Here is a 230,686-nt window from a genome sequence, read left to right as displayed (position 1 = left end):
TATAAACGCGTCTTAATTAAACTAAGTGGCGGCGCACTTGCTGATCAATCTGGAAATAGCTTTAACTCCAAACGATTAGAACATATCGCAAATGAAATAATATCCATTATTGACCTAGATATCGAAGTATCCATTGTCATCGGCGGCGGTAACATTTTCAGAGGTCATCTAGCTGAAGAATGGGGAATTGATCGTGTAGAAGCTGATAATATCGGTACGCTAGGTACGATTATTAACAGCTTAATGCTTCGCGGCGTTTTAACAAGTAAAACAGATAGAGAAGTACGCGTTATGACTTCCATCCCTTTTAATGCAGTAGCTGAACCATATATTCGCCTACGTGCAGTACATCATTTAGATAACGGTTATGTTGTCATATTCGGTGGTGGTAACGGGCAACCATTCGTTACAACAGATTACCCAAGTGTACAAAGAGCCATTGAAATGAATAGCGACGCCATTTTAGTCGCAAAACAAGGAGTAGACGGTGTCTTTACAAGTGATCCGAAACATAACAAATCAGCGAAAATGTACAGTAAACTGAACTATAACGATATTGTTAGGCAAAACATACAAGTAATGGATCAAGCAGCTTTATTGCTTGCTCGAGATTATAATTTACCGGCACACGTCTTTAACTTTGATGAGCCTGGCGTTATGAAAAGAATTTGTTTAGGTGAACATGTTGGGACGTTGATTAATGATGATGTTTCGATGCTTGTGCATGAAAAATAGTATTTTTCATCGGAAGTTCTGTCCACCCCTACTAATTATTAGCATTATCCAATCGGGCGTTTACGAGCAGTCGATCTCCCACTTAACTTCTTTGCTTTAGCCGAATTTTGAAGTGGGAATCTTACTGCTCGTTAATGCACGATCAATAGTCCCCTACTTTGTATAACAAGGGGACTTAAGTTTTTATCGTAAACTTATCTGGGTCATTAATAACGTTAGAATTCCTTTACGAAAGCTCTTCTGAATCCCATACTTCAATAAATTCAAAACCTTTTAAATCACTTTTTTCAATTAAAACCTTCAATTCATCCGAAATAAAAACAGCCGTAGGATGAATTTTTCCATTTATGTAAACCTTAAATATCATTTCATTTTGAACTATATTAAAATCAAATGCGAACTTTTCACAACCTACTATAAGGCCTGTAATCAGTTTTTTAAAGATTGCTTTATCTCCATCAATTGCATCTAGTACATTCAACACATGGACCAAGTAATATACCTCACTAGTTGAATTGCGTAAAAGTGGTAAGAATTCAACATTATCGCCTATTAAAGGTTCAAGCACTCTCTTGGCTTTTTCACTAATCATTGGTGCACCAGTTCCTCCCCCAAATTTAGGGAAATCACTATAATTATCTCCTTCAATACACTATATATATATATTGCCCCATGAATTTGCTAAATGAGTTATTGAGTTTATTTTTCCATCAATATATTTTTTATGATCTCCCTCAAAATTTAACAACTGGAAAGATTCGAAGTTATCTAACACACTCTTTAATACCCATATTTTCATGCTTATTCCCCTTAACTATTCTTTTATCTTCTAAAGTAAACTAGAATGTTACGTAACAAAAAATCGTTTACTACTATTTACTTTGTGATTCTAAAATATATCTTGAATATGAATTACCATCCCTTTCTATACTTATTCATAATAAAAAGCTTATACAAGTGCATAAGCTTTTTATTTTTTACTCTCTTAAATATGGATTCCCATTAATAATCTAATTAAATTAGATTTCTTTACGCACCCTCTTCTGAATCCCACACTTCAGTAAATTGAAAACCTTTTAATTCACTCTCTAAAATTACATTTTTGAATTGATCTGATACTAAAAGATAGTTAGGATGTACCTTTCCATTTATATTCAATTTAAAAATCGGTTCGTCCTGGACAACATAAGGAATAAATACAAATTTTTTACATCCTATTATTAAACCTGAACTTAACTTATCAAAGATGTTTTATTAGTATCAAGTGCTTCCAACACCCTTAAAACATGCATAGCATAGTATTGTTTATTTGTTTGTTTATGAATTAATGGTAAAAATTCAACATTATCTCCTACTATAGATTCTAAAACATTCTTGGCTTTTTCACTAATTATTTGTACACCAGACTTCCCCCAAAAAATAGGGGAATCGCTTGACTTTCCTTCATCTGTTACCTCAATAAACTTAGGCGTCCATGAATCTGACAAACTCACCATAGAATTAAAACTAGTTTTAAAATATTTTTTATCCTCTTCATAGTTTAATAATTGAAAGGCTTCATAATTATCAGTCGAGCTTTTTAATTGCCAAACCTTCATATATATTCTCCTTTATTATTACCATTTATTTATATAGTTATTTCTTAGGTTCATTTAATCGTAAATTACCTTCTAATAAATCTCTTCTTATTCCATGTAACACTGTTTGGGTTCACATTCCTTATTTAATTCTTGTAAAAAATAAAAAACAAACTAACCTTTAAAATGTTAGTTCGTTTTTAATAAATCATTAAATTAATATCAGGTAATCAAAAATGAATTTCAAATTATATTTAACATTAATTATTTTTATCCATTGGTATTGTATTTAGTGCTAAACCAACAGACCCTAATTTTTCAATTATTTTTTTTACTTTACCATATGGAGCTCCTTTTACTAATGTAAAAGGAAGGTTTTTCGATCCTTTTAATAGTTCCCCTGTTGAAATATCAAGTGCTAGTACACTTTTTATCTTTACTAAATCTTTTAATCCTCCATTAGGAATTTCTATTAACACTATATTACACGTATCAGGGATTTCTTCTTTTATTTTCTGTATTTTTTGATTCAAACACCCCGTATTTATCCACTCAATAAAATCTAATGTAACTACAGTGGCATGATTTGGATTCATATCACCAGAATCAACAGCCCTTACTTCTCGTACATCTGCACCTTGCGACATTAAAAATACATTGCCACTACCATCATCACCAATAGCAACATAACCATTTGCATATTCTGTTACTTCCCAAGTCACATTTCGTTCTATAATATCATCAGTACCATAAATTATTAATCCTCCACCTATAGAAAAACCATTTGTATATTTCAATAAATCTTTATGTACATTTGGTAATTCAACTTTCATTACATCTTCTATTTCTTGAATTTCAATGTCATTTGCTGGCTTATTTTTTATTAAACCAGAAACATTAGGTGAATTTATCACTTTTTTACCCCCCCCCAAACTATCAAAATATTTACAAGTATCTACCAATACTTTTCTTGCAGTTTTCTGATCAACTCCTGCCTCAATCATTTCTCTATAGCTTACATTAAATTCATAATTTATTTCAGTATCATATCCTTCAAGCCTTCTTCGCTTTCTTTGCATAGCGGAAATTTTCGCATGAGGTAAACCAGAACTTGATGGTAAAAGTATTGTTTGTGCTTTCTTTTCGGTATAATCAAACCCACCCTTAATAGCCCATTCATTTTGTATAGGATGATGTGATTGTATTCGATTATCAGCAGCTATATTTTTATGTCCTGGAGCACAATCACCACTTACTTTGCAACCTCAAAATATATATTTAATATTGATTAGTATGCCTTTTTATACATAACCATAAGAAAAAGCTTATGCAAATACATAAGCTTCTTCTATTTTATTTATTACTCTCTTAGGTATTAATTAACATCATTAATCTGATGTGATTTTATTAAATTTCTTTACGAAAGCTCTTCTGAATCCCACATTTCAATAAATTCAAAACCTTTTAAATCACTTTGTTCAATAAGAACCTTCAATTCATCTGAAATAAAAACAGCCGTGGGATGAATTTTCCCATTTATATAAACCTTAAAAATCATCTCACTTTGAACAGTATTACTATCAAATGCGAATTTTTCGCATCCTATTATTAAACCTGTAATCAGTTTTTTAAAAATTGCTTTATCACTATCAATTGCATCTAGTACATTCAACACATGGACCAAGTAATATACCTCACTAGTTGAATCGCGTAAAAGTGGTAAGAATTCAACATTATCGCCTATTGAAGGTTCTAATAATGCTTTTGCTTTTTCACTAACCATTAGGGCACCAATTTCTCCCCAGAAGTGTGGAAAATCACTGGCCTTTCCTCCTTCTAAACATTCAATAGGTAACTTTCTCCATGAATCTATTAGTTTTATTGTAGAGTTAAACTTCCCTTCAAAAAACTTTTTATCTTCTTTATACTTTAATAATTGAAAAGACTCATAGTTATCAGAAGAACTTCTTAATTCCCATATCTTCATAGTTTTTCTCCTTTAATATTAGAAATATGCGTGTAAATCATTTTGGATTATTTAATTTTAAACTACCTTCTAATAGACGTATTCTAATATCATGTAACGCTGCGGCAACATCTTCCTGAGTACCACCATATTCTTTGATTTCCTTTAATATCTTGGTTACTTCTTTCATATATTCGGTACTATGATTTCCTACGTGTAACACTTCCGTAGTCACATAGTCATTTACTTTATAAGGTAAAAACACACCATTAGCAGCTGAATTATGATGTATCCCAAACTCTTCAAGTAATTCCTGTGCTTCAATTGCCCTTTTGTCATTCCAAGCAGTAATATGATGTGCTGCATTTGGATATGGTGGTGGCTCAATACCTGCAGCTTTAAGTTCTTCACGCAGTACCTTAGATGCGGTATAAGAATCAGGATATTCGTTTTTTATTTCAACTTTATCCAGAACCTTATCTGCATAATCTTGTATTACTTCTTGTACATCTTTAACTTTACTTCTTCCACCAGTTTTTGAAAACATAAATGTTTCACGAGCTTTGCGTAAAACTTCAAATATTTTTATTTGATTGCTTCCAAATCCACTTGCACCTGCAAATGCCAACCGATCCGTCAGTGGCAATTTATTTGCGAAAGAAGACATTCCTGTAGAGAATTTTGCACCTTTTGCTAATGTAGTGACTTTACTTATCCCCTTATCACCAATAAGTCCAAGTCCAATTTGTGTAAAAGCATAACTTCCCCACTTAGCACGACTTTCAGCGTCTCCATTTATTACATCATTAATAAATGAATCTGACAATGTGTTCCACATAGCAGGTAAGGTTTCATTTAAATGAGTAACAGCGTATCCCATGTTCTCCCACGTTTCCCATTTACCAAGTGCCACAACACCATCTATTGTATCTTCAACAGCTTGACCTGTACCTTCTAAAATACCATCTATAATTTTTTCAGATATAGATTTTTCGGGAGGTTTCTTGCACACCGCTCCCTCTTCCATTGATCCTTTCTTTAAAAGATTATCAACTTGACGTTTTCTTTCATCAGCAATTTCTTGAATCGAAGCGGTCCAATCCATATTTAATCCTTGTGTACTAAACGTACCACTTACAGGACTAAATCCTTTCCCGCCTTGGACTTCAGCAAGGCCGGCAGTAATGCTAGCCACTAGTTGAAGGGCTTTGTTGTAGTTATTACTGGACGTATAGTTAAATTCATATAGATGCTCTAATTTTTCTTGCAGTTTTTTTCTCATCTCCACTAAAACAATAACCATGGCATCTATTCCAGGCAATACTGTAGCAATACTAATTGCTTCTATACTTGAGACCATTCGATTAATTTCTTGAATTTGCTCTCTTGTTTCTTGTTCGATGACATCTGTGGAAGCAACTTGTGATTGAAAATCACTTGGAAACGCATCATTTTGACGAATTAATTCTTCACATAAATAAATGATACCTTGTGCTAAAGGACGAAAAGTTTGGACAAAAAATATTTTTGCACTACTATATGTTTTTCCTTGCAAAACCGTATCAGTTGCAAAGGTATCAATTGATTGGATTGCTTGCTCCATAGCTTGGATAGTAGCGACACATACAGCATTCATGCTTTGGGTCTGATTTTGTACTTCCCCTACATACATATTTAAACTCATGCTTTATCCTCCCTTTTTAATCGCTGTTGCCGATAGGTAAGGTCGGTTTCTAAATCAATAAGATTGCGTCTTTCTTTAAGTAATGTTTCTTTTTGATTTTCCAATTCAAATGTTAATTTCCGCTCAATATGCTGCGACTCTTGAAGCTTATTCATAAAAAAATTAGAAACTTCTTTATCACCATGCCATGTTTCTAAAACTCTATTAAATAAACGATTATTTCGACTTCTCAATTCATGAAAGTCCATTTCTGTTTGTCTCTGGATTTGAATCGCAGCTTGATTTCGACCTTGTTTCTCGAATACTATCCGTAATTCTTGATTTAATTGGTCTACTTGCTTTTCAATGTCTTGACTCATCTTATTCTTCCTACCCTTCTCCCTTTACCGTAGGTTGTCACATTAGCGAAATGTATTTTGTAGTTCATTATCCATTCTTTCAAAATCCTTAGCTGCTAAATGAATATTATCAATTGCTTGTTGAAAGGCCCCACAAAATTGTCTAGTCAAATCTAGCATTTGTTGATTCGCTTCTTGCGCCTGGGCATTTACAGATAGTGTAGTACGGCTCGCCTTTGTTATAGAACGATTTGTCGCACTTTGAATTGTATCCGATGGATTTTTCATTTGCGTAGCAATTTGTGTAGCCGTTTGAAAATTACTTTGAAAGTTCCCCATCATTTAAACCCCTTCTAGTTTCAAAATTATTAATAAAATTATATCACGTTAATCATTTTGATTTATCGAAAATTTCAGTTATGAAACTACAGTTTTTTAAGCATTCAACTAGAACTCACTTAGAACCCTTAATCAAAATAGAGACATTAGCTTAACTTTATTTTAACTACATATTGAATTTTTTACCGAAGCGCAAATGAAGACAGAGGGGCACCCGCCAGACCAGACTATTTTTTAACTACCAATAATAAATTATAAAATAAGAAAGAACCTTCTGTTTTGATATGATCCCCTTATAGTAGACAGGAAAAAGAAAGCACATTACCCTGTTTACTATGGAGGGGATTTTTTATGGGGAAAATTAGAGTCACTTACGATGTAGAATTTAAGAAACAAGCTATAGATTTATACTTAAAAGACGGCATGAGTTATAAAAACATTGCGAAAGAATTAGGTATTCATCACTCGGTTGTAAGTCGTTGGGTGAAACACTTTGAAGCTGAAGGAATCAAAGGACTAGAAGAAAAACGCGGTAAAGCGAAAGGACCAGGTTTAGGTAGACCAAGGGTTAGACCCGAAGATCCAGAAGCTAAGATCAGACGATTAGAAGCGGAAAATGAAATGTTAAAAAAGCTCTTAGGGATGTAAAAGGAGGAATGAAAGTCGTATCCAAAACGAAAAAATTCGAAGTCATCCATGAAATGACAAAAACAGGTTATACAGTGACCATTCTATGCGATATTGCTGGTGTAACCAGAAGTGGGTACTACAAATGGATAAAACGGCATACGACGCCTTCAAAAAAACAATCAGAGGATATCGAAATTAAGAAAAAGATATTGGCGTGTCATAAAAAATTAAGAGGAATTTATGGATATAGAAGAATACAAGTGTGGCTGAAAGCCACATATAACCTTTATTTGAATCATAAGCGCATCCAAAGATTGATGCGTGAACTAGGTATCAAAGCCGTAATTAGGAAAAAACGACCTTATTACGGAAAAAAAGAAGCTTATGTGATTTCAGAGAACCATCTAAATAGGGAGTTTCAAGCTTCAAAACCGAATGAGAAATGGGTAACCGATATTACCTATTTGATTTTCAATGGACAGCGCTTGTACTTATCCGCTATTAAGGATTTATACAATAATGAAATTGTTGCCTATGAAACCAGTCGTAGAAACGACTTGAAACTTGTGTTAGATACACTGAAAAAGGCAAAGAAAAAACGAAATGTGAAGGGAATCCTCTTACATAGTGATCAAGGGTCCCAGTATACATCTCGTCAATATAATCAATTACTTAAAAAATATCAGATGAAGGCAAGTATGTCTCGAAGAGGCAACTGTTGGGATAATGCTTGTATGGAAAACTTCTTCAGTCACTTTAAGGCAGAGTGTTTTCATTTACACTCCTTCCATAAAGCGAATGAGGTCAAACTTGCCGTGCGTAAATATATGCACTTTTATAATCATCAAAGATTTCAAAAGAAATTAAATAACCTGAGTCCATATAAATATAGAACTCAGGTTGCTTAGTTGCGCTTTTTAAATACTTTCTACTTGACAGGGGTCACTGCATTTTTGAAGGTTCTTTCTTACTTCTCAACTTTTTGAATAAACAATACAGCTTTCTATTTACTATATTCTACATTTCCAGTATTCCAGTTAAATCATCACAAATAAAAATCAACCAATCCCGCCACTTTCTCCTTACAACGCTCCCAAAAAGATAACTTCTCAAAAAACTCTTTCGTCATTTCTTTCGAGTCATGAAAATCTTGTGTTAACGCCTCATTCACTTCTGATACGATAGATCCACCATGAATATATAAATTTATCTCATCATTTATATAAAAGCTACGTGCAGTAATGTTTGTAGTACCGATAACAGTTAATTCATTATCAATTAGCATTAACTTTCCGTGAAACATCCCTTTTTTATAACCATATACAGTAATCCCATTACTAACAGCTTGACGTATGTATGGATATGCCGCCTCTTTAATAAGAGGAATGTCTGGTTTATATGACCAAAGGATTTTCACTGTAACACCACGTTTTTGCGCCGCGATTAAAGCGTTCATTAATTCTTTATTTTTCGCTATAAAATAAGGTGTTGTAATGACAATCGAATGCTTCGCTTGTTTTATTAACTCTACATATTTTTCAGCAACATGATGCCCATTGTAACTGGCCATAGTATGTAATGTATTCCCTTTACTAGCCTTATTCGTACTCCTCTTTATATCTTCTTTCGTGTCTCGTTTCCAATCTAAAGCGAACTGTTCTTCTAAATCTTTTGCTCCTTCTCCCCTTATCCGCACATGATAGTCACGCCAATATCCAAATCGCTTATCTTTTCCTAAATATTCATCTCCCATATTAAACCCACCCGTATAACCAATTTCCCCATCAATCGTCGTAATACGGCGATGATTCCGATGATGAAGAGAATAAAATCCGAATGGTAATTCAGGTTTTCTACTATATGTAAAATGTACACCACTTTCCCGCAATTCATTTTTCATCTTTCTTTCAAAAGATAAATCATTAATTAAATCCACCGATAAGTATACGTTTACTCCTTCTTTCGCTTTTTCTTTTAATAAGTTTAAAAATGTATGACTACTTTTGTCATCTGAGAGAATATAAAAGTAAGTATAAATAGATTGTTTTGCTTCCTTTACGTCCGTAAACAACTGTTTATAAAACGACTTCCCTTCTACATATAATTGAAAGTCACTATAATGAGGAGCATACTCTATCGGCATATTTTTCCCGGCTTCCATTTTCCGTCCGAGCGTAACGTCAATATGCATCCAAATTAAAATAACAACGAAAATAGCAATAATAATAGAAGTGACTCGCAATATTTTTTTAATCATTTTGATTTCCTTCCACTCATATTACTTACTATTTCGTAGTGTTTCATTAAAGTATGTTTTCATACAAAATGTATTTCTTACTTTTTGTCGGATGTTAAAAAATTAAAGGAGAGCAGACTATGAAAAGAGCAAAAACTCCTATTATTTTTATCCCAGGTCTTTTCGGTTCAATGAGTAATATTATTATTCCTGGTACCGGTAATTGGAACTTTGGGCTTTCTTCGTTTATTTATGAACCATTCATTATGATGTTAGAAAGTATGGGGTACAAACGAAATAAAGATTTGTTCATCTGTTTTTATGACTGGCGGCAGCGCATTGTTTTTTCTACACAAAAATATTTATTACAAACGATTGCCTATGCTAAAAAAATTACAGGCTGCGATAAACTAAATCTAATTTGTCATAGTATGGGCGGACTTCTTGGACGTTCTTACGTTCAAAGTGACGAATATAAAAATGATGTGAATCAGCTTATAATACTCTGTACACCCAACGCTGGATCTCCAGCAAATTATAGTTATTGGACTGGAGGTAGTCTTCCTGTCCAGGCCTCTCCTAAAATAAATATCGTTCATTTTTATATAGAACAATACATTCACTACGTAAGCACCTTACACAAAATGAATAAAGTTGAAGCAATACACCGTTACTTTCCAGGATTACAAGATGTTATTCCTTGTAAAGATTACGGAAATTATTTATTTATAAGATCCGGCTCTTCTATTACATTTCTTCCTTATAACAAGATGAAAACGAAAAATCCTTTCCTCGATACATTAAATAAAAATAGATTTATTATCGAGAAAAGAAATATTGAAACTACACTCATTGCAGGAGATGGAGTAGAAACGATTCAATATTTACAAGTCGTCCCTTCATATTCAAAACTGGAATGGACAGACGAAAAAGTCGTCGGTGATATACTTACAAAACATGGTGATGGTAACGCTGTTTTACATAGCGTTTTTCTTCTAGAGGGAAATAAATATGTTGTGCATGCTTCACATAACGAAGTGCTCTACAAAAGCATTCCTATATTACAAAAGATACTTTAAATTACGAATACAAAAAAGGTGTGGCATTGCGCCACACCTTTTCATTAAATGAAGTTCCTCGCATCATTATTTCTTCCAAACTTATAAATAGCAATTAAGAAGAATGCTATCGCAAAGGCGAATAAGATTAAAATATTTAAATACAAATCTGAAAACGGAATTCCTTGCTGTAATTTCGTAATCGTGTCCATTAGCCAGCGTTGCGGTAAAAAATTAGCTATTTTTTGTACCGTTTTCGGCATGATATCATATGGGAAATAGCATCCCGCTAATAAACATGTCGGTACAATGACGACATTTTGCATCGCATTTGAAGCAGTTGAATTTTTCGCAAAAGACACAATTACTAAAGACAAACCAATTGCGATTAAAGCAAATATCATGAGTACACCAATCATCACTGTGAAAGGCATATTTATATTTGTATGAAAAACATACTTCATAAATAATACGGCAATTACAATTTGCACTGTTAGTATAATCATATTCACCGCGACATTAGATAATATAAATTTCTTTCCATCTATCGGTGTCGATAATAATCTAAAATACGTTCTGTTCTCTTTTTCTTTTAAAATAATTCCAGATAAATTCCCTGCCGAAAATAGCATAAACATGATAAGATAACCAATCGTTTGATTTGTCATATCCTTATTTTTCGAAGTATCTTCAAGTGTCTCTGCTTTTACTTTAAATGAACCTTTTTGATAACCAGCGTACATACTATCAAACGTACTTTGATCCGCCCCTGCCACTTTACTAATCGCAGTGATATTATCAACATAGTTATATAAATATGATTTTATAAATACTGTTACTTGATCACCTTTAATCGATGAAACTTCAATATGACTCGGTTTCCCTGCTCGAACACTTTCGGAAAAACCAGACTGTAATGTAACAACACCATCAAGTTTTTTTGAAGTGAGTTTATCTTCCACTTCAGATTCCTTAATTTTACTAATATTTACATGATTGAGTCCTTCTAAAAATTTCACTGTATCATTTGCGATAGGCTGATTTTCTTTATTTATAACCCCAATATTTAACGTTCCTTGCCCTACATTTCCATATATTGAAAAAGAAATAAGCGTTCCTATTATCGGCAAACTTACAATAAGCAATAATCCTTTTTTATTTTTTAAAAGCGTAGCTAATGTTTTTCGTATGAGCCATAAAATATCTTTCATATTACAGCCCCTCCCGTCTACGTAATGCGATAATCGCAATTAATAAAAATATTGCTGAAATTCCAAGATTTAAAGAAATAACCGGTAGTGCTGCTCCTATGTCATTTGCATAAATAATTTTCATAATGGCTGTGTTGGCCCACGTCAATGGCGATAAATTCGTAACGACATTTTCTTCCACTACGAAATAAGCACCACCAAAAATAGAAGCTAATTGCACAACAACCATAATAATTGCTCTAGATGCCTCACCTGTTTTTGTAATAAATCCGATTCCTAAACCGAAGCTAATTGCTAGAAAGACTTCTGTTAGTAAAATAATAAATATGATTCCAAGATGGTCACCCCAATTCGCTTGAAAAACAAATTTACTAAATATAACGACGAGTAATAGACAAAGTGCATTTGCTACAAGACTACCAAGCACTTTCCCAATGAAAATTTCAGCCTTACTTATAGGTGCTGCAATTAAACGATCTCCTGTTTTACGTACTCGTTCTCCTCGAATTAAAAAACTCGCACCCATTGCAGCATACAATGCAATCATTGTCGTCATTACAACCGCGTAGTAATCCATAGAACCTGGTTTTTTAGCAGCTTGTAAAGATGTTTCTTTAATATAATCATTATGATTTCCATTTGAAATAACTGTGCTAACCTTACTTGGATCTACTTTTGCAACTTCTGCCGCTACATTGTACTTATCAACAAATGTCGTAAGCATTCCTTCAACAATACTTCCTTCAATACTACTTCTGTCGCTTCCATAAAATTTCGCACCATCTTTATTTAACTCTACATAAGCAGCATATTTATTTTGTTTCACTTCTTCTTTCCCATCTATACCTTCGGAAGCTTTTTTAAAATGGATACCCGATTTATCGACTTCTTTTGTAAATGCTTCAAATGATTGAGAAAACGTGCTTCCCGCTTCATCTTTATAAAGTACTTGTATATCTTTAATCGAATGACTATCGCTATTAAATGCGTTACTTAACGCTGTTCCTAATACAAGCATAAGCACAATCGGAAATGCTAACATAAAAACTAAAGTTCTTACGTCTCTGAAATCTCTTTTAATGTGCATAACTGCAATATTGAAGATGTTCAATCGATGAACCTCCCTTTTCCTATTCTTACAATCACTTTATTTATCTCGTAAGTTTCTTCCGGTCAATGTAAGGAATACTGTTTCTAAATTCGGAGCCTGCTCTTCTAATGAACGAATTTCAATATCATGATTAATAAAGTGTTGAATAATTTTATTTAAATTATTTAATCCTGCATCAGAATTTACTTTGATTACGTTCTCTTCAATTTGAACAGCTTTCACACCGTTTATCTCTTTTAATTTTTCAACGTCTAGATTTTCTACTGACTTCACTTCAATCCAAATGTCTTTCGTATCGGTAATAATCGCTTTTAACTGTTCTTTCGTTCCTTCTGCAATCACTTTACCGTGATCAACAATTGCAATTTTCGTACAAATTTCTTCTACCTCTTCCATGTAGTGACTCGTATAAATAATTGTACTTCCCATTTCATTTAGTTTTCGGACAGACTGAAGAATATAATTTCTTGACTGCGGATCGATTCCAACTGTCGGTTCATCCATAATAATTAACTTCGGTCTATGAGCGATTGCACAAGCGATATTCAGCCTTCTTTTCATCCCGCCAGAAAAGTTTTTCGGGTAACTTTTATGTTTATCACTAAGCCCCACAAATTGAAGTGCTTCCTCTACTCTCGCTTTTAGTTCAGCACCTCTCAATCCGTACAATCCGGCAAAGAATTTCACATTTTCATAGGCAGTTAGCTCTTCATAAATCGCAATATCTTGCGGAACAATACCGATGTTCATTTTCGCAAATCGATTATGTTTCTTTATATTTTTTCCTAGTATGCTAATTTCACCTTCATTACTTCTTAACAAGCCAGCAATCATATTAATTGTTGTACTCTTACCAGCACCATTCGACCCTAAAAATCCAAATATTTCTCCTTCTTTAATAGATAAAGACATATTATCTACCGCGATGAAATCACCAAATTTTTTCGTTAAATTTTTAATTTCCAATGTGTTCATCATTTCACCCCTATTTCGGTTTCTCTGCTTTTATTATAAACAAAAAGAATGAACCTGCTCAGTGCAGAAGTTCATTCTTTTCACATGAGATTATTCACTTTTTTCATATGAGATGATTCATCCTCGCCCCATTCCCTTATATCGGCAACAACATTGTTACTGAAAAACCACTTGTCCCATCTACAATAATTTTACCGTTTACAGACGCAGTTCGCTCCTCCATCCCCATAATACCAAGGCCTTTTTTAACAAGAGCTGCCCCCTTACCGTTATCCTTCACTTGTACTTTAACCACCTTGTTAAGTACATGAATATCTATTGAGATGACTGTCGCTTCAGCATATTTCATCGTATTTGTTAACGCCTCCGTAACATTTTCACCGATAATCTTCCACTGAATTGGAGAAATCATATCTAAGTTTCCTTTATATACGAAAGGAATGTTTACATCATGCTTACCGGCAAATTCCTCTATGAACAATTTCATACGATGAATGCCAATTTGCTCTGTTGGTGGCTTCATATTTTTTAATGTAATCCGAATGCTTTCAATCCCATCTTTCGAAATATGAATTGCATTTTGTAATAACTCAGCAGATTTCACTTTATCTATTTCCATTAATCTCTTTGCTGCTTCCATTTGAATAAGTGCACCCGTCATCGAGTGACCAATTTTATCATGAATTTCTTGAGATAATCGATTTCTCTCCTCTAACTTAAATGTGTATTCTGATTGCCTTATGTAATCTTTATTTTCATTTAAACTTTTCGTAAGTCTTTGTATGTCTTTTCTCATTTTATCATTTTGCATTTCGAGTTTTAATAATCGCGCTATATAGCGGTGAGCTATCGTTAAGGAAAAAAAACAAAATACACTAATAAGTCCATACGTCATTTGAATACCTTCACCTATAAAAATAATAGGAAGGACCATAATAAAAAAGATTAACCATTTCTTTTCTATATAATAATTTGCAATTTCATATAAGTTCAAAGGTAAAAACAAAATAAAAAACGGATGAACCCTCCACGTAAATAACATAACTACGCCAACTGATACGCAGATTAAAATCTTATTGTACGTATCTTTTTTCAATATAGAAATCATCACATTTATAGAAAGATATATAAGCAAAGTAAGTATAATCCATGGTAAGTTCGTAACATTTAAATGAATGTAGCTGAACACTATATATAAAAAGACAATTAATTTACTTACAGTTAACCAAAATTCCATATCATTAATCTACTTTCCCTGTTAAGTAATAAATTGCAATTTGCGTGCGATGTTCCAGTCCAGTTTTTCCTAAAACTGATGTAATATAATTTGCAATTGTTCCTTCTGATATGAAAAGTTGCTTCGAAATTTCTTTATTAGAAAATCCTTTTGCGATTAATGCGATAATACTAAGCTCCCTTTCTGTGAAAAGGCTCTTATCTATTTTAGATTCTGCTTCTTTATTTTCAAGTAAATTACTTTTAATTTTATCAAGTACAACATCTTGCATAACAGTTTGGCCATTATATACTCCTTTTATTGCATCACGAATACGCTCCGGATCATTATTTTTTAATAAATAGCCTTTCGCCCCATTTTTTACTGCATCCAAAATATATTCATCATCATCAAAAGTCGTTAAAATAAGCGGTTTCGTTTTCGTCTCTTCACAAATTAACTTCGTCGCCTCTACCCCGTTCATATTCGGCATACGAACATCTAAAAGGGCAATATCAACTTCATGCTTTTTACAATACGCTACAGCTTCTTTTCCATCATTTACAGTATCTAATACTTCGAACTCTTCGTATGTATTTAAAATAATTTTCATGCCTTCTCTAATAAAAGAATTATCATCTGCTATTAATATTTTAATTTTCATGCTTGTTAGTATGGACATCCCCCTACTAACATTCACATCCTTTCTTCACGTAGCATTTCCTACTTGCTCATTATATACTTCTCCCTACCATTTTTTCACACCTTTTTCATATAGCACCTTCTCTAAAAATATATTATTCTTTTTTTATAACATGTGTAGGGTGACTTATTGTTTTTTACGTCTATATAATAGAATGCGTCAAAAGGAGGGAGAGCACAATTGAAGAAAAACAATTAATCGAAAAAGCACAACAAGGAAGCGAGCATGCCTTTCGTATCCTTGTGCAAACATATCGTCATTATATTTTCCAAGTTATCTTTTCTATTTTAAGACATGAAGAAGATGCTAAAGATGTTACACAAGAAGTATTCGTAAAAATTCACACCTCTCTCCCAAATTATCAATTTCGCGGATTAAAAACGTGGATGGCACGTATTGCCACCAATCACGCTATTGATTATAAGAGAAAGAAAGCTAGAGAAAACGAAGAACTCTCCTTATGTAAAGAAACAGAGGAAAATATAAAATCCTCTCATAACATTGAAGCTTTACTATTGACGAAAGAGCAAAAATTACTCATTGCTCAAAAACTAAGAGAACTTCCCGACAATTACCGTGACGTCGTTCTCGCGCATTACTTAGAGGAAAAAAGTTATCAAGAAATTGCTTTCCAGGAAAACATCGAAGTGAAAACGGTCGAAATGAAACTGTACCGGGCAAGAAAATGGATTAAAAAACATTGGAAGGAGGAAGAGTTTCTATGATGCATTATTCAAAAGATGATTGGCGCAATTATACATTAGACTTTTTAGAAAGCAATGAACGTGAATCTATGGAAGAACACCTTTATGAATGTGATCATTGTTTAGCACTTTATATGGAAAGTATTGATGAACAACACGAAAACCTTCCAATGATAAATGATGATTCATTTACGAACGAAGTTATGACGCAAATTAATTTTGAAACGTTACAGCCTAATGAAAATATAAAAACAAACTCACTAAAGCGCACAATTATTCACTACATAATTGCGACTGCAGCTACAATTATTTTTATGGTAAGTGGTTTATTCCAGTATATTTTCACAGCGACATCAAATTTCGAGAAATCTTCAAAACATAACGAGTCTTCTATCTCACAACAAATTGTAAACAAATCGGTAGACACATCAAAAAAGGACGGAGGTTCAAAGCATGAATAAAAATCCCTTTTTAGCACTTGTATTAGGGCTAATTCCCGGGCTTGGACATTTATATTTAAAGAAATTTGGGCGGTTTATTTTATATAGCGGAGGGGCTTTATTTCTATTTATCTTTGCAGCATTTTGTACAATAGCGTTAGGATCGCGTGATATTGCTTTTCTTTCTCTATTTTTACTAGTCGTGTTATGGGCGATCAATTTATTAGATTTAGTTATCACTATTATTAACCAATCGAAAAAACATGCTGCCGGAGAATTTACAGAGTCCTCTAAAGAGAGCGAACGATTTTATATCATTCTCCTATCAATCATCCCTGGACTTGGTCATTTCCAATTAGGGCTTATGCAACGAGGTCTTACATTTTTAGTCGCTTGCGCAGGCTTAGGCAGCATGATTATATTTGTGACATTATTAACATCTCAAGGAAGTTTCCTTATCTTCCTTATTACCTTACCTGTTTTATGGATTTATAATTTCTTCGATGTTGTTCAGCAACTACAGAAAAAAGAACGTGGCGAGCAATTAGTTGATCGTACTATTTTTGAAGACTTTGAAGAGCACCGAGAACAAGGAAAGAAAAGTAAAACATTTGCTTCTATTTTAGCGATGTTTCCTGGAGCAGGACATATGTATTTAGGCTTACAACGCCGCGGTCTTCAGCTTATGGCAGCCTTTTTACTATCCATTTATTTACTTGATTTATTAAGACTCTCTGCGTTTTTATTTTTAGTACCAATCATTTGGTTTTATAGCTTTTTTGACACATTACAGCAAACAGCGAAATACGGAAAAGAACGCGTACATGACGAACCTATCATCGACTATTTTATCAATCATCAAAGATGGATCGGTATCGGTTTAATTACACTCGGTGGTTATTATTTATTAAATCAAACAGTCCTTCCTATTTTGAATGATTATTTTGTAACTATATTTAATATTCATCTTAGCGAACTATATTATCGCTATTTCCAAACATCTATCGTTGCTCTCCTTTTAATTGGTGGCGGCTTTAAATTGTTACTTGGAAATAAAGAAAACAAAGGTGGTACAAACGAATGAGAACATGGCGCGTTGGAACATTCTCGATGGGAATTTCAATTATTTTATTAGGTTGCTTTTTACTATTTTCAGTCGTAAAAGGAGTTCAAGCATTAGATACATTAACAGCCTGGTGGCCTGTTTTACTTATCATACTTGGCGCTGAAATTTTACTATACCTTTTATTTTCTAAGAAGGAACAATCATTTATTAAATATGATATTTTTAGCATTTTCTTTATCGGCGTTTTAGGAAGCGTCGGAATTGCTTTTTACTGTTTATTATCAACTGGATTACTAGAAGAAGTTCGTCACTCTATTAACACAACGAGACAAACGAGTAATATTCCAGACGGACAATTTGATATACCTGAATCTATCAAAAAAATCGTAGTAGATGCAGGTCATCAACCTCTAACGATAGAGGGAAATAATACAAATCAAATTCATCTTTTGGGAACTTATGAAATGACGACGAAAGCAAATGAAAAACTCAATTTAAAACGAGATGATTTCCTTTCAGTTCAAACGGCTGGAGAAACGATGTATATCACTTTAAAATCATTACCTGTTCAGCATACGTTATTTAATTCAGCACCACAGGTGAAACAAACGCTTGTTCTTCCGCAAAATAAAAATGTGGAAATCCGTGCTTCAAATAACGAACTATCTCTTTATCCAGGTCAATTACAAAATAATTGGCTTGTACAGGAAAGCTCAAGAGTGTCTATCCATCTTGCAAAAGAGAGTGATGTATCTTTAACAGCAGTAACGAATCAAAAAGAAACACATGGAAGTACACCTTGGGAACAAGTAGAAGATTTAACGAAAAAAGAAAATAATTCTTCAGAAGAACATCCAAAATTAAACAGCCAAGAACATTGGTATAAAAATTCAATTAAAACTGGAAATGGCACGTACAAGTTAAATATTGAGAAAGCTTATAATTTAAATATGAGCGTTATTGAAAAATAAGAAAAACCTTCCGCAATTGCGGAAGGTTTTTCTCATATAATCGCTTTTATTCCTTCTAAAACTAATCCAATCATAAAACCACAAACAGCCCCGTTCACACGAATCCACTGTAAATCTTTACCGACATTGTTTTCAATCATTTCGATTAATGTTTTATCATCTAACTTATCAAGGTTTTCTTGCACAAGCTTTCCAATTTTTGAATGGTTTTTTTCAACAATAGTAACAACTTGTTTTTGTAACCAATCTTCTATTTTTTGAACAGTCAGTTCGTCTTCTTTTATTTTATTCATTTGTGTTTGTAAGAATGGAACAACATATTTATCGGCAAATTCTTCATTCTTCACAAAGGTAACTGCCCTACTCTGTACTTGCTCTAGCATCTCTTTTATTTTGTCAGTAGCATCCCAATTTGCAATCCATTTTTCTTTCCAATTCTCTAATTCCTGTAATAAAGATTCATTTTCCTTTACATTTATAATTTCTTGACGAATCTTCGCTAATATAAGTTGTCTTGTGCTATTATCAGCATCTTGCAAACTGTTAATATTGCTAATGATAAACTTCTGCAAAATGCCGCCAATTTTATCTTCATCTACAATATTCATAAATGATTTCAAAGTAAACTGCAGGAATCCATCTACTTTTATGTTTTCCATCGCCTTCATACCTAAGCTTCCTAGCTGATAACGTGCTTCATCTTGAGCTGTCCAATCTTTCACCTTTACTAATATGTAATCAAGTGTTTTTTCATCATATTCTTGCACCACTAATTGATCAACAAGCACTTGTAATATGTTGCTTGTGTTAATTGTATGCAAATACGTTTTTAATTCTTTTTCAATAATAACAGCTAATTTTTCTGTGTCTATTTGAAGAATCGCTTTCTCAGCAATTGTTACAATTCCTTTTTTCACAGCGTCTGATTGTAACTCTTTCTCAGCAATTTCCAGTACCATTTGTGCTAGCTGCATTTCTTTTACTTTACTTGTAATACTTTCTTTCGTCAGCCATTCATTTTCTAACGTAGAAACGAGCCCCTTTGTTACCCTCTTCCGATTTTTAGGTAATAAAGCTGTATGCGGAATTGGGATCCCCAACGGATGACGGAATAAAGCTGTAACCGCAAACCAATCCGCAAGTCCACCAACTAACCCAGCTTCAAATCCCCCTTGAATAATCTCCCCAGCTACCGTTCCTTGAAAAGGGATAGAAGCCGCAAAACCTACGCCCATAACCCCAAGCGAAATACCCGCTATATATTTAGTCTGCAATGACATCGTATACACATCCTCTTATTATGTAAAATAACGCTTTTTTATTATATTTAATCGATATGAATAATCCTTTATAACTATACTATAAAGAACTAATGTGAAAATAACAAAGATTTTTATGTACATGAAAAAATGAGGCTTTAAATCGCCTCATTCTTCCTTACTCTGCTTTCGTTAATTCCGAACCTTTTTTATAATAACCACTCATCACATCTTCTGGAACCATACTCCCACCAGTTCCCCACACAATATGAGTACCTTTCTTCACCTTCTCTGTTAACTGTTGTTTTTGTAAATACTCATTTTCAGCTTTACATACATTCAACGGTCCTATCATACCCGCTAACGCCGAAGGCTCTAAATAAATATTTTCATTATCAGCCAGTTCTTTTAATAATCTATACAACTCTTCATCACTTACTGTGTAATTTCCACTCAAAAATGGTTCCATCGTTTTACCGACAAATCCAGACGGTCTTCCTACTGCAAGCCCATCCGCATCTGTTACATTATCAATACCGATATCTTGAACGGCAATTTTATCGTGAAGCCCTGTCATTAAACCGAGTAACATACACGGGGAATGTGTCGGTTCAGCAAAGAAACAATGCACATTGTCTTTGTACAATAACTTTAAGCCGAATGCTACTCCGCCAGGCCCACCACCTACCCCACACGGAAGATAAACGAATAAAGGGTGTTCTTCATCTACTACAATCTCTAACCCTTCTAATTGTTTTTGTAAACGAGACGCTGCTACTGCATATCCTAAAAATAAATCATGTGAATTTTCATCATCTACAAAATAACAGCTAGGATCAGCTTCTGCTTGCAGTCTTCCTTCCTCTACTGCTTTACTATAATCAGCTTCATATTCAATAACATTTACATTTTTACTTCTTAATAAATCTTTTTTCCATTCTTTGGCGTCTGCTGACATATGAACCGTCACATTGAAACCTAATTTCGCACTCATAATACCGATGCTAAGCCCTAAATTTCCAGTAGAACCTACTGCAATTGAATACTTCGCAAAAAAACCTCTAAATCTATCACTATCTAAAATTGAATAATCATCTTCCTCTGTTAACATTCCATGCTGAAGTGCCAATTGCTCAGCATGTTTCAACACTTCATAAATGCCGCCCCTAGCTTTAATTGATCCTGATATCGGAAGTTGACTATCACACTTTAATAATAATTCTCCTAGTATGGATTGCCCGTATTTCTTCTCTAAAGACTGCTTCATAGCAGGTATTTTCACTAAAGGTGATTCTATAATACCGCTCGTCTCTTTCGTCTCAGGAAAAACTTTTGCAATATATGATGCAAAGCGCTTTAACCTCTCTTCCGCATCTTTTACATTTTCTTCATTTAGTGGTGAACCCTTTATCGCTGTTTCATAATTTTCTATATTCGGGTTTATCCAAAATATTTCTTCTGTTGCAATAAGCTTGTTAACTAATGGGTACTCTGCTTTTAATTCCCCTATTTCCTTCATTCTGTTTCCTCCTCATATCCTTGTAGCTCGTCATACAATAAATTATAATTAATTTTAATATAGTTTAACATAAAATACAGTTTTAGTTAATTTTAATTTAATTTATTTAAATTAAATTAAATAATCATTAAGGAGAATCTTCTATGGAAAATATAGATATTGGCAAAAAAATTGAAAAGCAAAGAAAAGCAAAAGGTTTAACTAGTAAAGAACTAGCAAATATGGCCGAAATCACGCCATCTATGTTAAGTCAAATTGAACGTGGTTCTGCTAACCCTTCTATTCAAACATTAAAAGTACTCGCAAAAGCACTTGATGTTCCAACGTTTAGCTTTTTACTAGAAGAAACAAATACAGATGATTTAATCGTACGCTCTCATAAACGTAAGAAAATGATTATCGATAATTTATCATATGAAATGCTATCACCCGATTTCACAGGAAATTTAGCAACAGCAATTATGACTGTTCCTCCAAATACTGCTTCATCAGAAAATGTTCTAGAACATAAAGGAGAAGAACTAGCATTTGTATTAGACGGGAAAATCACATTGCACTTAAATGAAGAAGAGTACACATTAGAAACTGGTGATAGCGTAAAAATACCAGCTTATTTAAAACATAAATGGGTAAATCAATTCGAGAAAAATGCGATTGTTTTATTTTCTGTTACTCCGCCGATTTTTTAATTCATGTGATGATACAAAAATAGCCATGCATGGAGGATGCTCTCCGTACATGGCTATTTTTATTTTTTTGGTACTAACAAAATCCCTAAACTAATAACAAAAAAACTGAGTATTTGCTGTATTGAAAGACCAAATAGAACTGAATTTTGTTCATTAATAAGTGAAATAATGATATGAACAATTCCCTCGAAAATTAAAAAGAAGCTTATATTCTTTCCACTTCCTAATCTTTCACTTTTAATCCATAACGAACCAATTATACCCAGTGCGAGTATAATCTCATACATGAAAATAGGATGATACAAAAATTTTGATTCATATATTTTCATCCCCCATGGGAGTGTCGTTTGTATACCTACTTCTTGATGGAATAGAAAATAAAAGATAATACCCACACACAATCCAAAAGGTAATGTATCAAGTAAAATCCGAAGAGAAAATTGCTCCTTTTTACTTTTCAAAACAATGTATATACTAGCAATTACGCAACCTACTATAATATGCTGAATACTTCCTACAGCTAATAATGCTTGCAATGGCGATCCAAAAGCCCATACTGGATTTAAAATTGCCGGTGCAAATTTCCATACAAATACAACGATAAGAAAACCATTCGTTACTGCATCCATCATTTTTTCATATGGTACATTTTGATACTTCATTTTGAGTTTCATCAAAATAAACCCAAATAGACTTCCTATTATAAGCGATACTGGTTGTAACCTCACCATCCACTCCATCACTATGAAATCCCCTTTTAATTCTCAATTATTTTCTTAAACTTCTCTTCTAATTGATCTGGAGGTAATACCCCTCGTGCTTGATCTACTATAATACCATCTTTATTAACAAAAAATGTCGTTGGTAAAGAGAATACTTTATAATCTATTCCAGCTACTCCATCCATATCTAATAGAACAGGAAATTTAAATCCGTGACGATCTGCAAATGCGCTTGCTTCTTGTACTGGATCCCCAATTGTTGCATTTACCGCAAAGATTTCAACATCCTTTTTATATGTATCATACAAACGAACTAAATCAGGAGCCTCCATTTCACATGGGCCACACCATGATGCCCAAAAATTAATAATATATGGTTTTCCCTTTGCATCATTTAACGAATACAGCTTCCCATCTAATCCTTTTAATGTTATGTTTGGTGCTTTAAATCCCACTTGTGGTAATACTTCTTTCTCTTGTAACTCCGCTTGTTTCGCTTTTCTTTCTTTTTCTTCTTTCTTTGTATTATAAAAATTAACCCCTGCCCAAATTAATGCCCCGGCCAGTATAATAGCAATTAGTTTCTTCACTTTTCTTCCTCCTCATTTCTAAAATCCTGTAAATCCACCAAATATACGAATAAAGAATGCTGTAATTTTCGTCATTTGATTTGTATATAATAAAACCCCTGTTAGTATCATCATTCCACCGCCAATTTTCATCATGACGTTGGCATATGTAACAATCCATTTTACCTTTCCGATAAAAAATGCCATCACGAAAAACGGAACTGCAAATCCAAGAGTGTACGCTGTAATATACAGAAGCGCACTTTCAGGATTGGTCGCACCGAGCATGAGTACAGCTGAAAATATCGGTCCAACACATGGTGTCCATCCCGCTGCATATGTCATGCCGACCAAAACTGAGCGAATATATCCTGTCGATTTACTTCTATATTGTACTTTTTTCTCTGCCATAAGCCACTTAGGCTGAATCAATCCAGTCATAAATAGCCCCATCAAAATAATAAATATCCCACCAATCTGCTGAATCAACCTTTGATTAGATGAAAAAGTGATCCCAATCCAGCTTACTGATAAACCTAACGCATAAAAAATAACCGAGAAACCGATCATAAAAAATACTGTATGTATAATCGCTGACTTTTGCATAATCCCACGATTTTCTTTTAAATCTTGAATAGAAACACCTGTAATATATGATAAATAAGATGGATATAGCGGTAAAGAACATGGAGATATAAATGAAAGTACCCCCGCCCCTACTACTAGCCAAATTGTTAAATCCGCCGCATTCATTTTATTCCTCCCAAACACACTACAAAACGTAGTGTTAATTATTAAAAAAAAGAGGCTATATGCACTCTCCAACAATAAGTACAATCGACATACAAAATAACCCTAACGTTACATATACTGAATTCGTATGTAATGGTATATTCAGCTTAATAGCTTTCTCATTCAACACTTGCTCAATCCATAAATTAATTGCAGTTTTCGCAAACGAAGCTGTAATACATTGATTTTCCATCGTCTTTATTTTAATTAATTTTAATAATGCACTACCTAGCTCAAATGAAGATTTCATTTTTTGCATCGCATATTTATCTGCTGCTAACTCTTGATACGTATGATATCGTTGTAGCAACCCTTTTAATATCGGAATATACATCATTCCCTCTGCTAACAACGTAAAACAAAATAATTTTAGCGGATCCAGATTGTTTTGATGATATTCTTCATGGAATACAATCGCATCAATTTCTTCTTCTGAAAACGTCTGAAGTATTCCTTCTGACATAACAACTTTCGGACGAAATAATCCAATTGTAAATGCTGTAACTTCCATAGTCGGCAGTATATATATTTGTTTTCCTTTTCTAATGAAAGGGAAAATTACTTTTTGCAATTTTTTACTATAGAAAAATTGCCGCCAAAGTCTTTTGCACACTATCAATACAGTAAGTAATAATAATCCAGCTATTATAATACGAATCAGCGATAGTTCTTTCATATGTTTTTCTAATTCAAACAAGCAAAGTTTTGAAAGAAAGAACGCCTTATTTTGAAAAAGAAATGGATATGAAACATAATACACTAACATGCTGAAAAAGAGAGTACTTACAATTACTGCTAACAATACGATTTTACGCATTTGCCATTTCATTTTATCGATCCTCTTTTTTTAATTGACTCAATTTGTCTTCTAATTTTTTTATTAAAGTCGGATCAGCCTGCTCTAACTCATCTAGCATATGATTTACAACTAAATCTCCAAACTCCCCCATTAATTCCTGTGTCATTTTCTTCGTTTGATTGGATAAGAATTCTTCTTTTGTTTGTACAGCACGATATATGCCACTTCTTTTCACAGTCTGTTTTTCTAAGTGTAATTTCTCTACTAACCTGTTCATAACTGTCATAACAGTATTAAAATTCACAGGCGATTCTTCACTTAATTTCTGCTGCACTTCTTTAATCGCAATACCCTCAGTAGACCAAACAATCTCCATAATTTTCGCTTCAAGCGGTCCAAAGAAGTGATTTAACCCTTGCTCATTTAACTTATAGTTTTGAGTAAACATAGTACAGCTCCTTCCACACTACAGATTGTAGTATAAATTAAATGAAAGGTCAAACTCGAATAATATAAACTAATATCCACTAATTATAAATCTGTACTCCGTTCCATTCATTGTAAACCTAACTTCTCTCCAAATGTAGCAAAGAGATAATACTCTAATATTTGCACACTAAACTTCTCATTACGCCCGAGTGCAAATAATTCCCGATCTTTAGCTACGATAGTATCTAATGGAATCACCACATTATCCACTATTTTTGTAATTTCAATTATATTACTTTCTACGTTTACTTCTGTTTTAAATTCAATATTTTCTAATACTATATGTGAACGTCTTCCTGATGCAAAAAAAGTAAAGTTAGGATTTTTAAAAATTCCAATTTCACTCTCTAACGGATATAAATATTTATAAATTATCTCTCTGTGCCCCTCTTTTATTATTTTTTCATCTTTTTCATCATCTAAATATTCTTTTACCTTCGCTGCGAACTCAAATCGAAAATCCACTCTTTCACGCTCCCACTTTTCATTCTACGCTAATAAATATATTAATATAATTTTACCATATTATAAAATAACTTCCTATAAAAAGTAAAAACCACTTTTGTAAAACCTCTGGTATTTCCCGCACTTTTTAAATATAAACACTCTTTCAATATTAATTAGTACGCCGTTATATTCATTTAAACATATTGTTTCCATACTTTAAAACAATATTATCCAGTATTATATATCAATACAGTGAAACTTTAATCAGTGGGGGTTTTGTTCATCCCCCACTGATTATTAGCCTTCACCAATCGGGCGTTTACGGGAAGCCCGACCCCCACCTAACTGCTTTGCTCCAGCCGAATTTTGAGGTGGGAATCTTACTGCCCGCAAATAGCGGGATAAACTGCTTCTAATTCCTTTCTATCCACAGCTATCGACTCCTTATGCTATTCCAATATATTGTTCACTTTATTTCCCCTTATTCATTAAATCACAGAAGGAATGTAACTCCCCACTATCGAATTTTTACATAACAAATATTATTAGGTGGTGCTTTACTATGAAATTAGCTGTCATTGGTGGCGGTGATTTACAAGATCCAAATCACTTGCATATTAATGAACGACTTATAGAATTAACGAATAAACAATACCCAAAAGTATTATTCATTCCTACAGCTAGTCGTGATGATGAAGGGTATATAAAGTTATTTTTAGCAACATTTGAAAAGCAATTACATTGTGAGGTTCAAATTTTACGCATTTCAACTGAAACACCTACTAAATATGAAATAGATGAGATGATTCATTCTGCCGATTTAATTTACCTTGGCGGTGGAAATTACGTTCATATGCTTGAACAATGGAAAGAACATAAACTAGATGAAAAGTTACTATTTGCTTTAAAACGTGGAACACTTATTGCAGGATATAGTGCCGGTGCTATGTGCTGGTTCACATCTAGCATTCGTTCAGATTATGAAGGTTCCGGTTATATAGAAAGTAGTGGCTGGGGTATTGTTAACAAAAGATTTTGCCCCCATTACAATCAATTAAATAGAATGAATGCCTTCCATACGTTTTTACAAACTCACCAAGGTAATATAGAAGGCATTGCATTAGAAGATAATTGCGCTTTATATATTACAGAAGGTTCATTTGAAATTATCGGTGAGCCAGATACAGCTTGGGAGTTTTATATGAATAATGGAAAACTCATTAGACAACATTTTGACATAACTTTAAAAAGTTATTTATAAGCATTCATTAACGAAAAATGTCCCTAAGTATAATGACTTAGGGACATTTTCATCTTTTAACTCACTAATCGTGTAATTCGTTTCTTCTGCCATGAAAGCTTATAATACGCATACTGTAATATTAAGCTGACGATGAATGCAGCTGGATATCCAATCCATATCCCTTCTATTCCAAGGCTCGTATGGTAAGAAAGATAATACGCCACAGGTACTTCAACAAGCCAAATTGATACAACACTGATTACAGTTGGCCATAGTACTGTACCACTTGCTCGCATTGTCGCACTAATAATTTGCGCATGACCGAAAATTAAGTAGCTCCATAATGTAATCATGATTAGACTATGAGCAATGTCAATTGTATTTTGACTTGTTAAAAATAGTGCTAAAATATCTCTTGAGAACAAGTAAATAAGAGATATTAATACACCACCAATAATATAATTCATGATGATTCCGGCCTTAACAACTTTCTGTAATCGATCAAATTGGTTCGCACCAATTGATTGCGCCGCAAAAATTGATACGGTAATGCCGAGACTAACTGCCGGCATTTGTACATAACTTGCAACTTGGTTCACAACACCATACGCCGCTGTTGCATCTGATCCATAGCGATTCACAAATGCAATTACTGCAATTTCTGATAATGAAACTAATATCATATTAATACTCGCTGGAATACCAAGTCGTAACAATAACTTTAATAACTCCCAGTCCATACGAAGATATTTTCTTACTGTCCCGTCTAATTGTAGTGGATGATTTTTCTTCTTTAAATACACTAGCATGACAATAAACGTAATAACTGTGGATATAACAGAAGCATACGCTGCTCCATAAACATCTAATTTCGGAGCTCCTAACCAGCCAAAAATAAGAATTGGTAATAAGATCATATTTAGCGCTGTACTTACGATTAAAAAGTAAAATGGCGTTTTAGAATCTCCTGTACCTCTCATAAATGTTGTGTATGCAAAATATAAAAATAATACTGGCATAGATATAAATAAAATTCTTGCGTAATGCACACTTATTCCAATAATATTTTCTGGCGTTCCCATAAGGCGCATAATATCCATCGCAAAAATACTACCTATTATCGCCAACACGACTCCGATAATAAAAGTAAACGTAAGCGTCGTACCAACGATAGCTTTTAAACGCTCTTCATTCTTAGCACCAAATGCCTGACCAATTAAAATTGAACTACCAGAACCAATTCCAATTACAAATGAAACGAGCAGGAAAAATAACGGGAAGAATGCCGATATAGCTGCTAGATCATTTACGCCAAGCCATCTTCCTACTACTACCATTCCAAATAACTGTCCAACTGACTGTAATACATTACTTAAAAGTAACGGCACTAAAAACATGGACATCGATTTCCATATCGGCTTATGTTCCGTTTCTGACTGCTGTGACTCTACACCTTCTTTATTGTTATCTGTAGGTGGTTTCAAATTTCATTTCTCCTTTTATTAATTTCTGCACGGTTATATCCGTGCGCTCCGTACTGTTCCAACTTTTCCAATTCTACTTTCGATATTGAAATGCCCAGTCCCTTTCTTTTTGAGACCTCTGATGCTTCAAGTTCATCATACATTTTTTTGTATTTATAATGCGCTACATATTTCAATCCATATCTCTTTGTATAGTTGTTTTTATTCTGTGCTTCTATTCATTTTCTTTGCTTCACACTTATAACTTCACCCAATATTGGCTTCCATCAGCTGTTCTATCTAAAAAACCATACTCGATTAAATATCTTCTTAAAGTTACAAAATCCGGATATACATTTTCTAAAACTGTATTTACTTCTTTTTCCGTATACTTTTCATTGCTATCAAATTTCTTCACTAAATGACGCAATATAATTAATTTACGCTTTTGCTTTTTCGGAAATTTAGAAAGCGGTCCATCCAAACCTTCTGTAAAATGCGCTGTTAAAACTTCAGCATTTTCTTCCTCTGTAATATTGTATCGATCATCCACCATCGTAGCTGTTCTATGAATCGGTACAAATTTAGTTTGAACTTTTGATTTTTCCTCTGACAATTCCATTAACGCTAAAAATACTTTCGCTTGCTTCATTTTCTCTCGTAATGTAAATCGATGATTGCGAATCGTCGACGTGCTCCCGCCATCCATTTCTTTTACAATCTCTTTATCGTTAAGTCCCATATGGAAAAACTGAACCATTTTCTTTTGCAAATCAGTTAAACCTGTAAACTTCTTATCAAGATTTAATAAATAATCAAACATAGACGTATGCTCATTTTGAATATGCAACTGTACAAACTTCTCTGCTTCATACAAAACTTGATTTTCTTGATAAATAACCCCTTTAATAAACGTTTCTCCACAAGCTAAACAAATATACTCCTCTGCTGTCTCGTCAAATACATACCCTTTCTTTAATTCCTCTACCGACGCATCCCAAAACTTCTCTGAAATATCACTCATACTAAACACTCCTTTAAAAGGTTTACTTAAAAAACAAACAAATTACAATAACGTTTATTATCACTACATCATCTTAACATATAAAAAGTAAACATTTCAACGTTTCGTTTGCCTATTTTATAAACTTTAATTAAAACATCTATTAACAAATCCTAAAAAGGACTTAAAACAACGAAAAGCGAATGTGTTTATATAAATTAATTACTATAGGATGTGAAATAGAGCATGATTATTCTTCAAGACCCTTGGTTTACGGTTCACATCATACACTTGGTCTTTCTCCTACTATATTGAAAGAAATAAAATACGCTATTCAATATTTAAGTGATAACAACCTCGTTCAACATAGAACCGGCATTCACTCATTCCAAAACTTCAGCATTCAATTTTAACTACAAAAAAGGTGTCTCCACATATAGAAACACCTTTTTACCTTTTATATATTTTATAAACAACTTCCACTAAAACTTTACTCACTTGTACAAGTACATGTTTTCGCTTTCCATCCTCAACGAATCTATTTGAGCAGCCACTCATAATCATCATACAACTAATTATGACTAGCACTACACTTCTATTCTTGTTAGTCACTTTATGCCACTCCACTACTAAAAACTTCATTTAAATTTATCCTATCAAAAAATTTTACACGAATAATAAACCGAAAGAATATGCAATTCTGCATATTACCACGTTTTATTGCGATGTTATGATTTAATTTAGTTAATGAACACGTATAACGAGGTGACTAACTTGAAGTTTAAAGCGAAAAAAAATCCATTTCATGTCATTTTCATTACATTATTTATAATTATTTTTTTCATTTCGCTATTCTTCCAAAATGAAAATTCTATTTTTTTCACTCTTATGATGCTGTTAAATATCGTGAATCTTTCTTCATTCTATTTCTCTCACTACAACATAACGGAATCTTCTCTCATAATAAAAAACGGTTTCATACTACGTACTGAAATTCCATTTGAAGATATTCGTCACATTAAATACTCTGGCAAAACACTCCGTTCAGAAAAATGGACTAGGCAGCAATTAGAAATTGATTATAATTTATTTGACTCAGTGACAACTTTCGTACCACAAGAAGAAGAAAAATTCATTTTACTCTTAAAAGAGAACTGCCCACATATGAAAGTAATGAATACGTCTGCTAACAAATAATATCTTTTGAAGCTTGCAATAGTACAAGTGGAGGAAGCATAAAAATGAATATACAAAAAAAGCCAAGATTCTATACTAAGAACCTTGGTTTCTTCTATTACTCTTTCGGAGCAATCATTTTTTTCGGGTCTACAATTTCATCAAATTGCTCTTCTGTTAGTAATCCTGATTGCAGTGCTGCTTCTTTTAAAGTTAATCCATCCTTATGAGCATGCTTCGCAATTTCCGCGGCATTTTCATACCCGATATGTGGGTTTAGCGCTGTTACAAGCATTAATGAACGATTTACATTTTCATTAATTACTTCTTCATCTGCTTCAATACCGACTGCACATTTATCATTAAATGAAACAGTTGCATCAGCTAATAAGTGAGCAGATTGCAGGAAGTTGTAAGCAATAACTGGTTTGAATACGTTTAGCTCAAAATTACCTTGGCTCGCAGCAAATCCGATTGTTGTGTCATTCCCCATAACTTGTGCTACAACCATTGTTAATGCTTCACTTTGCGTTGGATTCACTTTACCTGGCATAATAGAGCTTCCTGGTTCATTTGCAGGAATAATAATTTCCCCAAGACCACTACGCGGACCACTTGCAAGCCAGCGCACATCGTTAGCAATCTTCATTAAATCCGCAGCTAATGCTTTTAATGCTCCGTGTGCAAATACAACTTCATCATGACTCGTTAACGCATGGAATTTATTTGGTGCAGAAACAAATTGTTTACCTGTAAACAGACTAATTTCTTCTGCTACCATCTCACCAAATTTAGGGTGTGCATTAATTCCAGTTCCAACTGCAGTACCACCAATTGCTAATTCTTTCATATATGTATTGCTATCTGCAATCATACGCTCTGTTTTTTCAAGCATACGGTGCCATCCGCTAATTTCTTGTCCTAACGTTAAAGGTGTTGCATCTTGTAAATGTGTACGACCGATTTTAATAATATGTTCAAATGCAGTTACTTTTTCTGCTAATGTTTCTTTTAATTTCGTAATAGCTGGCAATACATGATTTTCTACCGCAATTACACACGCTACATGAAGTGCTGTTGGGAATGTATCATTTGAACTTTGAGACATGTTCACGTCATCATTCGGATGAATATGTACGTCAGATCCCTTTTCTTTCAAAATTTGATTACCGCGGTTTGCAATTACTTCATTTACATTCATATTCGATTGTGTACCACTACCTGTTTGCCATACGACAAGTGGAAAATGTTCATTCCATTTTTCAGCGATAACTTCATCAGCAGCTTCCACAATCGCTTGTGCTTTTTCTTCTGATAACTTCCCTAATTTTTGATTGCTAATCGCTGCACTCTTCTTTAAAATCGCAAATGCTTTTACAATTTCAAGCGGCATATGCTCTGTTCCAATCGGGAAATTTTCCTTACTACGCTGTGTTTGTGCTGCCCATAATTTATCAGCTGGAACTTTCATTTCTCCTAATGTATCTCTTTCAATTCTGTACTCCATTTTTTCATCCCCTTGAAAATAAAATACCTACATTTCTCATTTTAACAGACTTTCATTCAAATGATAAGAATTCTCACTTGTATGTATAAAAAAATACCTTCCGCTATCGCAGAAGGTATTTTTTATGATGCTTGCTTTCCTTTTTCAGCGTCATCTACATACCAAATGAACTTGCCCGTATATCCGTAAATAACTGCTAAAATGAGTGATACGAAGCTTAACCACATAAACGGAACGTATGATAACGTTGCCACACCTAAAATACCAGCCATAAAAATACCATTATCAGACCACGGAACCATACCAGAAGTTAACGTTCCACCTACTTCTGAGTTACGTGCTAATACGCGGCGGTCTATTTTTAATTTATCATAGCTATCTTCCATAATTTTTGGTGTTAAAATAAGTGATACGTACATCGCACAACCAAATATATTTGCTAAAAACGCAACAATTAATGTAGACAATGTTACATTACCTGCAGAATTTAATTTCTTCTCAAATTTTGATACGATTACTTTAAGAACACCTAACTTTTCAAGTAGTCCACCAAAACCTAAGCCGAAAATAATAACGGCTACTGAACCGAGCATACCGTTAATTCCACCACGGTTTAATAACTTATCGACAAACTCAACACCAGATTGAATTGAGAATCCGTTATATGCTGTTCCAATCGCCTCTCCAAAGTTCATTCCTTGGAAAAGAGTTGCCCAAATTGCACCAATTAAAGCTCCCATAGCAATTGTTGGCATAGACGGTTTCTTCATCGCCAATAGCACAATAACAATGACCGCTGGAACAAGCATCCATATTTTAATATCAAAGTGCTTTAATAAAGATTCTTTTAAAAACTCTACTCTATTCAAGTCTACATTGTCCCCGCCGTACATCCATCCAGCAACAGTAAACATAATGCTGGTAATAATATAAGCAGGAACGTCTAATACGAGCATAGCCCGAACGTGAGCAATAACATCTACTTTCGCCATAGAGGCTGCAAGAACTGTGCTATCAGAAAGTGGTGATAACTTGTCCCCGAAATAAGCTCCTGAAAGGACTGCACCAGCAACAAGCGGAAGTGGTAATCCTAGCCCTTCACCAATCGCCATCATAGCAATACCAGCTGTTCCAACTGTTCCCCATGATGTTCCTGTCGCGATAGAAGTTATTGAACAAATAATTAAAGTTGCCAATAAAAATATGCTAGGGTGAATGAATTCTAATCCATAATAAATTAATGTAGGTACAACCCCACCAGCAATCCATGTTCCAATTAAAGCCCCAACTGCAACTAAAATAAGAATTGCTTCTAATCCATTAGAAATCCCTTTCGTAATTGCATCTTGCAATTCTTGATAACGAAATCCTAACCTTAATCCAAGCGCAATAACTAAAAACCATGAAATAAAAAGCGCTAATTGAATTGGGAGATCAAAAATCGTTTGGAAGGAAAAGACGACAGCAAGAAATAGCATTAAAAGAACGATAATTTCTGGCATCGATGGTAATCTTACACTTTTCATTTTTTTCTCTCCTTACAAGTCGATAACATGATGTGTGTCGTCTTACATGTATGTAGTATACAATGAGCGAAGACAAAACAAAATTTTCATATTATTTCGATTTATTTTTCCAGTATAATATATGCACAACCCTTTCTATTGTAAAAGTAGATGCTACTTTTCGCAATGGAAAATATAAAAAATATCGTATTTTTATTTATAATAAAATAATCCTAACCTTTTTAATGTTTCCTAAAACTCTCTTTCTAAAAAAAGAAGAGCATACATCATTTCATCGATGCATGCCCCTCTTTTATTTATACATATTTTGTATCTCTTCTTTATTTTTAAGTATTTCCGAAAATTTATCGCTACAACCTTTCGGAAATAAAACTCCGAGTCCATATGAATGCCCAAACTGAAAATGAGGGTGTTTCACCTTGACCTCATCCCAAAACTTATACACACCGAAATCACCGTTTTTAACTTCGATATCATGAAATAATACAATACCGTTTTTCGCAACTTTAGGTAACCATGTTTTATAATCATGAGAAACAGCTTCATACGTATGATAGCCATCAATATGCAAAAGATTTATCGTTTCATCTTGAAACTGATCCAGAGCCTCATCAAAAGTAGACCGAATTAGATTTCCTATATTAGGGTAACTAATATTCACAACTTTTTCTACTATATGAAAAATCCCTTCTCCATATGGACCTGTATGCTCATCTCCAGCCCAAGTATCTACAGCAAAACACTTAGTTGACAACCCTCCGTCTTTTACCCCCTGACAAAAACTAAAAAAGGAAGCACCTAAATGTGTGCCTAGCTCAACTAAAGTTCCTGGTTTTTCAAATCGTACTAAATCATATGCGAAATCCAAATGCCCACTCCAAGCAGATTGCGACCGAATAATATGGCTAAAATTATCAAATTCAAACGATGGTTTATGAGTAACCCAGTTCATCTCATATCTCCTTATACACATATTTTTAACAAACCAAATTACTCTTATTTTTATTTTTTTGGCGTCGCGATTATGATTATATTTCATAAAAATATGCAGAATTTATTCTTTTGAAATTCAATTAAAGATCAATTTTCTCTCCTTCACTATATTTATATTTAACTGGATGATTGTCCAAATGATTCCTACTACAACACAAATTTATTTAGTTATGAAAAAACTGGGATAAACGATATGGAGATCGAATAACTGAGCTCGTATTTATTGGCATTAACAGAAAAAGAAATGAAACAAGATTGGAATATCTTTGTTGATCCTATTCCAGCTTTTACTCATACTTCATAACAAAGTGAAAAAAGGCTTCCGTAGAATGAAGCCTTTTTTCATTTTGTAGTACTCTTATTTAACAGATTTGCTTCAATAAGAAACATAATTGTACCCAAAACAACTAATATAGCATATACGATACCAACTACATCACCTATTTTTTCTAAGCCAAACGGTAATATTATAGTAACAACTCCGGCTATATAGGAAAATACTCCTGAAAGCTTCGCTAATTTATTTTTATCTCCAACAAACGTTTCTTCTTGATATCCTGCCAACAAAAACAATCTCTTTTTCACATGCATTTGATACCCTAAAAAAATGATTTCTATGAAAGAATAATAAAGCTGGTTACACAAAAGTGTAACCAGCTCCTTCTTTAATAATCTATATGCTATGCCTGAATATTTACGTAATCTTCAATATCTTCGTACTCTTTTTCCAATTCCTCTAAAGACAGCTCGTATAATTGTCGGTCGCGAATCTTAAACACCCCTGCTCCAATTAACTCATCAATTAAATGCCTCTTACGATTTTCAACAGCAAAACGGAGTTGACTACTCATCTTTTAAAAAACTCCTTTCTACGATCATTGAAAATGATAATCTTTATCAATTACCACTTTTGATTATAAAAGATGATTCTTAATAAGTAAAGTAATCTTATGAAATATTTACCTTACAAAGTATTTGTGGCCACATTATATATATGTATGCCATGCGAAAAATGTTATGACACTTTTTCTAATCCTTTTTCTTTCATACTTTGCAAGTTGTCTCATTATGATTAAATTCACCTTCAATTTCTACTTGAATGGTGACATGTTCTACATGGAACTCCCTTTTTAATAAATCTGTTGCCTCTGTTAATACACTTTGTGTTTCATTTCCTTTAATAATAAGGTGACAAGTTAATACTTGAAAATCCGAGGTGACAGACCATATATGCAAATCATGAACTTCTTTTACAATCACAATCGTTAACAATGTATTTTTCACTTCATCAATATCGATGTGCTGCGGTGCACCTTCCATTAATATATGGACTGTATCACGCGTTACACGCCACCCACTAATAATGACTAAAATAGACACAAGAATACTAGCAATCGCATCTGCAGCAGTCCATCCGAAAAATTTAATAAGTAACGCAGCAATAATCGCTCCAACCGACCCTAATAGATCGCCTAGTACGTGTAAGAAAGCACTTCTTAAATTCAAATTACCTTTCACATCTCCGCCTCTCATTAATATCCAGGCTGATAAAATATTAATAAGCAGACCAAGTACAGCAATAATGAGCATTCCATTACTAGCAATCTCAACTGGTTCTTTAAAACGACGAATTGCTTCAATAAAAATGTATATTGAAATGACAATAAGAACAACACCGTTACATAATGCCGCTAACATTTCGACTCGCTTATACCCGTATGTTTTTGCAGCCGTCGCTGTTTTTTCTCCAAGCTTGAACGCAAGTAAACTTAAAGCTAAGGATACTGCGTCACTTAACATATGCCCCGCGTCAGATAATAGTGCTAAGCTATTTGTTACAAATCCCCCAATAACTTCAGCAATCATAAAGCTTGTCGTTAATACGAAGGCAATTAGTAACGCCTTTTTATTTTTTGAATGACCGTGATCATGTGAATGTCCCATACAAATGCCCCTTTAAGTGCAATATCTGTATGTTAGTATGAAACAAACTCCCGACCTTTATCCCGCTTCCTCTGTATACAAACTTCGCTACTTTTCAAACAAGTCCTTTTTCTCAACTAAAAACAAGACTACTTCTTTTTTATTTTCATATTGTTTACTAATGTAAGAATTTTTAAGGAGGTTATAAAATTGAAACGACTATTTCTCTGTATGGAGCGTGAACTTGTTGTAGTAAAAAAACAAGACGGTCACTATGAAACAGCATATCACTTACAAAATATGCAACCTACCTGTATCGCAGTTGATCCCTTCCAAAAGAATCGTGTATATTGCGGTACATTTGGACGAGGTTTATGGCTAAGTGACGATGGCGGAGATTCGTGGAAACCAATTGGGGATTCATATCATTACTTTGATTTCCCTAAAGAAGATGGGATTTTACACTCTTCGATCACTTCCATTACGATAGGTCCTAATGAACAAGTTAACGGATATGGCGTCGTTTATGTAGGAACAGAACCTAGTGCTTTATTCCGTTCAGAAAATGGTGGTGAAACGTGGACTGAACTTAAAAATATGAAATCATTATTATCTTCTTATACGTGGGCTTTCCCGCCTAGACCTTTTACCCATCACGTACGCTGGATTACAGTTGATCCAAACAACCCAAATACAATCCATGTTTCAATTGAAGCTGGTGCTGTTATTCAAAGTAATGATAGAGGGCATACATGGATTGATAAAAAGTTCGGTGCTCCTATCGATGCGCATCAATTACTCATGCACCCTGAAGCCCCAAATCGCCTTTATGCATCATGTGGTGACGGATTTATGGGCGGGCCTGATCGCGCATACCTTGAAAGCTATAACAGTGGAAACAGCTGGATTTCATGCAGTGAAGGACTTGAACATCATTATTTATACAGCATGGCTATCGATCCGGCTGATTGCGATACAATTCTCGTTTCTGCTGCGCCAAGTGCCGATCTCGCTCATCACCGCATTCCTTATGAATCTTATATATATCGAAAAACGAAAGATACTCCTTTCGAGCAAGTACAGCAAGGACTACCATCTGCAATCGGTACAGTCATTTCGATGTTTGCTACAAATCAAGCAGAACCACATACGTTTTACACTTTAAATAACAATGGCGTATTTCAATCCAATGATAGCGGTGAAACGTGGGAACAACTAAACATTCCATGGAAAGATGAGTATAAAACGCAGCATCCGCATGCATTGCTCGTTACTAGTTCTTAACAAAAAGAGACTGCCTTCTTTTAAGGCAGTCTCTCTATTTATTTCTTTAAATCAATGACAATATCATCTAACACTATATCTTTACTCTTCGCTTCTTTTTTCGGCACTTCTATTTTCTTCTCTTTCCCATTCACATACTCCACTCCACCATGATTTTCAGGTGTATGAACTTGCAAGTGCACGTGAGGTGTAACGATAAGCTTTGTGGCATTTTCGTTTAACTTTTGGAATGTAGCACTCCATCGAATATTGTAAAGATCTTTGCCACTTCCCCCATTTCCTTCACCCGAATAATCATGCCCTAAATCATCCTTAACCACCAATTCAACATCTACACTATCCCATTCTTTCCTCGCACCCTTAGAAACTTCTTGATTGTAATAAAGAATAAATGAAACCGGCGACATTGCGACCTTTTCCATATTTACTTTTATACCTTCTTTTTCCGAACTCCCACCAATTGTTCTTTCTTTACTATCCACTGATTTTACAGTTAACGCAAAATTCCAATTTCCTTGTATTGATTTTTTCTTATCTGGCATTTCTATTCTCTCTATATTCCATCTAAAGTTTACTTTGTCCTTTTTATTACTATCATGATGCGTCGTTGTTACCATACCTACATACTTTTTTTCAGTAACTTTAGTCATTTTTCCACTTCCTGAACTACCATGAGCGTCCATTATATCCAATCCGCCTAATATGATAGGATCATTCCCTAAATCTTGTTCACTTTCTAGTGAATACGTTATAGATACTGTTCTGCCATCAGAAATTACATCATTAATTGTAACCTTAACCCCATTACTTTCTCTCGTCATATTCAGCTCAGTCGAAAACTCTTTATAATTTTCATATAATCCTGTTCTACCGTTATCTAAAAAGCGGAATATGTCACCTACAATTGGCAACCCTCCAGCATATGTAGGAAATCCGATACCGAGTGTTGCAACTGATAATCCTACTAAAATGGATGCAGCAGCGACACCTTTTTTCCAAGTTTTCATCTTTTTCTTCGTACGTATAGATCGTTTTAAATTACGTTTCACTTTTTCTTTTTCAATTTCAGAAGTCTCAAGTTCCTCAAGTTCTTTTTCATCTATATCAATATCATTTAATAGTTCATAAATGTCTTTCATATTACACTACCTCCAAAACTAATATTCGTAGCATCTTGTTGTAGTTTCTTCTTCCCCCGATACACACGATTATCTATCGCTGCTCGAGTTAACCCTAATTTGTCCCCGATTTCCTCTGTCTTCATACCGAGGAGATATTTCATAACGAACACCTTTTGATCTAACGGTTCTAATTGATTAATGAGATTCAATAATTCTTCTCTATCTTCCATAACGATTAGTTCATCTTCTACCGATTTTTCCGTACTTATATGAAACTCATCTGAAATGATTTCTACTTTTCTAGTCGCTTTCCGGTAATAATCAATTGCCTTAAACTTTGCAATCGCCGCAATCCATTTTTTAAAATCACTCGGCTCTCCATGAAATTTATTTGCGTTATTCCAAACAGATAGGAAAATATCATTTATACATTCCTCTATCATTCCATCATTTTGAATTGGCAGCAGTACTTTATGCGTGATTCCTTTTATTAATGGTACATATGTATCAACAACAAATTCTAGCGCATCTTCTTTTTGCCGCTGTAATCTTTTTATATAATTTTTCTCATTTGATTTCATGTAGCGATTCCCCTTATTTTTTTGTAAAAGCTTTTACACCCTATATAACGTCCAGAAAAAATTTTTCTCTCATCTTTTTATTATTTTTTGTATACAATGGAATACTTTCCCTTATCCATTGTCTCATATAACTGTGCATTCAAAGAAAAATTTCTCAAGTCTACAATTTAATTCATGTAGTACACTATTTATGTAGTCTTTCTTTAACTTAGTGTACATTTTATTTTATTAATCTACTTTTAATTATTTTAAATTAGGAGATGAGATGTGTATGTGTGGAATTACAGGCTGGGTAGATTGGAAAAAGGATCTTTCCAATGAACATGTTATTTTAGAAAAGATGGCGAATAGTATTCAGCATCGCGGTCCGGATACTGAAGGATTTTGGTTTTCACCTCACGCGGCCTTTGCACACCGGCGTTTAATTGTTATTGACCCAGAAGGCGGGACGCAGCCAAAAACATTCCGTGCCGGTGATTATACGTATGCTCTTACTTATAATGGAGAAATTTATAATTTTCGTGAGCTGAGAGAGCAACTTCAAAAATGTGGGCATGCATTTGAAACACACTCAGACACAGAAGTGCTACTACATGCTTATTTAGAATGGAAAGAAGACTGCGTACAACATTTAAACGGAATTTTCGCTTTCGCCTTATGGGATGATCAGAAGCAACAATTATTTTTAGCACGCGATCATTTAGGTGTAAAACCACTTTTTTATACAGAAAGAAATGACAGTATTATTTTCGGATCTGAAATAAAAGCGTTATTAGCTCATCCATCTGTTCCTGCTGAAATTGATGCGGATGGAATAAATGAAATATTTGGATTAGGCTTATTTCGAACTCCAGGATGTGGCGTCTTTAAACATATTCAAGAAGTTCGTGCTGGACATTCTATAACATTCACACGTGATAAAAAAGTAGTTCAAAAGTATTGGAATTTAGAAAGTAAGATTCATACAGATTCTACAGAAGATACATCATCACATATTTTATCTATTTTACAAGATACAGTAAAAAGACAATTAATTGCCGATGTTCCTCTCGTCTGTATGTTATCAGGAGGATTAGATTCTAGCGGTATTACTGCACTAGCGGGGAAAGAATTTGCTGCTGAAAATAAAACACTTCATACGTATTCCGTTGATTTTGTAAATAGCGCCAAAGATTTCGAACTGACATTTGCTCGAACTGGTCTAGATGCTCCTTGGGTAAAACGTGTTTCTGAGCATGTAGGGACATCGCATCATGACATTGTTGTTAATGCAGAAGAATTAGCAAATCACTTATTCGTTCCCCTTCACGCGAAAGATTTACCCAGTGCTGGCGAAATGGAAACTTCACTTTATTTACTATTTTGCGAAATGAAAAAAGATGCAACCGTAGCTTTATCTGGAGAATCTGCTGATGAAGTATTCGGGGGATATCCTTGGTTTCATCAAGAAGAACTATTATATGTAGATAAGTTTCCGTGGTTAACAAACTGGAAAAATACATCTTCTCTATTATTAAATGACGTAACAAATCAATGTAATCCTGAGCATTATATTAATAAACGATTCCATGAGGCTGCTCTTGAAGTACCTACTCTTGAAGGTGAAAGTAAAAAATCCGCGAAACAACGGCAAATGTTTTATTTATTTTTAACACGATTCCTTCCGTTCTTACTCGACCGTAAAGACCGTATGAGTATGGCTGTAGGATTTGAAGTTCGTGTACCGTTTTGCGATTATAGACTAGTTGAATATTTATGGAACGTACCTTTTAACATCAAAAGTATTGATAATATTGAAAAAGGTATTTTGCGTAGAGCACTGAAACCTGCTTTACCTGATGATGTGCGAAATAGAAGAAAAAGCGCTTACCCTACTTCACAAGATCCACACTATTTACAAACAATCCGCAATTTAACGCTTGATATGTGCAGCAATAAAAACAATCCTGTTTTCTCACTTATTAACTATTCCACATTACTTTCTATTGCTGATCAAAGTAATAAAGAGATTAACAATTTTGAAGCAAGAAGTGCAATGGAGTACATGCTCCAAGTAAATGAATGGTTGAAAACGTACCACATTCATATTGCTTAACAAAAAGGAGTTCAAGGACAAAACCCTTGAACTCCTCTTCATGTATTAATTGGCACATTGTCTATTTTCAGTATCGATGGACCATCCAATAATAGTGGCACAATCTCTACCTTTCCACTGAAGTACATTTGTTAATACAGGCTCAATCTGTAAAGAAGTTCCGTCGTGTAATATTTCTACTAAAGATTGATCATCATCAAACTTTCGTTTATCACATTCTAAAATACCATCTGTTGCCATTACAATGTGATTCTGACCTTTTTCTAATCCCCTTATCCCTGATGTAAAGCAAGGTGTATTCGCTGCAAAAACATTTTTTCTTCCTATATATTCATAGTTCTTACGCTTATTTAGCCTACCTTTTCCATTTTTCGTTTTCTCTGAATGGAATAAATACGCGAAGCAATCACCAACTGATAGCCAATATAAGAACTCGCCTTTTCTTAAACAAATTAAACATGCAAGTTCCTCATCATCTTGGTCACATTTCTTGATAAATAGCTCATCTGTAAATAACGCTAATAAATACATATGTGTATGATGAAAAGCTAGATGGATTGGATATGAAAATAGCTCTTTTAGTTTTTCTTCTCTTTCTGAAATAGCTTCTATTATATAATGTATATTTTTCGTTTTATGATGTGTATCAAAAATCATAACAAATTCAAATTCTAATTTCGGATCCCACCAAGCTAGCACTGCATCTCCTCTTTCATATGCATCACTCTCTTGATTCCCTCCATATACGCCGACTGAAAGAGGACCACATTTTTCAACATGTATTTGATCTACATACATCTTTTCATGACTAATCCATTTAAATGTATTCACAGCTATCATCCTCTCTCTTGCTAAATGTATACCTTTACACATAGATTACCTTATATTTCAATAAAAATAAACTTTTTCAACATTTATTATGAAAATAACAGGATTTTAATTCTTACAAGACGAATATATCTTATAATACGATATAAAAATTAGGGGGAATTATAATATGAAAGACATTAATCCACATTGGGAGACAATATACTACCACTTACGCTATGAATATGAAGACAATCTTTCTCATCAAGCAATTCGTATTTTACAAATCACTTCTCGGGAGAAAGATATAACAATTGGAAAAATTGCTTCTGAACTTGGTTTATCTAATAACACAGCGTCCGAACATGTAAAACGTCTTATTCAAAAAGGATTTATCATGAAAGAAAGAAATAAACAAGATGAAAGAGTTGTGAACCTTACATTAACGGCAGAAGGAATTGAAGCATTAGAAAAGCATACTTTGCTAGATAAAGAAAAAATACAAATATTAGAATCACAGTTATCAAAAGAAGAGCAACAATTAATAGCAAAAGCCTTTTCGTTATTAGCTAAGGAGGCAAAATATGCATTTCCTCGTTAAGGTCATCGTTTCTGCACTTATTATCGGCGTTATTACTGAAGTCGCTAAACATTATAGTACGATAGGCGGCTTTATTGCTGCCCTTCCTCTTGTGAGTTTACTTAGTTTATTTTGGATTTCTTTCGAAGGTGGGAGTAAACAGGAGTTAAGTCAATTCGCTATGGGCGTATTATATGGATTTCCTGCATCAGCATTACTATTATTTATTGTTTATATCGGTTTAAAGAACTCCTTTTCACTTAATACGTCTGTACTCTTTGGCATTTGTGCCTGGTGTATCGTCTTTACTTGCCAAAAATTATTTCAAGCTTAGGGGGAATTACTATTAATAGATCAGTAGAGATATTTGGACAAAATGTAGAAGTATATATGAGAGGTAATAGTAAACAAACTATAGTCATTCAAACAGGAATGGGATGCTCATTTTATGATTGGCTTCCTATTATAGAAAAGCTTTCACAAAACTTTACAGTCATTTCATATCATCGCCCAGGTTACGGAGAAAGTGAGCTAGGAACTAATCTACGTACAACAATACAAGCTGCAAAGGAACTACATATGCTGCTACATGAACTAGATATTTACGAACCAATCATTTTAATCGGTCATTCCTATGGAGGTTTATGCGCACAACATTTTGCGATATTACATGAGGATCAAATTAAAGCACTTATTTTAGTTGATTCTACTTCCATGAACTTACACCGATTAGATGAACTTCATTTACCAGTTTCTGATCAAACTGATTCTGATGATATTTGGCTACACAAATATCATACTTACTCCAACATGGATGCAGATGCACTTTATACTGAACTAAAACCTATGCTCATCAATACAACAAAACAGCATATCAAATTTTCTATATCTCCTTTATTATATAATGCAATGGCTTCTGAACTATCGGAGTGGAAAAATTGTGCTCGCTCAATAAAAAAACAACACAAAACATTAGAAATACCATTAATCGTTATCGGTAGAGATTCTCAATATTCTATTGCTCAATTGATTGAGGGCGGTATGCCAAAAGAAGAAGCTACACAACTTGAAGATATGTGGCAAGAACTTATTCGTGAACAATTAAATCTCTCAATAAACAGCCAATACATTTTGGCTGAACATGCTAGTCATGGAATAGAAAATGATCGCCCAGATACTATCATTGAAGCCATTCACTCATTGTAAATAAAAAAAGGAAGCAACTAAAGCTGCTTCCTTACTTATCTATTCATAGTCTTCTTCGTCATCATCAACTTCTTCATAATACGAACTCCCATTGCTTACATATATAGGACCATTCGCAACATCAATACGTAGTACCCATGCCCATGGCACGGCTAAACGTTTATGTATTGCTCTCCAAAAATTCATTGATTTTCTTTCGTACTCCTGGAACTCCTGAAGTAACTCTTTATAGGAGGAACCGTCTAACTGAATATTTGCTTCTAATAAACGAGAATGGGCATAGTACTGTAACTCTAGTTCAGCAGCAATCTCCATTTCTTCTTCCGTTGCCATACCTATAATTGCTCCATCTGCTGGTGCGATTTCATATACGTTGTGAACTTCAATAAGCCCTTCTTTCTCTTTCTCAAACATGTAAACAGCCTCCTTTAACCAATATTTTTTATGTTACAAAGTCATACTTCTACAATACCTTCTCTCTTTCCTCTTTTTTTGATAAACTTTTACAAAATGTTTATCTGATGACCGGTTTTTTCTATTCTTTCAGCAGAAATGAAATCATTATTATCAAAAATCAATTTATACACATCGGGCATATGAAGTGTTTTCCAAAACTGAAAATCATATTTCGAATCAAAATAATTCATTAGTAATACCATAATATTCCCATGAGTGCCTATTACAATATTCTTCCCTTTATATTTTCCCAATATATTTTGCATACATAATACAGCACGCCTTTGTGCTACATCATTTGATTCCCCGCCTTCGTATGCAAAAATCCAGTCTTCCCACACCTTCTGAATAGCATCATTAAAATCCTGTACTGGTTCTTTACTTAATAACCTTTCCCGTAAATCTTCTTCCAATTGTATTGATAGTTTATTTGCATTCGCAATTCCTTCAACGGTCTGCATCGCTCTTTCGTATGGACTAGAAATAACAACATCAATCTTCTCATCTTTTAACAAGCTTGTTATGTTTTGTGCATCTAACCAACCCTTCTCAGATAAGGGACGTTCCCTTTCTTCCTTTGTATATGTAGAGTGAGCGTGGCGAACGAAATATATTGTAGTCATTTATTCAACTTCCTTTCTTAGTTTCAATCAATATTCAACGGAGTAAATAGGAAATCCTATATCATTAAAAGAAAAGGACGCTTTCTAATAAGCGCCCTTTGTTTACATAATAAAATTATTTCATTATAACTTTCTTCTAGATTCTTCATCTGTTATAACCTCTCGAATGAAGTAATCTATATTATTTCTAAGCTTTTGGTATGTAATTTGATTATCTATATCATCAAACATTATTACAGCCTCAACCTTGTTCCCCTTTTTATCCGTAGTATACAAACTTTTTGTCAATACGAATGCAGTAGAACCACCTTTTTGACCAGCATATTCAAACTTACTATTTTCAACTGTTCCTTTAAAAACATTCTCAATTTCATCTTGCATTATTTTCGGAAAATAATTTATACTATTTATCTTTTCCATTATACTCATATAATCTTTAGCATTTGCACTCACTAATCGATCTGACCAAATACGTTGAAATTCCATATCTACTTTTAATGGAATTTCACGCTTTTTCCATTCTTTTTCATCTTTCATCCATTCATGACTTCTAATAAGTAATGAGCATGTTTCATTATTTTTATGTTCTTTTATGTAATTTAAAACATACTTTGGATCTTCTTTTGACAAATAATATTTCATAATTACAAAGAAAGCTACAATGCCTACTATAATAACTCCCACAATAATCCCTATAATCTTTAATATATTCACAATATGCCTCCCTCTAATAAAGTGAAACTATAATCAGTGGGGGTTTTGTTCATCCCCCACTGATTATTAGCCTTCACCAATCGGGCGTTTACGGGCAGTTGATCTCCCACCTAACTTCTTTGCCCCAACCGAATTTTGAGGTGGGAGTTTTACTGCCCGTTAATGCGGGATAAATTCCCTTCTATATAATCATTATACCGAGCTCGATTACAAAATTATACAAAACAGAATAACTCTCCCTTATACTTGAAAGAGTTATTCTATATCGTATAGGAAAATTCGTGATTTGCTCATCATTTACATAACAAAAAAACATGCTTTCACTATGAGAGCATGTTTTGTGATTTTTTTCACATTGTTTAGTTAAAAAATAAACCTTTTACTTACCATGATGTAACATTAAATCACTAAGTTCTTCTTCGATGTGATTTAATTTCGCAACGCCTTCTTTCCATTTATGAATATAACGTGAAACCCCGACGATAAATAAAACAATAATTGTAGAAAGAATAATACCATATACGATTGTTACAGTACTCATAGTTACACTTCCTTGTAATTAGTTATATTTTTATTATAAACCTTTTTTTTATAAAATGCTTTGATTTCAATTTTTTGTAACAAAATTAATTTTTCTAACATTTTCTTTTGCAGTATCATGAACTGTCTCTGAACTATCAACAAGTAACACCTTCGCCCCTAACTCTGCAAACACATGAGCAATTCCAGCTCCGTTCCCCCTCGCAGCTCCTGTAATAAAAGCGACCTTACCATCTAATCTTCCCATTTCATAACCCCCTTATGATAAATTGAAAGCCTTTACACTTTTATCATACCGAATATTTCCTTTTATTCTTTAAACATCTCTATTTGTTAAAAAACGTTCAAGAAAAGGAAAAATTTTCACAAATTATACAAAACTTCACCATATGTACTATTGCCATATGAGTTATATTATTTAATAGAATAAAGGGGATGATATACTATGACGACTTGGTTTATTGTACTGTTAGTTGTATTTGGGGCATTTAAAATTATCGTTTCTAGCCTTCCTAACTCTGTTATTGAATCCATTATTAGCAGGTACGAAACACATCCACAACTTGAAGAAGAGAATGTGACTGTTACAATCAATGGAAATAATTTAGAAGGCCAAAAGAAATCTCAAATTATTCATGATTTTAATGAAGGTTTATTTTTAGATCGCTATTATGCACCGCCATATAATGAGGGAACTCCTTTAATTATCAATGCAAAGCGTGGCAAAAAGGATTTTACATTTTATATTTATAATCATGAAGAGCATGTTGATGTTGTAAAACAACATAAAAAGAAAGTAGTTGCTTATAGTTTACGCTCTAAAAACCTACAAAATAGTGATATGTTCGTGTCAGCTGATTTAGCTTAATGCTCATATATTAGAAAAAGGAATCCATGGCATATGGATTCCTTCTTTCTTATTTACTGAAAAATCAGCTCTGTCTTCAAACTATCTTTCGGTAACAGCCATCCTTTTTTCTCTATACTCGCCATTAATAATTCTCTTTGTTTTGTTGCAATACTTTCCTCATTTGTTTTAAACGACACTTCTATTACGAAATCATCTTCTATTTTCCCGGTATTACTTAATGGCCAAATTTCAATATTCGTTTTTATATTTTCAAATTCACCTGCATACCGTTTCATTAATACAGGACCGTAAATGTGAGAATCCTTGAGCATCTCTTCTCCCCAATTCGTATACAACCATTTGTTCATTTTCCCTGGTAATTTCTCTATTAACATGTTTTGAGCATCCCGTTCATTTGGTAAATCAAGTACCCCATATCCTTTAGCACTGTAACTTTTCTTATTTGAAATACTTAACGTTTTCTTCCCAAATCCCCAATCTATTTCCGCCTCATAACTATCAGTTTTACTATCAAATCCATCTTTTTTAGCTACTTCTAGTGCATCTTGAATTACACCATTTTGAATCGGATATCTTTTTTTATATGTTAGCTCAAAATCTTTACTAAATTCTTTCTTTCGAATTCTCGCAAACCAACCTTCGTTACTTAAACTTTTATTCGCCGTATCTAAAAATTGCACTTGTATTCTTTCATAATTTGTACCAGCCTGGAAATGTTCTAGTACCTCTTGCTTTATCTCTTTGTTATAACCTAATACTTGTTCTGGCTTTAATAATAACTTCACTTCAAAACTAGGTTTCATCGGACTAGCAGCAAACCCTTCCTTAACGTTATAAAGGAAACAACAAAAGAAAATGCTTACGAATACAAATACTTTTTTCATATACCTATCCCCTTTACATTTTAAATTACTTCTATACGTTCCATTGCAAGTGAATATATATTTTCATATCCTGCTGTACTTAGCTTTTGTTGTAATCGATCCGTATCCTCTTTAAGAGAGTGCACTAACACCGTATGTTCTGGTAATAATGTATTTAACATTTCCTTAACATCACTTAGACTTTGGTGAACTTTATACGGAACTCGATTCACCCTACATGTATTCCTTACATGCTCTTTCATAACTTTTTCTGCAAAACTCCCTTTAGCAATATGTCCTGTAAAAATAATGGAATTCCGTTCTTCATGCCGAAGTTGTTCATAGTATAACTGTGCTCTTTTCGTTTGCATATTCGCATCACTCATTACAACTATTCCGTAACTATTTTGCATACTAATGTCATTATCCATAACTATTATGTTTCTTTTCAAACTCTCCAGAACCCGTTCAAGTTCTTCATTATTTTTTAGCCAATCTTTATATATGAACATCTCTTCAAATCCAGCCAAAATTTCTTTATCTACTATAAGCGGAAATTCTTTATATCGTTCATATAAATACAATACTATATCTTGCGCCCTACCAAGTTGCGGCAGCGGTAGTAATGCTATTCCTTTATTTTGCATGACTCGTTCAATTTCTGTACATAGATCGTCTAATCTTTCATTTTGCGAAACATCATCGGTGTGGTAAGCGGCATCTACAATTGCAATTTTTATATCGCTTCGCAAATTTTCAGGTAAATTAGCACGTAGTATATTAGATTCTGCTGAATAATCACCAGAATAAAATACGTATGTATTACACATATCCACTAAAAACCAAACAGCTCCTAATACATGCCCACTATACCCCCATTGAAACCGCAACGTTGGCGTAATCTGTATCCATTCATTTGGATTACTAATCTCATCAATACATACATAATTTAAATCTTTAATATTTTGGTCGTTATAAGGTAAATCCCACCCTTTTGAAAGATTGTAGTTTTTCCATTTTTCAAAATAAGCTGGCAGTTGCTCCTTCGTATAACGAGTCGTCCAAATTTTTTTCTTATATCCATACTTCGTCAATAAAGGTAATCCCATCGTATGATCTTCATGAATATGTGATAAAAATACCGCATCCAAAAATGTAACTATTTCTCGTTCTATTTTTGGATAACTCTCCTCATAGGATCGATTAATACCACAATCAAATACTATTTTCATCTCTTTATTTTTTACAAAATAGCAGGAACGACCGTATTCTCCCGCTCCTCCCCATACTTCCATCCTCATCATGCTACCCCTTTTCGTTTTTGCTCCATATATTGCAGAAGTAATAAGCACATTGTTGTAAGCCCAACAGAAACAACGGCCATCGCCATTCCTATAGATACTTCCCCTTGTTCAAATTGAGCAAAAATAAACGTTGCTGACGTTTCTACTGATGGAGGTAGTACGAGAAGCGATGCTACTAACTCTCTTATCGAAATCGTAAATGTCATCGCCCATCCAGCAAGAATGCCTGGGATAATAAGAGGCAATATTATTTTTCTAAAAATATAAATATAATTTCCAGAAAAAATACTCCCTGCCTGTACAAGAGAATCATCAATTTGTCCGAGCGATGCTTTTACATACTGCACCGTATAAGGTAAAAAAAGAACAACATACGTTACTATAACCATGACAGGCGTATTGTAAATTGATATAGGCATATATGGTGAATTCCAAAATAAAATAAGCCCTACAACCATCACTATTCCTGGTACCATATTCGGTAACATACCGCACATATCAAGCCATTTTTCAGAGGACTTTTTCCCCTTTCGAATCATAAGTGCCAAAAAGACCCCAACAATTACAGCAACAATCGCTGTTACGAGTGAAAAAATAAAACTGTTCCATAAAGCTTCTAATCCTGGAGAACCTATTGTAAACAATGCTTCATAATGGCTTGTTGTAAAGTTATTTAAATGTAAGCCACCGCCTCTTAGTTTTGACAAAGAAGCAATAAGTATAGAAAAGTATGGGATTCCAATTGCTACTATTAGTAAAGAAATTACATAAACCCATGCTATAAAACGTGTAAATATAGACAAAGTATATCTTTTAGATTTCACACCTTTTCCACTAACCATTGCATATGAGTACTTTCGATTCAATACATTTTGCACATACCAAATGAGCATACATGCACTAAGTAACAATGAGGATAAAGCCGTTGCACTACTAAAATCAATCGGCCAACTCGAGATAAATTTATGAATTTCTGATGTTAATACATGAAAGCCAATTCTACGTCCAAATGTAGCCGGTGTTCCAAATTCTGCAATCGTCTTTACGAAAATGAGTAAAGCACCCATTACATAACTTGATAATAATAACGGTAATATTATTTTTCTTAAACGATAGAAGAATCCCCCACCATGAACTGCTGCAGCTTCTTCTTTACTACTCCCAATCTGAAGTAACGTGTTCTTTAACATGAAATAAAGGAATGGGAATAAATGCAGACTCATAATTAGAACCATACCTCCTAAACTAAAAAACGAAGATGAAATCGTCTTTAGCATCGGAAAAAATTGTTCAAAATAGCCGTTAGGTTGCATGAACAAAATCCAGCCCATCGATCCAATATACGGCGGCGTCATAAATGGAATCATAAAAACAATGTCCAATTTACTATGCTTTCCAACATCTGTTTTGCTCATAATGAACGCTAATGGAAATGCTAATATTGTAGCTCCTAGTACAACGAGTACACCTAGCAACATTGAATTCAGAAAAATCCCAGCTAATCCACCACTCTGCATGACTTCAAAAGGCTTTAAAAAATTCCAACTGCTATTTTCATATACACTAGAAAATAAAATGAGAAAAAGCGGAATGACGATTAACATCACCACAAGTAACAATGCTACTGTCATTCCAACTTGTCTTACTGATACGAATCGATTTACCATGTAATCACCATCTTATTGAAATACTTTCTTAAATTGTTTTCCTATTTCATCTTGTTCTTTCTCAACTGTTTTCCAATCAATATTTAATACTGGGATTTCTTCTACATTTGGTCTATTTTCAGCTTTTATATCTTTTCTACCAGGCAATAAATACGCTTTAGAAATTTGTTTTTGCACATCATCTGATAATAAATAATCAATAAACTCTTTTGCACCTTCTACATTTTTACTATCCTTCATAATGCCTGCTGCCCGTGGACTAATGACTGTTCCGCTTTTTGGATATACGATATCAACCGGTTCACCCTTTGCTTTTGCACTGTACGTCATATAATCAACACCAGCAATTACCATATCTTTCGCACCTGTTACAACTGGATCTAACGCTTCTTGATTTGCCCCTGCTACTGTAACTTCATTTTTCTTAAGCTGTTCAAATAACTTCCATCCATCTTGTCCATTCTTTTTCACGTATCCTGTTACAAAGTCTAAAGCCGAACCTGAAAGCGCTGGATCTGGAAGATTCACTTTCCCTTTCCATTCTCCTTTCGTTATATCGCTCCAATCTTCAGGTGCTGTCTTCACATTTTTTGTGTTGTACACAATTCCTAATGCTGAAGCACTATATCCAAAATAATGTCCTTTATCATCTGACCATTCAGAACGAAGCTTATCAGCTTGTTTCGCTTCTTTATAAGGTAACGTTTGACCATCTTTCTTTAGTCCTTCCATCGCTGGTAAAGAAGCGAGTACGACAACGTCAACGACTGGATTTTTCTTTTCAGCTTCCATTCTCGCTAAAATCTTACCTGTTGTTCCTTGAAACATTTCCACTTTTATACCGGTTTTCTTTTCAAATTCCTTTTGAATTTTTTCTGCTAATCCTTTCGGTCCTGCACTATATACAACAATTTTCTTTTCATTAGCGTTTTTATTTTTTGCATCTGCACTGCCTGTCTTTGAACTACAACCTGTTACTACAGCAGAAAATAGTAAAGTACATACAAATAAAGACTTAAGCGAACTGAATTTCTTCATACGATTCTCCCCCTATATGATGAATACATTTTTTTGGTACATATAACGATACCGGTTTACCGATGCTTAGCTTACTATTGTTATAAGCTGTCCATACACCGAGTGTCCCCATATTTACTTTCACTTCATAACGTTCTCCTACATATGTAACGTGCTGAATTTCTCCTGTATACATGTCGCACACGTCATTTTTTGTCCAGCTCACGTGCTCTGGGCGAATCATTTGTTTATTCTCTACAAGCCAATTTGCTTTACCAACAAACTTTGCAACAAATTCATGAGACGGTTTCACATAAATATTTTCTGGTGTTCCTTTTTGTAATACTTCCCCTTGTTTCATTACAATAATTTGGTCTGACATTGACATAGCTTCTGTTTGATCGTGTGTTACATACAATGCCGTTAAACCAATGGAATGAACGATATCCATAAGCTCTAAGCGCATTTCTTCTCGTAAAATTGCATCGAGTGCACTTAACGGTTCATCAAACAAAATAAAATGAGGCTTTGTTACGATTGCTCTAGCAAATGCGACACGTTGCTGCTGTCCGCCAGAAAGTTCGTGTGGATATCTTTTCTCCATACCTTGCAATCGAACTCGCTTTATCGCATCTTCTACCTTTTCGCGTAAATGATTCGTTTGCTTTGTAGCCCTTAAACCAAATGCAACATTTTCAAAAACAGTCATATGCGGCCATAAAGCAAAATCTTGAAATACCATACCGATATTCCGTTCATGAGGAGATGTTTTTACCTTTTTTGTAGACGAATACATACACTTATCTCCAAAATATATTTCTCCTTTATCCGGTTCTTCAAGTCCTGCAATCATTCTAAGCAAAGTCGTTTTCCCGCATCCCGAAGGTCCTAAAAGTGTGGTAAACTCTCCTTTTTTCATTACAATTTGTAACGGTTTTAACGCCTGCATTTCTCCAAATGTCTTTTCTAATCCATGAATTTTAATATCCATCGTTTCACCTCTCTCCCCTCATTCTTAACCTGCTTTCATTCTATATGGAAGATTTATACTGAATGTTAATGTACTGTAAAGATTAAATTAAAAAACTTCTAATAAACTATTTATTTCTATAGATTTTTTCTATAGTTAAAATAAAAAAGGTGGGTAACTCATAATGAATCTCTTAAAATTAGAAATTGTAGTGCTTATTAAGAAATACCAAAAGCTTACGGTTGTTGCAGAAAAACTTGGCGTTAAACAACCTACTATTACATTTCATATAAAAAGCTTAGAAGAGGAATTCGGTGTGTCTTTATTCGAATTACGTTCTGGAAGGTATTTCTTAACAGAGGCTGGTGAGGCGTTGCATCATTATGCTTGTAAAATAGATGCACTTATGAAAGAAGCTAGGCGGGTCACACAGGAGTTTAAAGATTTTAATAAAGGTGCTATAACAATTGGCGCTAGTTATGTACCAGCGACTTATCTTTTACCAGAAGTTGTTCACCGATTTCAATGCGAATTTCCTAATATAAAAATAACACTCATGGTAAAAACTGCGCCTGAAATTCGAACGATGCTACAAAATCATGAAATTGATCTCGGGGTAATTTCTGCGGCGCCGTTTGATGAACCACTTTTAAAACAAACAAAAATAATACCTGATACACTTGTTCTTGCTTTTTCCAAAGAACATCATTTTTCAAAAAAAGAAAGTGTATCCTTACAAGATATCGAAAAAGAACGTATATTATTGCATCGTAATCCATCTACAACGAGAGATTTACTTACACAATGGACGTTAGCACATAACATTACATTCCAATCTGAAATTGAACTAGATTCATTAGAAACAATGAAACAAATTTTAAAATATGGTAATGGGGTTGCCTTTATTTCAAAACTTGCTATTGAACAAGAAGTAGAGCGAAATGAGCTATGCTATATACCGATCCCTGATTTTGAATTTCAGCGTAATATTTATACCATTCATCATGAGGACAGATGGAATTCTAAAATAATTTCTTTTTTACTACATAGCATTACTTCTTTTGCAGAAAAAAATTAAAAGGCTGTCGTTATACACGACAGCCTTTTAAACTATAACTCTATTTGTTTTTCTTTTCCTCAATTTTTACTTGTGCCTCTTCAGCCTTATCTAATGCTTCTGAAACTTTTTTCTCTTTTTCTTTTACATCATCTATACTATCAACAGCTTTAATTAATTTATCGATTCCTTCTTCATTTACCTTTTTTCGTTTCGCTACTCTTTCATTTACTTTCTCTTCCACATCTTTTGCTTTTTGAAGCATATTCTCTGCATTTGATTTCACAGCCTCTTCAAGTGCATCATCTTTTTTCTTTTGCAACACTTCATTCGCATCGTCTTTCGTTTCTAAATACTTACCATCTTTTAATGCTGTCGCACCGTGATCTAGTAACTGAGCGACTTCTTTATATGCCTTCGCTTCATTTCCTGATTTCTCTTTTTCCGCTTTTTCAAACCACATAATCGCATCACTATATTTTTCATTTTTCAATGATTGCATACCTGTTTCAATATACGTGTCATAATTACTACATCCAGTCATTACGACTAACAGAAAAAGCATAACAAAACTTAATTTTTTCATGATGTTTTCTCCTTTTCTTTGCCTGCTCACCTTACTGTAACATACATGAAAAGGAGTTTCAAAAACTAAAATACTAATTTGGTCATTTTTATATTGTTAAAATTTTCTTTTAAGCCGATACATCCACTTGTTTTTTCGCCATATGCTGCTTTACTCCAACTAATACAACTAACAATAATCCTCCACCTAATGTCATCATAACAATGCTAGTTGGCAACATATCTAATAATAATCCATATACAATCATACCGAGCGGCGCGATTGCAGTAGCAATAGTTTCAAGTAGGCCGAATACACGCCCTAAATAGCTTGGATCTGTCGTCTTTTGCATATGTACTTGCATCGGGATATTTACGATCATCATTGACATACCAGTTAACATCATAAAAACCATATAGTAAATAAAACTTGCTACTTTCGGAATGGTAACTAACAACGGGAAGACTGTACATAAACTCAAACCCGCAAATAAAAACAGCCCAATATAAATAGAACGAAACGGATTATTCACTTCTTTACGCACTGATAAAGCAATCGCACCAATTAGCATCCCGACTGCTAGCATTCCCTCTACAGTACCGAGTTGCTTTGAAGATAAATGCAATGTTTGGACGATAATGTATGGAAGTGCAACGGTTAGCCCACACGCAAAAAAGTTTACCCATAGCGCAATTTTCATTAAACCATATATTTCATGCTGTCGTTTTATATATGAAAAACCTTCTTTTATACTCGTCAAGAAATGGTCTATACTCTCAGCCACTTCTTTTTTATATAAATCAAATACGATAAATAATTGCACAATAACTGCTAAAAAGAATGTAATGCTATTTAACAGAAAGAACGACTTAATTGAAAAGAAACCAAATACAACTCCGCCAATAATCGGCGCTAAAATATTTGATAAAGAAGCTGCCGTCTGGTTCAAAGCACTCGCTTTTTGAATACGCCCTTCATCAACTAAATTAGGAATAGATGAAGTAAACGCAACAGAATAAAAACTTGCGCAAATTGATAATAATGCTGCTGATACATAAATAAAAAGAAGTGATGGTCCAAGCATTATTGTAAGAATAAACATAATAAGCATCGTTAAGCTACTTAATAAATCAGTGCCAATGACAAGCCATTTTCGATTAACACGGTCAGCTACAGCACCTGCAATCGGGCCACAGATCATCCTTGGAAGTGATCCGCAAATAAGCGTAGTTGCAAACCCCATTCCTGAACCAGTTGTCTTTAATACGTATAACCCCATTGCGAACGTATAAATACCTGCTCCTAGCAAGGACGTCATCTTTCCAATCATCATTAAAATAATATTCCTCGTTGCAATCTTCATTTTCCAATCATTTTGACCTATACTTACATTCCCCATTATGACACTCTCCCCTTAAAAGTTAAATTGTGTTAAACTTATTATATAATCAACTTTCCAATTTTTACAACAAAAAGTTAAATGACATTTAACTTTTCAATTATAAAGGAGCAATGTTATGGCAACTCTCGGCGAAAAAATTAAGGCGTTACGAAAAGAAAAAAAGCTTACGCAAACCGAACTAGCAGGTTCGGAACTGACAAAAAGTATGCTTAGTCAAATTGAAAATGGAAAAGCTACACCTTCTATGAAAACATTACAATATATCGCTAATAAACTTGGATGTGAAACGAGTTTTTTACTAGAAGAAGATGATACAGAAATCGTAGAACTTATTCAAAAAATGGAGCAACTTATAAAAGCTAATAAATGTGATAAGGTGTATGAAACTTTACTTCCTATCGTTCAAAAGGAACTCCCTCTCACTTTAAATACTGCCCGATTATATAAACAATTTATTACTGGAGCAGCTATAATGAAAGATTGCAACATTGAATCTTTCGTTGAAAAAGCAACTTCTATTTTTGAAAAATATACTTTATACAGAGACAGTACTGAAACAAAATTAACATTCTCTTATACGTTATTCTCACGTAAAAAGTATGAGGAATGTTTGCAACTTATTGCTCGTATTCGAGATGATTATGAAGCGAACCATTTAGAAATGGATCTTATTATACATATCAGATTGTGCTTAAAAGAAGCCATTATTTTACTCGCATGTGGCAAATATGAGGAATGTGAAAAAATCATATTAGAAGCATTAGCATTTTCAAAAAAACATCAAGTGTATTATAAAACAGATGAATTTTATCGCATATTATCTTATCAAAAAGTCATGACGGCTGATAAAGAACAGTATTTACATTACATTAAGAAATCTGAGCAATTCGCCATTTTTACTGAAGACACTTTATCCGTTGCGATCGTAGATATATTAAAAGCGTATTACTACAACACGATTACTAAAGAATATACAATTGCATTAGAACATGTAGAACAATTTCGAGAAAAACTAAAAGACGAACCGATTTTCCAAGAGGATGGATTGTATTACCTCGAAACCGGAAAAGCTTTGTACGGATTAAAAAAATACGAGGAAGCTCTGAAAGCTTTTCAACATGCTAAAATACCAGATTATATGATGCATCCACTTGATCAAGCATGGCTTACAACGGCAGGTGCATATCGTGCCCTTTGTTATGTAAAACTTAACGATAAGCAAAGAGCTCTTGAAGAAGCAACAGAAGCAGCTCAAAAGATACAACCTTATCCGGATTCCATCTTTTCTTCTTTTATTAAAGAAACATTACAAATAATACAAAAACTTTAAGAATGTCTCGAAATGGTATATTATTCCTCCTTTTTAGCAAAGATAATAATAATGGGAGGAATATAAATGAATATACAACGCGCAAAAGAGCTTTCAGAGTCATCAGAAGAAGCCAATGTCAGTTTTCAAGGCATGCCTGTTATGATTCAACACGTTGACGAAAACAACGAAACCGCCCGCATATATGAAGTAACAAATCCAAGACGCGAATTAACAGTTCCAGTTAATAGCTTAGAGGAAATATAAGCAACGCCACGTGAACCTCTCCACCTAAATCATAGATTTTGATGGAGCATCCTTCATCATAAATACGGTTAACTCAAGCATTTTCACACCACTAGTGCGACCGCCTGAAGAAAACTAATGAATGTATATAAGGATTGCTGTGTTCTGGCTAAAACTTGAGGTACTTTTGCCTCGAGTTTCAACTTTTTCTTTTCAAAAAAAGCTTTAAGATGCTCACGTAAGAAATAACGTGCACCTATATTGTAAGCTGCATTTAAATCAGCATGGTAGACCTTGCCATTTTGGAATGTTGCGAGGTCTTTTTTATGATTACGTACAACCTCACCTGAGCCATCATAGGCTAGTTTACTAGTATTTGCAACATTTACTCGGCGAATACGAATTCCTCGGTAGTGCGCCATTTGTTGTACTTTATTTTGAATGCCATTTTTGCACCAATGATGTAATTTTTGTTTGAGTCGTTTGGCTCCGTAAGTGTTAGGTGGAAATTTCATTTCCACTAAAAATTCAAATACGATCACATCAGCACGGTGCTGTTCCGCAAAGTTTACGATGCGACGAGCTGTATCTATTACGATGTGCTTTTGTAGACCATTTATCTTTCTCCAAAGGTTAGGAGCGGAAATGTACCCATATTTATTTTGTGCGATTTTTACGTTCTTACTCATTCGATCCATCCGGTCTTTTTCTATTGGCTGGTTAATAAATGTACGTCCAATGACAGTTCCATCTGGACGAATGGCAGAACATACCGCAGAATTGGTCATTCCAAGGTCCACAGAAATAATCGGTTGGTCTTTTATGTTTATTTTATTTAACGGAATTTTCTTCTCATAGGAGATAGCTAGGTAGTATTTCTTCCCACTTTTTATCAGCTTTGGGTTGCATTCTTTCCAACCTGAAACGCCTCTCTTTTCTAAATCCATTGGTTTATATGTAATATCTACCCAAACCCAATCTTTTTTTATAAATAACTTTAATTTCGCCTCATGGTTACTTCTTTTTTTAAACATATTACCGCGGTAGAAAACAGGAAATTCATTGTGTTCAAGTTAAAAAAAAGGTGGCCGTTTTGAAAAACGTTTCCCCTCTTGTTTCGCTTGTTCTTTTTCTTCTATCCAGTTTCGGAGTAAGGAACGATAACTTTTCACTTTTCCGAAGGCGGAAGCAATAGCCGCGCGCCTGAAATAACTAGGGAACTTGTAAAACTGTTGGTTGAACTCTTTATATTTAGGAAGTGGGTTTGTTTTCGTCGTATGCGTCAACCTTTCAACGGCCGGTACGATTCCTTTTGTATTCCAATCGTCCAAACTTAAAAATTCTTTATCAATCACATTCATAAAATACGAAAGGGCTTCATTAAAAATTTGAATCGTTAGTTCAAATATGTTTGTTTGATTTGTTATTTTATGTTTTAACGTTTTAGATTTTGTCGTGCACATCCAACAAACCCTCCTTCCTTTTCGTATTTGAGTATGTTAAAAATGTAACCTATATTAATTTAGTTGTAAAATAATAAGGAATGGTTTCACGCATGAATGTAACAAGAATAGACATGCAATATTTAAACTAACATATCTTTTAATTATAGTTACAAAATATATGCATCTTGTATTAATGAAAACATAAAAAATAGGCTCGTGGAAATTGCCCACAACCTATTTACAAAGTGGAATTATATAATGATTGGAATGAATGGTGAAGAGGATTACATACATATCTCTTTGATATTCCGCCACAAATTCACTTAGCTAATGTTGTGAATAATTTTAAAACCGTCACTTCCAGCTATATACGAAAAGAGTTCCCAGATGAATTGAAACCTTTTTACTGGAAACCGTATTACTCTTGTTTTATATACATAATTGTTTATACAATTATGTATATAACTAATGCAAGCCCTAAGAAGAACAATAATAAACTTATAAATCCTCTTCTCACACACTCAATACATACTATTTTCGTTTTTTCAAATAGATCATTAGAAGAACGATACAAATAATAACAATAAGAACAACGATCATCCAATCTTCTAAAAAGAAAGGTTTTGTAATCATTTCTTTTTCTTTAGTAATGTCATTTATTTTATTTAGCGAACAGTTGGCTATTTTTCTAAAAATAATGTTGTGTTTGTTCAAGCACCGTAAGTATTTTATTATGTTAATCCCTGAACAATATTTCTTTATGCATCAATTAGAGGAAGAAAAAAAGCCTCCTGCTTCTTTTCTTTTTATTACATGCTAAAATACAAACTATAAACTACTATTCAAGGGGGAAATTGTATGGAAAAGAATCCACAAAAAATTAATCCTTATTATGCAGTTATATTCACTTCTAATCTATCGAATGATACAACAGACTATAATGCTGTTGCCGAACAAATGGAGGACCTTGCGAAACAGCAACCTGGATTTCTAGGCGTAGAAAGCTCACGTGATTCATCTGGCATAGGAATTACAATTTCTTATTGGGAATCACTCGAAGCAATTGAAAATTGGAAAAAGAACGCCTTACATAAAGAAGCGAAAAAAAGAGGCCGTGAGCAATGGTATGAAAACTTCCACCTGCGCATCTGCCTTGTTGAGAAAGAATATAAGTTTCATAGAGGTACATTGTAACTATGAAGAAAAAATTAGCTCTCGTTTCTGTTCATGAAATATACGGTGTGAACGATCATATGCATCATGTTATAGACCGCTTCACTTCATCTCATATAGATGTATTCTGTCCTAATCTTCTACAATTACAACAGGCATTTCATTATAGTAATGAAGAAAAAGCATATCAACATTTTATGAATCACATTGGATTTGATGATGGAAAAGAGCAAATTGAGGACCTCATTACTACCCTTTCCAATAGTTACACACATAAAGGACTTCTCGGTTTTAGCGCTGGGGCAACAATCGCTTGGCTCTGTAGTACCAATTCAAAAATAGATTTTATCATTGGGTGTTACGGTTCTCGTATACGCGACTATGTTCACGTGAAACCTTCGTGTGCCACATTACTTATTTTCCCTGAAAAAGAAACTAATTTTTCAGTATGCTCCTTAATGAAAACATTACAGCAACAAGATAATCCTTTATTAGAAATAAAACAACTACAAGGTGAACATGGATTTTTAAATCCATACACTGAAAAATATAACAAGGAATCTACAACGCAAGTATACAAAATAATAGATTCGTTTCTTATGAAAACTATGTTGTAAAGGAATTTCATATGCCACTAACATTACTATTGCTCATATTCATAATTATTCCCTTCATTTCAGCATTAGCTCTCATTTTTATGACAGTTAAAAAAGGAAATTTTTTAAACAGACCATACTTACAATCATTCATCGTATGTGCTCTATTTTTTGCGAATTGGATATTATATTTAACAAATTTTTATTCATTGCTACCTGAGAAGGTTAGTCGATTTATATTTCTACCTATTTGGTTTTTCCTCTGTATTTTAGGATGTATCGTTTTCTGGCGCGAATGGAAGAACAATCGTATTTTTTCCATATCTATCGGTTTCCTTTCTTCTATTAGTTTTCTATTTGGATTATTGTTGTTATTTCTTTCGAGAATGTAAAATAGAAGGAAGAAAAGCCAAACATCAACTTTTCTTCCTTCTATTTTTACCTTTAGATTTCACTGTCACTGATTCACAAGGTGTGTAATAAATTTGAGGTGTCGCCTTATCCACAAACATCATAAACGTAATGAAGCCGATAATAAAGAAAATAAATAACGTTAATAAAATTGCTCCTATCGTTAAAAGTATCATAACACCACCCCTATATATTTCATGTTATTACACCTTTCGCTATTATATGAGTGTAATCCTTTTTAGAAAAAGAAACGTAACAAAATAATCACAATGACGCCTGTTAATACTGTTCCTAATAAACTACGAGTATATATTGCAACAAGAAATGTTGGAATTGCTGCGATAAGGTAATCCCACTGCACCGTCTCGTGCATAAATAGTACTTGAGCTAAAAGTGCTGCTAATATCGCAATTGGTATGTAATTTAACCATTTTAAACCCCAGTCTGGAATTTGTAGTTTGCTAAATACGAGTAGAGGTAAAATACGTGGCACGAGTGTGACAGCTCCTGCTGCTAGTAAAAGTAATAATACGTCTAATCTCATTTCCATTTTTCAATCACCACTCCAATCGTCGCAGCTAATAAGGTTGCGATAATAACTGCTATACTATCTGGCATAAACAAGTGTGAAACGTATGCAATAATAATAGCTACAATTGCAACGGTAAGATGAATTGCTAGTTTCGGTTTACTACTTATTAGCTGAAGAACAAATAATCCGATAAACATTGCTGGTAATGCATAATCCATCCCGTACGTATGTGGATCTGGTATCCATTCACCAAAAAGTCCACCGATAATCGTAGCGATAATCCAATTTAAATATGCTGTTACATTAAGCCCCATCATCCATTTCTCGCCTAAATAGCCTTTTTGCGCTGCTTGTTGCACTGCAACACCGAAAGTTTCATCTGTAATTTGCGAACCAATTATTAAGTTTTTAAATAGAGGAATCTTTGTGAAGTAAGGTGCGAGTGCCGCACTCATTAATAAGTGGCGTAAATTAACAAAGAACACGGTAAAAATAATTGCGGAAGCAGGAGCACCAGCTGCATACATACCAGCTAATATAAATTGGGCAGAACCTGCATAAATTAAAGTGGACATAAAAGCAATTTCAATGATGGAGAAACCAGCTGTTTTCGCAATTACACCAGCCGCTATACCAATGCTCAAATATCCAAATACAGTTGGTAAACAATCCTTTACACCTTGTTGAAATGTATCCTCGCTCTGCAATGTCATATGTGCCTGAGCTTTATTCACCTTTCTCTCCCTCCATTTCTTCCATACTACGTTTTCCTGTTACGACGTGAACTAAATCTATATTCTCTCGCCATAACGTATCTAACTTATCAGCTCCAAATTCCTTCGTAATCTCTTCCACCATAATGTCATGCCGCACATACTCCGTAGCAACGAGAACTAAAGCTGGATCGTACGTTGTAACCGCCCATGAAGTGCTATCATTTGAGAAGTTGGCAATTAACACTTCTTCCCCATCACGTGCGATAACAGTTAAATGACCACCCATTCTCTTTTCAACAACGTGAGGCGTCATATAATTATGATGAAATGTCGCTCCTATTTTTGTTTCTGGGGCACCAAATAAGATTGAAAATATATGTACTCCTTCCGCTTCCTTTTTATGAATAAGCGGTTCAATCTCATGCACTTGATCTTCCCATACAGAAATCCATAACTCTTCCTTTGCTCTACTAATTATATTGCATATTTCTTTCAAAACACGATCATTTGAGCGAATATGCGAAATTACATCAATTTGTCGCTCTTGTTCTAAACAATTTAATTTTTGGTCTAAAAATTCAAATGATTTCTCGAAATCTTTTCGCATTCGATTCATTAATTCCGTCGCTGGCACTGGCACATATTTCACTGGTTCAGAAGGAACTAAATGTACCGCACCTTTATCCATCAACTTGCCAAGTACTTCATAGATCATTGAACGGGGTACACCTGTTTGTTTACTCACTTCATAACCTGTTACTGGATAATGTTTTAATAAACCAATATACGCTTTACATTCATATTGAGAAAAACCTAACTTTTGTAATTCTTTTATAATTTCATCCATCGGTAATCCCTCACAATCTAAATAACTCCTATTTCAAAACGATGCATTTTATATTAGTAGTTATTACTATACCTACTAATATAAAAAAGAAGACTTATAAAGTCAATTGATAATTCTGAAATTTTAAAACGAAATAAAAAGCCTTCTTGTGAAAGGCTTTTTGTACATACTATTCCACTTATTTTAACTGCAAAGTATTTGATATGTTCCCCTCCAGATGCTCACGTAAGGTTGAACCTGTATACTCTTCCCTAAACACACCTGCTCTCACGAATAAAGGAATGACTTCACTAAAGAACAAATCCAATGATTTTGGAGGCCCCCCTGGAATTGCAATAAATCCATCTAATGCTCCGGCTTCAAACCTATCCATAATTTGCTTACAAACGTCTTGTGGTGTACCAACCGCTACCCAATGAGCAGAGCCAACAACTTCTGGTCGCTCCAGTATTTGTTCAACAGTTGGTTCATTTTTTATGATGAAATTCCGTAATAATTCGGCATGTGTTTTACTACGTACAGTTTGATTTCTACTTGGTAGCATATGTTCAGTAACCTTACTTTCTAATGGAAGCCCTCTAACGTCTAACCCGAGAACCATTTCAAGTAAAGCGTACCTCTTCTCTTTTGTAAGATGTTGATGAGCTTGCCTGTGCATTTCTAGTGCTTCTTCATATGAATCACCAATAAAGAAATATAAACCAGGCAATACACGTATATCCTCTTGCTTTCGGCCATGCTTTTCTGCTCTTCTTCTTAAATCTTGACGAAGTTCAATACCTGACTCTACATCTGGCATCGCGGCGAAAATTGCATCCGCAACAGAAGCAGCGAAATTCCGGCCTGACTCTGAAGCACCCGCTTGAAATAAAGGCATTTCCCCAGAAATATGTTGCGGAACATTAAGTGGACCTTTCACCTCAAAGTGTTCACCACTATGCTCAATTGGCTGTACCATCTCTCTAATTACATCTGCGTTGTCTTCTTTTAAAACTTCAAAAGGATGGCTCCTCCAAAGTTTTCTTACTAACTCTGTACATTCTGCTGCTTTCGCGTATCGTTCCTCAGATGGTGGCATCCCTGCCTCACCAAAGTTTTCAGCACCGTCAATTGATGTGACAATGTTCCATCCTACTCGGCCATTGCTAATCCAATTTAAAGATTGTAGTTGCCTCGCTAGTATGTATGGTGGATAAAATGATGTTGAAGCTGTCGTAACGACTCCAATTTTTTCTGTTGCATAAGCGATAGCAGTAAAAAGTAATGTTGGATCTAAAATTACATTCCCCTTATTACGTGCAATTAAATCTGGATGTGCCACTAAATAATCCGCTTTAAAAACAAAATCTAACTTAGCTTTCTCTGCCAGTTGTGCTAACTCTACTTGTTCATCGATTCCTGAATCAAACTTATTCTCTTGTTCTTTCTTTCTAGAAATCAAACATAGTCCAATGCAAAGCTGTTTTTTTATAGACATATGTACACACCTTCCCCTTAGTTTTTAATTCACCTAGTTAAGCAAGTGCCGCTAACATAACAGATTCCATTCTTTTTAAGCTTAATGATGATATTGATAATCATTATCATTTTATGATGTAACTGAAACAAAAGCAAGAACAAAAAAAGACTCCCGCTATCGGGAGTCCTTTATCTCAATATTTCATTTGCTTCTTTTTCATAAATTTTATCAAACGAAGTCATAATACGCTGTGATGCTTGAATCATTTTTTGACTCGTCATAAGATCTGCCATTTCTTTCGTCATATCCACATTTGAATTTTCTAGCATATGATTTTTCACAATCCCTGTTCCATTCGGTAAATCAGCAATGTTACCTTCTGCTAGTGTAAAGCTTTTGTTTTCACGTTGCACGAGGCGAGCGTTTGTTTCTGTGTCTACTGTTTTCGTTTGTAAGCGGGCAATGTTATTTTGTGTTACTTCGTCGTATAAAGTGCCGTCTGCTTGTACAGCTATCTTTGCTCCTTCTGGAATACGAATACGTTCATTATTCTCACCCATTACGAAAGCGCCAGATGCTGTTTGTAAATAACGATCACTATTTAATGTAAAACTACCGTCTCTCGTTAAAAATGTTTCATCATTTTTAGATGTAACGAAAAATGATGATGTTCCGGCCGCACCGTCATCTAAAAAGAAATCTGTAGCACTATTTGTCATTTGTATATTTCCTTGCACTAAGTTCACATGCGTCGCAGCTGGTACTACAGCGTAATCAACCGAACCGATATTTGTCATCGCGCCGTCACCGCGGCGATATGTGTCTTGTACATCAAATACTTTAGAAGTCATATTTTCTGCTTTAAATCCTGTGGTTTGGGCATTTGCGACGTTATTCGAATGAACATTAATATGCTGCATGTAATTCATCATACCCATAGAACCTATATAAAGACCGTTCATACTTGTTTGAATAAGGCAAGCGCCTTATTCTTCACCTCTTTTCTTACGATGTTTGTAACATTTGTTTTGCTAAATGTTCAGCTGTAGCGATATGTATATGTTGCTTCACGTCTTGTCCGTCTGTCATTAATACAATTGGAGCCGATGAAACTGCTGGAATTTTCAACAATTCACCACTACTCGCTGTTTCATCAAATTTCGTAAATACGATTCCATCAATATGAATATCTTTAAAATTCGTAATGATTTCAATCATATCTTTACTTTTCATAGAAGCAGATAACGTTAAACAAATATAATCTGGCTCTACTTGCCCCATCGTCTCAATCATTTCTTCAACCGTATCTGACGTACGATAATTCTTTCCAGCCGTATCTATTAAAATATAATCGACGCGAGCTTCTTCTTTAAAATAAGTAAGTGCCCTTGCCATTGCGGGTTCATCTCGCACAGCGATAACTTCTGCTCCAATTGTTTTTACGTAATCTTGCAGTTGCTGTACCGTCCCGATGCGAGAGTGATCTGTTGTAATAAAACCAACCGTTTTTTTCTTACCGTGAAACTGCCATGCCATTTTCGCAAGTGTCGTCGTTTTTCCAACGCCAGTTGGACCGATTAATGCAATTGTTTGTACCTCTTTTTCAAATACGTTTTCAGTATTGAAATGAGATCTCATATCTTCCAATATGTATCCAATGACTTCTTCTTCTGTAATCATCGTTGCATTCTCAAACTTCACTTTTAATTTTTCAGCATATGCATGGATGAAATATTGTTCCACATCGTTTTGTTCTAACATCCGAATTACCTTTTGAATAATAAACGGTACAGATTCCTGTTTTTCTTTTTTTATAACTACTTCTTCTTTTTTTACAGGAATAGCTTGTTTCACAACAGGCTGTTTTTTAGCTACTTTCGTCTCTTCTGTATGTTTCACAACGACAATACCCTTTTCAAACAGTTGTAATAGTTTCTCTTTTTTTCTTGCCCATTCTTCACTATTCCCTGTTTGCATCGCCGCGTACGACATAGAAGTCGTTATGTTTTCTAAATTGTGCAAGACCGATTGAATTCCATTTTCCTTCACAATTTCTTCTGAAGGTTCATTTACAACATCCATTAATTGGTCATGAAACTGAGCTATGCCTTCGTTACTTTCTTCCTGTTTATCTTCAGGAAAAGCGACTAACATTTCATAATTTTTCTTCCAAAAAAACGGGATGTTTCGTTTTACACTTTCATCGACAACGTAGTAATAATCTGTACCATATTGGTCAAATAACTTTCGATACAATTCATTTTTCGAAGCTGCTTTTATTCGCATTAACGCTTCTTTTTTTTCTGTACTTTCCATTACTTCACCCCCTACTATTCAATATAAGCAATTTGATCTACAACAATTTCTGGTGCTAGTTCACTAATACATAATACTTTAGCTTCTATTTGATAACGTTCAAGAAGTCTCACAATCGCAAATCTGAAATCTTTTCTGCGTGTTAATAATACTGGCTCTCTTCCCATTAAACGCGCTTGCTTGAAAACGCGCTGTACTTGCTCTACTACTCGCGTTTCTAAATCTAAATCCCAGTTTAATAAATAACCTTGGTATGAATTATTAACAACATCCGCATCTAACTCGATTGAATCAGCGAAAAGCGCTGCATAAATTTTCCCGTCAGGATTTTTCGCACTCTCACAAATAACTTTTGAAATACATTCACGAACAAATGCAGTGACACCATCAACATGGTTTTGATAAATTTCTTTCCCGTCAATAATACCTTCAATAATTGTCGGCAAATCACGGATTGAAATTCCTTCTTTCAGCAGTTGTTTAATAACATTTTGAACGAGTGATAAATCAATTTCTTTCTTCTTAATCTCTTCTAATAAAACGCCATTATCAGTTTCAAGCGAGTGAATCAAGTCTTTCACATGCTGACGCTGAATTAACTCGTGAAGGTTACGTCTAACGACAACATCTAAATGCGTAATTAATATGCTAAGCGGCTCTAACACTTGATAGCCCTTCATTTGTGCATCTTGTACCATATGCTCCAATATCCAATATCCATCTTCACCGAAAATTGGATCTTTCGCTGGTTCTGCATCTAAATCAGCCATTACGTTCGGTGTTTTCAGTGCTAGTAAATAACCTGATTTTAAAACGCCTTCAGCCGCCTTCGCACCTTTAATACGAATAATGTAACGTCCGCGTGGTCTAAAGCTCGTATTATCTTTAAAGTTAATTCCAGGAACGTTAATACCGAGGTCGGTAATAATCGACTTCCTCATTAGAACAACTTTATCACGAGCTGTTTCCCCGTTAATCTTCTGCTTTACAAGTGCCGCTAAATCTAAACCGAGCTCTACGATAATTGGATATTTATCTGTAAAGACTCCGAATGAATCTTCCACTTGCTGTAATTGCTCATCCTCGCCTTGAATCATTTCTAATTCTTTTTGAAGCTCGTCTTCTTTTTCTTTCTTTATTCGCTTTTTATTGCGAATTCCTAAGAAGATAATTGTTCCACCAACGAGAGCAAATGGTAAAAATGGTAACGGTGTAAAAACACCCATTGCGATAAATAAACCACCGAGTGCATATACAACAACTTCATGCGCTAATAACTCTTTAAAGATTCCTTCAGTTACTGTATCTGCTGAACCGTCAAATACACGCGTTACGATAATACCTGTTGAAATCGCAAGCATTAACGAACCGATTTGGTTTACAATTCCGTCACCGACAGTTAACTGTGTATAGTGAATAGCCGCATCTGCAAAGCTCATTCCTTGCTGCATCATACCGACAATTAAACCGAAAATAATGTTTACGAATAAAATGACAATCCCGAAAATAACGTCCCCTTTAATGAACTTTCCGGCACCATCCATCGCTCCGTAAAACTCTGTTTCCATATTTAATTTTTTTCGTTTCGTCTGTGCATCTTTTTCTGTAATAAGACGCTGATTCAAGTCAGCATCGATAGACATTTGTTTCCCTGGTAAAGAATCAAGTGTAAAACGAGCTGCTACTTCAGCTGTACGAGACGCACCGTTTGCAACGATAAACTGGAATATGATTAATACTATAAAAATAACGATACCAATTAATAAGTTCCCGCCAATTACGAACTGACCGAACTCTTCAATAACATGACCCGCATTTCCGTCTGTTAAAATCGCTCGCGTCGTCGAAACGTTAATCGATACGCGGAAAATCCCGATTAATAACAACATCGTAGGAAATGACTTTAATTCATCCCACTCGTTAATACTTGTAGCTCGCATATAAATAAGCACTGACATACTTAGTAGAAAAACGATAACGATATCAAGTATAAATGGTGGAAGTGGAATTAAGAGCGCCACAACGAATGACGCTGCTAAAAAGATAGAAAAATAGGTTCTTGCAGAATCCATCTTAAACAAAGAGATCCCCTCCAAACGCGCTATTATACTTCAAGTTCTTTCGTTTGAATTAAATAGCGCATAACTTCAATTACAGCTACATATAAATCTTCTGGAATCGTCTCATCTTCCTCGACTTGATAATATAAAGAACGAGCGAGCGGACGGTTCTCTACCATTGGTATTTCTTGTTCACGGGCAAGCGTTCGTATATATAATGCGAGCTCATCTTCCCCTTTTGCAACGACAATAGGCGCTGCATCAACTTGTTTATTGTAACGAAGCACAACTGAAATGTGCGTCGGGTTGTTCACAATAAACGTTGCACCATCCATCTTCTTCGCAATTGTCCCTTGCAAGATGGCATGCATAAAGTTTTTTCGTTTCCCCTTTACTTGCGGGTCCCCTTCATTATCTTTATGCTCCCTTTTCACTTCTTCTTTTTTCATCTTAATATCTTGTTCGTACTCCCATTTTTGATAAATGAAATCAATAATAGAAAGAACGATTAAAATAATTAAAATGGCTAGAAAGATAAATTTAATTTGGCTAATAATTTCAGTAAGTGACGCTGTCCAGTTAAATCCAATCATACTAACGATTTTCTCTAAATTCTTTTTAAAGAGAACGTACGAAACGTAACCGATTAATCCCATATAAAATAGTGATTTCAAAATATCTACTAAACTTTTACGACTAAACAATCTCGTAAAATAGTTTTTCGGATTAATACGTGATGCTTTCGGCTTAAGTACTTTAGAAGAAAATAAGAAACCAACTTGAATCATATAATTGAACAAATGAAAAGCATATACAAGTATTAATATAGGAGCCGATACTTTCAGAAGTAATATAGCCATTAAATAAAAATACTCGGTCGAATCTGTATTTTTTCCAATTTGATCAAACAGTACCGCTACGGAATGTGCAATCTCATAGCCGAGCCAATCTCCGAAAAAGTAAACGACAACTGCTAATACAAGAATGGAAAATAAATTATTTAAATCTTTACTCCGGGCGATATTCCCTTCTTCACGCGATTTTTTACGCTTCTGCGGGGTGGCCTTTTCTGTTTTATTATCCTTTGCCATGCGCGTCCCCCTACTTCGTTAAGAAAAAGTTAAATAGTTTCGTATACTCTTCCAGTAATACGTCTGTCATATTTTTAAACACATAACCGAGCATCGGTACACTCATCGCAATAAACAAAATACCACACGTTATTTTAATTACGTACGCATTCATAAAAACGTTTAATTGCGGTGCATTTTTTGCGATTAAAATAAGGACGAAATTAATAATGAATAGACTGCCCATAAGTGGCAAAGCAATTTCAACCGCTGATGTAATTGCAAATAATAACGTTGCGAGTAGACTATCTAAAAAACTAGTCGTCAACAATTTTGAAATCGCCTCTGTATATTGAAACGACTTTAAAATCGTGGCAACGAAATAGTTAATGCCGCCCAGTGAAATAAAAATAATAAGAAAAAATATATCAAAAATTGTTGATAGCAAAGTGGACTGTGACCCTGCATTTACATCAAATAAACTCGCCTGTGATAAACCGATATCAAAGTCTAAAATATGCCCTGCCATTTTCGGAATGTTCCACAGCATCTCTACAATTTTTGAAAGTGATAATCCAATTACAATTTGCGTTCCTGCATAAGCTGCTACATCCCAAACTGTCTTTATGTGAGAGACATCCACTTGATCTGCCACTGTAATCGAAAGAGCGAGTCCAAATGTAACCTTTGCCATCGCCGGAATTGATCGACCTGAGAAAAACGGTAGAAAATATAAAAATGAAGTAATGCGACAGAACGCAAAAAACGTCGCCGCCCATAATTCCATATTCATTTCAGTTCACCTATCTTAGTACGAACGCAATAGCGATGGGATTTTATCAAATAAATCTAAAATAAGCATCGTTAACTCTTGAAACATCCACGGACCTAAAATGATAATAACGAGTACAATACTCGCCATTTTCGGTAAAAACGTCAGCGTTTGCTCTTGAATTTGCATCATCGCCATAATAACCGCGATAATAATAACGACAATCATACTTACAACGGCAATCGGCATTAAAATCATAACCCCTTTATAAAAAAAGGTTTGGAAAATATCTATAATTGGTGACGTATTCATTTATATGACTCCTATCACATAGCATCAAACGCTTCAGGCGACCGTCTTAAACATAATATCGACGATTTTTGTATATCCACCTAAATATACGAAAACGAGTATTTTAAATGGTAAACTTAAAATCATCGGCGGTACCATCATCATCCCAAGGTACATTAAAAGTGTACTAATAATTAAATCAATAAAGACAAACGCTAAATAAATGAACATCCCTGTAAGTAACCCTTTTTGAATTTGCGTTAACGTAAAGGATGGCACAAGCGTAAACAATGAAAGATCCTTTAAATCTTTCGGCAACTCTTCTCCACGCACTTTCAGCATCATTTTCAAATCATGCTTATACGTATGCTTCGACATATAATCTTTCATAATCGGAGCTGTCGTCTCCGCAGCTTGACTTACTGTTATTTTTTCTTTCGTCATCGGGTCCCACACATCACTCTTTAATTGACCAAGCACTGGCTGCATTGTAAACAGCGATAAAAATAATGCGAGTCCCACAAGCACTTGGTTCGGTGGTAAATTCATAACCCCAAGCCCTTGACGAGTAATCCCAAGAACAATCATAAAATAAGTAAAATGCGTAAATAAAAGAACGATAGAAGAAGATAATGATAGAAGGGTAACGAGCGCGAATAGTTGTACACTTGAATTACTCGTAAACTCTTTTCCATTTTCGAAATTAATAAAACCGTTCGAGGCTGCATACGCTGGATTTACAAAAACAATTGAAAAAACAATAGAAAATACGAAAATAACGGCAAATAACGATAACTGTTTCTTTATTCTCATGATGGATCCTCTACTTTTTTCGTTTCACTCTTCACCGCGTCTTCTAGCGCTTGTTGAAACTGATTTCCTGTTCCTGTTAATTGCACAGATTGTACACCGTTATTACTAATAACAGTAAACACTTGCTTCCCGTCCACTTCAAATAAAAAGGCGCTCGTTTGATGATTTAAATAAACACCGTCTTTCACTTGAATATGGCCGTTTTCACCTTGCTTAAAAAACTGCTGTTTGCGCGTCTTTTTCGTCATATAATATGCACCATAGCCGAGCGCACCAAACAGTAAAACGACTTGAAATAAGGTCGTCATATACGACATATGACTCCTCCTCTACTCTTTATCCTGCATTTGATTTTGCGCCTTCATAAGCGCCGCGTGTTTCTTGTCAGCTTCAATTTCAGAAATAATAATGCCAAACTTCTCGTCCATTACTATTGCCTCACCAATACCGACTTTCATATCACTTAAATATACATCTACTTTATGTCCTAAATTTTTCTCTACTTCAAGAACATCGCCAACTTTTAATTGTTTCACATCGCCAAGCTGAATCGATGACTTCCCAAGCTTTACACCAAGTTCAATCGAAATATCCGAAACGGTATCAATATGCGCTTTACCCGCTTCATTTCGCTTCCCTGCAAATTCTTCTAATCCCATTAATGACACAGGAGATACTTCATGCTTCATATGGATCCTCCTACTCTATAAAACTTTTAAATAGGAGCGCCTTACGCGTTCCATCTTTCCCGATAAAACAATTAAATTTATGTTTTCCATCTACATAACCACGTAGTTGATCTGAAACCTTTGTATGAAGCGGAATAATATCGCCTTCTTCAATTTGCTCAATCTCACCAATTGTCATCTTCTGCTCACCAATTGCAACGTGAACAGGTTTATACACTTGATTTACTTTCACTTCTACTTCAGACGTATACTTTTTACGCTTATCCGAAGAATGTTCGACAATATTTTCAGACGTTAACTTATCCATAATTTCTTCAACAGATAAGAACGGAATACCGATACGAACTGTCGTATTCCAAAACTCTGTTTTCATATTTACATTCAGTAATGAAATAATATCGCTTGGCGTTGTAATCTTCAGCGCATTCGGATCTGTCTCCGTCGTTACAAACTTCGGTTCAATCGCAACAACGCTTTCAAATGATTGCTCTAAATTTTTACAAAGAAGCAAGAATATATTATCAAGCGTTAAAAATTCAAACGCCGTTAGCGGTCTACGCATCGTAAAGTTACGCTTACTATCTCCGCCAAGCCAGCATTCATGAATATAAATGACGAACGCTAAATCAATCTCAATAACAATTTCTCCAAGCTCTGGTAAACCTAGATCTATCACGCAATATAAATAATAATCTTTCGGCATTTTCTCTACATACTCACTCGTAAATGGAACTTGCTCAACAGTAGAAGGCTCGAGTTCAATTGGAATACGCATACGAGCTGACAACGTCTGTGACGTCTGCTTTCCAAATGTAGACGCAATCGCCTGCAAACTACGTAAATGTTCAACACCAAACTTCTCTGGTCTATTAAAATCATACTCTTGAAATTTATCTTGCTTCCCTGCTTCTTGTGCGAAAGCTGGCATTTCCTCGCCTTCATTTACCGCCTTCAGCAGGGCATCAATTTGCTCTTGGCTTAATTTTTCGCCACTCATGACAATCCCCTTCCCTACCTTTTCAATTCAACGATTTCAACGTACATTTTCCCATTCTTCGTCAAAATCTTTCCGGTTCCAATCTCTTCATTTTCAAGCATAAGACGCACCGTATTTTTCGTTGAATTTTCAAGACGATACAATGTACCTTTCGTAATATGAAGCAGATCTTCAATTTTCTTTTTCGTATTTCCGATTTCAAAATAAATTGTTAACGGAATATCATCTTGTAATTTCAAATCTAGCCAACTCCCATATCATGTTCACGAAAATTTCATGTTCTCTCTATATATGAAATTTCTTATTTTGAAACGTCGATATTTAATATTTTTTTAATATATCCTTGCGTTTCTTTAAATGGCGGTACGCCTCCGTACTTTCTCACATTACCAGGGCCAGCATTATAAGAAGCAAGCGCCAATACTAAGTCACCGTTATTTTTCTTTAAATAACCGCTTAACTCTTTCACACCGCCCTCAATACTTTCAGCTGGTGAAAATGGATTTTTTACACCCATCTCTTTCACATTCGCTGGCATAAGCTGCATCAGCCCCATCGCCCCTGCATGTGACACCGTTTTCGGATTAAAATTAGACTCTACTTCAATCATTTTTTGAATTAACGTTTTCGGAATTCCATATGTACTACTTACGCGATCAATAATATCCTCATACTTACCTTCATTTGAAGAACGTATTTTCTGAATATTATACTTCTTCGTTAATTCCCACGTATCAGCAGGCTCATTTTTCGTTTCTGAGAAACGTCGCTCAAACTCTTTTTGTGCAACTTGCACTTCATCTACTTGCTTCGTTTCAGCTTTTTCCTCCGGCTTATTCGCTTCCTCTACTGTATTAATAGATTCTTCCGGTTTATTAACAACCGTTTCTATTTTCGTAGATTGTACCGGCTGACTCATATCTTCTACTTTTGCCGTTTGCGGAGTAACCTTCGTCTCCTTCGCAGGTTCACTCTGCAATTGATCTTGAAAACGACTACTAACGAAGGTCTGCGGACTACTTAATTTTTGCTGAATTTGTCCTTTCTTATATGCAAGCACTTCTTTTACTATATTTCCAACTACCATAATATCACCTTTTCGGTAAACAAAGATAATCTAATATTAGAGTTTTTTTTAAAAGTTTGCAATAATCCTTTTGATAATATTGTAATAAAAAAATGAACAAATAGAAAAACTGTATTTTTTTATATTCAATAATTACAATTATTCGTTGACACGATATATACCAAGGATTACAATTAATCTCGAAATTGATTTTTTTGCATATTTACGTTTATCAATTAACAGAAAAATCAATATAAAAAAATGGAGGTTCTTTACATGAGAATTAATACAAACATTAACAGCATGCGTACGCAAGAGTACATGCGACAAAACCAAGACAAAATGAACACTGCGATGAACCGTTTATCTAGCGGTAAATCAATCAACAGTGCAGCTGACGATGCGGCTGGCTTAGCTATCGCTACTCGTATGCGTGCAAAAGAAGGCGGCTTAAACGTTGGGGCGCGTAACACACAAGACGCTATGTCTGCTTTACGTACTGGCGATGCTGCATTAGGCTCAATTTCTAACATCTTACTTCGTATGCGTGATCTTGCTACGCAAGCTGCTAGCGGTACGAATAACCTTAAAGATTCAGCTTCCCTAAACAAAGAGTACAAACAATTAGCAGATGAAATTGACCATATTGCTGGAAAAACAAACTTTAACGGCAATGCTTTCTTAGACAAAGCTAATGGCGGTACGGATATTAAGATTCAACTTTCTGACGCTGCAAGCGATACTCTTGATATCACTGCTATTAATGCCAAGGCAGCTTCACTACTTGAAGCTCCTGTTGGAACTTTAACAGACCTTGCTGATCCAGCAGTTGCTATAGCTGCTGCAACAACTGAAATGAAAGCTATTGATAAAGCTATTCAAAACGTTGCTGACATGCGAGCAACTTTCGGTTCTCAATTAAACCGTTTAGACCATAACTTAAACAACGTAACTAGCCAAGCTACTAACATGGCTTCTGCCGCTTCTCAAATCGAAGACGCTGACATGGCGAAAGAAATGTCTGAAATGACTAAGTTCAAAATTTTAAACGAAGCTGGCATTAGCATGCTTTCTCAAGCTAACCAAACGCCACAAATGGTATCTAAATTATTACAATAAGTCATTTGATGATATAGAGTAATTTTATATATAATTAAAAACTACTGGAGGTTCTTAACATGAGAATTAATACAAACATTAACAGCATGCGTACTCAAGAGTACATGCGCCAAAACCAAGACAAAATGAACACTGCGATGAACCGTTTATCTAGCGGTAAATCTATCAATAGTGCTGCTGACGACGCGGCTGGTTTAGCTATCGCTACTCGTATGCGCGCAAAAGAAGGCGGCTTAAACGTTGGGGCGCGTAACACACAAGACGCTATGTCTGCTTTACGTACTGGCGACGCTGCATTAGGCTCAATTTCTAACATCTTACTTCGTATGCGTGATCTTGCTACGCAAGCTGCTAGTGGTACGAATAACACAACAGATTCAGCTTCCCTAAACAAAGAGTACAAACAATTAGCAGATGAAATTGACCATATTGCTGAAAAAACTAACTTTAACGGCAATTCATTCTTAGACGCAACTGGTGGCGGTAAGAAGATTACGATTCAACTTTCTGATGCTGCAAGTGATACTCTTGAAATTGAAGCTATTGATGCAAAAGCAGCTAAATTATTTGGTGGTGGTGCTGTTGGAACTTTAACAGGTGCTGATACAGCTGCAGCTGTAACTGCTGCAACAACTGAAATGGCGGCTCTTGACACTGCTATTCAAAACGTTGCTGATATGCGAGCAACTTTCGGTTCTCAATTAAACCGTTTAGACCACAACTTAAACAACGTAACAAGCCAAGCTACTAATATGGCTGCAGCTGCTTCTCAAATCGAAGACGCTGACATGGCGAAAGAAATGTCTGAAATGACTAAGTTCAAAATCTTAAACGAAGCCGGCATCAGCATGCTTTCTCAAGCTAACCAAACACCACAAATGGTTTCAAAATTATTACAATAATCCATTTGATCATATATATAACTAAAAAAACAAGATAAAAAATGGGGGTTCTTATTTATGAGAATTAATACAAACATTAACAGCATGCGTACACAAGAGTACATGCGCCAAAATCAAGACAAAATGAACACTGCGATGAATCGTTTATCTAGCGGTAAATCTATCAACAGTGCTGCTGACGATGCGGCTGGTTTAGCTATCGCTACTCGTATGCGTGCGAAAGAAGGCGGCTTAAACGTTGGGGCGCGTAACACACAAGACGCTATGTCTGCTTTACGTACTGGCGACGCTGCATTAGGCTCAATTTCTAACATCTTACTTCGTATGCGTGATCTTGCTACGCAAGCTGCTAGTGGTACGAATAACACAACAGATTCAGCTTCCCTAAACAAAGAGTACAAACAATTAGCAGAGGAAATTGACCATATTGCTGGAAAAACTAACTTTAATGGTAACGCATTTTTAAATTCAGCTGATGCTGATGCTACTAAGAAGGGTACAGATATTACAATTCAACTTTCTGATGCTGCAAGTGATACTCTTGAAATTAAAGCTATTGATGCAAAGGCAGCTACACTACTTGGTGCTGCTGTTGGAACTTTAACAGGTGCTGATACAGCTGCAGCTGTAACTGCTGCAACAACTGAAATGAAAGCTATTGATAAAGCTATCCAATCAGTTGCTGACATGCGAGCAACTTTCGGTTCTCAATTAAACCGTTTAGATCACAACTTAAACAACGTAACGAGCCAAGCTACTAATATGGCTGCAGCTGCTTCTCAAATCGAAGACGCTGACATGGCGAAAGAAATGTCTGAAATGACTAAGTTCAAAATCTTGAACGAAGCTGGTATCAGCATGCTTTCTCAAGCTAACCAAACTCCTCAAATGGTTTCTAAATTATTACAATAAGCCATTTGAGTTAGTTTGATGAATGAACCTCTCTGCTTGCGGAGAGGTTCATTTTTTCTATATAAATGATTTTTTTGTAAAACCTTTCTTTTTTAGTCGTAAGAGAGCATCAGCGATGCGTAGAAGCGGTCAGTGCCTAATTCTACCCTATCTCATGTTAAAACACAGACAGGAAATAAGCATAAGTCCCTTTTTCTGTTCGTAGCCGTTTATTAGCTTTAGAACACTGACTATATCAATTTATAAGGAGTGTCTATTATGCATATTGGCACGAATGTTTTAAGTATGAACGCTAGGCAATCGTTATATGAGAATGAACGACGTATGAATGTTGCGATGGAGCATTTAGCAAGCGGTATGCGTGTGGCAATTCGTAATAATGAGGATGCGATATCGATGCTTCGCATGGCAGAAGCTGCCCTTCAAACTGTGACGAATATTTTACAGCGTATGCGTGATTTAGCTATTCAATCTGCAAGTGGTACAAATTCAACTACAAACCGTGATTCGCTGAATAAAGAGTTTCAATCTTTAACAGAACAAATTGGCTATATTGGTGAGACAACTGAGTTTAATGATTTATCCGTATTTGATGGCGAAAGACGTCCTGTTACGTTAGATGATATCGGTCATACAGTAAATATAACGACACATATTCCCCCTTCCCCTACACAACATGACATCAAGATTTCAACAGAACAAGAAGCAAGAGTGGCGATTCGTAAAATTGAAGAAGCTTTACAAAATGTATCACTTCATCGTGCTGATCTCGGTGCGATGATAAATCGTTTGCAATTTAATATGGATAATTTAAATAGTCAAAGTACAGCGTTAACAGATGCTGCTTCTCGAATTGAAGATGCGGATATGGCGCAAGAAATGAGCGATTTTTTAAAGTTTAAATTGTTAACTGAAGTTGCGTTTAGTATGGTTTCGCAGGCTAATCAAATTCCACAAATGGTCTCTAAGTTATTACAATCTTAAATATAACCTTTAAAACCATTGAAATAACTCTACATAAAATAAAAAGTGGGATACATACATGCTATGCATCCCACTTTTCTATCAACCTATCCGTTATAAATAAGATCTTCTGCTAAAGAAGTAAACATTTCCCCAACGAGTGAATCTTCGTCATATACACACGACCCTTTATTCTCTTCACGCTTCGCAAACGGTATTTGTGCTATCACTTCTGTTTGCAGTTGTTCTGCTAACATTTCACCGCCTCCTTTTCCAAAGAGGTAGTTTCTTGAGCCATCTTGTTCTTCGTAATATGCCATGTTTTCAACGATACCTAAAATATCGTGTTTCGTATGTTTTGCCATTACCCCTGCTCTAGACGCGACAAATGAAGCTACGTTATGAGGAGTTGTAACGATAATTTCCTTCGCTTGTGGAATCATGGCAGCGACATCTATCGCAACGTCTCCTGTTCCAGGTGGTAAATCAAGAAGTAGATAGTCTAATTCTCCCCAGTGCGTGTTTGCAAGGAAGTTTTGAATCCATTTGTTTAACATCGGTCCTCGCCACATTACTGGTTTATTACCATCTGTGAAGAATCCCAGCGACATAATTTTAACACCGTGACTAACGACTGGAAGTGCGGTTTGATCGATCATCGTTGGCTTTTCATTCGTTTCCATCATTGCCGGGATACTGAATCCGTATATATCTGCATCTAAAATCCCTACCTTTTTGCCCATACGAGCTAACGCAGTAGCAAGATTAATCGTTACAGTTGATTTTCCGACTCCACCTTTTCCGCTCGTTATAGTAATAAAGCGTACACCTGAATCAGGTCGGAGCATACTAGGCATACCTGTTTCTGTTCTAGCCTCTTTCTTTAAAGACGCTGTTAATGCCGCTCGTTCTTCTGGTGTCATTGAACCGAATGTTACGGAAACTTTTGATGCCCCAATATTTCGAAGAGAGTCTTCAATATCGTTTTGAATTTTTGCTTTTAGCGGACAACCTTGTATCGTTAAAACTACTTCTAGCCCAACTTCTGTACCATCAATTTTTATATTTCTAACCATGTTTAATTCCACAATACTTTTGTGTAACTCTGGATCTTCTACATGGCTTAAAGCGTTCATAATTTGTTCGTGAGTAATCATCATACACATTCCTTCCATTATATTCATTTCACCTGATGGAAAAAGTCTCCGCTTTTCCCACCCGTTTTTTGCACTAAATACGTTTCTTTCATAACCATCGTTTTATCAACAGCTTTACACATATCGTAAAAAGTAAGGGCAGCGATTGATACGGCCGTTAATGCTTCCATTTCTACACCTGTTTTCCCACTGCATTTTACGGTTGCTCGTATCGTTAACTCATACCCATCACTTGACTTTTCATAATGGAACGTAAAATCAGTTCCTTGGATTAATATCGGGTGACACATCGGAATAATATCCGCTGTTTTTTTAGCACCGATTATTCCAGCTACTTGTGCTACTTGGAGCGGGTCTCCTTTTTTCAATCCACCACTTTGAATTGCTTCAAATAATTCATTTGATAAAGCAATTGTACTTTGCGCTACAGCTGTACGTGTTGAAATATCCTTTTGAGAAATATCAACCATTTTAGCTCTTCCCTCTTCGTTCCAGTGCGAAAACTCACTCATAATGATCCTCCTTAACGTATGAAAGATAAGATATTCAAATAGAAAGAATTAACCTCCACTTACAGGCGGGATAAACGCTACTGTATCTCCGGCTTTTACAATATCTTCATCCGTTACAAATTCTTCGTTAATCGCTACCATAACTGTATCCAGCGATTGTAAGTGATAATTATCTTCCAGACATTTTTTCAATTGCTGAACATTTATCTCTCTTTTTTCTATTATTACTAATCTCTCTGAGCCAACTTCTTCTCGTAAATTTGCGAACAGTAAAATTGTAATCATTCTCTCATTCTTCTTTCTTTGGTTTTCCTTCTGGATATGGAGTATTTTCAAGTTGATCTCCAATCCACTCCGTTCCATCTTCCCAAAATTCTTTTTTCCAAATTGGGACGATTCTCTTTATACGTTCAATTGCGTATTCATTCGCTTCATAAGCTACTTTACGATGCGGCGACGATACTGCAATAACAACGGCAATATCCATTATTTCTAGTCGTCCTACTCGGTGCGTGATTGCTATTTTTGTATCCGGCCACTGTTTCTTAATTTCTGCTCCAATTTCAGTAAGCTTTTTTACCGCCATCGGTTTATATGCTTCATACTCAAGGTGTAACGTTCGTTTCCCTTTCGTTACTTCTCTAACCGTTCCAATAAAAGTTGTAATTGCTCCTGCTTCTCTTCTTGCTACTTTATCCGTTACTTCTTCCACTACAATCGGCGTATCTACAATTTCAAATCGTGCTTGTCCCATCAAAACCTCTCCCCACTTTACGGAATGTCCAAGGCCATTCACTACCTTCGTTATCTTCTAATAAAAGAATGTCTACAAACATCCCTTTCTTATATCCTCTCGTTCCGCCCTGTAGGACGATAAAAATGTTTGATTCTGCTAATGAAGAAACGGAACTAGATTTATCAAATCCTGATGGATAAGCGATTAGTTGTCCTTCGTTATACTGAAGCTTACCTCGTACAAATCTTGTAAATGGATTCGGTTTTAGAAAATCTTCTCCGAGCATTGCTTTTTCTCGTTTTACATGTGGTTTTTCGCTAAACATATACGCACGAATGCTAGGTTTTACGAATAATTCAAAACCTACATAGCAAGCAGATGGATTACCTGATAATCCAAATAATAATTTTCCGTTTAATTGCGCTACAGTCGTGACGCTACCCGGCCGCATGGCTACTTTATTAAAAAGAACTGATGCGCCTAATTTTTCGTATATAGCTGGCAAATAGTCATAGTCGCCTACCGAAACACCACCAGTTGTAATTAACATATCCACTTCGCTTAACGCTTTTTTCACTGCTTCGTAGCACGTATTAGAATCGTCACTAAACTTCCCGAAGTATTTTACTCTTCCACCTGCTCTTCGAATTTGAGACGATATCATATACGTATTACTATTTCGAATTTTCCCAGGCTGTAGTTCTTCATTTACATCGAGAAGTTCACTCCCAGTCGCTAATAGTCCAATTATGGGCTTTTTCGCTACTGGCACTTCGCTATAACCGAATGTAGCAAGAAGAGCTGAAATACCTGGATTAATGTAACCACCTCTTTTTGCGAGAACGGTTCCTTTCTGAACATCTTCACCTTGAAAGGATATATTGTCCCCTTCTTTAAATAAGCGTCTCACTTCCATATAGCTTTTTCCGATATTCTCATATTGACGATGACGAGTGAGTTCTAGCATGACGACCGCGTTACATCCTTTCGGAATTTGTGCCCCTGTCATAATTCGAACTGCTTGAAACGCTCCTACTTCTTTAGGAAATACGGAACCTGCTCCAATTTCACCGATGACTTCAAATACGATCGGATTCTCACGACTTGCTCGTAAAGTATCTTCTGCCCTAATAGCAAATCCATCATATGGCGAGCGATTGAAGGAAGGAACATCGTGATCCGCTACTATATCGTCTGCTAATGTACGTCCGTATGCTAATTCCAGTGGTACTAGTTCTTTTACACCATAATTAGCAAATTCCATCACTTTACGAACAGCCTCTTCAACTGTAATTGGCACTCTTCTTTCCATCATTACCAATCCCTTTCTATTATCCTAATAACCGATAGTAAAGTTGTTTTGCTTTTTGAATTTCATTCGTTCCGTGAATAAACACGCGCCCATCTTGAAAAATGACGATGCGATACTCTTCGAATTGGCAAGAGAGCAAATACGGATTCCGATCAACTTTTCCGTGTTTTTTTAATACTTTTTCTAAATCGTCAAAATTGTAATGATTATTATGCGCCGGTCTAATTTGAACTGTGTTTCTTCCGCATAAAACAGCTGTCTTCGTTTGATTTTCGTATGATAAATAAGGATAAGTTCTATTTGTTCCGCACGAAGGACAGCCTTCCGTTTTGATTTTTTCTAGTTTAATAGAATGATATTGATTACTCCATATATCAAACATTAAAAACGTTTTTCTAATTGCTGCGTAATCTTCTACTAAAATTTTGAATGCTTCTGCCACTTGATAGGCAGCGACAATTTGAACAGCTGGACTAATAATTCCAACTGTGTCACACGTCGCTCCTGTAACAGGAACACTTTTCAACACGCAATGTAAGCACGGTGTTTTCTTCGGAATAATTGTATAGCTCATACCGTACGATCCGACACAAGAACCGTAAATCCAAGGGATATTATATTTTTGTGATAAATCATTCATCACGAATCGAATATCAAAATTATCTGTTGCATCAATGATGACATCGACACCATCTAATAAAGCCTCCATATTATCTACTCTTGCATCCATTACTAGCGCCTGAATTTGCACGTCTGAATTAATTTGTTTGAGACGATTCTGCGCTGCGATTGCTTTTGGCAACTTTTCTATCGCATCTTGTTCAGCGTAAAGTTGTTGCCGCTGTAAATTGCTCCATTCTACGTAATCGCGATCAATAATCGTTAATTTCCCGATACCTGCACGTACAAACGCCTCCGCACTTGCACTTCCTAATGCACCTGCCCCTACTATTAATACATGCTTATTTCTAATCTTCTCTTGCCCTTCTTTTCCAATAGGAGTGAACAACTGTTGTCGTGAATACCGCTCTATCATGAGGTGCCTTCCTTTCATATACTGTTATTTTTTCAATACATCTTCTTCGGTAGCACTTTGTTTCTGATAACAAGAAAAATAAGCGAATCCAACAAATCCCGCTCCGCCAATTACATTTCCGATAAAGACTGGCACAAAGTTTTTCGCAAGATCCATCCACGTAAGGTGCCCCGCAAAAATAACTGCTGAAATGACAAACATATTTGCTACTACTTGCTGAAATCCAATGACGACAAATGCCATAATCGGAATCCATATTCCAACAATCTTCCCAATTAAATCATTCGTTCCATATGCTAACCAAATTGCTAGGCAAACGAGCCAGTTACAACCAATTGCTAAAATTAACGTTCTCCCGAAAGATTCATGTAACTTATCTTGAGCTATCGCTATCGTTTTATTTAAATACGCCCCCTCTGTAAGCCCGCCAAGATGACCGAAACAATACGCTACGAAAAGCGCACCGACGAAATTAGTTAAAGTAATCCAGGTCCAATTGTGTAACACATGTTTCAATGAAATTTTCCGCGCATACAGTGCCATGGCCATTGACATCATATTTCCTGTAATTAATTCTCCTCCCGCCAAAACAACGAGCATAAGTCCGATTGGAAAAACCGCTCCTCCTATAAAATTGACTAAGCTTCCCCATTGCTCCGGTACATTACCTAGAACACGAATATTAAGTAAAAATCCTAACGAAATGAATGCTCCTCCTAAAAAGCCAAGAATAAGCATCGCGGATAGCGGTTGCCTTACCTTTTGAACACCGGATTCAATCACAAGTGCCGCGATTTGTTCCGGTTTATGAAATGCCATAACCAATTCCTCCATTTTTCTAATCAAAAAAAGCAGCACCAAAAAACCTTAACATCGTAAGGATTTTTGAATGCTGCTTAATCTCTCTGCATATCTCTTACAGAAATATCAATCATCATTTTTACTATACTTATAGAAAGTGTGCAAAACTTGCACATTTCCCACTATTTACGTTAACAAAGAGAATCCATATTCATAGTAGTTTCTCAGCCACCGATATGCGACATTTCAATTTTCGGCATTGTTTTGTTACTTGTATTCGTTAACCGTTCTTCTGAATAGCGATCGGAACGATTATTCCAAATGTCACGAATAATATCGGTAATTTCCTCATCCGTATATCCAGAGCGAAGTAATTCTTTAAGATCGTTTCCTTTAGAAGCAAACAAACATGTATACAATTTTCCTTCTGCGGAAATACGTGCTCTTGTACATGATGAACAGAACGAATCTGTTACAGATGAAATAATTCCTATTTCTTCATCACTACCGATATAGCGATAACGTGTCGCAACTTCACCAGGATAGTTCGCTTCAATACGTTCAAGCGGCATAACTTTATGAATCATCTCTACTATTTCTTGCTTAGAAACTACTTCGCCTAATTCCCAGCCGTTAAAATTTCCGACATCCATATATTCAATGAACCGAAGGATATGCTTATTCTCTTTAAAGTACTCTGCCATCTGAACGATGTCTTGTTCATTTTTCCCTTTTTGAACAACCATGTTCATTTTAATTTTCATTCCGGCTTCCGCTGCAGCCTGTATTCCTGCAAGAACCGTTTTCACTTTACTTCTATTCCCATTTAAATAAGAGAATCGCTCTTCATTTAACGAGTCTAAACTAACTGTCACACGAGATAAACCCGCCTTATATAAATCCGGAGCAAATTTTTTAAGTAATGATCCATTTGTCGTTAAACCGATATCCTCTACTCCTTCAATTTCGTTTAACCGTTGTATGAGTTCAGGTAGGCCTTTTCGAAGTAAAGGCTCTCCCCCAGTAATGCGTAACTTTCTTACACCTAAAGAAACGAAAATACGTGTAATCCTTTCAATTTCATCAAAAGATAAAATTTTATCATTAGACAAAAAAGAATAATCACGACCAAATATTTCCTCCGGCATACAATATCGACAGCGAAAATTACAACGATCAGTAACAGAAATACGCAAGTCCTTTAAAGGACGATCCAATTTGTCTAATGTAACAGATTTCATATTTATTGCCTCGTTTCTACTTATTTATATTTACAATCCGCTCTGGATGCGTATATACATTTAAAGATTTATTACGAATGAAGCCTATTGTAGTAATCCCTAACTGCTCCGCTAGCTCTAATGCTAACTCAGTTGGAGCTGATTTTGACAATATTACTTCACAGCCAATTTTCGCAACTTTCAATAGAATTTCAGAAGAGATACGTCCGCTAAAAACAATAATTTTATCACCAATCGAAATGTTATTTTTTAAACAATAGCCGTAAATTTTATCTAAAGCGTTATGTCTTCCTATATCCATCCGGCTTAAAATAATTCCATTCACATCACATAAAGCTGCATTATGAACGCCGCCTGTATGTTGAAACGTCGACGCAGATTGCTGCATATCATTCATTAACCGAAAACAATCCTCGGCAGAGATTTTTACGCGAATATCATTCATTTTTTTCGCAGTCAGCGCATCGTTTGCGAAAACAAACCCTTGCCTACTCATTCCACAGCACGAAGTAATATAACGTTTATTTTGCATGTCACGATAATAAGGATTGATTTTCGTCGTTTTTACATGGACATAGCCTTCTTTTTCTTGCACCCATATTTCATCAATATCTTCATACTTTCGGATAATGCCTTCAGAGGCTAAAAAGCCGATTACCATATCTTCAATATACTCTGGAGTACTAACCATTGTAACAAATTCCTGGCCGTTAATTTTAACCGTAACAGGAAACTCTGTTACAATGCTGTCCTCTATATGTTTAAATTCCCCTTGCTCATATTTGAAGATTTCCCGTTCCACCTGAATCGATTTCACGATGAGTATCCTTCTCTCACGTTATATTTTTATCAAAGACAAACACCGAAACTGCAATATCTTCATCCACTTTCATATCAGAAAACAGATGAACTAATTTCGCCCCAACGAGTTCTTCTAAATGTTCACGAGAATTGGCAGCATAAACTTCTTGAATCATTTTCGTTCGAGCCATATGAACCATTTCCGCTCCATCCATCGTTCCCGAAATGAATTTCTCTGTAGGTGTCAAATTCCCATAAAGTGTAGCTATAGCCATATTTTCAGCAAATACAGTATGAATTCGTTCCGGCCCTTTCCCGAACAACTCTTTTCGAAGCTTTCGAATCATATCATTAAATTCATGTACCATTTTTGACATACTCTCATTCCTCCCCAACTAATTAACACTTACTTTTCAAATATTATTCCATTATAACCATTTTATCAAAATGACCATTTCGTCCAACTATTTAATAATGAGACGAAATGGATCATCTTTTTATCTCAAGTAAACAAATCACATATGAAATACTATTATTGTTGCTTATCTATTCTTCTTTTAACCCTTTACCCATGCCTTTTAAGAAATGAAGACCAAATCCGATAGCACGGTTAATATCTGGATCCTTAAGTACTTTCATCAAATCTAATATTCCTACTTTTTTATTACTTTGCAGATGCTGATTCCCTTCATCCATACCTATTAATGCACTACCTATAAGTTTTTTAGTAAGTTCCGGATCAAGTTCTGTTAAAGCTCCTGCAGCGCCCATCATATTATTAATTAAATTTGTAACTGGTTCACGGGTGACTTGACCTAGAACAATTTTTGCGATTGGTTCTTTCGCTTTCAGCATAGAATTTGCAGCTTCTAGCATCCCAATGTCATTCAGTTCACCTACTATATTAAACATTTGATTTAAAGCTTCTTCATTATTAGCTAGAAGTTCTTTTAAATCTTCGAGTTTTTGTTGTTTTCGTTCTTCCTCCGTTAGCTCCTGCTTCTGGATCGCTTGAATAGGTGCTGCCATATTCTTTTTTCCTCCCTAGTTATCCGTTAAGTGTACATATCCTGGACGAGCCCACTTGCGATTTACCTCAATGCCGTTTTGAGGGTGACGCTTTTTATTACGCGGGTTCGTTTTTGGCATCGGATTCTCTCCTTCTACTTGTAACACTTCCATACGTACTTTCGTTTGTTTATACGCAGGTGTATTCGTACGTTGATCGACTGCCGGACCAGTTAAGAAATTAATCGCCGTTTCATTATCAGTCGAGTTCATCGGTAAATACAGCTCATTCGCTTTTACACGATCTGTTACAAGCGCACGTAATTTAAGTGCTCCGAATGGAGAAACAAGGCGTACTAACGAACCAGTTTTCACTCCACGTTCCCTTGCTAACTCTGGAGAAACTTCAACGAAAACACCTGGTACTTTCGATTGAATACCAGTTGATTTATTTGTCATGTTCCCTTCATGGAAATGTTCAAGCATACGACCGTTATTAATGTGAAGATCGTATTCTGCTGGAAATTCAGCAGGACGTACCCAATCAGCTATCGCAAAACGAGCTTTTTTGTCCGGGAAATTAAATCCATCTTTAAATAGAAGCGGCGTATTCGTTCCATCAAAACTTCCCCAGTGGAAACTGTTCCATCCTTCAAGCACTTCATAGTTTGCGTGTGCGAATAAAGGTGATAAACTTGCCATTTCAGCAAAGATTTCACTTGGATGACTGTAGTTCCAGTTCGCACCTAACTTATTCGCAATTTCCTGCACAATCCACCAGTCCGGTTTCGCATCTTCTAGCGCCGGCAGTACTTGATATAACCTTTGTACACGACGTTCTGTATTTGTAAACGTACCTTCTTTTTCAAGAGATGGTGCTGCTGGTAATACGACATCAGCGTATTGAGCTGTTTTAGAAAGGAACACATCTTGAACGACAAAGAATTCAAGACTTGATAACACTTCATGTACGTGATTTGCGTTAGAGTCTACAAGAGCCATATCCTCTCCAACAAGATACATAGCTTTCATTTTCCCTTCATCAATTGCGTGAAGCATTTCAATGTTATTTAGACCTGGTTTATTATCAATTTTTACTCCGTAAGCTATTTCAAATTTCGCACGTTCTACATCATCAGTAACGTGTTGATATCCCGGAAGCCAACCTGGGAGAGTTCCCATATCACAAGCACCTTGTACGTTATTATGACCTCGAAGTGGATATGCACCAGCACCTGGACGGCGATAATTTCCTGTTGCAAGAAGTAAGTTTGAAATCGCAGCGGAAGTATCTGAGCCACCCGTATTTTGCGTTACACCCATACCCCAAAGAATACACGTACCATTTGCATCACGAATCATCTCGGCCATTTGAACGAGAGTTTCTTTTGAAATACCTGTAATCTCTTCTGCATATTCAAGCGTATATTCTTTAAGACTATCTTTGAAATCTTCAAAGAAGTTTACATTCTCGTCGATGAACTGCTGATCGTGCCAACCTTGATCGATCATATATTTTGTAACAGCCATTAACCATACTTGATCTGTCCCTTGCTTTGGACTAATAAAGATATCTGAACGCTCTGCCATTTCAGTTTTACGAAGATCTGCAACAATTAGCTTTTGACCGTGAAGTTTATGTGCACGTTTCACACGAGTCGCTAGCACAGGATGACCTTCTGTCGGATTACAACCGACAATAATAACAAGGCCTGATTGTGCAATATCTTTAATCGTCCCTGCATCTCCGCCCATACCAATTGTACGGAACAATCCATCCGTCGCTGGTGATTGACAATAACGTGAGCAGTTATCAATATTGTTCGTTTCAAACACTTGTCGTGCTAATTTTTGAATAACATAGTTGTCTTCATTCGTAATTTTAGAAGAAGAAATAAAGCCGATAGAACCTTTACCGTACTCTTCTTTAATAGAGCCTAATTTATTCGCTACTACATGAAGCGCTTCTTCCCAACTTGATTCAACGAATACTCCATTTTTACGAATTAAAGGTTTCGTAAGTCGTTTTTCAGAATTCACGAAATCCCAACCGAATTTTCCTTTTACACAAGTCGAAATCGCATTAACAGGTGCCTCAGAAGTTGGTTGTACTTTAAGAATTTCACGGCCCTTCGTCCACACTTCAAATGAACAACCTACACCACAAAACGTACATACTGTTTTCGTCTTTTTCGTACGAGTGTCGCGCATTGCAGCTTCTACTTCTGACACGGCGAAAATACCGCTATATCCAGGTTCAACCTCTTTAATAAGATCGACCATAGGCTCAAGAATATCCGGCTTCAGCCCAGTCATAAATCCAGCTTCACCAAGCATCGATTTCTCCATTAATGCATTACAAGGACAAATCGTTACACATTGACCGCAGCTTACACATGAAGAATCGTTAATATCTACTCCTTCATCCCAAATAACACGAGGACGCTCTGCCTCCCAATCAATAGATAACGTTTCATTTACTTGTAAGTTTTGACACACCTCTACACATTGACCGCACGCGATACATTGATTCGGATCATAGCGATAAAATGGATGAGACATATCAACTTCGCTTGCATCAACTTTTGGCTCGTAAGGATATTTTTGATGCTCAATTTCCATTAATTCTGCCGTATTATGCAATTTACAATTCCCGTTATTGTTGTCACAAACCGTACAGTACAGTAAATGATTTTCTAATAAGCGGTCCATCGCCTCATGTTGTGCTGCCTTCGCACTAATAGAGGATAATTCAATATTCATACCGTCCGTCACTACTGTAGAACATGATCGCACAAGCTTTCCATTCACTTCTACAATACAAGTATCACACGTTTGAATCGGATCCACTTCCGGCACGTAACAAATTTGTGGATGTTCAATTCCGTTCTCATTAATGATGCCTAGTACCGTTGAACCAGGCTCAGCACTATATTCTTTGTCATCAATTGTAATATGAACCATGCTGTCGTTCATGGTTACTCCCCCTTTTTGAGAATAAAAAAAACTCCACCACGAAAATATACGCACCACATTTTTGGCACGTTATCATCATGATGGAGTAGTTTATTAGCACATCTTGCTAAAATACCAGTCCATTTATTCATAAATAAAATGATAGATTCATAACAGGTCATATCACGATTCCATCTTTAACACTATAATTATAGCGTTAAATCAAAAAATACACAATATAAATATCATTACAAAGGACAAAGCACATAATGCTCTGACCTTTGTATTACATTTTAGAATTATTCTGAGATGACTTACTTCCCGGTGCAAACCAACCAATTAGTGCAATAGCAACTAATACTCCGTAGAAGATTAAAGTCCAAGTTGTACTGTGCGGGAAATCATGGTCTAAGATACCAATATCCTCATGGGCAAGTGTAATTACAGCGAGTTTTACACCGACCCAGGCAACAATTGCATATGCTGTTGTTTCCAATGCTGGACGTTTCTCAAGTAATTGTACAAACCAAGTTGCCGCAAATTTAATTAAAATAAGCCCGGCAATCCCTCCGAGAAGTACAACTATGAACTGGCCTCCATCCATACCACCGAAATCTTCTAGCGGTGAATCTGGAAGACCAAGGGCAAGAGCAACTGCGGCTAATATTGAATCGATTGCGAAAGCAAGGTCAGCTAATGCAATCTTTCCTACTGTGAACCAGTAGCTTTTACCTGCCGCTTCCTTTTCATCGTCCTTATGAATATTTTGATTGTCTTTTCCGAATTGCGCCTGAATGACATGCTTCAATCCTAAATAAAGAAGATAGGCTGCTCCTATCGCTTGTATTTGCCAAACATTTGCAATAAATGATATGGCAAATAGGGCTGCAAATCGAAAAACGAAGGCCATAATGATTCCGTAATTTATAGCTCTTTTTTTCTCTTCTTCGGGTAAATGTTTCGCTATAACTGCTAGTACAAGGGCATTGTCAGCTGATAACAAACCTTCTAATCCGATTAAAATTAATAATGCCCACGCATACTCTAGCCATATTGAATCCATCCACTTCTCTCCTTTCTAAAACTAAAATCAGATAAGGTCTTTTCTCAATAGAATTTCCTATTAAGACAAATTAAATGCTAAAACATTTTGACAGTTAATTTGCTGTCCTCTATTTGTTATAATTTCAACAAAAAACAAGTCTAGATTGTATTTTTCTTAGACAGGGTGACGCTACATTGTGCTTAAAAATTTGATGAATTCATCTTCACTTACAGGTTTACTGTAGTAATAGCCCTGAATTAGATAACATGCATTACGTTGTAACACTGTTAATTGTTCCTTCGTTTCTACCCCTTCTGCGATCACTTTCATGTTTAAAGTATGCGCTAGTGAAATAATGGTATGAATAATTTCATTTCCATCAGTAGAATTTCCGATCCTATTAACAAATTCTCTTGGAATTTTTAAGGTATCAATTGGATACAAAGGGAGATATGCTAATGAAGAATACCCTGTGCCAAAATCATCAATTGATAAATGTACACCATATGATTTTAATGCTTTTAACTTCGCTAACGTTTCTTTTTCATCTACCATTGCTATCCGCTCAGTTAATTCTAAATCGATTGAACTAGCAGGTACCCCTACTTCTTCTATAGTAGATATGATTGTTTGAACAAAGTCCTTCTGTTCAAACTCTATAGCTGATAAATTTATCCCCATTTTTAGATTTGAATAGCCCACAGAATGCCATTCTTTCAGTTGTCGACACGCTTCCTGTAACGTCCATTTCCCAATTGAAATAATCTGCGATGTTTCTTCCGCGATAGGTATAAACTCAAAGGGTGAAATCAGCCCCAGCTCTGGATGTTGCCAACGTATTAAAGCCTCTGCACCAATAACCATACCAGCCTTACTATCAACTTGTGGTTGATATAATAGAAACAACTCATTATTTTCTAATGCATTAGGTAAATCCTGTTCTAATTGTAATCGTCTTGTTATTTTTTTTGATAATGTCTCGTCATACATGCAAACAGCATTATTACCTTTTTCCTTTGCACTATACATAGCAATATCAGCATGTTGTAAAAGTGTAGTAGTATTTATTCCTCCAAACGGATACACTGCTATTCCTATACTAAGAGATAAGTAAAAGCTATGCTGATTTACTACAAATGCTTCTTCAGTTATACGAAATAGAGTTTCACACAAATCCAATAGCTGTTGCTCTGTATGGTTATGGACTATGATTGCAAACTCATCTCCCCCTATTCTCGCTAGAGGAATAGCCGGTAACAGACATGTCCTAAAACGTTTAGCAACTTCTTTTAAAACACTGTCACCAATTGAATGTCCCAGTGTATCATTAATAGTCTTAAAACGATTTAAATCTATATACAAGAGTCCAAATTCATCCTGCGTTTTTTGTGCACGCCCAATGGATTTTTCTAATTCTTGTTGGAAGAATATTCGATTTCCAATCCCCGTCACTGTATCATGGAATGCTAGATAGTTTATCTCATCTTGTTGTTGCTTCATTCTCGTAATGTCTTTTACCATTACATAACTCCCAAAAGTTTGCCCTTCTATCATAATAGGAACAATGGTGACGTACCAAAAATGAATGTCCTTCTCATTATTATTTTTCACACGTAATTGTAACGAAGCCGAACTGCATCGTTTCCCTTCCTGTAGAGCCGCTTCCAATTCAGATCTATCTTCATCTAAAAAAATTGAGAAGCACTCTTTACCTATTAATTCATTACTGTTTTTTCCTAATAACATACTTCCAGCCTGGTTTATATTTAACACAGTACCATTTGAATCAATCGTTAATATAGGATCTGGATGATACTCATATAATGACTTAAATCTCTCTTGATTTTTGACCAAGTCATTGGATTTGTTTATTAAATCTTCTGTTCTTTGAGATACTTTTTGTTCTAATTGATTATTAAACACTTTTAACATCTCGGTTAAATCTCTGTTTTGCATTCGTACGATTGTATGACGAATCAGCACAAATACAAATGCAATACAATTCCCAGTAATAAGTGTAGCCGAGGAAGTTTGCTCTTTTAAAGTAAAGCCAATTAATACCGCAACTGCAAGATAAGGAAATATAACAAGAAGTTTCTTCCCAAATGTGGGATCGATAATGAAATAATTCCTTCTAGAAGATGCATTCTTCGGTATAGCAGCAGCAATAGCAATTAATAATAGGAAAACTCTATACAAACACCTTAATAATATAAGTGAACGATCTGACAAATCATCTTGTAAGTAAAAATACAAGTAGTCCGTAATAGCCAATCCAGTTAATACGAGAATAAAAATAAATAATTTACTTTTCGCATTAAAAATAGCTGGTCGAAAGATCAGGCTAATTCCTAGTAAAAGAAGCAATAAATCTATAATCGGAAAAATAAATGAAAGAAAAACATCTCCAATTGATAAGAATAAGATATTTGCAGAAGGTTTATTAAATAGGTACCACTCTAATGTAAAAATAGCAGTAACAACAATACATAAATCACAAAGTAAATACGCCTTTTCCCACTTGTTACATTCCATAATGATTTTATAAAAGAATGCAAAGAGAAAGAAGAATAAGAAAAACAACAAAAACACATCAGAGATATTAAAATTTTGTATCGGCAATTCTACATTAAGTACTTGAAAAGCGGATATAAAATTCCCTATCAAGAAACACCCTATTGCAATAGTAATGCAAACCCAGAATACTCCTAACTTAATTTTTCCGGATAATATAGAATACAGTAATGAGATAAATACAGTAGTTTCAACAACTAAGGATGATAGTCGGATATTAAAATCTGATACGAAATATTGATTCGGAAAAACAAATAAAAATATATAGCAAAAGCTTATATAGAATATTAGGGCTATTGTTAATAAGATAAATTGCCAATGTGAATGTTTAAGCAATATATTCACCTTCTTAAGTCTTTCATCATTTTTTAAAATTTGTATCTAATTATTATTCATATTATGACCATTTCAAAAGATTTCTTTCAAAATAAAGCACCCTTATATTACATCTGCAGATATTTAAAAATTCCATAACAGGAATTACAACAAATATCTGCAGCTATGTCCTTAACAATATCAATTATTGTTATACGAACTATTTATGCAACAAGTTGATTTAATAGCTAATTAGTTTAACGAATGTTTTCTTTGAACTAATTAGATACTGCCCATCTGAATCATATAGCTTAACTATTTTCAAATTAAAATTTCACGTAAAAATAATGAATGTAGGTGTATGCCTCTATCTATTTTTTGTGATGTTAAACAAAGAAAAAAACCCTAAATTATTTAGACATGAAAGTGCCTACAAAATTTCTAATAGTAACTATTTATCGTTTTTTATTCATAACTTTCTATAGTATTTATTAAGGATGCTAATTAAAACACCGACTTATTTATAATCCTTAATAAGTCGGCACCAGTATACACTATAAAACTAAAACACATTACAAATAACAAAACTATACTTTAGCAATTTATAAATTTCATATTCCTAGAATTACTAAACTTTCTTTTACCTATTACAATCTATATTCAGATACATTATTTCCTTTCCATTCATAATAATCTAAAACCCCTTCATAAATGGCTTCTGCTGCAATCTGTCTGCCGTTTGCCGTAGATAGTTTACTGTAATCGATACCATTATCTATAAAAGCCAGTTCCGTTAACACAGCTGGCATGTCGTTTTCTCTTATAACATGAAGATCTCCATGTTTAACGCCTCTATCACGTGTTTGAAGAGCCTCTACTAAACGTGTTTGAATTTTTTCCGCTAACACACGACTTTCTTCCACATGAGGATTTGTTTTTTCGGATTCAGAAGATTTATAGTAGTATGTTTCTGTCCCTTTTGCATTACCATTAAAAGCATTTGCATGAATGCTTATAAAGATATCCCCCTCATTTTGCTTAGCAAATTTAACACGTTCCTGTAAAGAGCTTTTTTGGTCATGTCCAGGTCTAGTATCAGATTCACGAGTTAGTAAAACTGTAAATGGTGTATGTTTTTCGAGCAATTGTTGTAGGCGTAAGGAAGTGTCTAATACGATTTTACTTTCAGGCAATCCTTTTGTGGACTTTCCGGGATCTGCACCACCATGTCCAGGATCAATAATGATTGTTTTACTTTCTAAAGGGTTTTTCGGACTGTATTGAAGGGTATCTGTTTTGGCAGTAAGTTGTGCGGCTTCTGCACGTGTTATGAATTTATTTGGTTGCCAACCGTTATCTGTACCAACAGAAATCTTTAAATCAATTAAAATATTGGCAAATTTTTCACCCCAATGTCCTTTTAAATCATCAAATTTACTTTGCCCATTACTATTTGTTCTATCTTGTAGCTTATATGCATTTACTAACATTGTTGCCATTGCAGCACGAGTAACTTTTCCAGAAGGATTAAATATTCCATTTCCTTCACCTTTAATTATTCCTGCTTTTTCAGCTGCGGCAATATACGGCGTTCCCCAGTGGTTTTGTGAATCTGTAAAAGATGGTTTTGCATTTAAGTCAATATGTATACCAAGGGCCTTTGTCATAATTGTTGCCGCAGAAGCCCTATCTAATGTATCACTTGAACCAAAAGTTCCATCTGGATAACCACTCAATACTTTTTTATCAACTAAATAATTAACGGATTTGTCAGCCCATGCAGGAACATCTTGGAATTTATGAGTATTTGCAAATGCACTAGATGAGTAGGATAGTAGACTTCCAGCAAGAATTCCTGTAGCAATTAATTTGTATTTCAAAATGTAACACCTCTAAAAAATTATTACAACTTGGTAAATATATCATTTATAGTTAATCTTTAAATAATACGACTTAGAATAAAGAATAGATTAAATCCGCGTTATCCCTATATTAAAGATATCAAATACAAATCGAACTATTATTCCGAAAAGAATCCTGAGACATACACTTATAGATAGAAACTATTAAATATATTCACCAACGTCGTGTAACCAGTATAGTTACTTATATGTACGAGTGTCAATTAAAAAAACCTTACATTTTTGTAAGATAACCATGTTAATTATGTAGTAAGTAATTATTATATAACGTGAATAATTACTCGGTATAATAAAATAGTAATCTTATATTTTAAACAAATATTAATTATCTTGGTAGGCAAATAACTTATAACAGCCACCTTTTTGGCTATGCTTTGGAATCCTACTTTACTCTTCAATTCTCCGTATTAAAAGTTTGTTGATGAAATGTAATAACAACTGTACGATTATACAACTTATTCACCTCAATTAAATCAGTTAAATATTGAGGAAGAGTCGGTTTATCTTTAAAATCATTATGTATTAAGTCCTTTCACAGTGACAATACGCATATTCCCAGTATTTTTCTGATGACAATACTACAAAGTAAGACCTAGCTCCTTCCTTTTGTAAAAATTTTTGATTTACTAAAATTAATTGTAACTTTTCCTCTGTCCGAAACAATTCCATACAAAATAAAAGGGAAATACATATACACTATGTATCTCCCTTTTATTTTGTACCCAATTTTTTTATTGTGTTACGGTCATAACTTGTCCACTACGGTCAACCATAATTTTCATTTTTCCGTCTTGAGCGTTATATAACCCTAGCTTATGTAGATCTTGTTTGCATTCTTTTACGAAGTAAGGCAATGTACGAATTTGATCGATATCAGAGCTCGTAATAAAATGAATTAAATGATGCGTCATCTCTTTAATATCATGAACGAGTTCTTCCTTCTCTCGTTTTAATCTTTCATTTTCAGCTCGTAATGAATGTAATTCACCTTCAAGACCACGTACGTTTTTTTCATCTTTCGAACGCTCGGCAGCCATGCTAGAAAGCTTATAAATCCCCGCCATGAACTGATGCAATTCGTGTTCTTTCTTTTCATTACATTGACTAATTGTTTCAAAGTTGTCAACGATACCCGATATAACTGTTACGAGGCTTTTTTCATCCTCTTCACCTCGAACATCTTCTTTTACTTCCCGTTTGCTTTCTTGTTTCGTCTCAGCAATCGTATCTTTTACAGATATATATTTTCGTTTTCGCCCCGGTTTTTGTTTTTCAATATTTTCAAACGGCATCTCTTGCTTTTTTAATTTATAATACGTATTTTGTAATTGGCTTTCCGTTTTCGGAAAAAGATTCAATTCATTTTTACTAACATATTTTGAAATATTTGCGATGTTTAAACCGTGACGTTGGCAAAATTGATATACTTCATACAGTAGTTCTAGTTCAGACTTCAACCATGTAATCGTTGATTTTTCATATACTCGCATACCGCCATTTTTTTCTATATCTATTTGAAATAATACCATTCTATTATATAAGTCAATTAGCTCTTCATACCTTATTCGGAATTGTTTCTCTATTTTTTTGAATTCCGCGTCTAATTTCCTATCGTTCGTTTTATTATTTGACATGTTTTGTAAAAGATTTAATACATTGATTGCTGTGTGGTGATACATAATCTGTGCCACTCCCCTCATCCTTTCACAATTCTCATCGGACTCCCATGTCTTTTAAGAAAATAGAAATTTCCACATATCCATATTATAACATTTCAAAATTATCTGTCAAATAATTAACATACAAAAAGGTATGAAAAGTCTATAAATAATAGAAAAATTTTTTGAGAAAATATTAAAAAATGCAATACAACATAATATTATATCGATGAAATATATTTAATTATATTATATGGTATTTCCAATTTAATTTCACCGAAAAAGTTTGCGCTATCACGAAATCTCACTCTACAATCCAGTGACGTTATCTCTTATATTTTCAAGTAGTAAAGATGAGAAAAACAATTAAACCTATCTATATTTCCAAATATAAAAACAACTAAAAAGACGAAAGAAACTATGAATATACACAGCCGCGACTACATTAGAAACGTTCAATTTTTCTGCCTTTATAGAACATGGGATACTAAAAAGGAACTAACCAGTACTACTACAATGGCTAGTTCCTCAATTTTAGCTAATAAGAAAAGAATGTAAGCCTGTTCATCAACAACTCGGCCTCCCTCTTCTTTAACTTACCTAAAACCCACTTCATATCTCTGTTCTTACTACGTACAGGGCACTTTTAAGTACTAACCGCTTCCTCTCTTGGCTGGAGCCTCTCTCCCAACTAAAAAAGAGCTTTTCAAAACTTCTTTACAACACTAACTTATCAACTAGCCCGATTAACTCTTGAATATCAGGCTTACTCACTTGAGCATTCGCTCCAACTGCCTCACCTTTATGGAACAACTCATTCGTAATTAATGAAGAGAAAATAATAACTGGTAATTGCTTCATTACTTCACTATCTTTAATTACTTTCGTTAAATGGTGTCCATCCATTTTTGGCATTTCAATATCTGTAATAAGCAGATGAATATGTTCAAACATTCTTTCACCTTGCTCTTTTGCTAATTTTTCAATTTGAGCTAATGCTTCAGCACCATTACTGAAGAAGTTCATTTTCGTATATCCAGCTGATGATAATGTTTCTTCTAATATTTGGCGAAGCATCGCTGAATCTTCCGCAATATAAATCACCTTTTCAGCTCGATCTGTTTTTTGCTCTAATCCTGCAAGTGATTTATTATCATAACCAGTACCGCTAATTTCACATACAATTTTTTCATAATCTAATAGTAAAATGATTTTCCCATCTAGTTTTACAATACCAGATGTCGTTTCTTCTAGTCCCATAGATAATGAAGCTGGTTCATCAATTTGTTCCCACGAAATACGTTGAATACGATGTACTTCATCAACACGGAAAATAACCTTCATTTGGTTTAATTCTGAAATAATAAATTTCGTTTGATCAAGTGGCTTTGTCGATCTTAAATTAAGAGCGGTTGCTAAGTTAATAACAGGTAAAATTTCACCACGTACTTGAACAACACCTTCAACTGCATGATGAGCTTCTGGCACAGTTGTAACAGGGAATGGATTAATAATTTCACGCACTTTCATTACATTGATACTAAATAAATTTTCACCAACAGTGTACGTTACGATTTCTAATTCGTTTGTTCCGCTTTCTAATAAAATACTTTGTGCTTGTGACATAAAGGTGTCGCTCCCCTTCCATTAATTCCGTATATTTAATTATTAAGCTTTATTAAAACCCAAAAGTCAACTACCTATATGAAAAATATAGATAGTTGACTGATCCTCACAGTTTTAAAGTAGAAATACTACCGGTAAAACTTAATCTTGTATAAACGAAGCAAGTGCCTCTAGTAACACTTCTTGTGCTCCTACAATTTCTGTCGGCATCGCTTCCCATTTTTTTGAAAGCTCTGTTTCCACTCTCATTCTTAGCTCTGGACCCATTTCTCCTAGCACATATTCTTTCGTCGCTATATCAACATCGATAAGCGAAAGAGCGTATAGTTCAGGATCATTTATTTTCTCAAATAATTTCTTCAGTACACTAGGCGCCATATGCTTTAATTTTTCAATGTGAATTTCCTTATCAGAAAATAGTAACTCATATTGAATATACGTAACATTTTCTTTAATAACTTTAAAATAGCAATTATTTTTTTTATCATTTACAAAATAACCGTTCGGATCTGCAATAATACTCTCTACTTGACGTATTAAATTAGGTAAACTACTCGCCGCCATTACAGTACGTTGCTCAACCTCACTTGGCGAAATGAATGTAACGCGATACTTATTCTGCGCCATCCTCCTCACCTCTCCTTTTATATAAACTTAGTCTAATTGTACAATATAGCACAACTATCTTAAATTAATCTAACTCTATTTCAAATCACTACTTATAGACCCTATCTTCAAAAAGAGAAGAGGCGCCACCACAATTGACTTTCGGCCTCCTCAACTAACCTAGAACCTATCAATCTTATTCATGGCTCCTCGCCTCTTCAACTACCTTAGAACCTCTCCATATCTCTGGTCTTACAACATGCGAGCCACTCATAAGCACTAACCGCTACTACTCATCGCTAGGCCCTCTCTCAAAACTTTAAATGAACACAACTACAATCGTTATTCATCTAAACTATCGTTTCACACATCTTAAGCTAACCTAGTACCACTCCATATCTCTGGTCTCACAATGCACGAACCACACATAGGCACTGACCGCTACTACTCATCGCGCCCTCTCTCAAAACCTAAAAAGAAAGCTTTTACGCCCCTTTCAACAGCTCAATGTTATTGAACCAAAAAGCAAGCTGCTGATCCGTAATATCCGGCAACATAACGAAAAACTCACGGCACTTCATCTCATCTTTAAACAGTTGATACTTCCAAACACCATCACTACCAACACTTACGAAATAAAACTCATGAATACGACCAATGATTGCTTCCTTTTCACCAAATGAATACGGAGGCACTTGCTTAATTTCAAATTGATCCGGTAAATATGCATGCTCTTCTCGTTCCATGTTTAACACTTGCTCGGCAAGTTCACGTTTATTTTCGAAAAAAGGCAATTGTAAAATTCGCTCTTGTCTTGTCATACGAATAAAAAACCCTTTCTACTACATTACAATTTTTCTTTATACTATATTATCGAATTAAGTTTACAACCTCATTTAATACTTCATCTGACACTTTAATTACTTTCGCATTTCCCTGGAATCCACGTTGATACAGCATTAAGTCAACGAATTCTACAGATAAATCTACGTTTGAACTTTCTTTTGCTGACCCCCGTACATTACCTGCACCATTCTCACCAGCAACACCTACCCCTGGAATACCCGCTGATGGTGTGGCAATGTAATTTCCATTCCCAGTTTTCATTAATCCACCTGAATTAGGGAATGTAGCTACAGCTAGTTGTCCTACAACCTTCATACTACCATCCGAATATCTCATCATAACAAAACCACCGTCAGAAATAGAATAGTCATTTGCAATTGCAGCTGGACGCCCCGTTACTTCTGTTGTAGAAATAGTTTTCCCTGTCGGATAATTTGTTAAACCACTTAAATCCAGTGTCAGTCCCTTACCAAAAGGAATTTTAACCGTTCCACCTTTAGTAATTTCACCAGTTACAGGATCTTTTTGTACAGATTCATCTGTCTCCTTTAAATTTCCTAATGTATCAAATTTAAGATTTTTTTCGCCCGTCATGCCTTCAACAGGCTTAAATTCTTTTTCGTTTTTAGAATCATTTCTTACAGAAACTGTATATGTATATTCACCTGGCACCGGCTTCTCAACTTCTTTTCCGTCTACAGTCTCTTTTGTAGTCTTTTGCTTAATATTTACACGTAACGTTAACGAGTTTCCTTCCTCATCAAAAACTGTGAATTCGTGAGCTAATGCATTTTGGTTTCTAGGAAGGTTTCCACCTATTGTTGCCTTATCTGTTTGAATCCCACCAACAGCTGATCCCATCGGAATATGAATTGGACTTGGTCGTGAAGAAAAATCTATTTCTTGTGTCCCTGTTTTCACACCATAACCTAGCACATACTGTCCACCTGTAGTTGTAACATAGTTATCTTTCGATACACCAAAAGACCCCTTTCTCGTATACTCTACATTTCCACCATTACGATCCCCAACTAAAAATAAACCGTTTCCCTCTATGGCTGTCTCCATCTTATCACTAGTTAAAGTAATAGAACCATCACTAAAATCTGTAGATGTCCCACTAAACTTTACACCGTTACCAATACTCTTTGGATTCGTACCAGCATAAGCACCGTCACCACGTGAACCAACCGTATTATTATATAGCAGATCATCAAAAATAGCTTTTTGCTTTTTATATCCAACTGTTTGTGCATTTGCAATATTATTTGAAGTAACACTTAATGCATTTTGTGCTGCATTCATCCCTGTAATACTTGTATATAACGCTTTAATCATAATCTATGTACACTCCTTTTATTAATTTTTCTTAACCTCTTCATTCTTTTCTATATCATCTTTCTTCTCATCTTCTGGATTTGTTTCTGCTATCGGTTTATCTGAAACCCTTTCTACAAAACGAAGTGTGACAACTTGATTATCAACAATAAGTTGTACATCGTTATTTTCGGCAAGTCGAACTGTTTCCACTTGACCAGTCACTTGCTCTCCCTTATTGTTTACACCTCTAACATACTTCCCTAAAAATTTCATCCCGCCATCAAGAGCTGTCGTATACATCGTTGATTGCAGTTTATCTACTGCTTTCGTCATATTTTGTACTTGCTCCATAAGCGATAGTTGCGCTGTCTGGTTCATCATTTGATTCATATCCATTGCATTAAATGGATCTTGATGTTGGAAACTCGATAAAAACAATTTTAGGAAATCATCTTTCCCCATTATCCCAGGAGTCTTTTGCTCTCCTGCTGAAACTCCGTTTGTTTGTTGAACTGGCGATTGCACACCATTAACAGATGCGTTTTTTGTTTGTGCTCCTGCTTGTAACGGAATATGATTTGTACTCGTTGTATTTAACCCAACTGTTGGCACGCTTTATTCCTCCAATAATCCCGCAAATTCTTTTGATTGTTGTTTCTCATGTTGCGTACTTACTGATTTCTGTTTTTGCCTTTGTTCTTGTTCTCGCTGTTCTTTACGGTTTTCATCTTTATCAGAATAGCTAATTTGAATATTAATTTCTTTTTCTTTTAACTTTAGCCTCAATTCATCAAAAATGATTTCAACACGTTTTTTCGCATCGTGTTTTTCCATTTCTACGTGAACATCAATTTGATCTCCATGCTTTTTCATAAACACAGTTAACGTACCAAGTTTTTCTGGATTTAGCTGGAATAAAACACGTTCTTGTTTCACTACAAATTTTTGCAGTGCTTCTACTTGTGCTTCCATTTTCTTGCCTAAGTCAGGTAATGTAACCTTCTCAGCTCCACTATTTTGTTTTCCTATTTGATCAGTCCCCGTTGCTTTATTTAATAACTCAGCTCCGGCCGAACTTGAGTCATTTAACTGATCGACTTTTGGTAACTCTACCTTCACATCATCGCTCTCTGCTTTCGGGAGTTCTACTTCCTTAGACTCCTCTTGTTTCTTTGCAATATTACAAGTTTCTGATTCTACGACTTTTAATACTTGCAACGTCTGCTCTGGCATCGTCACCTTGTCTAGCGCCATTTGCATTGTATCTTCTAAACATATGGCATTTTTAATATTCATGTTTGAAAGGAGCTCTTGTAATTGTTGTAATTCAGCTGCAGGCAATTCGTTAAGTTTTATATTTCCATATTCTTTATACAACTCTTGTATTTTTTGTATGTATTGATATAACAATTCTGGCTGCACACGTAATTGCTCAATTGCAACCATCTGCTCAGATACAGCTAACAATAACTGTTCTGTCTCTTTCTTTTCTTCTTTCTTTACAATCGGCTCTTCTTTCGTTACCGTTTTTTTTGCGAGAATATATTCTTTCTTCTCTTCTTCTGGTGCTTCTTCTCGTTTCGGTTTCTCCGTTTTCGGCTGTTTTTTATTTTCAATTCTCATTGTATTATCGAATGAAGAATTTTCATTTTTCGATTGTACTTCTAGCCCTTTTTCTTTTTGCGGAGGTAAACTTTGCTGCACCGGTAATACAAACTGTATCACTACATCCACCTCATCCGTTCATACACATTTTTAAATCAAGAAGCATTTTTTCTTCCAGCTTTTCTTTTACTTTCGCAAGCTTCTTACAATCTTCTTCATACATTTCATCAATGACACGTTCTTTTTCTTTTACTTGTTCTAAAAGGCTTTCATTTTTTTGAATAAAACCTTCTGTTTTTTTAATTTTTCGATTCCATTCTTCTATTCTTTCAGGTGAAAACGTATGTGAAGAAAGCATGCCAGCCATAATACGTTGCCCAGTTTGTACGACTTTGCTACGTGATTTCACAACATATAAATCATATTCTTTTTTTTGTTCTATTTTTCTTTTTTCAGCTGTTAATTCGTACACTTCTTTTAAAATATGTTCTTTTTCTTGATTAATCTGCAATTTTATCGTGTCGTACTGCTGTTTATCCACCTGTTTTCATAGCCCCTTCCTATTATAACGCTCTCTTTTTCTATTATATAGTTTTTTTCTAAAAAAATCTGTGAAATATTAAAAAACAAAAAAATAAGGCCTCCGCGTACGAGGCCTTATACTATATGGTGTATCGCTTGAACGATATCATCAAATTGGAAACTATCCGATCGACCTTGCTTTAAAAACGTATTTATATCTTCTACTTTATTTTTACATTCAAAAATATAAGCATTTTCTTCATTTTCTTGAATCGTCCCTAATTTAAAGTACAATTCATTTTCTTTATAAATAGATAAGATTTTTCTCATTTCATTTGCAAGTTGCCAATGGTTAGACGACACAATTTCTTCCATAATCCTACTTACTGAATCTAACACTGAAATAGCAGGGTAATGACTAAGCGTAGCAAGCTCACGCTTTAATACAATATGTCCATCTAAAATACCACGTGCTAAATCTGGTACAGGACCGTTTAAATCGTCTCCATCAACGAGTACGGTATAAATACCTGTTATAGATCCTTTTTGTGTTTTACCAGATCGCTCTAACAACTTCTTCATATAACTTTCCATTAACAGTGTTTTACCACCAATCGGTAACTCTTTCACTGCAATATCAACACTTCTGCGCGCATCAGCAAAACGAGTGACAGAATCCATCATGAGTAGTACGTTGTTACCTTGATCACGGAAGTATTCAGCAATAGATGTTGCAAGCTTTGCCGCGCGAAGTTGCATAAGGTGGCTTTCATCTGACGTCGCCACAACAACAACGCTTTTCCTCATTCCTTCCTCGCCTAATTCTTTTCGAATAAAGTCTTTTACTTCTCGGCCACGTTCTCCTACTAAACTAATAACGTTAATATCCGCTTTTGCGTTTTTTGCAATCATTCCAAGTAAAGTAGATTTACCAACACCTGATCCAGCGAAAATACCAATCTTTTGACCGATACCAATTGTTAACATAGAATCAATTGATTTTATTCCCGTTTCAAATACATCAGTAATCTCTTCACGCTCAAATGCATGAATAGGAGGGGCATCTAATTTTATTTTCTGTAGTGGAATGTTTTCAGCATTCTCATTTAACACTTCACCATTCGCACTTAACACCTTTCCAAGTAAATGATCACCACGAGGTACAACAACATCTTCTGCAATTAATGTAACTGAATCCCCATAACATACTTTTTCTGTCTGTCCAAATGGCAGTAACATATTATTCTCTTTTTCAATCGCAATTACTTCACATAAAACATTATGTTCTCCAACGAAACAAACATCTCCAATTTTTGCTTTCGGTCCTTTCGCTACGAAAAACTGTTCTTGTACACTATGAACTTTACCAATTTTCGTATAAAACGGTGTTTCGATAAACGTATTCCACTTATACTGTTCATTTATGAGCTTGTTGTTCATACATTTTGCTCCTCAAACAACTTCTCTTCTTCCCATTTCTGACGAAGTTTCGCAAATATAGGTGCAAATTTAAATTCAAAAAACTCTTTCTCTTCCTCCAAAACAAATTCACCGAACTGCAGGGAGAAATCATATTTCCATTCTACTAATTGTAGTAACCAATACTCTTTCGTATTTTCCTTCTCTTCTTGAATACGTTCAAACGTTTCTGGATGTACTGTTATTATTAATTTTTCAAATGAAGTAGGCAACGTTTGAACGATGCCAGTTAAAATTGGTAACACATCAAGTAATCGTGAATCTACCGCTTGGTTTACGATTTTTTCTGCTAGATGAAAAGATTGATCCCACAATAACTCTGTCCATTCGTATGCTGTTTCTTGCTGTTCTTTTTGAAACTGCATACGTGCTGCTTCCATCTGTTCCATTTGTTCATGAATATGCATTTGAAATTGTTCTTTATCTTGTACTAGCTGCTGACGCTCTCGTTCTAGCATTTGCTGCCCTTGTCTTAACTGATTCATTTCCATATGTAATGATTCTTGCTGGGCGCGAAGCTCTGCATGATCAGCTTGTAATTCTTCCTCTTCTATTTGGACTGAAGCTAGTTTTGGAAATTGTAATTCATACGTTTCTTCAGAAAAAGAAACAGAATTCTTCGGAATTCTGTTTTTAAATAAGGACATCCCCTTCACCTCTTTGAACGATAATTCTTCCTTCTTTTTCTAGCTTTTTAACTGTACCTGTAATCGTTTGCTGCGCTTTTTCAGCATCCGTCATCTTAAGCGGTCCTAAGCCATCTAATTCTTCTAGAATCATCTCTTTACGGTTTGAAGACATACATGTAAATAATTTCTCTTTAATTTCTTCTTTTGCAATTTTAAGTGCTTTCGCAAGAACACCGTTATCTGTAATTTCTTCCAATACACGGCGAAGCGCAAGATCTTCAAGACCAAGTAAATCTTCAAAGACAAACATATTTTCTTTAATTTTTTCAGATAACTCATAATCGACTTCATCCAGCTTTTGAAAGACTGTTTTTTCAACACCTCGTGAAACATTATTTAAAATGTTCACGATCGTTTTCAAGCCATCAGTTTTATTAATTGCACTAAATGCCATATTATTTAATTTCGTTTTTAACAACTCACCAATTTGATTAATTAATTCACCATCAACTTGTTCTAGTTTTGCAATACCCATTACCGTCTCTACTCGTTTATGATCTGGCAATCTCTCAATTAATTGAGAAGCAAGTTGCGGTTTAATGTAAGAAGCAATTATCGCAATCGTCTGCGGTGATTCATCATTGAGCACTGTAAGAAGTGGTTCTAAATCTGTAAGTGAATTTAAGAACTCAAACGGATTATCTTTGTTATACCAAAGGTCTTCCAATAATTTTTCCAGCTCGTCTTCTGGCATGTTTTTAAATATGCGACGAATGTACTCTTTATCTGGAGTGACTAAGTTCAATTCTTTTACATTTAATTCATACAAGAACTCCCCTAGCACATTTTCTAACGTTTCTGGTTTATATACACGAAACTTCGCAATTTCACGAAGTAATACTTCTTTTTCCTCAGCTGTCATATATTCAATGACTTTTGCTGCCACCCCTTCGTCTAATGTACGAATGAGGATGGCAGCTTTTTCTTTGGAGGAGATTTCATCTAACATCGTTGTTCCTCCCTTACTGTCCGTTTAACCATTTTTTAATTACTTTTGCAGTACCTTCTACATGTTCTTTCGTAGCTTCCTGCACTTGATCATCTAGCGTTGGTTCTTTCGGTTCTTCTGGTTCCGGTGTTGGCTCTGGCACTATTTTTTCTTCAGGAATTTCCAGGATACTTTCATTGCTTGCAGCAATTTCCTCTTCTGCTAAGTATTCTTCATATTCCTCTTCTTCTCTCTTTTTCTTACGTCTTGCTAAGAAGAACCATATTAAGCCAATTAATGCTAACAAGCCAGCTGTAATTCCACCGAATAACCACCAGTTCATACCACTTTCTTCTGGCTCTTTCTCTTTTTCAACTTTCGGCTGGTCGAACTGAACAGTTACAACGTTAACTTGACCGTTTGTAAAGTTTCCATTCGGATCAGCTTGAAGCCCAGCTGCTGTGCCAATCGCTTCTTTGAATGTAGTCATATCAATTCTTCGTTTTACTAACGTATCATTATCTACCCATACAACAACATTTGTTTTCGTTAATTCTGGATGTTTCTTAATTGTTTCAACTGTTTTATCTATTTCATAGTTTTCAATTTTGTTACCATTTTTATTATCGTAGACAACTTTACCGTTTTGATTATTGTTCGTACCGTAGTTCGGCACTTCACCGTTTGCTGTAATACCAGCACCTTGCTTCGTATCTGCTCCTTCTTGCGCAGTAGAGCTTTCTTCTTGCTCTTGTTTACTACGAAGTACACCTTTATCACCATATTTTTCTGACTGACGTGTAACTTCATCGTAGTTTACAGACACTTTCGTATTCACTTTATATTCATTTGACTTAAACATCGTCATTAACGTTGCGTCAATATCTTGTTTTAATTTACCTTCAATTTGATGCTGCATCTCTACTTCTTTTTCATAAGAAGAGGAACCGTTAGAATGCGCTTCATCTGCTCCTTTTGAGATGATACCTTTTTTACTATCAATAACACTTACTTCTTCTGCTTTCACGCCAGGAACTGCCGCACTAATCATTTGCTGTATACCAGCAACTTGATCAGCTGTTAATAATTGTCCACGCTTCACACCAACAGTAATCGCCGCTGTTCCTTTTGCTTTTTCTTCATCAAAAATTGTTTCTTTTTCAGGTAATGTAATTTGAACATTTGCCGTTTCAACCGTCGCAAAATTTCGTACAATATCTTGCTCCAATTGTTTTTTCGTACCGACAATTTGCTTCATTTTTTTATCTTGCTCACTTGACCCGAGTGAGCTTTCTAATAAAATTTCCTCGCCGCTCTTAGAGTTAAACGGTAAGCCCATTCCATTCATTTCTTTTCGAACCCATGGAGCATCATTCTTTTGCACACGAATTGAACCATCGGCCGCTAATTGGTAATCGACACCTAACTTCGATAATTCTGCTGTAATCTCTTGCTTATCTGCATCATTTAAATTTTGATATACAACAACATATTTATCTGGCAAGGTGAAGTATAAAAGTGCTCCTGTTACAACCGCTAAAAGTGCAGCACCGATTACTAACTTATGCCACGTTTTTAACGATTGGATAACATTTTTTATCTTTTCCATTTAAACACACCCGTCCACTTTCCTAAATTTGCATATTAATTAGTGACTTATAATTTTCAATAAGATTATCACGTACGAGAGCAGCCGTTTTCATTTGAGATTCAGCTTTTTTTTGCTGAATTAAAACGTCATGTGTTTCTCCTACCCCTTTTGTTAATAAATCATATACTGCTGTTTGCGCATTATTTTGCGTTTGATTCATATCTTCCAATAAATCAATAAACTTTTTTCCCTCAACCACAGAATTTTCCGAAGTTTTCGGTGCACCAATTGACTGAATTGCTCCAAATGGCTGTGTATTTAACATTGGTTGAATTTTCATATCCCTATCTTCCCCCTTATCCTCGTCCAATTTCTAAATCTTTATCGAGCATTTTTTTGTTCGCATTTAATACACTTGTATTTGCTTCATACATTTTTTGAGCAACCATAACATTCGTCATTTCAGCAGTTACATCAATATTTGGATAACGTACATATCCTTCTTCATTTGCGTGCGGATGCGTCGGATCATACACTAAGTTTTCCGTTTTGTCTGCTTCAATACTTTTTATTTTCACTCCGTTAGTAGGAGCCCCGTCTAACATACTTGCAAAACTATTATTTGATTCTAACACCACACTTCGGCGGTGATACGGCTCTGCACCCGGTGCTCCCGTCGTATTTGCATTTACGATATTGTTAGAAGTAACTTCCATCCACTTTCTCGCTGTCGTTAGGCCTGAGCCACTTGCATTGATTGCCTGAAACATCGTTGTCTCTCCTTCTACCTTTAACGTCCACGTGCTGCTTGGTTAATTGCGTATTGTGTATTAATTGCATTAATTGAAATACCGTATAACTGATTTGCTTTCATTAAATCTAGCATTTCTGTCGTTACATCCACACTATTTCCATCTTGATTCGTTTGCATTGATTTCGTTTGAATCTTTGCATATGTATTTTTCATATTTACTGTCGGTAAGTGCATTTCATTCGTTTGATATAAATCTGGATTACTCTTTAAATCAGCCGCATTGTTCTTATATAACGCACTACTCTTACTCATCTGCTCAGCAAATGTTACATCTTGTGCTTTATAGCCAGGCGTATTCGCATTTGCAATATTACTAGAAACAGTATTTCGTTTCGTCACTAAATAATTCATATAATGGCTTACATCACTCACTAAATCTGGCATATTCCACACCCTTCCTTTTCTACCTTAATGATCCACTGATGGAAGTTTCACTTCATTATTTATTTTCTTATATGTGTTTATTAAAATATTAACTATCATGTACCCTTACATATTTTATTCCATTTTTCCATTGTTGTCTTTAGAAAAATACAAAAATATAAAAAAGAATACAAAAAAATGTATACACGTAGTAATCCATGAAATATTTCGATATATGAAATACAAATCAAAGTCAATTTTTATATTTTTTAGATTACTTTCTCATTACAGGCATAAAGTGAAACCTCAATCAGCGGAACTCTTTATTTAAACAAGGAATGGATTCCCTTTTAAAAAGGGGAATCCGTTTCCATACTTTATCATTAATATTTACCATAAAATGAATTAGCTTTCATTCGCCCATCATTTTCCATAATCATTTCTTCCAAAATCTTTTGCTTATCTCGAATATGCTGCGCTGCCTTAATAATCCACGGGGTAACTTCCGTTGCAACTTGCGTGCGCGTTTCTTCATCCAATGTCATCATCCAACGATTTAACATCTCACTTTTCTCAGCAAATTCTTCATCTGAAACCTGCAATTCACCGATTCCATTAAAACAACTGACAAACGTTCGATAAATATCATTGTTCATTTTCGAGCGCTCCACGGTAACCGTCTATTAAATCTTGTAACACTTGTACAATCGCATCAATGTCTTTTGCTTCACGCGTTACTTTCATCGTTTGAATTTGAATGCTAACCCAATCGTATAAACCGAATAGGCTGTCATATAAATCTTTCGAAATATCAGGATTTAATTGAAGCTTCAACTCTTCAAATATACGTTCTAACTTTTCAAGAAGGTCGTCTCCTTCTTGAAGTTTAAATGTATTTAAAAGTTCTTCTAATTTACGAAACTCCACGATACATCTTTCATAAATAAATATTGTATTTTTAATCGGATTACTCGTCATAATATCGTTTTGCATATAACGTTGCCATGCTTGCATATAATCACTTCCTCAGCTTTCATTAATCATCACTTTTTGTTTTTGTCATTGCTTTGATTGTCTGCAGCTGACTATCAAGCAATGCTAGCTGGCTTTCCAACTTTGCATATTTATCAATAATTGATTCTTGTTTTTTCTTATTAATTGTATCAATATCTTGAATTTTTCTCTCTAAATCAGTTACTTGCTTTTCAATACTTTTAGAGCGTTTTCCAATAATCCCTTCATCTCCAAAGATTCCCTCGAGCTTTTTATCTATATCATGACCAATGCCATTAAAACCAAAGAAAAATTGTTTTGTAGATTCTGGATTCTCTTTAAAAGCTATTTTCAATTTCTCTTCATCAAGAGTCATATTTCCTGTTTTATCAATTTGAATCCCAAAAGAAAATAAATACTTATCATCTTGGGAAAATCTAAAAATGCTTGTCATTGCATTACTGATAGCAAATGAAACATTATTCCCTTGCATTACTCCATTTTCACCAGAAAACAAATCTAAACTTTTAACAGCGTTATTATACTCATCTTTCATTTTTTTGATTAAATCTATCGAATTTTTTATATCTGAATCTTCGATAGTTAATTTAATTGGCTCTGTAGTTACCTTTTCTAAGTTAATAGTTAATCCTGGAATTGTATCAATCTTATTTGTTTTACTAGTTCCTTTAATTCCATTTATTGTATATTCTGCATTTACTGCTCCTGTCACTTGATGTGCAATGGCATTCGTTCCATCCGTATTTTTCGCAGAAGTAACCAGCCCTATATTTTGTAAAAAGCCATTGGCACCATCCGTTAATTTCAGCTCTCCCTCTTTTCCTGCAATAGTAGATGTGAAAAATAGTTGATCCCCTAATGTGTATACGGATACACCATAATTTCCATTATTAATTTTATTGACAAGATCTTTATACGTCATATCTTCCGAAATTTTAACTTCTTTTCCATTTATCTGAAATACATCATCTACTCCAAGCTTTAAATCTAAACTGAATTTTTGCTCCGTACCTTCAGGAGTTTTTGGGGGAGTAAGTGGAGCTGTAGTTATTTGATGCCTTTCTGCTACTCGCTCTACTGTAATTGTGTATGTTCCAGGAATTGCAGCAGCATCCGCCTGTGCTGTCATAAAACCATCTTTGGATAGAGTTGTTTTCTTTTCATCACCTTTAAATGTGTTTAAATCTTTGAATACTTGCACAAAATTTGCAAACTCTTTTTTCATGCTCGCATACACTTTGTTTTCATTTGTTAACGTTTGTTTTTGTGTAGTATATGGTGATTTTTTCATTTCCAATGCTTGTAACTCTAAATCTACTAACTTCTTTGTATCTATCATATTATTTCCTAAATTCCATATTTGCTGTCTGTCACCATAATTAGATATTGTCCCTGCCATATTTTTCACTCCTTATCATTTACATGTAATCTAAAATACTCGTTTTACTCATCGTACTAACAGCTTTTAATGTTGCTTCGTACGTTGCGTTTATATAAGCTAAATCAGAAATTGCGACCGCTAAATCAACATCCTCAATTTCTTTACGATTTTCTTGAAGTGCTACATTTTGCTCGCTTAAAATTGTTTTAAACGTCTCCATTGTGTTCATTGTCGAACCAACTTCAGTTGTACGATTAATGATGCCATCTAAGTTTTGCTTATTTCCTTCTAATAACGGTTTTAACGCTTTTGGGTCACCGTTTTGCATCGCTTCACTCATCTGTTTTAACGTTTTTATAACTGGGGATAATAATGCTTCTCCGTTACGGAACGCTTTGAATTCATAACCGTCATTTAGTTGCCAGTTCACATCATTTTTTCCACCTTGGTATGTACCATCTTCTGTAAACGGTGGCTTCTCTGCACTATCACCACCGAAAATATAACGGCCTTGCTCTTTCGTATTCGCTAAATATACAACTTGTTTTAAAATTTGATCAATTTCTACACCAATAGCCTTCAATTCTTTTTCACTATTTGTTCCATTTAATGCTTGTACTGTTAATTGATCTGCTCTTGTTAAAGATTTCAAAACACCTTGTAAAGTATTTTCAGTTTGTGTTAACACATTTTTCGAATCCGCTATATCTTTTTGCATTTGTTCCATATTTGCCAATGAATGTTGAATCGCAAATGATTTACTTGCTGCAAGTGGGTCTTCACTCATAAGAAGGTTTTTCTTCCCTGAAGTTACTTGATTTCGGTGGTATTGCTGTTGCACATTTAAATCCATCATCTGATTCTTTGCCCAGTTTGCATTTTGAAACGTAGATACTCTCATCTCCATCTTCTCCTTTATCTATATTTGAATTGGCGTGAAGAAGAAACCGCAACTATATACGGCTCTCCACTTCCACCCTACGACGGATACTCTTTTCCCTCATAAAAGGGAGCTTTGTCATTTTTATTTAACACGAGAGCGATACATTTACTAAACATGGCTTTCCTCTTAGCTAACTTACCCTTCAACCATCTCATATCTCTGGTCTCACATCGATTGGGCCACTAATAGGCACTGACCGCCTCTATCCTTCGCAGGCCCTCTCTCCAACCATAAAAGAAAGAGGGGGCGCTTTTATTCCTCATTATCTAATAATCGAAAACAAACTATCAAACATCTCATTCATCGCTGTAATAGCTTTAGAATTCGCCACGAAGTATTTCTGAAAGGCCATTAAATTAACCATTTCCTCTTCCATATTGACGCCTTCAATACTCATTTTTTCTTGCTGAATACCTTCTAATAAATCTTTATGGATATTTTGATACGCATTCACTGCACTTTTATCAGAAGCTACCCCAACGATAAATTGATCTAATGCTTGTTTATAAGAAAGGCCCTCTTTATACTTTTCATCTGTAATCCCTGCCAGTTCATTTGCCGTTTCAGCAGAAATTTTCATTTTCGAAATATCTTTTGCGAATTCAGGGTTTAACTTAATATCTTTCGCTTGATCTACAACGAAGAACTCTTTTCCCATCACTGTATTCACTTGATTTTTTACAGAACTCATTAATTCTTCAAGGTTTTTCTTATAACTAGCAACCTTGGCTTTCGTATCTATCGCTGATAAAATAGCTCCGCTAGTTAAAGGAATAACCGAGCCATAAATCCCGACAGACATTGGTTCTTTTTCTTTATTTAATTGAAGTGGATATGTATCTTGTCCATTTACTGTTAAAACACCATTCATTCTAACACTTGCAATATTTGGATTCATTGATTCATAAGATACTTCTATATCAGCGTACTTAGACATCTCTGTAGTAATGCGATCACGTTCGTCTAAAAGCTGATTTGGCACTTGTGTACCAGCTTGTCCGATTTTTTTATTCGCCTCTGCTAAACTAGCTGCGAGACGATTAAATTCATTTACATGCGCTTCAATATCTTCTTTCGTTTGTGCTTCCACTGTATCCAAGTTTTTCGCAAGACGATTTATCTGGCTTGTGAACTTTCCAGTTTCAGAAATTAATGTATCGTAGTAATTTGGCTGTTCTGGATTTTTCGCTACTTCCCGAAACGCATTAAAGAATCCATCCATTAAACTAGCTAATGAATTCTTTCCTGTCGTCCCAACCATAGACTCTACACGCGATAAAGTAGAATTCATATAATTATAGTACGAGAGTTGAGATACTTGATCGTTAAATTGTTTCGTTTTCACTTCATCTGTAATACGGTCAACGCCTAATGTTTGCACACCGTAACCAATTCTCTGTTCAGGTGAACTCCCATTACTTGCCCCAGCAGATCCGTAATTCACCATTTGACGCACATAACCTGGTGTATGAATGTTAGATAAGTTTTGTTTTGTCGTTTGTAACCCCATTTGAGCTGCTAATAAACCAGATAACGGCGTATTATAATCAGATAATCTCATAAAGCTTCACTTCTCCTTTACAATAGTACGTTCATAAAGATTTGCGAATTATTGTTTCTCTCCAAATTATATTCAGAAACGGAATCCACAATACTTTCTGTAGTTTTTAATAGTACGTTTAAGTAATATTGATTTTTTAAAAGAATCATTTTTACACTCTCTTCTAATTCAACTAAGTTTTTTTGTATTTTTTCCATTTTTTCAATTTCTTCATGAGAAAAATACGAAAATAATGTACTCACGCGAGATGGTTCAACGCTCTTTTCTTTACAAAACTGAATAACCATTTCTTCAAATGAGCTCGATAATCCTTTTAAACCATCAATGTACTGCAATTGCTCTACTTGCAACTTTTGAACTGCATTTACATTTTTATGTTTTAAATTCTCATATATTTGTTCTCCAAGCGTTTGAATGTTTTCAAATGCTTTTTGAATAATAACGAGCTTCTCATATAATTGTATGTACATATAGCTTCCTTCCTTTTACAAGACTAAATTTACAATTAAACCGTGGATTTCTCCAATTTGATTTAACATTTCTAAATGTCCAGTTTTTGTATTAATTAAGTTCATCACATCTTCTAATTCATTTAATCCCATTTCTGCTTGTTTCACAATCGTCATTTTCTGTGAATATCCGTAACGCGGATGACGAGACATAACGTCTTTATATTGCAATACATTATCTACGTAAAAATTCAAAAATGATTTCACTGTATTTTTGTATTCCATGACATTATCAAGCGTTAATTCCATTTCAATTTTCTCTTTTATTTCTCCAATATTATCAACAAGTGCTTCCATTTGTTCTAGCAATTTATCTTTTTTCGGATCTGCATGCAAATTATCCGAAAATGCAAGTCCTGTCCTGACATTTGCTTCTTTCGGCATTTGAGTAGCAGGCGGTATATGCGATAAAATTGGATTATGCGAGATAGAACGTAGCATATATATCACCTATTTATTTTTTTATTTCTTCCTAAACTTAATCGTAAAATCCAGTTATTTATAATTATACTCTGAACAGTAATATTTTGCAGTTATTTTTTATAAAAGATATGTTACAATTTAGCATGAGGTGGCACAATTCTATGAATATTTTTCTTTGTGGTTCAAATCAATTAACAGCATTAGATCAAGATGAAATTAAAAAATTTTTAACTGACTATGCTCACAAACATAAAATTTACATATTATGTTATAAATCTATCGAAAATGAAGTTCTTCGTTTTTTCATCGAAAACGAAAGACTCGCTCAAAATTTATGCCTTTACACGCTACAACCGTTACAAGCATTAACAGATGAATTTCAAGAAGTCGTTCATTACTTAAAAAAACACGGAGCCGAGTATGTTGCTTTTGATCACCCTTCCGACTCCATTTATCGATCAGATTTTATGTTTTTTGTAAAACAAATTATTGAAGATACCGATTTAGTTCTCTGTTTTTATAACGGGGACAAACATACATCTGTCATTCCCGTTGACGTTGCAAAAGAAGCAGGAATTGATGCTGTTATTTATGATTTACCAGGCTTACATGAAAAGCAGATGAAAAAAAGCTTTGAACAAAAAATTCGTATGATGTAAAGGGGGAGGCACAATATCGTTATTGTGCCTATTATAAATATGATAATTGAACAAGATTATGATCATTTTATCGCGAGTTTTAAACAACAATTCAATATGGATATCGCTTCGTATAAACAAGATAGAATGCGCCGTAGAATCGATGCTTTCATTTCAAGAAAAGGATTTGACAACTACGCAAATTTCTTAAATCATTTACGTGCCGATCAAAATTTATTTTTAAGTTTTATAGACTATATTACAATTAACGTTTCAGAGTTTTTCAGAAATAAAGAACGCTGGCAAACGTTAGAGACGAAAGCACTACCAAAATTACTTGAACAAAATAATGGGAAATTAAAAGTATGGAGTGCTGCTTGCGCTGCCGGTGAAGAACCATATACACTCTCTTTAATTTTATCGAAACATCTATCTCCATTTCGCTATGAAATTAAAGCAACAGATCTTGATTCTCATATTTTAGAAACTGCAAAACGTGGTCGTTATGCAGAACGTTCTTTAAAAGAATTACCTATCGATTTGAAAGAGCGTCATTTCACAAAAGATAATGATACATATTCATTGCATCAAAACATTAAGCAAAACGTTACGTTCAAACAACATGACCTCTTAATGCAGTCATTTGATACAAATTACGATTTAATTATATGTCGCAATGTTATGATTTACTTTACAGAAGAAGCACGAGTAAAACTTTATGAAAAGTTTAGTCGTTCCTTACGAAAAGGTGGCGTATTATTTGTTGGTAGTACTGAACAAATTTTAACACCCGAACGTTACAATCTTCAGCGATTCGATACATTCTTCTATGAAAAAATATAAAGTGAAACTTTAATCAGCCCATACCAATCGGGCTTTTACGGGATAAAAAAGGTCGTCACAATGAATGAAGTGATCCCTGAAAGTTAGACAGGTCGTTTCATTAGGCAGCCTCTAGGGTATGAGCCCGGTATTGTATCGGGCTCATACCCTAGAGGCTGCCTTAATTCTTTTATGATTATAGTATTCTATATACTTTGCTAATTCTTGTTTGAAATGTGTTATACTTTCAAATTCTTTTCGATACAGAAATTCTGATTTCATGATACCAAAGAAATTTTCAATAACGGCATTGTCATAACAGTTTCCTTTGCGAGACATACTTTGAGTAATGCCACAATTCTTAAGTGAATGACGGTATTGTTTCATTTGATAGTGCCAACCTTGATCAGAATGAATGAGGAGTTTATCCTGATCTGTTATACGTTCAAAAGCTTGATCTAACATCGTTGAAACAAGGGAATAGGTCGGTCTTGAACCAATTGTATAGGTAATAATTTCACTATTAAACAAATCCAACATTGGTGATAAGTATAACTTCTCCCCAAATAACTTAAACTCCGTAATATCTGTAACCCACTTTTCATTTGGTTTTACAGCTTGGAAGTTGCGATTTAAAATATTTGGCGCAATTTTCCCAACTGTCCCTTTGTAAGAGCGATATTTTTTCATACGAACAAGACATTTTAACCCTAATTCTTTCATAAGGCGATACACTTTTTTATGATTTACTTTGTGTCCACGATTCATAAGTTCATCACGAATACGACGATACCCATAACACCCATCGTGTTCATTATAAATAGCTTGAATCAGTTCTTTTACCTCCGCATTTGGATCAGGACGATTGAACTGTTTCATCCAGTAATAGTACGTACTACGTGGAATGTTTGCGAGTTGAAGTAACTCCTTGACAGGAAATTCATGCCTTAACTCATAGATTACTTGCGCTTTGTCTTGTTTGGTGATTTTTCCTTGTTTTGAACTAAGGCATTCAACTTTTTTAAATATGCATTTTCCATCCGTAAACGCTCATTTTCGGCTTGTAGTGCTTCTATTGAACCTTCTACTACTGGTTTTATTTTTTTATCTTTCATGGTTGGACGCCCCTTTTTCTTTGATTGTAGGGCATCCAATCCTCCTGTTTCATAGGCTATTTTCCATTTCCGAAGTGTTTCATAAGACGGAGTATTGAAAAGCGCCGCTGTTTCTCTGATAGATGTCCCGTGTTCATTCATATAATAAAGTACATCTAGTTTATACTGAGCTGGGTATAATGTATAGCACTTGTCAAAGGCCCTTTCACCTGAAGATTCATATCGTCTAATCCACTCACGAATTAAAACAGGAGTAACTCCTATAGATTTAGCAATTGTTTTTCCACTCTCTGAACCATCTAAATATCGTTTCACCGCTTGGATTTTTTCTTTTGAAGAAAATTTAGCCATAAAAAATGCACCTCCAATTGTTAGACCATGTCTAACAATTGGGGTGCACTTCATGAAGTGACGACCTTTTTATATAACTCGAATTAAAATGATACCAACAATCCATATAAAGAGAAAAAGAAACGTCATAGACCATTTATGTTCTTGCATTGTATGTTTCAACGTCTGGGACAATTGTGTCATATTCATTTCTGCGAGCGCTCTCCATACACTGACATCCCGATCTTTTGCCGTGCGGTCTGTAACGCTAATTAACATGGTTTCGTTAGACAATTTCGTTATATAAGCAGTAATAACCGTTACCATTAAATTTATATTTCCTTCTGAAGAATCACTCTCCACTCTAGAGATAAGTGCACTTACATCTAGTAACGGAATATGTACCTTTCTACCAAATGATAGTTGTACTTCAGCGAAATCATACGTTCCATCTAATAAAGGAAGATCTTTTATATGTGCCTGCTTAACAAGTCCTTGTAAGCTTCTAATTACTTGTTCAAATATTTTTTCTGTTTGCTTACCTTCTCCAGATAACGTATGTAACTTTTTAAAGAGTTGTAACACTGTATCCATCTCTTTAGAAAGTATTTCCTTCATAATCTTTCCATCGCCTAAACTTGCAAGTAAAATGCCTATTTCATTATTTTTCGAAATAATTTTAGACTGCCCACTAAACACTAAATTACTATGCTTTCGTTCTTTCTGAATTTCATGTTCTGAAATAGCTGCAGGCTGTTTTAATGGTTGTAGCGTCTTATTTTCAATTGTCGTACGTTTAATTTCCATCTAAGCGCCTCCACTACTATCAAATTATTAGCCCCACTCTTTATTACTCTTTAAAACTAAAAATAGTACAAATAATCCTGACATAATAGCAAACACATTAGAGGCTTGTACTCCCTGTTCACTTTTTTCTTCTTTTTTCTCTTGTTCTTCTATTTTCTCGTTCTTTTTAGAAACGACTTGATTTTCATTTTTGCTTTTTTTCTCTTTATGAGCCTTCACATTATTTACTTCCTTATTGTCTGTCGCTGGCTCTTTTATAACGTAGTTGATTTCCTCTTTCTCTTTCAACGGCTCTTTTATAAAATAGTTTACTTTCTCGTCTTGCTTTGGAATTTGAATAACTGGAAGTTTTTCTTCCAGAAGCGGAGTCTCTATTTTCGAATCTTCCTGCTTCTCAGTTTCCTTTTTATCTTCTAGTTTATTTTGATTCTCATGTTCTTCTATCTTTTCATCATCTTTCACTTTTTGTTCGATAATAGAAATGGTATATTCACTCTCTGTCACAAGTTTGTTACCTGCCCCATCTGTTACTTCCACAATAAGTTGATGTGGCCCAACAGGTAAAGCTTCTGTTATTTCAAATATTTTCTGCCAATCCATGTCGTATTTATTATAGTCTAATAAAAAAGTAATATCGTTACCTTCTTCTTTTCCTTTTAATATAACGCGCACTTCTTTAACAACCGATTCTATATCTACTGTTTGTACTCGTATATGAACGGATTCTCCCTTTTTCCGTTCAATCAAGTTCCCTTTTGCCTCATCAATAGTAACCTTCTCTAACTTCGGCAATTCTTTATCTATAGTTGGTGCTTCATTGTTTATACGAATGAGCGGGACATTTAATTCGTTCTTTATTACTTCTTCCTTCTCATCTTCTTTATAGCTTTCAACGAGCCTAAGGTTCCAATCACCTTGTAAATCATATATTCCGGCCTTATAATTAGCGATCCATCGCTTCGTTTCTTCTTCATACTCAAAAGATATTATTCTCTCTTGTCTGTACTGCTCACCATTTTTTTGTAATTGTAATATGCCTTTTACACTTTGAATGTTTTTCTCATTTGGTTCTACAGCAATCCACACTTCTTCGCCAACCTTTAGCTCCTGCTTACTAACCGTAATAACCCCTCGGTCTGTTTCTATCGTTCTTTCTTCTTTTTGTTCTTTCCTTTGCTCATTTTCTACTGCTTTTTTTTCATCTTCAACCGAGGGCATTCCCACTTGTTCCGGCTTTTCCTGAACTTCTTTATTTTTCCCCTCTTGGTCATTCACTTCGCTTATATTTTGATCTTGCACACTTTTTTCTTCTGCCTGCCCTTCCAACGGGAAAAATATACATATATGTAAGAATAGCCAACTAACTAGAAAAAACTTTACGTTTTTCATCTATTTGTTCAAACTCCTATTTTGACGCCTTATAGCGATTTCGTCACTTTTACTCCGAAAAATCCATCTACATTTACAAGTTCTCCATACGCCACTAATACATCGTTCACATAAATTTGAATCGGTTCATCAATATCTTCATCAAGTACGACCGCTTCATTTTCTTGTAGACTTAAAATATCTTGAATTGTTCTCACTGTACTTCCAAATACAAATTTAACATTCATTTCTACATTTTGTAGAATAGATGCATCCATATATACTGGCTCAACTTGCTTGACTTCTTTATATTCAATTGGCTGTACGACTGGTGCAGGAATTTCTTCCTCTTCAACAACTTCCTCAACTATTTCTTCTTGCTCTTCCACCATCGGATATAGAAGTCGTCTAACCATCTCTTTCGCTTCTGATATCGGTAGTATTTGATACATCTTTGATTGAAGGAGATCACCAATTTCAAGATTAAAAGTAATTTGAACGAGTTCGTCAACTGCCATCGATTCTCCCAAATATTCCATTTCTTCTTTTAAAGAAACAAATTTAACGTCTGGTGGTGTCATATCCATTTTTTCTTTAAACATTTCTGACATTGCTGTTGCAGCATGCCCCATCATTTGGTTCATAATTTCTTTAATGCCACTTAACTCTAATTCACTTAGCTCTTTCTCCGGATCAATTTCACCCGTTCCCATCATCATTAAATCTACCATTGTTAAAGCAACATCTTTCGTAAATACGAATACATTCTCATTCTTTAGTCCTTCAACAAAATCGACATTTAAAATAACAAACGGAACCGGTACTCCTTCATAATGACGAACATTAATCGCCTCTACATTTGGTGTACTAATAGTGACAGGCTGATTTAAAAGCGTCGATAGTACTGTTGAAGCCGAACCAATTGAAATATTCGCAATTTCACCAAGTACATCTTTCTCTTCTTGTGTTAACTGTTCCTTTTCCACATGCTCTTCTACAATCTCAGTTTCCTGCACTTCCGCCTGCTCATCTATTCCTTCTTCCACACCACCAGATAATTGTAACAATTTATTTATCATTCGCTTCGCATGTTCAACTGAAACAACCTGTACAAGCTGAGAATTCACAAGATTATCTATTTTTAATTCAAACGATACTTTAACAACCATATTATTCCCATTAATACCAGAAATCTTCTCCATCTCTTCTGTAAGTTGCACAACTTTAATTGTTGGCGGAGACATGTCTACCGTATCTTGGAAGAATTCTGACATAGATGTTGCTGCGAATCCCATCATTTGATTCATAGCTTCTTGTACTGCACTTAACTCTAATTCACCAAGCTCTTTTCCCTCTTCAACTTCACCTGTTCCCATCATCATTAAATCAGCAATAGATAAAGCAACATCTTGCTTTAAAACAAGAAGATTTTCCATATCTAATCCTTTTGTGAAATGGATATTTAATACAACATGTGGAATTTCAACATCACTTGTATCATATAAATCTACCAATTCTACTTGAGGAGCAGTAATACTTACTTGCCTATTTAAAATTGTTGATAATACAGTCGAAGCTGAACCAAATGATATATTAGCAATCTCACCAAGAATATCGCATTCTTGAGGCGTTAAATGTTCATTTTCTTTTTCTAGCACAATTGTGCCAGTATCCCCTTTTGTGTGTTGCTCAGGCATTTTTCCTGCCTCCTCATTTTTGTTTTTCTATCAAATGATTTAAACTCTCTATTACACTCGTTATATTTTACCAGACTTATCATCCGAATTGTGAACATGTATTTATTTCCACAATATGTGTAAACGACGGTTTTCATATACTTATATTATTAGTTCTATCCAAAAAGCTCCCCAATTGTATACAAGTGGGGAGCTTCCTTCATTCCTATTATAAACCTTCTGGGTTTAAAATGAGGACCACTCGTCCATCACCGAGAATTGTCGCACCAGAGAAATAGTTAGAGCTCTCTGCAAAGAAATCACCTAATGACTTTAAGACTATTTCTCTTTGACCGATAATTGTGTTTACGATAAGTCCATAGCTACGATGTGTATTACGAACAATTAACACAGGAACCATTTGACTATCATATGATGCGAACGCCTCATCTACTGTTTTTTCACCAAATACAGTACTTAAATGTTTCACTTCAATAATTTGATTGCGATAGTTTAAAACGTCTTTTCCTTGTAACGATTGTATGTCTTCTTTCTTAATTCGAATGGCTTCAACAATATTGCCAAGAGGCAACGCATAACGCTTATCACTTGTTTGAACAAGCATTGATTGAATAATAGACAATGTTAAAGGAAGTTCAATTCTGAATGTACTTCCTTTTCCTTCTTCAGAATCAATAATTAAATGCCCACCTAAACTATGAATCGTATGTTTAACAACATCTAATCCAACTCCACGTCCAGAAAGGTCAGATACAACTTCCGCTGTACTAAATCCCGGTTGAAAAATAAGATCAAACACTTCACGATCCGTTAATTTATTTGCCTCTGATTCCGTTACAACACCATTTTTTATCGCTTTTTCTAATACTTTTCCTTTATGAATACCATTTCCATCATCAGTAATTTGAATTACGACATGATTTCCACTATGAAACGCCTCTAATTTAATAGTACCTGTCTCATTCTTCCCGGCATCACGTCGGTTTTCGACAGTTTCAATACCATGATCAATTGCATTACGAATTAAATGAACGAGTGGATCACCAATTTCGTCAATAACAATTTTATCAACTTCAGTATCTTCACCTTTAATTTGTAAATCGATTTTTTTACCTAAATCTTTCGCTAACATACGTACCATACGCGGGAAACGATTAAAGACCGTTTCGATCGGTACCATACGCATATTTAACAATACATTTTGGATATCTTTTGAAATATCCCCTAATCGATTTAAATGCTCGATTAACTCTTTATTTTGAATCGTTTCTGCTAATTCATCAATTCGTCCACGCTCAATTACACTTTCTTCAAACATATTCATTAATCTTTCGATTTTTTCTAACTGAACACGAATAGAACGATTCTCTACTTTAGCATTTTTCGTTTTTGTAGTACTTTTAGCCGGTGTAGTACTAGCTGTTGGAGTTCGTGCCTCTAGAGATGGATCCAGCTGCGTTGCTGCAATAGATTGTACGATTCCTTCTTCAGCTATATTTCCTTGCTTCACTTCTACTTTCTCAATTTCAGAAACGTGAAGCACCACCTGTTTCAATTCTTCAACACTACGATCGGTCTCCATATATACTGTAAACTCAAATCCAAAAGCATCCGCTTCGATTTCTTCAATGCTTGGAACCGTTTTTTGTATATCCCCTACATTTTGTAATGCTTCAATACACATAATGGCACGTACTGCTTTTAAAATGGCTTGTTGTTCAACGGTTATATATACTTCATGTGAAACTGTATCATCATTGTTTATACTACTTTGCTCTACTTGTTCCATAGAAGCTTCTACATTCCCGTTTAATAACGCTTCTAATTTATGCTTTGTAGATACAACATCAATATTACCCATTCCGCCCTGCTGCACATCTGCAACCATCTTTTCTAAATTATCAATGCACTCAAAAATAACATCAATAATATTAGCATTCACCATCATATTTCCATGACGGATTTCGTCTAAAACATTTTCCATCTTATGCGTTAAATCCGCCATTTCTGTAAATTCCATACTCGCAGACATACCTTTAAACGTATGAGCTGAGCGGAATATTTCCCCTACAACACCCATATCGGCAGGATTCTGTTCTAAATTTAGCACATTTTCATTTAGCGACTGTAAATGTTCTTCTGCTTCTTCAAAAAATATATTTAATAGATCTGTTTGCATTTTAATCCCCTACCTGTCTGACAAACATTTCATTTATGTATAACAATTTAGTGTTTTATAACAAGAAAAAAGGGGGCCACATATCTATCTACTATCATTGATTTGATTCTTTGTGGCACCCCTTCTATATTAGCTATTTGCTACTTTTGTTAAAGCTTCGATAACACGATCGGCTTGGAATGGCTTTACAATAAAGTCTTTTGCCCCGCCTTTAATTGCATCTAACACCATACCTTGTTGTCCCATTGCAGAACAAATAACAACCTTTGCACTCGAATCAATTTTCATAATTTCTTTTAATGCTTCAAGTCCGTCCATTTCTGGCATAGTAATATCTAGTGTTACAATATCAGGTTGAAGTTCTTTATACTTTTGAATCGCTTCTACCCCATTCTCTGCTTCACCGATAACTTCAAATTCTGAATTACTTTTTAATAAGTTTTTAATCATTGTTCGCATAAACATCGCATCGTCTACAACTAAAATTTTATGTGCCATTCTTTTTGGTTCTCTCCCTCTATGTATAAATATATCTTAATATTTCACCTTATCATTCTCACTCATTATACAAAATAAAACGAGAAAATTTAATATTTTTTTAAAAGAATTTCTTTATTTTTATTATTTTATTAATAAAATAGAAATATATTATTCTTTAATATATATTACAACGCGCCGGTTTTTCTCCCAATTTTGCGGTGAATCATTTGATGCTACTGGTTTTGTGTCCGCATATCCTACCGCTGCTAACCTTTTATCATCTACATTATACACTTCAATTAAATGGTGAATCATATTAGCTGCTCGTGCTGAAGATAATTCCCAGTTGGAAGGAAATTTTTCATTATGAATCGGTCTACTATCTGTATGTCCTTCTACAACAATTGGGTTTGGTACCGATTGAAAGAACCCTACTAATTGACTAATTACTTCTTTTGCTTCCGGTTTAACATTCGCATCACCTGTATCGAATATCAAGTTATCCACTATAACGATGCTCACGCCTGTATCTTCGCGATATACATTCACTTGACTAACACCATTATTATCTACATATGCTTTTAACTTTTTATACAATTCATCCATTCGTTTTTTTGAAACTGCTTTTTCATCATTTTTTTCATGTGAAATATCGGGTATTGTACCTTCCATTACTTTCGCATCTACTTGCTCTGCATCACTAAACTTTTCAAGCATCTTCGATAATTTTACTGTATCTTGTTTTGAAGTCGCAACTAGTAATACAAAGAAAGTTAGCAATAACATCGTTAAATCAGTAAAAGTCGTCATCCAACGAGGCGATCCTTTTTGCGGTCGTTTTATCATCATATCACCCCTTGAAATATTAGGCTGCTCGTTTTTCTTTTTTTATCTTCGTTTCATATACATATGTATCAAGTTTTAACTTTAATTTAGAAGGAATTTGTCCTCGGTACAGCTCTGAAATTGCTTCTATTACAAACTTCTTCTCTGTATACAAATCTTCAATGCCACGATACACTTTTTCAGATAGCGGTATTGCAATCATGTTTGCAATAACAGATCCATACAATGTCGTCAACATAGCAACTGCCATCCCTGTACCAATTTGCGATGTATCTTGCAAGTTTTGAAGCATAATAATAAGACCAATTAAAGTTCCTATCATACCCCACGCTGGAGCGAAATCACCAATCTTATCTAATAATGTTGCTCCTTTTCTTAACTCATATACTTCTGTTTCAACATCTCTCATTAATACTTCTTTTAATTCTGCTTCATCATAACCGCTTAACATTAAACGAATTCCCTTTTGAATAAAAGGGTTGTCTACTTGCTCTCCATCAACTTCTAACGAGAGTAAACCATGTTTTTTAGACTTTTTCGAAAAATCAACGAACAAATCCGTTAACTGTTCTAGATTTTCCTCTCTTCTATGTAAAACAGTAAAAATACTTTTCGTATATTTTTTTATTTCTCCAAATCTATATGCCACAATAATTGTCGCTGTTGTTCCCCCTATAACGATCAAAATAGATGAAACATCTAAGAAATTTTTAAAAGCTTTTATTCCACCACCGCCAAGCATGATCGCTGCAATTAAAATAACGAAACCAACTACAATGCCAAAGGGGCTAGAAATATCAAACTTCCTTTTTTTCCTTTGCGTTCTAGCTAATCCTTGATTTTCGTCTCCCATATTCCTGCCCTTCCTTTTCATTTTTATAAAACATTTTTTTATTTTAATAATGCGTTTTCACATATAACATTCATTATACGCTTATCATCTATTTATCGCAATATACTCATAAAATTGACACATTTCATTTCTATATTAGAATTATAGTATGGAAATATGAGGAGGATCACGATGGAACATAACATTTTACAAGTCATTGCATTAGCAGAAAAACTAAAATATGAAATGCGACATAGTTGGCTTTCTAACGGACGTCAAGAAAGTGTTGCTGAACATACGTGGCGTATGTCCCTAATGGCTATCTTAGTTGAGCCTTATTTAGATCAAAAAGTAAATATAGAAAAATTACTTAAAATGGTTATTATTCATGACCTTGTCGAAGCAGAAGCTGGTGATATTCCTGCCTTTGATACGATGAATAGCCGTGAATTACAATTACAAAAACAAAAAAATGAGCAAAAGGCTATTTTAAATATTAAACATACACTAGAAGGTTCTCTCGGCGTGGAATTATACGATTTATGGATGGAGTTCGAAGCGAAAGAAACGTATGAAGCAAAAGTTGCTAACGCACTTGATAAACTTGAAGTGAAAATTCAACATAATGAAGCTGATATTGATACTTGGTTACCAATTGAGCATAAAATGACTTTCCAAGTTGGTAAACATACAGATTTTGACTCTTTCTTATCTAAATTACAAAAAATCATTGAACAAGACGGAGAAAAAAAATTAATCGCTGCTGGTATTGACGTTGAAGCATGCAAAAAGTAACCATTTAATTATGAAATAAGACACTCATTTTGAGTGTCTTATTTCATAATTGTTGATATTGCCTGCTTATAAATAAGTTGTTGTTTTCCATCTACTAATATTAATACTGTAAATCTATCTACTCCAACTACTTCCCCTACTATTCTTACTCCGCTCTTTAAAAATATAGTAACTGCACCTTTTTCTTCTTTTATTTGTTTATACAACTCTTCTTGTAAGTGTTCCATAACTGTTTTCCCCTTTACAAATAAATAATCTTAATATAAAAAATAAAGATTAATCACTTATATACTTTGTCTTTTATATTCATAAACTTATTAATTAGTATATCTAAATCTCGACTAAATAACAAAACTTTATTATGACCTAATCCATGCCTAGCAACAAGTTGCATTAACTCTTTCTTTTTGTGTTCTATTTTATTGTGTAATTGTCCCATCTCCATCTCTATACTAAAACTCCCTTTTCCCATAATATTACTTGTAAAATTATAGTACATTTTCACTCATAAAAAAATAAAAAACTGGTTTTTTTTACAAATTTTATATTTATGAAAAGAAATTTTAATGGAATTGTAAGTTACATACGCCTTTCATTTACAATACATTCCCCTATTATACACTTCCATATTGTTTTACCGCTTTCAAAAAAGCACTATAAAACAAAGTGAATATCATATCTAAATCAGCTCACAGGCTCTTGTCTAATTAAAAGTAAGACTTGCTCCTTTTCCAAATAAAAACATATCTTATAGAGTAATCCATTAGTTATATAAATTAATTTACTAAAAAGGAGGGGAAAACATGAGCTTTGGTGGTAGTTGCGCTGGTTTCGGCGGTGGATTTGCTTTACTCATCGTGCTATTCATCCTTCTAATTATTATCGGATGTAGCTGTTGGGGTGGCGGCGGAGGATTTTAAATATAATACGTATCCTTTTCGCTAAACCCTAAATGAATAAAATATGTTAACTAAAAACTATACGAAAACAGCTCATAATTGAGCTGTTTTTTCATACTTTCGTATGAGTTTATTCTCCTTCTATTTTGCGATTTCAATAAACAAAACATCGTTTACTATTGAATAAGAAACATTGTTACTAAGGAGGATTATAATGATTAAAGGTCTTTATGAAGCACATTTACCTGTCTGTAATTTAGAAATTTCGATACCTTTTTATGAATCACTAGGGCTAAAATTATATAAAAGAGACAAAGATATCGCCTTCTTTTGGATTGTAGAAAATGAAAGTTGGATTGGTCTTTGGGAAGGAAAAGAATACAAAGTTAATTATCATCCAGCCTTACGACATATCGCCTTCCAAGTAAGCTTACACGATTTAGAAAACGCAATACACTGGCTCAAACAGAAAGGAATTTCAGCACGAAAAGACTTTGGGATGGAACCAATTGAACCAATCGTTTTTCCAGAATTAGCACACGCCTCCGTATATTTTAACGATCCTGATGGAAATAGTTTAGAATTCATTGCACAATTGCCTGTTGGACTACCTAAAGCAGAGAAAATGTATTTAAGTGAATGGAAAAAACAAGTACAGGCATCACTTGTAGATACGGTTTAATTTTTTATGTCAATTTCTTATTACAGGCTTCTTAAAACAAATACAAACTTCAAAAGACTATTTTATGGTCAAACATTAAGTATACTTGGGGATTGGTTTCATACTGTCGCTTTATTAACACTCGTCTATAGCATAACAGAATCTTCATTTATGTTAGCACTCACCTTTATGAGCAAAGGGTTACCTCAACTTCTTCTGAGCCCATTCATAGGCGGAATTGTAGACCGTTTTTCAAAAAAGAAAATTATGATTTTCACCGATATTTTACGAGGGATTATCGTCCTCACTTATTTATTAGCATTCTACAAAATTGAAATTATTTTCGTTTCTAATATATGCTTATCAGTACTCTCTTGCTTATTCGAGCCTGCTAAGCAATCAACCCTAAAAAATATCGTACATCAAAAGTATTTCGTAACCGCTAACTCTCTTTCTAGTACAATCAATGGTTTTATGTCTATTATGGGAGCCTCTTTAGGTGGGCTCATTGCACAATCTTTAAGTATCGAGATTGCCTTTTTTATTAATAGCCTATCATACTTTATTTCAGCCTATATTATTTATAAAATAAAGATCCCTTCTCGTGACGCTTTTAGCACGAAAAAAGCATTTTTTACTGATATAAAAGATGGTTATACATATTACAAAGAAAAATTATTTTAACATTAATTCTCGTCGGAATTTCATGGGGAATTATTGGAGGTGCTTATCAACTACTCTTAACAATCTATGCCGAAAGAATTTTTCACTCTAACATTGGAATTTTATATACGGTTCAAGGGGCTGGACTTATGATTGGTAGCCTTCTCGTTAACCTATACATATCTAAAAATGAAGACAAAATGAAAAGAGCATTTGGTTGGGCCTATTTACTACAAGGAATTTTCTTTCTCGTATTCATTCTATCCGATCAACTTATTATCGGTATCATTACATTGCTCTGTATGCGCATAGCAGGAGGAATCATCGTTCCACTTGATACGACATTGCTACAAATGTATACAGAAGAAAACATGATTGGTAAAGTTTTTTCATTTCATTATTCCATTTACGGATCTCTTATTCAGTTATCTATGTTTATAACAGGATGGCTTTTAGAAATTCTTTCTCCGCAAGTTATTGGTAGCCTGTTAGCTATATGCTGTATTTTCGTTAGTTTTATATGGCTTTACCTGTTTTATCGCGGGAAACTTAGTGAAGAATCTACTATCACTTAATAGCATGTATATGTTCATGCCATTTTTATTTTTGTCGAAATTCACAAGAAAAAGGCGATTTATTTCTCTTACGTTCTAATTTTTTAGAATGTACAATAAATTTAGATTATAAGAAAGGGGCTAACATAATGTTTGAGGATCGACTTACCATTTCAGCAGAACAACAAAAGCTAATTTCCAATGCAACTCGCATTCAAATTCTTCACCTTTTAAAAGACGAAACACTCACTGCAAAACAAGTATCTACTAAACTAAATAAATCTGCTGGTAGCGTTCACTATCACATCCAAATTTTATTTGACGGAGGCTTACTTGAATTAGTAGATACAAAGGAAAAACGAGGGATTATTGAAAAGTACTATAAAGCAAAATCTGCTCATTTCTATATTGAAGAAGCAGGCACGGAAGGAACAAATACAGGGAGCCATATTGTATCTCATTTATTTTTAACTCCAGAGGAATTACAACAACTCACTTGGGAAATTTCACAAGTTTTATTACGCTGGGAAAGCAAAACCGCTCGTCAATCAGCCTCAGAAGAAGAATACGCTATTTCCTGTCGGATAAAGTGAAACTTTAATCAGTGGGGGTTTTGTTCATCCCCCACCGATTATTAGCTTTCACCAACCGGGCTTTTACGGGCAGTTGATCTCCCCCACCTAACTCCTTTGCTTTACAGCCACATTTCGAGGTCGGAGTCTTACTGCCCGTTAATGCGGGATTAAAAAACAATGAAAGAAAGGTCCATATACCCATGAAAAATAAATTATTATTATTGTCGGGAACAGGAATTTCTCGTTTAGGTGATTTTATGTATCTCATCGCTCTAAACATAATGGTATTAAATAGCACAAACTCACCTGCTGCTGTAGCAGGATTATGGATTGTAGGTCCAATTGCCACCGTTGTTACAAAAATATGGTCTGGTAGCATAGTAGATCGATTAAACAAACGGTCCATTATGCTCATCACAGATATCATTCGAGCAGCTCTCATTGGCTGTATTCCACTATTTGATTCTATTTGGGCCATTTATATTTTTATCTTTTTGACTCGTATTGCTACATCATTTTTCGATCCAGCTTCATTTTCTTATAAAACAATGCTCATACGAGCTGAAGAACGTGCTCAATTCAACGCTTGGAATAACTTTTGTACAAGCGGGGCTTTTATTATCGGTCCAGCCCTTGCTGGAATACTTCTCACCACGTACTCAGCATCCTTTGTTATTTACTGCAACTCACTTTCCTTTCTACTTTCTACTATTCTCATTTATTTCTTACCAAACATTACATTACAAACAAAGCAAAACGAAGAGGTTGCAAATACTTTCGTACAAACATTACGAAGTGATTTGAAACAAGTTTTTTCATTCGCTCGAACTGAAACTTACATTATTCTCATATTCTTTTTATTTCAAGCGACTATGCTTGTTTCTATGGCACTCGATTCACAAGAAGTTGTTTTCACAAATCAAGTACTGTTTTTATCCGATATGGAATATAGCATGCTTGTTAGTATAACTGGTGCTGCTTACGTTTTCGGTTCCTTTCTCATCTCTCTCTTTTCTAAACGATTACCAATTCAACATTGTATCGGATTAGGTATGATATTCACAGCAATAGGCTATGTAATTTTCGCCTTTTCAAGTTCATTTATAGTCGCAGCGAGCGGTTTCATTTTACTTGGCATTTCTTCATCATTTGCTGGTACTGGCTTTATAACATTTTATCAAAATAACATCCCTTTACATATGATAGGACGTATCGATAGCGTGTTTGATTCAATAAAAAATTTCATCCAAATCTTTTTCATTTTAGCAATTGGAGCATCCGCACAATTTCTTTCCGTTCAAATTACTGTAATCAGTAGTTCATTACTCATTCTTTTCCTTTCCTGTTTATTAGCAATCCGGGTAATGACGCCTTCACGAGAAAAATATTTTAAAGCTACAGGATCATCACTAGAATATTAATTGCACGATAAAAAGCGGCTATTATGCCGCTTTTTACATTAAATATTTTAAAAATAAAAGACCGGATGTTACTATAACAAGAACATTGAAATAAATCATCCAGCCTTTCTCAAAATCTTTATATTTCTCTTCTTTTACTCCATGCTGTTTTAATTTCATAATAATCATAGCTAGTTCCTGTTCGTGCTCTACACTTCCAAATTGTATATATTTTTTATTATATTTAATCCCGTATACGTTTTTCATTTTTTTATGTTGTGAAATTGCTTGAATATCTTCTATTAACATACTGTATTCATTTACCTTTTTAAAATAACAATCTAATCCTTTCATCAGCAACCTTTTATTTGTTAAAACGATATAATAGTAAAAAGTTGCACCTACAGTATAAATATTCGGTATTACTTTTGTATTTACCATGCATCCCTCTTCTACTAATAGTTCATTCTCAATTTCTTCATTTTCTTGTAACTCTTCACGAATTGATTCTTCGAGCATTTGTAAAGTTAATTTTTTTAGCAGCTCACCATTTCTCACATAATACTTATCTATATTTATAGAAGCATCCGCTTCTTGCTCTAAACGTTTAATTTCTTCATCTGAATATTGGAGCTCATTTAACATCGACAATAATCTTTTATCCATATTACACACTCCCTTTCCACAGTTTTTGAAGTTTTTTCTTCCCACGAGAAATTCTATTGTATATATAATCAGCCGTTACTTTTAATTCTTTTGCAATATCGTCAATGGAATACCCATCAATATACCTCTTTAAAAAGATATATCGATCCTTCGTATTTAAATCTTGTACGATTTCCATAATCTCTTCTTCTTGTTCTATTTCATACCTATCATGGATACCTGTATCTACTTCTACATCTTTATCGATTTTATTCTCTTTATATACTTTCTTTTTATATTCCAATGCCTTTAATTTAGTAATACCAATCATCCAAGATTTTAAGTTGCCCTTTTCTATATCAAATTGGTCGATATTAAACCAAATGACAGTAAATACATCATTATAACAATCATCCACATATTGTTTTTCAATAAGGGTACTTAATGATTTATGAATAATGTACAAAATTAATTTTCCATATTGATCAATCACTTCTTTCAAAGCATCTTGATCGCGTTTTTTCATAGCTATAATTAAATCCTCTTCAGAATCGAAAATCATAAACATCATCCTTCCTCAGTTCCCCTTTAGCAGCTGCTTTCACTTACTATTGGTATTTCATTCTCATTTTCTATCACTTTTGTAAAAATTTATTAATTTTTATTCCTATGTATAGGATAACAAACAAAATACATTTCTCCTCAAAAAAAGACAAACCCGCATCTCAGGTTTGTCTTTTCAATCATTTTTTATTTAATCCTTTCCCACTTAAAAACTCTTTCATATGCATTCTCTTCTCTTTTGACATAAATGTGCTCATTGATTCCGTCCATGTTACGTTTTTTTGATTTGATGATCTTTCTTTGTAATACGCGCTCATCATTTCATCATATTCGTTTAATAATTCAGCATATTTCTTTTCATCATATCCATTTTCATGAAGGATTGCTGCTACCGGTAAACGTGGTTTAACTCCATGTTCTTCATCTGGCACACCGACTGTCATTCCAAACACAGGATATACTTTATCCGGTAAATGAAGTAATTCACTCACTTCTTTCGGGTTATTACGAATACCACCAATATAACAAATGCCGTATCCTAAAGATTCCGCTGCTAGCGCTAAGTTTTGTGCAAATAATGAGGCATCTACTGTTGCTACAATAAAGTCCTCTACTCCCTCATGTTTAATTTCTGTTCCATGTTTCTCACATGCAGTTTCTAAACGTTTTAAATCCGCACAGCATACAAAGAATGCTGCGCAGTCTTTCACGTGACGATTCCCGGATAATTCAGCTAGTTTAGCCTTTAGTTCCTGATCTGTTACATATATAAGAGAATACGCCTGTACAAAATGTGAGGAAGCCGCATGTTGTGCTACTTGCACCATTCTTTCTACTATCTCTTTTGAGATTGGTTCTTCTTTATATTTACGAACTGAAACGTGTTGCTCCATTTTATGTATCGTCTCATTCATGAAAATCACTCCTTTTTTCTCTTCATAATGAAAAATTAACATATCTTTTTCATTATTCACAACTTATAAGCAAAAAAAGAGCAATTCTTTGCGAATTGCCCTTTTTTTAATACATATTAATATGGTATATGAAATTATATCGACTGTAGACAAATAGCAACAGAATAATGCAATGTTAATTCCTGTAATTCAATTTTGTTAAGCTGCTTTCAATACTTTAATACCTTTGACGATATTCCAAATGAAGTAGTAAATCCCTACAAGAATAAACACTGCATACGTTATAACCATCCCAATTCCAACGCTCTCAGACTGATTGAAACTTAAACCGTATACCCCTGATAATGCTAATCCTCCAAATAAAATTGCATATGGAAAAGCATGTGACCAAAATGCTTTTTTCGCATGATGTTTTACTTCATCTTCCGCAACGAAGTAAACGATAATTGGCAGTAAAAACGGTGCAAAAAAGATACTAAAGTAACATAACGAAGATAAAATATTATTTCCTTTCATCCGATTCACCTCTAAAGTTTTTTGTTACCTTCATTATGTCAGGAAACCATTTTAGAAACTATCGCTTTACCTTTCATAAACATGACATATTTGTAAGATTTCCCTCAAAATAAATCCCGCCTGGAATTTCAGGCGGGATCACTTTCACTATATTCGATTCATAAACCAATATTGCGTAATCGCTAAATATTCTCGAACGTTCGATTGAATAATAATTGGCTTCGGTGTTTTCGCCGGAAGACCTTCTAATGTCAATCCTTGTTTTTCTGCAATCTTTTTTGCTCGGAACATATGAAAATCGTTCGTTACAATCATCCCTTTTTTCATATGTTCAGGGATAAGAGGTTTTGAAAATTTAATATTTTCATCTGTGCTCGTCGAACGATCTTCCATTATAATGCGGTCTTCTGCAATATTTTGTTTCATTAATCCTTGTTTCATCGCTAATGCTTCTGTAATATCTTCACCTTTTCCTTGGCCTCCAGATACGATAGCAATTGTTTTATCATGTAATTTTAAATACTCAGCTGCTTTATCAATACGATATTGCAATGAATAAGATGGTTTCGTTCCATTTACTTTCGATCCTAGTACAATAATGTAATCAGCATCATCAGGCGCTTTCATATGTCCATACTTATAAATATTATATTGCAAAAAACCTGCATAAACAGCACCAATCATCAAGATTACTAAACTATACTTTATAATTTTTTTCTTTAACATTCATATATACTCCTATTTTTTCTATTTATCATAATATCCACTGATTCATTTGTATACAGATAAATTCCAATTCAGCATAAATTACCCTCTAAAGTAATATTAATCATATCTTTGGGAATAGTAAGTACAACTTCACACGAAGGAGTGTCCCTCTTGCTTCTCTTTTTATTTAATGTATCGTTCTTTTTTATCTTATTTTTACTATCACTTAAGCTACTTGGTAAATCTGCGTTAGCACAACTAACCCCTCATGATTTTGGGGCTATTATTTTTTTATCTTATTTAGCCTTTCAAGCGATACCAGTCGCCGGTGCTTTACAAGCATTTTTCGGCATGGTTACCATTACATGCTTACATCTACTTCTTACAAAACTAAGCTTATTCAATAAATTAAATCGTTTCATTCTCGGACACCCCATTATTTTAATTAAACATGGTGATATTATTTTTGAGAACTTACAAAAAAGTAGATATCCGATCCCTGAATTGCTTTCTAATCTTCGCGTCGCCGGATATCCAAGTGTTCATGAAATTGAATACGCTATTTTAGAAGCGAATGGAGCCATTAGCATTTTACCAAAGCGAGAACTTGTACCATTGACTCCAAAAGATATGAATATAGATGTTAAGTATGCTGGATTACCAATCGCCCTTATTGTCGATTCACAAATTCAATACGATAACTTAAAGTTGATCCATAAAGACGAAAAGTGGTTATATAAAGAGTTAAAAGAAAAAGGCATCACAAACATTAAAAATGTGGCTTTCGCTTCTGTGCAGGAGACAGATGGATCTTTTGCGATTAGTTTAAAAGAATAAAAAAATCCCCTTAACTTGTTCAAGGGGATTTTCTTCACTATATTGCTTCTTTCTCTCTCGCCATGTTTAATGGCACAGGATGTTTCATACGATTCATCGTAAATACGATAATTGCTGTCAATACTTCAGCTACTGGCATAACGAGCCAAATTCCGTTTATCCCAAATAACTTTGGCATAATCCATAACAACGGAATAATAAATAGTAATCCTCGGCTCATTATAATAAGTACGGATTTCTTCGTTTGTCGCACTGATTGGAAGTACTCTCCATACACAATGTTATAGCCTAAAAATACGTATTGGATAAAGAACAAGCTAATACCTGTTAACGTTAACTCCAATAGTTCTGGCGATTGGACATCAAATAGACCAATGATATATTTCCCGAAGAATAATCCGACAATTATCGCAACGCCCCCGAGTACAACCGCAATTTTTACAGCAAACTGCAATCCTTCACGCAATCTTTCTGATAAGTTTGCACCGTAATGGAAACTAGCAATTGGTTGTAATGCTGCACCAATACCGAAGAATAATAGTAATGTCATTGCATGAATACTATTCACCATCGCATAAGAAGCTACACCTAGTTCTCCTGCATATTGAACGAACGCAATGTTAAAACCGATCGTTACAATTGCAACTGTACTTTCTGCTGTAAAACTTGGGAAACCGATCACCATAATTTGTTTAACCGTATCCCATTCAAAATGGAATTTCGTCCACTTTAAAACACTACTTTTTCTAAAGAAGTGAGTTAATAATACAAGGAAACCAATTGCCGCCGAAAGAATAGTTGCTGAGGCAGCACCTGTTACGCCCCATCCAAAGATAAAAATAAAGATATAGTCAAACACTATGTTCAATACAGCCGTTACGACAAGGCCTGCCATTGCTAAATTAGGATTTCCATCGTTACGTATAAATGTACTTAAAATATTTTCTAAAACGTATATCATTCCAAATGTTAATAACACTTGTAAATAGTCTAACGCATATGGCAAAATCACTTCATTTGCACCGAATAGATATGCTAAATTTTCTATTCTCCATAAGCAAATAGCCGCTAAAATGCCTACGATAATAACTGCCACTGTCATAGATTGAGTAAAGATAGACCTTGCTCTTTCCAGTTTATTTTCCCCTAATGCAATGGAATATAACGTTGCTCCGCCCATTCCAATCCATAATGAAATAGAAAAGAAAATTGAAAACGCTGGAATAGCTACGTTCACTCCAGCCAAACCGTTTGCGCCAACTCCTCTACTAATCATGACTGCATCAATCACAATATTAACCGACATTAATACCATCCCAAGAACAGCTGGTATTAAATAAGTAATAAATAAGCTTTTAATAGGTTTCCCTCTTAATTTCTCTGTTGTTTCCATCATATAAATGCTCCTTTTTCAATGCTCTGTTCACAGTTTAAACCTTCAAGTTACTTGAAGGTCAATAGAGAATCGAAAAATATATAAGTCTATTTTTTATTTATTTTTTAACAACAGGTATTTGAATTTCTGTTACTTGCTCCTTTGGATTTTCCGTTACAGACCAATCAATTAACGCAATCTCAATTGCATCTCCGCATACTTCGTATCCTTCCTTATCAATGTGTTTTAATAATTTCGTATACGTTTCATCCGTTTCTTCATATGATCCATGGTGATAAGAACAAGCAAATATCCCTTCTTTTATTTCATCTGAAGTATGCACTTGAAAAGGCATATAATCCAATAAAATAAACACACTATTATACGCTTGAAACTCATTTTGAATTAATGCTTTTTTTGAAACTGTTACACCGATATCTCCTGAAAATAAACTATTATCAATTTGCTTCATATTTTTTTGCAGTGAATGGATATAATATTCAAACATATCATCCGTTGTATTTGGTGCAACTGCAATCGCTGTTATTTTTCGCTTCGGTATCTTTTTAAAAATAATTTGGTTCGCTTCTGATTTCGTCGCTTTGTTCATTAAATGGATTTTATGTTGCATTTTTGCCAAAGCGTACTCGATTTCTCTTTGCTTTTTCAGCATCATCTCTTGTTGTTTTTCAAGTAAATTCAGCGCATATGATGGATTTCGTTCATCAATATATTTCTTTATTTCCTTTAACGGAATATTTAACTGGCGTAAAAATTTAATTGTGTCTAATAGTGAAAACTGATCAATTGTGTAATAGCGATACTTCGTTTGCGGGTCCACAATGGACGGATGAAAAATTCCTTTTTCATCATAATAGCGTAATGTAGATTCCGCTATATTATGCATTTTTGCCATTTCTCCAATTGTAAAGCGTTTATTTAATAACATATTCCCTTCTCCAATTCGTTAAAAATATAACCTTATTTCTTCTTATTATATAGTGATTCCCTTCATCCCTAAATCGAATCCTATCATGAAAATCTGCTATTTTTTCATTGATTTTTAGTAAATTTTATTATATATTAATTACAGGTTCAAATTACGAGTTCAAAAGAACTTGTAATCAGACCCTTTGTTTAATGGGTTTTACATATTTTCATTAGGCAAATTCCGAGAAATCGTTTAATAAAAATACAAAGTGATAAGGAGAGGATCAAATGGAATTCGAATTTTTCTTTCAAATTGCACTTATTTTATTAAGTACAAAGCTTGCTGGTGACCTTAGTGCTAGATTAGGTCAACCTTCTGTACTCGGTAAATTAATTGTCGGTATCGTTATCGGTCCAGCTATATTAGGTTGGATTGAAAACTCAGAACTTCTAACACAATTAAGTAATGTTGGTGTTATTCTTTTAATGTTTATGGCTGGACTTGAAACAGACTTAGAAGAATTAAATGCAAATCGTAATTCTTCTTTAGCAGTTGCACTCGGAGGTATCGTTCTTCCATTCGTAGGTGGTTACGTTTCCGGTCTTGTTATGGGAATGGAACAAGGGAACGCTGTATTTTTAGGATTACTTCTATGTGCGACAAGTGTTAGTATTTCCGTTCAAACACTTCGCGATTTAGGTAAGATGAAAACACGTGAAAGTACAACGATGCTTGGAGCAGCTGTATTTGATGACATTCTTGTCGTTATTTTATTAGCATTCGCAATGAGCTTCTTAGGTACAGACGATGTTAACTTAACAATGGTTATCTTGAAGAAAGTCGTATTCTTCGCTTCTATTATTTTAATCGGATGGAAAGGTGTTCCAGCGATTATGCGTTGGTTATCACCACTACGCGTATCTGAGTCTATCGTGAGCGCAGCTCTTATTATCTGTTTCTCATTCGCATATTTCGGCGAATTATTAGGAATTGCTGGTATTATCGGTGCTTTCGCAGCTGGTATCGCAATTTCTCAAACGAACTACAAACATGAAGTAGAAAAGAAAGTAGAACCAATTGCTTACGCTATGTTCGTTCCAGTATTCTTCGTTAGTATCGGTATGAATATTACATTTGATGGTATTGGTAATCAAATTTGGTTCATCTTAGCGTTAACAGTTATCGCTGTATTAACGAAACTAATCGGTTGTGGATTTGGTGCACGAATGACTGGATTTGATGCAAAGTCTTCTGCAATTATCGGTGCTGGTATGGTTTCTCGTGGTGAGGTTGCACTTATCATCGCAGGAACAGGACTTTCTTCTGGTCTATTAGCACAAGATTACTTTACAGCAATTGTTATTGTCGTTATTTTAACTACGATGATTACACCACCAATGTTAAAATACACTTTTGGTGCAAAAGATAAAGCAATGAAAGCAAGTAAATAAGTTTACTATAATAAAAGGAGATTACTATTTTATAAAATAGTAATCTCCTTTTTCATTTTCTCTTTAAACAATCTCATTCGTCTTTAACCATTTTTCAAAAATAGTCCGTGCTTCTTCATCGTCGATATCATCACTAAATGAATATACTTTAATGCCATAATCATCTATATATTCACCTAGCTTCATTTTCTCCACCTTTTTATAAAAATTGTCTACCTCATAGTGTGGAATATAAGCATCCCAAACTGGTTCTTTTATTCTTTTGTAAGCTGTTATTTCTAAATCATATCCGTCTTCATAATATCCGATATGATAATGTTTATTAGGATCATATTTCTCCATTAAATGCTCCTCCTAGTAAACAAAAGCGAGCCTATATTACAGCTCGCTCCTCTCCTATTTATTAAATACGTTCCATCGCTGTCTTCAACGTTCCAACAACAAAGGCAATTTCTTCACTTGAAATAACAAGCGGCGGCGCTAATGTTAAAACGTTATTATACCCCGCTGTTGTCATGCCGTTACGCCCAATAATAAGCCCTTTTTCTTTACAAGCATTTACAACACTTGCAATTTTGTCGTTATCAATTGGTTCTTTCGTCGCTTTATCATTTACTAGTTCGATTCCAACTAATAGCCCTTTCCCTCGAATATTTCCAACAAGTGGATGTTCTCCGATTTCATCTTTTAATTGCTCTAGTAAAAGGGACCCCATTTGTGCGGATCGCTCGATTAAATTTTCATTTTCCATAATCTCTAAGTTTTTAAGCGCTAATGCACAAGCCGCTGGATTTCCACCAAATGTATTAATATGACGGAAGAATTCATATTCTCCTGTCCCTTTAAATGCCTCATAAATTTCTTTTTTTACAGCTGTTGCTGATAATGGTAAGTATGCGCTCGTAATACCTTTTGCCATCGTAACGATATCAGGCTTAACGTCATAGTTCATAAACCCAAATGCTTTTCCTGTACGCCCGAAACCACAAATAACTTCATCACTTATAAGTAGTGCTCCGTGTTTTTGACATGTTTCGTGAATTGCTTTCATATAGTCTTGTGGCGGCATTAAAATACCTCCGCCTGTAATAATTGGCTCCATAATAAATGCGGCTATCGTTTCACTTAATTCCCATGTCATAACACGATCTACTTCTTTTACGCATTCTACATCATAAATATTTTGCGATTCCATTTCTGGCATGCGGTAACAATCTGGAGGCGTTACGTGTAAAAAACCTGAAGCAAATGGCTCATATTGATATCTACGTTGTGCTTGGCCAGTTGCCGCCATCGTTGCCATTGTATTTCCGTGATAACCACGATAACGTGACATAAATTTGTAACGATGTGGTTCACCTTTTTGAGCATAATATTGTCTTGCTATTTTAAAAGCTGTTTCATTCGCTTCTGATCCACTATTAGAGAAGAATATAACATACTCTCCACCAAGCCACTCGTTTAACTTTTCAGCGAGCTTAATTGCTGGTTCATGTGATTGTGACATCGGAAAGTACGATAACGTTTGTAATTGCTTATAAGCTGCCTCTGCGAGCTCTTTTCTTCCATATCCGCTATTTACACACCAAAGGCCACTCATACCGTCTAAATATCTTTTTCCTTGTATATCTTCAACCCAGCACCCTTCTGCTTTTGCCCCTACCATTGTACTACTCGGGCTAAAAGGACGCATTCCGTGCCAAACATATTGCTCATCTTTTGCTAATAATTCATCGGTTTGTTTTGTCTTCATCATTTCTTCCACCTTCCATAACAACTTATTTTTCACAAAGCTGCGCTGGTGCCATGATGAGTTAAATTTCTCCCTGCCTATTTTCATTCCACAAATACAAGACAAATCCTACTAAAAATAAAGTAATATTTATAAGAAAATGCCAAAAGAAAGAGGAGCTTTTCTTATATTTCGAAAAGCTCCTCTTTTTTTAATGTGAAGAAGCATCACTAATCCCATGACCAGTATTAGATTTCACAAGAATTTCATCAAACTTCGCTGCATCTTCTTTCTTACTAGAGAAAACAGTTCCTAAATATGCTGCAAGGAATCCAAGCGGAATAGAAACAATTCCAGGTGTCGTATATGGGAATATCGCCTCTCCAACAAATATAGCTTTCCCTGCCACAGGATTCCAAACGTTTGGACTTAATGCAACAAGAACAATTGCTGATACAAGACCAACGATCATACCACAAATTGCACCCCTTGTATTAAAACGCTTCCAATATATTGTAAATAATATAACTGGTAAATTTGCACTCGCTGCAACTGCAAATGCTAGTGATACTAAAAATGCTACGTTTAATGTTTGAGCAAATAAAGCAAGTATAATAGATACTATCGCTACTCCAATAGACGCATAACGAGCCATTGACACTTGTTCTTTTTCCGTTGATTTTCCTTTTCGAATAATCTCGTTATAAAAATCATGAGCAAATGCGGAAGCCGCTGTTAATACAAGACCTGCTACTACAGCTAAAATTGTTGCAAAAGCAATCGCCGATACGAATGCGAATAAGAAATCGCCACCTAACGCTTTAGCTAACAAAGGTGCAGCCATATTACCGGCTGGATTTGCTTGAATAATTGCCTCATTCCCTACAAACGCCGCCGCACCAAATCCTAAGAAAATCGTCATAATATAAAATGCACCAATTAACCACGTAGCGTACACAACTGATTGACGTGCAGTTTTTGCATCACGTACTGTGAAAAAACGGACAAGAATATGCGGTAATCCTGCCGTACCAAGAACTAGTCCTAAATTTAAAGAAAGTGTATCAAGACCATCTTTATACTTTACTCCTGGATTTAAAAACGATTCCTTCAATGGAGTAGCTGTTTTCATTTGAGCGAACATTTCTGTCACACTAAAATTAAATTTTGCGAAAACAATAACAGAAATAATAAATGTACCTGCCATAAGTAGTACAGCCTTCACAATTTGTACCCAACTCGTAGCAGTCATACCTCCAAAAATAACGTACACTGTCATAAGTGTACCAACGATTAATACGGATGTCGTATATTCAATTCCTAATAATAATTTAATAAGTGCACCCGCCCCAACTAATTGTGCAATCATATAAAAAATCGAAATCGTCATCGTATTAAGTGCTGCAATACCGCGAACTTTTTTTGCATCAAAACGCGCCGCAATCATGTCCGCTAACGTATACTTCCCTAAATTTCTAAGCGGTTCTGCAACTAGGTATAATACAACTAAGTAAGCAACTAAGAAACCTATACTATAAAAGAACCCATCAAATCCTGTTAACGCTATCGCTCCGGCTATACCAAGAAATGACGCAGCAGACATGTAATCCCCGGCAATAGCTAGACCATTTTGCCAACCAGTTAATCCCCCTCCAGCCGTATAAAATTCACTCGCATTTTTCGTTTTTTTCGATGCGAAATAAGTTATAACAAGTGTGCCAAGGACGATAATTAAAAATAGTGCAAAAGCGGTTGTATTCAAAGTCAGCCCCTCCCTTGTTGCATATCTTGCAGAATTTTTTGCGAGATTTCATCAAAGGATTCTGCTTTTTTGCTATAAATCATACATAATGCCCATGTCATTATAAATTGCGCAAAAGCAAATACCCACGCCCATGTAACATCACCAAATACCGGTGTATTAAGCACCTTTGAATACGATGTTAAAATAGGTAATGTAATAAAAAAACTTAAAAAGAAAATACTCATCGGAATGATAAACTTCTTTTTCGTATTTAATAACAATTGAAACTCTTGAGACTGAACAACTTCTGTATAATTCACCTCATTTTGTAACTTACGTGCTGACGTATCATCTCGTTTCATTCTCCGGTCCCCTCTCTTAACTTAAAATACAATTCCCCCTTGTATACCTAAAGACTAAATTTTATAAATATTCAGAAACTTATTTTCATTTTAGACAATCCGTACATTCCTGCAAAGATTTTTCGATAGACATTTTTCGTCATTTTCTCCTAAATTTTCAATATACTTTTTCAAAATAAAATTTGATTGATTCGATTAAACTTTTATTCCCGTTAAAACAGAATAAGGTGAAACTTTAATCAGTGGGGGTTTTACGGGCAGCCCGACTCCCACCTAACTTCCTCGTATTCGCCGAATTTTGAAGTGGGGGTCTTACTGCTTGCAAATAGCTGGATAAAAAAAGTAGCGCTTATCGCACTACTTCTGTCTTTGTCTCTTTTTCTAAATTACGAGCTGTTTCACTTAATTCAACGTCTTTTCCATCTTTAAGCGTTCCAAATATAAAATCGAATACTGGATTTGAAACTCCGAACCAAAACTTTTCACTTTTATAATGATGTAATATGTGCTGTTTTTTTAGCCATCTTCCAAACTTAGTGAAGGGACGAATCGGTTTATGTGCAATATAATGTTTCCATTCATAAACGAGGAGCATGATAATCATTCCGATTCCGAATGAAAGTGTAACAGTAACGCTTTTTGTAATACCATATGATATAAGTAAATATATAGTAAAGCTAGGTATACTAAACCATGCAGGCAAAAATAAAAGTTTTAAATCATCTGGATATACGTGATGATCATAATGTAATCTTCTTAACATTTTTAATAAGAATGCGTTTTTAGGCGGCTTTAAATGGAATAAAAAACGGTGCGTCATATATTCGTTAAACGTATAAAAAACAATCCCAAACATACACGCTAACATACCAATCCATGTGAAAAATTGCATTTTTAAAATAATAATAAAAATTAATAGAACACTATACATAATAACAATATCATGTTGTAAAAAGAACTCTTTCCCCACTCTCTTCATCTTTCTTCCCCCTTCTCCCCAAAAACAGCCGCAACATATCGTTACGACCATTTCTTTTCTATTTTATTCTTATTCTTATTCTATCCACTTTACAAATTTGCCTGCTGTTCTATTGTCGAGAAAAAAGTGTTCGGACCAAATATATTTTGCTTCGGGATAATGTGTTCTACTGCAAACACTGTTACTTCACCCCTTTGTACTTCTCCAATAATGAGCCCAAATACTTCATGATTTACCGCAAACGTTGGTTGTTTCGTTTCCAGTAACCTTGCTGCATTTTTAAATACCGCTTCATATAGTGGATTCCTATCAGTAATTTCTTTTCGGATTTTTGGTGCTAAAGTGATGATAATTTCTTTTCCGTCAATAGTGGTTCGATACATAAAAATCTCCCCTTCAATCTTATAGGAACAACTGTAAAGCTTTGTATGCAAAATGGATAGAATATCCTACTAAAATAATACCTGCTCCGGCTGTAATATAGCCAAGTGCTTTTTTCTTTAATAAAGTTCTTCCAAAATGTACAGAAAAAGCAATATTTAAATTCCACAAAATAATACCAACAATAATGCAAAAACTGTACAAAAAAGCTTCTTGTTTCGTTACCTTTGTAAGCAACGAACTAAGTGTACTTCCATATATACCAAACCAAAAAACGAGATTTAATGGATTGGATATCGCAATTAGAAATCCTGCCATAAACGATTGTTTAAGCCCACCTATCTCTTCTTGTTTATATTCCATATTAGAGTGAGAAATTCCTTGTTTTACACTTTGAAACCCTAAATAAAACAACAAGAAAAAACCAGCGCAATACATAAAAGCTTGTACATATGTATACATAAACACAGAAGATAAACCAAAATAAATAAGCAGCATAAACAAAATATCAGCAGTCATTCCTCCGATTCCAACAATCCACGCATGCCAAAATCCACGTTCAATCCCTCGTTTTAACATTTCAATATTAATCGGACCTACAGGTGCAGCTAATGAAATACCTAATACTATTTGTTGTATAATTGCTCCAAACATCGCTCTATCCTTTCTACTTCTTTTACTATTAAGTAATGATGCAAATATAGAAAATAGACTAGCTTTCATAAAAATTATTCACTAATACAATACCCTTTTTTATCCAAAATATGCAAAAGAGCCATCCAGTTGATGGCTCTTATTTCTCTACTCTATGATGAAAAGGACATTTACCATTAATCGGCTCAACATCATCTCCTATGAAATATTGTTTCCATTCACGATGATTAGGATCGCCGTAGTGACTAATGTTAGGGTGCGTCGGCAACTGATCCCACTTTTCAACTCGTTCACGAACCATTTGTCTTGAATACGACCCTTTAGGACGATCTCCTTCTAGTCCATCGAAAATAGTTCGTGGCTGAAATCCAATAACGAGAGAATTTCCTAAATGCCTAGTCTTTCGCTGTTTATAAGCTGGCGCATTCCCAAATGCAAATATTGGTTCACCACCAAATGAAAATTCCCATAAATGATGGTCCGGATCTGCTGGAATTTGCTTCGGCCATGTTTGGTTATCATTTTCATGTAAATACTGTAGTACTTTCCAAAAGTAATCACGGTAATATTCCAATGATTTTTCTTCACATTCTGGTTCCACAAAAAGAAAAAAGCCCCTTCTTACAATCGGCCGCTCTTTCATTAGCTCCAAAAAAGTTAACATTGTATTGGGCAAATGACCCCAATCATTATGAGAGAGAAATGAATAACGAAGTTCATTCTTCTTCAATGCTGTTAAACCGAAATAACACGGGAAGGTTGGTTCTAACACAACACTCGAAAAATCATGAAATTCTTTTGCAACCCAATTCGGTATGTCGACTCTATTTTTCATTCCTTCATTATCTAATAAATAAGACTCATCCATTCTTTCACCTCATTATGTACAGCATTCACTTAAGAATATTACATACTCGGCTTGTCCTATACCTTTTTAAAAATTCGAGAAAAAAATTAATTTAAAATACGAAATTTTCAAAACACTTACTTGACTAAATTCTACCAATTCATGTATATTTAAATTAATCATTTAGCAGAATATTCGAGAATATAGCATTTTTTATTTATATTATTTTTTAATGAATTTCACTAAATGAAAAAAGGAATCGTTTTTAGGAGGAATTGTGACATGCAAGGAAAAGTAAAATGGTTTAACAATGAAAAAGGTTTTGGATTTATCGAAATGGAAGGCTCTGAAGATGTATTCGTACATTTCTCTGCTATTCAAAGCGACGGCTACAAAGCTCTAGAGGAAGGTCAAGAAGTATCTTTCGACATTACTGAAGGAAACCGTGGACCTCAAGCTGCTAACGTAGCAAAACTTTAATCCCACATATGACAGGAGGTTACCTTACTTGGTAACCTCCTTTGTTATTCCTTTGTATATTTCCGTTTTACAGAGCAAAAACTATGTGAAATGCGCAAAATACAAAGGAGGCAATAACAATGGGGTCACATGTAAATGATTTTGAAGAAGTAAAATTCCGTGTAGAAACTGCACAAAAAATGGTAGGTTCTGCAACAATTTCAATGGATCCAGACACATTAGAGCATGCCACTACTGCAGTAGAATCGGCTCGTTCTCAGCTTGAAATCATGAAATCCGTTGCAACGGATTTAGATGAGCCATTTCTAATGAATGAAGAAAAAAAATTAAGTAAATGCGAGCATCAATTACACGAAGCGAAGCACTAAAAAACATCCAGAGAAAATTCTCTGGATGTTTTTTTATGACAATTGCTCCCCATACTTTTTTAACTTCTCTCCAACCGTACATTGCCGTATACAAAAAGAATGGGCATAGTATTTACTATGATTTTTCCGATTATGTTCCTGCAGGAAACACCCTCCGCAATACGTTTCTAATAAGTCATTTACCTCTGTAATGAGTTGCTTCTTCTTCACGTGTGCACCTCTCTATTCGGTTATTTCTTTATGACTATCAATTGTCGTCCCTTCTAATGCTTGCGCTGCTAATTGATGTGCCTCTTTATTTTGTTTTCTAGATATCGGTTCACAAACAAGCTTTAATTTCATTTGCTTCGCTTTTTGTTCAATTTGATCTAAGTAATGATTTAAATGCTCATCATAGCAAGGCCATTCACCAGCTAGTTGTTGCAGTACAACTTGAGAATCTCCACGAAGTGTAACTGCTTCATACTTAATTCCTAATTCCTCGAGTGTATTCATCCCGTATAATAATGCGGCATACTCCGCTTCGTTATTATCATATATGCCTTCTATGTATGCATTGCGACGAATTCGATAATTTGTATTTCCTTTTTTGTAGTATACACATATGCCCACCCCAGCTTCTTTCGTCTGCACATCATAGCCACCATCAAAATAAACTTGAATTTCTTGAAGATCTTCCTCCACTTGCTTACTCAGTTTTTTCATTTCTTTTAATGACCATTCTGCATCCATTTCATCGTAAAATAAAAGTTCTTTCACCCTGCCTGTTTTCTCAAAATCCTCCGCAAATTGAAGCACTTCTTCTATGTTCATATAATCTGTTGTTAATTCCGTTTGTAAACCACGCTTCGTTTTATACAACCAATGTATCTTATATTTCATACTAGATTCCCCTTTTATAAGACTTTTTATATTTATCCCGCATTAACGGTCAGTAAGACTCCCACCTTAAAATTTAACGAAAGCGAAGAAGTTAGGTGGAAGATCAACTGTCCGTAAATGCCCGATTGGTTCAACTAATAATCAGTGGGGTCCCCCCCACTGATTAAAGTTTCACTTTATTTTATTATATTTTATCAAGAGTCACAGCATTATATTCAATATAATCACATACAAAAAGAGCCATCCTAAACAAGGACGGCTCTTTCATTTATTACATAAATCTTTCAAATTGCACTCGCTTATTAATCCAGTACATTACAGGCATACCAATTGCCATTACAACAAATTCACCAACTGCACAAGTTAGCCATGTCAATAAAAATGGCAGATCAAATGCAAGATGAAGTTCAATTGCTATCATAAACATTGTAATTGTAAAAATAACTGTATTAAAAATCATACGAGCCCAAACACCTTTAATGAAGCGCATAGAAATAATAGTTGCAAGTAGTGCAAGAATTGATTGCCCTACTCCAAATACTAAATCATAAGCGATCATAGGTGAGAAAAAGAGATTCGTTAAAAATACACCTAATACAATCCCGTAAATTGCTTTCTTATTGAATACAACGAGATGATTAAACATCTCTGAAATACGAAACTGTACACTCGTAAAGCCAAATGGCTGAATAAGCATAGAAACAGCAATATATAATGCCGCTAAAATACCATTACCGACTAATGTTCTTATATTCATGACAAAATCTCCTTAGTTTTTTTACGTGGGATGGTTTCGAACCACGTTATTCATTTTTAAGCAACAAGATTATATTTTACGCAATAGGCGCTCTTTCGTCAATAGATTCCTATCATTTACTACCTTTTTTCTTTTAGACAACGTATAATAAAGTGAAACTTTAATCAGCGGAAGTTTTGTCCATTCCCCACTGATTATTAGCCCGCACCAATCGGGTTTTTACGGACAGTTACTACTGGATAAAACATATGAAAGATTTAGGAGGTTTCACTTCATGACAGCAACAATTCAAAATGAAAAAGTGATCGTTTCCATTTCTGACAAAGGTGCAGAATTACAAAGCGTTCGCTTAAAAGCAGATAACACTGAATACTTATGGCAAGGCGATTCTACTTATTGGGGACGCCGCGCACCAATTTTATTCCCAATTGTCGGCCGATTAGTAGATAATACATACTACGTAGATGGTAAACCATATTCTTTAACACAACACGGCTTTGCTCGTGATCTTACATTCTCTGTAAAAGAACAAAGTGAAACGAATATCACTTATATTGTTACTGGTAATGAAGAAACATTAAAAAAATACCCATACGAATTTGAATTACTCGTTTCTTATGAAGTAGACGAACAAAATATACATGTTACATATGAAGTAAATAATCCTACTTCAAAAGAGATGTTCTTCTCAATCGGAGCACACCCTGGTTTCAACTTCCCCTTATTAGAGGGCGAATCATTTACAGATTATCATTTATCATTTAATGGTTCTGAACGCTTAGAAACAAACGTATTAGAAGGACCTTACCTTTCAAGTAAAAAGCAATTAATCGCTGAAAATACGAATGAATTACCACTTACATACGATTTATTCAAAAATGATGCGCTTATTTTTGAAAATATGAATACGAATGAAATCTCTATTCGTTCTCATAAACATAATAAATTTGTAAAAGTAGAATTTGACGGCTTCCCATTTGTCGGTGTATGGACACCAGGCGAGAACGCACCTTTCTTATGTATTGAACCTTGGTACGGGATTGCTGATGAAATAAATCCAGCAAAAGATTTTAAGGAAAAAAAAGGAATTCAATCGTTACAAGCGAATGAAACATTTACATGTCGTTATAGCATTACAATTGGATAAAGTGAAACTTTAATCAGTGGGGGGTGTTCATCCTCACTGATTATTAGCCACACCAATCGGGTGCTAACGCGGGATAAGTACTCTATCCCCTACTTCAAGGAAACATATAAGTAGGGGATAATCTTATAATTTGGAGGTTTCTCATTTTGATTGAAGTATATATTGATGGTGCATCAAAAGGAAATCCTGGTCCTTCTGGTGCAGGAGTGTTTATTAAAGGGGTTCAACCAGCTGTACAATTATCACTGCCCCTTGGGACAATGTCCAATCATGAAGCAGAATACCACGCTTTACTTGCAGCATTAAAATATTGCATGGAGCATAATTATAACATTGTCTCTTTTCGTACAGATTCGCAACTTGTCGAGCGGGCTGTTGAAAAAGAATACGCAAAAAATAAAATGTTTGCACCGCTTCTAGAAGAAGCACTGCAGTATATAAAAAGTTTCGATCTCTTTTTTATTAAGTGGATTCCAAGTAGTCAAAATAAAGTCGCTGATGAATTAGCTAGAAAAGCTATCTTACAAAATTAACGGGGGTATGAGTGTGAAAAAAGATTGGATTGCTCCTCTTGCTTTATTATTTGTCTCTTTTATTTGGGGAGCTACGTTTGTTGTCGTTCAAAATGCTATGTCTTTCGTTGGTCCATTTACTTTTAATGGTATTCGCTTTTTATTCGCTGGAATTATTTTATTATTCGTTCAAATGATTTTCTCAAAAAAATCTTCAAAACAAGATATAAAACAGAGTAGTCTCGCTGGATTAATCGTTGGATTCTTTTTATGTATTGGCTATGTATTACAAACATTCGGCTTACTTTATACAACTTCTTCAAAAGCTGGTTTCTTAACAGGGCTTAGTATCGTTATGGTACCAATTTTATCTTTTATCTTTTTAAAACAAAAAGCTACCATTTTTATCGTACTTGGCATTGCTGTAGCAACAGCAGGTTTATACTTATTAACGGCTGGTGATTCTTTTCAATTAAACATTGGAGATATACTCGTTCTCGGTTGTGCAGTTGCTTTCGCTGCCCATATTCTTGTTAACGGCTTCTTTTCTAAGAAAATATCACCTTTATTACTAAGCACGTCGCAAGTATTAGCTGTCGGTATGTTTTCTTCTATTTGCGCCTTTTTGTTTGAAGATTGGGAAAAATTATTTTCAGTAGCACTATGGACGAATTCTTCCTTTTTATTTGCTCTATTTCTAACTTCCCTATTCGCGACATCCATTGCTTTTTTCATTCAAACATCGGCACAAAAACATACGTCTCCAACGAGAGTAGCAATTATTTTCGCAATGGAGCCCGTTTTTGCTGCCTTAACAGGTGTTCTCGTTGCAAATGAACAGCTTTCTATTTCTGCCATTATCGGATGTCTATGTATTTTCCTAGGTATGGTTTTTGTTGAACTACCTTCCAAAACAAAAAAAGAAGCGCGGGCTGCGTGAAGTTACGCTTGTAACTTCCGCATAAAAGCCTTAGCGCTTTTTTTATCTGTAATTTCTTCTTCTTTCAATCGTTCTAATAATGCAACAAAATAACTACCATCAAACTGGAATTGATGCTTAATCGTCGCTTCTATTGCTGCATTCACAATTCCATCAGACGCACCGGTGTATCCTTGTCCGAACATAATAAACCCTTGTGCTTCCTCTGATAATTTAAATCCTTTCGTATGTAAGAATGAAAGATAATCTTCTACTGTTTGCATGATATTCCCACCTACTCAAAAATTCTCCATCTCCTATCATACATGTTTTTACACGCTATGAGAATGCAATTTCTTTGACAATTTTGTAAATCTATCGTCTACTTCGTAGACAAAAGAGGAGTTCCTTACAATATAAAAGAATATGTAAAGTGGAATTTATTTTATATTAAAGGGGATATCGAATGAAACAAGCACTATTAATTATCGATGCTCAGCAAGAATTAATTGATGGAAATGAACAAGAAAATGAAGTTTTTCGTAAAACTGAGCTATTAGCTACACTAAATACAGCTGTACAGAAAGCAATAGATTCAAACGCCCTTATTATTTTCGTAAGAGATACCGATGTTGCCTCTGGTAGCGGCGTGGGCTTTGAAGTACATAATCAAATTAAAGTACCTCAGTCTGCAATCCTTATTAATAAAGCAGCAACAAATTCATTCTATGGCACTTCTTTACTTGAACTTTTAAAAGAAGAAAAAATTAATCATATTGTTATAGGTGGATGTAAAACAGAACATTGCATTGACACCGCAGTTAGAACAGCTACTGTACAAGGATTTGACGTTACATTAATTAAAAATGGTCATTCCACAACTGATTCTGACGTATTGTCTGCAGAGCAAATTATTGGTCATCATAATAAAACTCTACACGGTCATTATAATGTTGATCATTTTTCTATAGTGAGAGATATCGAGGAAGATCTCTTTCAGCCAACTCACGACCAATATCGTGATTAACGAAAAAGAATCCTTCATTCAGAAGGATTCTTTTTTATCCAAAAATTTGTGCCGCAATACTATGTAGCTCATTATTCCTTTTTAATAATTTATCGCTATTTTTCATCATAATTGGTGGTGTATTAGCCTTTTTAAAACCAGTAATCTCTAATTCTTTCATGAAATCTTTCTTTCCTTCTGGTACATCAATTCTCAATTTCCTCTCTGCTGTAATCCCAGCCAATATAAGAAGATAATGCTACAATATCCTCTATTTTTCCTTCCCTAAGACGCTCCACTCTAATTTCCAATTCACTCATTCTCCATCTCCATATTTAGACGTTTGCATCATTCTTTCCGAATCAACTTGTACATGTTTCCCTTTCTATGTCACATACATATCCTATTTTGACCAAGACTATATTGTAAATGAGGTGACAACATGCCCATTACGAATCGATTTTCTACCACCACTAACGGCGCACTCGCTATTACAGGAAACACACTAGGTTTAAGTAAAATTAGCAATCTAAACCGTGCTGGTACAATCGGTGCAATTGGTGCATTCGTAACTACGAATACCGCTTTACAAGTAACTACTTTTCCTGCAGGTACAACGTTAAACTATACACAAAATAGTTCTACCGCTATTTTGAATATCCCTGCTGGTAGTACTATTCTTTACGCAGAACTTGTTTGGGGCGGAAACTATTTATCTCGTGATCAAAACATTACGAGTGTATTAGGAAACCCCGTTTCTTTTACAACACCTGTGTCAACATACTCAATTACCCCTTCGGCTGTTACAGCTTCAAATCAAACTTTCGTTTCTGGATCTGTCACATTTGGATTTTATACACGTTCAGCAGATGTAACGTCACTCGTTCAAGCTGCTGGATCTGGCTCTTATACAACAGGTTCTGTTCCTGGACTTGTAGATCCTTTAGACGCTTCTAATGGAGCAATTAATTCTGCAGGATGGACGCTCATTGTCGCTTATCAAAACGGTTCCTTACCCGCAAGAAATTTAACAATTTACGTAGCTGGTAACCGTGTTTCTGTAGAAACTGGTAGTGCAGATGTATCTGTCTCAGGGTTTTTAACACCTGCCGGGGGACCTGTAAGCGGGAGATTATTTTTAAGTTCTACTGAAGGGGATGCTGATTTAACTGGGGATCAGGCTTTATTCGGACCAAATTTCAGTTCATTAAATGCTTTATCTGGGCCAAACAATGCTGTTAATAATTTCTTCGGTTCTCAAATTAATAATGCTGCAGGGAATTTAGATACAACGGGGACATTTGGAACGCGAAATCAAAGCGCTTCTACAAGCACAAACATCTCTGCTGGTCGGCAAGGCTGGGACATTACTTCCATTGATATTTCTCCTTATTTAACAAATTCCCAAGTGTCCGCCGCAATCCGTTTAACTACTAACGGAGATGCATATATGTTGAATACAGTCGGTCTACAAATTAATATAAACTCACCTAATATACAAGCAACTAAAAGCGTGAATAAAAGTGTCGCTGCAATTGGAGATATTCTCACTTATACAGTTACTGTTCCTAACACCGGTCTTCTGCCCGCTAATAACGTTATTTTTACAGACATACTCCCTAACGGCACTTCCTTTATACCTGGCACTGTAACGATAGATAACGTAGCACAAACAAATGCAAATCCGGCTGCTGGTATATCTCTCGGAACAATTAATAATAACGCTTCTCGTACAGTAACTTTCCAAGCGACCGTCGTTTCTCTTCCAAATCAAAACCCTATCTCTAACACTGCTAATATTACATTTCAATATACACCAATTGCCGGAGGAACGACTTTTAACGGTCTTGCAACAAGTAACTCTGCTGGGACACAAATTAACCTCGTAGATATTAATGGTACAAAATCAGTTAACAAAATTTTTACCGATATTGGTGAAACGCTAACGTACAGTATTTCCTTAGCTAATATAGGAAATATTGCGGCAACTAGCGCTGTATATACGGATCCGATTCCAAGCGGGACTACTTTCATTCCGGGAAGTGTAACTGTTAACGGCATTACTCAAGCTGGCGCAAATCCAGCTAATGGTATATCAATTGGATCTATTGCCGCTAATTCTACTACTACTATTTCATTTCAAGTATTCGTTCCTTCTATCCCCCAAACAAATCCAATATTAAATAGTGGTACAACAACATATCAATACATTCCTGTACCAAATCAACCGGCAGTAAACGGGACTGATACGACGAATATTGTCTCCACGCAAGTGAATAATGCTACTGTAACAATGACGAAGACAGTAGATAAAAACTATGCAGATATTGGCGATACACTAACTTACACTGTTGCCTTTACAGGTACAGGTAATACGAATGCGAACAATGTTATTTTTACGGATGCCATTCCTACAGGGACAACTTTTGTCCTAAACAGTTTAACAATAGATGGCACGACACAAGTTGGAGCAAATCCGGCTAATAGCGTGAACATAGGATCCATCGCAACTGGTACGACGAAAAACGTTTCATTTCAAGTAGTAGTAAATACAATACCCGTGTCAAATGTCGTATCTAATGGATCAAGCGCTTCTTATCAGTACACCGTCAACCCTAGCCAATCACCCGTTACGAAAAACATCGCTTCTAACGTCGTTACCACTCAAATTAACAATGCGAATTTAACATTAACAAAATCGACAAATAAACAATTTGCTACAATTGGAGATACAATCAGTTATACAGTCCTTATTACAAACAGTGGAAATACAGCTGCAACGAACGTACAGCTAACAGATCCACTTCCAAATGGAACGATATTGACTCCAGGTACTGTAACGCTAAACGGCGTTTTGCAAAATGTAAATTCTCTCATTGCCTTACCTATCGGTACAATTCCTGGCGGAGCTACTTTCACCTTATCGTTCCAAGTAACAGTCATCAACATTACCTCTCAAAACCCTATCATTAATAATGCTTTCGCCTCTTATATTTACACTGTAAACCCAAGCCTGCCACCAACTTCAAAAACAGCAAATTCTAATTCTGTTACATCAACAATTAGACTAGCAAATGTTCATGCTAATAAATCTGTAAGTCAAACGTTTGCGGAAGTTGGAGATGTATTAACTTACACCTTTGCTCTTACAAACGATGGAAATGTTGCGGCGAACCATGTATTACTATCCGATTCAATTGCAAATGGTACTTCCTTCGTACCGAACAGTGTTATAGTTAATGGTGTTACTCAGCCGGGCGCAACACCAGCTAGCATCAATATTGGTAGCATCAATGCTAATACTACAATTGCAGCTTCATTCCAGGTATTAATAACTAGTATTCCAAACCCAAATCCTATTTCAAATAGCGCTTCCATTTCCTATAACTTTATTGTTGATCCAAACGCTTCACCTGTAAGTAAGAACACTACTTCAACCACTACATTTACTCAAGTAAACGATGCAAATGTCATTTCAGCCAAAACAGTGGATAGAGCGTTCGCTACCGTAGGGGATATATTAACTTATACCGTTATTTTAACGAATGCAGGAAGTGTTTCTGCTGATAGTCCTACTTTCGTAGATACGAATCCAGACGGTACTACCTTTATCCCAAACACTTTCCTTATTAATGGTGTGCTCCAAAATAACGCAGATCCAAATATAGGTGTTCCACTACCTTCCATTCCTGCTAACGGCTCACTTACCGTCTCTTATCAAGTAACTGTCACCTCTTTACCAACCCAAAACCCAACAATAAATTCATCTAGTACACAGTATAGCTTTATTCTAAATCCAGGCGATCCACCAATTATAGAAACATCTTTAAGTAACACTGTAAGTACACAAATTAATTTAGCAAATGTAGTTATTGTCAAAGAGGCGGATTTAACTATCGCCGATGTTGGGCAACCAATCACATATACAATTTCCTTAGCTAACCTTGGCAATACTACAGCAAATAATGTTGTTGTTACCGATATACTTCCTGCTGGTACAACTCTCGTACCAAATAGTATTTTTATCGGTGGTGCTTCACAGCTAGGCGCAGACCCAAGTACCGGGCTTCAAGTCGGCTCCATTCCTGCAGGTGGTTTTACAACGATTGTTTTTCAAATAAGTGCAAATGGGATACCTTCACCAAATCCAGTTCAAAATAGCGCTTCACTTCAATATAGCTTTATTGCTGATCCAAATTTACCTGCTGTTGTGAAAAACGCTACTAGTAATATAGTAACTACACAAATTAATACTGCTAATATTGTTGCTACGAAACTAACAAGCACAAACTTTGCTGATGTTGGTGATTCTATAACGTATACAACTACTTTAACTAACAACGGAAATATTTCTGCTTCTAATGTAACGTTTACCGATATCATTCCAACAGGGACCATCTTCATTCCTAATACTGTAACGATTAATAATGTCCCTATAGCCAATGCAAATCCTGCTAATGGCATTTTTATCGGTACGATAGGTGCAAATTCATCACGTACCATTGCATTCCAAGTTTTTGTACCAAATATTCCTGCGGTAAATCCGATTACGAATCAATCAAACACTTCATTCCAATACACGTATGATCCATCCAAACCTGCTGTAATGCAAATGGTAGCTTCTAACACTGTACAGACAACTATTAATAACGCCTCAATTGCCGCTATAAAATCTGCAGATAAACAGTTTGCTAACGTAAATGATATTATTACGTACACAACTACTTTAACGAATAACGGGAACACACTTGCATCAAACGTGATATTTACAGATGTAATTCCAAACGGGACATCGTTTATTCCTAATAGTGTTACTGTAAACGGGAATATGCTCCCTAATGTAAATCCAGCAAACGGAATTGCAATCGCCCCAATAAATCCGAATGCAAATACAACAATCTCATTTCAAGTCATAGTAAATTCCATCCCGAACCCAAATCCAATCCCTAATCAAAGTAATACAGCATACCAATATGTCGTAAATCCTAACTTACCTCCAACATCCTCCAATACGTTAAGTAACGTAATAACAACTCAAATTAATAACGCTACGATCGTCGCTACTAAATCAGTGAATACACCGACAGCTGCAATTGGAGATATCGTTACCTATACGATTGCAGTTACAAACACCGGAAATATCCCCGCTAGTGCAAATGTTTTAACGGATGGGCTTGGCGCAGGAGCTTCATTTATCCAAAACTCCGTAACTATCAATAATGTTCCACAACCAGGATTAGATCCATCACTTGGTATTCACTTAGCAGATATTCCACCAGGTAATACTGTATTTATTGCTTTTCAAGCACAAATTTTAGCGATACCGCCTAGTGGCACATTAACAAATAACGCCCTTGTAAATTATGAATATACAGTGAATCCAAACCAATCACCTGCTGTTGGTAGTACAATTACAAACACAACGGTTACTCCAATTATTGATGCTACTCTATCTATAAATAAAACTGTCAATTCAACATTCGCTACTATTGGAGATGCACTTACTTTCACTTCTACCATTACTAATTCCGGTAACACTACCGCAAACAATGTTATTTTTACAGATTTAATTCCAGATGGTACAACGTTTATTCCAAATAGTTTTACAGTAAATGGAACAACCATTCCTAATGCAAATCCACAAAATGGTATCAATATCGGTAACATAAATTCAAATGCATCAGTTATACTCAGCTTTCAAGTAAACATTACAACGATTCCAAATCCTAATCCAATCCCTAATAAATCATCGCTTCAATATAGTTTTATTGTAGATATTAATGAACCACCTGTTTCACGAACAGTTAAATCCAATAAAACTTTTACACAAGTAAATACTGCTTCCGTTATCGCAACAAAAACTGCGAGCAGTACATTTGCTGCTGTTGGCGATACAATTACGTATACAACTACTCTCACTAATAACGGAAATACAACTGCAAACACACCTGTTTTTATCGATATATTACCACCTGAACTTTCATTCGTTCCTGATAGCGTACAAATTAATACCATCCCACAACTCGGATTTAGGCCAGATAACGGGGTTCCTTTAGACCCAATTCCAGTTGGAGGAACGACAACCATCAGCTTCCAAGCTATTGTCGGTTCAATACCAGCTTCAAACCCTACGATGAACCAATCTAGTACAACATACTCTATAATTGTTGACCCTACCGAGCCGCCTGTTACAGAAACGGCTACTAGTAATCCGGTCTTAGTTCAAATAAATGAAGCAATCATTCAAGCAACGAAAAGTGTGGATCGTATCTTTTCTGACGTAGCACCTGGAAATTCATTTTTAACGTATACTGTTTTATTAGAAAATATAGGGAACACGACTGCTACTAATATCATTTTTACAGATCCGATTCCAAATAATACAGTATTTATAGAAGATAGCGTTCGAGTAGGTGGGGTTTTATTACCTGGAGTAAATCCAGCGAATGGGATACCAATTGGGGATATTATTGCAGGTGACTTTATAAACGTCACCTTCCGCGTGCAAGTAGTTAGTATTCCAAATCCAATTTTCACAATTGGGCCTGGGGGACCAAACTCACCGGTTGTAAACGGTTCTTCTATTAATTATCAATTTATGACAGGACCTAATTTACCACTCGTTTCACGAAGTACAACATCCAATTCTGTTTCGACACAAATAAATTCCGGGGAAATTGTAGCGGTTAAATCCGCGGATAAAAATTTCGCAACGATTGGCGATACAATTTCTTATACAATTACATTAAATAACCCTGGAAATGTCACTTCACAAAATATAATTTTCACGGATATTTTGCCTAATGGAACGACATTTATATCTGGCACTCTTATAAATGATTCTGGTACGCAGCAAATTGGCAATCCAGCGAGCGGAATTCAGATTGGAAATATAAATCCCGGTAGCACGGCTACTATTACGATAAACGTACTTGTAACAAACATTCCAAGTATAAATCCAATCTCTAATTCTAGTTCTATACAATTTCAGCATATTGTCGATCCAAGTCAACCAGCTATAACACAAACCACTTCATCTAATACCGTGACTACGACAATAAATAGCGCAATATTAACTACAACAAAAAGTGCTGATAAATCTATAGTTTCTGTCGGAGATACAATTACGTATACAACTACTATTACGAATACCGGGAATACACCAGCAACTAATATTACTTTCACAAGCGCCATTCCAGCTAGCACTACCTTTATACCAAATTCAGTCACAATAAATGGAGTTCAGCAGCTCGGTGCACAACCAGCCCTTGGAGTAAACATACCAAATATCGCTCCTGGTGAAACAGTAACTGTTACTTTCCAAGTAAATGTTATTTCTGTTCCCTCTTCAAGTTCGATTATGGGTAACGATACAATTTTATATTCTTATACTGTTAATCCAAACGGTGCTCCTGCTACTACTTCTACTTCAACAAATATTGTTACAACCCCTGTATTAGACGCTATGATAACGATGGTAAAATCGGTCGATCAAACGCTTGTAACACTAGGCGACCCTATCACCTATACGACAATTTTAACGAATAGCGGGAATACAACTGCAACGAATATTACTTTCACTGACCTTATACCAGATGGCACAACGTTTATTACTGATAGTGTTACAATAAACGGCATCACACAAATTGGTCTTAATCCTAATACAGGTATAACAATTGGATCAATTACTCCTAACAGTTCAATATCTATAGCATTTCAAGTTACCGCTACTTCTACACCTGTTCAAAATCCGATTGCCAATTCCGCTACTGCTTCTTACTCATTTATCGCTGATCCAAATGCACCGATTGTTTCAAGAAATGTTACTTCAAACACAACGTTTACTACAATTAATACAGCTACCATTCTTTCATCGAAACAAGTTGATAAAGTATTTAGCCACATCGGAGATACACTCACTTATACTGTCGCTTTAACAAACAACGGCAATTCATCCGCACAAAATGTTATTTTCACAGATACTACGCCGAGCGGAACCACATTTATTGCAAACACATTTTCTATTAATGGAATTCCTCAAAGTGGTGCGAATCCAACGAACGGTGTAAATATCGGGCCTATAACAGCTGGGTCTACAGTAAATGTTTCCTTCCAAGTAAACGTGACCTCATTACTAACTGAAAATCCAATTGTAAATTTCTCATCGACATCGTACCAATTAGTCTCACCACCTGATGCAGAAACTTCAATTAGTAATCCTGTTTCAACGCAAATTAGAGAAGCCATATTATCTATGACGAAAAATGAAAGTGTATCCTTTGCAGATATCGGGCAAACTGCTTTTTATACTACTTCTATTACCAATGTAGGCAATACCGATGCAACTAATATTGTATTCACAGATGTATTACCAAGTGGACTCACAATTGTTCCGAACACGTTAACTGTCGATGGCGTTTTACAACCTAACGCGAATCCAAATACAGGTGTATCGCTCGCAGCACTTCCACCAAATGAAATATACAGTATCGTCTTTCAAGTTACAGTAAACAGCATTCCACCTATTAATCCAGCACCAAATACAGCATCAACGACGTATGAGTTTACTGTTGATCCAGGTAATCCGCCGGTATCGAATACAGCTAGCTCCAACACTACACTTCTTCAAATAAACAACGCAAATATTATTAGTACAAAAACAGCAAATCTTACTTTTGCGGATGTTGGTAATACAATAACATTTACACTTAACCTTCCTAATACAGGGAATGTGGCTGCAACTGATGTAACTATTATCGATATTCTTGATAGCAATTTAAGTTTCATTCCAAACAGTTTCACAGTTAATGGGCAAACCATTCCAAACGCTGATTTGTCTACTGGTGTAAATATAGGTTCAATTAATGGGGGTAATACGGCAATCGTTACATTCCAAGCAACTGTTACTACACTTCCAACACTTAATCCAATTTCTAATTTTGCTTCTACCATATATCATTATGTCGTTGATCCTAGCCAGTCACCTATTACAACTTCCAATCAATCGAATACAACGACAACACAAATTAATAGTGCTATCCTTACTGCACAAAAAAATTCAAATGCGGAAACAGTAGATATCGGGCAGGATATCGTCTACTCCGTTACAATTACAAATAGCGGAAATGTTAGTGCAACGAATGTTATTTTTACCGACCTTATTCCAGCCGGCACTTCCTTTGAACCGAATAGTTTTACACTTAACGGAATTAGCATCCCAAATGCAAATATAATTACAGGTGTTCCAATTGGTGATATCGCGCCAAACCAATCTGTCATCGTAGCCTTTCATATTAATGCCAATGAAATTCCGCCTATAAATCCAATTTCCAACCAAGCTAGCGTGAGCTTCCAACATATCGTTAATCCAGCAAATCCTCCAGTTTCAAAAAATATTACTTCTAACAACGTTACAACAAAAATTGAAAGTGCTATTTTAAACACTATTAAAATAGGAAATAAAGCTTTTGCAACTATCGGTGATACGATTACGTATACAACTACTATTACGAACACAGGAAATATTCCTGCTAACAACGTTATTTTCTCAGACCCTTTACCGACGTGGACTCAATTTGTTGCAGGATCAGTTGTTGTTGATGGCACTCCATTACCATCCGCTTCCATTATTAGCGGTGTTGGCATAAATACAATAACTCCAAATCAAATCGTAACAATTATGTTCCAGGTTCAAATTGTAAGCAATCCAACAACGTTCACACCTGAACTCCAAAACTTAGGATTTGTTAACTTCCAATATAACGTAGGCAATTCATTACAAGCCCAGCCTGGCAATGTGGAAACGAACGTCTTCGTTACTTCTATTAATTCAGCGATACTTTCAGCTGTAAAAACTGCTAATACAGCCTTTGCGAATATCGGAGACACAATCACTTATACAGTTTTGATTCAAAACAGCGGCAATACAAACGCTACGAATCTAAATTTCTCCGATCTTATTCCAGCTGGAACGACCTTTGTTGAAAATAGTTTTTCTGTAAATGGAAGTATCATTCCAGGGGCAAATCCAAATAACGGAGTTAATATCGGAACCGTTAGTACGAATAGTTCCTTAACTGTTACTTTCCAAGTCATAGTCACATCTACTCCACCCTCAAACCCAATTACAAACGTTGCATCTATTCCATTCACATTCATTGTTGACCCGGCAGCTCCTCCTGTTACAAGCACAATAAATTCTAATGGCGCTTCAACACAAATTAATAACGCTACCGTTACTACTGTTTTAGAAGCAAATCGATCAATCGTATCCATCGGAGATATAATTACGTATACAGCAACATTAACAAATACCGGAAACTTCCCTGCAAATTCTGTATTGCTCATAAACGGAGTTCCTGTAGGTGCAGTATTCGTTCCAAATAGCGTTACGTTAAATGGAACTTCACTTCCAGATGTAAGTCCAGCTCTCGGTATTCCAGTTGGTATTATTGCACCAGGCGATTTTGCTACTATTACGTTCCAATTTCTTGCTAGTTCTATTCCACCGCAAGGAGCGATTATAAATCAAGCCATTACAAATTACACGTATATTGTCGATCCAAGTCAGCCCCCAGTTACAGCAACATCCTCATCTAATACGGTTAATACAGCTGTCGTTGATGCATCGTTATCCGTAATTAAAAATACAGATTCTCTCGTACAATCTACTAACGGTACAATCACTTACACAATAGTCGTTCAAAATAACGGAAATACAACTGCAAATACAGTTACTTTAACAGATTTAGTCCCAGAAGGAACTGCATTTATCCAGAATAGCGTGACTATTAATAACATCTCAGTTCCAGGTACCGATCCAAATGTAGGAATACCATTAAACCCCATCGCGCCGTCAGAAATCGTCACCGTCACATTCCAAGTTATCGTTCAATCCATTCCAAATGTGAATCCAATTTCTAATACAGCCCGTATTGACTATACTTTTATCGCTGATCCAACAGCTCCTATCATCTCTCGAACAATTACGTCTAATCCAGCTTTCACGCAAATTTCGGATGCGAATATCCTTTCTTTAAAAGCAGTCAATGCACAACAAGCAACAACTGGCGATATTTTGACCTACACGATTACATTAGAAAACAGTGGAAATATCCCGACAACCAATCTCTCATTTTTAGATTCTACTTCAGATGGTACTACATTCGTAGAAAATAGTTTTACCCTTAACGGAACTACTATACCTGGTGCAAATCCAAACGTAGGTGTTACTTTGCCTAACCTTGCAGCAAACGGTACTCACCTTATTTCGTTTCAAATTCTTATTAATAATTCATTCTCACAAGATTCTATTACAAATCAATCCAATACAACGTATACAATTCAACCAGATCCAAGCCAGCCGCCTATTACTGAAACATCCACAAGTAATATTGTCATTACAAATTTCGTGCAAGCACAATTGACAATTACAAAAACGTCCAATCCAATAACTGTAGATATTGGTGGAATTATACTTTATATTTCTGAAGTGAAAAATATCGGCAATGTTGACGCAATAAATATTATGTTTACAGATTCTATTCCAGCTGGGACTACATTCGTTCCCGATAGTGTCACAATTAACGGTGTCCTGCAGCCAGGTGTAAATCCAGAAAACGGAATACCAATTGGAATAATTCCAGCAAACAGTTCTAAAACGATACTATTTCAAGTGCAAACAAACAACCCACCTACTGAAACTAAAATTGTAAATCAATCTTCAGCAACTTACCAATATGTAAGTATTCCTACAGCTCCACCGGTGAATCGCTCTGCAAATTCTAACATTGTTACAACATCACTTCAAAATGCAAATATTATTTCTGTTAAAAGCGCGGATGTAACTTTCGTATCAATTGGGCAAATTATTACCTACACAAATACACTACAAAATATAGGAACCATTCCAGCTAACAATACCGTGTTTATTGATAACATTCCAGAAGGTACTATATTCATTGAAGATAGCTTATCAATAAATAATGTAATTCAGCCTGGCGCGAATCCTGAAAACGGAGTAACTCTCGGCACGATACAACCAAATGAAACAGTCACTATTTCATTCCAAGTACAACTTACAAATATACCGTCCGGCAATACAGTCATTAATATTTCAGACACTTCGTACGAATACCAAATTGACCCTAGCTCTCCGATTATTCAGCGTAGATCGTTATCAAATGCAGTAAACACGGAAGTGCGGACGGCAAATGTTAGTGCAATAAAATCCGCCAATAGATCCATTACACGCATCGGTCAAATCATCACATATACAGTCGCAGTTACAAACTCTGGCACATTGCCTATTACAGATACTCTCCTAATTGACGCACTTGCAGCTGGTACTACATTTCTTCCAAATAGCATCCTTGTAGATGGCATACCGAGACCTAATGAAAATCCAATTACCGGTATCAATCTTGGTATTATCCTTCCAAATAATACGATTATTGTTACGTTCCAAGTAAATGTAGTCTCTATACCTTCACAAAATAATATTAATAATATCGCTGTCATTCACTATGAATATCAGCCAGACCCAAGCTTACCACCAATTTCAGAAACGACCTCTTCCAATAGTACAAATATACAATTTATTGATGCTATTCTTATCGCTACAAAATCCGCTAATAAAGTATTAGCTAATATTAATGAAACCATTGAATATACAGCATTAATCCAAAATAACGGATCCACTACAACTAACTCCATCTTTTTTACAGATATTATAGAGGATGGAACAGTATTTATTCCAGGAAGTGTAATAGTTAACAATATTGTACTTCCTGCAGCAAATCCGAATATCGGCTTTTCCATTCCTAATATCGCGTCAGGCCAATCAACAACAATAACACTCCAAGTTACCGTTACGAATTTACCAGCTGTAAATCCAACACCTAATACTGCAAACATCGTCTATGATTTTATTTTCAACCCTGACTTTGCACCAATTCAAAAATCTACTACTTCCAATACTACTTTCGTTCAAATTAACGACGCTGATATCGTTTCACTGAAAACTGTTGATTTGATTTCTGTAACGATTGGTGACATTTTAACTTATACAACAACTTTAACGAATACAGGGAATACGGATGCTACTGCTGTTGTATTTACAGACAATATTCCTGATGGAACAACCTTTATAGACGGTAGCGTTTCAGTAAATAACATTCCGCATCTTAACGCCAATCCAAGTACCGGTATACTTGTAGGAACGATTGCTCCTGACATTTCTATCCCAGTCACATTTTCTGTTACCGTCGTAGCTCTTCCAGCTAGCGGCCATGTTCAAAATCAATCAGCTTCCCGCTATACAATAAACGGGGAAGAACAAATATCGACTAGTAATATTACCTTCACTGAAGTTATTTCTGCTAATGTAATTGCGACAAAAACAACGCCAATCCAATACGCTGACCTACAAACTATTATCCCTTATACAATTTCCATCATAAATAACGGAAATATACAAGTGGAAAACATTATCGTTACAGATATCATCCCAGCAAATACGAGCTTTATAGAGAATAGTGTTATTGTAAATGGCAACGCTCGGCCAAATGACAATCCACTTAGCGGTATACCAATTAATAACATTCCGCCTAATACGACAGCAACTATTCTATTCCAAGTCCGGGTTATTTCGATGCCGCAAACAAATCCAATCTCTAACACGAGTGCAATTGAATATGAATACACGGTACCAGATCAACCACCTATTACCGAAACTATTATTTCATCAGCTGCTGTAACAGAAATTAATCATGCGAATTTGAATAGTAATAAAGCTGTTGACCTTGCATTTGCAACGGTTGGTGATACGTTAACGTATACGATTACATTAAATCAAATTGGGAATGTTGCAGCAAATCATGTAATCATTCAAGATATTATTCCTCAAGGTACTACGTTTATAGAAAATAGCGTCATTGTCAACGGAGAAACTCTTCCGGGAGTTAATCCAGTAAGCGGCATACCAATTGGCACTATAATTGTAGGTGGAAATACTATCGCTTCATTCCAAGTAACTGTAACTTCTATTCCAACACCAAATGAGCTAAGCAACAAAGCAATTACTACTTTTAACTATATAGTCAATCCAAATAACTTACCTGTTGCAAATACGACTACAACAAACACTGTCACAACAACTGTCCAAAATGATAATGTCGTTGCCATAAAATCTGTTAATGCCACGAATGCATTACCTAGTCAAACTTTAACGTATACAATTACAATTACTAATAGTGGCAATGTAACGATTGAAGATCTTCTTGCCATAGACACCGTACCAGTAGATACGACCTTCGTTATTGGCAGTGTTATGATTAACGGAATCAATCAACCGAATGCGAATCCTGAAAACGGTATTACATTAGGAAGCCTTGCTCCTAATGAATCTGCTATCATTACGTTCCAAGTAACAATATCTTCTTCGACTCTTCAACCTACAATTAATAACAATGCTTCTGTTTCCTATACTGTTATCATTGATCCGAATGAACCACCTATTACAATTACAAAGCAAACAAATACCGTTACAACAACACTCATTGATCCAATGGTGCGTATTGAGAAAACCGCTGACAAATCTATTGTCGTTATAGGAGATATTATTACATTCACATTAGAGGTATTTAATAATTCCCCAATCCCTACATTAAGTACTTCTGTTTTAGATATGATTCCAGCTGGTACAACATTTATAGAAAACAGCGTAACAATTAACGGTACTTCGGTTCCAAATATTCGTCCAGACACTGGTATTAATATCGGCGCTTTACCTGCAGATGGAGTTGCAACTATAACATTTAAAGTTCTCGTAACTTCTATTCCTTCAAACAGTGCGATTATCAATTCTGCAACCGTTACAGCTGCTTTCCAATTGACACCACAGGATCCAATTATTATTTTCATTGTTAATTCGAATATTGTTCGTATACCAGTTCAATTTATAACGGCAGCAGTGATAAAAAATGCTTCCGTCAGCTCTGCTTATTTAAATCAACATTTTGATTATACAGTGCGTATTACGAATACTTCCGAGATTTCACTTTCAAATATTTCATTACAAGACACCATTCCAGCAGGTTTACAATTTATGAACGGTACGGTCTTCATTAATGGGGAACGCTCTCCACTAGCGAATCCGAATATCGGTTTCCTAGTCGCTACTAATTTGGAACCGAACGAAACAATTATCGTGTTATTCACAGTACAAGTGATAAGTCCACCTATTAATAATGAATTTAAAAACACGGCAAACGTTTCTTTACAACTTCAAGTCTCTCCTACCGATCCACCAATCACAGTAACCATTACAAGTAACGAAAACATCGTCACCTTTATTCCAGAAACTCCGAATGAAACACTTCCAAATTTAAATTGTTTCTTTGACGGTGAACATTTTATACGCATTACTCCTCGGAATATACGAAACTACTTTTGGACTTGGATTTGGTGGCGTTAATCAAAAAAAGAAAAAGCTTGTAGTTCGGATAATATCCAAACTACAAGCTTTTTTCATTCTACAGACTACACGTCCTCTTTTAAAACGAATTCATCACACCACCTAATACTTGTACAACTTATGCAAAGAGAAGAGCATCTCAAGTTATTTTAGTTGTAATAAGCTGGCCCGCTTCATTTATAGTAACTTTCCATTGTACTCCACCAGCAGTTTTCATAATTACACCTTTACTCGCTTCTAACTCAATATCTCCAAACATTCTTCCACCAGTTGTTGCTAACCAAGCATTTCCATTTTCCATAGAAGACCTTGCAAAAATGCGATTAATTCGAAAACGCTTATGGTCTTGAGCGTAACCACTCAATGTAATTCTTACTTTATATAACTGATTAGCTTTCATATTCGATATAATTGTATCGCCAACATTTAATGGAACATCTGCCGCGATAATCCAATTCCCAGTTGCACTTAATGCATATTCAATTTTAATTTTCTTTGGGCTCTCTCCCCATCCAAAGTACATCCCAATACAATTCAACATTTTAATCGGATTTTTCGTAAAGTCCAGTTCAATAACAACTGGATTACTATCTGGAACATCGATATAATTCACACTTTGTTCATCTATTAAATTAAAACAATTAGCGATATTTCCTCCGTAAGGTAATTTCCCACTTACTTGCTTAACACTATACTTCAGCTGAGCATTTACTAAAATATCATCTTGATTTCCTATTAAATGTGGTTTATTCAGCGTCAAAGGTAACTGAATCCGAAGTGATTCTTCATAAGCAGACTTACAAACATTGTATTGTCCGTTATCTACAATAGTTGTTGAAAGTAAATTTGAAAAAAGGTAGTTACGATGGGAATTAGAAGAAAATTCAATTACTATTTGTTCACTACTCATCCTGTACGTATCCCAAATCATACAGTTAAATGTATTATAAGCACCTGAACAACGAATTGCTTTTTTCGTTTGTTGTCTACATTGCACTTGAATATCATGAAACGTATTTCCTGAACTTTCATTTGGTAAATCACTATTCCCATCTACTTCTATTCCATACTGACATCCATCAATAAATATAGATTGAAATACATTTGCGTTAATCCAGCAAGGTGTATTTATATTGTCTATATATTCCGTTTTTAAATATATTGCAGTTTGAAAATTTTTAACTTGAACATAGTTAACTTGAAAGAAACTAATATAATCCCACGCTTTTTGACAATAAAAATGTATAGCTTTTCCTTGATATGATGGTGTTGTATTTATTATATTTATATTTGATATGACAGATTGATTAGGCACTTCTATTTGTTGTGAACCGGAAACATAAATAACAGATGACTGAAATACTTGATTAATAACTTGAATAGTACCGCCAGTTATAGAAGCATTACTTTGTAACTCAAACGCATTAAAATCTCCATCGATTTGCAGCGTTACGGTAGGATCTAACTCTAGTCTTACGTTGGATTTAATAACAATCGGCTTCAATATTTTATACGTATTTACCCCTGTAATTCTTACCGTCGAAATTCGGTTCGCTACACAATAATTAATCGCTTGTTGAATCGCTAACGAACTATCACTTCCTGAATTCGGAACTGCACCAAAGCAATCAATATGAACACTATTTTCTGGCGTACACTCCTCTTGTGAAGAAATATATTCTGACAAAATAAATTCACTCCTCATATTGCCTTTTTCATATAATATGTGAGTTCTCTCTTAAAAGTTTGTATCATAAAAAAACAAACGACCTCCACGGTCATTTGTTTAATTCATATATATCCTTCGTTTCTTCTACCATTTTAGTTAACGAGAAATTTCTTTCCGCTTTTTCTCGCGCTTTCACTCTAATATAATTCACCTTTTCTTCATTTCCTTGTAATTCCTCCAGCACGTCTGCAAATTCAGATTCACAATATTCAGATATCAAAACACCTGATTCTCCATCTATTACCGCTTCATTTATTCCGCCGACATCTATTGAAACAATTGGTGTTCCTGTAGCCATTGCTTCAATTACTACCATTGGAAATACTTCACGAAAAGATAATAAAAGTAATACATCCATATTTCCTATAAACTTATGTGGCTCTGAAATATTTCCTAACATCTTTAAACTTTGTTGCAAGTCATATTTTTCTATTTCTTTCATAATAGATTCTTTCTCTGGTCCATCACCAGCAATATAAAACATAAAATCATTTCTCTTTTTCAACACATTTGCAATTTTAACAAATAGTTGATGATTTTTCTCCTTGGATAATCTAGCTAATATACCTACTTTGTAAGTAGATTCTTTCTTTTTCTGCTGGAATAAAAATTTTTCAATATCCACACCGTTATAAATTGTCTTTACTTTCTCTTCAGCTACATGAATTGAAATTAAGTTATTCTTTTCAAATTCACTTACTGTAATAATATTGTTCACATATTTATTCATGACATAACGAAAAAGAATTGGCATTTTCTTTTCTAGTATCGTTACATTATGTTTCGTATACACGATTTTTATCTTTTTTTTCATAAACTTTTGAAGTAGAAAAGCATATAATACCATCCGCAAACTATTTGCATGAATAAGTTCTATTTTTCGTTTATAAATCTCTTTTCGTAAGTAATAAATATTTCTCAAATGATTCCATCGACTAAGTAACATGAAATTTTCTTTTCTAGTAAGAGATTGATATAATTCTCCATCACCTGCAGCTGTATAAACCGTAATGTTTTCATATTGCAAATTGTTTTCCAATTTACAGAAGTAACTCTCGGCTCCCCCAGTTATCAATTTATCTGTCATCAACAATATATTCATACTTGCGTCTTCCCAACAACATTGATTTTATTTTTTCTATAAGCATGATAAGCATACTTACTAAAATAAAAAAAGGTTTGCAATGAATTAAGCGATTTTTGTGCTCTTAATAGCTTCCAATATCGGAAGGCTGCTCTTATTTTATTTCTCGAAACAGAATTTGTAACGATTCTATATTTCGCTAACACTTGTTGTATCCCTTTCGCTTCATATCCTTTACTTAACAAGTTCAGCCATAATGCTGTATCTTCAGGCTGCACACTAGGCATTTCAATACAAGGAATTTTCTCACGATCAAGCATCACTGTTAAACACCCAATAATTGTGTTTCCTACTAAATAATGATAATCAACAAATTCCGGTACGTTCACCTCTTTGTTCAGATCATTACTATTTTCATCCATTAAACTATAGGACGTATACGAAAACGCAGCATTCGTTTCTTCCATAAATAACAATTGCGTCTCCAATTTATTGGGTAGCCAAATATCATCACTATCTAAAAAGGCAATATGCCTTCCTCTCGCTTTTTTAATCGCTATATTCCTAGCTTTAGCAGCACCCATATTTTCTTCTAATGATAATAACCGAATTCGCGAATCTCCTTCTATCATCTCTTTAATTTTTACAACTGAGTGGTCCGTTGAAGCATCATCAACGATAAGCATTTCCCAATTTTCATAAGATTGACTCTGCACAGATGTGATTGTCTCACCAATAAAACGTAAACTATTATAAGAAGGTGTTATTATAGAAACACAAGGCGCCTCGTTATGTACTGATAGACACTTTACCATCTATCATTCCCCTTCCTTCATATGTTGAAATGTACCTCACAGCAACTGCTAAAAATAGAAAGAAAGCTTCGTTAATAATAAGTGACAATGACATCATCTGAAATAAAAATGCAATCATAGTCAATAAAAGATATGGCTTTTCACAAAACAAGTTATACTTAGTCAACTTCACCATTAGAATGCATAAAAAAGCACTATATAAAAGGAAACCAATTGTACCCGATTCAGATAAAATTTCTAAAAATGTATTGTGTACATATAGTTTTTCATTGAACTGATACTCATAATAATTCGAAAAATTAAAAGCACCGATACCGATATATGGATTAGATAAAAAATATTTGAAAGCAGCTTCCCATAGTGTAAATCTGCCACTCCCATTATCGTGCGAAAAATCAGAAATCCGATCATGTAATATATCATCTAGTTTTCCACCCATTACTACATTCGCTAAACTAAAAATAACAATACTAAACAATACTAAACCCATTATTATTTTTACTTTTTTCGCAAAACTGGCCATGCATACATATACAAAAATGACAAGCACAATTGCTAAAATACCACCTCTTGAAAAAGTTAATAAACTCGTTGTAACACATAGAATTAACCCTATTACATTGGTTATATTACGTAAATTTGTCATATAGTACATGAAAAATATTGTATTATAAAAAATAAAGATGTTGGGATCGTCTAATAATCCAATTAACCTCGGATATCCTCTATCTACTAATAATCCAGCATAAACCTCTCTCTCTTCCCCACCATATAATCCAAAATATTGTAATCCGATTATATAGAGTATAAGACTCACAATATTAAATACTAATCCTGCATAGACAATGGATGATTCGAGCACTACTATTTCGGTATTCCCCAATAAATTTCTCATTATAAAATAACACCCTAAAACAAGAAGCACACCAAAAATCATACGAATACTAGCACTTAAATATACGGAGAGAATACCACTTAAACAATAAATGAAATAGAACAGTAAAAATACCACTTCATGAAAATATAGCTTTTGAATATGAAAGTCTTTAATTGTTAAACAAAAATAAATGACTAAGAAAATCATATATATTTTCAAGGAAAATCCTATATATATATTGTATTTACTTAACATAACAAACAAGATTAAAAGAAAAATCCATTTCATCGAAATTTGCATATTATTTTCCATAGGCTATATCCCCTGTTTCGTAATATAATCCTTTTCTCGTGTCTTTCGTATAAACGAAAGTATAAGTTTTTTCAACTCATGATCATATAGGAATATACCAACTACTACGATAAACGTATGAACTACAAGTGCAATCAAATTGTACGTATGCAACATATATTGCACTCCTATAAAAGTTATGCCAAAGTAAGTTGTATACGGGATTACAATTTGAAATACAATTTTTTTCTTCACTACACTTATTGTTATATATCCAACTAAGGCCACTATCTCAAATAAAACCATAGCATAAGCTGCCCCTATAACTCCCCAGATACTACTGAAGCTGTATAGCATAATTCCACCAATCACTAAAGCAACACACTGCACGACAGTTCTTTTCTTTTGCCCCCCACTCGTTGTTAAACCATCAGCGATAGCAATATTTATACTTTGTAACACAATAAGAAAAGATAATATTTGAAGTGGCTCTACTACATTACTCCATTCCTCATGAAAAAATATAGAAATAAAATATGGCGCTAAATTATATAAGCCTATCGTCATACATATACCCACAACTGCCATTGATTTCATTTGAAGCATATTTAATTTCGTATGCTCTTCTAAATTATTTTGGTTATAATGTTTAAAGAGCACTGGGAAAAACGCTCCTGCAATTACCCCCGGCACTTGGTATAAAGCTGCTGGCATCCGATAAGCAACCGCGAAAACACCTACCATACTTAATGACAATGTATAGTTGAGTAAAATAGGTGCTAATTGTGGCGTACTTATTATTAAAAACCCACTTACAATAAAAGGTGTTAATTGCCAAAATAATCCTTTTTGAACTATTACTTTCATATTCATATTCGTTTTTCTTCTCATTACGTAAAAACTAAATAAACCACCGATCATATAACCAAAACCATATAAACGAGCCGTTATATACACTGGTAGTTCTCCGAAAATACAGAAACATGTAATTATGATGACAATAGATGCTGATACAACTTTAATAAGGGCTATATATTTCATACGTTCCATCAACTGAAAATAAGCAATCCCTATATTTTGCCACATTAGTCCTATTAACATTAAGAACATTACGTTCAACATCATATAAATTAAATCCTTATCCTCATACACAAAATGAATAGCTATATAACCAATTACCGAAATGACAATTAGAAGAATCATCCTTATCTTTATATACGAAGATAAAATTGCCTCTAAATCTACTCCTTCCATTGCTCCTTCTCGAAGAAATGTATTACTAAGTCCTAAATCTGTAAAAAATAACATGACAAACGTTAATGCGATTGCAACACTAAACATCCCGTAATTTTGTGCATTAAAAAAGTTGGCTAAAGCAATTAAGCTAATGGCTTGAAGAAGATTAGCTAAAATCGTACCATAAAATAGATGTACAATATTGTTTAGAATGGATCTACCCATACCAGTTCTCCTTTGCATGTAACCTACTTAGATTCGTTGTATATTCATCTATTATTTGTATAAAAACATATTTACTATATTTTTTATCTTGCACCATTCCCATTCAATACAATTAAAACAGTTTTACATAAAATACGAATATCCATCCTAATCGTTTTCAGTTCAATATACTCTATGTCTAATTTCAACTTTTCTTGCGGATCAAGATTATATCCTCCATTTATTTGTGCCCAGCCTGTTAACCCCGGCTTCACCATTAAACGATGCTTAAATTCTGGAATATTAGCATCAAATTGATTATAAAAATACTCCCTCTCTGGTCTAGGGCCAACAAAAGACATATCACCTTTTAAAATATTTATAAGTTGTGGTAATTCATCAATTCTCGTTTTTCTTATAAATAATCCAACCTTTGTAATTCTTGAATCATTTTCGTTTGCCCATTGCGGTCCGTTCTTTTCAGCATCCTTTATCATCGACCTTAATTTAAATAAATCAAACTTCTTTCCATTTATTCCTAAACGCTCTTGAAAGTAGATTGGAGCTCCAGGTGTTTCTAAAGCAATCAAAATACAAAAGAACAACATAAGTGGTAACATTATTAGTAACAATATGAGTGAAAATATTATATCAAACAAGCGTTTTACACTTCGATTCAAAATGCTATCCTTTTCTTGAGCCGGAATAGTATACAACTTAGCTTGATTTGTTTCACGAATCATGGATCGTTACCCCCATATTCAAGAATATAAAACTATACCGATTAAATCACATTCTTTCCTCTTTATATCCGTTATTACTTTTTGTACTGTACGTAAGGAATCTTTTCGTTTTTTGACTGCCAAGACTACTCCATCGCATTTACCCGCAATAATGTGCGTAGCAGGAAGCTCAAATACTTCAGATGAATAAAAGAAAATGTAATCAAAATCTTCTTTCCACTTAGCAATTACATTATCAAATTCATCCATAGCAACTAAGGGCGTTCCGCTGTGTACTGTTTTTTTTGCAGGAATACAATACAAGTATTTAGACAAATCACTTGAAAAAGTTTCATAATTACATGGAGGGGAGCTTATTATATCGTTTACTGTTGTCATATGATCGCTTTGTAATAGTAGATGTAGTTTAGGGTCCGAAAAATTCACATCGATAAGTAACACCTTTTTTTTCATTTCCGCAAACACTAGCCCCATATTTACTATAAGCGAGGCAACGACGCCTCTGTCCTTCGTTGAAATAACTGAGAATAGTTGTTTTCCAGATTTTTTCAACTCGTGATATACAGTATAAAACTGCTCTTTCATCAGAGCATCATGCGGATCGAATGGCAGCTTTTTCTTTGTCTTAAACATCGACATGTTCACCTCGATATATAGATGATTGCTTATCAACCTCTGTAGGTTTCTTTTTTCTTTTCGGTTTCATATTTATATGACCAATAACAGAGACTGTCGTTATTTTCTCTAAATCCTGTTCCACGTATATACGTTCATCAAAATAATCTCGAAATACAGCTAAACCTACACCAACAAAAAAACTAACAATTAAAGAGATAGGAATGATAAGTTGAAATTTTGGAAACAACTTTTCAACTTCTTCCTGTAACTCTCGGTCAGTTAATATTTTTACTCCCTGTACATTCGTATACTGTTGAAAGCTTTTTTGAGATTGTTCTGCCAATGAATTTACAATTTCTTTCACGATTTTAGGATCCGAATCTTTTACTGTAACAGTAACAATTTGTGAGTTGTCCGTATTCAACACCGAAATTTTTTGTGCTAATTCATAACTTGATTGTTCTAATTTCAAAGTGTTTTTTACTGTCGAAATAATAAGTGGACTTTTTAATATGTCAACAAACGATGTTACAAGTTGCTTATTTTCTTGTGTTTTATTCGTTGTATTTTCCTTATTAAACTCATCTAAATTTCCAACAAGAATTTGCGCTGAATATTGATACGACGGCTTTAGCACATACATAGAAATAAGAACTAGAGAAACGGTTAAACAACACATCGTCAAAATGATCGTTACGAATCTTCTTTTCAATAACTGTTGAAAATCTTTTATACTCATTTCTTGCTTCAATTATTTCACCGCCTTTGTCTGAATAACATCCTGCACGTCATTTTCTACAACTAACTCTTTCTTCTCTCTATCCGCTCGTTTTGTTACATACTTTCCGACTCTAAATGCAAATTTTTCTACAAATACATACGAAATCGTTGCTAGTATAAGCGAAAGAATAAGCGACAAAATTAAAACAATAGGTAACGGTAATATTTCATGGAGCACGTATATAAGAGAAAATAAAGATGTGATATGGTATAAATAAAGACTGTAAGAAATTTTTCCCAAATATAACAAGTATTTATTATGCAGCAAGGACGACAAAGTTGATACTGACAAGCTTAATATGACAAATAGACATGCACTTATCGCTACTACGTAGTCTCGAAATATAAAATTATTGAGCACTTTAATTTCTCCAATAAGCCCTTCATACATATAAAGTAAAATCGCAAATAAAAACCATGTAATTTTCGTATTTTTAGTACAATTACTATAAAAAGCCATTAAATTATTTTTATACTTCGCAACTAGTGCTCCTAGTAAAAACAGCACTGTGTAATGCAACGTTAATACATAGCTTGTTAATGTTAAACTCGAGCGAAATAAGAATAATATCACGACAGAACATATACTAAAACTAAACAATGATAGTAATGAACCCCTTACTGTTTTCCGTAAACAAACCATCAAAACTAACGGAAAAATTATAGATATTCGCATTTCATGTACAAGTGACCAAATCACACTGTTATATGTATCTGTATTATATTTCCCAACCAATAAAACATGCTGTGCTATTAGACTTGAAGAACTTTCAATCGTCCATGAGCGATTAAACCATTCGCTTAAATAAGAAATACCATATTTACTTATTGTAGTCTGGCATATAATAGCTATGACTATTGCCACAATATACGGAATATATATTCTGCATATACGTTTTAAAAGGTATGATCCATAGCTACTATATGTTTTTTGAATAGATTCATACAAAACAAATCCACTCAAAACAAAAAAGATAATAACAGATTCGTTACCACTACTAAAAATAAGACGTGCAGGCGTTTCTTTTAATAGATATACAACAAATGGTTTATTATCTTCATAACTGTAATTTTGAAATGCTGAGAAAATCATCAAATGATGACCAATCATTACTACCAATGAAGAAATTCCTCTTATAGAATCCAGTTCTTCATGCCTCTCCATCGTTTTACATCAACTCCTAATGAAATGATAGTAATCATTTCAAAGCGACATCTTTATTCATATTCCTCTCCTTTCTTTTCATTCCAATTTTTCATATTAAAATGATTTTATAGTATAAATTTGAGTGTATTGTAACATTTTTTGTAATATTATGAATAGTGAATCCTAAAAATTGGTATATACCAATTTCAACCTCGAAAAATGGGTAATATTGTTAGAAAAACACTATAAAAATATGTTGCATATTTACAAAATTAAAGAGAGGACTAGTGTTTTTTCAATATAAAATAAAAAAGATAGCCTGTATAGGCTATCTTTTTTATTTTATTTAATTATTAGCGCCATTATATGCTACATGTCGTTTCTCAATCCGTTCTTCAATTTCTTTCATATTCTCTTTATTAGTTAGTAGGGATTGTTTATTTTCTATTAATAATTGTTTAAAGGATTTTCTCACTTTTTTTCGCATGTTTATTTTCCTCCTTGGGGGATGGTTTATATAAAAGATAACGTGAAACTTTAATCAATGAGAGGATTTACCCTCACTGATTATTAGCCTACATCAATCGGGCCTTTACAGGGAGTTACTCTTCCATCATCACTCTTTATTCAGCTATAATATTGATATAGAAGTCCCACCGCCCGTTAATGCGGGATAAGTAATTATCTGTGTAGACTTATAATAATTGATTGTTGTGAAATCCATTTGAACTTCACATGAAAATTCCGTTTATTTTCTGACAACTTTGTGAACAAAAAAAGAAAGACCGATTCATTCTAAATCGGTCTTTCTAGTATTTATAACATGTTTATTAATATTTCAGGTCTTCCCCAATTCATTTCTTCGCAAACGAATCGTAGTTTTTCTTCGTTCATTGTGTGTAATCCTTCTTCTAATGAGCATGAAATTGGAACTTCACAATGAATTTGCGCTAATTGTAAAGAGATATTTAAATTCTCTAAATCACTTTCAATTTTTGTGCGCTGGGCTTTCGTTAATGATGCTATATTTTCTAGTACTGCCGATACTGTGCCGTATTCTTGGATAAGCTTATACGCTGTTTTTTCACCAATACCTTTTACACCCGGATAATTATCACTTGTATCTCCCATGAAAGCTTTCGCATGCACAATTTGCCAAGGTTCTACACCTTTCTCTTCCATGATTTTTTCCGGTGTGTAATACTCGTAATTTCCAATTCCTTTACGAAGAAGCATAACTGTAACATTCGTATCAACAAGTTGAAGTAAATCTGTATCACCTGTCAAAATATAAACTTCCGCTTCATTGCAATATTGTTTTGCAAGCGTACCAATACAATCATCCGCTTCATAACCTTTCATACCGATCACAGGCATAGATAATTTCGCAGTCATTTCTTGTACTAAATCAAATTGCGGAATTAATTCTTCCGGCGGTGCTGCACGATTCGCTTTATAATTCGAGAAAGATTCCGTTCTAAATGTCGTACTTCCCATATCCCAGCACGTTACAATGTGCGTTGGTTCGATTGCTTGTGTTGCTGTTAATAAATGCTTCATATAACCATGAATCCCATTCGTCGGGGTACCATCTTGTCGTTTCATAAATTGTCCATATACACTTGTTGCGTAAAAAGCACGAAATAATAGTGCCATACCATCAACTAATAATACTTTTTTCATAATTCCTCTCCTACTAACAAAAAATAATAACCTCACGTTATCACGTAAGGTTATATATAGATTACCATTCTACGTTTTTATTCAACTTTGTCTATTATACATTGTTTTTGTATATTTAGCATCATTAACACATTAAGACATTCTACCGCAACAAGTATGAAGTATTCCTGAATACGTATTTTTACCTGTCGAAACAACTACAGCCTTTGCATTTCCGTCAACAATATACGTACCTTTGAAACATACATTTTCAAGTTCAAGTGGATTATAGTCTTTCATCCGTTTTAATGGAATAAATCTTTTACGTTCAAGATGATAGCAACTTTCAAATTTCTCAATACTCGCATCGTTTCCTGTCAGCACAGATTCATTTACTAATAAATCATTTGCATAAATAATACGTACATCTGCCGGTACTATATCACCTTCTTCAAGAAAAATCATATCTCCAGGTACAAGCTCTTGTACTGGCAATTTCATCATTTTTAATTCACTGTTTAACCCTGTTACGCTAGAGGCTTCTACTCTAGAAACAGTAACTGTTTCACATTGTAATTCATCACGTACATTTTGTTTAGAAAGACCTGGAATCATTCCACTTAGCTTTATCATTACTTCCGCAATACGCGCTCTTTTTGAAATTAATTCATTTCGGCCGTATACTTGAATACGTTTTTGTGCTTCTTTCACAGATAGTCCGTCTCTTGTTGTTTTAAAATACGCAAATACAGATTTTACATCTCTCGTTGCAATTTCAATTAATAAATCTTTATTTTTTTGGAGCATTATTTGTTCTTTTATTGATTTTTTACTTAGTTTATATGACGTGTTACCCACAGTTTTGTTTGCATATAACATATTATCGTCTCCTCCTTTATAACATAGGAAGAAACGCTTTGTTTCTCGATTTATCCACTTTACCGTGAAAATGTCTAGCGCTTAAATACTCGAATAAACGCTACATCATGATAAATATAGAGGGAGGAACAAGTCGTTTCCTGCCTACATCATATATTTTTGATTTGAAGCATATGGGTAACGGAACCGAGTCAGAATTTGACATGCTCCTCACCTCCTCGTTTATTTTTTAGTTATAATCTATACTATGAAATTACTCATAGCTTTGTAACAAAAAAGACCCTTACTCATAAGAGAGCAAAGGTCATTGCATACACAAATAAGCGATTCCTAATATAATTAGAAATCTACGGACCTCTCCCTCGTCGAGTTTTAGCACTGTATAGCATAGGTTCATTACCAGCTACGTTAAGAAAAACCTTAATTCGATCATTCCTGTTGACCCATTGGCGTCTCTCGACATTTTTGGGCAGTAGCATTTCTCTATACAGGAGCCTCACCTAACAGAGACTTATTTTAATTACATAGAAAATGTTACTCTTATTTAAAATAGATGTCAACACTTTGTATGGAAACTTTTCCTTACAAGTTCAATTATGACAGAAAGTAAAGATGTTTGGAATTACGAGGATATCTTACCCTCTCTCCATTCAGATATTATATATATTCAACAGGATGGAATACATTTGGAATTCACCCTAGATTCAAGAGAAATTGATTAAGACCGCAAGTGCTATATTTATTATGGGAACTTTACAGGTAAATCGAGATAACATGAGCATATTTATTCAACAAAAAAACCTTACGTATAAAACGTAAGGTTTTTTATATAGTCCCACATATGCCGTTATCTATAGATGTCCATAAACCTGCTCTCACAGGTGGATGTTCTCACAAATGTTTGTAACTTCCTTCTTAAAAAGATGGCCTGCTATCTACATTTAAATATTGAACTTCCATATTATACTTATTGGTTTAAGACATACACAAGCTACGTACACCGTAGGAATTTTATATAATATTAGTTGAAATAAGACCCCCGCAAGTGCCGTCCCTCGTAAATGTCCAAAAACCCGCTACTCGCAGGTGGATGCCCTCACAGTTACCGTATATCTTCCTCCACAAGGAAGGCTTGATAATGGTCACTAAATATTGAGCTTCCGTAAAACTAACATCGGTTTTAGACATAAATAAGTTACGCACACCGCAGGATGTATTATTTACTTGTCGTTATATTATCACATTGTTTCCAATGTGTAAAATATAATATTTTTGAAGCAATCTCTTGCTTGTGACCTTATTTTAATACAAATTATTTTTGCATGCAAGTGATTAATCTTCTTCTTTTGCAATTTGATTTTCTGGATAAGAAATCCAATCACTCCAGCTACCTGCATACAATTTAACATTTTGAAAACCAGCTAATTTTAATGCAACTATATTTGGACATGCTGTAACACCAGAGCCACAATATACAATTGTTTCCTTATCTTTCGAAAGAGTTTTGAAACGTTCTTGTTGCTGGGCTTCATTTTTAAATTGTCCTGATTCTAGAATTCCATCCTTCCAAAAACAGTTTACTGCTGTCGGAATATGTCCTGCCTTCGGATCAACAAGCTCTTCTTCACCAGCATAACGTTTTGGCTCTCTAGAATCAATTAACGTAATATCTGCACCTGCATGAATATTCGCTTTGACCGTTTCCATCGTTACAAGCATATTATCTTGTATGTTTGCTTTGAATGTTTTTCGTGCAACAACAGGAATTTCCGTTGTTGTATGTAATCCATTCTCTTTCCAAGCAGGAAAGCCACCATCTAGTATATATACTTTCTCATGTCCTACATAGTTTAATAACCACCATAAACGAGAAGCATTTGCACCAGCTTGACTGTCATACGCAATCACTGTCGTATGTTCATCAATCCCGGCTTGTGAAAGCTTGTCTGCAAACTGCTCTATATTTGGTAATGGATGGCGACCACCATGCTCTATTACAGAACTTGATAAATCTAAATTTAAATCAAAATATAACGCATGGGGAATATGTTCTTCCTCATACTTCTCTTTACCCCAATTTGGATTCGCTAAATCAAAACGACAATCGACTATACGGACATGTTCATCTTCTAAATGCTCACACAACCATTCGACTGTAACAATCATCCTTAACGCCCTTCTTTCTCGTTCACGCGACCTACATACTCCATAACCATATCTGTTGTAACAAGTTTACGCTGCGGTGCAACGCCGCGTTTTGCAAGGTCATTAATTTGCTGTGTTACCATATTAATTGCATCAACTGAGAAATGTTTTCCATTTGATGCAAGTGCGATCGCAGCCTCAATCGCTGCTTCGCGTTGCGCATCTAATTGTAAAAATATTTTTACAATCTCATTTTGTTTACGAGAATGTGCCGTAATTGCTTTATGTACTTCCATCTTCTCTTCCCCCTAAATAATTTATACTTATTTGTTTAATTTCATTGCAAGCCGAATCATATCACGACATACAATTCCATTTTCAATAATCTCTTCTTCATAATGCTTTGAAAAGTAATCAAAATCAATAGAAAAAATACGAAATCCACATTTTTGATATAACGCAAGTTGTGAAATACTAGAATTACCTGTACCAACTTCAAGCTTGCACATATTATATTCTTTAGCTTTTTCTATTGCATGCAACAATAACCCCTTACCAATACCTTTTCCTTGCATATGTTCTACAACCGCAATATTCATAATTTCCATTGTCTTTGGTCTTGTTTCCAAAAGCACATATACACCAACCACTTTCCCCTCTACTTTGGCTACATATATCATTCCTCTCTGTATATATGTAGCGATTTGTCGCTCGCTTGGATCAGCAAGCAAGAGTAAAGACTTTGGCACATTATCTTTGGAAACACGATCTAATACAACATCCATAAAAATTCCTCCTTCTCTATTGTTCTAAACCCCCCTTGTCTACCATAGATAATAGAAAGGAGGGATTCACCATGGACAACAATGAGAAAAAATGCAACGTCATCTCTATTGATGGAAAGAAAAAGAAGAGCGACACATATTCCTATCCAAAATTAGTAGTAGAAAACAAAACGTATGAGTTTTCTTCATTCGTCTTATGCGGTGAAACACCAGACGGCAGACGCTTAGTTCTTACCCATATGATTTCTACTGATGAGTTTGCAGGGTTTGTAAAATCTTTAGATACTGTACTACAAAAGAAAATTGAACGAATCTTTTTTTCATAACAGCTATTTAATATAAATTTCTTTTTCAATTTCTACTAACTGCTTTTGTAGCTCTTCTTTACTTTGTTCGTATAGTGATACATCAATTGTTTCAGCTAAAGCGAATAATATACTTTCATAATAATTCTCAACATCTTGCTGCATCACTTTTTGGAGTAGGTTCCATTTTGCATCCCACTCTTGCTTATAATGATGTACGAATAAATCTTCTTCATCAACTACATAGTTTGATACGAAAGGTTCTAACACTCCTTTAGCGTCTTCTTGCATAAAAGCTTTATCATTTTTTTCAAAAAAGCTTTTCTCATTTTTAAAATGTGCTAGTGCCTTTTTAAAATCTTTTATTTCTATTGAAGGAAACGGCTCTTTATGTGTAATAACCTTATATTCATAATCCACTGCTCCACCCATAGAAATCGATTCATTTTCCACTTTGCAATTCACAACAATTTCATTCTTTGCACACTTCATCGCTTCATCTATCCATTTTTCAAGACGTAATGATGTCGCACGCATTTCTTGCAATAAATCATGTTGAATAAATGAAACTAATTCCATTACACATTGTTGCAACTGCATTTTCACATTTCCATCTGTTCGTAACGAAGCCGGATTAATAAATTCAGTAAACACATCGTTATAGCGTAAAAATAGACGTTGGTGTACATAGTAAAGCAATTCTTTCACTTCATTTTGCATTGCTTGCTCTTCAGCAAGTACACTATATGATGAAATAATATGAAGTAGCTGATCACGCTCTGCTTCATATTTTTTTGTTTGCTTCTCTTTCTCATCATTTCCCTGCTTCGCGCCATTTATCATATTTACAAGAAGCTGATTCGCTCCTTGCAATGCACCATATAAAGCATGCACAGATACAAGCATTAAATCCCTCATCATAAAGGACGTAAATGATTCTTCAAACTTAGCAATCCCAGAGTTTTGTAAAATACCATACTTTTCTTTATCAATACTTTTCCCTTGCTTTTCTTCAAGCGCACATAAACTTGAAATTGCAAATAAACGTGGATTTCTAATACCGTATTGCAAGAGTTGATCCGCAATATAGCCTTTTACCATTTCAAGTTCTTCTTCGGATTGTGCTAAATCGGCAGCATTTATTAAGAAGAACATTTTATCAAGTGCAAATGTATCCTTTACACGACCGAGCTGAATTAAAAATTCACGATCTGCACGAGAGAAAACATGATTATAGTATGTTACGAATAAAATAGCATCTGCGTTTTTAATATACTGGAATGCAACATCCGTATGGCGCGCGTTAATAGAATCCGCCCCTGGTGTATCTACAAGAGCTACTCCTTGCCTTGTTAAAGCACAATCATAATAAAGCTCCATATACTCAACAAAGCATGATTTTTCTTCATTGGCTACATAATCAGAGAACTCCTCTAACGTAACTTGTACTTGTTCCCCTAAATGATCAGCAACTGCCTCATATCCTTTTTGTACCGCTCGTAAAAAGCTAAATGTTGTTTTTTGCTTCCCGCTTGGTGAAGGATATTTCATAATTTTATCAATTTGCGTTAACGCTTCTTCCAATGTGGCAATTTCATAGTGAAACATTTTATAAACAGCTTTCATATCTTCTAACAGCGCTTGCTCTGACTTAAACTGGACAATTACCGTTCCATGTGGTTTCTCTTCTGTAACTGGCAAAATTTGATTTATTGTTGCTGTCGTTGGGTTTGGCGATACAGGAAGTACCTTTTCACCGAGCAATGCGTTAGCAAATGATGATTTTCCAGCACTAAAAGCTCCAAATAACGCTACTGTAAATTGCTTCGTTTCTACACGCTGTCTTTTTCCAACTACTTCTTGCTGTAAATGTTTCAGTGTAGGCAATGGATCTAATATCGTTTCAGCTTTCTTCACTTTCTCTAATATACGCTGAATATTTAAAACTTTCGTTCCTTTAATCTCTTCTTCACTAGCCGCTACGTTATCATTTACAATTTCTTGCTCTTGTAGTGTAAACTTCTCACTAACAACTTGTTTCTTACTTTGTAATATTTCGTCTATTTGCAATCCATCTGGTATAGAAACATGTTCATTCCAAATATCCCCTAAATAGCTCTCATATTCCTCATACGTCTTAATGTATTGTAATTTTGTTTCTTTGGCTGTTTGTAACATCGTGTATTTTTCATTTTCTTCTTCAATACGAGCAATCTCTATCTTCACTTTCTTCTGCAATATACCCGTACTTTTCCCAAAGATTTGCTGAGATTTTATAAAGTATCTTTTCTTTAACTCATTTGCAACGTCAGCAGTATAAAGAAGTAAGTAATCACCAGTAAATCCAGCCCCTTGTTTAATTGTTTCAGCCAACACTTCCGGTCCGAAAGCAATCTCTAACGCATATATGTCTTTCCCTATTTCTTCTGTAAATAACCCTTCTTCTTTTAAGAAGGCTACAATAAATTCTTTCACATGAAAATCAAGTTGCGTTTCAACAGTCTTTTGAAGAGCAGAATAAAAAGCATCTACACGTCTCTGTTTTTCTTGCTCCGTCTTGCCTTTCGCAAATAACAAACCAACTTTAAATTTCGTTAATTTCGTTTCTAAATATTTATTTGCCAATTCTCTCATTTCAAATGGCATTAAATACGCGTTATCTAATATGGCTTGTAAACCTTTTATAAATTCATTTCTCACATCAGATTCTTTACTAGCCACGCGATTTTTATTTTCAGTTAACTCTTCCTTTTTTTCAACTATCTCTGAAAGTGACAATGGTGATGTTAATTCTTCTTCATATTTCATGAGATATTTTTCATTTTCAGAAAGAATAAACGAAAAATGTTCCCCCAGTAAATATTCTGTTTCTCGCTCCATTCCCTTTCTTACATACTGCTCTTTTTCTTTCATGATAGAAAAGATTAATGCTTCTAAACTTTGAATTTCATTGTATGGATGGTTCATCATTCGCAATGATGTATAAAAAATCCCATCTACTTCAATATCCCAGTTAGAAAAAGACTGTTTTACACTATCTCTATACTCTTCAAACGATAACTCATTTGCTTTATGTTTATCTATTTGGTTTACAACGAGATAAACCGTTTTATTACGTTGTTTCAATTCTTTAACAAATTGTAAGTTAACCTCTGATTGGACATGGTTATAATCCATCATATAGAAAATAACATCTGCTAGATGCAGTGTGGATTCTGTCGCTAATTGGTGGGCATCATCCGTAGAATCAATTCCGGGCGTATCAACTAACATAACCCCATCAGGAATTGGCGCATCATTTCGATAAATATGAACACCAATTACTTCATCACCGTCTTTACATATTTGTTTTAATTCTTCTGCTGAATATGCGCCGTCATATTCATACTGTTCTCCAGACTTAATCGTTACAACTACGCGATCAGATCCCCTTTCAATTTTAACAACGTTAGCACTCGTCGGAATCGGACTTGTCGGTAATAATTGCGCTTTATATAGGTGATTCATCATTGTCGATTTTCCAGCAGAAAAATGACCACAAAAAGCTAGCATAAGCTGCTCTTGTTTATATTTTTGAATCACTTCAAACAACTTCAAACTATTCTCTACATCGCCGTTTTTTTGCCACTCTTCATAAAAACAAACAAGTTTTTTCATACCGTTTGTCTGTACTATGTTTGTCATCCCCTTGTTCCCCTTTATCCAAGATGTATATACTTTATCCCGCTATTTGCAAGCTAATAATCAGTAAGAGGTGAACCTCCACACTGATTACAGTTTCACTTTACTATCATACTAAATTTTCAGCATATTCTCATTAAAAAATAAAAAATCCCTTTCATTCTTTTTACAGATGAAAGGGATTTTATGTCATATCATTCATTTTGCTGTTCCTACTCCATTTAAAACATACTTTGTAACACCAACATATATAGCAACCGTACCTACTACAAGTGCATATACCATATTAACACACCAACCTTTTTTGATAATGATTATCACTTTTAAATATATTTTATCATTAAAGAGAATCATTATCAACAATTTTATAAAAAAGAAAGCTCCTTCGGGAAAAGGAGCTTTACTGCCTGTTTTAAAGAAGTTTAAAACTTGCTGTGCACTCTTATTATATCTCATAACACACATCTTAACAGTTTTAAAAATTGGAAATAACCTATATACCCTTCCCTTTACATTTTGTATAATAAAAGGGAATTACTTAACAAGGAGGAAAATAATGACACAAAATCTCACGCAAGGCGAGAGGATACACTCCATCGATATTATTAGAGGAATAGCTGTACTTGGCATTTTTCTTGTTAACTGGCCCGTTATCGCCGGGGTTGACTCACGTGACATTTCAGGAATTTACGAAGGGATAGACAGCTACATCCGCCTATTTTACGATATGTTTATTCAAACTAAATTTTATACAATTTTTTCGTTTTTATTCGGATTAGGTTTTTATATTTTTATGAATCGTGCTGAGGCGAAAACAGATCGTCCGAAAACTTTATTTGTTCGCCGCTTGCTCATTTTATTATTATTTGGTTTCTTGCATTACGTTCTTTTATGGGACGGAGACATCTTACATAGTTATGCAATTGCTGGATTTTTCTTATTCTTATTTTATAAGAGAGAGCCTCGTGCTATTTTGATTTGGGCATTAGTTTTACTAAGTATTTTTCAATTTTTCATGCTAATCGCTAGTATAGTGGTTGCATTAGTACCAAAGGCAGAGTTAGGGTTTTCCTTACCGATCATGCCACTTGAAGACTGGGTGTCACAAATACAAAATCGTTTCCATGCATTTTATTCTGAAGGAATTGGACTAAATGTATTCATGCTCCCAGAAACAGTTGGACTATTTTTACTTGGTTTATACGCCGGCAAAAAAGATATTTTCCGCCGCACGAAAGAGTTAGATCCAAAGCTTAAAAAATGGCAAATCATTATGTTCATTTTGACATTACCAATGTGGTTCTTCATGGTCCGTTACTTCTTATCAAAACCATCTTATGAACCATTTTATATGCAGGCCTTTACAATGTTTAGCGGGAAAACATTATTCATCTTCTACATTTTCACGCTGATGCGCTTATTACAAAAAGAAAAATGGCAAGCATTATTACGTCCATTCCAATACGTTGGACGAATGGCGTTAACAAATTACATCTCACATACAATTATTACATTACTTGTATTCGGTCTATTTTTCAAAAATTATTATCCTGCTCCATTATGGGTCGGGCCATTATTTTGCATCGGTTTCTACACGCTACAAATCTTCATTAGCCGCTGGTGGCTTTCTCGTTATCAATACGGGCCACTTGAATACATTTGGCGCCTTGGTACGTACGGTAAAATGATGCCACTTAAAAAGAAAAGCAAGGTCTCTTAATGAGACCTTGCTTTTTACGCTTCTCTTACTGCACTTTGCATAGAGACTGGTTCTTCTTTTACTTTTACTTTGCGATGCGGCACCATATTAAACACAATATTTAAAAGCACTGCTGATGCACTTCCAAGTACAATCCCGTTATCTGTTAAAATTCGAATGTTTTCAGGAAGCTGCGAGAATAACGTTGGAACAACTGTAACACCAAGTCCGATTCCGACAGAGCATGCAACAATTAATAAGTTTTCTTGCTTTCCAAAATCAACGCTACTTAACATTTTAATGCCATATGCCATAACCATGCCGAACATCGCTAACATCGCACCACCAAGTACTGATTTCGGAATGATTGTTGTAATAGCTGCGATTTTTGGAATGAACCCAAGAACAATTAACATACCGCCACAAGTATAAATAATAACGCGATTTCTTACTCCTGTTAATTGAACAAGTCCTACGTTTTGAGAGTAAGTTGTATATGGAAATGCGTTAAAAATACCACCTAACACCATCGCTAATCCTTCTGCGCGATAACCTTTTGTTAATTCTTTTTCACCGATCTTTTTATTACAAATATCAGATAATGCAAAATATACACCTGTTGCTTCCACAATCCCTACGCAAGCAACGAGAATCATCGTAATAATTGGCGTTAATTCAAATGTTGGTGTACCGAAGTAAAACGGCTGAATACCATGGAACCAATCTGCCTCTCCAACCGCTTGCAAGCTTACTTTTCCCATAAATGCTGCAACGATTGTACCGAACAAAAGACCTAATAAAATAGAAATAGAACGTATAAAACCATCAAAAAAACGATACATAATGATGATAAATAATAATACTCCAAATGCTAACGCTAAGTTTTCAAGACTTCCGAAATCTTTGCTTCCTACTCCGCCAGCCATATCATTAATCGCTGCTGGAACAAGTGTAACTCCAATTACGGTAACAACAGACCCTGTTACGACAGGGGGAAATAATTTTACAAGCTTTCCAAATAATTTCGCAAAAATAACAACAAACAAACCGGCAGCAATAATTGCTCCATAAATAGAAGACACGCCGTATTGTTTCCCAATTGCAATCATCGGCCCAACCGCTGTAAATGTACAACCTAGTACAACTGGAAGTCCAATACCGAAAAAGCGATTTGATAATGCTTGTAAAATTGTTGCAACGCCGCACATTAATAAATCAATTGAGACTAAATATGTTAACTCTTTTTGATTTAAGCCAAGTCCGCCGCCCACAATAAGTGGAACGATAATTGCACCCGCATACATAGCAAGCATATGCTGCATACCTAGCGATGCGATTTTAAATGGATGTTGCTTCATCGCTTATTTCACCTCCGCAGTTTCTTGCTGTACAAATGTAACTGTGCCGTTATCAAGTGATGCAATTTCTGCTAGTGATTCAACACGAACACCCTGTTCACGCAGCTTCTTTCCTCCATCTTGAAATGCTTTTTCAATAACAATGCCAATTCCCGCAATACTTGCCCCGGCTTGCTCTACTAAGCTCATTAAACCTAAAGCAGCCTGACCATTTGCTAAAAAGTCATCAATAATTAGTACATGATCATTTTCATCGATATGATTTCGAGATAATGAAATCTCGTTCGTTTCTTGTTTTGTAAATGAGTATACTTTCGCAACATACATATTATCTTGTAACGTTAACGATTTACGCTTTCTTGCAAAAACTACTTTTACACCAAGCTCTAAAGCAGCCATAACCGCTGGTGCAATGCCTGAAGATTCAATCGTTACGATTTTTGTAATGTTCTCTTCTTTAAAACGCTTAGCAAATTCTTTTCCGATTTCTTGCATAAGTACTGGATCAATTTGATGATTTAAAAATGCATCTACCTTTAATACATCACCAGATAAAACCTTTCCTTCGTTCAAAATCTTTTCTTGTAATACTTTCATGTTAGTTCCTCCTCTTATGCAAATAAAAAACTCCAAAAGCCGCCACCACTCGTTACAAGTGAGAGACGTGCTTTTGGAGTTTCGCAAAAAAGAATGCTAAACAAGCAAATATATTCGTCCTCACTCATAGTCAAAGTATTTACGGTACTTCGGTAGAAACTTGCAGGCCATATCCCCGCGATTATATGAGTGTAGCTAACTTATTTATTTATAGAAGGATTATAACGCACTTTTTTCACTTTGAAAAGCATTTATCGTAAAAATACGTACAAACTTTATGAAAACACCGTTTTCGTTCGATTTTTACAAACTCTTACCTATCATATTACAACGTCGTTAATATGATAGGACCATCCTTCGTAATCGCAATTGTATGCTCATATTGTGCAGATAATTTTCCATCCATCGTCCGTGCAGTCCATCCGTTTAAATCTACTTTAGAATATCGCATACCGGCATTTACAATAGGTTCAATTGTAATTACCATTCCTTCTTGTAATTCTGGCCCTTGCCTTGGCTTACCAAAATGAAAAATTGCTGGTTCCTCATGAATTTCTTTACCAATTCCATGTCCAGTAAAGTCTCTTGCAACAGAAAACCCTTCAGAAGCTACATAACTTTCAATTGCGTATCCAATATCTCCAACATGGTTACCACTTATCGCTTGCTCAATTCCTTTATATAAAGCACTCTCTGCTACTAACAATAACCTTTTTGCTTCATCAGAAATATCTCCAACTATATACGTCCATGCAGAATCCGAGAGCGCACCATTTAAGTTTACTACCATGTCAATTGTCACAATATCTCCTTCACTTAAAGGAACATCTGTTGGAAACCCATGACACATTTCATTGTTCACAGATGCACATATTGCGTATGGATAATCGTTATACCCTTTCTGTTCGGACCTGGCACCATGCTTTTCTAAATATGCTTCAACAAACGTATCAATTTCTTGTGTAGTGATACCTGGCTTCATCATTTTTGCAATTTCTCTATGACAAGAAGCTAGTAACTTCCCAGATTCATGCATCAAATCTATTTCATTTTTCGTTTTAATTGTAATCATACTACCTCTCCTTACTTAACTTGCTATTTGCTACTAAACTTCAATCATACACATCCTCTTCCAAAATTTCAAAACTTCTAATTACAACAAGTACAAAAACAAAAATCATTTATTTCTACATCAAAATAAAAAAACAGAAGCCCCCTTCTGTTTCTTAATCATTTTTACATATATAATTCATTTTCAAAAATTCAAAACTATCGCCATTTGTTTTTTGAGCAAACGTCCCAATCGCTTCGAATCCCACTTTCTTATATACTTTAATTGCTCTCTCATTAAATGTGGCTACTGATAATGTTATATGATTGCAGCCGTATTTTTCTTTACTAAAATCTAATCCAGCTTTTACGAACTGTAAACCTAATCCATTGCCCGTTATATCAGGTCTCATTCCAAGTCCTATATCAACCGTTTGATTATTTATTTTACAAAAACTAAAGAAGCCAATTATAATATCATTTTCTTTCACGACAAATGTAGTATTTCCTCTCATATGAGCATCTAAAAACTCCACTAAATCTTCTTGATCTGCCTCTATATCATAAAAAGAATACTCCCCTTCATAATGCCAGTTGTATGCAATTTCTTCTGCTTCCGCTTGCGACATTACTGTAAACATATAGTCCATTTCTCTCACTCCCTCATAAAAAAGAGCTGCAATTAAGCAGCTCCTGTTTTATAACTCATAAATCTCTTTATATTTAGCTTCTAAATAATCAGCTAAGTAGTTTGCATTTAAACCTTCACCTGTCACATCTTTTAAAATTTCAAGTGGTTTTTTTGTTTTGCCATATTGGTGAATATTCTCTGTTAACCATTCACGAATTGATGTCACGTTTCCTTCTTCTAACAATGCATCAAAGTTTGGAATATCCTTTAGCATCCTATGTTTAAATTGCGCTGCATACATATAACCAAGCGCATAAGATGGGAAATATCCAAATGAACCACCAGCCCAGTGAACGTCTTGTAATACACCTTGTGCATCATTCTCTGGACGAATACCTAAATAGGTTTCCATCTTATCATTCCATGCCGCTGGTAAGTCCTTTACTTGTAGTGTGCCATCAAATAATTCTTTCTCCAGCTCATAACGAACCATAACATGAAGCGGATATGTAAGTTCATCGGCTTCTATACGAATGAACGATGGCTTCGATTCATTAATTGCATCATAAAACTCATCAATTGATATATTATCAAATTGACCGTCGCTATACTCTTTTAATAAATCATAATTTTTCTTCCAGAATGATTTGTTACGACCGATAAAGTTCTCAAAGAATAATGATTGTGACTCATGAATACCCATTGATGTTCCGCTACATAGCGGTGTACCTTCAAATTTTTCTGCAATATTTTGTTCATATACAGCATGACCACATTCATGAATTGTTCCAAAAACGGCCATACGGAAATCTTTTTCATCATAACGAGTCGTAATACGAACATCCCCTCTATTTAATGTAATTTCAAAAGGATGTACCGTTTCATCAAGACGACCTGCTTCAAAGTCATAATTCAATTGCTTTAATAGCTCTAATGTAAAGTTCTTTTGTTTTTCTTTTGAAAAATGTTCTGATAAAGCACTTGTTTTTAATCCTTTTTTAGACTCAGAGATTTCCTTTACAAGCGGAACGATACGTTCACGAAGTTGACCAAATACGTGATCTAATACTTCTACTGTAATACCCGGCTCATACATGTCTAATAATGTATTATACTTATATGTTTCGTAACCCCAATATGTAATAAATTTCTTTTTGAACTCAACAATTTTTTCCAAATACGGACGGAACATTTCGAAATCAGACTTTTCACGAGCTTCTTCCCATACACTTTCTGCTTTCGCTTCTAGTTTCACATATGCTTCATATTCCGCTTGTGGAATTTTCTTATTTCTATCATATTCTTTACGACATTCTTCAACCATTTTCTTCGTCGTTTCAGAAAGTTTATCTTCAGTTATTAAAGCTTCTAACTCAGTTAAATACTTTCCCATCTCATCTGAAGTCGACATTGCAAACACTTCTGACGAAAGCATTCCAATTACTTCTGAACGTTGGTCTACACCTTTCTTTGGTGCACCTGTTCTTAAATCCCAAAACATTAAACTTAATGCTTCTCCGTAATTCTCTATCTTCTTCACATATGTTAAAAATTGTGTTTCTACTTCATATGTAGCAACTGTCATAGTATAAAAACCCTCCTTTTTCTACCTCAAACTTATTTCGACATGAAAACGAAAAATCCTTTTGTAATAGAAAAAAAGCTTGGCAAGCGCCAAGCTTTTTCCTTATAATTCTTTACCTTCTACTGGTAATACATTTTTCACTGCTGCAATCACTTTCTCATCTTCCGTATCAGATAAGAAGATTGATATAGCACCTTTATCGTCGCTCGTACGAATTAAACGTCCAATTCCTTGACGAAGACGTAAAATCATATACGGTACATCTACATCCCAGAACGGATCATTTACATGTTTACGTTTCGCTTCAAACACAGGATCGTTTGGAGGGAATGGTAATGACCAAATAATAACGTGTGATAATGATGAACCAGGAATATCTAAACCTTCCCATAAATGCACAGCACAAAGTACAGTCTCTTCTTCATTTTGGAAACGAGAAACGAGCTGACTAATTTCCTGATCCCCTTCATATAAGAACGGAACCGACATTTGCTCTTTACTTACATACTCTTTGAACGCTGCAAGTTCTTGCATTGTACGGAATAATACAAGTGTACGTCCATTTGTTTTCTGGATATTTTCAAGTGTATATTGACACTTTCTTTCCCATTCATTTTCTTTCGTATGCGATAGTAAGTTTACTGCCATTTGCTCTTCATAATCAAACGGTGAGGCAACTGAGAATGATAAATAATCTTTTACCCCTAGACTATTTGCTGTAAATGCGAACGAATCGTTATCCGATAATGTTGCAGATGAGAAAATGTACGGAATTTTCTTCGAGAATACTTTTTCTTGCAATACTTCTTCAACTGCACGCGGCATAATAACTAACGTGAAAGCACCATCACTTTCTTCACCCCACGTAATTACATTTTTCTCGTGCATGAAAAGACGAAGTGAATGCTCTAACACATCTAAATGCTCATCAACGATATTTAAATCGTATGTGTTTACTGTATGCATTTCACTTTCAAATACTAATGCATCACCGACTTCACCGATTTTCGCATAAAGTCTTTTCGCTTCTGCAGTTACCTTTTCTGTCACAGTAATTTCTAAACGATCAGAACCTTCAATTTCCTTTTTATTCTCTTGTAGTACCCCAAAGAATTGTTCAGTTTGCCAAATTGTTTCTTCTACTAAATGTGCGAACTCTTCACGAATATCATTTTGTAATAATCTCGTTAAAAGTTGCTCCATCATCGTTTGTTTTAAACGGTATGTTAAAGCTTTTTGCGCTGCATATTCTACAAGATGCCCTTCATCGAATACAACGCAGCTACTTTCTGGTAATAACGGAATTTGCCCTTCACGTTTACGTGCATCATATGTCCAAATATGATCCATATAGAAATCTTGAGAACAAATAATTAAATCTGCAGCTTTACGATAATGTTCACGCGAAAGTGTTTGACCACAACGATGACGAGAATCACAAGTGAAGCAATCTTGGAAGTAATCCCAGTTTACCTTTGACCATTCCTCGTCATTTAACAGTGGAAATTCTTTTCGATCACCATAGTGAGTAAAGTTCTGCATCGTACCATGATCGAATACGAACTGAGGTAATTCGTAATATACATCTTCGATTACTTCTGGAGCTCGTCCACTCATAACATCTTCAAGTTTACGCAAACATAAATAATTATCCATTGATTTTGCAAGTCTAACATCAACAGATAGCCCTAATGCTTCAGATAACTTAGCAATGTCTCCTTCTTCTTTCACAAGCTGCTCAATTAACGTTTCATCTGCACAAGCGATAATAGCTGGCTTCCCTGTATAACGTGCATAACAAATTGCATATAGAAGATATACAATTGTTTTCCCTGTTCCTACACCTGCTTCTGCAAACATAACTTTCTTCTCTTGGAAAGCGCGCTCTAACTGAAACGCCATAAAAATCTGTTCATCACGCTCTTCAAAGCCTTTTTCCGGAAGAATGTCGTAAAACACATCTCCAATCCACTCATTCAACTTATCATAAAAATTATCTTGTTTTCCTACTTCAAATGGTAACCTATTCTCAGTAAACATCCTTAGCCTCCAACCAAACAGTTTTTCTATAAAAAGATATAGCAACTGCTACTCACATGTGTGCAGCCACTTTCCCCTGTTGCAATACATAGAAATACACGAAAAAAAATTTCCCTTTCGAAAAAGGAAAATTTTTTTCTATATTAATGACTTTAAATACCGTTTATCAATCGCTGTTTCATGTGAAAGAGCTGACAAATATTCTTCCTGCGCTTTTTGTATTTCATATACAATCGCACCTTGAATATCCACTTCTTTTCCGAGCTCATCATACGTACGGTGAATAGCTTTTTGAATCATTGATAATTGGAAACTATCCATACCACTTCCTCCTTTACGCATTACATAATAGCCAGTATATGCGCGCTGGAGGAGTTTTATACTATGAATTACGCGGTGGACGTTTTCCGAAGTATTGATAGTAATCTGTACGGATAAATCCGTTAAACAGTTTACGCTTTTTCGATGCATCTTTTCCGTAACACTTCTCAAATGCTTCATAACTTGTTAATAAATACATTGACCACGTATCTAATGGGCGGAATACCTCTCCCGTTTCTTTATATAATTTTTCAACAAGCGCTCTTTCACTTAAACGTTCTCCGTATGGAGGATTCGTTACAACATAGCCATATTCCTCTTTTGTCGTGAAATCTTTTACTTGCATTTGTTTAAATGATATAAGATCCCCTAATCCAACTTCATCTGCGTTATCCTGGGCAACTCTTATCATACGGTGATCGATATCTGATCCAATGATTTGCAACGGTTGATTATAATTTGCTAAATCTTCAGCTTCTTGACGAGCTTCGCGCCAATTTTGTTTACCAACCCAGCCCCATTCATCCGATGCAAAGCCTCTGTTAAATCCTGGTGCGATATTTTGTCCAATTAATGCAGCTTCAATCGGAATTGTACCAGATCCACAGAAAGGATCAACGAAAGGACGATCCGGCTTCCAGTTTGTTAACTTAATTAAAGACGCAGCTAATGTTTCTTTTAAAGGCGCTTCACCTTGCTCGAGACGGTATCCACGTTTATGAAGACCTACACCACTCGCATCGATTGTTAACGTTGCAATATCCTTGAGCATTGCAATTTCAATACGGAATAACGGACCATCTTCTTCAAACCAAGTTGTGCGTCTATACGTTGTTTTTAATTTTTCAACAACAGCCTTTTTAACAATACGTTGGCAGTCTGAAACGCTAAATAATGTTGATTTCAAAGATTTCCCAATAACAGGGAATTCTCCGTTCTCTGGAATATAATCTCCCCAGTTTAACGCTTTTGTTTTTTCAAATAACTCATCGAATGTTGTTGCTTTAAATTCGCCGACTTTAATTTTCACACGGTCTGCAGTACGTAACCATAAATTCGTACGACAAATCGCTTTTTCATCCGCTTCAAACGTCACCTTTCCGTTTTCCACTTCACATTCATAACCAAGATCGCGAACTTCTCGGGCAACTAACGCTTCAATACCCATTGCCGCTGTTGCAATTAAAGTAACTTTTCCCATTTGCATTCACCTCTTATGTATAATCAAACAATAATTAATAACATGTTGTCCTATTAATTATCACATATTACGAAGAATATTCTCATTTACCATTTTAACTCACAATTTATAACTTCATACAAATAAAAAGCCCTCCTCTAACAAAGGAGAGCTGAGTTATTTCATAGTTGGTTCATAACGTTCTGTAAGCCATGTTCTGTTCCTTTGTACTGCAAACGGCCCACGCCTCGTACTCCGGTGGTAATCATCTATCTACAGGTTATGAAAACCTGTCCTTTCCCATCGTTCATTTCCTTGGAAAAGATTCCCCTACCATTATTTGGGTTTCTCGCTCGTGGGGTTTACCTCGTTCCACTCCTATCATTTCTTCAAGGACTTCGTCACTGTGGCACTTTAAAGGTAGTCAAACCATATCCGAAAGGACTTAGGTTTTTTCCCTGCCGTTAAACCAGCCTCACAGCCAGAATACCCTAGCTTATGACTTGGCTAGGCACGAACACTACAACCATCTCAGGCCGTGCGAGCATGGACTTTCCTCTACAACGTTGGCGTTGCAGCGATTACCCAAACGTTATGACATTCATTAGTATAGTGGAAACAAAAAGATTTTGCAATGTTTTTTTCTATGTAAAATGCTTTAACCTTTTTTACCACCTTACATTATTCGTATAACTTACTTCCAAATACAGCTTTTTCTAAATTAGATAGACGTTTTAAAATATCCGTATTCGTATTGTTATATACTGGTTGTGCAACTGGTGTTTGTACCGGTTGTTGCGGAACTTGTGTTGCCGCTACTTTCTGCTCTTCTAATTCACGTTTCAAACGAGCATTTTGTTGTTTTAATTGATCAAATTCCTTATGAAAAGCTTCATAATCTTTAATAATCATATCAAGAAACTTATCTACTTCTTCTTGTTGATAACCTCTCATACCTGTTTTAAATTCTTTTTCTAAAATATCTTTCGCTGTTAATTTAATTTTATCCGAAATCATTTTCTTCACCTCAAATTTTTGCCAAAGCTTTCATTAACTAAATTTTTTCAGAAACAATGCCTTTTGTCAATCAAATATACGAGTACTATATTACATATTACTCTGCATTATTCCACTGTTCCTCTTCCATTATATCTTGTAAATCAGAAAAAAGAATGAAATAACTGTGATAATTTTCTATTTCTCCTTTTTTCTTAGCTGCTTCTACAATATATTTAGGGCTCCCAGGCTTTTCTTCATCATATACAGCTAAGAGTGCATCGCTTTTTTCAATAAAAAATTGATTTTTTAATTTAAATTGCTCTGGGCTTTCGTACTTCCGTTTCGTAATACTATCAATGTGATCTGCTTGCGAAAGAATAAACTCGTAATATTCACGGTTATCTTCCTTCCAATTTTCTTCTTGTTCTAAAAAAGGAGTAAATACCGCCAATTTTAAATCTGGATATTCTACTTGAATCTCAAAAACAACTTCAGCAGCCCATAACTCGACTCCTAATTGACCACTTATAATTACCCATTCCAAACCTTCTTCTACAAAAACAGTTAATTTGCGATGCAACGCCTTTTTTATACAATCTACTCCTGGATGATCATTTTTAAATATTCCAAGTTCAAATGGCTTATATCCTGTTACAGCAACAACTTTCATATCAACACTCCAATTACAAAAAAAGAACTAGCATTTTGCTAGTTCTAACATATCATTTACTTTTTAAACATTCCACCAACGTTTGGTCCGATATTTGGTCCAAACGGTGACACATTCGGTCCTGGTCCAAATGGGGATACATTCGGTCCTGGTCCAAATGGAGATATTTGATGCCCGTGGTGGTGGTGATGGCCATGACCACATGGTCCACACCCGCCGCCAAATCCACCAACAAATCCTGGATCACCAGGGTCTACAACATTTACGTTCGAGTTTGTTTGTGGGAAGAAGCTTTGATTTTGAATTTGCTGATGATGTACATGTGTTGTATGCGTTGGGAAAACGTGTGGCACCACCGTTGTTGAAAAAGAATGTGTTACGCATTGTTTTGTCGGATGAATGACAGGAGCAGTTGTACAAATAGGTCCTACAGGCTTATGCCCTCCAAAGCAAGGATGACAATGATGCATAGTTTTTTCTCTCCTCTCTCATTTAAAAAAATCTGACTACACTTTACAATATGAGCGAGGGGGTAAAGACGCTTGTTATATACACCCATTTATTTCATGGAAATTTGTCTAGTATCCAATTTCATACGTAATACCTATTATAGACAACCCCCTACTATTATTTACCAAAAAAGCCCCCAACTTGCTTAACAATCCCTGTTACTTGATTCATCGCGTTCATCATTTGTCCAGCTGTGTTCATCATTTTATTTACATCGTAGTTACCATCTGATGATTTAAATTGTGAAACAAAACTAGAAAACTGACTTGGTTGCTGTTGCTGTTGCTTTTGTTTATTCATCGTTGGATATGGTTGTTTTGGTGGATAAAACATAGCTTGTTGATTTACATATTGAGCTGGTGACATGTAGTTTTGTGAATTCATATACGCTTGCTGTGGTTGATTCATATACATTTGCTGCGGCTGACTCATATGCGGTTGTTGCGACTGATCCATGTGCGGTTGCTGTGGTTGATTCGTATACGCTTGTTGCGACTGATTCATATGCGGTTGCTGCGGTTGATTCGTATACGCTTGTTGCTGTTGACTCATATGTGGTTGTTGCGACTGATCCATATGCGGTTGCTGTGGTTGATTCGTATACGCTTGTTGCTGTTGACTCATATGTGGTTGTTGCGACTGATCCATATGCGGTTGCTGTGGTTGATTCGTATACGCTTGTTGCTGTTGACTCATATGTGGTTGTTGCGACTGATCCATATGCGGTTGCTGTGGTTGATTCGTATACATTTGTTGCTGTTGATTCCCAAACGACACTTCAAATGGTTGATAATAATTTTGGTTTCCATAATGAGGCTCGAAAGGATACATATTATATCGTAAATATGTATCCTCATTATATTGGTACATATTTTGCTGTGCATATGGATTTGCTTGCTGATATACATTAGGTTGTTGAAACATGCATTCTCTCCTCCTTCGCATAAGTTTCTACATATAGAATATGTACCTATAAAATAAAATGTGTGATGGAGTACCTGTCTTTTTTTGTCGGAAGTTTAAATTTTTAAAAAAATTAGAAAGTAAACCCTTCCATGCTATGATAATAAGGAAGAAGATTCTCATGGGGGAGGAATCAACATGGTATTAGGGGATTTAAAACAAGCGTTTTCTCAAAAAAAGGGGTATTACACAGAAAATTTGAATGAACTGTTAGACTTTGCAAGACATTGTTATCTTGAAGGAAAAATATGCATATCAGATTACCGAACAATAATACGTGAATTAGAAATAAACGGTGCAACAAAACCTACAACAGTGACAGAGGCATAAAGTGAAACTTTAATCAGTGGGGGTTTTGTTCATCCCCACTGATTATTAGCCTTCACCAATCGGGCTTTTACGGGCAGTTGATCTCCCACCTAACTTCATTGTTTCAGCCGAGTTTTGAGGTGGGAGTCTTACTGCCCGTTAACGCGGGATAAAAAAACAAGAGGGTTTTCCCTCTTGTTACTTACATTGATCTACGATATTTTGCAAAGTATACGAAATAGCTTGATAAGTTTCAAAGAAACGTTTACCTTTTCCCTTATTAACAAAACATTGTAGCACATTAGTTTGTAAATTATCATACACTTGATCAATTTGTTGTACATGTATATACTTAGGTCGTTCTTCCTTTATCCACCTATAAGCTAATTCTTTCCACATCTCTAACTCCCCATCTACAATATCAACAAATGGCTTCATATCCTTATAAAAATCATATTCAGCCATTTCTCTTTTTTTCACATTCGCTTCATCATTATACTGCATTAACTTCTCCGAGGACTGGATTAATGCTTCATATCCCATTTTGTTCCCACCTTATATTATGCACTCACTACGACGTTTTGAAATGTCTTTACCCAGCTCCCTTTTTCTTCGTGATGCACTAATTTATTTTCCATATGCTCTATATGCATTTCTGTTATTTCTATCTTATTGCATATTTTTTCACCTTTATCCTTCAATGCATGATTCATTCTAATCCCAATATTCATTTCCAGCAAATCGAGAGAACTTAACATTTGATCCATTTTTTTCATAACATCTGCCTTCTGAACCATCGCCATATTTAAAACGCCCCCTTCTTTGCCTTTCCTTTGTCATGTAATTTCGCCGATTGATTGGTTACTCCTTCTCACATGACAAAACTAGTTGATATTCGTCAAAGAAATCATTTAGTATGCCATTTTTAGAAATGGTAACAATACAAAAAGGAGGTGTATTACGATGACAAAAAATAAAAACGAAAAAAAGAAAAAGCAAAACAAACAACAAAACAAACCTGAGACTGGTAATCCAAAGCTTGACGGTCCAAATTTCCCCGCTACATAAAGTGAAACTTTATTCAGTGGTGGTTTTGTTCATCCCCAACTGATTATTAGCCTTCACCAATCGGGCGTTTACGGGCAGCAGGGCTTCCATCTAACTTCTTTGCTCCAGCCGAATTTTGAGGTGGGAGTTTTACCGCCCACAAATAGCAGGATAAAATGACCCTTTCACCAAAGTGGCTTTTACAAACAACTATTTTCTAGTCTAACCTTACCTCTTCGCTTTCGATAAGTGTTGAAGTTAAAGTCGTACTGCCGGCAAATAGCGAAGTAAAAAGTAATTTGTTGAAGAACATATTACTTTTAATCAAGAAGCCCCGCCTTCATGTAGGAAGGCGGGACTTTTTGATTATATCATGAACTCATCTATTCTTTTAACAAAACTACTTAATATAGAAAGAGTATGTATTTGCTCCCTCTTCTTTCTATACCATTCTGTGATATTAATTTCCCCCTTAGGTTTTTCAAGTAAAAATAATGAATCTATTTCCACCCCTTCACTAAACCAATCTTTTTCCATTAATTTTTCATGAGTGACAATAGAATACACATCCCGAAGAGCCGGCGTACATAATTTTCTAATTCCGCTTATATTACATTCATAATCCATCCTTGATCCTGTATGTCTAGTTTGCACTGCGAATTTATAAAAAGAAGCCTTATACTTTGAATGAAATAATAACCAAGCTAATTGCTTCCCAAGTTCTATACGTTTTTGCAACGTTTCAAATTGATAAACTGAAAATCCATACATTCCCCCTTCCACCATTGGAAAAATAACTGCACTAACGTGAAATATTTCTTGAAATTTGAATAGTGCCGTATCAAATACATGTTTTTGAAAGTATGCATTCTCGATTACTGGTTTTTGAATTTTATTTTGTTCATTAATAATAAGCGCCGTCATAAGCCTATTTATATCTTTTTTTTCCCAAAACGCGACCCATTCTTTTTCCATAAAAATTGATATGTTGAAAAATTGCAACAAATGAAAGAGCGGCGCACATCTCTTTTTACTTTCCTCATACAGTAATAGTTGTGGAAATGCATCTAAAAAAATGAGCCAATTGGCTTTCTCATACAAAAGAAATAATCGTCTCTTAACTGTTTGAGATAAAAGATTAGAATAATATTCTCCTTCTAAATCAGTCATGTTCCATCCCCCATTCCTTGAAACCATACTTGCTAAAAAAGACCATCTAATTTCTCTATTTCTCAAATAATATTCTTGGTAAGATTGTGTACGTGAAATATTATCTACGTTAGCTACATCCGTTCTCTCCTTAATATGAAGAACTATAGCTTTTTCCTCTTCTGTACAAAAAATATCATTACGATTCTGTTTAATTTTTTCGTAATCATTCCATCGAAACATGAGTAAGTCACCATACCTTTCTTGAAAAAGGTCACATCTTTTTTCATTTTTTGATATAATCACCTTTGTAAGTAATTCTTATCAAGTTGGGAGTGGACAAAATATGACCATTCGTTACCCAAATGGAAAAAGGTACGATCAAGCTTCACAACCTCATAAAACACCAATAAAAAAACATACTTACAGTAATAGAGGTATGTCCCTTGAAGAGGAATTGAATGACACCAATCAATATTACTTAACCCATAATATTGCATGCGTACATAAAAAACCTACACCTCTTCAAATTGTAAAAGTAGATTACCCCGCTCGAAGTGCTGCAGTGGTAAAAGAAGCGTATTTCAAACAACCTTCTACAACAGATTACAACGGTGTATACAAAGGGAAATACATCGATTTTGAAGCAAAAGAAACTAAAAATAAAACCAGTTTTCCACTTCAAAACTTCCACCTTCATCAAATTGAACATATGAAGCAAGTAGTAGCTCATAATGGAATTGCATTTGTTATTATTAAATTTACACTTTTTGATGAATTTTATTTATTAGATGCAAAACATATTATTGCATTTTGGAATCGTCAAAATACTGGTGGACGTAAATCGATTACAAAACAAGAAATAGAAGAGCATGGGTCTTTATTATCATGCGGTTATCACCCTCGCATTGATTATATCCGCGTACTAGACACGGTTTATTTTTCGTGATAGAGTCATCACTAAGGCTCTTTTTTCGACTTTTGGGGGAGAGAATGAAAGGTAGGAGAAAGTATAATGTCAGATAATTATCGTTCTCGTACAGAACGAAATCATGTAAAAAATCAAACGAAAGAAACTCATAAAGAAGAAAAGCCAAAGAAAAAAGGTTCCTTTTTCAAGAAATTCCTTATAGGTTGTCTACTTCTTGGTATCGTCGGCCTCGTAGCTGGCGTTTCGGCTTTCTTTGTTATGGTAAAGGACGCTCCAAAACTAGACAAATCAAAACTAGTCAATCCTTTATCAACAAAATTCCTTGATAAGAACGGGAATTTCTTCTATGAATACGGTGCTGAAAAACGAACCCATGTTACATACGATCAAATTCCAAAAGTAATTGAAAGTGCATTCCTTGCGACTGAGGATGCTCGTTTCTACGATCATAATGGAATTGATTTTAGACGTACTGGAATGGCAGTCATGGAAAATGTCACTGGTGGTTTTGGATCACAAGGTGGTAGTACGATTACACAGCAAGTAGTTAAAAACTATTTTCTAACGATGGACAAAACTGCAAAAAGAAAAGTGCAGGAATGGTACTTATCTTATAAGTTAGAGCAACAGTACTCAAAACATGAAATTTTAGAAATGTACTTAAATAAGATTAACTTAGGTAATCGCTCTTATGGTATTTCCACAGCTGCCAAAAAATATTACGGCAAAGATTTAAAAGACATACAACTACACGAAGCTGCAATGCTCGCTGGTTTACCCCAAGGTCCTAACATTTATGATCCAACAAAACCAGATAACGTTGATAGAGCAACGAAACGTCGTAATATCGTATTAACATTAATGAACCGACACGGGTATATAACGAAACAAGAAATGAATGATGCGATGCAAATCCCTGTAATACAAGGACTTCTTCCATCTTCAGAAGTGACTGAAATGAAGTATCAAGCATTTATAGATGCTGCCGTAAAGGAAGTTGAAAAAGAATACCCTGATGTAAATATCGGTTCAGATGGTTTAACGATTCATACAACACTTGATCAAGATGCTCAAGATTACGCTGAGAAAATTATGGATGGCAATCTCATTAAGTATCCAAACGATCAGTTCCAAGGATCATTTGTATTTATGGATACACAGTCTGGAGAAGTTCGAGCAATTGGTGCTGGGCGTAAAGAAAGTAAGTCTACTTTCAAAGGTCATAATATGGCAGTTGATTTAAAACGCCAAGTTGGTTCAACAATGAAACCCATTTTCGACTATGGTCCAGCAATTGAAAACCTTCAATGGTCTACGTATCATCAATTAAATGACTCTGAATATACTTACTCTGATGGCACAAAGATTAAAAATGCTACAGGTAATTTTAAAGGTGACGTTTCACTTCGTGAAGCATTGAAGAAGTCATTAAACATCCCGGCTTTAAAAACAGCTCAAGCAGTTGGTGTTCCTAAGGCACAAGAGTTTGCTGAAGGTTTAGGCATGACGTTTAAAGATGGGATAGCATATGAATCTACTGCAATCGGTAGTAATGAAGGCTCTCCGTTAGATGTCGCTGGAGCTTATGCAGCGTTTGGTAATGACGGTGTTTATAATAAACCTCACTTCGTAAAAGAAGTCATCTTCCCAGACGGGAAAAAGAAAAGCTTTAAACCGAAAGAACAACGTGCAATGCACGACCATACAGCTTACATGGTTACTGATGTTCTTCGTGACGTAGTAAAACCTGGTTCTGGCGGTACAGGGCCAACAGCATATGTTTCTGGATTCGACGTTGCTGGTAAAACAGGAACACAAAACTTTGATGCAAAAGATATAAAAAAATATGGCATCCCAGCTGATGCGAACAGAGATAGCTGGTTCGCTGGATATACACCACAATATACGATGGCTGTGTGGACTGGTTACGAAAAGAATGGTCCAGAAAATTACATTAGTGATCGTTATACTAAAATTGCACAACAAATGTTCCAAGTAATGATGAGCAAATTCGCTACAGATAAATCTCGTTTCGAACGTCCTTCTTCTGTTCAAGAAATAAACGGAGAATTGTACGTAAAAGGTGCGAAAAAAGATGCAGTTAAACAAATTAAAGTAGATCCACCTAGTGGCCTTAATGTCGCTTTCGATGGCACTAGCACAGTGACACTGAACTGGTCTGGACCATCATCAGATGTTGATGCATACGCAGCGAGCTATAAAGCTACTGACGGTTCTAGTGGTAGCTTATCAGTAAGTGGTACGACAGCTACTCTTGGTGGTATTAAACCAGGTGTTACTTACAGCTTCTCTGTAGTAGCGAAAAAGGGTACTGGAACAAGCCCTGCAGTTGGTGCATCCTTCACTGCCCCTGGCGGAACTCCAGATGCGAAAAAAGCTGACGAAGAAGCTAAGAAAAAAGCTGACGAAGAAGCCCTGAAAAAGACCAATGAAGATAAACTAAAACAAGAAGAAGCTAAGAAAAAAGCTGATGAAGATCAGCGTAAACAGCAAGAACAGCAACAACAAGAACAACAACGTAAACAACAAGAACAACAGCAGCAACAAGAACAACAACGTAAACAGCAAGAAGAAGCTCAAAAGAAAGCCGCTGACGAAGAGGCTAAGAAGAAAGCTGACGAAGAAGCTAAGAGAAAAGCCGACGAAGAAGCTAAGAGAAAAGCTGACGAAGAAGCTAGAAAAAAAGCTGAAGAGCAGCAACAGCAACAAAATACCGGAGGAGATACACCTCACGCGGACGGAAATGTTGTTACAACAGAGTCTTAATAAACAAAAAAGAAGTCGGTTTCTCTTAATGAGAAACCGACTTCTTTTTTGTTATCATTTTCTTTACATATAGCTTTTCTATCTCGATATACAACTGTACTAATTGAATATACGAATGGTAATTACTCGGTTTCTTTATAATAAATGAATATCGCTCCATAAAATTAACAGGTTGTACTTCCAATTTATTCGTATTTACTTGCATCTCATTCAAACTATGAACAGGCTGCTCATTTAACCAATATATAACAGATAGAAAGTGCGCTGCAAAAAGAATCATCGGACCCTCAGCTTCTTGTTTTTTTCTGTTCCGAAATAGTATAGCAATTTCTTCATGCTTGCTTTTCCATACATTTAACACCGCTGGAATACTTGTTTCAATTTCATTCCACGGCTCATATTGTCTTTCAATATCAAATATAAAGTAAGTATTTTGTATTATTTCTTCAAAAGACTGGTCTGTGTGATACGTAATCGAATTTGCACTCTTTTTAAAAAATGGTACGTACCGAAACTCTTCCGGTATTTCTATAACTCGCTCCATCCTTTATTTCCCCTTCATTCGTTTCTTTCCTTCGCGACATATTTCTAGTAATCGACACTCTTCACATTGTGGTCGCTGCGCCTTACAGTAATAACGTCCAAAGAAAATCATACGGTGGTGTGTAACTCCCCACTCATCCATTGGAATTTTCTTCATCAATGTCTTTTCCACTTCTAACACAGAATCTTTCCATCTACAAATTGCTAACCGTTTACTCACTCTCTCTACATGCGTATCAACAGCAATCGCTGGAATTCCAAATGCTACCGAAACAACTACATTCGCTGTCTTTCTCCCTACTCCTGGTAATTTCGTCAGCTCGTCACGGTCTTCTGGAACTTTCCCGTTATAATCATCTAGTAACATCCGGCACAATTTTTGAATATTTTTCGCCTTATTTCTAAACAATCCAATGGAACGTATATCTTGTTGTAATTCTTCTAAAGACACACTTAAATAATCTTCTGGTGTTTTATATTTTTGAAATAAGTTTTTCGTCACTTTATTCACAAGTGCATCTGTGCATTGTGCAGATAATGCCACTGCGATTACAAGTTCAAATGGATTATCATGAATTAATTCACAATGCGCTTCTGGATACATATCCGCCATTGTATCTAAACAATAACGAATTTGCGTTTTGTTCAACATATCTTTCCTCCTACACTACTGCTCCAACCAATTATAAAAAGGCACTTTCCCAGTAAATTTCGTCTCTTGTTTTGTCGTTTGTTGTGTGCGTTGTTGATTCGCTCTAAATTTCTGGCCTTGATTTTGCGCTTGATCTACCGTTTTAATTCCGTTCTTTTTCCACTCAAACAAAATACGATCAATATACCGGAAATTAAGTTTACCACTCATAACAGCTTCACGAAGAGCCGCTTGAATTAAATTCGGATGGTGTTGATCTTGATCTTCCCACATCCCTAATGTTTCACATTCAAATGGCGAAAGTGGTCTTCCGAATTCTTTTTCAAATACTGTATATAAATTTACTTGAATTTGTTTTTGTTCTTTTTGCTCTTCCTCTATAGATTCATTCATTAAAAAGTGCAATATTTTTTCCCACAGTGGTTGTAAAGAATAACTTTCACACATCATCGCTTCAGATCTTCGTCCACCTTCTAGTGCTAAAAAACCTTTTTGGATTAAGGTCTGAATCACTTCCATGCATTTCATTTCTGTTATCGTCATCCGTTCTGAAATCTCTGAAGGAGTCGGGAACGAATTACCTGATTCTAAAAATGTGTGTACATGAAGTACTACCATAAATTCCGTCTCATTTAAACCTAGCTTTTTATAATGCATCATAAGCAATTTAGGAATCGCTATGCTTCCCTGTTCAAACCATTGTAACATCATTTTCTTTTTCATCACCAAACACCTCGCTTTCTAGTATAACACACCTTTAGCCATTTCTTTTTACCACAATTCGTCAAAAAAACCTCCCTATATATAGAGAGGTTTCTTGCCATTTACTACAAAAACAGAAGATTACGCCTGTACTTTGCTTTTCATGAACGTATGAATTCGTTCTAATGCTTTCTCTACTTGCTCAAGAGATGTCGCATACGATAATCGAACGTTATTTGGTGCACCAAATCCTGTACCTGGAACAAGTGCCACCTTTTCTTCTTCTAATAATGCTTTTGCCCACTCATCAACTGTATCATACCCAGCTAATGCTACGGCTTCTTTTACATTTGGGAACAAGTAAAAAGCACCTTGTGGCTTAATGCAAGTAAAACCAGGAATTTGAATTAATTTATCATAAATAATGTTCAATCTTTCTTCAAACGCTTGACGCATTATTTCTACAGGTTCTTGTGAGCCTGCATACGCAGCAATTGCACCGTATTGAGCAATTGAAGTAGGGTTTGACGTACTATGACTCGCTAAGTTCGTCATCGCTTTAATAAGCTGCTTATTTCCTGCTGCATATCCAATACGCCAACCTGTCATAGAATGTGATTTAGATACACCATTAATAATAAGTGTTTGTTCTTTTAATGCATTAGAAAGCTGGGCAATTGAAGTATATTCCGCGTCACCATAAATTAATTTTTCATAAATCTCATCTGAAACGATTAAGATATCATGCTCTAAACATACTTCTCCAAGCTGTTGTAATTCTTCTTTGCTGTAAATCATCCCTGTTGGATTGCTCGGTGAATTAATAATAACTGCTTTCGTTTTCTCTGTAATTGCCTCACGCAGCTGCTTTGCTGTAATTTTGTACTCATTGCCTTCTAGACCTTCTACATAAACTGGCTTACCACCAGCAAGCTTTACTTGCTCAGGATAACTTACCCAATAAGGAGTTGGGATGATAACTTCATCTCCTTCATCAAGTAACACTTGGAATAATGTATATAATGCATGCTTTGCACCATTACATACAATAATTTCAGATGGATCATACGCAATACCTTGATCGCGAGTAAATTTCTTCACAATTTCTTGTTTTAACGATTGTAATCCACCTGTTGGTGTATACTTCGTATGTCCTTCTAACATCGCTTTATGTGCAGCATCCATAATATGCTCTGGTGTATTAAAGTCAGGTTCCCCTGCCCCTAATGCAATTACATCATGACCTTCCGCTTTTAATGCTTGTGCCTTTGCTGTAATTTCTAAAGTTGAAGACGGTGTTAAAGCAGCTACTCGCTTTGCTAATTTCATTTGTAGTTCCCCCTACATCTATTTTTCAATGCTATATCGTCTTAAAAATTTTCCATCTTTAAATTCAAGATAGTAATAACTATAACGATTGTCATCATCAATATATGTAACTTCCCATAGTGGTACATCATTTTCAAAGCCTAATTTCACTTTCATAATCTCTTTCGGCTTACTTTTTGGTTCCTTACTTTCATTGCCGACTTGTTCTAGTGTTCTTTGTATAGCCTCTTTTTCAGAAATACCTTCGCTCTTTTTCCTTACTACAGTATCCCTTTTTTTCTCAGGCACCCAAACGATAAGTTGTTCTCCCTTTTCATCTGTACCTTGCACGACTATATATGCAGATTTTCCGTTGTAATAATCAACAGATTTCACCTTTGTAAGCTTTGCTTTTTCTTTAGCAATTTCTACAAATTTCGACTCTTTTGGAATTTTCTGTCCCATCGCTTTATTATAAACATACGCCCCATATATTCCGCTAGCAACGATAACGATAATGATTGCAAAGATCCACTTTTTCATTGTATCACTACGTTCTGTAAATCGTAAATACAGCTATTTCTTTATCTTTTTCGTCTAATGCTAGTCCGAACATGAGGTCCTGCTCTTTTAACGTACGATTCAAACTATCAACAATTTTATACAAATCAGACGAATATTTAATACGCGTCGTTGATAGTACTTCGATTTTCTTCTCCATGAAAAAACTCCTCCGTTACACAAAAATTTCTAATTATAGAAGAACGCAATGCGGTTACAATAAGAGTACATTCTTTACAACCCCTGCTTCATCACCCATCTATTATAGCAGGACATGTACAGCAAAAAAAGGTTTCAAGTCGAAAACCAATACATTTTGTATACAAGAAGTAAGAAAAATAAAATTCCTCCTACCCACATTTTTTACGCCTGAAGTTTAAATGTACTTCAGGCGTATTTTTCTTCCAATTTTATTTATTTGGTCGTTCCTTTAATTGCTCTAACAATTCTTCTAACGGTCCTTCATAGAGCGGAACCGTTGGGATTGATTGTAAAAACCGTTTTCCATAGGAAGAACTTGTCAAACGACGATCTAATACAAATACCGTTCCTGTATCTGTATTTGTTCTAATAAGACGACCAAATCCTTGTTTGAAACGTAATATCGCTTGCGGGAGCGCTAACTTAGCGAATACGTCTTCTCCTTGATTTTTTAGCCACTCTCCTTTCGCTTCCATCATCGGTTGATGAGGAGGCGTAAAGGGAAGACGAACAATGACAAGGCAACTCAAAGCATCTCCAGGTATATCTATCCCTTCCCAAAAACTACTTGTTCCTAACAAAATCGATTTGTCGAACTCTTGAAATTTACGTATGAGGCGACTTCGGCTCTTATTATTCACACTTTGTGTTAATAATAAATATCCTTCTAATGCATCATCACTTTTCAAATTCGTATACGCTTCTTTCAACATTTCATACGAAGTAAATAAAACGAGCATTCTACCTTTTGTAGCTTTCGCTATTTTCGCAATATGTGCCGATACAGACTCAATATATTCCTCATTACTTGCTTGCTTAATAAAAGGCACATCCGTTGAAACCATTAATTTCATTTGTTCTTCAAAACGAAATGGTGATGGAACCTTTAATATATTGGGCGCAAAATCATGCAAACCTAGCTCCTCTTTTATATAGTCGAATGAATCACTAACTGTTAACGTTGCTGATGTGAAAATAACACTCTTTTTTTCTGTTAAAAATTCATCAGCAAATCTTTCACTAATATGAACAGGCTGTGCATATAAAACTGTTGAATGAATCGTTCCCTTCGTCTCAGTCTCCATCCATGTCACGTATGAATTTTTTTCTAAAATGAGTAATTGTAAAGATTGTACCATCTTTCTCAACAACTCAATTAAGTGCATAAATTCCCCTGTAACAACATGCATCTCCCATTCTAATTTACTTTGCAATATATCAGCTTGCTTCTCAAGTGTAGTCACTAATTTTCTTACATCATATACAAAACGATTTGTTAACTCGGTAATGCTATCCCATAACTTACCGTTCTCTACTTCCGTGTTATATCGATAAATGAGCGGCATATTGCTCATCCCTTGTTCCTGCTTTGTTTGTTTAAATATGAAAGCACGTAACATTTGGAATAGTTCATCCGCATCAAATTTCAATTCCTTCAAACCATGACTCACCATACGGAAAGTCGAACGAGAGGCTTGCTCTGATTTTTTCATCATTTTATATACTTTAGAAAGCACATCATCTGTTTCTAGCGTACCAAGACGAGATAAAGCTAATTGAAAATACATACATGAGAACTGTTCACCAAATGTTCTACTCGCCGCTTCCTCGATATGATGAGCTTCATCAAAAATAATATGTTCACATGAAGCAAACAGTGGTTCTTCACTTGAAAAATCTTGAAATAATAACGCATGATTTGTAATAACAATATCTGCAAACAATGCTTTATTCTTCGCTCGTTGATAAAAACAACGACTAAACCAGTTACTTTGCATCCCGCCCGGACTATATGCATCACTACAAATACGGTTCCAAAGTAACTTTCCGCCCTCAGGAATATTTAATTCATCACGATCGCCGGTTTCCGTTTGCAATAACCACACTAAAATTTTTGCCTTTGTGAGCGCCATATCATAATTTTTCTCTTCCTCTTGCAGAGCATATTCAAATTTATGTAGACACAGATAATGCTTTCTTCCTTTCAGAAGAGCTACTTCAAATGAAAATGGCATTATTTTCTTTAATAAAGGAATTTCTTTTTCTAGTATTTGTTGTTGCAATTGTACAGTTTGTGTACTTATAATGACAGGTTCTTCTTTTTTCTTTGCAAAATAAATACTTGGAAGTAAATATGCAAGCGTCTTCCCCGTACCTGTTCCTGCTTCAATCAGTGAAAACCTAGAATCTCTTAGCGCTGTATATATTTCCTTCATCATAATCTGTTGGCTTTCTCTTTTTTCAAACTTTGGCATATTCAATTCAAGTTTATCCATTGTCTTATGTAAGAAAGCATCAAATTTAGATGAGCATGTTTCACTGAGGCTTAAAGAATAGTTCCGCTTTCGAAGCGCAATATTTCGATACACTTCATACTCCTCTGCCCTTTCTTTACCATGCATCATTTTCTTTAAAATATTTTCAGAAAGTACATCAGCTATATCACTTTGGAAAACATCACTTAATTCATAAAGCGATTGTAATGTGACAAGTGGTAACTTTTCAATTTCACTTAAAAATTGTAAAAACAACTCCGCTGTTGCAAGAGCATCACTATCCGCACGATGTGGTTGATCGTGCTCTAGTTCATGTTGCTTAGCTAAATCACGTAATTTATAACTATCAGCTGTCGGCAAAAGAATTTGCGCCAATTCAACTGTATCGATTTTAGGACAATGTACTTCTGTATATCCAGCCTGCCTTAATTCTTCATTTAAAAAATTCCAATCAAAGTGAACGTTATGTGCAACAAAAGCCGCACCTTGTAATAGCTCAACAATCATCGGGGCTACATCTCGAAATAACGGGGCTTGTTTTACAAGATCTTCATCAATCCCAGTTAATTCTGTAATAAATAGGGGAATCTCTCTCTTCGGATTAATAAAAGATGAAAAAATCTCTAATATCTCTCCATCTTCCACTACAACAGCTGCAATTTGGGTGATTTTATCCTTCCCATCCTTCCAGGAGTTCCCTGTCGTCTCTAAATCAACAACGACATAACGCTTACTCATATATGTAACACCTCAATTTCTTACCTATCAAACACAAAAATTATATAATGTTACTATACCACGTTTTACCTCATCTTAATGAAAAGATGCACAAAAAAGCTATCTCCTTAATTAGAGATAGCCTTCCTACTTATAATATCGTGCCAGCTTTTTCAGCACCTAACATTTCAATAATTTGATTATCATCGTCTAATACTGCAATTTTCGGCTCTTGTTTATGAATATTTTCTTCTGCCACTAAACCATAACAAATAATAATAACTTTATCACCCGGTTGTACAAGTCTTGCAGCTGCACCATTTAAACACACAACACCGCTACCGCGCTCTCCTTTAATAACATATGTCTCTAAGCGAGCTCCATTGTTGTTATTTACAATTTGTACTTTTTCATTTTCTACAATATTTACCGCATCCATTAAATCTTCATCAATTGTAATACTACCTACATAATTTAAATTTGCTTCTGTTACAGTTGCGCGATGTAACTTCGCTCTCATCATTGTGCGAAACATAGATGCTCCCCCTTATTTCCCCATTAATGTTATATTGTCAATTAATCGTACATGTTCAAACTTAACTGCAATCGCTAAAATGATTCTTCCTTCAATTTTATCTATTGCTTTTAATGAAGGATATGCATATAAATCAGCATAATCTACAGTGCCTTTCGTATACTTCTCAATATGCTCTTTCACAAGATCCATAATGATTTCTGGATTACGTTCGCCTGCCTCAATTCGTTCTTTCGCTATACATAGACTGCGGTATAAATGAGGAGCCTCTTCGCGTTCTTCTAGTGATAAATACACATTACGAGAACTTTTCGCTAAACCATCTTCTTCCCTTACAATATCAACTGGTACGATCGTAACTGGAATATTAAAATCCGTTACGAATCCTTCAATTACAGCTACTTGCTGTGCATCTTTCATACCAAAATAAGCACGCGTTGGCAATGTAATATTAAATAGTTTCATTAGTACAGTCGCAACACCAGCGAAATGACCCGGTCTTTGTTTACCACATAATACGTCGGTACGCTTCACAACTTCTACTGTTGTCGTTTGTTCTGCTGGATACATCTCTTCTACACTCGGATAAAATAAATAATCAACACCATTTTCTTTTGCTACATTTTCATCTCTATCAATATCACGTGGGTATCGATCTAAATCTTCATTTGGTCCAAATTGTAGTGGATTTACAAATACACTTAACACTACAATTTCATTTTCTTCCCTTGCCTTACGTAGTAACGTAGCATGCCCTTCGTGTAAATACCCCATCGTTGGAACAAAACCGATACTTTTTCCACTTGTACGAAGTTCGTTTGTAATTTGCTGCATCTCTTGCACTGTAGTTATGATTTTCATTATTGTTTTCCTCCGTATAACGCTAAGCACTCTTCCTCTTTCATTGTGAATGAATGTTTTTCTTCAGGAAATTGCCCTGTCTTTACTTCAGTAACGTATTGCGAAATCCCTCGCACAATCTCCTCTTGAACAGACGTATATTGCTTCACAAATTTCGGAACACGATTTACGCCGTACGAGATAAGATCATGATATACAAGAACTTGCCCATCTACTTTTTGTCCTGCTCCAATTCCGATTGTAGGAATTGTTAACTGCTCTGAAATAAGTTCTGCTAATTGCATTGGCACGCACTCTAACACAAGTGCTATCGCACCAGCTTCCTCACATTTCTTTGCATCTTCTATTAATTTTTTTGCACTTTCAGCATCTTTCCCTTGTACTTTATACCCACCTAGCACTCCTACAGATTGAGGAGTTAAACCTAAATGCGCCACAACGGGAATTCCCGCATTCGTTAAGTAGTGAATAGTTGATATAACTTCTCCAGCACCTTCTACCTTTAATGCATGTGCCCCGCTCTCTTGAACAATGCGACGTGCATTAACCATCGTATCTTGCAATGAGACATGATAAGACATAAATGGCATATCAGTTACAATAAACGTCTCTTTCGCTCCGCGGCGTACAGCTTTCGTATGATGAATCATATCCTCTACTGTTACTGGAACTGTTGAATCATACCCAAGTACAACCATTCCTAGAGAATCACCCACTAAAATCATATCGACTTTAGCTTCTTCTGCTAATTTAGCAGATGGATAATCATACGCCGTTAGCATTGTAATCGGCTCACCTTGCTCTTTCATTTTCAAAAAATCTGTTTTTGTTTTCAAAAACTACTCCTCCTTTATGCAGGAGAGAGGAGATGGCCGAAATCATATAAAAAACCCCTCTGGCCATAAAAGGGCAGAAGGGTTGTGTGTTAGTCGGCATTATTCATCCCTCTGTCCCAGTCCGTTATTGGATCAAGGCAGAATCCAAATTATTATTTTTTCATACTGCGTAAAATAATGGTGCAGTTCGCTTTGATACTGCCCATATTCGAATCAATTATAGCAAACTCTGAAAAGGAATTGCTACATTTTTTCGAAAAAATAATTTTCTATCCCTATTACGGTATGTGAAATTTATTAGTATCTAAATGACAAAAAGAAGCTCCAAAATAGGAACTTCTTTTACTTAATTTCTATATCAGCAGAATGAATGTGGTGCACTTGTCCTTGATGATCCTCAAGTAACAATACACCATCCTCCGTAATCCCTTTTGCTAGCCCATTAATAGTTTCCTTCATCGTTCGAGCTGTAATTTCTTTTCCGATACTTACTGCGTAACTTTCCCAAAGAATTTTAATAACAGAGAAGCCATTTTTTAAATACTCTTCATACAATTTCTCTAGTTGCAAGAAAATTTGTTGCATAAGTTCCGCACGAACAATCGGCTTACCCGATTCAATTGCTAATGAAGTTGCAATTTGCTGAATTTCCTCATCAAAATGTTCTTGTTTCTGATTTGCATTAATGCCAATTCCCATAATAACAGCATTAATTTTATCTGGATCAGCTTGCATCTCCGTTAATATACCGACAGCTTTTTTACCTTGAATTAAAATATCATTTGGCCATTTAATCCCTACGTTTACACCGGTACATTTTTCAATGGCTTGCGCTACGCTAACAGCTGCTAATAAAGTAAGCTGTGGTGCATGATGAACTGGAATAGATGGACGCAAAATAATACTCATCCAAATTCCTGTTCCTTTTGGAGAATACCATTTTCTACTTAAACGTCCTCTACCTGCTGTTTGTTCTTCAGCAACGACAATTGTTCCCTCTTCTGCGCCTTCATAAGCAAGTCTTGCTGCAATATGCTGAGTAGATTCAACCGATTCTTCAAAATAAACCGTTCTACCGATACGCTCTGTTTGTAATCCTAATTGAATCTCATTAGCAGTTACTTTATCTGGTTTACTAGCAATTCGATACCCTAAGCGGCGTACAGCTTCTAGTTCATACCCTTCATTACGAAGATCCTCCATATGCTTCCATACAGCGGTTCTCGAACAGCCAAGTTTGTCACTAAGTGTTTGACCAGATACAAATACACCATCTGCTTCAGAAAAAACTTGTAATAACTGCTTTCTTATAGTAGATTGCATCTTTGTAGCCACTCCCTTATATTCTCTTTCTTATTAACTACATCTCCTTGTACGATTGCTTTTTCAATATTTTGAAGCATTTCGGCAACCCACGGACCTGGCTTTTTATCTGCCCAGCTTAATAAATCATTACCAGTCACATTCATTTCTTGACGATTTTTTATCGGCAATGCATGAAATAATGTTTGTACTTGCTTAACAGACGCACTATTATAACTTTCTATTATCGCTTCATATACTCTTTCCGCCATCTCAGCGACGCGAATTCCAGTTTTATAAAGAAGGATTGTATCCCACTCCTTCTCCTTTCTAGAACGAATTGCTAATAAAACCGCTACGATATCTTTAATCTTTTTATTCGAGAACTTCCATTGACGTAAAAAGACAGATGGATGCTCTTCTCCGATACAATATAAGAAAAATGCCCACGCCTCAACGTCTGTTTCAAAAGAATCCCATTTATACTCCGTAGCTTTCAAGAGTCTTTCTTCTGACATTTGTAAATATGGCAGATGAGAAAATAGCTTCGTTTCTACCAAATCTTGAAGACCATTCACACAATATGTACCAGTCAACAATTTTTCAAATTCAACTGTAATTCTTTCAATCGCTATATGTTCGAGCAAATGCCCATACGTTTCAATTGCTTGTTTCGTCTTTATTTCCAAAGAGAAACCTAACGTACTTACGAACCGAACACCACGCATCATTCGCAGTGCATCTTCTTGAAAACGGTCTGCAGCATCTCCAACCGTTGTAATTTCTTTCAGACGAATCGCTTCTTGCCCAGCAAATAAATCAATCATTTCGCCTTCCTCTGTCATTGCAATTGCATTCATCGTGAAATCACGTCGTTTTAAATCCTCTTCTAATGAACGGACAAATTGAACACTACTAGGTCTCCGAAAATCTTCATATTCGCTTTCTGTTCGAAAAGTAGTTACCTCATACGGTTCACCATTTTCTACAACAATTACAGTTCCATGCTCAAGACCAACCGGAACATGCCTTGGGAAAATAGCCATTACTTCTTCTGGTAAAGCAGATGTTGCGATATCGATATCTCCAATCGGTCTATCGATAATAAGATCGCGTACACTTCCACCAACGAAGTAAGCCTCATGTCCGTGCTGTTTTAATATCTCAATAATTGAACTAGCTTTTTTAAATCTTTCCATTCTTGTCATCCCTTAGTATGTCATAATAAATCGCCTCATACTGTGAAACGATTTTTTCCGAACGAAACTGCTCATATACAGATTTCATCGCTCGCTCTCCCATATTACGGTGAAGTTCTTCATTTTCTAGTAGTTGAATTGCTTGCTTAGCTATTCCGTCTGTATCTCCAACTTCACATATATATCCTGTTTCACCATGTTGAATGACCTCTGGAATGCCCCCAACCCTCGTTCCGATACTAGGCACACCACACGCCATCGCTTCTAATATAACGAGACCAAAACTTTCCTTTTCTGATAAAAGTAGCATTAAATCACTCATCGCAAGAAGCTCGGCAACATTATCTTGCTTTCCTAGGAATAAGACACGTTCCTCAATATGTAAACTTTTCACCAATTGTAAAATAGTACAGAACTCTGGTCCATCACCAACAAGAAGCAATTTCGCATCTACTTCCTTTACAATTTTGGCAAATGACTGCACAACATCCTGTACACGCTTAACCTTTCGGAAATTTGAAATATGAATCAAAACTTTTTCATTTTCTCGTATACCATATTCTTTTTTTAATTGAGACATATCACGTTTGAAATAAACACGTTCATCTACAAAATTGTATACCGTCTCAATTTCTTTATCTGGTTTTACAAGTTCATTCGTTTCTTCAATTAACGAATGTGACACAGCTGTAACAACATCAGATTGTTCAATACCAAAGCGAATTAAATTATTTAACGAAGGGTCGGAACCTAACACAGTAATATCCGTTCCATGTAAGGTTGTAACAATTTTAATACGCTCCCCAATCATTTGTTTTGCTAAATATGCACAAATAGCATGAGGGATTGCATAATGCACATGTAAAATATCAAGGTTTTCTCTTTGAGCAACCTCTGCCATTTTACTCGCTAATGCTAAATCGTAAGGTGGATATTGAAAAACAGAATATTGATTTACTGTTACTTCGTGAAAATAAATGTTCGGGTACACTTTATTCAACCGAAATGGTACACCCGATGTAATAAAATGAATTTCATGCCCGCGTTCCGCCAATTGCTTTCCTAACTCTGTCCCAACAACCCCAGAACCACCTACAGAAGGGTAACATGTAATACCTATTTTCAATTTCATTTACATCCCCCTATTAAATCAGCATGTAATAAAACCGGTTTCTTACTCATAAATCCTTCGGCATACAGCACTCCAACTTCTTTCCCAAACATCTTCTCCCGAGCGATTACAGTTTCAACGTATCCTTCGGTTAATGGCGTCTTAACACCATCACTCCCTGTTGAAAACTGACTTTCATACGCCTCTAATGCTTCCACCTTTTTAGAAAGGTATTCACTAATATCTATACAAAAATTCGGTTTATGAAAACCATTAATCATATAATTATAAAAAGACTCTACACGGTGCGGCGGAAGTTCAGGCATATATTTACGAATTCCCGCTGAAAAGATAGCTTCTTCCACAAGTTTCGCGCAATTAGCATGGTCTGGATGACGATCTTCGTAATATGGTGCGAAAATTAGCGTTGGTTTATATGTACGAATAACCTTTACAATTTCACGTATATATTCTTCTTTCATATACAAACCACGGTCTGGCATTGCTAAATTAATTCTCGTTCTTACTCCCATAATACGAGCTGCCGCCTTTGCTTCTTCTTTTCTTAGTTCTATCGTTCCATTTGAAGAAAGATTAGCTTCTGTTAAATCGCAAATGCCTACTTCATATCCTTGCTTTGTATACTTTGCAATGGTACCTGCCATGCCGATTTCCACATCATCGGCATGAGCACCAAACGCTAATATATGTAATCCACTCATAATTGCTCCCCTCATTTTCTTAACTTTCGGTAATCTAAATCTCCCCGCTCTAATGCATGCATTAACATTTCAGCACTTGCCATATTCGTTGCTAATGGGATAGCGTATACATCACATAAACGAAGTAACGCATTGACATCTGGTTCATGCGGCTGGGCTGTTAGTGGATCCCGGAAAAAAATCACCATATCCATCTCATTTTTTGCAATCATTGCACCAATTTCTTGATCGCCACCAAGAGGACCAGATTGATATCTTGTTACAACTAAACCAGTTGCCTCCATAATACGAAGTCCTGTCGTTCCTGTTGCAAAAAGTTCATGTTTTTCAAAAATCGGTTTATATGCGTACGCGAACGAAACCATATCATCTTTCTTTTTGTCATGTGCGATTAAGGCAATTTTCATCCGTTGTCTCCCCTTTAGTCGATAATATTTTCTAAACCGTACACAAGATGATCAAGGTTCATTACTGTTTCAATTGATAGTTTTACACCTGACATGAATGATGCACGGTTGAATGAATCATGACGAACTGTTAACATTTGTCCATCTCCGCCGAACATTACTTCTTGGTGTGCAATAAGCCCTGGTAGACGTACGCTATGAATGTGAATACCGTCTACATTTGCACCACGTGCCCCTTCTAATTGTTCTGTTTCATTAGGGTGTCCTTGCTCTTTTGGTTCACGATTTTGACGGATTAATTCTACTGTTTTTACAGCTGTACCAGATGGTGCATCTAACTTTTGATCGTGATGCAATTCAATTACTTCAACATCTTGGAAGTACTTCGCTGCCATTTGAGAGAACTTCATCATAAGTACTGCACCAATCGCAAAGTTTGGAGCAATGATTGTTCCCACTTCTTTTTCTTTCGCAGTTTCCGTTAAATGTTTAAGCTCTTCTTCTGTAAATCCAGTCGTACCAATAACAGATCGAAGTCCACGTTCAACTGCAAGTGTCACATGTTTCTTTCCAATTTCTGGTGTTGTTAAATCTAACAATACATCTGCTTCTACTTCATCTAAACAAGTATGTAAATCCGCGTAAATAGGTGCATCTAACGCTGGCATTCCCGGTAAATCAGAAATTTTTTCTCCGCCATGCTTATAATCAATTGCTGCTACTAAATTGAAATGCGCTGTTCTTTCCATAAGAAGGACTGCTTCATGTCCCATGCGTCCTCGTGGTCCAGCGATAATTACTTTAATTTCTTTCATGCGTCTTTCTCTCCCTCATCAATACGTGTCCAGCGATCTTTATCACGTGTATTAAATTTCTTCATTACAATGTTATGCGCTGTTTCTAAATCAATATTTAAACTATTTGCCATACAAATCATAACAAATAACACATCTCCAAGCTCTTCCTCAATACTTTGTTCTTTCTCGGTCGTTTTCTTCGGTTTCTCACCATAATAATGATTAACCTCTCTCGCAAGCTCTCCCATTTCTTCAGTTAAACGGGCCATCATTGCAAGCGGGCTAAAATAACCTTCTTTAAATTGACCGATATATGCATCTACTTCCTTCTGCATATCTTTCATCGTTTTTACTTCCATACTAGTCACCTCTATTCCTTCCTCTTTCATGTTAGCCAATTCATCGCGATTTGACAAATATTATTCTCTCATATCACTATTTACGACTCTTTTTGGGATAGACTATAATAAAGTGAAACTTCTTTTGCGTGATTTTTGCAAAAGATTAGTTGAACCAATCGGGCTCTTACGGCTGGTTTGCGCTTTCTTCTCTGCTTTACCCCTACCAGCCGTTTGAGCGGGGTAAAGTGAAACTTTCTTTTGCATGATTTTTGCAAAAGATTAGTTGAACCAATCGGTTCCCTATGGCTGGTTCGTCCTTTTCTCCTTTGCTTTTCCCTCTACCAGCCGTTGGGACGGGGTAAAGTGAAACTTTCTTTTATGCGATTTTCACAAAAAATCAGCCTGAACTAATTAAGCTCTTATACCATTCTCTATTTTTACTAGCAACTAGAAATTACTTTTTATTATGTTTTATCGTTTAAGAAGACCAATGCAATCATTACATAATTAGGGGGATTTCTAAATGACATCAAATTTGAAGATTCGAAATATCATTTTTATTTTAATCGGTTCCGCTATTTTTTCTTTCGGTATTGTGAATATCAATATTGAAAACCATCTTGCAGAGGGTGGATTTACCGGCATTACGCTATTATTATATTTTAAATTTTCACTTGATCCTTCCTATACAAACTTAATTTTAAACGTTCCTCTATTTTTCATTGGCTGGAAATTACTCGGCCGAACAACATTTTTATACACATTAATCGGTACATTTAGCGTCTCTTTATTCCTTTGGGTGTTTCAGCGCTACGAGATTCTCAACTTACATTTAAACTTGCAAAATGATATGACACTGGCTGCTTTATTCGCCGGGGCATTTATCGGTATAGGACTTGGAATTATATTTAAATACGGCGGGACTACTGGCGGTGTTGATATTATCGCAAGGCTAGCTCACAAATATGTTGGCTGGAGTATGGGAAAAACGATGTTTATGTTCGATGCAATCGTTATCATTATCTCTATTCTTACCTATTTATCATACCGTGAAGGTATGTATACGTTAGTTGCTGTTTTTATCGGGGCTAAGGTTATTGATTTCATGCAAGAAGGAGCTTATGCAGCAAAAGGAGCAACTATTATTTCTGATAAAAATGATGAAATTGCTGCAAAAATTTTATCTGAAATGGAGCGCGGAGCAACCTTTTTAAAAGCAGTTGGATCCTATACAAAAGTAGAACGTAATGTACTATATTGTGTTGTTGCTAAAAATGAAATCGTAAAATTAAAAAATATCATTATTTCAGTAGATCCACATGCCTTTGTCGCTGTAAATGATGTACACGATGTTGTTGGTGAAGGATTTACATTAGATGAAAATAAAAAACCACTACATAATTAAATTCAACTAGAAAAGCTCTTTAGCTTTTCTAGTTTTTTATTATAAATCTTTTAAGTTTCTCCAAATCCTCATAAATAAGCTCCAACAAACTCCGATTATAAAAAATAGAAGCTGGATGAAAGGTCGGAAAAATAGAATATTCTTTTTCTGTCCATACAAATTCTGTACCGCAACTATCTTTCAATTGCTGCACCGGTTGTTTTAACAATTCTCCATGAACATCTGTAATTTTATTATTTTTACCGACTAAACGCTGTAATGCAATATTGCCAAGCGTAACGATAACAAGAGGATCTATCTTTTCCAACTCATAATCTAATAAAGGGGCATGAGCAAGTATTTCTCCTTGATTTGGTGTTCTATTATACTTTTTCTGTATTTTTTCGCCATTTCGTTCTTTTTTCTCTCGCCATTTATATGGCCTGCTCCGGACCGCACTCGTAATATATACTTCTTCCCTTGTAACATGAATACGTCCTAAAAACTCCATTAAATGTTTTCCAGCTCTCCCGCTAAATGGAATCCCATTATGAATTTCTGTTTCACCAGGTGCTTCTCCAACGAGCATAAATTTGGGATTTCCAGGGCCTTGTCCACTTAAAAAACCTTCTAATTGGTAAGTAGCACTACGCTCCTTCACTTGTTTAACTAAATAATCTGGATATTCTATGTCTGTCACCTTCTTTCATCATTCCATACTTATCTTTATTTTAATTAGTTCTATACCCCATATTCTCTCTATTATTTCCATTTGTAACATATTATAAGATTCAATCCACAAAACAAAAAAAGACTATCATAATTGATAGTCTTTAATCGTCGCTACGCTGCATACCAGTATAAATTAATACGAGACGTAATAATTCAAATACCGCTACAGCTGCAGCTGCTACATATGTTAATGCTGCCGCATTTAATACTTTACGAGCTTGGCCATATTCATCTGTCGATACGATACCAAGTGCTTCAATTTGTTGCATTGCGCGTTTTGATGCATCAAACTCAACTGGTAATGTAACAAGTTGAAAAATAACACCTGCTGCCATTAAAATAATTCCTAGCAACAATAAACCAGACATTTGTGCAAACACACCAATTAAAACGAAAACCCAAGACATATTCGAGCCAAAATTAGCAACTGGCACTAATGAATGACGAACACGCATGAAGTTATAATCTTTTGCATCTTGAATTGCATGCCCTACTTCGTGTGCTGCTACAGCTGTACCAGCAACTGAATGACCATAATAGTTATCTGTCGATAATCTAACCGTCTTTACACGCGGGTCATAATGATCTGACAAATGACCTGGCGTTTCTTCTACGGCTACATTGTACAATCCATTTTCATCTAAAATTTTCCGAGCAACTTCCGCTCCTGTCATACCTGATGTTGAATAAACTTGTGAATACTTGCTATAGGCACTACGTACTTTTGACTGTGCATACAACGGTATGATCAAAATGATCGCGAAGTAAATTAAATAAAACATCATAAACCTCCATTGAAGTTTTAATTATAGTACTTCTCATTCTATTTTTTTCTTCCGCCATTGTCAATAAATAAACCTTACAATCCGTATCTTTATTTATATGCATTATCTATCTTTAGAATGCAAGTTACTTCTCCGCCTCTCTCTCTCCCCTTTATACTTTCTCCATCCAACATACGTTAAAGTGAACAAAATAAGTCCTCCAGTAATTGTCATGAACCAAATGAGAGAGGGAGCTATCTCATCTTTTTTTACTGTATGAAATATTTTTTGCAAATCACCTTTAATAATCCCTAGTTGCATTTGTCCACCTTTCGTTTTTAACATAACGTTACGAAATTCATCCAAATAAGATAAATGTGCATTTACACGCTGCGCTTCGTTTTCTGGCAGAGCAATCATTAAACTAGGATAAATAATATTAAATTCATTTAAAAATGTATTTAGCGTCTGTTGGAACTGTCCATCATCGTTTTTTTCCATCGCTTTTTCTACTTGAGAAAAAGCATTCATTATCTTTCTTTCTCTTTCCATCCAAAGTGGCTGATATTTAGATACTTGCGCATCAACAGCAAGTTGTAACGCTAACATATTATCAACTTTAACTTGCCTATCTAAATCTTCCGAGAGAGCTTGTTTCGCCTTATCGTATGCTAAAGAAACGACTCTAATTTGTCCCGGATTTACTTTTGAATTATTTTCATTCTCCTTTGATAGAAACTGCTCTGAGAAATGGTGCAGTACTTGTATTGCCTTCTCATCTTCTTTTTTCTTCACTAACTGTAAAGAGTCATCTAGCAATCCAGTTAGTTCATTCCACTCTTCAGCATATATACGTACTGGAAACATTATAATTAGAAATGCTATCAGTCCAATTAATGTTCTCTTCATCCCGGTCCCCCCTATAACTACTAGTACAAAATATGTGGAATTGGACAAGAATAGAACAGAACACAACCAAAAAATATATTATCTCTATGAAAACAAAAAAATTCTCTTTAAACAGAGAATTTTTTCTTTGAAACCCTTTTCTTTTTCACTAAATATTTATATACACCGTAACAAATTATGCTACCACCTAAAATCAATAATAAAATAACACATGCAGCATGCAGAAAGAATTCTTCCGGTAACATTAAAATAACCGGATCTGTTTCAATATCAAACATCCAATAATCATTGCTAAATAAAAGCTTATGAAATAATACGAAACTCTTTTCAAAATTAATAGCAATTGGTAACGTAAGAGCTATTGGAAAAATAATTGTAAGAATCGCTCCGTGAAGTAAAAACTTTTCTTTTTTCTTTTTTAATAAATACGCCCCTCCTAATACAGCAATTACAATCGTTCCATACATTATATATTGAATCTTTACTAAAATATTTTTAACATCTACAAAATGAATGCGTCCATTTGTGGACATATCTAATGTTGGCAATTGTAATGCACCTTCATAAAACGGCGATAAATATGTAATAAGCACATCATAGTTTCTCTTAATTTCATCTTTCGTCATATCCGCTAAATCTGGAATATTTAAAAAATCAATTTCAAAATAATACAACGATTTCCCATATACAACTACCGTTGTCGCGAGAGCGAAAACAGAAAATGCTATGCTATAGGAAACTACTAAAGTGATCAATCGATCCCATATGTTTATACCACTCTTATTTTTCTTCATTTTCTCCCCCTAAATGTCCTCACCATCATAAAGAAAACTGTTTTCGGTTCTCACGTAAGCAATAATAATAATATGTAATACACAGTACAGCAATACTTAACCAAAACGTAAAATAACCAATTTTCTCTACAAACAAATGCATAATCCCATATCTCGGCATTTGCCAAAATAAATAATCAATTGCATCATTATGTAATGTCCATATGCCAGCTACAGTGAAGTGCCATTTTTTTATCCGATAAAACGGAGCATATAACATTCCCTGCACCGCCATCGCAAAATGAGATAACATTAACATATATCCCATAAGGCCAATAGGACCTTTTACATAAATCGTAATTGCATTTACAACAACAGCCCAAACACCATATTTTATTAAAGTAACTATCGCTAACGCTTCTATTAACCCCCAGTTCTTCTTCATCAAAAAAGCAATTAAAACAAAGACAAAAAAGAGAGTCGCCATAGGGCTATCTGGTACAAACGGCCAAAATATAGGTGAGGTTTCTTTTAATTGATTTCCATACCATATGAATCCGTAAATTGTACCTAATATGTTAACAACCAATAAAAATAATAGTACCGAACGTTGCCTTAACATTGCATACAAGTAAACCAAGCTGTATGTCCAACACCTTTCAAACAAAGTAATTCTTTCATCGAACTCTACTCTATTATATAGCAAACTTTCCGTCATCAAAATAAAAAGCTGACTACAGATTTTGTAGTCAGCTTTTCTATTATTTTTTATTATACTTTGCAACGAATTCCGAAAGCTTTTTCAGTTCCTCATCTGTACCTTTAAATACACCTTTAGGCATTGAACCTTTTCCATCTTTCGCAATTTTAGCGATTTCTTCTGACTTTAAAGTTAAGTTTTGCAAAGCCGGTGCTGCCGCCCCGCCCTGTAAATTGTCACCATGACATGTTAAACAAGTATTTTTTTGCATCAACTTGTAGCCTTCATCATTTTTATCAACTGGTGCTGTTTTTACAATTGCTCCTTGTTTTTTTGCAGCTTCCCAATCGTGATGTGCTACAGATTCCCAAGTTAAAAAAATAATCGATGCAATTGCTAAAAGCATAAACCCCGTTGCTACAGGACGCTTCAATGGCGCTCTTTCTGGGCCTCGATCTAGAAACGGAGCTAATAGTAACGCTCCAAACGCAATCCCTGGCATAATAAACGCACCAATTACAGTAAATGAGCCTGAAGCATACGAATACTTTAATAACTGATACAAGAATAAGAAATACCAATCTGGAAGTGGTATATACCCTGCATCTGTAGGATCCGCCATTCTCTCAAGCGGTGACGGATGCGCCACTGTTAAACATAAATAACCGACTAAAAAAACTGCACCAACCATCCATTCTTTTAACAAGAAATTCGGCCAAAACGCTTCTGTTTTCCCTGGATATTCAGAATAATCTTTTGGAATATTTGGTTTCCGGGCTACTGGTACCCGAGAATCTCCTACAAACTTCATCCCTTTGCCGCGATGCATAATCTCCCTCCTTTTGTTCTTTCCCCTTTAATTTAGCAATCTCTTATAGCGGACCGGAAATACCTTGTTTGCGAATCATGATGAAGTGGAAGGCCATTAAACCTAGAAGTGCTGCTGGTAAGAAGAAGACGTGAATAGCAAAGAAGCGAGTTAATGTTTGAGCGCCAACAATTTCGGAATGACCAGCGAGTAATGTTTTAATATAAGGACCAATGAGCGGCGTTTGCTCTGCGATTTGAATCCCTACTTTCGTAGCAAATAACGCTTTCATATCCCACGGTAATAAATATCCGGTAAAACCAAGACCTAACATAACAAAGAAAATAAGAACACCAACAATCCAGTTTAACTCACGAGGCTTTTTATACGCACCTTGGAAGAAAACTCTGAGTGTATGTAAAAACATCATTACAATTACGAGACTGGCACCCCAGTGGTGCATACCACGAACAATTTGTCCGTATGCAACTTCATTTTGTAAATAATAAACCGATTCCCAAGCATTTTTAATATCAGGCACATAATACATTGTCAAAAACATTCCAGATAAAATTTGAATTACAGTAACGAAAAAGGTAAGCCCTCCAAAGCAATAGACGAATGCAGAAAAGTGATGTGCCGGGTTTACATGTTCAGGTACTTCATGATCAGCGATATCGCGCCATATTGGTGTAATATCTAACCGCTCGTCTACCCAATCATAAATTTTATTTAGCATCTACTTTGCACCCCCTCTTGGCTTCGCTTTTCCTAAATACAATGTTCCATCTTTCACTTTAGACTCGTACACATCAAGCGGAGCAAGGGGCGGTGTGCCTTTAATGTTAACCCCATCTTTTGTGTAACGCCCCCCGTGACACGGGCAAAAGAATTGATTCGGATGTGCTTTGTCTGAATTCCAGTTAACTGTACATCCTAAATGTTTACATACTGGAGAGAACGCAACAATGTCTCCGCTTTCATCTTTATGAACCCAAGCTGATTTTGGCTCGTCAGACTTGTACCAACCATCAACCTGCTTCACCTTAAAGTCGAAACGCTTCGGTTCTGTTGTAATATCCTTCACTTGTG

General features: G+C 35.0%; 234 protein-coding genes, 3 other RNA genes, 13 pseudogenes and 3 riboswitches (2 of these 253 cut by a window edge). Of the genes and pseudogenes, 54 read left to right on the top strand and 196 right to left on the bottom strand.

Annotated elements, in window-relative coordinates:
- Positions 1–735, top strand: partial view of a UMP kinase gene (gene pyrH / locus KPL75_RS22965; protein ID WP_002012233.1) — the 3' portion only. The gene continues 9 nt to the left of window position 1, outside the view; only the last 735 of its 744 coding nucleotides appear in the window; its start codon lies off the left edge, out of view; its stop codon occupies positions 733–735.
- A gap of 226 nt (positions 736–961) precedes the next feature.
- Here pyrH and KPL75_RS22960 read toward each other — a convergent pair.
- The 8 genes and pseudogenes from KPL75_RS22960 to KPL75_RS22925 form a co-directional block, all read right to left on the bottom strand.
- A pseudogene (locus tag KPL75_RS22960) lies at positions 962–1,534 on the bottom strand (imm11 family protein).
- A gap of 230 nt (positions 1,535–1,764) precedes the next feature.
- Positions 1,765–2,333 (bottom strand): annotated as a pseudogene (locus KPL75_RS22955) (imm11 family protein).
- Positions 2,334–2,572: 239 nt separating this feature from the next.
- Entirely contained in the window at positions 2,573–3,226 is a 654-nt protein-coding gene (locus tag KPL75_RS22950; protein ID WP_219921151.1) for an SMI1/KNR4 family protein, read from the bottom strand.
- Between the two features lie 81 nt (positions 3,227–3,307).
- Positions 3,308–3,481: pseudogene (locus tag KPL75_RS27525) on the bottom strand (cytoplasmic protein); the annotation flags it as partial.
- A 248-nt stretch (positions 3,482–3,729) separates the two neighbouring features.
- Positions 3,730–4,299 carry an imm11 family protein gene (locus tag KPL75_RS22940; protein WP_219917911.1) on the bottom strand — a complete coding sequence of 190 codons (570 nt, stop codon included), beginning with the start codon at positions 4,297–4,299 and terminating at the stop codon, positions 3,730–3,732.
- Positions 4,300–4,336: 37 nt separating this feature from the next.
- The gene (locus KPL75_RS22935) at positions 4,337–5,962 is read right to left on the bottom strand and encodes an AHH domain-containing protein (RefSeq protein ID WP_219917910.1); all 1,626 of its coding nucleotides are present in this window, start codon (positions 5,960–5,962) and stop codon (positions 4,337–4,339) included.
- Entirely contained in the window at positions 5,959–6,321 is a 363-nt protein-coding gene (locus KPL75_RS22930) for a DUF3958 family protein (protein WP_199715004.1), read from the bottom strand. The genes KPL75_RS22935 and KPL75_RS22930 overlap by 4 nt, the downstream gene beginning before the upstream one ends.
- Before the next feature lie 42 nt (positions 6,322–6,363).
- Entirely contained in the window at positions 6,364–6,642 is a 279-nt protein-coding gene (locus KPL75_RS22925; protein WP_199715003.1) for a TIGR04197 family type VII secretion effector, read from the bottom strand.
- A gap of 348 nt (positions 6,643–6,990) precedes the next feature.
- On the opposite strand from KPL75_RS22925, the gene KPL75_RS22920 reads away from it, so the two are divergent.
- Positions 6,991–7,287 (top strand): transposase, encoded by a 297-nt coding sequence (locus KPL75_RS22920; RefSeq protein WP_016096828.1) that lies wholly within the window; start codon positions 6,991–6,993, stop codon positions 7,285–7,287.
- Positions 7,288–7,295: 8 nt separating this feature from the next.
- Entirely contained in the window at positions 7,296–8,177 is an 882-nt protein-coding gene (locus KPL75_RS22915) for an IS3 family transposase (RefSeq protein ID WP_219917553.1), read from the top strand.
- Between the two features lie 137 nt (positions 8,178–8,314).
- Here KPL75_RS22915 and cls read toward each other — a convergent pair whose 3' ends face one another.
- Complete coding sequence (cls, locus tag KPL75_RS22910) at positions 8,315–9,526, bottom strand: cardiolipin synthase (protein ID WP_219917909.1); 1,212 nt, start codon at positions 9,524–9,526, stop codon at positions 8,315–8,317.
- A 119-nt stretch (positions 9,527–9,645) separates the two neighbouring features.
- Here cls and KPL75_RS22905 point away from each other — a divergent pair, with 119 nt between their 5' ends.
- Positions 9,646–10,584: an esterase/lipase family protein gene (locus KPL75_RS22905; protein WP_219917908.1), complete on the top strand. Its 939-nt coding sequence runs from the start codon at positions 9,646–9,648 to the stop codon at positions 10,582–10,584.
- Between the two features lie 44 nt (positions 10,585–10,628).
- Here the strand turns inward: KPL75_RS22905 and KPL75_RS22900 are convergent, their stop codons facing one another.
- From KPL75_RS22900 to KPL75_RS22880, 5 genes are all read right to left on the bottom strand, one after another.
- The gene (locus tag KPL75_RS22900) at positions 10,629–11,774 is read right to left on the bottom strand and encodes an ABC transporter permease (RefSeq protein ID WP_219917907.1); all 1,146 of its coding nucleotides are present in this window, start codon (positions 11,772–11,774) and stop codon (positions 10,629–10,631) included.
- A gap of 1 nt (position 11,775) precedes the next feature.
- Positions 11,776–12,885: an ABC transporter permease gene (locus KPL75_RS22895; protein WP_219917906.1), complete on the bottom strand. Its 1,110-nt coding sequence runs from the start codon at positions 12,883–12,885 to the stop codon at positions 11,776–11,778.
- A 36-nt stretch (positions 12,886–12,921) separates the two neighbouring features.
- Positions 12,922–13,860 carry an ABC transporter ATP-binding protein gene (locus tag KPL75_RS22890; RefSeq protein WP_002148977.1) on the bottom strand — a complete coding sequence of 313 codons (939 nt, stop codon included), beginning with the start codon at positions 13,858–13,860 and terminating at the stop codon, positions 12,922–12,924.
- Positions 13,861–13,996: 136 nt separating this feature from the next.
- Entirely contained in the window at positions 13,997–15,097 is a 1,101-nt protein-coding gene (locus KPL75_RS22885; protein ID WP_219917905.1) for a sensor histidine kinase, read from the bottom strand.
- 4 nt (positions 15,098–15,101) lie between these two features.
- Positions 15,102–15,740 carry a response regulator transcription factor gene (locus KPL75_RS22880; protein ID WP_050551477.1) on the bottom strand — a complete coding sequence of 213 codons (639 nt, stop codon included), beginning with the start codon at positions 15,738–15,740 and terminating at the stop codon, positions 15,102–15,104.
- Between the two features lie 281 nt (positions 15,741–16,021).
- Between KPL75_RS22880 and KPL75_RS22875 the strand changes: the two genes are divergently transcribed.
- The 4 genes from KPL75_RS22875 to exsE are packed head-to-tail and all read left to right on the top strand — an operon-like array spanning position 16,022 to position 18,960.
- Positions 16,022–16,504, top strand: a complete 483-nt coding sequence (locus KPL75_RS22875; protein WP_002148981.1) for an RNA polymerase sigma factor — start codon at positions 16,022–16,024, stop codon at positions 16,502–16,504.
- Positions 16,501–16,944: a hypothetical protein gene (locus KPL75_RS22870; protein ID WP_193657577.1), complete on the top strand. Its 444-nt coding sequence runs from the start codon at positions 16,501–16,503 to the stop codon at positions 16,942–16,944. Before KPL75_RS22875 ends, KPL75_RS22870 begins: the two co-directional genes overlap by 4 nt.
- Positions 16,937–18,007 (top strand): hypothetical protein, encoded by a 1,071-nt coding sequence (locus KPL75_RS22865; protein WP_219917904.1) that lies wholly within the window; start codon positions 16,937–16,939, stop codon positions 18,005–18,007. The genes KPL75_RS22870 and KPL75_RS22865 overlap by 8 nt, the downstream gene beginning before the upstream one ends.
- On the top strand, positions 18,004–18,960 hold the full coding sequence (gene exsE, locus KPL75_RS22860; protein ID WP_219917903.1) for an exosporium protein ExsE: 957 nt from the start codon (positions 18,004–18,006) through the stop codon (positions 18,958–18,960). Before KPL75_RS22865 ends, exsE begins: the two co-directional genes overlap by 4 nt.
- Positions 18,961–18,992: 32 nt before the next feature.
- Here the strand turns inward: exsE and KPL75_RS22855 are convergent, their stop codons facing one another.
- Together KPL75_RS22855 and KPL75_RS22850 are read right to left on the bottom strand one after the other, a co-directional pair.
- The gene (locus KPL75_RS22855) at positions 18,993–20,240 is read right to left on the bottom strand and encodes a DUF445 domain-containing protein (protein ID WP_219917902.1); all 1,248 of its coding nucleotides are present in this window, start codon (positions 20,238–20,240) and stop codon (positions 18,993–18,995) included.
- A 157-nt stretch (positions 20,241–20,397) separates the two neighbouring features.
- Positions 20,398–21,738, bottom strand: a complete 1,341-nt coding sequence (locus KPL75_RS22850) for a D-serine ammonia-lyase (RefSeq protein WP_219917901.1) — start codon at positions 21,736–21,738, stop codon at positions 20,398–20,400.
- A gap of 143 nt (positions 21,739–21,881) precedes the next feature.
- On the opposite strand from KPL75_RS22850, the gene KPL75_RS22845 reads away from it, so the two are divergent.
- Positions 21,882–22,427 carry a helix-turn-helix domain-containing protein gene (locus KPL75_RS22845; RefSeq protein WP_002148990.1) on the top strand — a complete coding sequence of 182 codons (546 nt, stop codon included), beginning with the start codon at positions 21,882–21,884 and terminating at the stop codon, positions 22,425–22,427.
- A 59-nt stretch (positions 22,428–22,486) separates the two neighbouring features.
- On the opposite strand, the gene KPL75_RS22840 is transcribed toward KPL75_RS22845, so the two are convergent.
- From KPL75_RS22840 to KPL75_RS22815, 6 genes are all read right to left on the bottom strand, one after another.
- On the bottom strand, positions 22,487–23,170 hold the full coding sequence (locus KPL75_RS22840; protein WP_219917900.1) for a prolipoprotein diacylglyceryl transferase family protein: 684 nt from the start codon (positions 23,168–23,170) through the stop codon (positions 22,487–22,489).
- Between the two features lie 14 nt (positions 23,171–23,184).
- A complete protein-coding gene (locus KPL75_RS22835; protein ID WP_219917899.1) occupies positions 23,185–23,739 on the bottom strand; it encodes a TlpA family protein disulfide reductase in 555 nt (184 codons plus the stop codon).
- Positions 23,740–23,757: 18 nt separating this feature from the next.
- Positions 23,758–24,471 carry a cytochrome c biogenesis CcdA family protein gene (gene ccdA, locus KPL75_RS22830; RefSeq protein ID WP_219917898.1) on the bottom strand — a complete coding sequence of 238 codons (714 nt, stop codon included), beginning with the start codon at positions 24,469–24,471 and terminating at the stop codon, positions 23,758–23,760.
- Between the two features lie 55 nt (positions 24,472–24,526).
- Positions 24,527–25,339 carry a M56 family metallopeptidase gene (locus KPL75_RS22825; RefSeq protein ID WP_219917897.1) on the bottom strand — a complete coding sequence of 271 codons (813 nt, stop codon included), beginning with the start codon at positions 25,337–25,339 and terminating at the stop codon, positions 24,527–24,529.
- A gap of 1 nt (position 25,340) precedes the next feature.
- Positions 25,341–25,757, bottom strand: coding sequence for a BlaI/MecI/CopY family transcriptional regulator (locus tag KPL75_RS22820; protein ID WP_002149004.1), 417 nt, complete (start codon positions 25,755–25,757; stop codon positions 25,341–25,343).
- 107 nt (positions 25,758–25,864) lie between these two features.
- Positions 25,865–26,263: a DUF3942 family protein gene (locus tag KPL75_RS22815; protein ID WP_219917896.1), complete on the bottom strand. Its 399-nt coding sequence runs from the start codon at positions 26,261–26,263 to the stop codon at positions 25,865–25,867.
- A 544-nt stretch (positions 26,264–26,807) separates the two neighbouring features.
- On the opposite strand from KPL75_RS22815, the gene KPL75_RS22810 reads away from it, so the two are divergent.
- On the top strand, positions 26,808–27,506 hold the full coding sequence (locus KPL75_RS22810) for a peptidase E (RefSeq protein WP_219917895.1): 699 nt from the start codon (positions 26,808–26,810) through the stop codon (positions 27,504–27,506).
- A gap of 56 nt (positions 27,507–27,562) precedes the next feature.
- Here KPL75_RS22810 and KPL75_RS22805 read toward each other — a convergent pair whose 3' ends face one another.
- From KPL75_RS22805 to KPL75_RS22795, 3 genes are all read right to left on the bottom strand, one after another.
- Positions 27,563–28,972 (bottom strand): MATE family efflux transporter, encoded by a 1,410-nt coding sequence (locus tag KPL75_RS22805; RefSeq protein ID WP_219917894.1) that lies wholly within the window; start codon positions 28,970–28,972, stop codon positions 27,563–27,565.
- The gene (locus tag KPL75_RS22800; protein ID WP_219917893.1) at positions 28,969–29,148 is read right to left on the bottom strand and encodes a hypothetical protein; all 180 of its coding nucleotides are present in this window, start codon (positions 29,146–29,148) and stop codon (positions 28,969–28,971) included. The genes KPL75_RS22805 and KPL75_RS22800 overlap by 4 nt, the downstream gene beginning before the upstream one ends.
- A gap of 62 nt (positions 29,149–29,210) precedes the next feature.
- The gene (locus KPL75_RS22795) at positions 29,211–29,975 is read right to left on the bottom strand and encodes a DUF2087 domain-containing protein (RefSeq protein ID WP_219917892.1); all 765 of its coding nucleotides are present in this window, start codon (positions 29,973–29,975) and stop codon (positions 29,211–29,213) included.
- 248 nt (positions 29,976–30,223) lie between these two features.
- Between KPL75_RS22795 and KPL75_RS27520 the strand changes: the two are divergent.
- Positions 30,224–30,367 (top strand): annotated as a pseudogene (locus KPL75_RS27520) (MBL fold metallo-hydrolase); the annotation flags it as partial.
- A 37-nt stretch (positions 30,368–30,404) separates the two neighbouring features.
- On the opposite strand, the gene KPL75_RS22790 reads toward KPL75_RS27520, so the two are convergent.
- Positions 30,405–30,596 (bottom strand): hypothetical protein, encoded by a 192-nt coding sequence (locus KPL75_RS22790; RefSeq protein ID WP_219917891.1) that lies wholly within the window; start codon positions 30,594–30,596, stop codon positions 30,405–30,407.
- A 132-nt stretch (positions 30,597–30,728) separates the two neighbouring features.
- On the opposite strand from KPL75_RS22790, the gene KPL75_RS22785 reads away from it, so the two are divergent.
- Positions 30,729–31,151: a PH domain-containing protein gene (locus KPL75_RS22785; protein WP_219917890.1), complete on the top strand. Its 423-nt coding sequence runs from the start codon at positions 30,729–30,731 to the stop codon at positions 31,149–31,151.
- 97 nt (positions 31,152–31,248) lie between these two features.
- Here the strand turns inward: KPL75_RS22785 and fumC are convergent, their stop codons facing one another.
- The 3 genes from fumC to KPL75_RS22770 all read right to left on the bottom strand — a co-directional run bounded on the left by fumC (position 31,249) and on the right by KPL75_RS22770 (position 35,115).
- Entirely contained in the window at positions 31,249–32,637 is a 1,389-nt protein-coding gene (fumC, locus tag KPL75_RS22780; protein ID WP_219917889.1) for a class II fumarate hydratase, read from the bottom strand.
- Positions 32,638–32,759: 122 nt separating this feature from the next.
- A complete protein-coding gene (nhaC, locus tag KPL75_RS22775) occupies positions 32,760–34,163 on the bottom strand; it encodes a Na+/H+ antiporter NhaC (RefSeq protein ID WP_219917888.1) in 1,404 nt (467 codons plus the stop codon).
- Positions 34,164–34,455: 292 nt separating this feature from the next.
- On the bottom strand, positions 34,456–35,115 hold the full coding sequence (locus KPL75_RS22770) for a class I SAM-dependent methyltransferase (protein ID WP_219917887.1): 660 nt from the start codon (positions 35,113–35,115) through the stop codon (positions 34,456–34,458).
- A gap of 215 nt (positions 35,116–35,330) precedes the next feature.
- Between KPL75_RS22770 and KPL75_RS22765 the strand changes: the two are divergent.
- Positions 35,331–35,460 (top strand): annotated as a pseudogene (locus KPL75_RS22765) (cobalamin biosynthesis protein); the annotation flags it as partial.
- A gap of 38 nt (positions 35,461–35,498) precedes the next feature.
- On the opposite strand, the gene KPL75_RS22760 reads toward KPL75_RS22765, so the two are convergent.
- The 3 genes from KPL75_RS22760 to KPL75_RS22750 form a co-directional block, all read right to left on the bottom strand.
- Complete coding sequence (locus tag KPL75_RS22760) at positions 35,499–35,747, bottom strand: DUF3784 domain-containing protein (RefSeq protein WP_258237051.1); 249 nt, start codon at positions 35,745–35,747, stop codon at positions 35,499–35,501.
- An 89-nt stretch (positions 35,748–35,836) separates the two neighbouring features.
- Positions 35,837–36,007, bottom strand: coding sequence for a Fur-regulated basic protein FbpA (fbpA, locus tag KPL75_RS22755; RefSeq protein ID WP_219917885.1), 171 nt, complete (start codon positions 36,005–36,007; stop codon positions 35,837–35,839).
- A gap of 193 nt (positions 36,008–36,200) precedes the next feature.
- Positions 36,201–37,100, bottom strand: coding sequence for a cation diffusion facilitator family transporter (locus KPL75_RS22750; protein ID WP_219917884.1), 900 nt, complete (start codon positions 37,098–37,100; stop codon positions 36,201–36,203).
- Positions 37,101–37,289: 189 nt separating this feature from the next.
- Between KPL75_RS22750 and KPL75_RS22745 the strand changes: the two genes are divergently transcribed.
- A complete protein-coding gene (locus KPL75_RS22745; RefSeq protein WP_219917883.1) occupies positions 37,290–38,363 on the top strand; it encodes a WD40/YVTN/BNR-like repeat-containing protein in 1,074 nt (357 codons plus the stop codon).
- Positions 38,364–38,401: 38 nt separating this feature from the next.
- Here KPL75_RS22745 and KPL75_RS22740 read toward each other — a convergent pair whose 3' ends face one another.
- Positions 38,402–39,502, bottom strand: coding sequence for a DUF4179 domain-containing protein (locus tag KPL75_RS22740; RefSeq protein ID WP_219917882.1), 1,101 nt, complete (start codon positions 39,500–39,502; stop codon positions 38,402–38,404).
- Positions 39,499–40,065: a sigma-70 family RNA polymerase sigma factor gene (locus KPL75_RS22735; protein WP_219917881.1), complete on the bottom strand. Its 567-nt coding sequence runs from the start codon at positions 40,063–40,065 to the stop codon at positions 39,499–39,501. The genes KPL75_RS22740 and KPL75_RS22735 overlap by 4 nt, the downstream gene beginning before the upstream one ends.
- A gap of 271 nt (positions 40,066–40,336) precedes the next feature.
- Between KPL75_RS22735 and asnB the strand changes: the two genes are divergently transcribed.
- The gene (gene asnB, locus KPL75_RS22730; RefSeq protein ID WP_219917880.1) at positions 40,337–42,160 is read left to right on the top strand and encodes an asparagine synthase (glutamine-hydrolyzing); all 1,824 of its coding nucleotides are present in this window, start codon (positions 40,337–40,339) and stop codon (positions 42,158–42,160) included.
- Positions 42,161–42,205: 45 nt separating this feature from the next.
- Here asnB and KPL75_RS22725 read toward each other — a convergent pair whose 3' ends face one another.
- Positions 42,206–43,033, bottom strand: coding sequence for a PP2C family serine/threonine-protein phosphatase (locus KPL75_RS22725; RefSeq protein WP_219917879.1), 828 nt, complete (start codon positions 43,031–43,033; stop codon positions 42,206–42,208).
- A gap of 124 nt (positions 43,034–43,157) precedes the next feature.
- Here KPL75_RS22725 and KPL75_RS22720 point away from each other — a divergent pair, with 124 nt between their 5' ends.
- The 3 genes from KPL75_RS22720 to KPL75_RS22710 are packed head-to-tail and all read left to right on the top strand — an operon-like array spanning position 43,158 to position 44,753.
- The gene (locus KPL75_RS22720; protein WP_219917878.1) at positions 43,158–43,568 is read left to right on the top strand and encodes a MarR family winged helix-turn-helix transcriptional regulator; all 411 of its coding nucleotides are present in this window, start codon (positions 43,158–43,160) and stop codon (positions 43,566–43,568) included.
- Entirely contained in the window at positions 43,552–43,881 is a 330-nt protein-coding gene (locus KPL75_RS22715; protein ID WP_219917877.1) for a DUF3147 family protein, read from the top strand. Before KPL75_RS22720 ends, KPL75_RS22715 begins: the two co-directional genes overlap by 17 nt.
- Entirely contained in the window at positions 43,833–44,753 is a 921-nt protein-coding gene (locus KPL75_RS22710) for an alpha/beta fold hydrolase (protein ID WP_219917876.1), read from the top strand. The genes KPL75_RS22715 and KPL75_RS22710 overlap by 49 nt, the downstream gene beginning before the upstream one ends.
- 39 nt (positions 44,754–44,792) lie before the next feature.
- Here the strand turns inward: KPL75_RS22710 and KPL75_RS22705 are convergent, their stop codons facing one another.
- From KPL75_RS22705 to KPL75_RS27515, 5 genes and pseudogenes are all read right to left on the bottom strand, one after another.
- Positions 44,793–45,167: a hypothetical protein gene (locus KPL75_RS22705; protein WP_000461761.1), complete on the bottom strand. Its 375-nt coding sequence runs from the start codon at positions 45,165–45,167 to the stop codon at positions 44,793–44,795.
- Positions 45,168–45,256: 89 nt separating this feature from the next.
- A complete protein-coding gene (locus KPL75_RS22700) occupies positions 45,257–45,832 on the bottom strand; it encodes a histidine phosphatase family protein (protein WP_219917875.1) in 576 nt (191 codons plus the stop codon).
- Positions 45,833–45,955: 123 nt separating this feature from the next.
- A complete protein-coding gene (locus KPL75_RS22695) occupies positions 45,956–46,546 on the bottom strand; it encodes a hypothetical protein (RefSeq protein WP_219917874.1) in 591 nt (196 codons plus the stop codon).
- Positions 46,547–46,925: 379 nt separating this feature from the next.
- Positions 46,926–47,087 (bottom strand): hypothetical protein, encoded by a 162-nt coding sequence (locus KPL75_RS22690; protein WP_000109008.1) that lies wholly within the window; start codon positions 47,085–47,087, stop codon positions 46,926–46,928.
- A gap of 90 nt (positions 47,088–47,177) precedes the next feature.
- Positions 47,178–47,333: pseudogene (locus KPL75_RS27515) on the bottom strand (SDR family NAD(P)-dependent oxidoreductase); the annotation flags it as partial.
- A gap of 198 nt (positions 47,334–47,531) precedes the next feature.
- Between KPL75_RS27515 and KPL75_RS22680 the strand changes: the two are divergent.
- Entirely contained in the window at positions 47,532–47,954 is a 423-nt protein-coding gene (locus KPL75_RS22680) for a YfmQ family protein (RefSeq protein ID WP_219917872.1), read from the top strand.
- A 53-nt stretch (positions 47,955–48,007) separates the two neighbouring features.
- Here KPL75_RS22680 and KPL75_RS22675 read toward each other — a convergent pair whose 3' ends face one another.
- Genes KPL75_RS22675 through KPL75_RS22655 form a run of 5 tightly spaced genes read right to left on the bottom strand, consistent with a single transcriptional unit; the run spans position 48,008 to position 53,799 of the window.
- Positions 48,008–48,841: a hypothetical protein gene (locus KPL75_RS22675; RefSeq protein ID WP_219917871.1), complete on the bottom strand. Its 834-nt coding sequence runs from the start codon at positions 48,839–48,841 to the stop codon at positions 48,008–48,010.
- A 20-nt stretch (positions 48,842–48,861) separates the two neighbouring features.
- Positions 48,862–50,124, bottom strand: a complete 1,263-nt coding sequence (locus tag KPL75_RS22670; RefSeq protein ID WP_219917870.1) for an MBL fold metallo-hydrolase — start codon at positions 50,122–50,124, stop codon at positions 48,862–48,864.
- The gene (locus tag KPL75_RS22665; protein WP_219917869.1) at positions 50,121–51,791 is read right to left on the bottom strand and encodes an ABC transporter permease; all 1,671 of its coding nucleotides are present in this window, start codon (positions 51,789–51,791) and stop codon (positions 50,121–50,123) included. The genes KPL75_RS22670 and KPL75_RS22665 overlap by 4 nt, the downstream gene beginning before the upstream one ends.
- A gap of 12 nt (positions 51,792–51,803) precedes the next feature.
- Positions 51,804–52,829: an ABC transporter substrate-binding protein gene (locus KPL75_RS22660; RefSeq protein WP_219917868.1), complete on the bottom strand. Its 1,026-nt coding sequence runs from the start codon at positions 52,827–52,829 to the stop codon at positions 51,804–51,806.
- Positions 52,807–53,799, bottom strand: a complete 993-nt coding sequence (locus KPL75_RS22655) for an ABC transporter ATP-binding protein (RefSeq protein WP_002149048.1) — start codon at positions 53,797–53,799, stop codon at positions 52,807–52,809. The genes KPL75_RS22660 and KPL75_RS22655 overlap by 23 nt, the downstream gene beginning before the upstream one ends.
- Positions 53,800–53,962: 163 nt before the next feature.
- On the opposite strand from KPL75_RS22655, the gene KPL75_RS22650 reads away from it, so the two are divergent.
- Positions 53,963–54,856 (top strand): LysR family transcriptional regulator, encoded by an 894-nt coding sequence (locus KPL75_RS22650; RefSeq protein WP_219917867.1) that lies wholly within the window; start codon positions 53,963–53,965, stop codon positions 54,854–54,856.
- 40 nt (positions 54,857–54,896) lie between these two features.
- Here KPL75_RS22650 and KPL75_RS22645 read toward each other — a convergent pair whose 3' ends face one another.
- Both KPL75_RS22645 and KPL75_RS22640 read right to left on the bottom strand, forming a co-directional pair.
- Positions 54,897–55,421: a COG3014 family protein gene (locus tag KPL75_RS22645; protein ID WP_219917866.1), complete on the bottom strand. Its 525-nt coding sequence runs from the start codon at positions 55,419–55,421 to the stop codon at positions 54,897–54,899.
- Positions 55,422–55,530: 109 nt separating this feature from the next.
- Entirely contained in the window at positions 55,531–56,799 is a 1,269-nt protein-coding gene (locus tag KPL75_RS22640; RefSeq protein WP_219917865.1) for an MFS transporter, read from the bottom strand.
- A 118-nt stretch (positions 56,800–56,917) separates the two neighbouring features.
- On the opposite strand from KPL75_RS22640, the gene KPL75_RS22635 reads away from it, so the two are divergent.
- The gene (locus tag KPL75_RS22635; RefSeq protein ID WP_219917864.1) at positions 56,918–58,132 is read left to right on the top strand and encodes a transcriptional regulator; all 1,215 of its coding nucleotides are present in this window, start codon (positions 56,918–56,920) and stop codon (positions 58,130–58,132) included.
- 66 nt (positions 58,133–58,198) lie between these two features.
- A complete protein-coding gene (locus KPL75_RS22630) occupies positions 58,199–58,378 on the top strand; it encodes an H-type small acid-soluble spore protein (RefSeq protein WP_002064678.1) in 180 nt (59 codons plus the stop codon).
- 83 nt (positions 58,379–58,461) lie between these two features.
- Here KPL75_RS22630 and KPL75_RS22625 read toward each other — a convergent pair whose 3' ends face one another.
- Together KPL75_RS22625 and KPL75_RS27510 are read right to left on the bottom strand one after the other, a co-directional pair.
- Positions 58,462–59,391 carry a zinc ribbon domain-containing protein gene (locus KPL75_RS22625; RefSeq protein ID WP_258236983.1) on the bottom strand — a complete coding sequence of 310 codons (930 nt, stop codon included), beginning with the start codon at positions 59,389–59,391 and terminating at the stop codon, positions 58,462–58,464.
- A 39-nt stretch (positions 59,392–59,430) separates the two neighbouring features.
- Positions 59,431–59,820 carry a hypothetical protein gene (locus tag KPL75_RS27510; protein WP_258236982.1) on the bottom strand — a complete coding sequence of 130 codons (390 nt, stop codon included), beginning with the start codon at positions 59,818–59,820 and terminating at the stop codon, positions 59,431–59,433.
- Between the two features lie 198 nt (positions 59,821–60,018).
- Here KPL75_RS27510 and KPL75_RS27735 point away from each other — a divergent pair.
- Positions 60,019–60,380 (top strand): annotated as a pseudogene (locus KPL75_RS27735) (transposase).
- Here the strand turns inward: KPL75_RS27735 and KPL75_RS27730 are convergent.
- Positions 60,334–60,444, bottom strand: a pseudogene (locus KPL75_RS27730) (class C sortase); the annotation flags it as partial. The pseudogenes KPL75_RS27735 and KPL75_RS27730 sit on opposite strands and share 47 nt — an antisense overlap.
- Before the next feature lie 216 nt (positions 60,445–60,660).
- On the opposite strand from KPL75_RS27730, the gene KPL75_RS22615 reads away from it, so the two are divergent.
- From KPL75_RS22615 to KPL75_RS22605, 3 genes are read left to right on the top strand one after another with little or no spacing between them, the layout of a single operon-like run.
- On the top strand, positions 60,661–60,996 hold the full coding sequence (locus KPL75_RS22615; protein WP_219917863.1) for an antibiotic biosynthesis monooxygenase family protein: 336 nt from the start codon (positions 60,661–60,663) through the stop codon (positions 60,994–60,996).
- A 2-nt stretch (positions 60,997–60,998) separates the two neighbouring features.
- On the top strand, positions 60,999–61,592 hold the full coding sequence (locus KPL75_RS22610) for a dienelactone hydrolase family protein (protein ID WP_219917862.1): 594 nt from the start codon (positions 60,999–61,001) through the stop codon (positions 61,590–61,592).
- A gap of 11 nt (positions 61,593–61,603) precedes the next feature.
- Positions 61,604–61,963, top strand: coding sequence for a hypothetical protein (locus KPL75_RS22605; protein WP_219917861.1), 360 nt, complete (start codon positions 61,604–61,606; stop codon positions 61,961–61,963).
- Positions 61,964–61,987: 24 nt separating this feature from the next.
- Here KPL75_RS22605 and KPL75_RS22600 read toward each other — a convergent pair whose 3' ends face one another.
- The 17 genes from KPL75_RS22600 to KPL75_RS22520 form a co-directional block, all read right to left on the bottom strand.
- Complete coding sequence (locus tag KPL75_RS22600) at positions 61,988–62,158, bottom strand: DUF3951 domain-containing protein (RefSeq protein WP_000602235.1); 171 nt, start codon at positions 62,156–62,158, stop codon at positions 61,988–61,990.
- A gap of 62 nt (positions 62,159–62,220) precedes the next feature.
- Complete coding sequence (locus KPL75_RS22595; protein ID WP_000425945.1) at positions 62,221–62,532, bottom strand: AzlD domain-containing protein; 312 nt, start codon at positions 62,530–62,532, stop codon at positions 62,221–62,223.
- Positions 62,523–63,227: an AzlC family ABC transporter permease gene (locus KPL75_RS22590; RefSeq protein WP_372708546.1), complete on the bottom strand. Its 705-nt coding sequence runs from the start codon at positions 63,225–63,227 to the stop codon at positions 62,523–62,525. Before KPL75_RS22590 ends, KPL75_RS22595 begins: the two co-directional genes overlap by 10 nt.
- 13 nt (positions 63,228–63,240) lie before the next feature.
- A complete protein-coding gene (locus KPL75_RS22585; RefSeq protein WP_219917860.1) occupies positions 63,241–64,077 on the bottom strand; it encodes a TrmB family transcriptional regulator in 837 nt (278 codons plus the stop codon).
- Positions 64,078–64,255: 178 nt separating this feature from the next.
- Complete coding sequence (locus tag KPL75_RS22580; protein WP_219917859.1) at positions 64,256–65,554, bottom strand: NtaA/DmoA family FMN-dependent monooxygenase; 1,299 nt, start codon at positions 65,552–65,554, stop codon at positions 64,256–64,258.
- Positions 65,555–65,724: 170 nt separating this feature from the next.
- Positions 65,725–66,498 carry a flagellar basal-body rod protein FlgG gene (locus KPL75_RS22575; RefSeq protein WP_219917858.1) on the bottom strand — a complete coding sequence of 258 codons (774 nt, stop codon included), beginning with the start codon at positions 66,496–66,498 and terminating at the stop codon, positions 65,725–65,727.
- A 43-nt stretch (positions 66,499–66,541) separates the two neighbouring features.
- On the bottom strand, positions 66,542–67,852 hold the full coding sequence (flhF, locus tag KPL75_RS22570) for a flagellar biosynthesis GTPase FlhF (protein WP_219917857.1): 1,311 nt from the start codon (positions 67,850–67,852) through the stop codon (positions 66,542–66,544).
- 14 nt (positions 67,853–67,866) lie between these two features.
- Complete coding sequence (gene flhA / locus KPL75_RS22565; RefSeq protein WP_219917856.1) at positions 67,867–69,933, bottom strand: flagellar biosynthesis protein FlhA; 2,067 nt, start codon at positions 69,931–69,933, stop codon at positions 67,867–67,869.
- Between the two features lie 23 nt (positions 69,934–69,956).
- The gene (gene flhB / locus KPL75_RS22560) at positions 69,957–71,003 is read right to left on the bottom strand and encodes a flagellar type III secretion system protein FlhB (protein ID WP_219917855.1); all 1,047 of its coding nucleotides are present in this window, start codon (positions 71,001–71,003) and stop codon (positions 69,957–69,959) included.
- 10 nt (positions 71,004–71,013) lie between these two features.
- Positions 71,014–71,775, bottom strand: coding sequence for a flagellar biosynthetic protein FliR (locus KPL75_RS22555; protein WP_001055697.1), 762 nt, complete (start codon positions 71,773–71,775; stop codon positions 71,014–71,016).
- Positions 71,776–71,790: 15 nt separating this feature from the next.
- Positions 71,791–72,066: a flagellar biosynthetic protein FliQ gene (locus tag KPL75_RS22550; RefSeq protein ID WP_002011993.1), complete on the bottom strand. Its 276-nt coding sequence runs from the start codon at positions 72,064–72,066 to the stop codon at positions 71,791–71,793.
- A 33-nt stretch (positions 72,067–72,099) separates the two neighbouring features.
- Positions 72,100–72,858: a flagellar type III secretion system pore protein FliP gene (locus KPL75_RS22545; protein WP_016092914.1), complete on the bottom strand. Its 759-nt coding sequence runs from the start codon at positions 72,856–72,858 to the stop codon at positions 72,100–72,102.
- On the bottom strand, positions 72,855–73,175 hold the full coding sequence (locus KPL75_RS22540; protein ID WP_000121176.1) for a hypothetical protein: 321 nt from the start codon (positions 73,173–73,175) through the stop codon (positions 72,855–72,857). Before KPL75_RS22540 ends, KPL75_RS22545 begins: the two co-directional genes overlap by 4 nt.
- A 12-nt stretch (positions 73,176–73,187) precedes the next feature.
- On the bottom strand, positions 73,188–73,547 hold the full coding sequence (fliN, locus tag KPL75_RS22535; protein WP_002064660.1) for a flagellar motor switch protein FliN: 360 nt from the start codon (positions 73,545–73,547) through the stop codon (positions 73,188–73,190).
- A gap of 10 nt (positions 73,548–73,557) precedes the next feature.
- A complete protein-coding gene (fliM, locus tag KPL75_RS22530) occupies positions 73,558–74,544 on the bottom strand; it encodes a flagellar motor switch protein FliM (RefSeq protein ID WP_219917854.1) in 987 nt (328 codons plus the stop codon).
- 14 nt (positions 74,545–74,558) lie between these two features.
- Positions 74,559–74,783: a flagellar motor switch protein FliN gene (locus KPL75_RS22525; protein WP_000775712.1), complete on the bottom strand. Its 225-nt coding sequence runs from the start codon at positions 74,781–74,783 to the stop codon at positions 74,559–74,561.
- A 62-nt stretch (positions 74,784–74,845) separates the two neighbouring features.
- The gene (locus KPL75_RS22520) at positions 74,846–75,631 is read right to left on the bottom strand and encodes a lytic transglycosylase domain-containing protein (protein ID WP_219917853.1); all 786 of its coding nucleotides are present in this window, start codon (positions 75,629–75,631) and stop codon (positions 74,846–74,848) included.
- Positions 75,632–75,886: 255 nt separating this feature from the next.
- Between KPL75_RS22520 and KPL75_RS22515 the strand changes: the two genes are divergently transcribed.
- The 4 genes from KPL75_RS22515 (at position 75,887) to KPL75_RS22500 (ending at position 79,527) form a co-directional block, all read left to right on the top strand.
- Positions 75,887–76,729, top strand: a complete 843-nt coding sequence (locus tag KPL75_RS22515; RefSeq protein ID WP_219917852.1) for a flagellin N-terminal helical domain-containing protein — start codon at positions 75,887–75,889, stop codon at positions 76,727–76,729.
- A gap of 59 nt (positions 76,730–76,788) precedes the next feature.
- Positions 76,789–77,631 (top strand): flagellin N-terminal helical domain-containing protein, encoded by an 843-nt coding sequence (locus KPL75_RS22510; RefSeq protein WP_219917851.1) that lies wholly within the window; start codon positions 76,789–76,791, stop codon positions 77,629–77,631.
- Between the two features lie 57 nt (positions 77,632–77,688).
- The gene (locus KPL75_RS22505; protein WP_219917850.1) at positions 77,689–78,543 is read left to right on the top strand and encodes a flagellin N-terminal helical domain-containing protein; all 855 of its coding nucleotides are present in this window, start codon (positions 77,689–77,691) and stop codon (positions 78,541–78,543) included.
- 258 nt (positions 78,544–78,801) lie between these two features.
- The gene (locus KPL75_RS22500; protein ID WP_219917848.1) at positions 78,802–79,527 is read left to right on the top strand and encodes a flagellin; all 726 of its coding nucleotides are present in this window, start codon (positions 78,802–78,804) and stop codon (positions 79,525–79,527) included.
- 86 nt (positions 79,528–79,613) lie between these two features.
- Here KPL75_RS22500 and KPL75_RS22495 read toward each other — a convergent pair whose 3' ends face one another.
- From KPL75_RS22495 to KPL75_RS22310, 39 genes and pseudogenes are all read right to left on the bottom strand, one after another.
- Entirely contained in the window at positions 79,614–80,666 is a 1,053-nt protein-coding gene (locus KPL75_RS22495) for a P-loop NTPase (RefSeq protein ID WP_219917846.1), read from the bottom strand.
- Positions 80,667–80,686: 20 nt separating this feature from the next.
- The gene (moaC, locus tag KPL75_RS22490) at positions 80,687–81,175 is read right to left on the bottom strand and encodes a cyclic pyranopterin monophosphate synthase MoaC (protein WP_219917845.1); all 489 of its coding nucleotides are present in this window, start codon (positions 81,173–81,175) and stop codon (positions 80,687–80,689) included.
- A gap of 48 nt (positions 81,176–81,223) precedes the next feature.
- On the bottom strand, positions 81,224–81,460 hold the full coding sequence (moaD, locus tag KPL75_RS22485; RefSeq protein WP_219917844.1) for a molybdopterin converting factor subunit 1: 237 nt from the start codon (positions 81,458–81,460) through the stop codon (positions 81,224–81,226).
- Positions 81,461–81,464: 4 nt separating this feature from the next.
- Positions 81,465–81,929: a molybdenum cofactor biosynthesis protein MoaE gene (locus KPL75_RS22480; protein WP_219917842.1), complete on the bottom strand. Its 465-nt coding sequence runs from the start codon at positions 81,927–81,929 to the stop codon at positions 81,465–81,467.
- A complete protein-coding gene (gene glp, locus KPL75_RS22475; protein WP_219921150.1) occupies positions 81,910–83,223 on the bottom strand; it encodes a molybdopterin molybdotransferase MoeA in 1,314 nt (437 codons plus the stop codon). The genes KPL75_RS22480 and glp overlap by 20 nt, the downstream gene beginning before the upstream one ends.
- A gap of 19 nt (positions 83,224–83,242) precedes the next feature.
- On the bottom strand, positions 83,243–84,259 hold the full coding sequence (locus KPL75_RS22470) for a molybdopterin-synthase adenylyltransferase MoeB (protein ID WP_219917841.1): 1,017 nt from the start codon (positions 84,257–84,259) through the stop codon (positions 83,243–83,245).
- 24 nt (positions 84,260–84,283) lie between these two features.
- On the bottom strand, positions 84,284–85,078 hold the full coding sequence (locus KPL75_RS22465) for a formate channel (protein ID WP_033708958.1): 795 nt from the start codon (positions 85,076–85,078) through the stop codon (positions 84,284–84,286).
- A gap of 206 nt (positions 85,079–85,284) precedes the next feature.
- Positions 85,285–86,301, bottom strand: a complete 1,017-nt coding sequence (gene moaA / locus KPL75_RS22460) for a GTP 3',8-cyclase MoaA (protein ID WP_219917840.1) — start codon at positions 86,299–86,301, stop codon at positions 85,285–85,287.
- 16 nt (positions 86,302–86,317) lie between these two features.
- On the bottom strand, positions 86,318–87,118 hold the full coding sequence (fdhD, locus tag KPL75_RS22455) for a formate dehydrogenase accessory sulfurtransferase FdhD (RefSeq protein ID WP_219917839.1): 801 nt from the start codon (positions 87,116–87,118) through the stop codon (positions 86,318–86,320).
- 16 nt (positions 87,119–87,134) lie between these two features.
- Positions 87,135–87,479, bottom strand: a complete 345-nt coding sequence (locus KPL75_RS22450) for a Na-translocating system protein MpsC family protein (protein WP_016094390.1) — start codon at positions 87,477–87,479, stop codon at positions 87,135–87,137.
- A 169-nt stretch (positions 87,480–87,648) separates the two neighbouring features.
- Positions 87,649–88,131 carry a helical membrane plugin domain-containing protein gene (locus KPL75_RS22445; protein WP_219917837.1) on the bottom strand — a complete coding sequence of 161 codons (483 nt, stop codon included), beginning with the start codon at positions 88,129–88,131 and terminating at the stop codon, positions 87,649–87,651.
- Between the two features lie 15 nt (positions 88,132–88,146).
- The gene (fdhF, locus tag KPL75_RS22440; RefSeq protein ID WP_219917836.1) at positions 88,147–91,086 is read right to left on the bottom strand and encodes a formate dehydrogenase subunit alpha; all 2,940 of its coding nucleotides are present in this window, start codon (positions 91,084–91,086) and stop codon (positions 88,147–88,149) included.
- Positions 91,055–91,247, bottom strand: a pseudogene (locus KPL75_RS22435) (hypothetical protein). Before KPL75_RS22435 ends, fdhF begins: the two are co-directional and overlap by 32 nt.
- Positions 91,248–91,351: 104 nt before the next feature.
- Positions 91,352–92,128 (bottom strand): TerC family protein, encoded by a 777-nt coding sequence (locus KPL75_RS22430; protein ID WP_002012018.1) that lies wholly within the window; start codon positions 92,126–92,128, stop codon positions 91,352–91,354.
- 171 nt (positions 92,129–92,299) lie between these two features.
- Positions 92,300–95,020, bottom strand: a complete 2,721-nt coding sequence (locus KPL75_RS22425; protein ID WP_219917835.1) for a sensor domain-containing protein — start codon at positions 95,018–95,020, stop codon at positions 92,300–92,302.
- Between the two features lie 626 nt (positions 95,021–95,646).
- Positions 95,647–96,879, bottom strand: coding sequence for an N-acetylmuramoyl-L-alanine amidase (locus tag KPL75_RS22420; RefSeq protein WP_219917834.1), 1,233 nt, complete (start codon positions 96,877–96,879; stop codon positions 95,647–95,649).
- Positions 96,880–97,327: 448 nt separating this feature from the next.
- Positions 97,328–97,569, bottom strand: a pseudogene (locus KPL75_RS27500) (Ger(x)C family spore germination protein); the annotation flags it as partial.
- 83 nt (positions 97,570–97,652) lie between these two features.
- Positions 97,653–98,600, bottom strand: a complete 948-nt coding sequence (locus KPL75_RS22415) for a DNA-binding domain-containing protein (RefSeq protein WP_219921149.1) — start codon at positions 98,598–98,600, stop codon at positions 97,653–97,655.
- 696 nt (positions 98,601–99,296) lie between these two features.
- Complete coding sequence (locus KPL75_RS22410; protein WP_219917833.1) at positions 99,297–100,205, bottom strand: chemotaxis protein; 909 nt, start codon at positions 100,203–100,205, stop codon at positions 99,297–99,299.
- A gap of 141 nt (positions 100,206–100,346) precedes the next feature.
- Positions 100,347–100,832, bottom strand: a complete 486-nt coding sequence (locus KPL75_RS22405; protein WP_012260675.1) for a hypothetical protein — start codon at positions 100,830–100,832, stop codon at positions 100,347–100,349.
- A gap of 464 nt (positions 100,833–101,296) precedes the next feature.
- Positions 101,297–101,632 carry a DUF3964 family protein gene (locus KPL75_RS22400; protein ID WP_088039111.1) on the bottom strand — a complete coding sequence of 112 codons (336 nt, stop codon included), beginning with the start codon at positions 101,630–101,632 and terminating at the stop codon, positions 101,297–101,299.
- A gap of 49 nt (positions 101,633–101,681) precedes the next feature.
- Entirely contained in the window at positions 101,682–102,995 is a 1,314-nt protein-coding gene (flgE, locus tag KPL75_RS22395; RefSeq protein ID WP_215574714.1) for a flagellar hook protein FlgE, read from the bottom strand.
- Positions 102,996–103,016: 21 nt separating this feature from the next.
- Entirely contained in the window at positions 103,017–103,589 is a 573-nt protein-coding gene (locus KPL75_RS22390; protein WP_215574713.1) for a flagellar hook assembly protein FlgD, read from the bottom strand.
- Positions 103,590–103,592: 3 nt separating this feature from the next.
- Positions 103,593–104,702 carry a flagellar hook-length control protein FliK gene (locus tag KPL75_RS22385; RefSeq protein ID WP_219917832.1) on the bottom strand — a complete coding sequence of 370 codons (1,110 nt, stop codon included), beginning with the start codon at positions 104,700–104,702 and terminating at the stop codon, positions 103,593–103,595.
- A 10-nt stretch (positions 104,703–104,712) separates the two neighbouring features.
- Positions 104,713–105,123, bottom strand: coding sequence for a cytoplasmic protein (locus KPL75_RS22380; RefSeq protein WP_219917831.1), 411 nt, complete (start codon positions 105,121–105,123; stop codon positions 104,713–104,715).
- A 116-nt stretch (positions 105,124–105,239) separates the two neighbouring features.
- The gene (gene fliI, locus KPL75_RS22375) at positions 105,240–106,544 is read right to left on the bottom strand and encodes a flagellar protein export ATPase FliI (protein WP_219917830.1); all 1,305 of its coding nucleotides are present in this window, start codon (positions 106,542–106,544) and stop codon (positions 105,240–105,242) included.
- Entirely contained in the window at positions 106,541–107,230 is a 690-nt protein-coding gene (locus KPL75_RS22370) for a FliH/SctL family protein (RefSeq protein ID WP_002135390.1), read from the bottom strand. Before KPL75_RS22370 ends, fliI begins: the two co-directional genes overlap by 4 nt.
- The gene (gene fliG, locus KPL75_RS22365) at positions 107,217–108,221 is read right to left on the bottom strand and encodes a flagellar motor switch protein FliG (protein WP_000883357.1); all 1,005 of its coding nucleotides are present in this window, start codon (positions 108,219–108,221) and stop codon (positions 107,217–107,219) included. The genes KPL75_RS22370 and fliG overlap by 14 nt, the downstream gene beginning before the upstream one ends.
- A gap of 13 nt (positions 108,222–108,234) precedes the next feature.
- A complete protein-coding gene (locus tag KPL75_RS22360) occupies positions 108,235–109,809 on the bottom strand; it encodes a flagellar M-ring protein FliF C-terminal domain-containing protein (protein WP_219917829.1) in 1,575 nt (524 codons plus the stop codon).
- Positions 109,810–109,831: 22 nt separating this feature from the next.
- Positions 109,832–110,131 (bottom strand): flagellar hook-basal body complex protein FliE, encoded by a 300-nt coding sequence (gene fliE / locus KPL75_RS22355; RefSeq protein ID WP_215574709.1) that lies wholly within the window; start codon positions 110,129–110,131, stop codon positions 109,832–109,834.
- A gap of 16 nt (positions 110,132–110,147) precedes the next feature.
- A complete protein-coding gene (flgC, locus tag KPL75_RS22350; RefSeq protein ID WP_219917828.1) occupies positions 110,148–110,561 on the bottom strand; it encodes a flagellar basal body rod protein FlgC in 414 nt (137 codons plus the stop codon).
- 20 nt (positions 110,562–110,581) lie between these two features.
- Positions 110,582–110,989 carry a flagellar basal body rod protein FlgB gene (flgB, locus tag KPL75_RS22345; RefSeq protein WP_001113113.1) on the bottom strand — a complete coding sequence of 136 codons (408 nt, stop codon included), beginning with the start codon at positions 110,987–110,989 and terminating at the stop codon, positions 110,582–110,584.
- A 362-nt stretch (positions 110,990–111,351) separates the two neighbouring features.
- The gene (locus tag KPL75_RS22340; RefSeq protein ID WP_079519204.1) at positions 111,352–111,624 is read right to left on the bottom strand and encodes a flagellar biosynthesis protein FlgG; all 273 of its coding nucleotides are present in this window, start codon (positions 111,622–111,624) and stop codon (positions 111,352–111,354) included.
- Positions 111,614–111,982: a flagellar export chaperone FliS gene (gene fliS / locus KPL75_RS22335; protein WP_002135382.1), complete on the bottom strand. Its 369-nt coding sequence runs from the start codon at positions 111,980–111,982 to the stop codon at positions 111,614–111,616. Before fliS ends, KPL75_RS22340 begins: the two co-directional genes overlap by 11 nt.
- A 22-nt stretch (positions 111,983–112,004) precedes the next feature.
- Positions 112,005–113,381, bottom strand: a complete 1,377-nt coding sequence (locus tag KPL75_RS22330; RefSeq protein ID WP_012260664.1) for a flagellar hook-associated protein 2 — start codon at positions 113,379–113,381, stop codon at positions 112,005–112,007.
- A 19-nt stretch (positions 113,382–113,400) separates the two neighbouring features.
- Positions 113,401–114,264 carry a flagellar hook-associated protein 3 gene (locus KPL75_RS22325; RefSeq protein WP_215574706.1) on the bottom strand — a complete coding sequence of 288 codons (864 nt, stop codon included), beginning with the start codon at positions 114,262–114,264 and terminating at the stop codon, positions 113,401–113,403.
- Positions 114,265–114,568: 304 nt separating this feature from the next.
- Positions 114,569–115,867, bottom strand: a complete 1,299-nt coding sequence (flgK, locus tag KPL75_RS22320) for a flagellar hook-associated protein FlgK (RefSeq protein WP_219917826.1) — start codon at positions 115,865–115,867, stop codon at positions 114,569–114,571.
- A 17-nt stretch (positions 115,868–115,884) separates the two neighbouring features.
- The gene (locus KPL75_RS22315) at positions 115,885–116,337 is read right to left on the bottom strand and encodes a hypothetical protein (RefSeq protein WP_219917824.1); all 453 of its coding nucleotides are present in this window, start codon (positions 116,335–116,337) and stop codon (positions 115,885–115,887) included.
- A 15-nt stretch (positions 116,338–116,352) separates the two neighbouring features.
- Positions 116,353–116,817 (bottom strand): YaaR family protein, encoded by a 465-nt coding sequence (locus KPL75_RS22310; protein ID WP_219917821.1) that lies wholly within the window; start codon positions 116,815–116,817, stop codon positions 116,353–116,355.
- A gap of 143 nt (positions 116,818–116,960) precedes the next feature.
- On the opposite strand from KPL75_RS22310, the gene KPL75_RS22305 reads away from it, so the two are divergent.
- Together KPL75_RS22305 and KPL75_RS22300 are read left to right on the top strand one after the other, a co-directional pair.
- Positions 116,961–117,458: a flagellar motor switch protein FliG gene (locus KPL75_RS22305; protein WP_215574703.1), complete on the top strand. Its 498-nt coding sequence runs from the start codon at positions 116,961–116,963 to the stop codon at positions 117,456–117,458.
- A gap of 39 nt (positions 117,459–117,497) precedes the next feature.
- The gene (locus KPL75_RS22300) at positions 117,498–118,280 is read left to right on the top strand and encodes a CheR family methyltransferase (RefSeq protein WP_219917820.1); all 783 of its coding nucleotides are present in this window, start codon (positions 117,498–117,500) and stop codon (positions 118,278–118,280) included.
- Positions 118,281–118,380: 100 nt separating this feature from the next.
- Here the strand turns inward: KPL75_RS22300 and KPL75_RS22295 are convergent.
- The 8 genes and pseudogenes from KPL75_RS22295 to KPL75_RS22260 form a co-directional block, all read right to left on the bottom strand.
- Positions 118,381–119,725, bottom strand: a pseudogene (locus tag KPL75_RS22295) (IS3 family transposase).
- 69 nt (positions 119,726–119,794) lie between these two features.
- Positions 119,795–120,511, bottom strand: a complete 717-nt coding sequence (locus KPL75_RS22290) for a hypothetical protein (protein ID WP_219917818.1) — start codon at positions 120,509–120,511, stop codon at positions 119,795–119,797.
- Positions 120,512–120,538: 27 nt separating this feature from the next.
- Positions 120,539–121,900 (bottom strand): transglycosylase, encoded by a 1,362-nt coding sequence (locus KPL75_RS22285; protein WP_219917817.1) that lies wholly within the window; start codon positions 121,898–121,900, stop codon positions 120,539–120,541.
- Between the two features lie 29 nt (positions 121,901–121,929).
- A complete protein-coding gene (locus KPL75_RS22280; protein WP_219917815.1) occupies positions 121,930–123,576 on the bottom strand; it encodes a flagellar motor switch protein in 1,647 nt (548 codons plus the stop codon).
- A 208-nt stretch (positions 123,577–123,784) separates the two neighbouring features.
- On the bottom strand, positions 123,785–125,755 hold the full coding sequence (locus KPL75_RS22275; protein ID WP_219917813.1) for a chemotaxis protein CheA: 1,971 nt from the start codon (positions 125,753–125,755) through the stop codon (positions 123,785–123,787).
- 129 nt (positions 125,756–125,884) lie between these two features.
- Positions 125,885–126,253: a response regulator gene (locus KPL75_RS22270; RefSeq protein WP_000940577.1), complete on the bottom strand. Its 369-nt coding sequence runs from the start codon at positions 126,251–126,253 to the stop codon at positions 125,885–125,887.
- Between the two features lie 150 nt (positions 126,254–126,403).
- Positions 126,404–127,081: an OmpA family protein gene (locus KPL75_RS22265; protein WP_002012067.1), complete on the bottom strand. Its 678-nt coding sequence runs from the start codon at positions 127,079–127,081 to the stop codon at positions 126,404–126,406.
- 19 nt (positions 127,082–127,100) lie between these two features.
- Entirely contained in the window at positions 127,101–127,934 is an 834-nt protein-coding gene (locus KPL75_RS22260) for a flagellar motor protein MotP (protein WP_219917812.1), read from the bottom strand.
- Positions 127,935–128,105: 171 nt separating this feature from the next.
- On the opposite strand from KPL75_RS22260, the gene KPL75_RS22255 reads away from it, so the two are divergent.
- Positions 128,106–128,708 carry an HD domain-containing protein gene (locus KPL75_RS22255; protein ID WP_219917811.1) on the top strand — a complete coding sequence of 201 codons (603 nt, stop codon included), beginning with the start codon at positions 128,106–128,108 and terminating at the stop codon, positions 128,706–128,708.
- Positions 128,709–128,746: 38 nt separating this feature from the next.
- Here KPL75_RS22255 and hfq read toward each other — a convergent pair whose 3' ends face one another.
- Positions 128,747–128,935, bottom strand: coding sequence for an RNA chaperone Hfq (gene hfq, locus KPL75_RS22250; protein WP_002012071.1), 189 nt, complete (start codon positions 128,933–128,935; stop codon positions 128,747–128,749).
- Between the two features lie 53 nt (positions 128,936–128,988).
- Positions 128,989–129,207, bottom strand: a complete 219-nt coding sequence (locus tag KPL75_RS22245; protein ID WP_002149180.1) for an aspartyl-phosphate phosphatase Spo0E family protein — start codon at positions 129,205–129,207, stop codon at positions 128,989–128,991.
- A gap of 304 nt (positions 129,208–129,511) precedes the next feature.
- Between KPL75_RS22245 and KPL75_RS22240 the strand changes: the two genes are divergently transcribed.
- The 5 genes and pseudogenes from KPL75_RS22240 to KPL75_RS22220 all read left to right on the top strand — a co-directional run bounded on the left by KPL75_RS22240 (position 129,512) and on the right by KPL75_RS22220 (position 133,481).
- Positions 129,512–129,628: a YjcZ family sporulation protein gene (locus KPL75_RS22240; RefSeq protein WP_000007805.1), complete on the top strand. Its 117-nt coding sequence runs from the start codon at positions 129,512–129,514 to the stop codon at positions 129,626–129,628.
- Positions 129,629–129,821: 193 nt separating this feature from the next.
- Complete coding sequence (locus KPL75_RS22235) at positions 129,822–130,289, top strand: VOC family protein (RefSeq protein ID WP_219917810.1); 468 nt, start codon at positions 129,822–129,824, stop codon at positions 130,287–130,289.
- A gap of 6 nt (positions 130,290–130,295) precedes the next feature.
- A pseudogene (locus KPL75_RS22230) lies at positions 130,296–131,506 on the top strand (MFS transporter).
- Positions 131,507–131,634: 128 nt separating this feature from the next.
- A complete protein-coding gene (locus tag KPL75_RS22225) occupies positions 131,635–132,078 on the top strand; it encodes an ArsR/SmtB family transcription factor (protein WP_042889389.1) in 444 nt (147 codons plus the stop codon).
- Positions 132,079–132,260: 182 nt separating this feature from the next.
- A complete protein-coding gene (locus KPL75_RS22220) occupies positions 132,261–133,481 on the top strand; it encodes an MFS transporter (protein ID WP_219917809.1) in 1,221 nt (406 codons plus the stop codon).
- 33 nt (positions 133,482–133,514) lie between these two features.
- Here the strand turns inward: KPL75_RS22220 and KPL75_RS22215 are convergent, their stop codons facing one another.
- From KPL75_RS22215 to KPL75_RS22195, 5 genes are all read right to left on the bottom strand, one after another.
- Positions 133,515–134,126, bottom strand: coding sequence for a flagellar motor switch protein FliG (locus KPL75_RS22215; RefSeq protein WP_219917808.1), 612 nt, complete (start codon positions 134,124–134,126; stop codon positions 133,515–133,517).
- 1 nt (position 134,127) lies between these two features.
- A complete protein-coding gene (locus KPL75_RS22210) occupies positions 134,128–134,673 on the bottom strand; it encodes a sigma-70 family RNA polymerase sigma factor (RefSeq protein WP_219921148.1) in 546 nt (181 codons plus the stop codon).
- A 175-nt stretch (positions 134,674–134,848) separates the two neighbouring features.
- Positions 134,849–135,583, bottom strand: coding sequence for an oxygen-insensitive NADPH nitroreductase (gene nfsA / locus KPL75_RS22205; protein ID WP_219917807.1), 735 nt, complete (start codon positions 135,581–135,583; stop codon positions 134,849–134,851).
- 198 nt (positions 135,584–135,781) lie between these two features.
- Entirely contained in the window at positions 135,782–136,099 is a 318-nt protein-coding gene (locus KPL75_RS22200) for a magnetosome magnetite crystal formation protein family (RefSeq protein WP_219917806.1), read from the bottom strand.
- Positions 136,100–136,246: 147 nt separating this feature from the next.
- The gene (locus KPL75_RS22195) at positions 136,247–136,825 is read right to left on the bottom strand and encodes a YdcF family protein (protein ID WP_219917805.1); all 579 of its coding nucleotides are present in this window, start codon (positions 136,823–136,825) and stop codon (positions 136,247–136,249) included.
- A 153-nt stretch (positions 136,826–136,978) separates the two neighbouring features.
- Here KPL75_RS22195 and KPL75_RS22190 point away from each other — a divergent pair, with 153 nt between their 5' ends.
- Positions 136,979–137,644 carry a DUF421 domain-containing protein gene (locus tag KPL75_RS22190; protein ID WP_002149196.1) on the top strand — a complete coding sequence of 222 codons (666 nt, stop codon included), beginning with the start codon at positions 136,979–136,981 and terminating at the stop codon, positions 137,642–137,644.
- Positions 137,645–137,681: 37 nt separating this feature from the next.
- On the opposite strand, the gene KPL75_RS22185 is transcribed toward KPL75_RS22190, so the two are convergent.
- Positions 137,682–139,037, bottom strand: a complete 1,356-nt coding sequence (locus tag KPL75_RS22185) for an MATE family efflux transporter (RefSeq protein ID WP_219921147.1) — start codon at positions 139,035–139,037, stop codon at positions 137,682–137,684.
- Between the two features lie 100 nt (positions 139,038–139,137).
- Positions 139,138–139,968 carry a MerR family transcriptional regulator gene (locus tag KPL75_RS22180; protein ID WP_219917804.1) on the bottom strand — a complete coding sequence of 277 codons (831 nt, stop codon included), beginning with the start codon at positions 139,966–139,968 and terminating at the stop codon, positions 139,138–139,140.
- A gap of 269 nt (positions 139,969–140,237) precedes the next feature.
- Here KPL75_RS22180 and KPL75_RS22175 point away from each other — a divergent pair, with 269 nt between their 5' ends.
- Positions 140,238–141,401: a cation:proton antiporter gene (locus tag KPL75_RS22175; RefSeq protein WP_219917803.1), complete on the top strand. Its 1,164-nt coding sequence runs from the start codon at positions 140,238–140,240 to the stop codon at positions 141,399–141,401.
- A 63-nt stretch (positions 141,402–141,464) separates the two neighbouring features.
- On the opposite strand, the gene KPL75_RS22170 is transcribed toward KPL75_RS22175, so the two are convergent.
- The 8 genes from KPL75_RS22170 to KPL75_RS22135 all read right to left on the bottom strand — a co-directional run bounded on the left by KPL75_RS22170 (position 141,465) and on the right by KPL75_RS22135 (position 148,121).
- Positions 141,465–141,743: a DUF3986 family protein gene (locus tag KPL75_RS22170; RefSeq protein ID WP_219917802.1), complete on the bottom strand. Its 279-nt coding sequence runs from the start codon at positions 141,741–141,743 to the stop codon at positions 141,465–141,467.
- Between the two features lie 61 nt (positions 141,744–141,804).
- The gene (locus KPL75_RS22165; protein WP_219917801.1) at positions 141,805–143,154 is read right to left on the bottom strand and encodes an aspartate aminotransferase family protein; all 1,350 of its coding nucleotides are present in this window, start codon (positions 143,152–143,154) and stop codon (positions 141,805–141,807) included.
- Positions 143,155–143,344: 190 nt separating this feature from the next.
- Positions 143,345–144,895 (bottom strand): solute symporter family protein, encoded by a 1,551-nt coding sequence (locus KPL75_RS22160; RefSeq protein ID WP_219917800.1) that lies wholly within the window; start codon positions 144,893–144,895, stop codon positions 143,345–143,347.
- A 2-nt stretch (positions 144,896–144,897) separates the two neighbouring features.
- Positions 144,898–145,239 (bottom strand): DUF485 domain-containing protein, encoded by a 342-nt coding sequence (locus KPL75_RS22155; protein WP_219917799.1) that lies wholly within the window; start codon positions 145,237–145,239, stop codon positions 144,898–144,900.
- Positions 145,240–145,588: 349 nt separating this feature from the next.
- Positions 145,589–146,218: a sterol desaturase family protein gene (locus KPL75_RS22150; RefSeq protein WP_219917798.1), complete on the bottom strand. Its 630-nt coding sequence runs from the start codon at positions 146,216–146,218 to the stop codon at positions 145,589–145,591.
- A gap of 89 nt (positions 146,219–146,307) precedes the next feature.
- Positions 146,308–146,601: a hypothetical protein gene (locus KPL75_RS22145; RefSeq protein WP_002149211.1), complete on the bottom strand. Its 294-nt coding sequence runs from the start codon at positions 146,599–146,601 to the stop codon at positions 146,308–146,310.
- A 19-nt stretch (positions 146,602–146,620) separates the two neighbouring features.
- The gene (locus tag KPL75_RS22140) at positions 146,621–147,253 is read right to left on the bottom strand and encodes a LysE family transporter (RefSeq protein WP_219921146.1); all 633 of its coding nucleotides are present in this window, start codon (positions 147,251–147,253) and stop codon (positions 146,621–146,623) included.
- A 139-nt stretch (positions 147,254–147,392) separates the two neighbouring features.
- Positions 147,393–148,121, bottom strand: coding sequence for a YqcI/YcgG family protein (locus KPL75_RS22135; protein WP_219917797.1), 729 nt, complete (start codon positions 148,119–148,121; stop codon positions 147,393–147,395).
- Positions 148,122–148,382: 261 nt separating this feature from the next.
- Here KPL75_RS22135 and cspB point away from each other — a divergent pair, with 261 nt between their 5' ends.
- Complete coding sequence (gene cspB / locus KPL75_RS22130) at positions 148,383–148,580, top strand: cold shock-like protein CspB (protein ID WP_002011904.1); 198 nt, start codon at positions 148,383–148,385, stop codon at positions 148,578–148,580.
- Between the two features lie 119 nt (positions 148,581–148,699).
- Positions 148,700–148,948 carry a DUF2564 family protein gene (locus tag KPL75_RS22125; protein WP_002011905.1) on the top strand — a complete coding sequence of 83 codons (249 nt, stop codon included), beginning with the start codon at positions 148,700–148,702 and terminating at the stop codon, positions 148,946–148,948.
- Between the two features lie 33 nt (positions 148,949–148,981).
- Here the strand turns inward: KPL75_RS22125 and KPL75_RS22120 are convergent, their stop codons facing one another.
- The 3 genes from KPL75_RS22120 to KPL75_RS22110 form a co-directional block, all read right to left on the bottom strand.
- Complete coding sequence (locus KPL75_RS22120; RefSeq protein WP_002011906.1) at positions 148,982–149,158, bottom strand: zinc-finger domain-containing protein; 177 nt, start codon at positions 149,156–149,158, stop codon at positions 148,982–148,984.
- Positions 149,159–149,170: 12 nt separating this feature from the next.
- Positions 149,171–149,830, bottom strand: coding sequence for a ribonuclease H family protein (locus KPL75_RS22115; protein WP_219917796.1), 660 nt, complete (start codon positions 149,828–149,830; stop codon positions 149,171–149,173).
- A 271-nt stretch (positions 149,831–150,101) separates the two neighbouring features.
- Complete coding sequence (locus tag KPL75_RS22110) at positions 150,102–150,587, bottom strand: QueT transporter family protein (RefSeq protein WP_105583956.1); 486 nt, start codon at positions 150,585–150,587, stop codon at positions 150,102–150,104.
- 6 nt (positions 150,588–150,593) lie between these two features.
- A riboswitch (PreQ1 riboswitch) is annotated at positions 150,594–150,638 on the bottom strand.
- 223 nt (positions 150,639–150,861) lie between these two features.
- On the opposite strand from KPL75_RS22110, the gene KPL75_RS22105 reads away from it, so the two are divergent.
- The 3 genes from KPL75_RS22105 (at position 150,862) to KPL75_RS22095 (ending at position 153,186) form a co-directional block, all read left to right on the top strand.
- Positions 150,862–151,734 (top strand): aldose 1-epimerase family protein, encoded by an 873-nt coding sequence (locus tag KPL75_RS22105; RefSeq protein WP_219917795.1) that lies wholly within the window; start codon positions 150,862–150,864, stop codon positions 151,732–151,734.
- Between the two features lie 146 nt (positions 151,735–151,880).
- Positions 151,881–152,267: a reverse transcriptase-like protein gene (locus tag KPL75_RS22100; RefSeq protein ID WP_000573871.1), complete on the top strand. Its 387-nt coding sequence runs from the start codon at positions 151,881–151,883 to the stop codon at positions 152,265–152,267.
- Positions 152,268–152,280: 13 nt separating this feature from the next.
- A complete protein-coding gene (locus KPL75_RS22095; RefSeq protein ID WP_219917794.1) occupies positions 152,281–153,186 on the top strand; it encodes a DMT family transporter in 906 nt (301 codons plus the stop codon).
- Positions 153,187–153,188: 2 nt separating this feature from the next.
- Here KPL75_RS22095 and KPL75_RS22090 read toward each other — a convergent pair whose 3' ends face one another.
- Positions 153,189–153,449 carry a DUF6123 family protein gene (locus tag KPL75_RS22090; RefSeq protein ID WP_063224108.1) on the bottom strand — a complete coding sequence of 87 codons (261 nt, stop codon included), beginning with the start codon at positions 153,447–153,449 and terminating at the stop codon, positions 153,189–153,191.
- 182 nt (positions 153,450–153,631) lie between these two features.
- On the opposite strand from KPL75_RS22090, the gene KPL75_RS22085 reads away from it, so the two are divergent.
- Positions 153,632–154,192, top strand: coding sequence for a cysteine hydrolase family protein (locus tag KPL75_RS22085; protein WP_219917793.1), 561 nt, complete (start codon positions 153,632–153,634; stop codon positions 154,190–154,192).
- A 34-nt stretch (positions 154,193–154,226) separates the two neighbouring features.
- Here KPL75_RS22085 and KPL75_RS22080 read toward each other — a convergent pair.
- A pseudogene (locus KPL75_RS22080) lies at positions 154,227–154,391 on the bottom strand (GNAT family N-acetyltransferase); the annotation flags it as partial.
- A gap of 222 nt (positions 154,392–154,613) precedes the next feature.
- Here KPL75_RS22080 and KPL75_RS22075 point away from each other — a divergent pair.
- Positions 154,614–169,646 carry a DUF7507 domain-containing protein gene (locus KPL75_RS22075; protein WP_219917792.1) on the top strand — a complete coding sequence of 5,011 codons (15,033 nt, stop codon included), beginning with the start codon at positions 154,614–154,616 and terminating at the stop codon, positions 169,644–169,646.
- Positions 169,647–169,785: 139 nt separating this feature from the next.
- Here KPL75_RS22075 and KPL75_RS22070 read toward each other — a convergent pair whose 3' ends face one another.
- The 17 genes from KPL75_RS22070 to KPL75_RS21990 form a co-directional block, all read right to left on the bottom strand.
- A complete protein-coding gene (locus KPL75_RS22070; protein WP_219917791.1) occupies positions 169,786–171,333 on the bottom strand; it encodes a glycoside hydrolase family protein in 1,548 nt (515 codons plus the stop codon).
- 91 nt (positions 171,334–171,424) lie between these two features.
- Positions 171,425–172,477 carry a glycosyltransferase family 4 protein gene (locus KPL75_RS22065; RefSeq protein WP_219917790.1) on the bottom strand — a complete coding sequence of 351 codons (1,053 nt, stop codon included), beginning with the start codon at positions 172,475–172,477 and terminating at the stop codon, positions 171,425–171,427.
- Complete coding sequence (locus tag KPL75_RS22060; RefSeq protein WP_219917789.1) at positions 172,474–173,274, bottom strand: glycosyltransferase family 2 protein; 801 nt, start codon at positions 173,272–173,274, stop codon at positions 172,474–172,476. The genes KPL75_RS22065 and KPL75_RS22060 overlap by 4 nt, the downstream gene beginning before the upstream one ends.
- Complete coding sequence (locus KPL75_RS22055; protein ID WP_219917788.1) at positions 173,249–174,463, bottom strand: O-antigen ligase family protein; 1,215 nt, start codon at positions 174,461–174,463, stop codon at positions 173,249–173,251. Before KPL75_RS22055 ends, KPL75_RS22060 begins: the two co-directional genes overlap by 26 nt.
- A gap of 3 nt (positions 174,464–174,466) precedes the next feature.
- The gene (locus KPL75_RS22050) at positions 174,467–175,903 is read right to left on the bottom strand and encodes an oligosaccharide flippase family protein (RefSeq protein WP_219917787.1); all 1,437 of its coding nucleotides are present in this window, start codon (positions 175,901–175,903) and stop codon (positions 174,467–174,469) included.
- An 83-nt stretch (positions 175,904–175,986) separates the two neighbouring features.
- Positions 175,987–176,625: a sugar transferase gene (locus KPL75_RS22045; protein WP_219917786.1), complete on the bottom strand. Its 639-nt coding sequence runs from the start codon at positions 176,623–176,625 to the stop codon at positions 175,987–175,989.
- Between the two features lie 18 nt (positions 176,626–176,643).
- Entirely contained in the window at positions 176,644–177,264 is a 621-nt protein-coding gene (locus tag KPL75_RS22040) for a CpsD/CapB family tyrosine-protein kinase (RefSeq protein WP_219917785.1), read from the bottom strand.
- Positions 177,251–177,994 (bottom strand): YveK family protein, encoded by a 744-nt coding sequence (locus tag KPL75_RS22035; protein ID WP_219917784.1) that lies wholly within the window; start codon positions 177,992–177,994, stop codon positions 177,251–177,253. The genes KPL75_RS22040 and KPL75_RS22035 overlap by 14 nt, the downstream gene beginning before the upstream one ends.
- The gene (locus KPL75_RS22030) at positions 177,995–179,188 is read right to left on the bottom strand and encodes an acyltransferase family protein (RefSeq protein ID WP_219917783.1); all 1,194 of its coding nucleotides are present in this window, start codon (positions 179,186–179,188) and stop codon (positions 177,995–177,997) included.
- A 328-nt stretch (positions 179,189–179,516) separates the two neighbouring features.
- A complete protein-coding gene (locus KPL75_RS22025; RefSeq protein WP_001228050.1) occupies positions 179,517–179,657 on the bottom strand; it encodes an FbpB family small basic protein in 141 nt (46 codons plus the stop codon).
- 329 nt (positions 179,658–179,986) lie between these two features.
- Entirely contained in the window at positions 179,987–180,853 is an 867-nt protein-coding gene (locus KPL75_RS22020) for a 5'-3' exonuclease (protein ID WP_128281589.1), read from the bottom strand.
- A 132-nt stretch (positions 180,854–180,985) separates the two neighbouring features.
- Positions 180,986–181,711 (bottom strand): P-type ATPase actuator domain-containing protein, encoded by a 726-nt coding sequence (locus KPL75_RS22015; protein ID WP_219917782.1) that lies wholly within the window; start codon positions 181,709–181,711, stop codon positions 180,986–180,988.
- A 351-nt stretch (positions 181,712–182,062) separates the two neighbouring features.
- A riboswitch (M-box (ykoK) riboswitch) is annotated at positions 182,063–182,226 on the bottom strand.
- A gap of 313 nt (positions 182,227–182,539) precedes the next feature.
- Positions 182,540–182,723, bottom strand: a non-coding RNA gene (gene ssrS, locus KPL75_RS22010) — 6S RNA.
- A gap of 21 nt (positions 182,724–182,744) precedes the next feature.
- Positions 182,745–182,927: non-coding RNA, 6S RNA (gene ssrS, locus KPL75_RS22005), on the bottom strand.
- Positions 182,928–183,043: 116 nt separating this feature from the next.
- The gene (locus KPL75_RS22000; protein WP_219917781.1) at positions 183,044–183,877 is read right to left on the bottom strand and encodes a sulfurtransferase; all 834 of its coding nucleotides are present in this window, start codon (positions 183,875–183,877) and stop codon (positions 183,044–183,046) included.
- 2 nt (positions 183,878–183,879) lie between these two features.
- Positions 183,880–184,152: a DUF2533 family protein gene (locus tag KPL75_RS21995; RefSeq protein ID WP_219917780.1), complete on the bottom strand. Its 273-nt coding sequence runs from the start codon at positions 184,150–184,152 to the stop codon at positions 183,880–183,882.
- Positions 184,153–184,179: 27 nt separating this feature from the next.
- Positions 184,180–184,641, bottom strand: a complete 462-nt coding sequence (locus KPL75_RS21990; protein ID WP_219917779.1) for a GNAT family N-acetyltransferase — start codon at positions 184,639–184,641, stop codon at positions 184,180–184,182.
- 71 nt (positions 184,642–184,712) lie between these two features.
- On the opposite strand from KPL75_RS21990, the gene KPL75_RS21985 reads away from it, so the two are divergent.
- Entirely contained in the window at positions 184,713–184,967 is a 255-nt protein-coding gene (locus tag KPL75_RS21985; RefSeq protein WP_000369740.1) for a DUF3931 domain-containing protein, read from the top strand.
- A 3-nt stretch (positions 184,968–184,970) separates the two neighbouring features.
- Here the strand turns inward: KPL75_RS21985 and KPL75_RS21980 are convergent, their stop codons facing one another.
- Positions 184,971–188,630, bottom strand: a complete 3,660-nt coding sequence (locus tag KPL75_RS21980) for a dynamin family protein (protein WP_219917778.1) — start codon at positions 188,628–188,630, stop codon at positions 184,971–184,973.
- A 195-nt stretch (positions 188,631–188,825) separates the two neighbouring features.
- The gene (locus KPL75_RS21975) at positions 188,826–189,083 is read right to left on the bottom strand and encodes a hypothetical protein (protein WP_219921181.1); all 258 of its coding nucleotides are present in this window, start codon (positions 189,081–189,083) and stop codon (positions 188,826–188,828) included.
- 100 nt (positions 189,084–189,183) lie between these two features.
- On the opposite strand from KPL75_RS21975, the gene KPL75_RS21970 reads away from it, so the two are divergent.
- Positions 189,184–190,347 (top strand): DUF418 domain-containing protein, encoded by a 1,164-nt coding sequence (locus KPL75_RS21970; RefSeq protein ID WP_219917777.1) that lies wholly within the window; start codon positions 189,184–189,186, stop codon positions 190,345–190,347.
- 14 nt (positions 190,348–190,361) lie between these two features.
- On the opposite strand, the gene pbuX is transcribed toward KPL75_RS21970, so the two are convergent.
- The 13 genes from pbuX to KPL75_RS21905 form a co-directional block, all read right to left on the bottom strand.
- Positions 190,362–191,684, bottom strand: a complete 1,323-nt coding sequence (pbuX, locus tag KPL75_RS21965) for a xanthine permease PbuX (RefSeq protein ID WP_219917776.1) — start codon at positions 191,682–191,684, stop codon at positions 190,362–190,364.
- 3 nt (positions 191,685–191,687) lie between these two features.
- Entirely contained in the window at positions 191,688–192,281 is a 594-nt protein-coding gene (locus KPL75_RS21960; protein WP_002149272.1) for a xanthine phosphoribosyltransferase, read from the bottom strand.
- Positions 192,282–192,388: 107 nt separating this feature from the next.
- A riboswitch (purine riboswitch) is annotated at positions 192,389–192,490 on the bottom strand.
- A 116-nt stretch (positions 192,491–192,606) separates the two neighbouring features.
- On the bottom strand, positions 192,607–193,353 hold the full coding sequence (locus KPL75_RS21955) for a type I methionyl aminopeptidase (RefSeq protein WP_219917775.1): 747 nt from the start codon (positions 193,351–193,353) through the stop codon (positions 192,607–192,609).
- A gap of 154 nt (positions 193,354–193,507) precedes the next feature.
- A complete protein-coding gene (locus tag KPL75_RS21950; RefSeq protein ID WP_219917774.1) occupies positions 193,508–193,981 on the bottom strand; it encodes a GNAT family N-acetyltransferase in 474 nt (157 codons plus the stop codon).
- Positions 193,982–194,029: 48 nt separating this feature from the next.
- Positions 194,030–195,547, bottom strand: a complete 1,518-nt coding sequence (ypwA, locus tag KPL75_RS21945) for a carboxypeptidase (RefSeq protein ID WP_219917773.1) — start codon at positions 195,545–195,547, stop codon at positions 194,030–194,032.
- Between the two features lie 102 nt (positions 195,548–195,649).
- Entirely contained in the window at positions 195,650–197,587 is a 1,938-nt protein-coding gene (locus tag KPL75_RS21940; protein ID WP_002149277.1) for an ATP-dependent DNA helicase, read from the bottom strand.
- 138 nt (positions 197,588–197,725) lie between these two features.
- Positions 197,726–197,908, bottom strand: a complete 183-nt coding sequence (locus KPL75_RS21935; RefSeq protein ID WP_219917772.1) for a DUF3921 family protein — start codon at positions 197,906–197,908, stop codon at positions 197,726–197,728.
- A gap of 61 nt (positions 197,909–197,969) precedes the next feature.
- Entirely contained in the window at positions 197,970–199,109 is a 1,140-nt protein-coding gene (locus KPL75_RS21930) for a THUMP domain-containing class I SAM-dependent RNA methyltransferase (protein ID WP_002149278.1), read from the bottom strand.
- A 180-nt stretch (positions 199,110–199,289) separates the two neighbouring features.
- Positions 199,290–199,681: RNase P RNA component class B (rnpB, locus tag KPL75_RS21925), an RNA gene on the bottom strand.
- 88 nt (positions 199,682–199,769) lie between these two features.
- On the bottom strand, positions 199,770–200,105 hold the full coding sequence (gene gpsB, locus KPL75_RS21920; RefSeq protein ID WP_000622426.1) for a cell division regulator GpsB: 336 nt from the start codon (positions 200,103–200,105) through the stop codon (positions 199,770–199,772).
- 97 nt (positions 200,106–200,202) lie between these two features.
- Positions 200,203–200,757 (bottom strand): SLOG family protein, encoded by a 555-nt coding sequence (locus KPL75_RS21915; protein WP_219917771.1) that lies wholly within the window; start codon positions 200,755–200,757, stop codon positions 200,203–200,205.
- A 56-nt stretch (positions 200,758–200,813) separates the two neighbouring features.
- The gene (locus KPL75_RS21910; protein WP_219917770.1) at positions 200,814–201,227 is read right to left on the bottom strand and encodes a CotD family spore coat protein; all 414 of its coding nucleotides are present in this window, start codon (positions 201,225–201,227) and stop codon (positions 200,814–200,816) included.
- A gap of 157 nt (positions 201,228–201,384) precedes the next feature.
- The gene (locus KPL75_RS21905; RefSeq protein WP_219917769.1) at positions 201,385–202,191 is read right to left on the bottom strand and encodes a YppG family protein; all 807 of its coding nucleotides are present in this window, start codon (positions 202,189–202,191) and stop codon (positions 201,385–201,387) included.
- A 177-nt stretch (positions 202,192–202,368) separates the two neighbouring features.
- Here KPL75_RS21905 and KPL75_RS21900 point away from each other — a divergent pair, with 177 nt between their 5' ends.
- Positions 202,369–202,560: a YppF family protein gene (locus KPL75_RS21900; RefSeq protein WP_219917768.1), complete on the top strand. Its 192-nt coding sequence runs from the start codon at positions 202,369–202,371 to the stop codon at positions 202,558–202,560.
- Positions 202,561–202,737: 177 nt separating this feature from the next.
- Here the strand turns inward: KPL75_RS21900 and KPL75_RS21895 are convergent, their stop codons facing one another.
- Positions 202,738–203,082, bottom strand: a complete 345-nt coding sequence (locus KPL75_RS21895; RefSeq protein ID WP_219917767.1) for a YppE family protein — start codon at positions 203,080–203,082, stop codon at positions 202,738–202,740.
- Positions 203,083–203,099: 17 nt separating this feature from the next.
- Entirely contained in the window at positions 203,100–203,342 is a 243-nt protein-coding gene (locus tag KPL75_RS21890) for a hypothetical protein (RefSeq protein ID WP_219917766.1), read from the bottom strand.
- Positions 203,343–203,460: 118 nt separating this feature from the next.
- On the opposite strand from KPL75_RS21890, the gene KPL75_RS27725 reads away from it, so the two are divergent.
- A complete protein-coding gene (locus KPL75_RS27725; protein WP_307838389.1) occupies positions 203,461–203,607 on the top strand; it encodes a phage portal protein in 147 nt (48 codons plus the stop codon).
- A 345-nt stretch (positions 203,608–203,952) separates the two neighbouring features.
- Here the strand turns inward: KPL75_RS27725 and KPL75_RS21885 are convergent, their stop codons facing one another.
- Positions 203,953–204,978 (bottom strand): DUF2515 domain-containing protein, encoded by a 1,026-nt coding sequence (locus KPL75_RS21885; protein ID WP_219917765.1) that lies wholly within the window; start codon positions 204,976–204,978, stop codon positions 203,953–203,955.
- Between the two features lie 103 nt (positions 204,979–205,081).
- Here KPL75_RS21885 and recU point away from each other — a divergent pair, with 103 nt between their 5' ends.
- Positions 205,082–205,684: a Holliday junction resolvase RecU gene (gene recU / locus KPL75_RS21880; protein ID WP_002030800.1), complete on the top strand. Its 603-nt coding sequence runs from the start codon at positions 205,082–205,084 to the stop codon at positions 205,682–205,684.
- A gap of 66 nt (positions 205,685–205,750) precedes the next feature.
- Positions 205,751–208,453: a PBP1A family penicillin-binding protein gene (locus KPL75_RS21875; protein ID WP_219917764.1), complete on the top strand. Its 2,703-nt coding sequence runs from the start codon at positions 205,751–205,753 to the stop codon at positions 208,451–208,453.
- A 25-nt stretch (positions 208,454–208,478) separates the two neighbouring features.
- Here KPL75_RS21875 and KPL75_RS21870 read toward each other — a convergent pair whose 3' ends face one another.
- The 17 genes from KPL75_RS21870 to KPL75_RS21790 form a co-directional block, all read right to left on the bottom strand.
- Positions 208,479–208,997, bottom strand: coding sequence for a YpoC family protein (locus tag KPL75_RS21870; protein ID WP_219917763.1), 519 nt, complete (start codon positions 208,995–208,997; stop codon positions 208,479–208,481).
- 3 nt (positions 208,998–209,000) lie between these two features.
- Positions 209,001–209,648 (bottom strand): endonuclease III, encoded by a 648-nt coding sequence (gene nth, locus KPL75_RS21865; RefSeq protein WP_000933020.1) that lies wholly within the window; start codon positions 209,646–209,648, stop codon positions 209,001–209,003.
- Between the two features lie 15 nt (positions 209,649–209,663).
- Complete coding sequence (gene dnaD / locus KPL75_RS21860) at positions 209,664–210,371, bottom strand: DNA replication protein DnaD (RefSeq protein WP_000728546.1); 708 nt, start codon at positions 210,369–210,371, stop codon at positions 209,664–209,666.
- Positions 210,372–210,491: 120 nt separating this feature from the next.
- Positions 210,492–211,679: an aspartate transaminase AspB gene (gene aspB, locus KPL75_RS21855; protein ID WP_219917762.1), complete on the bottom strand. Its 1,188-nt coding sequence runs from the start codon at positions 211,677–211,679 to the stop codon at positions 210,492–210,494.
- A gap of 18 nt (positions 211,680–211,697) precedes the next feature.
- Positions 211,698–212,201: a cell wall elongation regulator TseB-like domain-containing protein gene (locus KPL75_RS21850; protein WP_219917761.1), complete on the bottom strand. Its 504-nt coding sequence runs from the start codon at positions 212,199–212,201 to the stop codon at positions 211,698–211,700.
- Between the two features lie 7 nt (positions 212,202–212,208).
- Complete coding sequence (locus KPL75_RS21845; protein ID WP_006924381.1) at positions 212,209–212,379, bottom strand: YpmA family protein; 171 nt, start codon at positions 212,377–212,379, stop codon at positions 212,209–212,211.
- Between the two features lie 250 nt (positions 212,380–212,629).
- Complete coding sequence (gene dinG, locus KPL75_RS21840; protein ID WP_219917760.1) at positions 212,630–215,434, bottom strand: ATP-dependent DNA helicase DinG; 2,805 nt, start codon at positions 215,432–215,434, stop codon at positions 212,630–212,632.
- 130 nt (positions 215,435–215,564) lie between these two features.
- Positions 215,565–215,948 carry an aspartate 1-decarboxylase gene (gene panD / locus KPL75_RS21835; protein WP_000490176.1) on the bottom strand — a complete coding sequence of 128 codons (384 nt, stop codon included), beginning with the start codon at positions 215,946–215,948 and terminating at the stop codon, positions 215,565–215,567.
- A gap of 12 nt (positions 215,949–215,960) precedes the next feature.
- The gene (gene panC, locus KPL75_RS21830) at positions 215,961–216,809 is read right to left on the bottom strand and encodes a pantoate--beta-alanine ligase (RefSeq protein ID WP_219917759.1); all 849 of its coding nucleotides are present in this window, start codon (positions 216,807–216,809) and stop codon (positions 215,961–215,963) included.
- Positions 216,809–217,645, bottom strand: a complete 837-nt coding sequence (gene panB, locus KPL75_RS21825) for a 3-methyl-2-oxobutanoate hydroxymethyltransferase (protein ID WP_002064539.1) — start codon at positions 217,643–217,645, stop codon at positions 216,809–216,811. The genes panC and panB overlap by 1 nt, the downstream gene beginning before the upstream one ends.
- Positions 217,646–217,987: 342 nt before the next feature.
- Complete coding sequence (locus KPL75_RS21820; RefSeq protein ID WP_219917758.1) at positions 217,988–218,968, bottom strand: biotin--[acetyl-CoA-carboxylase] ligase; 981 nt, start codon at positions 218,966–218,968, stop codon at positions 217,988–217,990.
- Positions 218,953–220,146 carry a CCA tRNA nucleotidyltransferase gene (locus tag KPL75_RS21815; RefSeq protein ID WP_219917757.1) on the bottom strand — a complete coding sequence of 398 codons (1,194 nt, stop codon included), beginning with the start codon at positions 220,144–220,146 and terminating at the stop codon, positions 218,953–218,955. Before KPL75_RS21815 ends, KPL75_RS21820 begins: the two co-directional genes overlap by 16 nt.
- Complete coding sequence (bshA, locus tag KPL75_RS21810; protein ID WP_002086596.1) at positions 220,133–221,278, bottom strand: N-acetyl-alpha-D-glucosaminyl L-malate synthase BshA; 1,146 nt, start codon at positions 221,276–221,278, stop codon at positions 220,133–220,135. The genes KPL75_RS21815 and bshA overlap by 14 nt, the downstream gene beginning before the upstream one ends.
- Positions 221,275–221,979: a bacillithiol biosynthesis deacetylase BshB1 gene (gene bshB1 / locus KPL75_RS21805; RefSeq protein ID WP_219917756.1), complete on the bottom strand. Its 705-nt coding sequence runs from the start codon at positions 221,977–221,979 to the stop codon at positions 221,275–221,277. The genes bshA and bshB1 overlap by 4 nt, the downstream gene beginning before the upstream one ends.
- Positions 221,980–221,990: 11 nt before the next feature.
- Entirely contained in the window at positions 221,991–222,386 is a 396-nt protein-coding gene (mgsA, locus tag KPL75_RS21800; RefSeq protein WP_000684753.1) for a methylglyoxal synthase, read from the bottom strand.
- Between the two features lie 14 nt (positions 222,387–222,400).
- Positions 222,401–223,201 carry a dihydrodipicolinate reductase gene (gene dapB / locus KPL75_RS21795; protein ID WP_219917755.1) on the bottom strand — a complete coding sequence of 267 codons (801 nt, stop codon included), beginning with the start codon at positions 223,199–223,201 and terminating at the stop codon, positions 222,401–222,403.
- Positions 223,198–223,542, bottom strand: a complete 345-nt coding sequence (locus KPL75_RS21790) for a nucleotide pyrophosphohydrolase (protein WP_219921145.1) — start codon at positions 223,540–223,542, stop codon at positions 223,198–223,200. The genes dapB and KPL75_RS21790 overlap by 4 nt, the downstream gene beginning before the upstream one ends.
- A 505-nt stretch (positions 223,543–224,047) precedes the next feature.
- On the opposite strand from KPL75_RS21790, the gene KPL75_RS21785 reads away from it, so the two are divergent.
- Entirely contained in the window at positions 224,048–224,929 is an 882-nt protein-coding gene (locus tag KPL75_RS21785) for a YitT family protein (protein ID WP_219917754.1), read from the top strand.
- 28 nt (positions 224,930–224,957) lie between these two features.
- Here the strand turns inward: KPL75_RS21785 and KPL75_RS21780 are convergent, their stop codons facing one another.
- The 8 genes from KPL75_RS21780 to qcrA form a co-directional block, all read right to left on the bottom strand.
- Positions 224,958–225,608, bottom strand: a complete 651-nt coding sequence (locus KPL75_RS21780; protein ID WP_219917753.1) for a uracil-DNA glycosylase — start codon at positions 225,606–225,608, stop codon at positions 224,958–224,960.
- 133 nt (positions 225,609–225,741) lie between these two features.
- Complete coding sequence (locus tag KPL75_RS21775) at positions 225,742–226,422, bottom strand: zinc metallopeptidase (protein ID WP_002086606.1); 681 nt, start codon at positions 226,420–226,422, stop codon at positions 225,742–225,744.
- A gap of 105 nt (positions 226,423–226,527) precedes the next feature.
- Positions 226,528–227,313, bottom strand: coding sequence for a sporulation protein YpjB (ypjB, locus tag KPL75_RS21770; RefSeq protein ID WP_219917752.1), 786 nt, complete (start codon positions 227,311–227,313; stop codon positions 226,528–226,530).
- A 107-nt stretch (positions 227,314–227,420) separates the two neighbouring features.
- Positions 227,421–228,107, bottom strand: a complete 687-nt coding sequence (locus tag KPL75_RS21765; protein ID WP_219917751.1) for a lipoprotein intramolecular transacylase Lit — start codon at positions 228,105–228,107, stop codon at positions 227,421–227,423.
- A gap of 25 nt (positions 228,108–228,132) precedes the next feature.
- Complete coding sequence (locus tag KPL75_RS21760) at positions 228,133–228,726, bottom strand: lipoprotein heptaprenylglyceryl N-acetyltransferase LhaT (protein ID WP_219917750.1); 594 nt, start codon at positions 228,724–228,726, stop codon at positions 228,133–228,135.
- Positions 228,727–228,847: 121 nt separating this feature from the next.
- Entirely contained in the window at positions 228,848–229,615 is a 768-nt protein-coding gene (gene qcrC / locus KPL75_RS21755; protein ID WP_219917749.1) for a menaquinol-cytochrome c reductase cytochrome b/c subunit, read from the bottom strand.
- 43 nt (positions 229,616–229,658) lie between these two features.
- Positions 229,659–230,333, bottom strand: a complete 675-nt coding sequence (qcrB, locus tag KPL75_RS21750; RefSeq protein WP_000932700.1) for a menaquinol-cytochrome c reductase cytochrome b subunit — start codon at positions 230,331–230,333, stop codon at positions 229,659–229,661.
- A protein-coding gene (qcrA, locus tag KPL75_RS21745) for a menaquinol-cytochrome c reductase iron-sulfur subunit (RefSeq protein WP_001290417.1) crosses the window boundary here: on the bottom strand, positions 230,334–230,686 show its 3' portion. It continues 160 nt past the right edge of the window; the window shows 353 of its 513 coding nt (coding positions 161–513); its start codon lies beyond the right edge, outside the window — the gene reads right to left on this strand; it ends in the stop codon at positions 230,334–230,336.

Origin of the sequence: Bacillus sp. NP247 (assembly GCF_018966865.1) — a bacterium.
Classification (GTDB): Bacteria; Bacillota; Bacilli; order Bacillales; family Bacillaceae_G; genus Bacillus_A.
The sequence above is the reverse complement of the archived record's forward strand: the minus strand, read 5'-3'. Positions and strand labels throughout refer to the sequence as shown.

Excerpts from the sequence above, each read along its gene's own strand:
- ccdA (WP_219917898.1), bottom strand. The coding sequence starts at position 24,471 with ATGAATGCGGCGGATTTAACAATTTGGCTAGTAGTAGGGGCGGGGGTA.
- KPL75_RS22900 (WP_219917907.1), bottom strand. The coding sequence starts at position 11,774 with ATGAAAGATATTTTATGGCTCATACGAAAAACATTAGCTACGCTTTTA.
- KPL75_RS22040 (WP_219917785.1), bottom strand. The coding sequence starts at position 177,264 with ATGTCGATGTTTAAGACAAAGAAAAAGCTGCCATTCGATCCGCATGAT.
- bshA (WP_002086596.1), bottom strand. The coding sequence starts at position 221,278 with ATGAAATTGAAAATAGGTATTACATGTTACCCTTCTGTAGGTGGTTCT.
- KPL75_RS22285 (WP_219917817.1), bottom strand. The coding sequence starts at position 121,900 with ATGAAAAACGTAAAGTTTTTTCTAGTTAGTTGGCTATTCTTACATATA.
- KPL75_RS22500 (WP_219917848.1), top strand. The coding sequence starts at position 78,802 with ATGCATATTGGCACGAATGTTTTAAGTATGAACGCTAGGCAATCGTTA.
- KPL75_RS22430 (WP_002012018.1), bottom strand. The coding sequence starts at position 92,128 with ATGGATTCAATATGGCTAGAGTATGCGTGGGCATTATTAATTTTAATC.
- qcrB (WP_000932700.1), bottom strand. The coding sequence starts at position 230,333 with ATGCTAAATAAAATTTATGATTGGGTAGACGAGCGGTTAGATATTACA.
- KPL75_RS22115 (WP_219917796.1), bottom strand. The coding sequence starts at position 149,830 with ATGAAATATAAGATACATTGGTTGTATAAAACGAAGCGTGGTTTACAA.
- mgsA (WP_000684753.1), bottom strand. The coding sequence starts at position 222,386 with ATGAAAATTGCCTTAATCGCACATGACAAAAAGAAAGATGATATGGTT.
- KPL75_RS22330 (WP_012260664.1), bottom strand. The coding sequence starts at position 113,381 with ATGGCAGGGACAATATCTAATTATGGTGACAGACAGCAAATATGGAAT.
- KPL75_RS22305 (WP_215574703.1), top strand. The coding sequence starts at position 116,961 with ATGAATATTTTTCTTTGTGGTTCAAATCAATTAACAGCATTAGATCAA.
- KPL75_RS22450 (WP_016094390.1), bottom strand. The coding sequence starts at position 87,479 with ATGTCAAAAATGGTACATGAATTTAATGATATGATTCGAAAGCTTCGA.
- KPL75_RS21915 (WP_219917771.1), bottom strand. The coding sequence starts at position 200,757 with ATGAAAGTTGTTGCTGTAACAGGATATAAGCCATTTGAACTTGGAATA.
- fliM (WP_219917854.1), bottom strand. The coding sequence starts at position 74,544 with ATGAGTGGCGAAAAATTAAGCCAAGAGCAAATTGATGCCCTGCTGAAG.
- aspB (WP_219917762.1), bottom strand. The coding sequence starts at position 211,679 with ATGAAATTAGCAAAGCGAGTAGCTGCTTTAACACCGTCTTCAACTTTA.
- KPL75_RS22625 (WP_258236983.1), bottom strand. The coding sequence starts at position 59,391 with ATGTTTAAAAAAAGAAGTAACCATGAGGCGAAATTAAAGTTATTTATA.
- fbpA (WP_219917885.1), bottom strand. The coding sequence starts at position 36,007 with ATGAGTAGTCAACTCCGTTTTGCTGTTGAAAATCGTAAGAGGCATTTA.
- KPL75_RS22370 (WP_002135390.1), bottom strand. The coding sequence starts at position 107,230 with ATGTCCTTATTTAAAAACAGAATTCCGAAGAATTCTGTTTCTTTTTCT.
- KPL75_RS21765 (WP_219917751.1), bottom strand. The coding sequence starts at position 228,107 with ATGAAGAAAAATAAGAGTGGTATAAACATATGGGATCGATTGATCACT.
- KPL75_RS22235 (WP_219917810.1), top strand. The coding sequence starts at position 129,822 with ATGATTAAAGGTCTTTATGAAGCACATTTACCTGTCTGTAATTTAGAA.
- flhF (WP_219917857.1), bottom strand. The coding sequence starts at position 67,852 with ATGGAAAGTACAGAAAAAAAAGAAGCGTTAATGCGAATAAAAGCAGCT.
- KPL75_RS22325 (WP_215574706.1), bottom strand. The coding sequence starts at position 114,264 with ATGAGAGTATCTACGTTTCAAAATGCAAACTGGGCAAAGAATCAGATG.
- KPL75_RS21940 (WP_002149277.1), bottom strand. The coding sequence starts at position 197,587 with ATGTTTACTGAGAATAGGTTACCATTTGAAGTAGGAAAACAAGATAAT.
- moaD (WP_219917844.1), bottom strand. The coding sequence starts at position 81,460 with ATGATTACAATTTTACTGTTCGCAAATTTACGAGAAGAAGTTGGCTCA.
- KPL75_RS22195 (WP_219917805.1), bottom strand. The coding sequence starts at position 136,825 with ATGTTAAAGAAAAAAATTATAAAGTATAGTTTAGTAATCTTGATGATT.
- flhB (WP_219917855.1), bottom strand. The coding sequence starts at position 71,003 with ATGGCAAAGGATAATAAAACAGAAAAGGCCACCCCGCAGAAGCGTAAA.
- KPL75_RS22635 (WP_219917864.1), top strand. The coding sequence starts at position 56,918 with ATGGCAACTCTCGGCGAAAAAATTAAGGCGTTACGAAAAGAAAAAAAG.
- KPL75_RS21960 (WP_002149272.1), bottom strand. The coding sequence starts at position 192,281 with ATGAAAGTATTACAAGAAAAGATTTTGAACGAAGGAAAGGTTTTATCT.
- gpsB (WP_000622426.1), bottom strand. The coding sequence starts at position 200,105 with ATGATTTCGGATAAAATTAAATTAACAGCGAAAGATATTTTAGAAAAA.
- KPL75_RS22705 (WP_000461761.1), bottom strand. The coding sequence starts at position 45,167 with ATGTTTGAGAAAGAGAAAGAAGGGCTTATTGAAGTTCACAACGTATAT.
- KPL75_RS22050 (WP_219917787.1), bottom strand. The coding sequence starts at position 175,903 with ATGGGTAGATCCATTCTAAACAATATTGTACATCTATTTTATGGTACG.
- KPL75_RS22675 (WP_219917871.1), bottom strand. The coding sequence starts at position 48,841 with ATGAAAAAAGTATTTGTATTCGTAAGCATTTTCTTTTGTTGTTTCCTT.
- KPL75_RS22315 (WP_219917824.1), bottom strand. The coding sequence starts at position 116,337 with ATGTACATACAATTATATGAGAAGCTCGTTATTATTCAAAAAGCATTT.
- KPL75_RS22340 (WP_079519204.1), bottom strand. The coding sequence starts at position 111,624 with ATGAACAATGATATTTATCGAACGTTTGTCAGTTGTTTTAATGGAATC.
- KPL75_RS22660 (WP_219917868.1), bottom strand. The coding sequence starts at position 52,829 with ATGAAGAAATTCAGTTCGCTTAAGTCTTTATTTGTATGTACTTTACTA.
- KPL75_RS22600 (WP_000602235.1), bottom strand. The coding sequence starts at position 62,158 with ATGATACTTTTAACGATAGGAGCAATTTTATTAACGTTATTTATTTTC.
- KPL75_RS21990 (WP_219917779.1), bottom strand. The coding sequence starts at position 184,641 with ATGGATGTTGTATTAGATCGTGTTTCCAAAGATAATGTGCCAAAGTCT.
- KPL75_RS22865 (WP_219917904.1), top strand. The coding sequence starts at position 16,937 with ATGAATAAAAATCCCTTTTTAGCACTTGTATTAGGGCTAATTCCCGGG.
- cspB (WP_002011904.1), top strand. The coding sequence starts at position 148,383 with ATGCAAGGAAAAGTAAAATGGTTTAACAATGAAAAAGGTTTTGGATTT.
- panC (WP_219917759.1), bottom strand. The coding sequence starts at position 216,809 with ATGAAAATCATAACTACAGTGCAAGAGATGCAGCAAATTACAAACGAA.
- KPL75_RS22595 (WP_000425945.1), bottom strand. The coding sequence starts at position 62,532 with ATGGAAATGAGATTAGACGTATTATTACTTTTACTAGCAGCAGGAGCT.
- KPL75_RS22245 (WP_002149180.1), bottom strand. The coding sequence starts at position 129,207 with ATGTACTATAATTTTACAAGTAATATTATGGGAAAAGGGAGTTTTAGT.
- KPL75_RS21850 (WP_219917761.1), bottom strand. The coding sequence starts at position 212,201 with ATGAAAAAGTGGATCTTTGCAATCATTATCGTTATCGTTGCTAGCGGA.
- KPL75_RS22135 (WP_219917797.1), bottom strand. The coding sequence starts at position 148,121 with ATGGATGAGTCTTATTTATTAGATAATGAAGGAATGAAAAATAGAGTC.
- KPL75_RS21790 (WP_219921145.1), bottom strand. The coding sequence starts at position 223,542 with ATGGAAGTAAAAACGATGAAAGATATGCAGAAGGAAGTAGATGCATAT.
- KPL75_RS22630 (WP_002064678.1), top strand. The coding sequence starts at position 58,199 with ATGAATATACAACGCGCAAAAGAGCTTTCAGAGTCATCAGAAGAAGCC.
- KPL75_RS22940 (WP_219917911.1), bottom strand. The coding sequence starts at position 4,299 with ATGAAGATATGGGAATTAAGAAGTTCTTCTGATAACTATGAGTCTTTT.
- KPL75_RS22410 (WP_219917833.1), bottom strand. The coding sequence starts at position 100,205 with ATGTCACAAGCACAAAGTATTTTATTAGAAAGCGGAACAAACGAATTA.
- KPL75_RS22150 (WP_219917798.1), bottom strand. The coding sequence starts at position 146,218 with ATGAAGAGAGTGGGGAAAGAGTTCTTTTTACAACATGATATTGTTATT.
- KPL75_RS22925 (WP_199715003.1), bottom strand. The coding sequence starts at position 6,642 with ATGATGGGGAACTTTCAAAGTAATTTTCAAACGGCTACACAAATTGCT.
- KPL75_RS21845 (WP_006924381.1), bottom strand. The coding sequence starts at position 212,379 with ATGGAGAAGAAAATCGAAGTACTATCAACGACGCGTATTAAATATTCG.
- KPL75_RS22300 (WP_219917820.1), top strand. The coding sequence starts at position 117,498 with ATGATAATTGAACAAGATTATGATCATTTTATCGCGAGTTTTAAACAA.
- KPL75_RS22200 (WP_219917806.1), bottom strand. The coding sequence starts at position 136,099 with ATGAAAGGAAATAATATTTTATCTTCGTTATGTTACTTTAGTATCTTT.
- KPL75_RS21785 (WP_219917754.1), top strand. The coding sequence starts at position 224,048 with ATGACATCAAATTTGAAGATTCGAAATATCATTTTTATTTTAATCGGT.
- KPL75_RS22465 (WP_033708958.1), bottom strand. The coding sequence starts at position 85,078 with ATGGCATTTCATAAACCGGAACAAATCGCGGCACTTGTGATTGAATCC.
- KPL75_RS22735 (WP_219917881.1), bottom strand. The coding sequence starts at position 40,065 with ATGAAATCAAATGAGAAAAATTATATAAAAAGATTACAGCGGCAAAAA.
- cls (WP_219917909.1), bottom strand. The coding sequence starts at position 9,526 with ATGATTAAAAAAATATTGCGAGTCACTTCTATTATTATTGCTATTTTC.
- flgB (WP_001113113.1), bottom strand. The coding sequence starts at position 110,989 with ATGCCAGATTTAGTGAGTGATGTAAGCCATTATATGAATTATTTAGTG.
- KPL75_RS21935 (WP_219917772.1), bottom strand. The coding sequence starts at position 197,908 with ATGGATAGTTTCCAATTATCAATGATTCAAAAAGCTATTCACCGTACG.
- KPL75_RS22750 (WP_219917884.1), bottom strand. The coding sequence starts at position 37,100 with ATGGGACATTCACATGATCACGGTCATTCAAAAAATAAAAAGGCGTTA.
- KPL75_RS22650 (WP_219917867.1), top strand. The coding sequence starts at position 53,963 with ATGAATCTCTTAAAATTAGAAATTGTAGTGCTTATTAAGAAATACCAA.
- KPL75_RS22405 (WP_012260675.1), bottom strand. The coding sequence starts at position 100,832 with ATGGCGCAGAATAAGTATCGCGTTACATTCATTTCGCCAAGTGAGGTT.
- KPL75_RS22060 (WP_219917789.1), bottom strand. The coding sequence starts at position 173,274 with ATGGTAAAGTGTCTATCAGTACATAACGAGGCGCCTTGTGTTTCTATA.
- KPL75_RS22885 (WP_219917905.1), bottom strand. The coding sequence starts at position 15,097 with ATGGAATTTTGGTTAACTGTAAGTAAATTAATTGTCTTTTTATATATA.
- asnB (WP_219917880.1), top strand. The coding sequence starts at position 40,337 with ATGTGTGGAATTACAGGCTGGGTAGATTGGAAAAAGGATCTTTCCAAT.
- ypwA (WP_219917773.1), bottom strand. The coding sequence starts at position 195,547 with ATGACAGTTGCTACATATGAAGTAGAAACACAATTTTTAACATATGTG.
- moaC (WP_219917845.1), bottom strand. The coding sequence starts at position 81,175 with ATGAGTGAGTTTTCGCACTGGAACGAAGAGGGAAGAGCTAAAATGGTT.
- fdhF (WP_219917836.1), bottom strand. The coding sequence starts at position 91,086 with ATGAACGACAGCATGGTTCATATTACAATTGATGACAAAGAATATAGT.
- KPL75_RS22445 (WP_219917837.1), bottom strand. The coding sequence starts at position 88,131 with ATGGCAGCACCTATTCAAGCGATCCAGAAGCAGGAGCTAACGGAGGAA.
- KPL75_RS21775 (WP_002086606.1), bottom strand. The coding sequence starts at position 226,422 with ATGTTTTATTTAATTTACTTCGCGATCATTTTGATCATACCGTTGTAT.
- KPL75_RS22000 (WP_219917781.1), bottom strand. The coding sequence starts at position 183,877 with ATGATTGTTACAGTCGAATGGTTGTGTGAGCATTTAGAAGATGAACAT.
- KPL75_RS22495 (WP_219917846.1), bottom strand. The coding sequence starts at position 80,666 with ATGATGATTACTCACGAACAAATTATGAACGCTTTAAGCCATGTAGAA.
- KPL75_RS22055 (WP_219917788.1), bottom strand. The coding sequence starts at position 174,463 with ATGGAAAATAATATGCAAATTTCGATGAAATGGATTTTTCTTTTAATC.
- KPL75_RS22810 (WP_219917895.1), top strand. The coding sequence starts at position 26,808 with ATGAAATTAGCTGTCATTGGTGGCGGTGATTTACAAGATCCAAATCAC.
- KPL75_RS21970 (WP_219917777.1), top strand. The coding sequence starts at position 189,184 with ATGACACAAAATCTCACGCAAGGCGAGAGGATACACTCCATCGATATT.
- KPL75_RS21975 (WP_219921181.1), bottom strand. The coding sequence starts at position 189,083 with ATGAGATATAATAAGAGTGCACAGCAAGTTTTAAACTTCTTTAAAACA.
- panD (WP_000490176.1), bottom strand. The coding sequence starts at position 215,948 with ATGTTTCGCACAATGATGAGAGCGAAGTTACATCGCGCAACTGTAACA.
- KPL75_RS22580 (WP_219917859.1), bottom strand. The coding sequence starts at position 65,554 with ATGTCTATAAAAAAACAGCTTTGCATTGGACTATGTTTGATTTCTAGA.
- KPL75_RS21930 (WP_002149278.1), bottom strand. The coding sequence starts at position 199,109 with ATGGGAAAAGTTACTTTAATTGCAACAGCGGCAATGGGTATTGAAGCG.
- KPL75_RS22555 (WP_001055697.1), bottom strand. The coding sequence starts at position 71,775 with ATGAATATGGAATTATGGGCGGCGACGTTTTTTGCGTTCTGTCGCATT.
- KPL75_RS22605 (WP_219917861.1), top strand. The coding sequence starts at position 61,604 with ATGCCACTAACATTACTATTGCTCATATTCATAATTATTCCCTTCATT.
- KPL75_RS22505 (WP_219917850.1), top strand. The coding sequence starts at position 77,689 with ATGAGAATTAATACAAACATTAACAGCATGCGTACACAAGAGTACATG.
- KPL75_RS22020 (WP_128281589.1), bottom strand. The coding sequence starts at position 180,853 with ATGAAAAAAGTATTATTAGTTGATGGTATGGCACTATTATTTCGTGCT.
- KPL75_RS22915 (WP_219917553.1), top strand. The coding sequence starts at position 7,296 with ATGAAAGTCGTATCCAAAACGAAAAAATTCGAAGTCATCCATGAAATG.
- KPL75_RS22670 (WP_219917870.1), bottom strand. The coding sequence starts at position 50,124 with ATGATGAGGATGGAAGTATGGGGAGGAGCGGGAGAATACGGTCGTTCC.
- fumC (WP_219917889.1), bottom strand. The coding sequence starts at position 32,637 with ATGGAGTACAGAATTGAAAGAGATACATTAGGAGAAATGAAAGTTCCA.
- KPL75_RS22015 (WP_219917782.1), bottom strand. The coding sequence starts at position 181,711 with ATGTTATATGCAAACAAAACTGTGGGTAACACGTCATATAAACTAAGT.
- KPL75_RS21980 (WP_219917778.1), bottom strand. The coding sequence starts at position 188,630 with ATGACAAACATAGTACAGACAAACGGTATGAAAAAACTTGTTTGTTTT.
- KPL75_RS22140 (WP_219921146.1), bottom strand. The coding sequence starts at position 147,253 with ATGTTTGGAGCAATTATACAACAAATAGTATTAGGTATTTCATTAGCT.
- KPL75_RS22280 (WP_219917815.1), bottom strand. The coding sequence starts at position 123,576 with ATGCCTGAGCAACACACAAAAGGGGATACTGGCACAATTGTGCTAGAA.
- exsE (WP_219917903.1), top strand. The coding sequence starts at position 18,004 with ATGAGAACATGGCGCGTTGGAACATTCTCGATGGGAATTTCAATTATT.
- qcrC (WP_219917749.1), bottom strand. The coding sequence starts at position 229,615 with ATGCATCGCGGCAAAGGGATGAAGTTTGTAGGAGATTCTCGGGTACCA.
- KPL75_RS22790 (WP_219917891.1), bottom strand. The coding sequence starts at position 30,596 with ATGAAGTTTTTAGTAGTGGAGTGGCATAAAGTGACTAACAAGAATAGA.
- KPL75_RS22240 (WP_000007805.1), top strand. The coding sequence starts at position 129,512 with ATGAGCTTTGGTGGTAGTTGCGCTGGTTTCGGCGGTGGATTTGCTTTA.
- KPL75_RS22220 (WP_219917809.1), top strand. The coding sequence starts at position 132,261 with ATGAAAAATAAATTATTATTATTGTCGGGAACAGGAATTTCTCGTTTA.
- KPL75_RS21900 (WP_219917768.1), top strand. The coding sequence starts at position 202,369 with ATGGTATTAGGGGATTTAAAACAAGCGTTTTCTCAAAAAAAGGGGTAT.
- KPL75_RS22715 (WP_219917877.1), top strand. The coding sequence starts at position 43,552 with ATGCATTTCCTCGTTAAGGTCATCGTTTCTGCACTTATTATCGGCGTT.
- KPL75_RS22820 (WP_002149004.1), bottom strand. The coding sequence starts at position 25,757 with ATGTTTACTCAAAACTATAAGTTAAATGAGCAAGGGTTAAATCACTTC.
- KPL75_RS22415 (WP_219921149.1), bottom strand. The coding sequence starts at position 98,600 with ATGTATCACCACACAGCAATCAATGTATTAAATCTTTTACAAAACATG.
- KPL75_RS27510 (WP_258236982.1), bottom strand. The coding sequence starts at position 59,820 with ATGTGCACGACAAAATCTAAAACGTTAAAACATAAAATAACAAATCAA.
- KPL75_RS22145 (WP_002149211.1), bottom strand. The coding sequence starts at position 146,601 with ATGTATCGAACCACTATTGACGGAAAAGAAATTATCATCACTTTAGCA.
- KPL75_RS22155 (WP_219917799.1), bottom strand. The coding sequence starts at position 145,239 with ATGAAACGAGATGATACGTCAGCACGTAAGTTACAAAATGAGGTGAAT.
- KPL75_RS22665 (WP_219917869.1), bottom strand. The coding sequence starts at position 51,791 with ATGGTAAATCGATTCGTATCAGTAAGACAAGTTGGAATGACAGTAGCA.
- KPL75_RS22210 (WP_219921148.1), bottom strand. The coding sequence starts at position 134,673 with ATGTTTATGATTTTCGATTCTGAAGAGGATTTAATTATAGCTATGAAA.
- KPL75_RS22575 (WP_219917858.1), bottom strand. The coding sequence starts at position 66,498 with ATGAACGGTCTTTATATAGGTTCTATGGGTATGATGAATTACATGCAG.
- KPL75_RS22105 (WP_219917795.1), top strand. The coding sequence starts at position 150,862 with ATGACAGCAACAATTCAAAATGAAAAAGTGATCGTTTCCATTTCTGAC.
- KPL75_RS22360 (WP_219917829.1), bottom strand. The coding sequence starts at position 109,809 with ATGGAAAAGATAAAAAATGTTATCCAATCGTTAAAAACGTGGCATAAG.
- KPL75_RS21890 (WP_219917766.1), bottom strand. The coding sequence starts at position 203,342 with ATGGCGATGGTTCAGAAGGCAGATGTTATGAAAAAAATGGATCAAATG.
- dinG (WP_219917760.1), bottom strand. The coding sequence starts at position 215,434 with ATGAGTAAGCGTTATGTCGTTGTTGATTTAGAGACGACAGGGAACTCC.
- KPL75_RS22030 (WP_219917783.1), bottom strand. The coding sequence starts at position 179,188 with ATGGAGAGGCATGAAGAACTGGATTCTATAAGAGGAATTTCTTCATTG.
- KPL75_RS22680 (WP_219917872.1), top strand. The coding sequence starts at position 47,532 with ATGACGACTTGGTTTATTGTACTGTTAGTTGTATTTGGGGCATTTAAA.
- KPL75_RS22310 (WP_219917821.1), bottom strand. The coding sequence starts at position 116,817 with ATGCTACGTTCTATCTCGCATAATCCAATTTTATCGCATATACCGCCT.
- KPL75_RS22110 (WP_105583956.1), bottom strand. The coding sequence starts at position 150,587 with ATGAATATAAGAACATTAGTCGGTAATGGTATTTTAGCGGCATTATAT.
- KPL75_RS22550 (WP_002011993.1), bottom strand. The coding sequence starts at position 72,066 with ATGAATACGTCACCAATTATAGATATTTTCCAAACCTTTTTTTATAAA.
- KPL75_RS22215 (WP_219917808.1), bottom strand. The coding sequence starts at position 134,126 with ATGGATAAAAGATTATTGTCGATGTTAAATGAGCTCCAATATTCAGAT.
- KPL75_RS22400 (WP_088039111.1), bottom strand. The coding sequence starts at position 101,632 with ATGACAAGACAAGAGCGAATTTTACAATTGCCTTTTTTCGAAAATAAA.
- dapB (WP_219917755.1), bottom strand. The coding sequence starts at position 223,201 with ATGAAAGAAATTAAAGTAATTATCGCTGGACCACGAGGACGCATGGGA.
- KPL75_RS22185 (WP_219921147.1), bottom strand. The coding sequence starts at position 139,037 with ATGGAAACAACAGAGAAATTAAGAGGGAAACCTATTAAAAGCTTATTT.
- hfq (WP_002012071.1), bottom strand. The coding sequence starts at position 128,935 with ATGGAACACTTACAAGAAGAGTTGTATAAACAAATAAAAGAAGAAAAA.
- KPL75_RS22825 (WP_219917897.1), bottom strand. The coding sequence starts at position 25,339 with ATGAAATGGCAAATGCGTAAAATCGTATTGTTAGCAGTAATTGTAAGT.
- KPL75_RS22515 (WP_219917852.1), top strand. The coding sequence starts at position 75,887 with ATGAGAATTAATACAAACATTAACAGCATGCGTACGCAAGAGTACATG.
- KPL75_RS22270 (WP_000940577.1), bottom strand. The coding sequence starts at position 126,253 with ATGGCACATAAAATTTTAGTTGTAGACGATGCGATGTTTATGCGAACA.
- KPL75_RS22850 (WP_219917901.1), bottom strand. The coding sequence starts at position 21,738 with ATGAAGGAAATAGGGGAATTAAAAGCAGAGTACCCATTAGTTAACAAG.
- KPL75_RS22275 (WP_219917813.1), bottom strand. The coding sequence starts at position 125,755 with ATGCAAACAGATCTATTAAATATATTTTTTGAAGAAGCAGAAGAACAT.
- KPL75_RS21875 (WP_219917764.1), top strand. The coding sequence starts at position 205,751 with ATGTCAGATAATTATCGTTCTCGTACAGAACGAAATCATGTAAAAAAT.
- KPL75_RS22905 (WP_219917908.1), top strand. The coding sequence starts at position 9,646 with ATGAAAAGAGCAAAAACTCCTATTATTTTTATCCCAGGTCTTTTCGGT.
- KPL75_RS22700 (WP_219917875.1), bottom strand. The coding sequence starts at position 45,832 with ATGACTACAATATATTTCGTTCGCCACGCTCACTCTACATATACAAAG.
- KPL75_RS21820 (WP_219917758.1), bottom strand. The coding sequence starts at position 218,968 with ATGCAATCTACTATAAGAAAGCAGTTATTACAAGTTTTTTCTGAAGCA.
- KPL75_RS22845 (WP_002148990.1), top strand. The coding sequence starts at position 21,882 with ATGGAAAATATAGATATTGGCAAAAAAATTGAAAAGCAAAGAAAAGCA.
- fliN (WP_002064660.1), bottom strand. The coding sequence starts at position 73,547 with ATGAAGCATGAAGTATCTCCTGTGTCATTAATGGGATTAGAAGAATTT.
- KPL75_RS22870 (WP_193657577.1), top strand. The coding sequence starts at position 16,501 with ATGATGCATTATTCAAAAGATGATTGGCGCAATTATACATTAGACTTT.
- KPL75_RS22265 (WP_002012067.1), bottom strand. The coding sequence starts at position 127,081 with ATGATAAAACGACCGCAAAAAGGATCGCCTCGTTGGATGACGACTTTT.
- bshB1 (WP_219917756.1), bottom strand. The coding sequence starts at position 221,979 with ATGAGTGGATTACATATATTAGCGTTTGGTGCTCATGCCGATGATGTG.
- glp (WP_219921150.1), bottom strand. The coding sequence starts at position 83,223 with ATGGAAAGAAGAGTGCCAATTACAGTTGAAGAGGCTGTTCGTAAAGTG.
- KPL75_RS21870 (WP_219917763.1), bottom strand. The coding sequence starts at position 208,997 with ATGGAGCGAGTTATAGAAATACCGGAAGAGTTTCGGTACGTACCATTT.
- fliE (WP_215574709.1), bottom strand. The coding sequence starts at position 110,131 with ATGAAAATTCAACCAATGTTAAATACACAGCCATTTGGAGCAATTCAG.
- KPL75_RS22225 (WP_042889389.1), top strand. The coding sequence starts at position 131,635 with ATGTTTGAGGATCGACTTACCATTTCAGCAGAACAACAAAAGCTAATT.
- KPL75_RS22510 (WP_219917851.1), top strand. The coding sequence starts at position 76,789 with ATGAGAATTAATACAAACATTAACAGCATGCGTACTCAAGAGTACATG.
- KPL75_RS22760 (WP_258237051.1), bottom strand. The coding sequence starts at position 35,747 with ATGCATGTGAAAAAGAGATTGTTTTTGTTGGCAGGATATCAAGAAGAA.
- KPL75_RS22770 (WP_219917887.1), bottom strand. The coding sequence starts at position 35,115 with ATGAACTGGGTTACTCATAAACCATCGTTTGAATTTGATAATTTTAGC.
- flgK (WP_219917826.1), bottom strand. The coding sequence starts at position 115,867 with ATGAGATTATCTGATTATAATACGCCGTTATCTGGTTTATTAGCAGCT.
- nth (WP_000933020.1), bottom strand. The coding sequence starts at position 209,648 with ATGTTGAACAAAACGCAAATTCGTTATTGTTTAGATACAATGGCGGAT.
- KPL75_RS21910 (WP_219917770.1), bottom strand. The coding sequence starts at position 201,227 with ATGCATCATTGTCATCCTTGCTTTGGAGGGCATAAGCCTGTAGGACCT.
- KPL75_RS21905 (WP_219917769.1), bottom strand. The coding sequence starts at position 202,191 with ATGTTTCAACAACCTAATGTATATCAGCAAGCAAATCCATATGCACAG.
- KPL75_RS22085 (WP_219917793.1), top strand. The coding sequence starts at position 153,632 with ATGAAACAAGCACTATTAATTATCGATGCTCAGCAAGAATTAATTGAT.
- nfsA (WP_219917807.1), bottom strand. The coding sequence starts at position 135,583 with ATGAATGAGACGATACATAAAATGGAGCAACACGTTTCAGTTCGTAAA.
- KPL75_RS22590 (WP_372708546.1), bottom strand. The coding sequence starts at position 63,227 with ATGACATTGCAGAGCGAGGATACATTTCAACAAGGTGTAAAGGATTGT.
- KPL75_RS22540 (WP_000121176.1), bottom strand. The coding sequence starts at position 73,175 with ATGTCGTATATGACGACCTTATTTCAAGTCGTTTTACTGTTTGGTGCG.
- KPL75_RS22890 (WP_002148977.1), bottom strand. The coding sequence starts at position 13,860 with ATGAACACATTGGAAATTAAAAATTTAACGAAAAAATTTGGTGATTTC.
- KPL75_RS22930 (WP_199715004.1), bottom strand. The coding sequence starts at position 6,321 with ATGAGTCAAGACATTGAAAAGCAAGTAGACCAATTAAATCAAGAATTA.
- KPL75_RS22165 (WP_219917801.1), bottom strand. The coding sequence starts at position 143,154 with ATGAAGACAAAACAAACCGATGAATTATTAGCAAAAGATGAGCAATAT.
- KPL75_RS22795 (WP_219917892.1), bottom strand. The coding sequence starts at position 29,975 with ATGAGTGATATTTCAGAGAAGTTTTGGGATGCGTCGGTAGAGGAATTA.
- KPL75_RS22045 (WP_219917786.1), bottom strand. The coding sequence starts at position 176,625 with ATGATTCGTGAAACAAATCAAGCTAAGTTGTATACTATTCCGGCTCAA.
- KPL75_RS21985 (WP_000369740.1), top strand. The coding sequence starts at position 184,713 with ATGGACAACAATGAGAAAAAATGCAACGTCATCTCTATTGATGGAAAG.
- ypjB (WP_219917752.1), bottom strand. The coding sequence starts at position 227,313 with ATGAAGAGAACATTAATTGGACTGATAGCATTTCTAATTATAATGTTT.
- KPL75_RS22025 (WP_001228050.1), bottom strand. The coding sequence starts at position 179,657 with ATGCGAAAAAAAGTGAGAAAATCCTTTAAACAATTATTAATAGAAAAT.
- KPL75_RS22065 (WP_219917790.1), bottom strand. The coding sequence starts at position 172,477 with ATGAATATATTGTTGATGACAGATAAATTGATAACTGGGGGAGCCGAG.
- pbuX (WP_219917776.1), bottom strand. The coding sequence starts at position 191,684 with ATGAAGCAACATCCATTTAAAATCGCATCGCTAGGTATGCAGCATATG.
- KPL75_RS22175 (WP_219917803.1), top strand. The coding sequence starts at position 140,238 with ATGGAATTCGAATTTTTCTTTCAAATTGCACTTATTTTATTAAGTACA.
- fliS (WP_002135382.1), bottom strand. The coding sequence starts at position 111,982 with ATGCAAGCATGGCAACGTTATATGCAAAACGATATTATGACGAGTAAT.
- flgE (WP_215574714.1), bottom strand. The coding sequence starts at position 102,995 with ATGATTAAAGCGTTATATACAAGTATTACAGGGATGAATGCAGCACAA.
- nhaC (WP_219917888.1), bottom strand. The coding sequence starts at position 34,163 with ATGAAAAGTGTAAGATTACCATCGATGCCAGAAATTATCGTTCTTTTA.
- recU (WP_002030800.1), top strand. The coding sequence starts at position 205,082 with ATGACCATTCGTTACCCAAATGGAAAAAGGTACGATCAAGCTTCACAA.
- KPL75_RS21950 (WP_219917774.1), bottom strand. The coding sequence starts at position 193,981 with ATGGACTATATGTTTACAGTAATGTCGCAAGCGGAAGCAGAAGAAATT.
- KPL75_RS22075 (WP_219917792.1), top strand. The coding sequence starts at position 154,614 with ATGCCCATTACGAATCGATTTTCTACCACCACTAACGGCGCACTCGCT.
- KPL75_RS22645 (WP_219917866.1), bottom strand. The coding sequence starts at position 55,421 with ATGAAAAAATTAAGTTTTGTTATGCTTTTTCTGTTAGTCGTAATGACT.
- KPL75_RS22610 (WP_219917862.1), top strand. The coding sequence starts at position 60,999 with ATGAAGAAAAAATTAGCTCTCGTTTCTGTTCATGAAATATACGGTGTG.
- KPL75_RS22720 (WP_219917878.1), top strand. The coding sequence starts at position 43,158 with ATGAAAGACATTAATCCACATTGGGAGACAATATACTACCACTTACGC.
- KPL75_RS22470 (WP_219917841.1), bottom strand. The coding sequence starts at position 84,259 with ATGATAGAGCGGTATTCACGACAACAGTTGTTCACTCCTATTGGAAAA.
- KPL75_RS22585 (WP_219917860.1), bottom strand. The coding sequence starts at position 64,077 with ATGGATGAAATTATAAAAGAATTACAAAAGTTAGGTTTTTCTCAATAT.
- KPL75_RS22690 (WP_000109008.1), bottom strand. The coding sequence starts at position 47,087 with ATGAGTACTGTAACAATCGTATATGGTATTATTCTTTCTACAATTATT.
- KPL75_RS22725 (WP_219917879.1), bottom strand. The coding sequence starts at position 43,033 with ATGTGTAAAGGTATACATTTAGCAAGAGAGAGGATGATAGCTGTGAAT.
- KPL75_RS22125 (WP_002011905.1), top strand. The coding sequence starts at position 148,700 with ATGGGGTCACATGTAAATGATTTTGAAGAAGTAAAATTCCGTGTAGAA.
- KPL75_RS22260 (WP_219917812.1), bottom strand. The coding sequence starts at position 127,934 with ATGGGAGACGAAAATCAAGGATTAGCTAGAACGCAAAGGAAAAAAAGG.
- dnaD (WP_000728546.1), bottom strand. The coding sequence starts at position 210,371 with ATGAAAAAGAAAATGATGTTACAATGGTTTGAACAGGGAAGCATAGCG.
- KPL75_RS22480 (WP_219917842.1), bottom strand. The coding sequence starts at position 81,929 with ATGGGACAAGCACGATTTGAAATTGTAGATACGCCGATTGTAGTGGAA.
- KPL75_RS22290 (WP_219917818.1), bottom strand. The coding sequence starts at position 120,511 with ATGGAAATTAAACGTACGACAATTGAAAATAAGACGCTACAACCATTA.
- KPL75_RS22170 (WP_219917802.1), bottom strand. The coding sequence starts at position 141,743 with ATGGAGAAATATGATCCTAATAAACATTATCATATCGGATATTATGAA.
- KPL75_RS22740 (WP_219917882.1), bottom strand. The coding sequence starts at position 39,502 with ATGAAAGACATTTATGAACTATTAAATGATATTGATATAGATGAAAAA.
- KPL75_RS22615 (WP_219917863.1), top strand. The coding sequence starts at position 60,661 with ATGGAAAAGAATCCACAAAAAATTAATCCTTATTATGCAGTTATATTC.
- KPL75_RS22545 (WP_016092914.1), bottom strand. The coding sequence starts at position 72,858 with ATGAGAATAAAGAAACAGTTATCGTTATTTGCCGTTATTTTCGTATTT.
- moaA (WP_219917840.1), bottom strand. The coding sequence starts at position 86,301 with ATGAAATCTGTTACATTAGACAAATTGGATCGTCCTTTAAAGGACTTG.
- fliI (WP_219917830.1), bottom strand. The coding sequence starts at position 106,544 with ATGAACAACAAGCTCATAAATGAACAGTATAAGTGGAATACGTTTATC.
- KPL75_RS22640 (WP_219917865.1), bottom strand. The coding sequence starts at position 56,799 with ATGGGGAATGTAAGTATAGGTCAAAATGATTGGAAAATGAAGATTGCA.
- KPL75_RS21995 (WP_219917780.1), bottom strand. The coding sequence starts at position 184,152 with ATGGAAGTACATAAAGCAATTACGGCACATTCTCGTAAACAAAATGAG.
- KPL75_RS22180 (WP_219917804.1), bottom strand. The coding sequence starts at position 139,968 with ATGTTATTAAATAAACGCTTTACAATTGGAGAAATGGCAAAAATGCAT.
- flgC (WP_219917828.1), bottom strand. The coding sequence starts at position 110,561 with ATGTTTCAGGCAATCAATGCAAGTGGCTCAGGCCTAACGACAGCGAGA.
- KPL75_RS22655 (WP_002149048.1), bottom strand. The coding sequence starts at position 53,799 with ATGGATATTAAAATTCATGGATTAGAAAAGACATTTGGAGAAATGCAG.
- fliG (WP_000883357.1), bottom strand. The coding sequence starts at position 108,221 with ATGTTAGATGAAATCTCCTCCAAAGAAAAAGCTGCCATCCTCATTCGT.
- KPL75_RS22935 (WP_219917910.1), bottom strand. The coding sequence starts at position 5,962 with ATGAGTTTAAATATGTATGTAGGGGAAGTACAAAATCAGACCCAAAGC.
- KPL75_RS22090 (WP_063224108.1), bottom strand. The coding sequence starts at position 153,449 with ATGCAAACAGTAGAAGATTATCTTTCATTCTTACATACGAAAGGATTT.
- KPL75_RS21955 (WP_219917775.1), bottom strand. The coding sequence starts at position 193,353 with ATGATTACAATTAAAACGAAAAATGAAATAGATTTGATGCATGAATCT.
- KPL75_RS21895 (WP_219917767.1), bottom strand. The coding sequence starts at position 203,082 with ATGGGATATGAAGCATTAATCCAGTCCTCGGAGAAGTTAATGCAGTAT.
- KPL75_RS21815 (WP_219917757.1), bottom strand. The coding sequence starts at position 220,146 with ATGGAAAGATTTAAAAAAGCTAGTTCAATTATTGAGATATTAAAACAG.
- KPL75_RS21885 (WP_219917765.1), bottom strand. The coding sequence starts at position 204,978 with ATGTTTCGATGGAATGATTACGAAAAAATTAAACAGAATCGTAATGAT.
- KPL75_RS22880 (WP_050551477.1), bottom strand. The coding sequence starts at position 15,740 with ATGAAAATTAAAATATTAATAGCAGATGATAATTCTTTTATTAGAGAA.
- KPL75_RS22520 (WP_219917853.1), bottom strand. The coding sequence starts at position 75,631 with ATGGTAGTTGGAAATATAGTAAAAGAAGTGCTTGCATATAAGAAAGGA.
- KPL75_RS22920 (WP_016096828.1), top strand. The coding sequence starts at position 6,991 with ATGGGGAAAATTAGAGTCACTTACGATGTAGAATTTAAGAAACAAGCT.
- KPL75_RS22255 (WP_219917811.1), top strand. The coding sequence starts at position 128,106 with ATGGAACATAACATTTTACAAGTCATTGCATTAGCAGAAAAACTAAAA.
- KPL75_RS22855 (WP_219917902.1), bottom strand. The coding sequence starts at position 20,240 with ATGTCATTGCAGACTAAATATATAGCGGGTATTTCGCTTGGGGTTATG.